This is a genomic window from Flammeovirgaceae bacterium SG7u.111, from assembly GCA_034044135.1.
Classification (GTDB): domain Bacteria; phylum Bacteroidota; class Bacteroidia; order Cytophagales; family Flammeovirgaceae.
On the sequence record CP139021.1, the window covers coordinates 959,216 to 1,189,901 of the forward strand.

The 230,686-nt window shown below is 42.4% G+C and carries 165 protein-coding genes, 4 tRNA genes, 2 pseudogenes and 1 riboswitch (2 of these 172 cut by a window edge); of the genes and pseudogenes, 73 read left to right on the forward strand and 98 right to left on the reverse strand.

Going from position 1 to position 230,686, the window contains the following annotated elements:
* From R9C00_03875 to R9C00_03895, 5 genes are all read right to left on the reverse strand, one after another.
* Window positions 1-1,978, reverse strand: the 5' portion of a protein-coding gene (locus tag R9C00_03875; protein WPO36584.1) for a hypothetical protein. Its footprint begins 404 nt before the window's first position; only the first 1,978 of its 2,382 coding nucleotides appear in the window; the start codon lies at window positions 1,976-1,978; its stop codon lies off the left edge, out of view.
* Window positions 1,979-2,142: 164 nt separating this feature from the next.
* Window positions 2,143-3,327: a DUF4249 domain-containing protein gene (locus R9C00_03880; protein ID WPO36585.1), complete on the reverse strand. Its 1,185-nt coding sequence runs from the start codon at window positions 3,325-3,327 to the stop codon at window positions 2,143-2,145.
* 108 nt (window positions 3,328-3,435) lie between these two features.
* On the reverse strand, window positions 3,436-4,620 hold the full coding sequence (locus R9C00_03885) for a DUF4249 domain-containing protein (protein WPO36586.1): 1,185 nt from the start codon (window positions 4,618-4,620) through the stop codon (window positions 3,436-3,438).
* 7 nt (window positions 4,621-4,627) lie between these two features.
* Window positions 4,628-7,393 carry a TonB-dependent receptor gene (locus R9C00_03890; protein ID WPO36587.1) on the reverse strand — a complete coding sequence of 922 codons (2,766 nt, stop codon included), beginning with the start codon at window positions 7,391-7,393 and terminating at the stop codon, window positions 4,628-4,630.
* 5 nt (window positions 7,394-7,398) lie between these two features.
* The gene (locus R9C00_03895) at window positions 7,399-8,151 is read right to left on the reverse strand and encodes a hypothetical protein (protein ID WPO36588.1); all 753 of its coding nucleotides are present in this window, start codon (window positions 8,149-8,151) and stop codon (window positions 7,399-7,401) included.
* Between the two features lie 696 nt (window positions 8,152-8,847).
* Here R9C00_03895 and R9C00_03900 point away from each other — a divergent pair.
* Window positions 8,848-9,321 carry a DUF4112 domain-containing protein gene (locus R9C00_03900; GenBank protein ID WPO36589.1) on the forward strand — a complete coding sequence of 158 codons (474 nt, stop codon included), beginning with the start codon at window positions 8,848-8,850 and terminating at the stop codon, window positions 9,319-9,321.
* A gap of 9 nt (window positions 9,322-9,330) precedes the next feature.
* Here the strand turns inward: R9C00_03900 and R9C00_03905 are convergent, their stop codons facing one another.
* Window positions 9,331-10,026 (reverse strand): aspartate/glutamate racemase family protein, encoded by a 696-nt coding sequence (locus R9C00_03905; protein WPO36590.1) that lies wholly within the window; start codon window positions 10,024-10,026, stop codon window positions 9,331-9,333.
* Window positions 10,027-10,147: 121 nt separating this feature from the next.
* Here R9C00_03905 and R9C00_03910 point away from each other — a divergent pair, with 121 nt between their 5' ends.
* On the forward strand, window positions 10,148-11,032 hold the full coding sequence (locus tag R9C00_03910) for a hypothetical protein (protein ID WPO36591.1): 885 nt from the start codon (window positions 10,148-10,150) through the stop codon (window positions 11,030-11,032).
* A gap of 5 nt (window positions 11,033-11,037) precedes the next feature.
* On the opposite strand, the gene R9C00_03915 is transcribed toward R9C00_03910, so the two are convergent.
* The 5 genes from R9C00_03915 to R9C00_03935 form a co-directional block, all read right to left on the reverse strand.
* Window positions 11,038-11,727 carry a transposase gene (locus R9C00_03915; GenBank protein ID WPO36592.1) on the reverse strand — a complete coding sequence of 230 codons (690 nt, stop codon included), beginning with the start codon at window positions 11,725-11,727 and terminating at the stop codon, window positions 11,038-11,040.
* A 161-nt stretch (window positions 11,728-11,888) separates the two neighbouring features.
* Entirely contained in the window at window positions 11,889-13,163 is a 1,275-nt protein-coding gene (locus R9C00_03920) for an Ig-like domain-containing protein (protein ID WPO36593.1), read from the reverse strand.
* Between the two features lie 271 nt (window positions 13,164-13,434).
* Window positions 13,435-14,349 carry an oxidoreductase gene (locus tag R9C00_03925; protein ID WPO36594.1) on the reverse strand — a complete coding sequence of 305 codons (915 nt, stop codon included), beginning with the start codon at window positions 14,347-14,349 and terminating at the stop codon, window positions 13,435-13,437.
* Between the two features lie 125 nt (window positions 14,350-14,474).
* On the reverse strand, window positions 14,475-15,203 hold the full coding sequence (locus R9C00_03930) for a sulfotransferase family protein (protein ID WPO36595.1): 729 nt from the start codon (window positions 15,201-15,203) through the stop codon (window positions 14,475-14,477).
* Between the two features lies 1 nt (window position 15,204).
* Complete coding sequence (locus R9C00_03935; protein WPO36596.1) at window positions 15,205-16,119, reverse strand: aminotransferase class IV; 915 nt, start codon at window positions 16,117-16,119, stop codon at window positions 15,205-15,207.
* Between the two features lie 202 nt (window positions 16,120-16,321).
* On the opposite strand from R9C00_03935, the gene R9C00_03940 reads away from it, so the two are divergent.
* The 6 genes from R9C00_03940 (at window position 16,322) to R9C00_03965 (ending at window position 21,487) form a co-directional block, all read left to right on the forward strand.
* A complete protein-coding gene (locus R9C00_03940) occupies window positions 16,322-16,552 on the forward strand; it encodes a hypothetical protein (GenBank protein WPO36597.1) in 231 nt (76 codons plus the stop codon).
* Between the two features lie 35 nt (window positions 16,553-16,587).
* The gene (locus tag R9C00_03945; GenBank protein ID WPO36598.1) at window positions 16,588-17,427 is read left to right on the forward strand and encodes an AraC family transcriptional regulator; all 840 of its coding nucleotides are present in this window, start codon (window positions 16,588-16,590) and stop codon (window positions 17,425-17,427) included.
* Window positions 17,428-17,506: 79 nt separating this feature from the next.
* Window positions 17,507-17,914 (forward strand): hypothetical protein, encoded by a 408-nt coding sequence (locus tag R9C00_03950; GenBank protein WPO36599.1) that lies wholly within the window; start codon window positions 17,507-17,509, stop codon window positions 17,912-17,914.
* Window positions 17,915-18,012: 98 nt separating this feature from the next.
* Complete coding sequence (locus R9C00_03955; protein WPO36600.1) at window positions 18,013-19,581, forward strand: glycoside hydrolase family 28 protein; 1,569 nt, start codon at window positions 18,013-18,015, stop codon at window positions 19,579-19,581.
* A gap of 10 nt (window positions 19,582-19,591) precedes the next feature.
* Window positions 19,592-20,479 (forward strand): LysR family transcriptional regulator, encoded by an 888-nt coding sequence (locus tag R9C00_03960; protein WPO36601.1) that lies wholly within the window; start codon window positions 19,592-19,594, stop codon window positions 20,477-20,479.
* A gap of 78 nt (window positions 20,480-20,557) precedes the next feature.
* Window positions 20,558-21,487, forward strand: coding sequence for a putative sulfate exporter family transporter (locus R9C00_03965; GenBank protein WPO36602.1), 930 nt, complete (start codon window positions 20,558-20,560; stop codon window positions 21,485-21,487).
* 94 nt (window positions 21,488-21,581) lie between these two features.
* Here R9C00_03965 and R9C00_03970 read toward each other — a convergent pair whose 3' ends face one another.
* Window positions 21,582-25,112: a two-component regulator propeller domain-containing protein gene (locus tag R9C00_03970; protein WPO36603.1), complete on the reverse strand. Its 3,531-nt coding sequence runs from the start codon at window positions 25,110-25,112 to the stop codon at window positions 21,582-21,584.
* Between the two features lie 292 nt (window positions 25,113-25,404).
* On the opposite strand from R9C00_03970, the gene R9C00_03975 reads away from it, so the two are divergent.
* Window positions 25,405-26,457 carry a ThuA domain-containing protein gene (locus tag R9C00_03975; protein ID WPO36604.1) on the forward strand — a complete coding sequence of 351 codons (1,053 nt, stop codon included), beginning with the start codon at window positions 25,405-25,407 and terminating at the stop codon, window positions 26,455-26,457.
* 54 nt (window positions 26,458-26,511) lie between these two features.
* Here R9C00_03975 and R9C00_03980 read toward each other — a convergent pair whose 3' ends face one another.
* On the reverse strand, window positions 26,512-28,218 hold the full coding sequence (locus R9C00_03980; protein ID WPO36605.1) for a GMC family oxidoreductase: 1,707 nt from the start codon (window positions 28,216-28,218) through the stop codon (window positions 26,512-26,514).
* Window positions 28,219-28,464: 246 nt separating this feature from the next.
* Window positions 28,465-29,022 carry a gluconate 2-dehydrogenase subunit 3 family protein gene (locus tag R9C00_03985; protein ID WPO36606.1) on the reverse strand — a complete coding sequence of 186 codons (558 nt, stop codon included), beginning with the start codon at window positions 29,020-29,022 and terminating at the stop codon, window positions 28,465-28,467.
* 235 nt (window positions 29,023-29,257) lie between these two features.
* Here R9C00_03985 and R9C00_03990 point away from each other — a divergent pair, with 235 nt between their 5' ends.
* From R9C00_03990 to R9C00_04005, 4 genes are all read left to right on the forward strand, one after another.
* Window positions 29,258-30,103 (forward strand): SDR family oxidoreductase, encoded by an 846-nt coding sequence (locus R9C00_03990; GenBank protein ID WPO36607.1) that lies wholly within the window; start codon window positions 29,258-29,260, stop codon window positions 30,101-30,103.
* A 15-nt stretch (window positions 30,104-30,118) separates the two neighbouring features.
* On the forward strand, window positions 30,119-30,376 hold the full coding sequence (locus R9C00_03995) for an Atu4866 domain-containing protein (GenBank protein WPO36608.1): 258 nt from the start codon (window positions 30,119-30,121) through the stop codon (window positions 30,374-30,376).
* Window positions 30,377-30,392: 16 nt separating this feature from the next.
* Entirely contained in the window at window positions 30,393-31,307 is a 915-nt protein-coding gene (locus R9C00_04000; GenBank protein ID WPO36609.1) for a helix-turn-helix transcriptional regulator, read from the forward strand.
* 453 nt (window positions 31,308-31,760) lie between these two features.
* Window positions 31,761-33,053: an Nramp family divalent metal transporter gene (locus R9C00_04005; protein ID WPO36610.1), complete on the forward strand. Its 1,293-nt coding sequence runs from the start codon at window positions 31,761-31,763 to the stop codon at window positions 33,051-33,053.
* A gap of 190 nt (window positions 33,054-33,243) precedes the next feature.
* On the opposite strand, the gene R9C00_04010 is transcribed toward R9C00_04005, so the two are convergent.
* Window positions 33,244-33,951, reverse strand: coding sequence for a YebC/PmpR family DNA-binding transcriptional regulator (locus tag R9C00_04010; GenBank protein WPO36611.1), 708 nt, complete (start codon window positions 33,949-33,951; stop codon window positions 33,244-33,246).
* Between the two features lie 224 nt (window positions 33,952-34,175).
* Between R9C00_04010 and R9C00_04015 the strand changes: the two genes are divergently transcribed.
* Window positions 34,176-34,973, forward strand: a complete 798-nt coding sequence (locus R9C00_04015; GenBank protein ID WPO36612.1) for a TlpA disulfide reductase family protein — start codon at window positions 34,176-34,178, stop codon at window positions 34,971-34,973.
* A gap of 107 nt (window positions 34,974-35,080) precedes the next feature.
* On the opposite strand, the gene R9C00_04020 is transcribed toward R9C00_04015, so the two are convergent.
* From R9C00_04020 to trpS, 14 genes are all read right to left on the reverse strand, one after another.
* Window positions 35,081-36,232, reverse strand: a complete 1,152-nt coding sequence (locus tag R9C00_04020) for a hypothetical protein (protein WPO36613.1) — start codon at window positions 36,230-36,232, stop codon at window positions 35,081-35,083.
* A 214-nt stretch (window positions 36,233-36,446) separates the two neighbouring features.
* Complete coding sequence (locus tag R9C00_04025; GenBank protein WPO36614.1) at window positions 36,447-39,905, reverse strand: TIR domain-containing protein; 3,459 nt, start codon at window positions 39,903-39,905, stop codon at window positions 36,447-36,449.
* A 288-nt stretch (window positions 39,906-40,193) separates the two neighbouring features.
* Window positions 40,194-41,027, reverse strand: coding sequence for a universal stress protein (locus tag R9C00_04030; protein ID WPO36615.1), 834 nt, complete (start codon window positions 41,025-41,027; stop codon window positions 40,194-40,196).
* 31 nt (window positions 41,028-41,058) lie between these two features.
* Complete coding sequence (locus tag R9C00_04035) at window positions 41,059-41,922, reverse strand: universal stress protein (GenBank protein ID WPO36616.1); 864 nt, start codon at window positions 41,920-41,922, stop codon at window positions 41,059-41,061.
* Window positions 41,923-42,125: 203 nt separating this feature from the next.
* Window positions 42,126-43,580 carry a tagaturonate reductase gene (locus R9C00_04040; protein ID WPO36617.1) on the reverse strand — a complete coding sequence of 485 codons (1,455 nt, stop codon included), beginning with the start codon at window positions 43,578-43,580 and terminating at the stop codon, window positions 42,126-42,128.
* Window positions 43,581-43,678: 98 nt separating this feature from the next.
* Window positions 43,679-45,331: an altronate dehydratase family protein gene (locus R9C00_04045; GenBank protein WPO36618.1), complete on the reverse strand. Its 1,653-nt coding sequence runs from the start codon at window positions 45,329-45,331 to the stop codon at window positions 43,679-43,681.
* Window positions 45,332-45,595: 264 nt separating this feature from the next.
* Window positions 45,596-46,903 carry an MFS transporter gene (locus tag R9C00_04050; protein ID WPO36619.1) on the reverse strand — a complete coding sequence of 436 codons (1,308 nt, stop codon included), beginning with the start codon at window positions 46,901-46,903 and terminating at the stop codon, window positions 45,596-45,598.
* 76 nt (window positions 46,904-46,979) lie between these two features.
* On the reverse strand, window positions 46,980-47,651 hold the full coding sequence (locus tag R9C00_04055) for a bifunctional 4-hydroxy-2-oxoglutarate aldolase/2-dehydro-3-deoxy-phosphogluconate aldolase (GenBank protein WPO36620.1): 672 nt from the start codon (window positions 47,649-47,651) through the stop codon (window positions 46,980-46,982).
* A 1-nt stretch (window position 47,652) separates the two neighbouring features.
* Window positions 47,653-48,873 (reverse strand): 6-phosphofructokinase, encoded by a 1,221-nt coding sequence (locus R9C00_04060; GenBank protein ID WPO36621.1) that lies wholly within the window; start codon window positions 48,871-48,873, stop codon window positions 47,653-47,655.
* 71 nt (window positions 48,874-48,944) lie between these two features.
* Window positions 48,945-49,994 (reverse strand): sugar kinase, encoded by a 1,050-nt coding sequence (locus R9C00_04065; GenBank protein WPO36622.1) that lies wholly within the window; start codon window positions 49,992-49,994, stop codon window positions 48,945-48,947.
* Window positions 49,995-50,071: 77 nt separating this feature from the next.
* Complete coding sequence (gene uxaC, locus R9C00_04070) at window positions 50,072-51,472, reverse strand: glucuronate isomerase (GenBank protein WPO36623.1); 1,401 nt, start codon at window positions 51,470-51,472, stop codon at window positions 50,072-50,074.
* Window positions 51,473-51,933: 461 nt separating this feature from the next.
* Window positions 51,934-52,644: an outer membrane beta-barrel protein gene (locus tag R9C00_04075; protein ID WPO36624.1), complete on the reverse strand. Its 711-nt coding sequence runs from the start codon at window positions 52,642-52,644 to the stop codon at window positions 51,934-51,936.
* A 143-nt stretch (window positions 52,645-52,787) separates the two neighbouring features.
* Entirely contained in the window at window positions 52,788-53,921 is a 1,134-nt protein-coding gene (dnaN, locus tag R9C00_04080; GenBank protein ID WPO36625.1) for a DNA polymerase III subunit beta, read from the reverse strand.
* A 162-nt stretch (window positions 53,922-54,083) separates the two neighbouring features.
* The gene (trpS, locus tag R9C00_04085) at window positions 54,084-55,052 is read right to left on the reverse strand and encodes a tryptophan--tRNA ligase (GenBank protein ID WPO36626.1); all 969 of its coding nucleotides are present in this window, start codon (window positions 55,050-55,052) and stop codon (window positions 54,084-54,086) included.
* 371 nt (window positions 55,053-55,423) lie between these two features.
* Here trpS and R9C00_04090 point away from each other — a divergent pair, with 371 nt between their 5' ends.
* The 3 genes from R9C00_04090 to R9C00_04100 all read left to right on the forward strand — a co-directional run bounded on the left by R9C00_04090 (window position 55,424) and on the right by R9C00_04100 (window position 56,896).
* Window positions 55,424-55,750 carry a rhodanese-like domain-containing protein gene (locus tag R9C00_04090; GenBank protein WPO36627.1) on the forward strand — a complete coding sequence of 109 codons (327 nt, stop codon included), beginning with the start codon at window positions 55,424-55,426 and terminating at the stop codon, window positions 55,748-55,750.
* 144 nt (window positions 55,751-55,894) lie between these two features.
* On the forward strand, window positions 55,895-56,455 hold the full coding sequence (locus tag R9C00_04095; GenBank protein ID WPO36628.1) for a YeeE/YedE thiosulfate transporter family protein: 561 nt from the start codon (window positions 55,895-55,897) through the stop codon (window positions 56,453-56,455).
* 27 nt (window positions 56,456-56,482) lie between these two features.
* Window positions 56,483-56,896 carry a DUF6691 family protein gene (locus R9C00_04100; protein WPO36629.1) on the forward strand — a complete coding sequence of 138 codons (414 nt, stop codon included), beginning with the start codon at window positions 56,483-56,485 and terminating at the stop codon, window positions 56,894-56,896.
* Window positions 56,897-56,954: 58 nt separating this feature from the next.
* On the opposite strand, the gene R9C00_04105 is transcribed toward R9C00_04100, so the two are convergent.
* From R9C00_04105 to R9C00_04120, 4 genes are all read right to left on the reverse strand, one after another.
* On the reverse strand, window positions 56,955-57,917 hold the full coding sequence (locus R9C00_04105) for a rhodanese-related sulfurtransferase (protein ID WPO36630.1): 963 nt from the start codon (window positions 57,915-57,917) through the stop codon (window positions 56,955-56,957).
* A gap of 98 nt (window positions 57,918-58,015) precedes the next feature.
* Window positions 58,016-58,696: a ribonuclease III gene (gene rnc, locus R9C00_04110; protein ID WPO36631.1), complete on the reverse strand. Its 681-nt coding sequence runs from the start codon at window positions 58,694-58,696 to the stop codon at window positions 58,016-58,018.
* Between the two features lie 62 nt (window positions 58,697-58,758).
* Window positions 58,759-60,012: a beta-ketoacyl-ACP synthase II gene (gene fabF / locus R9C00_04115; GenBank protein ID WPO36632.1), complete on the reverse strand. Its 1,254-nt coding sequence runs from the start codon at window positions 60,010-60,012 to the stop codon at window positions 58,759-58,761.
* A gap of 114 nt (window positions 60,013-60,126) precedes the next feature.
* The gene (locus tag R9C00_04120) at window positions 60,127-60,363 is read right to left on the reverse strand and encodes an acyl carrier protein (GenBank protein ID WPO36633.1); all 237 of its coding nucleotides are present in this window, start codon (window positions 60,361-60,363) and stop codon (window positions 60,127-60,129) included.
* A 91-nt stretch (window positions 60,364-60,454) separates the two neighbouring features.
* Between R9C00_04120 and R9C00_04125 the strand changes: the two genes are divergently transcribed.
* On the forward strand, window positions 60,455-60,880 hold the full coding sequence (locus R9C00_04125; GenBank protein ID WPO36634.1) for an IPExxxVDY family protein: 426 nt from the start codon (window positions 60,455-60,457) through the stop codon (window positions 60,878-60,880).
* Here R9C00_04125 and R9C00_04130 read toward each other — a convergent pair.
* From R9C00_04130 to R9C00_04145, 4 genes are all read right to left on the reverse strand, one after another.
* Window positions 60,877-61,293 (reverse strand): hypothetical protein, encoded by a 417-nt coding sequence (locus R9C00_04130; GenBank protein ID WPO36635.1) that lies wholly within the window; start codon window positions 61,291-61,293, stop codon window positions 60,877-60,879. The two genes, R9C00_04125 and R9C00_04130, sit on opposite strands and share 4 nt — an antisense overlap.
* A complete protein-coding gene (locus R9C00_04135) occupies window positions 61,290-61,652 on the reverse strand; it encodes a phage holin family protein (GenBank protein ID WPO36636.1) in 363 nt (120 codons plus the stop codon). The genes R9C00_04130 and R9C00_04135 overlap by 4 nt, the downstream gene beginning before the upstream one ends.
* A 248-nt stretch (window positions 61,653-61,900) precedes the next feature.
* Window positions 61,901-66,067, reverse strand: a complete 4,167-nt coding sequence (locus R9C00_04140; GenBank protein ID WPO36637.1) for a PAS domain S-box protein — start codon at window positions 66,065-66,067, stop codon at window positions 61,901-61,903.
* Between the two features lie 688 nt (window positions 66,068-66,755).
* Window positions 66,756-68,201 (reverse strand): SDR family oxidoreductase, encoded by a 1,446-nt coding sequence (locus R9C00_04145; GenBank protein ID WPO36638.1) that lies wholly within the window; start codon window positions 68,199-68,201, stop codon window positions 66,756-66,758.
* A 169-nt stretch (window positions 68,202-68,370) separates the two neighbouring features.
* Here R9C00_04145 and R9C00_04150 point away from each other — a divergent pair, with 169 nt between their 5' ends.
* A complete protein-coding gene (locus tag R9C00_04150) occupies window positions 68,371-68,856 on the forward strand; it encodes a nucleotidyl transferase AbiEii/AbiGii toxin family protein (GenBank protein ID WPO36639.1) in 486 nt (161 codons plus the stop codon).
* Between the two features lie 4 nt (window positions 68,857-68,860).
* Here R9C00_04150 and R9C00_04155 read toward each other — a convergent pair whose 3' ends face one another.
* Complete coding sequence (locus R9C00_04155) at window positions 68,861-69,691, reverse strand: alpha/beta hydrolase (GenBank protein ID WPO36640.1); 831 nt, start codon at window positions 69,689-69,691, stop codon at window positions 68,861-68,863.
* A gap of 267 nt (window positions 69,692-69,958) precedes the next feature.
* Between R9C00_04155 and R9C00_04160 the strand changes: the two genes are divergently transcribed.
* The 5 genes from R9C00_04160 (at window position 69,959) to R9C00_04180 (ending at window position 72,908) form a co-directional block, all read left to right on the forward strand.
* A complete protein-coding gene (locus tag R9C00_04160; protein WPO36641.1) occupies window positions 69,959-70,369 on the forward strand; it encodes a hypothetical protein in 411 nt (136 codons plus the stop codon).
* Between the two features lie 90 nt (window positions 70,370-70,459).
* Complete coding sequence (locus R9C00_04165) at window positions 70,460-71,149, forward strand: hypothetical protein (GenBank protein WPO36642.1); 690 nt, start codon at window positions 70,460-70,462, stop codon at window positions 71,147-71,149.
* Entirely contained in the window at window positions 71,142-71,930 is a 789-nt protein-coding gene (locus R9C00_04170) for a sensor histidine kinase (protein WPO36643.1), read from the forward strand. The genes R9C00_04165 and R9C00_04170 overlap by 8 nt, the downstream gene beginning before the upstream one ends.
* A 77-nt stretch (window positions 71,931-72,007) precedes the next feature.
* On the forward strand, window positions 72,008-72,643 hold the full coding sequence (locus R9C00_04175; GenBank protein WPO36644.1) for a response regulator transcription factor: 636 nt from the start codon (window positions 72,008-72,010) through the stop codon (window positions 72,641-72,643).
* 103 nt (window positions 72,644-72,746) lie between these two features.
* Window positions 72,747-72,908, forward strand: coding sequence for a hypothetical protein (locus tag R9C00_04180; protein ID WPO36645.1), 162 nt, complete (start codon window positions 72,747-72,749; stop codon window positions 72,906-72,908).
* A 133-nt stretch (window positions 72,909-73,041) separates the two neighbouring features.
* Here R9C00_04180 and R9C00_04185 read toward each other — a convergent pair whose 3' ends face one another.
* From R9C00_04185 to R9C00_04210, 6 genes are all read right to left on the reverse strand, one after another.
* The gene (locus R9C00_04185) at window positions 73,042-74,304 is read right to left on the reverse strand and encodes a hypothetical protein (GenBank protein ID WPO36646.1); all 1,263 of its coding nucleotides are present in this window, start codon (window positions 74,302-74,304) and stop codon (window positions 73,042-73,044) included.
* Between the two features lie 39 nt (window positions 74,305-74,343).
* On the reverse strand, window positions 74,344-74,904 hold the full coding sequence (locus tag R9C00_04190; GenBank protein ID WPO36647.1) for a YceI family protein: 561 nt from the start codon (window positions 74,902-74,904) through the stop codon (window positions 74,344-74,346).
* Between the two features lie 365 nt (window positions 74,905-75,269).
* The gene (gene metH / locus R9C00_04195) at window positions 75,270-77,993 is read right to left on the reverse strand and encodes a methionine synthase (GenBank protein WPO36648.1); all 2,724 of its coding nucleotides are present in this window, start codon (window positions 77,991-77,993) and stop codon (window positions 75,270-75,272) included.
* Between the two features lie 87 nt (window positions 77,994-78,080).
* Window positions 78,081-79,100: a homocysteine S-methyltransferase family protein gene (locus tag R9C00_04200; protein WPO36649.1), complete on the reverse strand. Its 1,020-nt coding sequence runs from the start codon at window positions 79,098-79,100 to the stop codon at window positions 78,081-78,083.
* 117 nt (window positions 79,101-79,217) lie between these two features.
* Window positions 79,218-79,319: riboswitch (SAM riboswitch) on the reverse strand.
* A gap of 79 nt (window positions 79,320-79,398) precedes the next feature.
* Window positions 79,399-79,896 (reverse strand): flavin reductase, encoded by a 498-nt coding sequence (locus R9C00_04205; GenBank protein WPO36650.1) that lies wholly within the window; start codon window positions 79,894-79,896, stop codon window positions 79,399-79,401.
* Window positions 79,897-80,111: 215 nt separating this feature from the next.
* Complete coding sequence (locus R9C00_04210) at window positions 80,112-80,729, reverse strand: YceI family protein (protein WPO36651.1); 618 nt, start codon at window positions 80,727-80,729, stop codon at window positions 80,112-80,114.
* A 558-nt stretch (window positions 80,730-81,287) separates the two neighbouring features.
* Here R9C00_04210 and R9C00_04215 point away from each other — a divergent pair.
* Window positions 81,288-84,488, forward strand: a complete 3,201-nt coding sequence (locus tag R9C00_04215) for an ATP-binding protein (GenBank protein WPO36652.1) — start codon at window positions 81,288-81,290, stop codon at window positions 84,486-84,488.
* Window positions 84,489-84,551: 63 nt separating this feature from the next.
* Here the strand turns inward: R9C00_04215 and R9C00_04220 are convergent, their stop codons facing one another.
* Complete coding sequence (locus R9C00_04220; GenBank protein WPO36653.1) at window positions 84,552-84,680, reverse strand: hypothetical protein; 129 nt, start codon at window positions 84,678-84,680, stop codon at window positions 84,552-84,554.
* 385 nt (window positions 84,681-85,065) lie between these two features.
* On the opposite strand from R9C00_04220, the gene R9C00_04225 reads away from it, so the two are divergent.
* The 3 genes from R9C00_04225 to R9C00_04235 all read left to right on the forward strand — a co-directional run bounded on the left by R9C00_04225 (window position 85,066) and on the right by R9C00_04235 (window position 88,121).
* Window positions 85,066-85,494: a J domain-containing protein gene (locus R9C00_04225; GenBank protein ID WPO36654.1), complete on the forward strand. Its 429-nt coding sequence runs from the start codon at window positions 85,066-85,068 to the stop codon at window positions 85,492-85,494.
* A gap of 158 nt (window positions 85,495-85,652) precedes the next feature.
* Window positions 85,653-86,489, forward strand: a complete 837-nt coding sequence (locus tag R9C00_04230) for a PspA/IM30 family protein (GenBank protein WPO36655.1) — start codon at window positions 85,653-85,655, stop codon at window positions 86,487-86,489.
* 258 nt (window positions 86,490-86,747) lie between these two features.
* Window positions 86,748-88,121 (forward strand): RNA methyltransferase, encoded by a 1,374-nt coding sequence (locus R9C00_04235; protein ID WPO36656.1) that lies wholly within the window; start codon window positions 86,748-86,750, stop codon window positions 88,119-88,121.
* Window positions 88,122-88,180: 59 nt separating this feature from the next.
* Here the strand turns inward: R9C00_04235 and R9C00_04240 are convergent, their stop codons facing one another.
* The 6 genes and pseudogenes from R9C00_04240 to R9C00_04265 all read right to left on the reverse strand — a co-directional run bounded on the left by R9C00_04240 (window position 88,181) and on the right by R9C00_04265 (window position 94,806).
* The gene (locus R9C00_04240; protein ID WPO36657.1) at window positions 88,181-88,801 is read right to left on the reverse strand and encodes a methyltransferase domain-containing protein; all 621 of its coding nucleotides are present in this window, start codon (window positions 88,799-88,801) and stop codon (window positions 88,181-88,183) included.
* A gap of 13 nt (window positions 88,802-88,814) precedes the next feature.
* Window positions 88,815-89,723 (reverse strand): annotated as a pseudogene (locus R9C00_04245) (NAD(P)/FAD-dependent oxidoreductase).
* A gap of 79 nt (window positions 89,724-89,802) precedes the next feature.
* A complete protein-coding gene (locus R9C00_04250; protein WPO36658.1) occupies window positions 89,803-90,660 on the reverse strand; it encodes an AraC family transcriptional regulator in 858 nt (285 codons plus the stop codon).
* A 172-nt stretch (window positions 90,661-90,832) separates the two neighbouring features.
* Window positions 90,833-91,540, reverse strand: coding sequence for a TlpA disulfide reductase family protein (locus R9C00_04255; protein WPO36659.1), 708 nt, complete (start codon window positions 91,538-91,540; stop codon window positions 90,833-90,835).
* Between the two features lie 280 nt (window positions 91,541-91,820).
* Window positions 91,821-94,412, reverse strand: a complete 2,592-nt coding sequence (locus R9C00_04260) for a DUF4132 domain-containing protein (protein ID WPO36660.1) — start codon at window positions 94,410-94,412, stop codon at window positions 91,821-91,823.
* 4 nt (window positions 94,413-94,416) lie between these two features.
* Entirely contained in the window at window positions 94,417-94,806 is a 390-nt protein-coding gene (locus R9C00_04265; protein ID WPO36661.1) for a hypothetical protein, read from the reverse strand.
* 231 nt (window positions 94,807-95,037) lie between these two features.
* Here R9C00_04265 and R9C00_04270 point away from each other — a divergent pair, with 231 nt between their 5' ends.
* Window positions 95,038-96,489: a pentapeptide repeat-containing protein gene (locus R9C00_04270; protein WPO36662.1), complete on the forward strand. Its 1,452-nt coding sequence runs from the start codon at window positions 95,038-95,040 to the stop codon at window positions 96,487-96,489.
* A gap of 9 nt (window positions 96,490-96,498) precedes the next feature.
* On the opposite strand, the gene R9C00_04275 is transcribed toward R9C00_04270, so the two are convergent.
* From R9C00_04275 to R9C00_04305, 7 genes are all read right to left on the reverse strand, one after another.
* The gene (locus tag R9C00_04275; protein ID WPO36663.1) at window positions 96,499-97,074 is read right to left on the reverse strand and encodes a sigma-70 family RNA polymerase sigma factor; all 576 of its coding nucleotides are present in this window, start codon (window positions 97,072-97,074) and stop codon (window positions 96,499-96,501) included.
* Window positions 97,075-97,239: 165 nt separating this feature from the next.
* Window positions 97,240-100,287, reverse strand: coding sequence for an efflux RND transporter permease subunit (locus R9C00_04280; protein WPO36664.1), 3,048 nt, complete (start codon window positions 100,285-100,287; stop codon window positions 97,240-97,242).
* 20 nt (window positions 100,288-100,307) lie between these two features.
* A complete protein-coding gene (locus R9C00_04285) occupies window positions 100,308-101,360 on the reverse strand; it encodes an efflux RND transporter periplasmic adaptor subunit (protein ID WPO36665.1) in 1,053 nt (350 codons plus the stop codon).
* Window positions 101,361-101,401: 41 nt separating this feature from the next.
* The gene (locus R9C00_04290) at window positions 101,402-102,757 is read right to left on the reverse strand and encodes a TolC family protein (GenBank protein WPO36666.1); all 1,356 of its coding nucleotides are present in this window, start codon (window positions 102,755-102,757) and stop codon (window positions 101,402-101,404) included.
* 120 nt (window positions 102,758-102,877) lie between these two features.
* Entirely contained in the window at window positions 102,878-103,489 is a 612-nt protein-coding gene (locus tag R9C00_04295; protein ID WPO36667.1) for a TetR/AcrR family transcriptional regulator, read from the reverse strand.
* A gap of 176 nt (window positions 103,490-103,665) precedes the next feature.
* Complete coding sequence (locus tag R9C00_04300) at window positions 103,666-104,691, reverse strand: glycosyltransferase family 9 protein (GenBank protein ID WPO36668.1); 1,026 nt, start codon at window positions 104,689-104,691, stop codon at window positions 103,666-103,668.
* Between the two features lie 2 nt (window positions 104,692-104,693).
* Window positions 104,694-105,302, reverse strand: coding sequence for a DUF4254 domain-containing protein (locus R9C00_04305; GenBank protein ID WPO36669.1), 609 nt, complete (start codon window positions 105,300-105,302; stop codon window positions 104,694-104,696).
* 343 nt (window positions 105,303-105,645) lie between these two features.
* Between R9C00_04305 and R9C00_04310 the strand changes: the two genes are divergently transcribed.
* The 9 genes from R9C00_04310 (at window position 105,646) to R9C00_04350 (ending at window position 117,925) form a co-directional block, all read left to right on the forward strand.
* A tRNA-Cys gene (locus tag R9C00_04310) sits at window positions 105,646-105,716 on the forward strand.
* Window positions 105,717-106,019: 303 nt separating this feature from the next.
* A complete protein-coding gene (locus tag R9C00_04315) occupies window positions 106,020-107,303 on the forward strand; it encodes a c-type cytochrome (protein ID WPO36670.1) in 1,284 nt (427 codons plus the stop codon).
* Between the two features lie 68 nt (window positions 107,304-107,371).
* Window positions 107,372-110,563: a TAT-variant-translocated molybdopterin oxidoreductase gene (locus tag R9C00_04320; GenBank protein ID WPO36671.1), complete on the forward strand. Its 3,192-nt coding sequence runs from the start codon at window positions 107,372-107,374 to the stop codon at window positions 110,561-110,563.
* A gap of 74 nt (window positions 110,564-110,637) precedes the next feature.
* A complete protein-coding gene (gene nrfD / locus R9C00_04325) occupies window positions 110,638-112,047 on the forward strand; it encodes an NrfD/PsrC family molybdoenzyme membrane anchor subunit (GenBank protein ID WPO36672.1) in 1,410 nt (469 codons plus the stop codon).
* Between the two features lie 58 nt (window positions 112,048-112,105).
* Complete coding sequence (locus tag R9C00_04330; GenBank protein WPO36673.1) at window positions 112,106-112,723, forward strand: DUF3341 domain-containing protein; 618 nt, start codon at window positions 112,106-112,108, stop codon at window positions 112,721-112,723.
* 50 nt (window positions 112,724-112,773) lie between these two features.
* Window positions 112,774-113,448 (forward strand): cytochrome c, encoded by a 675-nt coding sequence (locus R9C00_04335; GenBank protein WPO36674.1) that lies wholly within the window; start codon window positions 112,774-112,776, stop codon window positions 113,446-113,448.
* Between the two features lie 70 nt (window positions 113,449-113,518).
* Window positions 113,519-114,817, forward strand: coding sequence for a quinol:cytochrome C oxidoreductase (locus R9C00_04340; GenBank protein WPO36675.1), 1,299 nt, complete (start codon window positions 113,519-113,521; stop codon window positions 114,815-114,817).
* Window positions 114,818-114,954: 137 nt separating this feature from the next.
* Window positions 114,955-115,974, forward strand: a complete 1,020-nt coding sequence (locus R9C00_04345; protein WPO36676.1) for a cytochrome c oxidase subunit II — start codon at window positions 114,955-114,957, stop codon at window positions 115,972-115,974.
* Window positions 115,975-116,029: 55 nt separating this feature from the next.
* Complete coding sequence (locus R9C00_04350; protein WPO36677.1) at window positions 116,030-117,925, forward strand: cbb3-type cytochrome c oxidase subunit I; 1,896 nt, start codon at window positions 116,030-116,032, stop codon at window positions 117,923-117,925.
* A gap of 158 nt (window positions 117,926-118,083) precedes the next feature.
* Here R9C00_04350 and gyrB read toward each other — a convergent pair whose 3' ends face one another.
* A complete protein-coding gene (gyrB, locus tag R9C00_04355) occupies window positions 118,084-120,030 on the reverse strand; it encodes a DNA topoisomerase (ATP-hydrolyzing) subunit B (GenBank protein ID WPO36678.1) in 1,947 nt (648 codons plus the stop codon).
* Window positions 120,031-120,474: 444 nt separating this feature from the next.
* On the opposite strand from gyrB, the gene R9C00_04360 reads away from it, so the two are divergent.
* The 4 genes from R9C00_04360 to R9C00_04375 all read left to right on the forward strand — a co-directional run bounded on the left by R9C00_04360 (window position 120,475) and on the right by R9C00_04375 (window position 142,457).
* The gene (locus R9C00_04360) at window positions 120,475-121,263 is read left to right on the forward strand and encodes an SDR family oxidoreductase (protein WPO36679.1); all 789 of its coding nucleotides are present in this window, start codon (window positions 120,475-120,477) and stop codon (window positions 121,261-121,263) included.
* Between the two features lie 305 nt (window positions 121,264-121,568).
* Window positions 121,569-139,079 carry an isopeptide-forming domain-containing fimbrial protein gene (locus R9C00_04365; GenBank protein WPO36680.1) on the forward strand — a complete coding sequence of 5,837 codons (17,511 nt, stop codon included), beginning with the start codon at window positions 121,569-121,571 and terminating at the stop codon, window positions 139,077-139,079.
* A gap of 85 nt (window positions 139,080-139,164) precedes the next feature.
* The gene (locus R9C00_04370) at window positions 139,165-140,088 is read left to right on the forward strand and encodes a type IX secretion system membrane protein PorP/SprF (GenBank protein ID WPO36681.1); all 924 of its coding nucleotides are present in this window, start codon (window positions 139,165-139,167) and stop codon (window positions 140,086-140,088) included.
* A 41-nt stretch (window positions 140,089-140,129) separates the two neighbouring features.
* A complete protein-coding gene (locus R9C00_04375) occupies window positions 140,130-142,457 on the forward strand; it encodes an OmpA family protein (GenBank protein ID WPO36682.1) in 2,328 nt (775 codons plus the stop codon).
* 152 nt (window positions 142,458-142,609) lie between these two features.
* On the opposite strand, the gene R9C00_04380 is transcribed toward R9C00_04375, so the two are convergent.
* Window positions 142,610-143,059, reverse strand: coding sequence for a cytochrome c (locus R9C00_04380; GenBank protein ID WPO36683.1), 450 nt, complete (start codon window positions 143,057-143,059; stop codon window positions 142,610-142,612).
* A gap of 461 nt (window positions 143,060-143,520) precedes the next feature.
* Here R9C00_04380 and R9C00_04385 point away from each other — a divergent pair, with 461 nt between their 5' ends.
* The 4 genes from R9C00_04385 (at window position 143,521) to R9C00_04400 (ending at window position 146,960) form a co-directional block, all read left to right on the forward strand.
* Window positions 143,521-144,741 carry a GTP-binding protein gene (locus tag R9C00_04385; protein ID WPO36684.1) on the forward strand — a complete coding sequence of 407 codons (1,221 nt, stop codon included), beginning with the start codon at window positions 143,521-143,523 and terminating at the stop codon, window positions 144,739-144,741.
* Between the two features lie 35 nt (window positions 144,742-144,776).
* Complete coding sequence (locus R9C00_04390; protein ID WPO36685.1) at window positions 144,777-145,781, forward strand: GTP-binding protein; 1,005 nt, start codon at window positions 144,777-144,779, stop codon at window positions 145,779-145,781.
* 224 nt (window positions 145,782-146,005) lie between these two features.
* On the forward strand, window positions 146,006-146,443 hold the full coding sequence (locus R9C00_04395; GenBank protein ID WPO36686.1) for a MerC domain-containing protein: 438 nt from the start codon (window positions 146,006-146,008) through the stop codon (window positions 146,441-146,443).
* Between the two features lie 49 nt (window positions 146,444-146,492).
* Window positions 146,493-146,960: a DUF3299 domain-containing protein gene (locus R9C00_04400; GenBank protein ID WPO36687.1), complete on the forward strand. Its 468-nt coding sequence runs from the start codon at window positions 146,493-146,495 to the stop codon at window positions 146,958-146,960.
* Window positions 146,961-147,066: 106 nt separating this feature from the next.
* Here the strand turns inward: R9C00_04400 and R9C00_04405 are convergent, their stop codons facing one another.
* From R9C00_04405 to R9C00_04415, 3 genes are all read right to left on the reverse strand, one after another.
* Complete coding sequence (locus R9C00_04405) at window positions 147,067-149,292, reverse strand: TonB-dependent receptor (protein ID WPO36688.1); 2,226 nt, start codon at window positions 149,290-149,292, stop codon at window positions 147,067-147,069.
* A gap of 70 nt (window positions 149,293-149,362) precedes the next feature.
* Window positions 149,363-149,704: a heavy metal-associated domain-containing protein gene (locus R9C00_04410; protein ID WPO36689.1), complete on the reverse strand. Its 342-nt coding sequence runs from the start codon at window positions 149,702-149,704 to the stop codon at window positions 149,363-149,365.
* Window positions 149,705-149,781: 77 nt separating this feature from the next.
* Window positions 149,782-150,234: a hypothetical protein gene (locus R9C00_04415; GenBank protein WPO36690.1), complete on the reverse strand. Its 453-nt coding sequence runs from the start codon at window positions 150,232-150,234 to the stop codon at window positions 149,782-149,784.
* Between the two features lie 104 nt (window positions 150,235-150,338).
* Here R9C00_04415 and R9C00_04420 point away from each other — a divergent pair, with 104 nt between their 5' ends.
* From R9C00_04420 to R9C00_04440, 5 genes are all read left to right on the forward strand, one after another.
* Window positions 150,339-150,860 (forward strand): helix-turn-helix domain-containing protein, encoded by a 522-nt coding sequence (locus tag R9C00_04420; GenBank protein ID WPO36691.1) that lies wholly within the window; start codon window positions 150,339-150,341, stop codon window positions 150,858-150,860.
* A 50-nt stretch (window positions 150,861-150,910) separates the two neighbouring features.
* On the forward strand, window positions 150,911-151,735 hold the full coding sequence (locus R9C00_04425) for an oxidoreductase (GenBank protein WPO36692.1): 825 nt from the start codon (window positions 150,911-150,913) through the stop codon (window positions 151,733-151,735).
* A gap of 4 nt (window positions 151,736-151,739) precedes the next feature.
* Window positions 151,740-152,390, forward strand: a complete 651-nt coding sequence (locus R9C00_04430; protein WPO36693.1) for an NAD(P)H-binding protein — start codon at window positions 151,740-151,742, stop codon at window positions 152,388-152,390.
* 90 nt (window positions 152,391-152,480) lie between these two features.
* A complete protein-coding gene (locus tag R9C00_04435; GenBank protein WPO36694.1) occupies window positions 152,481-152,678 on the forward strand; it encodes a hypothetical protein in 198 nt (65 codons plus the stop codon).
* A 2-nt stretch (window positions 152,679-152,680) separates the two neighbouring features.
* Window positions 152,681-152,890, forward strand: a complete 210-nt coding sequence (locus R9C00_04440; GenBank protein ID WPO36695.1) for a hypothetical protein — start codon at window positions 152,681-152,683, stop codon at window positions 152,888-152,890.
* Window positions 152,891-152,990: 100 nt separating this feature from the next.
* Here R9C00_04440 and R9C00_04445 read toward each other — a convergent pair whose 3' ends face one another.
* The 3 genes from R9C00_04445 to pruA form a co-directional block, all read right to left on the reverse strand.
* Window positions 152,991-153,545, reverse strand: coding sequence for a YbhB/YbcL family Raf kinase inhibitor-like protein (locus R9C00_04445; protein WPO36696.1), 555 nt, complete (start codon window positions 153,543-153,545; stop codon window positions 152,991-152,993).
* Window positions 153,546-153,626: 81 nt separating this feature from the next.
* The gene (locus R9C00_04450) at window positions 153,627-154,475 is read right to left on the reverse strand and encodes an AraC family transcriptional regulator (protein ID WPO36697.1); all 849 of its coding nucleotides are present in this window, start codon (window positions 154,473-154,475) and stop codon (window positions 153,627-153,629) included.
* A 287-nt stretch (window positions 154,476-154,762) separates the two neighbouring features.
* Window positions 154,763-156,394: an L-glutamate gamma-semialdehyde dehydrogenase gene (gene pruA / locus R9C00_04455; protein WPO36698.1), complete on the reverse strand. Its 1,632-nt coding sequence runs from the start codon at window positions 156,392-156,394 to the stop codon at window positions 154,763-154,765.
* 795 nt (window positions 156,395-157,189) lie between these two features.
* Here pruA and R9C00_04460 point away from each other — a divergent pair.
* The 5 genes from R9C00_04460 to R9C00_04480 all read left to right on the forward strand — a co-directional run bounded on the left by R9C00_04460 (window position 157,190) and on the right by R9C00_04480 (window position 161,666).
* Window positions 157,190-158,701 carry a hypothetical protein gene (locus tag R9C00_04460; GenBank protein ID WPO36699.1) on the forward strand — a complete coding sequence of 504 codons (1,512 nt, stop codon included), beginning with the start codon at window positions 157,190-157,192 and terminating at the stop codon, window positions 158,699-158,701.
* Between the two features lie 100 nt (window positions 158,702-158,801).
* Entirely contained in the window at window positions 158,802-159,209 is a 408-nt protein-coding gene (locus tag R9C00_04465) for a hypothetical protein (protein WPO36700.1), read from the forward strand.
* A gap of 488 nt (window positions 159,210-159,697) precedes the next feature.
* Complete coding sequence (locus R9C00_04470) at window positions 159,698-160,834, forward strand: putative porin (protein ID WPO36701.1); 1,137 nt, start codon at window positions 159,698-159,700, stop codon at window positions 160,832-160,834.
* Window positions 160,835-160,975: 141 nt separating this feature from the next.
* Window positions 160,976-161,317: a DUF2752 domain-containing protein gene (locus tag R9C00_04475; protein WPO36702.1), complete on the forward strand. Its 342-nt coding sequence runs from the start codon at window positions 160,976-160,978 to the stop codon at window positions 161,315-161,317.
* A complete protein-coding gene (locus R9C00_04480) occupies window positions 161,310-161,666 on the forward strand; it encodes a TM2 domain-containing protein (protein ID WPO36703.1) in 357 nt (118 codons plus the stop codon). Before R9C00_04475 ends, R9C00_04480 begins: the two co-directional genes overlap by 8 nt.
* Window positions 161,667-162,234: 568 nt before the next feature.
* On the opposite strand, the gene R9C00_04485 is transcribed toward R9C00_04480, so the two are convergent.
* From R9C00_04485 to lptB, 7 genes are all read right to left on the reverse strand, one after another.
* Window positions 162,235-162,789 (reverse strand): hypothetical protein, encoded by a 555-nt coding sequence (locus R9C00_04485; protein ID WPO36704.1) that lies wholly within the window; start codon window positions 162,787-162,789, stop codon window positions 162,235-162,237.
* A gap of 226 nt (window positions 162,790-163,015) precedes the next feature.
* Window positions 163,016-163,831 (reverse strand): hypothetical protein, encoded by an 816-nt coding sequence (locus R9C00_04490; protein WPO36705.1) that lies wholly within the window; start codon window positions 163,829-163,831, stop codon window positions 163,016-163,018.
* Between the two features lie 328 nt (window positions 163,832-164,159).
* Complete coding sequence (locus tag R9C00_04495; protein WPO36706.1) at window positions 164,160-167,264, reverse strand: TonB-dependent receptor; 3,105 nt, start codon at window positions 167,262-167,264, stop codon at window positions 164,160-164,162.
* A 326-nt stretch (window positions 167,265-167,590) separates the two neighbouring features.
* Window positions 167,591-168,040 carry a DUF4259 domain-containing protein gene (locus R9C00_04500; protein ID WPO36707.1) on the reverse strand — a complete coding sequence of 150 codons (450 nt, stop codon included), beginning with the start codon at window positions 168,038-168,040 and terminating at the stop codon, window positions 167,591-167,593.
* Window positions 168,041-168,130: 90 nt separating this feature from the next.
* Entirely contained in the window at window positions 168,131-169,042 is a 912-nt protein-coding gene (fmt, locus tag R9C00_04505) for a methionyl-tRNA formyltransferase (GenBank protein WPO36708.1), read from the reverse strand.
* Between the two features lie 174 nt (window positions 169,043-169,216).
* On the reverse strand, window positions 169,217-170,737 hold the full coding sequence (locus R9C00_04510) for a GH3 auxin-responsive promoter family protein (protein WPO36709.1): 1,521 nt from the start codon (window positions 170,735-170,737) through the stop codon (window positions 169,217-169,219).
* Between the two features lie 149 nt (window positions 170,738-170,886).
* Window positions 170,887-171,624, reverse strand: coding sequence for an LPS export ABC transporter ATP-binding protein (lptB, locus tag R9C00_04515; protein ID WPO36710.1), 738 nt, complete (start codon window positions 171,622-171,624; stop codon window positions 170,887-170,889).
* Between the two features lie 292 nt (window positions 171,625-171,916).
* Between lptB and R9C00_04520 the strand changes: the two genes are divergently transcribed.
* Window positions 171,917-172,741, forward strand: coding sequence for a hypothetical protein (locus tag R9C00_04520; protein ID WPO36711.1), 825 nt, complete (start codon window positions 171,917-171,919; stop codon window positions 172,739-172,741).
* A gap of 116 nt (window positions 172,742-172,857) precedes the next feature.
* Here R9C00_04520 and def read toward each other — a convergent pair whose 3' ends face one another.
* The 5 genes from def to thrS all read right to left on the reverse strand — a co-directional run bounded on the left by def (window position 172,858) and on the right by thrS (window position 180,751).
* Entirely contained in the window at window positions 172,858-173,427 is a 570-nt protein-coding gene (gene def, locus R9C00_04525) for a peptide deformylase (protein WPO36712.1), read from the reverse strand.
* Window positions 173,428-173,481: 54 nt separating this feature from the next.
* Window positions 173,482-173,901 carry a Holliday junction resolvase RuvX gene (ruvX, locus tag R9C00_04530; GenBank protein WPO36713.1) on the reverse strand — a complete coding sequence of 140 codons (420 nt, stop codon included), beginning with the start codon at window positions 173,899-173,901 and terminating at the stop codon, window positions 173,482-173,484.
* Between the two features lie 107 nt (window positions 173,902-174,008).
* A complete protein-coding gene (locus R9C00_04535; GenBank protein ID WPO36714.1) occupies window positions 174,009-176,900 on the reverse strand; it encodes a TonB-dependent receptor in 2,892 nt (963 codons plus the stop codon).
* A gap of 86 nt (window positions 176,901-176,986) precedes the next feature.
* Window positions 176,987-178,501, reverse strand: coding sequence for a hypothetical protein (locus tag R9C00_04540; protein ID WPO36715.1), 1,515 nt, complete (start codon window positions 178,499-178,501; stop codon window positions 176,987-176,989).
* A 318-nt stretch (window positions 178,502-178,819) separates the two neighbouring features.
* Window positions 178,820-180,751 (reverse strand): threonine--tRNA ligase, encoded by a 1,932-nt coding sequence (gene thrS, locus R9C00_04545; protein WPO36716.1) that lies wholly within the window; start codon window positions 180,749-180,751, stop codon window positions 178,820-178,822.
* Window positions 180,752-181,139: 388 nt separating this feature from the next.
* Here thrS and R9C00_04550 point away from each other — a divergent pair, with 388 nt between their 5' ends.
* The 3 genes from R9C00_04550 (at window position 181,140) to R9C00_04560 (ending at window position 185,394) form a co-directional block, all read left to right on the forward strand.
* Window positions 181,140-181,592, forward strand: coding sequence for a (2Fe-2S)-binding protein (locus R9C00_04550; GenBank protein ID WPO36717.1), 453 nt, complete (start codon window positions 181,140-181,142; stop codon window positions 181,590-181,592).
* Window positions 181,593-181,594: 2 nt separating this feature from the next.
* On the forward strand, window positions 181,595-183,784 hold the full coding sequence (locus tag R9C00_04555; GenBank protein WPO36718.1) for a molybdopterin cofactor-binding domain-containing protein: 2,190 nt from the start codon (window positions 181,595-181,597) through the stop codon (window positions 183,782-183,784).
* A gap of 158 nt (window positions 183,785-183,942) precedes the next feature.
* On the forward strand, window positions 183,943-185,394 hold the full coding sequence (locus R9C00_04560) for an arylsulfatase (protein WPO36719.1): 1,452 nt from the start codon (window positions 183,943-183,945) through the stop codon (window positions 185,392-185,394).
* A 60-nt stretch (window positions 185,395-185,454) separates the two neighbouring features.
* Here the strand turns inward: R9C00_04560 and R9C00_04565 are convergent, their stop codons facing one another.
* From R9C00_04565 to R9C00_04590, 6 genes are all read right to left on the reverse strand, one after another.
* Window positions 185,455-186,222, reverse strand: coding sequence for a LytTR family DNA-binding domain-containing protein (locus tag R9C00_04565; protein WPO36720.1), 768 nt, complete (start codon window positions 186,220-186,222; stop codon window positions 185,455-185,457).
* 106 nt (window positions 186,223-186,328) lie between these two features.
* Complete coding sequence (hemB, locus tag R9C00_04570; GenBank protein ID WPO38762.1) at window positions 186,329-187,297, reverse strand: porphobilinogen synthase; 969 nt, start codon at window positions 187,295-187,297, stop codon at window positions 186,329-186,331.
* A gap of 160 nt (window positions 187,298-187,457) precedes the next feature.
* Complete coding sequence (locus R9C00_04575) at window positions 187,458-187,757, reverse strand: hypothetical protein (GenBank protein WPO36721.1); 300 nt, start codon at window positions 187,755-187,757, stop codon at window positions 187,458-187,460.
* Window positions 187,758-187,784: 27 nt separating this feature from the next.
* On the reverse strand, window positions 187,785-188,900 hold the full coding sequence (locus tag R9C00_04580; protein ID WPO36722.1) for a hypothetical protein: 1,116 nt from the start codon (window positions 188,898-188,900) through the stop codon (window positions 187,785-187,787).
* A 160-nt stretch (window positions 188,901-189,060) separates the two neighbouring features.
* The gene (locus R9C00_04585; protein ID WPO36723.1) at window positions 189,061-190,077 is read right to left on the reverse strand and encodes an acyl-CoA reductase; all 1,017 of its coding nucleotides are present in this window, start codon (window positions 190,075-190,077) and stop codon (window positions 189,061-189,063) included.
* A gap of 166 nt (window positions 190,078-190,243) precedes the next feature.
* Complete coding sequence (locus R9C00_04590) at window positions 190,244-192,361, reverse strand: sensor histidine kinase (GenBank protein WPO36724.1); 2,118 nt, start codon at window positions 192,359-192,361, stop codon at window positions 190,244-190,246.
* Window positions 192,362-192,659: 298 nt separating this feature from the next.
* Between R9C00_04590 and R9C00_04595 the strand changes: the two genes are divergently transcribed.
* Window positions 192,660-193,289, forward strand: coding sequence for a YdcF family protein (locus tag R9C00_04595; GenBank protein WPO36725.1), 630 nt, complete (start codon window positions 192,660-192,662; stop codon window positions 193,287-193,289).
* Window positions 193,290-193,493: 204 nt separating this feature from the next.
* Here the strand turns inward: R9C00_04595 and R9C00_04600 are convergent, their stop codons facing one another.
* The 7 genes from R9C00_04600 to R9C00_04630 all read right to left on the reverse strand — a co-directional run bounded on the left by R9C00_04600 (window position 193,494) and on the right by R9C00_04630 (window position 200,559).
* Entirely contained in the window at window positions 193,494-194,693 is a 1,200-nt protein-coding gene (locus R9C00_04600; protein WPO36726.1) for an acyloxyacyl hydrolase, read from the reverse strand.
* A 149-nt stretch (window positions 194,694-194,842) separates the two neighbouring features.
* The gene (locus tag R9C00_04605; protein ID WPO36727.1) at window positions 194,843-195,391 is read right to left on the reverse strand and encodes a DUF350 domain-containing protein; all 549 of its coding nucleotides are present in this window, start codon (window positions 195,389-195,391) and stop codon (window positions 194,843-194,845) included.
* A 195-nt stretch (window positions 195,392-195,586) separates the two neighbouring features.
* Window positions 195,587-196,573 (reverse strand): radical SAM protein, encoded by a 987-nt coding sequence (locus R9C00_04610; GenBank protein WPO36728.1) that lies wholly within the window; start codon window positions 196,571-196,573, stop codon window positions 195,587-195,589.
* Between the two features lie 39 nt (window positions 196,574-196,612).
* Window positions 196,613-197,128: an endonuclease V gene (locus R9C00_04615; GenBank protein ID WPO36729.1), complete on the reverse strand. Its 516-nt coding sequence runs from the start codon at window positions 197,126-197,128 to the stop codon at window positions 196,613-196,615.
* Window positions 197,129-197,155: 27 nt separating this feature from the next.
* Complete coding sequence (locus tag R9C00_04620) at window positions 197,156-198,064, reverse strand: lysophospholipid acyltransferase family protein (protein WPO36730.1); 909 nt, start codon at window positions 198,062-198,064, stop codon at window positions 197,156-197,158.
* A 153-nt stretch (window positions 198,065-198,217) separates the two neighbouring features.
* Window positions 198,218-199,885, reverse strand: coding sequence for a VRR-NUC domain-containing protein (locus tag R9C00_04625; protein WPO36731.1), 1,668 nt, complete (start codon window positions 199,883-199,885; stop codon window positions 198,218-198,220).
* A 101-nt stretch (window positions 199,886-199,986) separates the two neighbouring features.
* On the reverse strand, window positions 199,987-200,559 hold the full coding sequence (locus R9C00_04630; GenBank protein WPO36732.1) for a DUF4136 domain-containing protein: 573 nt from the start codon (window positions 200,557-200,559) through the stop codon (window positions 199,987-199,989).
* A gap of 569 nt (window positions 200,560-201,128) precedes the next feature.
* On the opposite strand from R9C00_04630, the gene R9C00_04635 reads away from it, so the two are divergent.
* Complete coding sequence (locus tag R9C00_04635; protein ID WPO36733.1) at window positions 201,129-201,956, forward strand: S1-like domain-containing RNA-binding protein; 828 nt, start codon at window positions 201,129-201,131, stop codon at window positions 201,954-201,956.
* A gap of 101 nt (window positions 201,957-202,057) precedes the next feature.
* Here R9C00_04635 and R9C00_04640 read toward each other — a convergent pair whose 3' ends face one another.
* A complete protein-coding gene (locus R9C00_04640) occupies window positions 202,058-202,933 on the reverse strand; it encodes a hypothetical protein (protein WPO36734.1) in 876 nt (291 codons plus the stop codon).
* 77 nt (window positions 202,934-203,010) lie between these two features.
* A complete protein-coding gene (locus R9C00_04645; protein ID WPO36735.1) occupies window positions 203,011-203,988 on the reverse strand; it encodes a VWA domain-containing protein in 978 nt (325 codons plus the stop codon).
* A 290-nt stretch (window positions 203,989-204,278) separates the two neighbouring features.
* Here R9C00_04645 and R9C00_04650 point away from each other — a divergent pair.
* The 9 genes from R9C00_04650 to R9C00_04690 all read left to right on the forward strand — a co-directional run bounded on the left by R9C00_04650 (window position 204,279) and on the right by R9C00_04690 (window position 221,185).
* Window positions 204,279-204,363 (forward strand) — tRNA-Ser (locus R9C00_04650).
* A gap of 51 nt (window positions 204,364-204,414) precedes the next feature.
* Window positions 204,415-204,489, forward strand: a tRNA-Pro gene (locus R9C00_04655).
* Between the two features lie 65 nt (window positions 204,490-204,554).
* A tRNA-Arg gene (locus tag R9C00_04660) sits at window positions 204,555-204,628 on the forward strand.
* Window positions 204,629-204,765: 137 nt separating this feature from the next.
* The gene (locus R9C00_04665; GenBank protein ID WPO36736.1) at window positions 204,766-205,884 is read left to right on the forward strand and encodes a tyrosine-type recombinase/integrase; all 1,119 of its coding nucleotides are present in this window, start codon (window positions 204,766-204,768) and stop codon (window positions 205,882-205,884) included.
* A 1,148-nt stretch (window positions 205,885-207,032) separates the two neighbouring features.
* Window positions 207,033-208,667 (forward strand): fibronectin type III domain-containing protein, encoded by a 1,635-nt coding sequence (locus R9C00_04670; protein WPO36737.1) that lies wholly within the window; start codon window positions 207,033-207,035, stop codon window positions 208,665-208,667.
* A 42-nt stretch (window positions 208,668-208,709) separates the two neighbouring features.
* Entirely contained in the window at window positions 208,710-210,761 is a 2,052-nt protein-coding gene (locus tag R9C00_04675) for a hypothetical protein (protein WPO36738.1), read from the forward strand.
* Between the two features lie 98 nt (window positions 210,762-210,859).
* On the forward strand, window positions 210,860-214,129 hold the full coding sequence (locus R9C00_04680; GenBank protein ID WPO36739.1) for a hypothetical protein: 3,270 nt from the start codon (window positions 210,860-210,862) through the stop codon (window positions 214,127-214,129).
* A gap of 37 nt (window positions 214,130-214,166) precedes the next feature.
* Window positions 214,167-220,742, forward strand: a complete 6,576-nt coding sequence (locus tag R9C00_04685) for a DUF6443 domain-containing protein (protein ID WPO36740.1) — start codon at window positions 214,167-214,169, stop codon at window positions 220,740-220,742.
* Complete coding sequence (locus R9C00_04690; protein ID WPO36741.1) at window positions 220,742-221,185, forward strand: tetratricopeptide repeat protein; 444 nt, start codon at window positions 220,742-220,744, stop codon at window positions 221,183-221,185. Before R9C00_04685 ends, R9C00_04690 begins: the two co-directional genes overlap by 1 nt.
* A gap of 99 nt (window positions 221,186-221,284) precedes the next feature.
* On the opposite strand, the gene R9C00_04695 is transcribed toward R9C00_04690, so the two are convergent.
* The gene (locus tag R9C00_04695; GenBank protein ID WPO36742.1) at window positions 221,285-221,551 is read right to left on the reverse strand and encodes a transposase; all 267 of its coding nucleotides are present in this window, start codon (window positions 221,549-221,551) and stop codon (window positions 221,285-221,287) included.
* A gap of 60 nt (window positions 221,552-221,611) precedes the next feature.
* Window positions 221,612-222,619: a transposase gene (locus R9C00_04700; protein ID WPO36743.1), complete on the reverse strand. Its 1,008-nt coding sequence runs from the start codon at window positions 222,617-222,619 to the stop codon at window positions 221,612-221,614.
* A 74-nt stretch (window positions 222,620-222,693) separates the two neighbouring features.
* Between R9C00_04700 and R9C00_04705 the strand changes: the two genes are divergently transcribed.
* Entirely contained in the window at window positions 222,694-222,864 is a 171-nt protein-coding gene (locus R9C00_04705; protein WPO36744.1) for a hypothetical protein, read from the forward strand.
* 118 nt (window positions 222,865-222,982) lie between these two features.
* A pseudogene (locus R9C00_04710) lies at window positions 222,983-224,119 on the forward strand (IS4 family transposase).
* A 413-nt stretch (window positions 224,120-224,532) separates the two neighbouring features.
* On the opposite strand, the gene R9C00_04715 reads toward R9C00_04710, so the two are convergent.
* The 3 genes in view from R9C00_04715 to R9C00_04725 are tightly spaced (at most 32 nt apart) and all read right to left on the reverse strand, a layout consistent with a single transcriptional unit that may run on beyond the window.
* Complete coding sequence (locus tag R9C00_04715) at window positions 224,533-225,084, reverse strand: hypothetical protein (GenBank protein ID WPO36745.1); 552 nt, start codon at window positions 225,082-225,084, stop codon at window positions 224,533-224,535.
* 1 nt (window position 225,085) lies between these two features.
* A complete protein-coding gene (locus R9C00_04720) occupies window positions 225,086-229,363 on the reverse strand; it encodes a DUF6443 domain-containing protein (GenBank protein WPO36746.1) in 4,278 nt (1,425 codons plus the stop codon).
* Window positions 229,364-229,395: 32 nt separating this feature from the next.
* Window positions 229,396-230,686, reverse strand: the 3' portion of a protein-coding gene (locus R9C00_04725; protein WPO36747.1) for a hypothetical protein. The gene runs 383 nt beyond the window's last position; 1,291 of the gene's 1,674 nt are visible here — the last part of the coding sequence; its start codon lies beyond the right edge, outside the window; the stop codon is at window positions 229,396-229,398.

Consider the following 230,686-nt stretch of genomic DNA (forward strand, 5'->3'; position numbering starts at 1 on the left):
AATCTTGTACATCGGTAAAGCGGAAAGCAGGTACACCATCAATGAGCACGAGCGGAAGTTTGTCAATGAAATCATTCTTATCATAATCGAAAATAGTGAATTTCAATCCTCCTTCTGTCTTTTTTCGGTACACGCCCTTAGCTATTTCCCTCAAAATCTCGTCCATTATTGGAAGTAGGTGGTACCTCGACATGTCGTACACAGAATGTGCTTCATCGTAAAAATGATGGTTGAGGTATTGGGTTTCCTTGTCATGCTCCTTGTTAAAAAAGTAGGCGTCTTCTATCTGCTCGTTGAGAAAAATAGTATTGAGCTTTTTAATTTCAGAGCTAGGAAGTGCATAAGGTGTTTTTATCGCATCAATTTTTCGTGTATCGTAAAAATCATCTATCTCTATTTTGGTTTGGTTGGTGGTATCATTCATGAGCTGGATGACCAAGTCTTTTTCATTATACACCCCATTCACCACAAAATAAAACTTGCCATCTTCTTGAGTGCGCTGCAACTGAACCATTGCTTCTTTTCCCGCAAAAGCGAGGAATACCATGCGGTTCTTGGCAGGCTCTCCCGTTTCCCTTTCAGTTATTTTTCCACTCATCACCCAGCCGTTGTATTCGGGGACATGTGCGTTTTTCTCAATTTCTCCGTCAAGTACATCTTCCCAAGCAAACCTCCTCCAGCCATGCGTCATCATCACCATGTCCATCATTTCACTTTCCGATGCACCATCCTTAAGCAATTTTGCAGCAGCACCTGCATCTCCCTTTAGGTCTGAACTGAGGTGTAGGTAAGAAGTAATATCATCATTTGAAAAATTGTTGCCCACCCTTTTGGCTACCGAAAGGGCAAATTCTCCGCTAAGGGGAGTGCCCTCCGCACTTTTGGCGCTTAGGGTAATATCCACCTTTTTTCGGGTAGAAAATGACGCCTTGTTGGCTTCAAGCTCAAGTGCCATTGTGCTTGGTTGTTTGAACAGCAAGCGCTCCGCCACAGGCTTCAGAGACGCATCGAACACCGTAAGCTGGTTGATGCCTTCGGCAAGTTCTTTTTCAGTGATTGAAAGATTAAGGTTTTCCCCTACAAAAAGGCTTTTGTTATAAACAAGTTGGTGTTTGTTTTGGATGATGAGGTAATAGGGTTTGTTTTCGTAAGCTGCATTTGCCTGCAAAGCTAGTTTCCATTTATCAGTTCCATCCTTTTTCACTGACAGCACTAGCCCTTTGTCCAAGGGTTTTGGGAAGGAGAATTCAAATTCTTCGCTGTTTTTCGATTTTGCGTACACCACATAGGAGTTGCCAGCCTTTGGGGTAAAGCCAAACGTTCCATAGCCGTTTTCCGAACTGAAATTTGCAACGGTATCTAGCCCATTGGCAATTACCATCCCGCTCACATCGCTGGGCTTGCCCGAACCTAGCACAGCCTTGAAGGCTACCGTAGATGTAAGCCCTTCTACCAAGTCTCCTCCTTCGGGGAAGAAAGCTAGCGAAGCCAGCTCTTGTTTTGTTTCTAAAGGGCTATCATTAACATAGTTAGCCGCTTCAGGATTGATTATTTGGAGTGTTTTGGTAAAGAAAAAATCAGGATCGCTGTTTCGCATCCATTTGGTATAGGCTCGCAAAGTATAATTACCCGAAGGAAGTTGGATAGGTACCTCAATAGCGTTATCACCTTTGCCATTTTCTAGCTCTACTATTTGGCGTATGGAAGGGTTTCCATCCTTGTTCACTAACTCTACATAAGCGACCTTGCTAAGTGCAGAAGGCAAGTGGAACGAAGCATCTACACAAAAAGCTTTGTACCATATTTTTTCGCCCGTAAGGTAAGTTTCCTTGTCTGTTGCCACATACATTTTCTCTTGTAGCTGTTTAATATTCAGGGAATCAAGGGCACTTTTGATCTTGTTTATCGACTGGATATCCTGCGCTTTGGCTAGTAAGCTAAAGGCAAAAAGTACGATGAATGTAATAGTTTTTTTCATAGTTAATGAGCTTGTTTTGTCAACCATAGAGGTAACAAAGTAATGATTTCAAGTGGAGCATGTAGGTACAAATCGAATACTCCGCCAAACATGCCTTTTATAAAATGTATGCATCTTAAGGTGTGCTATTAAGTTTATTATATCATTTGGTTATTGGCTAATACTTATTCTTCCCAAAAAATAGGAGGATCTAGGTTTCCACCTCTTCGGCGGCAGTCTACACAATTGGCAGGAGCAAAGCGCCATGCATAAGCAGTAAGCCCCGTTTCATCATAGATCAAACTTACGTACATAGTGTTTTCGAGATTACCCAAGTAATTTGCTTCGTCCACATTTTCAAACAAAACCGTATCAATGCTATTGTAACAGCTTCTTTCAGTATTAAATTTATTAACCTCTTCTCCTTCGGGAATATCATCTAAAGAGAAAAATACCTTAGCACTACTAGTACCAGATACCTCAAAGATACCCAGTACTGGTTCATTAGGAACATTAGTATTTTTGATATTTCCTAATACTTGGAAAGGTTGTTTGTCGAAAAGTGAGCCAGAGGATTCTGTGATTTCTTTTAGGTCTTTCCAAAAATTATATGCTTCTTCATCTAGGGCATATTGCTTAACATACATCCCATAGCGTATATTGAGTTTACCTTCGTCCAAAGTACTAATGTAATTTAGCTTTTGTTCGCTTATTCTGTCTTCGGTAAGTCCTCTCGTATTGTTTATAAGAATATTTTTTGAATAATCATCTACATAACAGGTATAAAGTAGCCGTTCTAGGGGTACAATACTAGTTCCTACCCACTCCTCATCAGTATAAAACGGAGATCTTATTTCCCATGCCTCTTTATAATCCCAGCGATAGTATTGGGTCTGGGCGGTAGGGTCATTCGAATCTACATATACTTGAAAGCCGTATACCGTACCATCTGTTCCATTTTTTGTCTCAAAATTGGCATACAACTTATCAATTGGGGGACAAGCTTTGAGTAGTTCATAATCAGACTCGTAAGTATTTTCGTTGGCAATGATTGAGAGCTTGTATCTCTTTCCTACCTCTCCTCTAAATGATAGATCGGAAAGGTAGATACCATCGGAGCTTTGGTTGAACTTATATACACTTCCATTTTCGTCTATAACCGAAACACTTGCTCCATTTACATAGACTGGTTTTTCGTTATCTTCCTCTTCAAAACCATAACTATAGCTTAATTTCACCTGATAAGGACCAGGGGCATCTGTAAGCAAAGCATCTACAACTAATAGGCTGTCATAGTCGGACGTCTGAGGTTCAAAAGGGCTGAGACATGCCCACATTACTAGCAAAACTATAGGTGTAAACTTTCTCATTGTTGTAATTCAATAATCATTAAAATAGAAAGCATATTTTACTTATCATTCTGTCTTTGATTCAGAAAATTGAGAGTATTTAGTTGTTTCTTGTCCTACTTGTTTTCATTATTCTTCCCAATATAAAGGAGGATCGAGGCTGGCATCCCTAAGGCGGCAATCCACACAATAAGCAGGGGCAAAACGCCAAGCATAAGGGATTGGAGGACCGTCTGCTGGATAAAGCGAATCTACGTACATAACTCCATTGAGATTTCCTAAGTAGTTTGCTTCGTCATAGTCTGAAAACAGCACCGTATCTACCTGTAAGTTACATTCCCCAAGAGGATAGTAAACATTGTAATCTTCATCCTCAGGGACATCTTGCAAAGAAAAAAATAACTTTTCGGTAGTAGTACCAGATACCTCGAAAAAGCCCAGTACAGGCTCATCAGGGGCGTTGATGTTTTTGATATTGCTCAAAACTTGAAAAGGCTGCTTGTCGAAAAGCGAACCAGAAGACTCTGTGATCTCTTTTAGGTCTTTCCAAAAATTGTAAGCATTTTCGCTCAGTGCATATTGCCGAACATTCATGCCATACCTTTGATTGAGCTTGCCAGCTTCTGTTGTAGAAATATAATTCAGCTTTTGTTGGCTCACTCTATCTTCCGTGAGACCTCTGGTATTGTTTATCAAAATATTTTTAGAGAAGTCAGTTTTATAACACCTGTAAATTAGTCTATCCAAGGGGATAGGTTCTGACCCTACCCATTCAGAGGTAGTGTAAAACCTTGATGTTATGGCCCAAGCCTCGTCATAATCCCAACGATAGTAATTGGTTTGGGAAGTCGGGTCATTTGAATCTACATATACCTGAAAGCCGAATATCGTACCATCTGTTCCGTTTTTTGTCTCAAAGTTGGCATACAACTTATCAATTGGGGGGCTAGCTTTTAGCAGCTCATAATCAGATTCGTAGGTATTTTCGTTGGCAATGATTGAGAGCTTATATTTCTTTCCCGCCTCCCCTTGAAATGACGGGTCGGAAAGGTAAATACCATCGGAGCTTTGGTTGAACTTATACACATTTCCACCTTCGTCCATAACCGAAACATTTGCTCCAGAAACATAGGCCGGTTCTTCGCCTTCTTCGTAGCCATAACTATAGCTCAGAGCTACCTTGTAAGGACCTGGCGCATCGGTGAGGAGTGCATCTACCACCAACAGGCTGTCATAATCAGTTGTTTCGGGCTCAAAAGGGCTCAAACAAGCCGACATTACCAATAACAGGATAAATATTCTTAATCTTTTCATTTCTATATTAGAATTTGAAGTTGTAAGTAAGTGTAGGAATAGGCTGGGCGAAGATGGAAAGTTGGTAGCCTTTTACCTCTCCATCTTCCGTACGGAAGAAAATGGAGTACGCATTTTTCCTACCCGTTACATTGTAGACTGAAAGTGTCCACGAGCCGTGTGCTGGCTTGGTCGATTTGTGGTTTCCTTCTAAGTTGAGGGAAAGGTCTAGCCTAAAATAATCGGGAATCCTAAGTTCGTTTCTGTTCGAAAAATGGATTCGCTCGGTGTCCCTAAAAGTGTACTTTCCTACTGGTACGGTGTACGGTCTGCCTGAGCTGTAGCTTATGTTCGCAGAAGCATTAAACCTTCTGAAAAACTTATAGTTAGCTACCATGGTAAAATCATGTGGCTTGTCGTAGTTGGCTGCAAAATATTCTCCACCGTTTATTATCTCCGAGGCATACGAAGATTTTGAGCGAATGAGCGAGCGCGAATATGTATAAGAAACCCATCCGTTGAACTTCCCGCTTTTCTTTTTGATCAAAAACTCTGCACCGTACGATTGTCCCTCGGCATTGATCAGGTCGGTTTCCACATGTTCGTTGATCAACAATTCTGCTCCGTTTTTATAATCTAAAATATCATCTGTTTTTTTGTAGTAAACCTCTACGGAAGTTTCTATCGTGCTGTACCTAAGGTTCTTGTAAAGCCCTAGCGAAACTTGGTCGCCTACCTGAGGGCGAATGTGGCTATCGCTTAGTTTCCAGGTGTCCGTAGGGGAAATAGCAGCCGTGTTGGTGATCATGCTCAAGTATTGCCTCGTACGTCCATAGCTCAACTTGAAAGAAGTGGAAGGGTCGAGCATGTAGCGAAGTGACAACCTATATTCTGGACCCGAATAATCTTTGATCTTGTCCCCAGAACCATACAGGATAGTATCTTGGATGTTTTCCAACTCCCTAGGGGCACCATCAGGATAGGTATAAACCGACTTAGGACCCAAAAAGCGGTAGAAAGAATAGCGCAGCCCATACGAAAGGCTAATGCTCGGGCTAATGTCAAATACATCGCTGATATACACCGCTGCTTCAACTGCATTTTCTTCTTCCAACGCTTTTCTGCTCACTTTCGATTCTTCTCCTCTCGGCTCCTTTATACCTGGGTTCAGGTCATATTTGATAGCTCCAAATCCAAAATCTATTTTATGCTTGTTGTTGGGATAATACGAAAAATCAGCTTTTACCTCGTTGTGGTTGATCCCGTAGTTTAGGTCAAAGGCATTTACACCATTATCCTCACTATTAATAGTGTAATTATAATCACTATGTACCAAGGAGAATACGCCGTAGAGTTTTTTGCTGAATAAATGCTTCCAGCTCAAGGTCGCACTTTTGTTTCCGTAGCTATAGGTAGTATCTGAATTAAATTTGAAGTAATCATTACTCATATAGCCCGAAAGGCTTATTTTGTTGTTTTCGTTGAGCGTGTGGGTCACTTTCGCATTTAGGTCATAAAAAGAGGCATTGCTATTGGAAATATCGGGGTCATCTATCAAGTTGAGAATCCAATCGGAGTAGGTGCTCCTTCCCGAAACAATGAATGTGGTTTTTTCATTGGCAATAGGCCCTTCCAGCGTAAGCCTAGCCGTTACGGGGCTCACACCGCCTGTAAGCGTTACCTTTTTGCTGTTCCCATCTTTCATATCTACATCAAATACCGAAGAAACCCTTCCTCCAAAGTTTGCAGGGATTGCACTTTTGTACAGGTTAAAGCTGTTGACAACGTCGGGGTTGAAGATAGAAAAGAAACCAAAAAAGTGGGAGCTGTTATAAACTGGGGCTTTATCGAAAAGGATGAGGTTTTGGTCGGCACTACCGCCTCGAACATTGAAACCTGCTGCGCCTTCGCCTACCGACTGCACGCCCGGAAGCAAAAGAGCTGCTTTCACTATGTCGTACTCGCCCATAATAGGAGGGAGGTTCTTTACTGTTTTCATGTTGATCTTTTCCATGCCCATCTGGATGGAATTGATGTTTTGGTCTTCATCTTCGGCAATGACGACTACCTCGCGGAGTTGCTTCACATCTTCCTCCATTTCAATGTTAAGCGAGCCATCTCCGTAAACTTCTACTTGCCTTTTGGTAGCTTTCATGCCCACACTTTTGAAGAGAATAGTGCTTTTGCCCCGTGGGATGTTAAGAGCAAAATACCCGTCGGCATTGGTTACTACGCCCATGTTGGTCGATTCTATCAGTACCGTGCCGCCAATTACAGGCTCGCCAGTAGCCATGTCTTTCACATAACCAGAAATCACCGCTTTGCCGGGTTGGTCCTTTTCAGAGAAGTTCCCGATTTTAAAGAGGATAAGGAGTGGGTCTTTCACTATCTCCACTTTCTTTTCCTCTACAGGTTTTTTACGAAGATAATTTCCTGCTACCGCCGTTTGCCCTGCGTCTAAGCTTACGTTGGTCTGCTTTATTTCCGCAATGATGGGGAACTTGTTGGTGACAATAACTTGGCTATTGTTTCTCAGCACAAACTCAAAATCCGATCCTTCAAAAGTAGTTTTTAAGATATTCGACAACTGTTCAGGAGCTTTTATTTGCTTGACCTTTAGGCTGTTTATTGCTGCCGTATCGAAGAAAAAACGTAGGCTTTGCTTACTTTCTAGTTCGTTTACAAATTCAGAAAACGATTTGCCATTATAGTTTTGCTGGATAACTACGGCCTCTTGGGCAAAGCCAAACCTAATACAAAATAGGAAAAATAGCGTGGGTAAAAGCTTGTTCATATAACTTATGGTAAAAGGTTAATATCAGTGAAAATCTGGTTCAATGCGGCAGGAGATGAATGTCTTGGGCTGAAATGGTGCAATTTCAAAATTGCCTTTATCTCCTTCTTTTTCTCAGGCATCAGCTTCATAATACTACCTTTTGAATTGATTCTCTTGAACTCGGGATCTCCAGCTACATGGGCATAAATCTTATGCGATTCCTTGAATGAAGAATTTTCAGTGTTCGATTTTGATTCTAGAAATTCTTTCTTCCAAGAAACATAGCAACTGATAGTCCCTTTGTAGACTTGCTCATAAAAACCTTCTTTTATATGATGGGTAACAGCACTGGAATCGTACTGGGTGTTGGCAAATTTTACGAATGTCCTTCCTTCTAGCTCAAATGCTTTTATGTTGGAAGTGGTAAGGGAAACCATACTCGCCACAAAAGGCTCATCTACAAACATGTTCAGCCTGTCCTCCATAATATCGTATCGGCAGTTATCGCAATTGATTTTATTTTTGAGGGTATAAACAATGCATTTTTTGAAGTCATTGTCTATCAAATATTGATGTCCGTCTGTCCTTCTGGGGGAGAATACATCAGTTTCACCATAATGTATATTTTCGGCAGCCTGAGGGTATTGAACTATGATGTTTTGTACTAAACCCTGCTGAGTCTCTTTTTTATCTTTAGTTGCTTGGGCAAAAGAAAGTAGAGGGGAGGTAGCTAATAGTACAACAATTAACCTGCTGTACAGGTAGTTTTGAATCATTTTCAAGTCAAGTTATATAGGTAAATAGTAAAGCTAATTGAGCTAGTAATATTAAATTACTTCTCCAATATCTGGTGGGAGAATGGTGTAATATTAATGTGTAGTTAGACTATTTCACAATTGACTTGCTGAAATAGCATTAGTGCAAAAGGTGTATTTATTGCAAATGTAAATATTATGTTTTTTTTTGAATTCGTTAAACTTATCCAAAATAAATTGGATATCATATCTAAACAAATACTAGACAATTTATCGTAATAATACTCCTTTATCTTACCACAAGTCAAAAAGACATTTTTAAAACTTGGCAGGTATCATAAAAACCAACCTTACCCATAAAGCATAGAGTTGGGCTGATGGCTTGGCTATAACTCTGAAATCAAATTTTGAACAAGCATTTACGAATAGCTATTTTAGAAATGAAAATAAATAGCCATCGAAAATCGTATGTCTTCATTCGTTAATCGATATTCAAATCCTTAGCTCTTAGTTTGTGGTATTTTTACAGGTTGTCATTTTTATCATTATTAATGGCATAGATCCCATCGCCTTCTCAGACCCCCAAAGTACAAGTAAAGTTTAAACATGCCCTTGTTTTTATCCATTCTTGTTTCATGCTTTCCATATATTGTCTTTCAAGTCTTATCTTTGAGTTGCAGCCAAGTTGCACCCTTCAAACACTAAAAGCAGAGAATAATGTCCCATAAAACCGTAGAAGACCTTCCTGAATTTAAATGGATAAAGCGGATTTCTAACCTGATGGACGAGGCTATTCGCATTCCGGGCACTAATATACGGTTTGGGCTGGACCCTATTTTGGGACTAGTCCCCGGAGCTGGTGATTACATTTCCATGGTGATTTCCTCGCTTATGGTGCTAGGAATAGTGAGGCAGGGCATAAGCGGAAAAGTGGTAGTAATGATGTTGGGAAATGTCTTGGTCGATTTCCTAGTGGGTTCCGTTCCCGTAATTGGCGACCTTTTCGACTTTGCCTACAAAGCCAATTCCCGCAACTACCGCCTGCTGCTCAAGCATTACGAAGAAGGCAAGCACAAAGGCTCTGGCTGCGGTCTCGTACTCCTCGTAGTGGGTTTCACTCTTGCCCTCCTAGGCTTCGGCTTTTTCCTCTCATGGAAAATCCTCAGCTGGCTATCGGGGATGGTGGGGTAAGCTTCGGAATTATTCAGCCGTAGCCCAGTCCACCGCCATTGCCGCATGGATTTCCGTAGTGTTGAACGTAGGGATATTCACATCCTTATCGGAAATGAGCATCGGGATTTCCGTGCAGCCCAATATCACACCTTCCGCCCCTTGGGCTTCCAACTTCCCTATAACTTCTTGGTACATCTTCCTCGATTCATCCTTTATTTCCCCGTTTACTAGCTCCTCATAGATCACTCGATGCACCTTGTCCCTATCGCCCTTTTCGGGGATGATGGTCTCGATGCCAAACTCTTCTTTGAGCAACGTCTTGTAAAAATCCTTTTCCATGGTAAAGCTCGTTCCCAGCAAGGCTACCTTCTTTGCTCCTTGCTTTACTATCGCTCTGCCCGTAGCCTCGGCTATGTGCAAGAAGGGCACTGAAATACTGCCCCGAATAGCCTCCGAACAAAGATGCATAGTATTGGTGCAAAGGATGACCACATCCGCCCCTGCCGCTTCCAATTTGCTGGCTGCATCTGCCATCAGTTCATCCATTTTTGCCCAATCTCCTGCCCGTTGCAGTAGCTCTATTTCGGCAAAATCAACCGTGAGCATCACACTTTTACAGTTGTGGTAGCCACCCAGTTTTTCCTTCACCAGCTTATTCATCAAGCTGTAATACACAGCGGACGACTCCCAGCTCAGTCCGCCAATCATGCCTATTGTTTTCATATGTTGTTAAAAGTAGAGAAAAATATAAGAAGATAAACGAAGGATATATACTTCTTATGTATTTGTATTTAAAAAACCATTTTATAAATTACACTATGTTACAAATGGGCATTAAAATACCATGAAAGATAATACAGCTAAAACAGCAATCTACATATTAATTATTGGGGTATTATTTATAGCCATAGCACCTATTTTATTTACCCGAACATGGGGCTTGATAAAGTTTTCTGGAACGGGGGAAATAGGAGATACAATAGGAGGGATTACAGCTCCCATAGCCAGTGTGATTGGGTCTATCTTAGTCTTTTTAGCATTAAGAGCTCAGATAAAAGCTAATGAATATATCATTGAACAGAATAAATTACAGAAAGATTTGTTCGATACAGAAACAGAAAAATTTCAATTAGAACAGAAAAGGTTAAAAGAAGATAAAATTGAAGAGAACAAACAAAAAAAAGCTCAATATTTATTTCTTCAATATAATTTTCTAGTCTCTGAATTTAATGATTTTAAGTATGCGAAAGGAGATAGAAATAGTGCCTTTTATCGGGAATTAACAGGCTACTACGCTATACTGGAATTTGTTGAAAAAGAACTGCAAGTTATCCCATACACTGAAGATGATTGTAAAATTGAATACGCTAAAACAGACTTTAGAAGAGAGCCTCAAAAGCTATTATTATTACGGATTTTAACTTTAGTTTCGGACTATATTGATTTGATTTTCCAAAGAGACCTAAATGATTTAGACCTACAACTGGCAGAAAATCAAATTCAATTTCTATTTCATAACAAAATCAAACCCTGTTTTGAAATGGTTAAAGCTAAAATTGAAAGAGATCCAATTTGTGATAAGTGTAATAAAATACATGGAGATATACCTAATATCTTCTCTGAAAAAATTGAGGAAATTGACAATAAACTAAACAGTAGGCTATCAGAGACAAAGATAAGGTATAATTCTAGGAAGTTTATGTTAAACCAAATCCCTCCTGAAAAGTAATACCCTTAATAAACCACATAAAACTTATCCTTCTCCCATACCAGTGGGTTATTTTGGATATATTCCGAAATTCTATAAAATGCTTTTTCATCTCGAATAATGTGGTCATGGAAGCGGGCTTGCCATTTAAAACCTGGGCGGGTTTTGCGGGATTCAATGGTACATTTCCGTTTGTATTGATTGATAATCACCCCTAGTGTGCCAGGTTGCCATACCTTGGAGGCCTTAGCAGTTTGTTTCCTAGCTTTCTGTTTTGAGGAATCCAAATTGTCATTTTGACTGGAGACGCCCAAATTGGTCGTCTCTACGATGTCGGGCGATTGCCCATTATTTTCCGATCCTGTAGAGACGCCCGATCCGGGCGTCTCCTGACTATCGGGACTCTTTACAGTCTGCTTATCAATCACCAAAATCCCATGCACATGGTTGGGCATGACGATGAACGATTCCAACCTGATGAATGGAAAATGTTTGGGTATTTCCAACCAATAATCATGGGCGATTTGCCCCGTGTCCGACAAATGCATTTCCCCTTCTTTGATTCTCCCAAAAAAACATTCCATTTGTTGGGTACAAATAGTGACAAAATAATATCCATCCGCACCGTAATCCCAATGGGGGTGCCGCGCTGATGCTATTCGGTAACGGTCTTTGAACTTTTCGGGCATGGATAGCAGGGTTGTGTACAACAACATTTCTGAATAGTTTGATTATCCAGTGTACCCTCATGTTTTAAGTAAACAGCTGTATCCTAGCATGTTGGCTTAAAATCTACAAAAGGCGACCAACTTGGTCGCCTTTTGTAAAAAGTAGAGAGATTTTACCCTCCATGGTTGAGTATTCAAGTGCAGAAGACCTACTCATCCTCTAGCTTCCATGTCCTTACCCAATCAACTTTCATGGTATTGGTAGCATCATCCCCCAAATCGGTTTTAAGAGGAAGCCCTCCAAGCCAGTCGGCTTCGTTTGTCCACAAATCAAAAATGATTTCCAAATCTCTTGTAAACTCACGCCCCTCATAGGTTTGTCCAGATCTGTCGTGACCTACTACTACGCTACCGGCAGGTTCTCCATCGAGGTAAAATTGAATGTTTTTCGAATCTTTCCACCATACGCCAAACGTATGGTAATCTTCGTTCCATTTTACACCTTTCAGCGGGTTAACATCCGACAAACCATCTTGATGGAAGTTGTCTTCATCCCTAATAGTTCCTGGTGTTTTGCTAGCATCTGCATGGAAATATTGAGAATTCATCTGCAAAGGAAAATCTGGCTGACAGCCACAAGAAGGGTTAGAGTTGTTTTCAATAATATCAATCTCATCTCTATTATTTATATCTCCATTGTTCAGCCAGTAGGTAGTATAAGCAGAAATATGGGCTGATTTAATCCTAGCCTCCGTGTACATGGGGTAGCTTGTTTCCGCTTTTGAATGGATTCTTGCAGTTTGAAACCACCTGTCGTCGGGGTTACTTTCATTAAGTGTTGCCTTTATCCATAAATTTCCATCGGATACTCCAGAGTTCGTGTTAGCATCTGTCATAAAAACAGGGACACCATAGTTCCAAGTTGACTTAAACCATTTGTTGCTGTCCCAAGCATCAAACTCGTCGGACATGCTTTCGAGCTTCACCCACTTTTTCCCGTCGGGAGTTGTGTTTTCTATAGAAACAAAAGAGGGGAGGTTTGGATCGATATTGTTAAAATCCTCAGCCGTTGGCCCCACCTCATTTACAGTGATGTTTACCGTTGCCTTGTCGCTATCGCCATTGTTGTCTGTAATCTTGTAGGTAAAGCTATCCGATCCGCTAAAATTCGCATTTGGCACATATTCAAATACACCATCGCTTATTTCTGAAACAGTGCCATTACTAGGGTCGGTCAATACACTGTAATCATCTCCACTTCCTCCATCATCACCTATGTCGTCATTTGCAGAAACAATAACCTGATTTGCCGTTCCTGCGGTACTGTTTTCATCAACTGTCAATACATCATCCACCGCTGTCGGGCTGTCGTTTGGAGGAGGAACACCATCATCCGAATTACTGCAATTGAATAGGAATATAAGTGAGAATAGTACTAATGGAAGGAAGTTATACCTGTTTGAAAAGCCTCTTTTCATGCTCATTGTTCGAAGTCAAATTTGTTATACAATTTACTTAAATCCTTAAACTCGCTATTAGCTATTTTGAGTCAGGGTTTTAAATGTATAGATACAAAGTCTAATGTATGTTGCTCCGAGCTAGACTTAAACTGAACAGTGTTTATAGTGTATCATTGCAGATTGTTTTTTTATTGTTGCTTAAATTGTTTTTCGAAAAAAAGACAAGAAAACAGCTCTCTTTTGCAGTATAAAAAAACAGAAAGTGTATTTAGAAATGGATAGGGTTGGTACTAACTTATCTCAGTTGGAATTTCGTTTTTGTCAACTTTTCGGAGACTTCCCAAAGCTTTTGGGCTACGGCTTTGTCGTGTGAAATGCTATTGGATTGTACCTTTCCCGGTGTGCCTTTCATTTCTTTAAAACCTGTTGGTCCCACGTAGCCTCCACCTTTTACCTCTTCGGCTAAGGCAGCATAAAGCGAGGGCATGGTTGCCTGCTTGGGTTTGTGCATCATAAATGGGCTAAATGCGGCCCAGAGCAACTTACCCACAGCGGACAAATGCTGGCCAAGGTTTGTTTCGGAAACACCGGGGTGGGCTGCCACCGAAATAGTTTGGCTGCCTGCTGCTGCCAACCGTCGTTGCAGCTCGTAGGCGAATAGGAGACAGGCTAATTTACTTTGTCCATAAGCGCCCATTTTCGAGTAGCTTTTTTCACTGTTCAAGTTATCAAAATCGATCGTTGCTCTTTTGTGTGCGAGGCTACTGAGGGAAACCACCCTTGAACCTTCGGTGCCGCTGAGCACTGGCAGCAGCAATTGTGTGAGGGCAAAATGTGCGAAATAATTCACCCCCATTTGGCTTTCAAAGCCTTCTTCGGTTTGGGCAAAAGGAGGCACCATTATCCCCGCATTGTTTATCAGTAGGTCGAGGCGGTTGTGGATAGCCGAATACGCCTCTGCAAATTCCCGCACCGATTGCAATGAGTTGAGGTCAAGCTGGATGATGTCCAAATCAGCGTTGTGTGCTTTTTGCGCTATACTTTCTTTAGCCTTTTCTGCTTTTTCGAGGTTTCGGCAAGCCATCACCACTTTCATGCCTTTGCCTGCCAAGGCAAGAGATGTTTCATAACCCACACCAATATTTGCTCCAGTTACTATAGCGATTCTGCCTTTTTGAGGAGGGGCATTTTTTATATCAAATCCAGCCATTTTTGTTTTTCGGAAAGTTAAGTGCCCAATTTCAACATTGCCTAGCGTGGATTGTTTGGGAAACCAAATTGGGTTTATGGGTGCAGGTCAAGATGATCCTATTGACTAACACCCGACCTCTAAACTCAAATAGCCAACTTCATCAACCTTTCATAATAGGGTTGGCATTTGGCTAACAACGGTTTCAGCCTTTCGGGAAAGGGTTCAGTTTTGGGTTTGTATTCAGCAAACCTTGTAGACTGGTGGACGCTGGCGTACCAATACTTTGCCCAAGAGCCATCTTCGGGGCGAGCCCCCGCTTCCCATTGCAACATGCTACGTTCGAAAGGAATTTCGGCAAGTTTGCAAAAGCGTTTGAGCACCCCTTCGGGATCGAGTAACAAGCGCTTGGATTCTAACACAATGGGGGTAATTCCATTTTCTTCAAAGTAATCGAGTAACTCAGCATGTAGCTCATAGCCCACATCCAACATGGAAGGGTTTTCAATCACCTTCCCAAAAGATGGGAGCATTTCCACGGGGTCGCGGGTGAGCATCACGTTCACCGCATCCTTCATAAAACCTTTGTCCAAGCCCAACAAATGATGGGTCATATTCTTGAAAAATACCACCGGTTTTTCCTGCTCGCCCATCATCATTTCCACCACTTTTTGCCCATCATTTTCCATGGTTGCCAATATTTCTTCCGCTCCAGGGTGATATTCTTTTGCCGCCGTTTGGCTGAGGTAATGCGCATAAAGTGGCTCGTCAAACACTTGGGTATCGTTTCGCTGGGCAAAGGAATACATAAGGGCGGTGGAAATATTCCGAGGGCCCGACCAGAGGCAAATTCTTTTTGTAGGTGTTTTATTCATGTTATTTCGCTACTTCTTCTTTTATCAAACCATCGTACAATTCACTTAGCTTTTGGGTCATTTCTCCATACGTTCCTTCTCCTATCACCCTTCCGTCCACCTTGGTCACGGGCGTGAGCCCTCCGAACGTGCCTGTTACAAAAGCTTCGTCTGCTCCGTACAAGTCGAAGAGGGAAAAGTTCTTTTGGTGGCAAAGAATCCCAAACCGCTCGCAAGCTTCTATCACCTTTCCCCGTGTGATTCCGTTCATGCAATATTGCCCCGTGGAAGTCCAAACCTCCCCATTTTTCACCATAAAAAAGTTGGTAGCGTTGCAAGTAGCAACAAAGCCGTGGATGTCCAACATCAACGCTTCGTCAGCCCCAGCTTCTATCGCCTGCACCAAGGCTTGCACCTCGTGCAATTTGCTGTGGCAGTTGAGCCGTGGATCGAGGTAATCGGGCGAGCCTCTTCGGATGGTACTGGTAAACAGCGTGATGCCCTTTTGCTTGCTTTCTTGGGAGGCTTGTTTGTGCTCGGCAATAATCACCACGTTAGGGCCAGAAATAGTGAGTCGAGGATCTTGGGAAGGTGTTTTTTTGATGCCGCGGGTCACCATCAGTCGTACATGCACGTGGTCGTGCATATCATTGGCACGGAGGGTTTCCCAAATCCGCTCCGTAATTTCTTCTTTGGTAAAATCTAGCTTCATCCCGACCGTTGCCGCTGCTTGCCACAGTCTGTTGAGGTGTTCATCCAAGAAGACCAATACGCCTTCGTGCAACCTGAAGGCTTCCCAAACCCCATCTCCTACCAAATAGCCGCTGTCGAAAACGGAAATCTTAGCATCGTTGCGGGGGAGCAATTCCCCATTTATATATATCTTGATAGCTGCATTGCGTTCGTCTGCCAATGCATTGTGCGTTCCATGTACCATGTGGTTATTCTTAGTTTCGATAATGTGACTAGCCAATTTAAGAAAAGGATTTGGGAAAGGGGAATTCCGATATAAATATGAAACATCTAACTTGACCTCATGGGGAATTGTGTCTTTTTGTAAATGTATTTAACATTGTGAATCAGTATTCAAATGTCTATATTAGTAATTAATAAAGAAGTCATTACTAATAAAGCCTGTTATGATTTTATCATTTCTTTTCAGAACAAAGAAGTTTAAAATTGCTGAGTTTACAGATCATTATCAACTGTATGTAAAGCTCATCAGATTTGGGAAGTATGTGCCTATAAAATCTGCTAAAGTGGCATTTAATCCACATGACGTAGACAGTCAAGTTGATGCTTTGATGAAGGTGAAAGAAATAAAAACAACTCTTTTACTAAAAGACAAACCATTATTTTTGGAGAGTTAAAGCAACATAGAACCTCTCAAGCTCTCTTTCCAAAAATGATTCTTAACCGAGTAACTTTTGAATACCGCAACCGAACTTTAGTAGAAAAGGTAACGTTTTGCCCACCCTTTAGGGTCGTAAAAGTCTTCCAAAATGAGGGATGTTTTATTTATGTAAAGGGAGCAAAAACCAATCTCCATTCTCAGACAGATACGACAAGCATACAGAGCAAAGAGGCGGTGCTATTGCGGTGCGGAACCTATTTTGTAGATTGGCTAAAAAAAACTGAAGGCACTACCATCGAAGCTTTTGCCTTCCACCTGTACCCCGATATTTTAAAAGAGTTATACAAAAAAGAGCTTCCTGCGCTGATCAAACAACAAATCGGTGGGGATCGGATCAAAAAGATCATTCCTGAAAATACACTTTCAAAGTTTGTAGAAAACCTCGACTTCTATTTTGAAAACCCAAGCTTGGTCAACGATGATTTGCTGGAGCTAAAAATAAAAGAGCTTATCTTACTCTTGGTACAAACTAAAAATGCCCAATCCATTCTCCAACTGCTAGAAGATTTGTTCAGCCCAAAAGTCGCTAATATCAAAGAGGTGGTTCACGCCCACCTCTTTTCCAACCTTTCGGTCGAGGACTTGGCGAAGCTCAGCAACCTTAGCCTATCATCTTTCAAAAGAGATTTTAAGAAAATATTCAACGACTCTCCCGCCAACTTTATCAACCACCAACGTATTGAAAAAGCCAAAGAGCTCTTACGGACTAGCCAGCTTTCCATTAGCGAGGTTGCCTACGAAACAGGCTACGCCGACCCCGGCTATTTTGCCCGGTTGTTCAAAAGTAAAACAGGGCTGTCCCCTTCCGATTTTCGTACTAACTCCCTCTGAACCAAATATCCTTAGATAAGAGCTTTTTGTCCTATTCCAACTCGGCAATTGCAAAGACTTTTGTATCAAAAAAAAAGCAATGAAAAAGTCTGTAAAAATTATCACGGGATACCTAGGCGTATCCATGTTTATGTTTGGAGTGCTGAAATTTGTCAACCCTTTTAAAGGATGGTACACTACGCAGGTAGCGGCTAGCCAACTTCCATTTCCCACACTTTCTTACTGGGCTGGGCAATTTGGGGAAATAGCCGTTGGGGTTGCATTTATTTTTCTTTTGTTCCAATACAAAAAACTGGAAGCCTCCACCATAGGTCGCATCCTTGCCATTGGCAACATCTTAATCATTATCATGATGATCACCGCCATCTATGTCCACCTCCATCCAGATGTACCGGCTGAGGTCTTACCCCTGAAGATCAACCCTCCATATATTCCATGTTTCTTCATGGCATTGCCTATTATTAGTTTGTATTTGCAACGGAAATAAGCTGGTTCATTTATTTGTGGGAAAATATAAACATGTCCTGAATACATTAATAGGGTATTTACATATAACTTTGGGTGATTATTAGCAAAGTTTTAAACATGAAATACCCAGAAAATATGAAACAACTGTGGATAGCGTTCGCCCTGCTTTCATTGATACTCGCATGTAACCGCACAAGTACAACAGGTAAAGTTGAAAAAGTGGTGGTAATAAAGGAAGATACGCCTTGGGGCGAAGAAGTTTTCACTATTCCCACTTTTAAAGAAGATATATTTACCATAACAGATTACGATGCCAAGGAGCGCGCTGAAAACAACCAAGTGTTCATCCAAGCGGCCATAGATGCTTGCCATGCAAATGGAGGAGGAGTGGTGTTGGTTCCAGCGGGCACTTGGGCAACTTCTTACCTAGACATGAAATCTAATGTTAATCTGCATTTGGTAGAAGGCGCAGCTCTTTCTTTTTTGGATGATATCGAGCTTTACAATACGCCTACCTTCACCCGATGGGAAGGGATCGAATGTATGAATTTCCATCCGTTGATCTACGCAAGAGATGCAGAGAATATGGCTGTAACTGGAAAGGGTAAGATCATAGGAAATGGAAAAAAATGGTGGGCACATGCGAAAGGAACTCAAAAAGGGAGTCTTGCGAAACTCTACGACCAAGTGGAAGCAAATGTAGCTCCCGAAGAACGAAACTGCTTAGCTTTTAGCCCTACATCTTATTTAAGACCTTCGCTTATTCAGTTCATCAATTGCAAAAATGTATTGTTAGACAGCGTGGAAATTGGGTCGGGTCCAATGTGGACGGTTCATTTAGTTTACTGTGAAAATGTGGTGGCTCAAAACCTAAAAGTCATTACCAACGGGGTGAATAATGATGGAATAGTACCTGATGCTTCCAAAAAAGTGCTGATCAACAATTGCTTTTTCTCTACTGGCGATGACTGCATCGTGATCAAATCGGGCTTGAACGAAGACGGATGGAGAGTAGGGAAAGCGAGTGAACGTATCGTCATTAAAGATTGTAAAACGGAACACGGGCATGGAGGTGTCGTGATTGGCAGCGAAATGTCGGGCGGGGTGAGAAATATCTATGCCTACAACTGCGACTTTAGTCAAACCCAACGAGGGCTTCGGGTAAAATCGATGAAAGGAAGAGGTGGAGTAGTGGAGAACCTTTGGTTCAAAGACATTCGAATGGATAATATAGAAGATGAAGCTATCCGAATCAACCTAGATTATGGTGCAAGTTCCATCACACCAAGAACCGATAGCTTGCCTATATTTAGAAATTTTCATTTTGAAAACATTAAATCGGTCAACTCCAACTACTGTGTGAGGATTACAGGTTCGCCCGAAATTAATATAGAAGGTTTGACTTTCGTTAATTTGGAAATGCAAGGTAAGTACGGCATTCACATGAATAATGTGGAAAATACTACTTTTACTTCTGCAAAAATAGAAGTGGAAAAAGATATGCCTTTGGTGATCAAAGATTCGCAGCGTATCAGTTTTGATAGCACTACTTTTACGGCAAACTCAACTACCATGGTCAAGTTGGTAGGCAAAAAAAATGAAGATATTACCTTTAAAAACTCAAATGCATCGACATTTGAAGTGCCTTTTGAAGAGGAGGAAAAGTCTAATATCAGTATTCAGTAAGAACGTTTAAATGGATTATAGGGACAAGGTCTTTTTGGCTGTAGCGGAAAATCTAAGCTTTTCAAAAGCTGCAAATGAGCTGTTCATTAGCCAGCCTGCGGTGACCAAGCATATAAAGGAACTAGAAAACAAGCTGAGCAGTACTCTTTTTGAAAGAAAAGGGAATAAAATATACCTGACCAAGGCGGGGAAAGTTACCTATAACTACCTGAAGAAAATAAAGCAACAATACGAGGAGTTGGAATTTGAACTAGGCAGGGTGAACGATACGTTTAAGGGCTTGCTTCGGATTGGGGCAAGCTCTACCATTTCCCAATACCTTATCCCCAAAGTAATTGCCGCATTTCATAAGCGATACCCCTCCATCGAGATCTTTCTGTTCAATGGAAACTCCTTCGAAATGGAACGTAGATTACTTGAAAATGAGATTGATATGGCACTGGTGGAAAGTGAGACTTCCCAAGCAAATATCAAATATATCGACTTCCTTTCCGATGAGATAGTAGCGGTGACGGGCAGTAACAGCGTGTATGCCAAGTTGAATTCCATCACCCTCGCCGACTTCCAAGAAATCCCCATTGTGCTACGCGAGAAAGGGTCAGGCACACTTGAAGTCATTCAGAAATCCTTGGTCAAACAACAAATCAACCTCGATAAATTGAACATCCTCATCCATTTGGGCAGCACCGAATCCATCAAGACTTTTATAAGTGAGTGCGATGGGCTGGCATTGGTCTCAGAGAAATCTATCGAGAAGGAATTGATGCTGAAGCAGCTTAAGAAAGTTTCCGTCAAAGGACTGAGCTTCAACCGACAGTTTCGTATTGCCATAAGGCAAGGGCAGGAAAGCAAAACGTCAAAGTTGTTTATTGATTTTTTGACTAGGTATAACTTATAGTTATTCTATATAAAAATTAAGTATTTGATTTGATTATAAAAGGCGGTTATGTTTGTCCCATACAAAAAGGATAAAGATATGAGCCTTAGTCAAAAACAAATCAGTGGGATTTACCTCTGTATTATTGCCCTTTGCCTTTTCCCGTTTATCAGTCCTGCCCTAGCCTTGGGGCTTGGCTTAGTACTATCATTTTTTGGATTAAAGCATAAGAAAAGCTCAAATTATACGACCTTATCCCTGCAAGCTTCCATTGTACTGATGGGCTTCGGCATGAACTTGAGTCAAGTAGTTACAGCATCGAAAGGAGGCTTTTTGGTGACGGCAGTTTCTGTATTCTTTGTCCTAGGAATGGGTTTTTTATTGACCAAGCTCCTGAAAGTAGATGGTAAAACGGGCTTACTGATATCGGCAGGAACAGCTATTTGCGGAGGAAGTGCCATCGCGGCGGTTTCCCCCATCCTCAATGCCAAAAACTCTCAAGTTTCTTTTGCGCTAATAGTAGTTTTTATCTTGAATGCTATTGCTTTGGTCGTGTTTCCTGCCATAGGCCATTACTTCAACATGAGCCAAGAAACCTTTGGCACGTGGGCGGCTATCGCCATTCACGATACCAGCTCAGTGGTGGGGGCAGGGGCTACCTACGGGGCAGAAGCGCTGGAAATAGCCACTACAGTCAAATTGATACGAGCACTTTGGATAGTACCAGTAGCACTGCTCATTACCTTTGTCCAAAAAGAAAAAACAAGTGGAAAAGTGAAGATTCCTTGGTTTATAGGTCTTTTCCTCCTCAGCATAGTTGTTGCCCATTTTTTCCCCTCACAGCAAGAGGCTTTTGGGCACCTCAATTGGTTGGGGAAAAGAGGAATGGTTGTCGCCATTTTCCTTATCGGCTCAAACATCTCCTTAGCTGAAGCTAAAAATGCAGGTGCAAAAACATTTGTGCTGGGTGTACTACTCTGGATATTGATAGCTGCTGCCTCATTTTTGATGCTGACTAGTGTAGGCTGAGGCAAAGGTACGAGCTATAAAAAGCCTCCTCTCGACCTTAGCAAGAGGAGGCTATTATTTAAGAAATGGCAGGTAAATTCTAAACGCTATTATATCATTGTAGCTTAATTCCAACAACTGCAATATCATCTCTTTGGGGTTCGTCGCCCATATATTCGTCCAAGTACTTTTCAAGAGATGTTTTTTGATCTGCTAGGCTCAACCCTTTTATCTGTTCCAATTGCTCCCTTAGCCTTTTACTACCAAGTCTTCTTCTATCGGAAGGGCGGTGTTGGTCAATGTACCCATCAGTAGTCAGGTAGATTACCGAGTCTTTTTCTAGCAATATTTCCTTCCTCTCAAATGCCACTTTCTCCGTTTTTGTACCTCCTACCGACATTCGGCTACTTATATGCTCTTCAACTTTTTCACCGTTGGGTTGTCGGACAAACAGAGTGCTTTTAGCCCCGGCAAATTCTAGCTTCGGCAGAGAGGTGTTTTTGTGGATGACGCAAAGCCCCATGTCCATCCCATCTCGGTTGGAGCTGGTATTCTGCCTTAGAGCTTTCACCACTAGTTCATGCAGCTTGGCAAGGATTTGGGCTGGATCTGAAATTTTCATTTCTCCTACAATCCTATTCAACAAGGAGCTTCCTATCATACTCATAAATGCCCCAGGAACACCGTGCCCTGTACAATCGACCACTGCTACAAAATTAGCTTGGTCGCCCTCGTGCATCCAATAAAAGTCTCCAGAGACAACATCCCTTGGCCTGAACAAGACAAAATGCTCATCAAACTGCTGAGCAAGTTCTTCCTCCATAGGTAAGATTGCCTGTTGGATTCGTTTGGCATAGTTTATACTCGCCGTGATCATCTCGTTGGCTTCTTGTAGGTGATCACGTTGTTCTGCCAGTATCTTGGATTGTAATTCTACTTCCTTGTTTTTCAGAGAAATAGATTCGTTTGCTTCTTGTAGGTAGTCCCGTTGCTGTTCCATTTCCTCAGCCTGCTGAGCCATCTCCTCATTCTGAACTTGGATTTCCTCGTTAGCCTCTTGCAGCTCAGCTGTTCTTTCTTGTACTTTATCCTCCAAAATCTTCTGTTGCTTTTTGAGTTTGAAGGTTCTATACTTATAAAATCCAAAAGCCCCTCCTATCACCATTGTTGCCACAAGTGTCCGAAACCACCAAGTCTCCCACCAAGGGGGCAAGATCGTGATATTGAGCGAAACCCCATTGGTGTTCCATACCCCATCATTATTTGCAGCCTTTGCCCTGAACACATAATCCCCTGCATTCAAGTTAGTGTAGGTTGCTACTCTGTTGGTTCCTATGTTGTTCCATTTGTTTTCAAGACCTTCCAGCTTGTATGCATACTGGGTTTCATTTGTGTTCGTATAATTGAGCGCGGTTAGCTCGAAGCTAAAGATATTTTGTTCGTGGGTAAGGGTAAGTTCTTTTGTAGTGCTAATATCTTCTTGAAGAGGGCTGTCTTTATCTCTAAAAGATACTACTTGATTAAATAAGTTGAATTTTGTTATCCATACTGGTGGCTTATTTTCATTGTTTTTTATTTGTTCTGGTCGGAACACATTCAACCCCTTTGGTCCACTGAAATACATTTCACCCGTACTGGTGTACATTGAGCCTGGTTCAAAACTTTTACTTTGTGCACCATCCTTCACACCAAGCAAAAGCGTTTCTCTTGAAACTGGATCAAATTTATACAAACCATCTATTGTTCCTAACCATAAGTTTCCTTGATTGTCCTTCTGTATAGACTTTATCCCACCAGGCAGGTTATGCCTTTTGCTGTTATATTTTACTGCCGTCATCTTGGTTTCGTCAAATAGGAATACACCAAAGCCTCTGGTACCTACCCACATCTTGCCCTCTGCTTCTTCTACAAAGCATTCTACCAACTGCTTGTTGAAACCTACACTATCAGGGAGTACAAAGGTTTTAATTTCTTGCTTCTCGACATCAAATTTGCATACATAGTTTTTATTCTTCTTAGTTGAGCTGAACCACACATTATTGTATGAATCGGCATACATCGTATGTACCTTATCGGCAAGCGTGTCTCCACTTACTGGGTCTACCAGAGAAAAATGCTTGAATTTTTCTGTTTTGCGATCAAACAGAGAAAGAATAGTGCCCTTCGAGTCACCCCAACCATACCCAACAATCACCTTATCACCCGAACTGACCACTACTTGGAGAAAATTGTTCCACAATACGGACTCAGGGTCTTTCGGATTGGCTTTGTAATGAGTATACTTCTTTGTTTTCGGGTCATATTTATTAAGTCCACCTATTTTTGGCGTAATCCACAACGTATTGTCCCTTGTCGTGGCCAATGATAGGATATGGTTATGTGATAGACTATTCCGATCACTAGGTGAGTGAACATAATGGACAAACTTTCCTTTTTTTGGGTCAAACCTGTTAAGCCCATTAAATGTACCGATCCAGACATTTCCATCTTTGCCTTCTAAGTACGAAGTTACCTTATTGTCGCTTAAGCTATTTTTTAGATCAAAACCTTGTTTGGTATATAATCTCAAAGGTTTTAAGTTAGGGTCTAAGATATTTGCCCCCTGATAACGAGTTCCTATCCATACCAAACCGTTTGAAGACCGGTACATGCTCCATATCTGATTGCCCGAAAGACTATTTGGATAGTTGATATCGTTTACAAAACTTTTCAATTCTCCAGTCCTCAAGTTTACCGACTTCATCCCTAAACCATCTGCGTAACCAAGTAGTACCACATCTTTGCTATAAGGCACTGCCGACGATATAAAAGAGTTGACTTGTTCGCCTTTTTTGGCTGTATGATGCCTTACTGCCTGAAACTCTTTCTTTTGCTTGTCGAACATAAAAAAATGTTGGCAACCTGACTCTACTATAACGATAAGGTTTTCCCCTGTAAAATCATCCAGTATTTTAGTGATTTTTCCTGAGTTACACCCATGACCTTTATACCTAAAAAACTCTGCCTCTTTACCTAGTTCGTATCTGACCAAATAATTGCTGTTAGAAAGGTAGTACCACATCACGCCCTCTTTATCGCAATAGATACTTACAGGAAACGAACCTTTCTTACCCTGAAGGTCATTCGGTTTGGGAAGTTCAATTTCTTCTCCTTGGTGCGTATTAGGATTGAACCTTAATACTTTCCCTTTGTCGTTGTTAAACACCAAGTTCCCCTTAGCATCAACCTCTACGTTCAAAAAACCGTGTAACTTAACCTCTTTGCCTTTTTGATCTATATAGGATGTCACCCTCGTAAAATCGTCTGTTGGTTCGTTATATTTTAAAAGAGTTTGATTGGTTAATAACCATAATTCTCCCTCTTTATCGACACAAGCATCCAGCGTGTTGCCATAAAAACAGTTAGCTTTAGCAGGGTTATAAGGATATTTTATCACTCGATACCCATCGTATCGAGTTACACGGGTATTCACAAAAATCCACATATATCCTCTGGCATCTTCAATAAAACCATATACGAAGTTATTGTCGAGACCTTCATCTACTGTCAAATGTTTGAACTTATTGTCTGGAATATATTGGGGAAAGGCTATTTGTGAAGAAAAAAGTAGGATATAGACTAATAGGACTTGTAGCTTTGTTTTCATATTTTTATAATGTCGGTAATTAGGTTTGAATAGCTCGTTAAAATGCAATCGGAGGAGATGATTGCTCTGGGTGTGTTAAAAAACGAGCATAAGAAGCAATTATTTTAGCTAAGGAGCTTTAATACAAAATAAGTTTTACCTTGTTATGTAAATATTATTTTTTTACTGAAAAGTGCAAGCTAATTAGCGAATACGGAAGAAATAACCTTTTCCCTTCCCAATTTTTATACTACCTTCATTGGTTAAAATGCGGAAAAGCCGCATAACTAACATGAACACATATATTTATACAATGAAGAAGATGAAAATTTTATGGTTATTAACATTAATTGCTGTTTTATCGGCATGCAAAGAGCGGCAGGCTCAAGAAACAGAACAGCAACAGTCTCCAAAGCTTAAGGCGCTGATAGTTGACGGTCAGAATAATCATTACGTATGGCCCAAAACCACGATGATGATGAAGGATTACCTTGAGCAAACGGGACTGTTTGAGGTGGATATACAAAGAGACGATACTGTTTGGCTGGGAATTAAATATCAGGATTGGAGGTCTGGAACGATAGAAAAATACATTACCGAATACCCTTTAGACTCCTCGGCTTATTTCATTTCTTACGAACCTGTTAAAACTTCAGCTATTACTATTGATTTTAGCAACTATGATGTGATCATTTCTAACCTTGGGGAAAATACGCCAGAATGGTCCGGTGAAACAAAAGGTGCGCTAGAAGAATATATGCAAAATGGAGGGGGACTCATAGTAGTTCATGCGGCAAATAATGCTTGGGGAAATTGGGAGGAATTCAATAAAATGATAGGACTAGGTGCATGGGGAGGTCGTGATAGCACTTCAGGACCTTATGTTTATTACAACGATGCTGGCGAAATTGAAATAGACCCTTCAGAAGGGCAATGCGCTACGCATGGGCTAGAGCATGAATTTGTGATTACTTCACGTGAGCCAGATCACCCTATTATGAAAGGCTTGCCTACGGAATGGCTCCATGCACAAGATGAGATGTATGATCGCATGAGAGGACCTTTTGAAAATGCTACAATCCTTGCCACTGCTTATTCCGATGCTGAGGAAAATAAGCAGCCTTGGGAGCCTGTATTGGATGGTACCGGGTGGAACGTACCTATGCTAATGGCTGTCAACTATGGAAAAGGGCGGGTTTTTCATACAACCCTAGGGCACTTCGATTATTCCATGGAATGCGTTGGGTTTATAATAACCCTCCAGCGGGGAGCAGAATGGGTAGCTACCGGAGAGGTTACCCAAGAAATTCCAACAGATTTTCCTTCTAAAGAGAAATCTATTTCGAGGGCTTGGAAAAAGGAGTAGTGCATAAGCAGCAATGGCCTCGCTCAGAGCGAGGCCATTGTTTTTTTTGCAACCTTAAATCTCCCCCTTCTTCAAGCTTTCCACTGCATAGTCGCAGGCACGGGCGGTGAGCGCCATGTAAGTGAGAGAAGGATTTTGAGGAGGTGATGAAGGCATACAAGAGCCATCGGTCACAAAGAGGTTTTTGATGTCGTGGGATTGGTTCCACTTGTTCAGCACCGAGGTTTTGGGGTCGTTGCCCATCCGAGCTGTGCCCATTTCGTGGATGACCGAGCCTGGAGGAGGATTGTAATCAAACGGGCTTACCCAATCCAAGTCCGAGGCTTCCAACATTTCAACCGCGGTTCTCTGCATATCTTCCCGCATTTTCTTTTCGTTCTCCCCATATTCCATGTTGATGTCTAGTACTGGCAAGCCCCATTTATCTTTCTGGGTTTTGCTCAGTGAAACTTGGTTTTCATACTCGGGTAAGGTCTCGCCATAGGCTTCAAAGTACACCGACCAGTTGCCAGGCTTTGTGAGACCTTCTTTCCATTCTGCTCCCAAGCCTGCGCCATGAAGCCCTCTCGACCAATTAGCTCTGCTCGTATAGTTTTCAAAAGAGAAGCCTCGCACATAGTCTTGGTCATTTTTACCAATATTCCTAAATCTTGGGATGTACACGCTGGCAGGCCGGTTACCGTGGTAATACGAATCTTGCAAACCCGAGTAACCTCCAGTAGCGCCAATTCCCGCATGGTGATCCATGAGGTAATGCCCCAAGACACCACTCGAATTCGCCAATCCATCGGGATATTCTGTTGTAGCCGACTGCATCAAGATTTGCGTGCTGCCCAGTGTAGAGCTATTGAGGAAAATCAATTTGGCATAAAACTCTTCGCTTTCCCCCGTTTCCGAATTGATCACATGTACCCCTTTCAGCTTGTTAGAATTGGTATCGTAGATAAGCCTTTCTACTATGGAATACGGGCGCATGGTCAGGTTTCCCGTCTTCGCCGCATCGGGTAGGGAAACTGAATTGCTAGAGTAATATGCGCCAAACACACAGCCTCGGTGGCACAAGTTTCGGTTTTGGCATTTGCCCCTGCCATTGTGCTCCTTGGTAAGAATCGCCATTCGGCTAATGATCATGTTGCGCTCGTCATAGGCTTCTTTTATCCGCTTCTGAATCCGTTTTTCAAACATGTTCATCTCAAAAGGCGGCAAGAACTGCCCATCGGGCAACTGGGGTATTCCATCGTTATTTCCACTCACCCCAATGTACGATTCAACGTGATCGTACCAAGGGGCAATGTCCTTGTATCGGATAGGCCAATCGATTCCGATGCCTTCTTTTTGGTTCGCTTCAAAATCGTAGTCGCTTAGTCGGAACACATGCTTCGACCAAAGAAGCGATCTTCCGCCCATTTGGTTGCCCCTGTACCAGTTGAAGGGCTTTACTTGGTTGTAGGGGATTTCGCTGTCTTTCACCAAAAAGTGTTTGCAGTCTTGCCCAAATAGGTACAAGGTTTTTTGTATTTCATAGTCCTTTTTCTCCTCTTCGCTCACCATGTTCCGCAGGGGCATATCCCAAGGATCGGTAAGCGCCGTGGAGTAATCTTTTACATGTTCTACCATTCTGCCCCGCTCCAGCACCAACACTTTCAGCCCTTTTTCTGTCAGTTCCTTGGCGGCAATTCCGCCAGTCATTCCCGAGCCAACTACTATGGCATCGTAGGTATTTTGATCCGTTCCTTTTCCGAGTATATTAAAGTCTTTCATATTTTATAAAAAATTTTGATCAACCTCGAAGAGAGGCATATTTATCTGATATTTTTGATTTATATGTAGAAGTTAGAGGCTGGAGGTGAGATGTTAGAGTATATTTTCAACCTGCGAAGGCATTCACTTTCCAGCGTGGTAGGTGGCCGAAACGATCACGATGTTATTTATTGCTTGCGATAATGTCGGGGCGCACTAAAGAGATAACTTTATTTTTTCTAACCCCTAATCTCCAACTTCTAGCCTCTACAAATAATACCTCATACTGGTATCGCCATTGTTGAGCGTATTCTCATCAACCTTTACGTCGCCGTCGTAATCGCCGGGGAATTTTACATAGTTGCTTGCCTTGGTTTCCCCTTCTTGGGAAGTGAAAAAGCCGACCAAGGTGTATTGCTTCAATGTTCGGAAATAAGCGGTACTTTCATCGTTGTCGTAGGCTTTTTTGTCTATTTCCGTAAGGAGAGAAAGTTTGTCCTCTGCCTTCTCAAAAGCGGGTAACAAATTAGAAACCCCTTCTCTCATCACCTTCTGTTGGTCGGCGGTAAGGCACTTGGCAAATACCTCGTCCAGAAAAAGGTGGGTATTTACCTCCGAAGCCGACTTGGTTTTGGTAGCAGGAATGATCACATCTATGACCTGTGCTATCTCATCCAATTCTTGTTGGGTGAAAAATAAGGGGGAAAAAGTTGCTGCTTGTTTTTCGGGGGAGGTGCAACTGGCCACAAAACCCGAAAGGATGCTGGGGAAAAGTGCATGGGCGGAAATCATGCCCATAGACTGGAGAACTTCACGTCTATTCATCTTCAAACGTTGTATGTGAAAAAAGAAAGGCTAGTTGGGGTATGTCAGTTTGAACAGGAATAAATATATTGAACTTTTGGGAGATTGGGAAGGGGAAAGGAGGGTTTCGAATTGAATACTTCTATATTGATTAAATAATTGATTTGGCAATGACAACCATAGATTTGGACAAGTAGTAAAATGAAATGCCAACCATTTTTGCTGTGTGAGTTTTCAACAATTAATAAGAAAAAAGATGAACACGAAAAAAGTATGGTTTGTAACAGGAGCTTCCAAAGGTTTGGGACTCGAATTAGTAAAAAAGCTTTTAGCAAGTGGTTATTGTGTAGCAGCTACAACACGGAAAATCCAATCTATAACAAAAGAAGTAGGGGAAGCTTCTGCGTCCTTTTTCCCTATCGAAATGGATTTGACAGACAATGAAAATGTCAAAGTTGCCATTGCCAATTGTCTCGACCATTTCGGGCAAATAGATGTTGTAGTAAATAATGCTGGATATAGTCAGATTGGAACTTTAGAAGAGCTATCCGACGAGGAAATCAAAGAGAACTTTAATGTAAATGTATTTGGCTCATTGAATGTTATCCGAAATATAGTCCCACATTTACGCCAACAACAATCTGGGCATATTTTTAACATATCTTCCATTGGTGGATATGTCGGTAATTTTGCAGGATTTGGGATTTATTGCTCTACAAAATTTGCCGTAGCAGGGTTTACGGAAGCTCTTGCCGAAGAAATGAAGTCATTTAATGTGCATACTACCTTAGTTTACCCTGGCTATTTCCGAACAAACTTTTTGGCAAAAGGCTCTATTCAAACTCCTGCTAACCCTATTGGAGCATATAAAGCTGCACGCGAAATGGAACAAGCGCATTTAAATGACATAAATGGAAATCAACCTAACGATCCTAATAAAGCAGCAGATGTATTGATTACTTTGAGTGAACAATCCAACCCTCCTGTCCATTTTTTTATGGGAGAGGATGCATACAACTATGCCAACTTAAAAATAGAAAGCATCAAAGGAGCTTTGGAAGAAAATAAAGTATTAGGAACCTCAACTGGATTTAACGACTAAAAGCATATTTGGACAATGGGTCATAAAAGTATAGAAGAAACAAAAAAATATATAGGCATGTGGGTAACCGAAGATGGCTATATTAGACATGAGTTACTTCCGAATAACCGATACGATGAAGCCAGAGGGACACGAAAAAGTGTCTATCAAGGTAATTATAACGTAACTGGAAACCATATCAACTATAAAGACGATACGGGATTTATAGCCGATGGCAAATTTGAAAACGGAATTCTTTACCATGCGGGAATGATTTTATATAAAAAAAATTAACCAGCGAGTTTTAACAATGAACAATACCCATCGCTTTGATACCATCAGTCAATTTCATGCCTATAGTAATTTGCCCAAACCTGAGCACCCGTTGATCAGTGTAGTAGATTACTGCCAAGTGAAATACCCAACCGACTGTGATGAAATTCGGTGGGTACAAAACTTTTATTCCATTGGGCTGAAACGGAATGTTCAGGGGAAATTCAACTATGGCCAGCTGACCTATGATTTTGATGAAGGCGTATTAGCCTTTGTTTCTCCACAGCAACTTCTACAGATAGAAATAAACCAACAAGTAGCAGTTAATCCATCTGGTTGGCTACTGCTTATCCACCCAGATTTCTTATGGAACACTTCATTGGCTAAGAGTATCAAAAAGTATGATTTCTTTGGTTATTCTGTCAATGAGGCTCTTTTTTTATCCGAAAAAGAAGAAGATGTAATTGTAGAGATCCTAAAAAATATCCAACGAGAATATCGGTCAAACATCGATAAGTTCAGTGAGAGTATTATCACCACACAGGTAGAATTATTGCTCAATTATGCTGAACGTTATTATGAACGACAGTTTATTACCCGTAAAATTGCCCATCACCAAATTTTAAGCCGATTAGAAGATCTGTTAAAAGACTATTTTGATGATGAAACCCTTATCAACCAAGGAATTCCGACTGTCAAACAAATTGCCGACCTTTTGAACCTCTCCCCAAATTACTTGAGCAGCATGCTAAAAGTACTTACTGGGCAAAGTACCCAACAGCATATCCATAGTAAACTGATAGAGAAGGCCAAAGAGAAACTCTCTACCACAGCACTTTCGGTAAGTGAAATAGCCTACGAACTAGGTTTCGAACATCCAGCATCGTTCAGCAAATTATTCAAGAACAAAACCAAGCTTTCTCCTATTGAATTTAGGCATTTGTTTAATTGAATGTAGCTTGATATTTACAAATTTTGAATACTACCCCAATTCTATAAGAGCCTATCTGTTTTTTACTAATCCCCCCAAACCCTACATTCATCCCGTTTTTAGGTTGCCATATAATCTTTGGTGATTACCTCACTACCTTCATCTTTTATAGCGAGACCCGCTGGATTTACTGTATCATCCGCAGTTAACCAAAGACCACCTGCTAATTATATTGACAAAACCGCTAACTTTCTTTACCAACCCGTACTTGTTTCTTACATCACCTCTCTCTGTGCTCTAAAAAGGCTGATCTTGTTAGTTGTAAGGTGTTGAGTTACTTGTGTAGTTGAGTATTTTGTAACAATATGTAGTTTTGTTATTGCAACAAATAAAAGTGAAAGATTAGCAAAAAAATAAGATACTTTACTAAATTTCAAGAGAAAGCTGAGAGCTTTGCAATACATTTTTTAAAATATGAAGATGACATCTAATACAGAAAAGAGCAATCAAACAGAGAAAAATAGTTTCGTACAAAAACTAGTAAAGTTTCTATTATCCTTTGGACCTGGCATATTTGCCATTGGTTATACCATTGGGACTGGTAGCGTGACTTCTATGATAGTGGCCGGTAATTCTTTTGGAATGAACCTGCTTTGGGTGTTATTTTTTAGTTGCGTTTTTTCGGGGGTATTAATTTTTGTTTCTGGTAGCTATTACGTGAGCACTGGAGAAACCGCCCTTTTTGCTATTCGAAAGCATTTGCCTTGGGGAAAATATTTGGCCATAGCCATTCTTGTGGCCGTAGGCATTGGTCAATGGAATTCGTTAATAGGGATTTTGGGAATCACTTCTAATGTAGTTTTCGAAATTTTAGTGATCAATTTCCCCAACCTTGCCGGTCAAAAGTATTTAGTTGTTCTTGGGCTGGCTATTTTGATCATCGGGATTTTCTATCTTCTTTTGATCAAAGGAAGTTATACCATGTTTGAAAAAGTACTTGCCCTTTTTGTTTCCTTAATGGGGCTATCATTCATTTTCACTCTTCTTTTTGTTTTTCCACAGCCCACCGAAATTATCAAGGGGTTAGTCCCTAAAATCCCAAAAGTAGAGGGTGCAGGCATTCTCATTGCAGCATTTGTAGGGACTACTATGGCTTCTGCTACCTTTTTGTCAAGGCCATTGTTTATCCAAGGAAAAGGCTGGACCAAAAGTGACTTTAAGGTACAGAAAAACGATTCGATCATTGCGGCGCTGTTGATCTTTACCATTAGTGGGGCAATTATGGCCGTAGCAAGTGCTAGTTTGTATGGAACAGGAAAAGAAATAACACATGTGCTTGACATGTCCGATGCATTGGAGCCATCTGTCGGAAAGTTTGCTGTAAGTATCTTTTTTGCTGGCACATTGAGCGCAGGCCTTTCTTCCATCTTCCCTTGCCTCATGATAGTCCCACTTATGCTTGGAGACTTTAATTCAGGGAAGCTGGATGTTGAATCAGGTCGTTTTAAACTAATTACAGGAGTAGCAAGTGTGTTAGCCTTAAGCGTTCCCGTTTTTGGGTTTAATCCTATTCAAGGCCAAATATTCACTCAAGTTTTTAATGTTTTTGCTCTGCCGCTTGTGGTCTTCAGTTTTCTTGTTCTTTGGAACCGAAAAAATGCAGGATTACCACCTAACCGACTAATTACCAATATCGTGATGGTTGCGGCATTCATTTTTTCTTTAATTATTTTGTGGAATGGATTAGCTGATATCTTAGGTTGGTAGACTTGCTTTGAAAAGACATTTGTTTCAAGTAATTAACCGTATTCTCAAAATTTCGAGAACTGAAAAGTCCTCTTGAAGGCGTTACTCTGAAAGGGCTTGGGAATTGTAAATACTAAAAATGAACAATCCTAAACCAGAACGGGCAGCCTGGTTATCCAAGCTGCCCGTTCTATTGATGTATAAATCAGCATTAAGCCATTGAGTGATAGACGTTTTGGACGTCGTCGTCATCTTCTATTTTTTCCAATAATTTGTTGACATCTTCTTGTTGCTCTTCGGTCAGTTCTTTGGTCACCTGCGGAATTCGCTCAAACCCTGAAGACAAAATCTCTATATTATTCTCTTCAAAATACTTTTGCAAAGAACCATAATCAGAGAAACCTCCATAGACCATCATGCCATCTTCGTCCTCAAAGACTTCCTCAGCACCATAGTCGATCAGCTCCAGTTCCAATTCTTCGGCGTCTAACCCCTCCTTGTTCAATCGGAAGTTGCAGGTGTGGTCAAACATGAATTCTACCGACCCTTGAGTGCCCAAGCTGCCGTTGCACTTCGAGAAATAGCTTCTGATATTGGCAACTGTTCTGTTGTTGTTATCAGTAGCGGTCTCTACCAAGACGGCAATTCCGTGAGGGGCATATCCCTCGAACAACGTTTCCTTATAATCGCCTAAAGATTTGTCTGTTGCACGCTTGATGGCACGCTCAACATTATCTTTAGGCATATTGGCTGCCTTGGCATTTTGCATGACAGCACGCAGCCTAGAATTGGTAGTAGGATCTGGCCCTCCTTCCTTCACCGCCATGACAATATCCTTACCAATACGTGTAAAAGTTTTGGCCATCTGGCCCCATCTTTTTAGCTTTCTAGCTTTCCTAAATTCAAATGCTCTTCCCATTTTATGCTCTTTTTTAGACTTCCAAATATATGGAAAAGCTATATTTCTGTTCATATGAAAAGCAGCAAACCTTTATAATTTTCTCTTTTCCTCTGTATAACCTCGCTTTCTAACATTTACCAGCATTAAACCAATATAGGATTTTACCTGTTTTTGTTATCATAAAATAACTGCTTCTGCCCTAACTTTAGGGGGATAACAATTTCAATGGAAACAAGAACCACATGAGATTTTACAAACTACTTTTAGGCTTTTTCGTTTGTTCCATCGCTTTCTCCTGTACAGATGGGGCTGGCAAAAATGGAAAAGCATTGGAAACACAAGAAGGCATTGCCGCTGCTATCGACACGGTTACCATCCAACAGGATTTTATGCGCTGGTGGAAGTATGAAAACGAGGAAATCAATCTGTCTTCGAACTTTATAGCACTAGACGCTAAGGGGGGTGAGATAGATCAACCCGCATTTTTCACAATACTGAATTCGGGTGAATACATCCCCCTCAAAGTCGATCATGCTCAGGGGAGGGATACGTATCGGTTGCTAAAATTGCAGCCTGACGCAGATCCAGAAATTGGCAACCAAATGACCTACATAGCTTTTGATCATTTTGAAAAGTATAAAAAAATAGGGACGGAATTTCCCGCGTTTAACTTTGAAGATTTGGAGGAGAATTTCTATTCCAATGAAACCTTAAAAGGAAAAACGATTGTGCTCAAAACATGGTTTATCGGCTGTAGACCGTGCATCGAAGAATTTCCACAGTTAAACAACTTGGTGGAAGAGTTTGGGGGTATGGACGATATCGTGTTCATCAGTTTGGCTTTAGATTCAAAAGAGTCGTTAGCAAAGTTTTTGGAGAAAAAGCCATTTAACTACAAAGTCATACCCGATCAATCGCATTTTATACAAGAAGTATTGAAAATTGATGATTACCCTACCCACATGGTTATTGGCCCAGATGGAACGTATGAAAGAATTCCTGATAATTTGGAAAGGCTCATTGCTTATTTGAAGAAATAAAACTGCATCTGAACCTCTAATACATTGTTGCTCAATTGATGTATTGATGATACGCCGTTGCCGGGAATAACCTAAGCAACGGCGTGAATTACTGCTGAACAAACTTCTTAAAGCTCCTCCTTCCCATCTGTGGGCACAAACTTTTGCACACGTTTTCCGGGCTTTACCTCTGAGGTATAGATCACACCTTTAGAATTGATGGCAAGGCTATGCACCCAACCAAACTGACCTGAGTTTCTTCCTCCATGACCGAAAGAGTCTACAATTTCTAAGGTTTCATGGTCTAGCACCCACACTTTCATATTTCCCCCATCGGCTACGTACATATAGGTCTGTTCGGGGTCGCGGGAAAACTCGATATCCCAAATAGAGCCGCCGCTGGCTATGAAAACTTCCCTGATAAAAGTCCCATCTTTTTTGAATACCTGAATCCGGTTATTTGTCCGATCTGCCACATATACATTGCCCGCTGCCGAAAGTGTTACTGCATGCACGGCGGTACGGAAAGAGCGAATGGGCTCGTTACTAGCGGTTGGAGCAGGTAGTTCATTGTCGTGAGGTTTTTCTCCATAAGCTCCCCAATGCCTTTTGTATTCGCCAGTATTTGAATCGAACACAATCACCCTTCGGTTGATATAGCCATCGGCTACGTACACCTCATTGGCTTCCACATCCACTGCTACATCGGCTGGTCCACCTAGCCTCGTAGTATCGTTGCTTCCATTAGTTTCCCCTGAAATACCAATTGTCAATAGTATTTTGCCTTCTTTTGTCAGTTTCAATATGGTATGGCCTTTAGCATCTGCTATCCAAACAAAGTCATTGTTGTCTACATAAATCCCATGTTCTTTCCCTGCCCACAATTGATCTGGGTCATCAGTTTCTTCTCCTTCAAAAATATTCCAAGCTCGTACTACCTTTCCTTCTGTATCGAACTCGATAACCGAAGGAGCCGGTGCGCAACATTCTTTTTGCGGTGAATTGCCCGATGCTCCTAGCTCTCTTCCATCTAGTGAATTAGGTCTTTGGAGTATCCATACATGGTCATTTTTGTCAATGGTAAGGCCAGGTACTTCTCCTAGAATCCAGCTATTGGGCAATTGCTGCGGCCAGGAAACATCTACGTTGAAGTTGGTTGCCGTAAGCGAATCAAATGAAGGAGGAGCTGCTTGCGGCTGGTTACTCCTAACGTCGGAGCAAGATGAAATACTGAATATAGCCAATATGCTGGCTATTGCTAGCGTGCAAATTTTTTTCATGGTTGATGTTTTTAGATTAAATTAATTACACTAGTAAAAAGGGGTGGTTAACCGCTAATTGGGAAATGTTGTCTTCGACAAACATTTGGAAGGAAGGTGAATTCAGATTGATGTTGGGGCAAAGCTAAGCATAATTTGCCTGAAAACAAGTTCTGCTTGTTCTCAGGCATAGGGCAATAAAAAGGGTAGGTAATAATCAGGTTGTTCTTGTACCTTAATCCTTTACCATTCTAAACCCAAAATACTCCTCGTATTCTTCTTTGTCGATTAGCTTACGAGCAGCGGGGCGGAAATCGTTTATGCCTGAGCGAAGGCTTCCTCCTTTCATTACTGCTTTAAGCCCATCGCCAGAACTGTCGCTACACCATTCTGCTACGTTGCCAGAAATGTGGAACAAGCCTAGTTCGTTGGGCTGGAAGCGTGGGTCATCGACTTGGGTAAGTTTCGATTCTGCTCCTTGCGACCATATTATTTTTCGTTTATCGCTAGTGCCGCCGTAGGTAAGGTTGCGGCTGCTAGTTCCCCCTTTGGCGTAGAATTCCCATTCCTCTTCGGAGGGTAGCCTGCCACCAGCCCACTTGCAATAAGCGGAGGCTCCATACCAGCTCACAAATGAAACGGGCTTGCTTTCTGCTCCAGAAACTACTTTATACACTCCTCCCGAATAGCTGATGCCTTGGTCATCTTGGAACCTTGGATGGAGGTTTATCCAAAATTCAGACTTGCTGAGAGATGTTTTGGTAGCATTGAGGAAGTTGGCATATTCGGCATTGGTAATTTCATATGCACCTATTTTCAAACTCTCTATGCCTTCTCCTCCTTCTACAGAAACCATGTTTTTTGGATTGGTTAAGCAGTTGTGCAAGCAGTTTCCTCTAGTGTCTATCAGTTTTTCAGTTCCATTTTCCACTACTTTTGCAGTGAATGTAGTTGGGAGAGGGCTGTCGAGCAATTGGGGTACATATTCTTCGGTATGCTCTGTAAAGTTGGTGGCTACTTCGTATTTGCAAGGGATTATTAAGGTCAGGTCTCTGTTTACATAGCCCCATTTCCCCTCTTGTTTTACCAATAATAAACCTGCTGAAAATGCCCTTCCGGTTTCGGGGTACTTTTCTCGTGCTTTTGCTATTAGCATATTTAAGCGCAACTCATCGCAATTGTTGAGGCAGGTATTGTTGCTGCTTATGTAGAAGGTTGTGTTGTATTGGCGGACTTTGGCTGAGTCGCCGGCAAAGTTATCGGCAAGGTCGTAGACGAAGGGGATAACTTCATTTCCATTTGTATCAATATAGCCCCATTTTCCATTGACCCTTACTCGTGCTTTTCCCTCACTAAACTTCCCTGCTGCATCGTAAATGGCTTTTATCACCAGCGTTTTTTCTTCATCTAGGTAGCCCCATTTTTCACCTCTTTTCACCAAAGCTCTTCCGTTGAAGTGTTCTCCAACGGCGTTGCTGTTTCCTTGGATAGCAATGGTTTGTTCCTCTTGCTCTTTAATTTCGGTTGTAATCATCACTTCCGAAATGGAGTCGGTAATGTTGAGTAATTGCCTGATAAGGCTTTCGTTTCGTTGGCTTGTAGGTTTTTTAAACTCCGCATTGAGCTGGGTCTGGATTACCTGTAGCGAATCGAACCGTTGCTTTTGAGCCTCAAGGTCTAGCTGCCTTCTGAGGGCGGCATCTTTTGCTTCGTAGGCTTCAATTTTTAATGATTCTGATTTTTTATTGAGCTTTACCAAATAAAAAGTAAGGGCAACGGAGGCGAGTAGAAAGACGCTCATGAGAATGACAATTGTCCGCAAAAATGCGAGCCTGCGCTTCCCTCTTTTTTGGATATCGTCGAGGTGTTCTTTGCATTCTTCTATAAAGCTGATCATCAGCTCAGTGGGCTGAGGTTCCTTTTTGCTGTCGGTCGCCTCCTTCATCCAGCTATCTGCCAATATAAATTCGCTACCCCTGAGGAGCAGGGCTTCGTCGTGATCTTTCAGTTCCCAGTCCAATGCTTTTCGGCTGATTCGGGTATGTTGGCGCAAGTAATCGCGGTCGGTATCGAGGGTGCGCATCAGCTCGCTGAACCGCTCGGAATATTCGGCTTGAGTAACTTCAAAGTCTATCCAGTTGAGGCGGGCAAGGTCGGGATGCATTTCCGAAGTGTCCACCTCTTTGTGCTTGATGGTGATGATGCGCTTGTTGTGTTTCACGGCATGCTCAACTTCCCCAGCGCAGTACGGCGAGGTGATGGATTGCGGCGAAATAATGAACAAAAAGTTGTCCGAAGCCTCAATGCCTTTTTGTATTTCATCCTCAAAATCGACCCCCGAAGCTATGTTTTCTTGGTCGAACCAAGTTGTTTTTCCATTGTACTGAAGCCCGCGGTTTATTTTGCGGGAAAAATCCGAATCGCTTCTTGAATAAGAAATAAATACATCGATATTGAGTTTCCCGCTCATGTTTTGGCTTTCGGTAATAAAGCGGCGATGCAGTTCCGTCGGCTTGTCTTTCGTTCGGTTTCCCCCTTCCGATAGCCAAGATTTGGCAAGGTCGAGGTTGTGCCCGTGCAGCAGGAGGCTCATGCTTTTGCCGTGGCGTTCCCATTTGAGCGCTTGGCTCAGAAATATTTTGTGCTGTTGGTAGTAAAAATAATCTTCATCGAGGCGATAGATGAGCTTGTCGATAGCATCTTGGTAGCCATCTTCATCGGCTGCTATTTCACTTCTGCAGTCGATGTATTGGATGCCTCGCAGTACTTCGGGAATGTCTTTGTTGGGCGTTTCTTCTACCAAAAGGGTGATGATGCGCTTGTTGAGCTTGAGGGCATGGGCAAGTTCGAACTGGCAATATTCCGATGCGAGCGAACTGGGTGAGATGAGGAAAACGAAGTTGTCTGCATCTTCTATTCCATGCTCTATCTCCATTTTGAATTCTGTACCAGCTTGGATACTCAGGCGGTTTATCCACAAGGTATAGCTATGTCGCATAAGCGATTTACTGAGCCTATCGGTCAAGGCTTTATTTTCGGTAGAGTGGGAGATGAACACCTCGGTCATGAGGTTGAAAGCATTTTTCTCGCTCTCGGTAATGTACTCGCAGTGCAAGTCGGTTGGTTCGCAGGGAGCTTGCCCCTTGCTGAATTTTTGCTTGAGCCATTCTTCCGCATTTTTCCGGTCGTCGCCTATGAGCAACTTCTCTGTAGAGCGGTGGTGCTTTCTCCATTCCAAAGCCTTTAGAAGCAAATGGGTATGGGATTCTACGAATTCATTTCGCTCCAGCAAGGAGGAAACCCTGCTGAGCGCATTTTCAAAATCGTCTTCTTCTCGGCCGTATATCCAGTTGATTTTCCTTACCGTACTGTCCATTTCTACAATCAGGTTGCCAGGCTCTTGGTAGAGGATAGGTACAATGCGCTTGTTGTATTTTAAGGCATATTCTATTTCCTTTTGGCAATATTCTGATTTAATAGAATCTGGGGAAATGATGAAGATAAAGTTGTGGGAATGGGCAATTCCTTGTTCTATTTCTTTCTCAAAATCAACGGCTTCGGGTATATCTTCTTGGTCGAACCAGATATTGTTCCCATATGCTGTGAGCCTGTCATGTAGCCGTTGGGCAAACGGGAGGTTTATCCTAGAATAAGAGATGAAAGCTTGAAAGGTGCGATTGGATATATCTGGCATTTTTTGATTCTGAGAAACGTGAAATTACCAATAAACTACTACTGGTAGCTAGTCTGAAAACCTTTAGTTGGCTTGTTAGTAAGTAGCTTTTACTACCCATTAAAACTATCGTAGTTTTGGATTTTTTAGTATGGAAGTTTGCTTGTTTTGAGTGGTTCTAAAGCAATATAATGAAAGTGTTTGCTTTGTCAAAACTTTGTGTTTTTCTCTAGGTGGTTTTGGGTACAAAAAAACCGTGTGCAGCTAGCTGCACACGGTGCTGTGTTTGATCTGATTGGAATGCGTTTGTCACCTCAATATTAGCAGAGGAACTTCCATTTTGTTCACCATCTCAGCGGTGAGGCTTTCTTGGAATAGTTTCTGGATCATGCTCCGCTTCTTTCTGGGGAAAAGGGTCACAATATCAACGTTGTTTCCTTTTACGTACTCAGTAAGCCCTTTTTCGGTGCTTTTATGGTAATAATCGAAGAAGTCTGGCTGAAGGTCTTCAAGAAGCTCTTCTACTGATAGGGCAGCTGGGATGTATTTTGTAGGTTTCCCCTTGTACGAGTGAACGTTTACTATTTCCAGCTTGGCATCGAAGCTTTCGGCAAGTTTTGGCAATACCTCAAGTACTTCTTTATCCACCTCGGTTTCTTCGTCTATGGCAATTGCTATCTTACGAACTGGCTTTACTTTCCCTCCATTAGGAATAAGCAAAAGTGGAACTTTGGTATTTTCCAATAAGGTGCGAGCTCGTTTTGTACCCATCAGTTCTTGAAGCCCGCTGAATCGCCTAGAAGCCATCACGAGCAAGTCCATCTTCATTTCTTGGATAATGGTGATCATCACATCGGCAGAGACACCTCGGATAGGTAACTGGTGGTGAGTTACTTCATCCAGCTCGGGAATAGCTTCTACCATATTGTTGTATTCTTTTTTGATGGTATAAAGCCCATTGCGGAAAGCCTGTTTGTTCACTGAGCCATCTGCTTCTACAAAAGATTCTATCATGTTGCTATAAGCATGGAGAAGATAGAGGGAAGCGCCACTGGCTTTGGCTATTGCTGCTCCGTATTTTACAGCTTCTTTTGAACTGTCATTAAAATCTATCGGGATTAATATCTTCTTTATCGTATTCATGGTTTCAAAAATTATGTTTCACTATATTTTTTTAGATATGGCTTATCGCATCCATCAGGCTCATGGGAGTACCTTGGCTTTTTACCGCCAACACATAGGCATATTCATTGCCTTTTACTAGCCCTTTGGTAGTACTTCCCAATACTAAGTGCGCCATGTTGGTTCTACCCCTAGCCCCAACTACTATCATATCGGCACCTAGCTTTTTGCTTTCTCTCAAAATCAGGTTCGCTTTGCTGCTGTTTCCTTTTTCTACCAAGTGCGGGATGATTTTTACTCCCTTCGTATGGTTTTTCTTTAAGAAGATCTTGAGCCTGTTTTCGGCATGTTGCTTCATGGTACGGGCAAACTGTCTGTAGCTGATGTTAAGCCTTGTGTGCCCCGCAGGTACGTCGTACACATGCATAAAAATCAGTGCCGCTCCTTTTTTTCTGGCAATTCTCACCGCCCTTTGGAAAGCTACTTCTGAATGGCGGGAAAAGTCTCCTGTGAAGAGCACCGTATCTATATTGAACTTGGGCGTAGGAGGAACCACCAACACATCACTTGCTCCTTTTTCTGTCAAATATTCTGCTATCCTGCTTTCATTGCTGTTTGCTTGTTTTTTGCCTACTATCACCAGTTTTGGCTTATCCTGTATCGACTTATTATAAATCTCTGTTTTTGGATCGCCTTCTAGCACATCGAAATCGAACTCTGCCTTAGAGTCAAAGTCCTTTTCTATCCGAACCAATTCTTCCATCAAAATACTACTAGGTATGTTCTTCCCTTTCACATTGATGAGTTGGAACTTAGAAGGTTTATATATTTCGGTCATCAGACTTGCGGCTTCTATAAGGCTATAATCTTGCTTCGAGAAATCTACGCTTATCAAAAAGTTGTCTTTGGTTTCCATGATCGTTTTCGCTTGTTACTGTATGGCTAATGTAGCCTAGGGAGGAGTGGGGAAATACTTATAAGCGGTGAACGGGAATTATTTCCGTTGAATCGGAATTAGTAGGTTTGAATAAAAAGGGGTAGAAGAGGAGGGAGTAAAAAAGAAAATGCCCCAAACCAGTCGTGGTTTGGGGCATTTAAAAAAAGCCTTAAAAAAGAGGGTTACAAAACTGCTTTGATAGCTTCTTGCATTCCTTTTTCTTGGATAAGAGAAACGTATTCAGCTGTAAGGTCAGTCAAGCCCGGAACTTTATTTAGGTCTTGTTTCCAAACAGGTTCGTAAGCCAATACTTTTTCTGCCAACACTGCAATTGCTTCTTTGCTTCCATCGCAATTTGTCCAAAGTTCTTTGTACAAATCCAACACGTCTTGGTTGTCTTTCAATGGAATCTCTTCGCCGTTTCTGTCGCCTTTGTAGAAGCTGATAAGCGAAGCCAAAGAGAATACTAATTTCTTGGGAAGTGCTTGCTTTCTATTCACATATTCGAGCAACGAAGGCAATACACGTGTTTCGTATTTCGGCATAGAGTTGAGCGAAATAGAAATAAGGAAGTGCTTTATGAATGGGTTTCTGAACCTGTCCATCACGTCGTTAGAAAAGCTTTCTAGTTCCTCTTTTGGTAAGTCCAAGGTAGGAATGATTTCCTCGTCAACAGCACCTTTTACAAACTTGCCCATTACCTCGTGCTCTACAGTTTCCCTCACGGTGTCTATACCATAAAGGTAGCCTACAGGTACCATTGTGGTGTGCGCTCCGTTCAAGATTCTTACTTTTCTTGTTCTGTAAGGAGTTTGGTCTTTTACAAAAAGAACATTCAGCCCTACTTTATCAGCAGGGAAAACTTCGTGAGCTTTTTCATCTCCTTCAATTACCCAAAGGTGGAACTGCTCGCCTTCTACTACCAAGTTGTCTTTGTAACCAAGTTCTTCTGTAATCTCTCCTATTTTTTCTCTTGGGTAACCAGGTACAATTCTGTCTACCAAAGTATTGCAAAATGAGCAAGCCTCGTTTATCCATGCAGTGAAGCCTTCTCCAAGCTTCCAAAGCTCAGCATACTGAAGAATGGTTTCTTTCAGCTTGATACCGTTTTTGTCGATAAGTTCACATGGGATCAGCACCAAGCCTTTTGATTTATCACCGCTAAATGTTTGATATCTTTTGAAAAGCAAAGCGGTTAATTTGCCCGGGAAGCTTTTTTGAGGAGTATCTTCCAGCTTGTCATCAGGGTTGAAAGAGATTCCTGCTTCGGTAGTGTTGGAAAGCATTATTTCCAAGTCAGGATTTTCGGCAATACTCATGTAAGCAGCATTATCAGCATAAGGATCAATTCCTCTTGTGATACAATCGATTACCTCATGTTCGCTGACAGCTTCGCCGTTTTTGATACCATTTAGGTACAACGTATAAAGACCGTCTTGGTCATTAAGCATAGTTACCAATCCTCGGTCAATTGGCTGAACTACCACTACGCCGGCGCCGTAGTTGGCCTCCTTATTCATTTTATCGATCATCCAATTGGCAAAAGCCCTCAAGAAGTTGCCTTCTCCAAATTGAACAATTTTTTCAGTCAGTCTTTCTCTTTTTACTAATTCTCTGTTTAATATTTTTTCTGACATATTCTTTAAGTTTTTTCAGAAGATGAAAGGGTGCGAGCGGACGCTTGCACCTGCTAGGTTGTATGTCTCTGCAATTTTGAATTTTATTATTTTGATCTCTAAAGTGAAATATCCCTTTTCCAAGGAATAAAGTCATCTTGCCCAATGAGCTGAGCCTTAGAGAGTTTTTCTCCACTAGCTACGGCAATGATATGCTCTAGCATTTCCTCGCCTTTGGTTTGGATGGTATCCTCACCAGTGATGATTGTTCCTGTATCGATGTCGATGATATCGCTCATGCGCTTAGAAAGTTTGGAGTTGGAAGAAACCTTCAACACTGGGGCAACAGGGTTTCCAGTAGGTGTGCCCAAGCCTGTGGTGAACAAGATCACGTTGGTGCCAGAACCTGCCAATCCTGTGGTAGATTCCACATCGTTGCCAGGGGTGCAAAGTAGGGTAAGCCCAGGTTTGCGCACAGGTTCAGCATAGTCCAGTACATCTACTACTGGAGAAGTGCCACCTTTTTTAGCTGCACCAGCGGATTTTATAGCATCGGTGATCAGGCCGTCTTTGATATTGCCCGGTGATGGGTTTGCATCGAAGCCTGAGCCAGCCGCTATAGCTTTGGCATTGTAAGCTTTCATTAGCTCAAAGAACCTTTCTGCCATTTCTTTGGTCTCGCAACGAGCTGCCAATTCATTTTCAACTCCACAAAGTTCTGGGAATTCAGAAAGAACAACCGAACCGCCAAGAGCGGCAACCAGATCGGATACATATCCTACGGCAGGGTTAGCTGAAATTCCTGAAAAACCATCTGAACCACCACATTCTAGACCTACGCAAAGTTTGGTGAGCGGGGCAGGTTTTCTTTCTGTTTTATTGGCTTCAGTTAGCCCAATGAAGGTTTTCTTTACTGCTTCGCTGATCAAGTCTTTTTCCGAAGTGCTTTTTTGTTGCTCGAGCATGTAGAGCGGCTTGCTAAAGTTCGGGTCGCGCTTTTCAATTTCCCTCATCAAGATTTCGGGTTGGGCATTTTGGCAGCCCAAGCTAAGCACAGTTGCACCAGCTACATTCGGGTTGGTGATGTAACCTGCCAAAAGTGCGCAAAGTACTTCAGAATCGTTACGTGTGCCTCCGCAGCCACTTTCGTGGGTGAGGTATTTGATACCGTCTACGTTGGGGAAGAACCTGTTTTGGCGAGTTTCCTCTGCTGTTACCACGATGTCTTCGGCCAATAGTGCATCTGTAGAAGCACCGCTTTGGTACAAGCTTATCAGTTTTTTTACATCCATCTTGGTAGTGGAAACTGTATCGTAGCCGAGTTCGCCTTCTAGCGCATCTTTAATCACTTTGATGTTCCTGTTTTCACAGAAAACCAATGGGATTACAAGCCATACGTTGGCTGTTCCTACCGAACCATCGGCGCGGTGGTAGCCGTTGAATGTTCTGCCTTCGAAGCGAGAAATATCTGGCTTGGTCCATTCGGTATTTCTACTGTCCAACGAGAATTCGTTGGTGTGATGTTTGATATTTTCGGTTGTGAGCAATGCGCCTTTGGCAACAGGTTCGTTGGCTTTTCCTACAGGCACACCGTACATGGTGATTACATCGCCAACGGCAAAGTCTTTTCCTGCAAACTTGTGTTTTTGGGGGATATTTTCTTTTACTTCATAACTTTCGCCTTCAAGTTCCAAGACTTCGCCAGCTTGGAGGTCGGTAAGTGCCACTACGGCATCATCAGATGGGTGAACTTTTAAGATTTTGTGTAACATAAGGGGATAATGTTTTTGTTCAAATACGATTAATTCTGTGATCCTATTTTCAAGTTAGTAAAACTGTTTTGTTAACTGGTAAGTTTTGAAAATCAATAGGTTATGTATGAATAGGATGTCTTTTTTTTGAGCGAATACTTTGTGATTTAGAAACCTGTCTTTTTGCTAATCAAATTGTACTTGTTTTTATGTAAAAAGCAGCTCCACAGATAATTTAGGAAAATTAAAAGTAAAGCTGCTTGTTGTTTTATGTAAAAGCGGATGTTATGCTTTTTTCACTACTGGATTTAGGTTTTCATCGAGTTGAGCCATATCCGGCATCAGTAGATGAACAATTCCTAAGATAACTAAGTAACAAGAACCTGCTATTAAGAATGCCCAGAAATAGCCTGTATTTCCAGCAGTATCCAGCACTTGACCTAGTGCTTTGTCACCAATTATACCCGCTACCGCACCGATCATTCCACCGATACCTGTAACTGAACCAACAGCTTTTTTAGGGAATACATCGGAAACAAGGGTAAAGATGTTGGCAGACCAAGCTTGGTGACCAGCGGCGCCAAGACCAATAAGGAAAACAGCCAACCACTTGTTATCTGTTATTGCTACAAAAGCAACAGGAAGAATGATGATGGCACATATTAAAAGGGTCAGTTTTCGAGCTTTGTTCACAGACCAGCCTTTATTCATGAATGCGCCAGAGAGCCATCCGCCCATGATACTTCCGCCATCGGCTAATAAATACATAACCAAGAAAGGTACGCCAATATTTTTGATATTTACGTCGAACGTATCGGCAAGGAATTTTGCTCCCCAGAACAAGTAGAACCACCAAACAGCATCGGTGATTTTTGCAGTGGCAAATGCCCAAGTTTGACGTTTTGGAAGTACTTTAGACCATGATAATTTTTCTTCAGACTCTGTAACTGAATCACTGTTTATATAGGCTAGTTCAGCGTCAGATACTTGTGGGTGTACCTCTGGTTTTTTATACACTTTTAACCAAATTATAACCCAGATAGAACTCAAGACTCCGGTGATCAAGAAAGGGATTTGCCAGTTAGTTCCATCTTCAGCTACAATCCAACCTACTACGAAAGGAGCGGCAATAGCACCGATACTGGTAGCGGCATTAAATAGCCCTGTAGCGAATGCTCTGTCTTTTCTTGGAAACCATTCTGCTACTGTTTTTTGTGCGGCAGGAAAGTGACCAGACTCGCCAAAACCTAGCCCAAAACGAGCAAGCGAGAAACCAACGATGCTAAATGCTGGTCTTACGAGGGCATGCAACATGCCAAAAAGACTCCAAATAGCAATTGAAAGAGTGTACCCCTTTTTGGTTCCTAGGCGGTCGATAATTCCTCCCATTGTAAGCATACCTAGTGCGTAGGCTGCTTTGAAAGCAATCATGATATTTGCATAATCATTATTGCTCCAATGGAATAATTTTTCAAGGGTAGGTGCTAGTACACCGATAATACTTCTATCGAAGTAGTTAATCGTGGTAGCATACACGAGCATCGCGAGAATTCGATACCTATATGTGCTAACAGCTGGTTTGATTTTGGACATATTTCTGAGTTTTATTTGTAAAAAATCATTTTCATATTAAGAAGCATGTAGATTTCTCTACATGCTCTGGTATTCTCTAGCCTCTCAACTTCTTTATGGTAGCCAATGCATCTTTGCAGATGGTGGTGATAGCTCCAAAGTCCCCGCTTGCAATAGCTTCTTTAGGGAAGAGTTTTGAGCCCATACCTACGCAGTGAACACCTGCACCAATCCAAGTTTTAAGGCTTGCTTCAGTTGGCTCAACACCACCTGTAGGCATGATGCTAGTCCAAGGGAAAGGACCTTTCACCGCTTTTACGAACTCAGGACCTCCAACTTGGGCACCAGGGAAGATTTTTACAACTTCTGCTCCTAATTCTTCAGCATAAGAAATTTCGGTAAGCGAGCCACATCCAGGCGACCACCCGATTTTCCTGCGGTTACAAACTTTCGCCATTTCTGGGTTCAAGATTGGTGAAACGATGAAGTCAGCACCCATCTGGATGTACAATGAAGTAGTTCCAGCATCTACGATTGACCCAACGCCGAGGCAAAGCTCAGGGGTCTCTTTTGCAGCAAACTTGCTTAGCTCAGCAAATACTTCATGAGCAAAGTCGCCACGGTTGGTAAATTCGAATACTCTTACGCCACCGTCGTAGCAAGCTTTCAATACTTTTTTACAAAGCTCGATGTCTTTGTTGTAGAACACAGGAACCATTCCTGTTTCTTTCATTGCCAAAGCAACTTCAATTCTTGTGAATCTTGCCATTTTATTTCCAGTTTAATATTTTATTAAAATTAAATTCTTCAGGGTTGGGAACGAGTTTAGCTAATGCTGGGTAATCGTCCTCGTCAATGAAATGTAGGTTTCTAAAAATTAGCTGAGGGAACTCAGACTCTATATCCACTAGTCTAGGTTTTATCGCTCCATTCTCTGTTTCGAATTGGGACAAGTACATCGGCGTTACGTCACCTCTAGAGTTAGTCGTAACTATACAACCCGTAATTCCTTGGTCAAACAATTTCTTAACACCAATTCCTAATAGTGTACAAAGCGTTAAGTCAAACCCAATAGGTCTACAACACCTTAGTTCATAACCTAGCTCAACTGGCCTACTTTTGATCGTAATGCCTAATTCTTTGAGCTTGTTTTGTACCAGTACGTTGAATATGTTAGACTTACTGATGTTTCCTAGCTCAGGATGGCCATGGTCATCGTAGCTCAGCAATATATTAGAATTCTTTAGTTCCTCTTCGTCGATGATGTGGAATACACCTTCGCTAATCATAGCTACGCCATAGTAAATGCCTTCTATCAACCGCTTCAAGATAGACGATACGATAAGGTTTACTACCTTATCGATAGAGCATTTGGTCTTGTTGAACATCTCTGGGATGATCAGCATTGGGAAATGGCATGCTGAAGCAATACCGAATGCTAAGTGTCCAGCACTTCGCCCCATGGCAGACATCACGAACCAGTTGTTACTGGTTACCGCATCTTCATATATCGTGTTGCTAATCTTAACGCCTTCGTCCTTGGCCGAATGAAAACCGAATGTTGGGTTTCTGTCAGGAAGTGGGAGGTCGTTGTCAATAGTTTTGGGAACATGGATGTTCTTTACGTTTACATCATGCTCCGTTAAGTATTGCGATAACCTGTTGGCCGTGCTGGCTGTATCATCTCCTCCAATAGTAACTAGAAGTTGGACATTGTTTTTTACAAAGAAGTCTGTTTTGAATTCTTCATTTTTTGGCTTGTACCTACTCATTACAAGCGACGATCCTCCTCTACTGAAAATCTGATCGGCCATGATAAAATTGAAATCAACTGTGTCTGGATTTTCAGAGACAAGTCCTCGATACCCTCCATTGATGCCAATTACTCTGTAGCCATCTTTAAGGAAAATTTTAGCCACAGTACTTATTACAGTATTGATACCTGGGGCAGGTCCTCCTCCGCATAATATGGCTATAGATTTTTTCGACATGAGTTTGTGGTATAAAAGAAAGGAAGTAGATACACATATTATCTATCTACTCCCATAAAAATTTGATTTAACTACCTAGCAACCCTACCAGATGCATCACCGCCCATTAGTTTTTCAACTTCAGCAACAGTAGCCAAGTTAGCGTCACCTTTAATAGTGTGCTTCAAGCAAGATGCAGCAACGGCAAAGTCAAGTGCTTTTTGGTCGTCGTTAGGGTAAGTCAATAATCCGTAGATTAATCCACCCATGAACGAATCACCACCACCAACTCTATCTACAATATCAGTGATTTGGTATTGTCTGGTTTCATACAATTTAGAACCATCGTACAATACACCAGCCCAAGTGTTGTGTGATGCCGAGATAGAACCTCTTAAGGTTGTTATTACTTTCTTAGCTCTTGGGAATTTTTCCATCATTTGCTTACAAACTGAAAGGAAAGCTTCCGCTTTAACGTTGTGTCCTTCAGTCTGAACAGAGATACCTTCTGGCTTGATGCCGAAGTGCATTTCAGCATCTTCTTCGTTTCCAAGAACGATGTCGCAGTAAGAAGTCAGCTCAGTCATGATCTCTTCTCTTTTTGCATCGTCGCAATACTTCCAAAGCTTAGCTCTGTAGTTCAAGTCCGTAGAGATAGTTACGCCCATTTCAGAAGCAACTTTTACTGCTTCTAAACAAGCATCTGCAGAACTTTGAGAGATAGCAGGAGTAATACCTGTCCAGTGGAAGAATCCAGCGCCTTTGAATACTTCTTTCCAATCTACCATGCCAGGCTCTATTGTAGACATAGAAGAGTGTGCCCTATCATATACTACTTTAGATCCTCTACTTACAGCACCAGTTTCCAAGAAATAGATACCTAATCTCTCACCACCAAATTGAACGTGGTTAGTTCCTACGTTTCTTTTTCTCATTTCCATCAATGCGCATTCTCCAATGTCATTTTTAGGAAGTCTGGTTACGAATTCAACATCTAGGCCATAGTTAGCCAAAGAAACAGCTACGTTAGATTCACCACCGCCATATACCACGTCGAATGAGTTAGCTTGAGAAAATCTTAAGAACCCTTGAGGAGCTAGCCTCAACATGATTTCGCCGAATGTTACGATTTTTTTAGACATAAGAATCAGGTCTTTTATTATTTAATTAGTTAAACAAACTATATGCTCTATAGGAGCTGATTATCAATGACTTGGGTTTAGAACCCAAAGAAATTATTTGCATTATTGTAGCAGATGTTTTCTACCATTTCGCCCAGCCATTTTTCTTCGTTAGGAAGTAGGCCGTTTTCCACATCGTTGCCCAGCATATTGCACAGGATACGGCGGAAATATTCGTGGCGAGGGAAAGAAAGAAAGCTGCGAGAGTCGGTGAGCATACCTACAAAGCGGCTCAATAGCCCCATGTTGGAAAGTGCTTCCATCTGCTTTTGCATCCCATCTTTTTGGTCGAGAAACCACCAGCCCGAACCAAACTGCATCTTACCCGCAACCGAACCATCATTGAAGTTGCCTATCATGGTGGCCATCAGCTCATTGTCCCTAGGGTTGAGATTGTAAAGAATCGTTTTGGTTAGTTTGTCGTTGGTATCAAGCTTGTTGAGGTAGCCTGAAAGCGGTCTGCCAATCTCAAAATCACCAATAGAATCAAACCCTGTATCAGGACCTAAAAGCTTTACCATTCGGCTACTATTATTGCGAAGTGCTCCAAGGTGGAATTGTTGTGTCCAGCCCAATGTATGGTAGAGCTCGCCTAAGAAAACCAACATATGCGATTTGAACATGGCAATTTCGTCGGTTGTAAGCTCGATGCCTGATCGGATTTTGGCAAAGAGTACTTTGGCTTCGCCTGCCGAAATATTTTCGTTATATATAGTTTCCAGTCCGTGGTCAGAAAGCCTTCCGCCCATTTCGTTGAAAAACTCAGCCCTACTAGTAAGTGCCTCTTTCAGTTCATCTAAATTTGTGATGTTGATTTTGGCGGTAGTGGCCAAGCTATCTATATAAGCATTGTACGTGGAGGTATCTTCAACAGCCAGCGATTTGTCCGGTCTGAAAGTTGGCAATACCTTAATGTCAATGCCTTCTTCTTTTATTTTCTGATGAAACTCGAGCGAGTCGGCAGGATCGTCTGTGGTACAAACTACTTCCACCTTCATTTTTCTGAGCAAGTTCCTTACGCTGTATTCTGGAGTTTGGAGTTTTGCCGTGCACTCGTCGTATATTTCTTTGGCTGTTTCCTTATTCAAGATTTTATCGATACCAAAGTAGCGCTTGAGCTCCATGTGCGTCCAGTGATAGAGTGGGTTGCGCATGGTGTAAGGAACAGTTTCTGCCCACTTTTCAAACTTTTCAAAAGGAGTTGCATCACCTGTGCAGTACCTTTCGTCCACGCCATTGGTACGCATCGCACGCCATTTATAATGGTCGCCTTCCAGCCAAATTTCTGTTAGGTTGGCAAACTGCCTGTCGCTTGCGATGTCTTCAGGTGGTAGATGACAATGGTAATCAATAATTGGCATTTCCTTGGCGTGCCCATGGAAAAGCTTTTCTGCTGTAGGAGTTTCAAGGATAAAGCTTTCGTCTAGGAATTTTTTCATTTTCTAACTGTTTTTAGTCAAAGTATCTTAGGTAAGAAGGATACTTCATCAAGCGTTATTCTCAGAGTATTTATGTTTTCTTTTTAAGCTTCCAAAAAGCTTGTTTAGTTGACACATGTCCTCTTCAGAGTTTTCAATTTTACCTAAAAAAATAGACTTAAATAAGCTTAAAACAATATTTTTTCACGGGAACGCTACCAATAACGTTCCCGTGAATTTGGAGTAACAAAGGGCTTCTGCTTATTACTATCACAACCCTTTAAACGATTATGCAGATGGCTGGAACTTGTTGAGAAATAAGGCTTTTGATATCCAATTCTGTAGGTTATTACCAAGGAGGTGAAGAGTGGCGTGGATTAAAAATATTCGTAAAAAATGTGGAGAGAATACGAAAAACCTCTTTTGCGATTATAAGAATAATCCAAAAGAGGTTTTGGGTAATAAGTTGTTGTGACAATTAATTATTCAACAATAAAATTGAAGCCCAAACCTATGTTTACAAAGCTGATTTTTTGCTCAAGCTCGACTGGTTCAAAAAAGCCAGTGCTAGGGTTGTTTCTCCAAAACTCATACTTTGGTGAGCTGTGGGTTGCTTCTACATTGAAGCTTACGCCAAAGGCATCATTGATGAGGTACATAAGTTCTATGCCACCATTGAAGGCTACGTCTGTTCCCTTTCCATATTTTATGTTCAGCTCTTCAGGGTCGCCAAAAGGAGGGTCAAGTTTTATATAAGTTTCGGGAGCTATGGCGGTCATCGCTCCAATTTTCAACTTACCAATTAGCTTGAACTTGTCCGAAATATTTGCCTTAGCATAAGGGCCAACCAAAAACGTCCACGCTTTGTATTTTTTTGCATCGAAGGTCAGTTCGCCGGCATTAGGAAATTGATTGTTGAATTGCTTGATGAATGTAGCATTATCATAAGAATGGAGGTTGTAATAAACTCCACCGCCTAAGCCTATCCAATCGAAAAAAGCAACACCTTCTAGCCCCATTCCTAGACCACTGAGTGCATAGCCCCCTTTTTTCTCATCGTTGCTAGCAAAATCGGCAAAGGGAGAAGAATTGCCTATCATAAATTTGGTATAAACGGCATCTTGTGCATTTGTCAACTGAGCGCTTACCATAAGCATTGCAAGGCCTATTATAATTTTGTAGCTATATTTCATATTGAGAGTATGTGTAATTTGTTTTTTAACAAAGATAAGTAGCCTTCTTGATTTACCTACTTATAATGGAAAAGGCTTTTCTCTACTAATGAAAAAGCCCTCCCATCGGTCCGATGGGAGGGCTCAAAATAAATATATTTTCCCTACACGTAGTTGTGCAACATAATTGGCATAATCAGCATCAAAATATCCTCTCCTTCTACGCTCTCTTCTGGAGTTACCAAGCCAGCGCTACTTGGTTCCGAAAGTTTCAACACGATTTTTTCTGAATAAAGATTGTTGAGGATTTCGAGCATAAACTTAGCATTGAACCCGATTTCCAAGTCTGGGCCATCGTGGTCACAGAAAAGACGCTCGGTAGCCTCGTTAGAGTAGGTCAAGTCTTCCGAAGAAACCTGCATCTCGTTGCCCGTAATCTTGAACCTTACTTGGTTGGTCGACTTATTGGCGTAGATAACCAAACGCTTAAGCGAAGAAAGTAACTCTTGCCTGTCGATGGTCACGAGGTTGTCGTTGCCCAAAGGGATCACGTTTTCGTAATCTGGGAAACGCTCGTCTATCAGCCTGCAAATGAGCTTCACATTATCGAAGCTAAACACTGCATTTGAACTGGTGTAATCCATCTTTATAATCACATCTTCTGAAGGAAGAGAGCTTTTGAGCAGGGTAAGAGCTTTTTTATGGACGATAAGTGATGTTTCGCCTTCTGCGGTCAAGTCTTCCCTTCTGTAGCGAATAAGCCTGTGGCTATCCGAAGCTACAAAGCTGGCGTTGGTTTCGTTGATGTTGAAATATACCCCATTCATTGCCATTTTCATCTCGTCGTTACTAGTGGCAAATAGCGTGTAAGCCATTGCATCTTGCAACACTCCCGAAGGAATTTCCACTGAAGATGATTGGGTAAGCTCGGGCATTTTAGGATAGTCAACAGCATTTTCCCCTCCAAGCTTGTACCTGCCATTGTCCGAGCTTAGCTCTATGCTGAAGCTTTCTTTGGTGTCAATGGTGAAGGTGACTGGCTGCTCAGGAAGGTTTTTGAGCGTATCGGCTAGGATTTTAGCAGGTACGGCTATGCTTGCCTCATCCTCTGGGCTGGCTTCTATTTCCACATGGGTGATGATAGAAGTCTGCATGTCCGATGCGGTGATTTTCAACGCACCACTTTTTATTTCAAACAGAAAGTTCTCTAAGATAGGTACCACCGGATTGGGAGGTATCACACTGATGATGCTATTGACCTGCTTGAGCAAATTAGAGGAAGAAACTATGAATTTCATATCTGTAGTTTATTGAATTTATATAGTAAGACCGAGAGTCGTCGGAGAAATCCGACATCTCGGCACATTTATGTAAAAATATGTTTTTTTCAAAAAAAACCTCGGTTATTTGCCATTATTTCGGCAATAAGTAAGGCTAGTATTTATCTTTTTTGGGAAAGCTTAAAAGCCAATTCTTTCTCTCACTTTTTGGAGGTTTGCCCTTGCTATTACTCTTGCCTTTTCCTCACCGGCTTTTAGTTTTGCTTCCAGTTCGTCGAGGTTGGTCATGTAATGGTCAAAAATCTCTCGCTCTTTCTCAAATTTTGTCAACATGAGTTCGAGAAGTTCTTTTTTTGCATGGCCATAGCCGTAGTTGCCACCTGTATATTTCCCCCTCATTTCTTCCACTTGTTCTGGGCTGGCTAGGAGAGAATACAGTTTGAATACATTGCAGGTATCAGGGTCCTTTGAGTCTTCTAATGGGGTGCTGTCAGTCTGGATGCCCATCACTTGTTTTTTAAGCTTGTTTTTTGGCAAGAAGATATCGATATAGTTGTTGTACGATTTGCTCATTTTTTGCCCATCTGTACCTGGTATTACCATAAGGTTCTGGTTGATCTTGGCCTCTGGCATCACGAAAGTCTCTCCGTACATTTTGTTAAATGTACTGGCAATGTCTCTGGTAATTTCGAGGTGTTGCTGCTGGTCTTTTCCTACAGGCACTTGCTCGGCATCGTACAATAATATATCGCAGGCCATAAGTACAGGATAGGTGAAAAGCCCGGCATTCACATCCGCAAGCCTATCAGCTTTATCTTTGAAGGAGTGTGCATTGGCAAGCATAGGGTAGGGCGTAAGGCAGTTCAGGTACCAGCTAAGCTCGCACACTTCTGGAATTTGCGATTGGCGGTAGAATGTGTTTTTGTCCGTATCGAACCCAAAAGCAAGCCATGCTGCCGCTACCGCATAGGTGTTTGCCTTACGTTCTTCCCCGTCTTTTATGGTGGTGAAAGAGTGCAGGTCGGCAATGAACAAAAATGAATCGTTGGCAGGGTCTTGGGAAAGCTCTATCGCAGGCTTTATCGCTCCCAAAATATTGCCCATATGAGGCCTGCCACTACTCTGTATTCCTGTTAATATTCTAGACATTTTATGCGGTTATTTTATCGCTCCAACTTTATAAAAAATCAGTTGGATCTGTGTTCTAAATCAATTAGCAAAACTATAAGAGTAAGTTTAAAAATTCAGCCCTTTGAGGAAATACTTTTGGGCGAGTTGCTGAACTTTTGAAAAAAAGATGGGGTTTTGAACGATTTGCCATAAGGGGTTGTTTTCAGCATATAGAATAACAATACTATTCTCTTACTTTTAATTTACGTTTCCGTATTAATCTCAAATATGTTGAACCTCGGCTTTAAGGGTCGAGGTTTTTTCGTGTTTGATCAAACAGAACACCCCTCTTTTCTGTTTTTTAAGCTAATTTTACCTCAGAATATCTTTAAAACCCAAACAGAAATAACATGGCAAGTTTTCAGAATTTACCCTCAATAGAATTTGAAGAGGCATTTGGAGAAACCGAAAATGCGGTTTTGTTGGATGTGCGTACACCCGAAGAAGTGGAGGTGGAACATATTCCAGGCGCTATCGCTATTGATTTCCGCAGCCCCGATTTTGCAGATAAAGTAAGCGGACTTGAAAAAGATAAAAGCTATTTTGTGTATTGCCGAAGTGGTGCAAGGAGCGCAAGTGCTTGCGAGCTGATGGCTAGCCAAGGTTTTGGTGAATTATACAATTTGCACGGTGGCATTTTGGGCTGGCATGGAGATACTGAAGAGGGTGCTCTTTAGGCTTTTGTCTAAAGCAACTTATTTGTAATGAAACGTGTTTACATTCCCTATGCCGTGGACTCCGTTCCGGTTTAGGGATTTTTTTATGTTATACTATCAGAGAAGAACGCATTGATGGTTCTTTGCAAACAGCTATAAATTAACATGTTAGAATTGATAAAACAACCTTGGCCTTGGTACGTATCAGGGCCTTTAATTACGCTTGTAATGTCTTTGCTCATCTTTTCGGGAAAGACGTTTGGGGTCTCTACATCGCTTGAGCAGCTTTGTACCTTGGCTGGTGCTGGCAAAAAGGTGAAGTTTTTTGATCGGAATTGGAAAAAAGATGCTTGGAGGCTCGTTTTCGTCTTTGGCATGTTGGTAGGGGGGATAGTCTCACATGTGTTTTTGCAAAGTAGAACTCCAGAAATTTCGGCTGAGACAATAGTCCAGTTGAATGAATGGGGCTTTGCAGCCCCCGATGGGTTATTGCCCAAGGAGCTTTTTAACTGGGAAAGTTTGCTTACCGCCAAAGGGATTATATTCATGGTGGTCGGCGGGTTTTTCATAGGTTTTGGAACGCGCTGGGCAGGAGGTTGTACCTCAGGCCATGCCATCACTGGGCTTTCCAATTTGCAACTTCCTTCGCTTATTGCGGTGGTCGGTTTCTTCTTAGGAGGCTTGGCTATGGTTTATTTTATTTTCCCTCTTTTAAGTTTTTTGTAGGGCTTTTTAAACTAGCAACAACACATTATGAGATATATAAAGATATTTTTGATAGGCATATTTTTCGGGATAGTTTTAATTAAATCCGAAGCCGTTTCGTGGTATCGGATCCAAGAAATGTTTTTGTTCGATTCCTTTCATATGTATGGGATTATTGGGTCAGCAGTTGGTTTGGGCGTACTTTTGATGCTTGCCATCAAAAAACTGCATGCCAAATCTTTTTCGGGAAAAGCCATAATACTGGAGGCGAAGGAAAAAGGCTGGAAAAGGTATATTTATGGAGGGACAATATTTGGCTTAGGTTGGGCACTTACAGGGGCTTGCCCAGGACCGGTATATGCACTGATTGGAAATGGCGCTACCGTATTTGTAGTGGTGCTTTTGAGTGCAGTATTCGGTGCTTTCGTGTATGGTGCTGTTCGAAGCAAATTACCACACTAAGAGGAATTGAATGTTGGATTTATGAAAAAGGCGAGCTGAAAAGCTCGCCTTTTGTGTACTACTCAGAAACAGTTCTCAATCTTTTGGCATCTTTATAAGGATTGTATCCATTTTGCTCTTTGCTGTAGTAACCATCCATGTTCCAAGGTCTTTTGGCGGGATGCTCTACGCATTCTGTAGAGCAGCAACCTTCCATTTTTTCCATACAGCTTTCGCAGATGGGTACGTGCCGGTTACACTCCGTGTTGGCGCAGTTTACCATGTGGTCAGATTTAGTTCCGCACACATAGCATTCGCTTATCACAGTAGGGTTTACCTTGTTCACATCCACCGTTACCCGGCTGTCGAATACATAGCATTGGCCTTCAAAATCTTCTCCTCCTTCCTCAAGACCATATTTGATGATACCGCCATGAAGTTGGTATACATCTTCGAAACCTTGCTCCACTAAAAATGCACTCGCTTTTTCGCACTTGATTCCTCCTGTGCAGTAGGTGATTACCTTTTTATTTTTTATTTTTTCTAGCTCTTCTGCCTTTTCTGGCATGTCCCTAAAGTTCTCTATATCGAGCGTGATAGCTCCCTTGAACCTGCCAATGCTGTGTTCGTAGCTAGAGCGCATATCTACAAGAACCACGTCCTTATCATTCATGATTTTCTTGAAATCAGCAGGCTCTAGGTGCTTTCCTGTTACTTTGTTGGGATCTAGGTGGGTAAGTCCCGAGTGGACGATTTCTTGCTTCACACGGACATTCAGCTTCTTGAACGCATGTTTATCGTGCTCATCCACTTTAAAGTCGATCTTGCTGAACCTAGGATCGGCTTTCACTGCTTCCATGTAGGCTTCGCAATCTTTTTTAAGACCTGAAACAGTTCCGTTCAGTCCTTCGCTTGCGATGATAATTCTTCCTCGCAAATTCAAAGAAAGGCAAAGTTCGTGGTGTTCTTCGCGGAAAACTTCAGGGTTTTCGATAGGGCTGTAGCAATAGTACAGCAGTACATAATACTCTTTTTGTTCCATCTTCTTAGGCGTAAACTAAGTGATAAATAAAATTTAGCCTGCAAAGATAAATAAATTGAGGAAATGGAAGAAAGGAAAATGATGGTGAAAAGAGCTGTTTATAAGATTTTTAGGTGATCGCAAGCTTTTCTGGCAGCGTCTTGCTCTGCTTTTTTCTTGCTGTATCCACTTCCCTCAGCTATTTCTTTTCCATCAATAGCCAATTTGGTCTTGAACTGCTTTTTGTGGTTAGAACCTGTTTCTTCCACAATGGCAAAGTTAAAGTCCTTGTTGTGCTTTTGGCACCATTCTATAATGGAACTCTTGAAATTAGTAGTCGTGTCTATGATCTCTTTGAGGTCATAGTGTTGCATGATGAGCTTTCGGATGATGAACTTTTTGGTGAACTTGAAGCCCATATCGAGGTACATAGCACCCAAAAAAGCTTCCATGGCATCGCCATAGAGAGATTTGTGCGATTGGTGGCTTTTCTTTTTCCCATCAAACTCCACTAGTTCGTTGAGACCTATTTTACGGGCAAGTTTGTTGAGCGACTCTCGGTTTACTATCCGTGAGCGGATTTCAGTAAGAAAGCCTTCGTCTTTGTAGGGGAATCTTTTGAAGAGGTATTCGGCAACCACTGCGCCAAGGATGGCATCTCCTAAGTATTCCAAGCGCTCATTTGACTCGCGAAAGCCCACGTTGTTTGTTTCGGCAATGGAAGTATGCTTCATTGCCAAGCTATATAAAGAGATATTAAGAGGAGCCGTGCCTGTAATATGTTTTACGGCACGACTCAATTTTTTTTCTCTTTCAGAATGTTTAGAAAACCAGCGGAACAGATATCTATAATGCACTATGTTTATTCTTCGTACTTGCGGAGCAATACTGAAAAATTGTGGCCTCCAAAGCCAAATGTGTTACTTAGGGCAACTTTCACTTCCCTTTTCTGAGCTTTATTGAACGTGAGGTTCAGCTTAGGATCGATGGTTTCATCGTCGGTGAAGTGGTTGATAGTTGGAGGAATAGTTTGCTTTTGGATAGCGAATATCGTTGCAATGGCTTCTATGGCACCTGCGGCTCCCAGTAAGTGACCAGTCATTGATTTTGTAGAACTGATATTCATTTCATAAGCATGTTCGCCAAATACTTTGGCAATAGCCTGTACTTCGCTAGTATCGCCTAGTGGAGTAGAAGTGCCATGAACATTTATATAATCAACTTCTTCTTTGGTGATTCCGGCATCGTCCAAGGCATTTATCATCACTTGTGCAGCACCTAGCCCTTCTGGATGTGGAGCCGTGATGTGGTGAGCATCGGCTGACATACCTCCTCCAATTAACTCTGCATATATTTTTGCGCCTCTAGCTTTTGCATGCTCTAGCTCTTCTAATATAAGTGCGCCAGCGCCTTCGCCAAGTACAAAACCATTTCTTTCTTTATCGAAAGGACGAGAAGCCGTGGTTGGGTCATCGTTTCTTTCAGAAAGGGCTTTCAATGCGTTAAAACCCCCAACGCCAGCTTCAGTTACAGCAGCTTCCGATCCTCCTGTTACAAAAAGATCAGCTTTGCCCAACCTAATGTAGTTGAAGGCATCGATCATAGCATTGGTAGCAGATGCACAAGCCGAAACAGTAACGAAGTTAGGTCCTTGAAGACCATATTTGATAGAGATGAAGCCAGCACTGATGTCGGCAATCATCTTAGGAATAAAAAATGGATTGAATTTAGGTGTCCCATCTCCAGAGTTGAAGTTAGTTACTTCATCTTGGAAGGTAGTAATACCACCGATACCCGATCCCCAAATTACTCCAAATCGTTTTTTATCTACAGCTTCTAGGTCAAGACCTGAATCTTCCATGGCTTGTGTAGCACTTACCACGGCATATTGAGTGAATAAGTCCATCTTGCGGGCATCCTTACGATGGATGGTAGGCTCAGGATTGAATCCCTTAACCTCACAAGCAAACTGTGTTTTGAATTTTTCTGCGTTGAATTTAGTGATTGGGGCAGCACCACTTACACCGTTCTCAAGGCCTTCCCAGTATTCTTCTACGGAATTGCCAAGGGGGGTCAATGCTCCTAATCCTGTTACTACTACTCTTTTGAGTTCCATAGAGCCAATGATTATGGTTTTTTCATTAAAAAAAAACCTGTCAGTATTAGAATCATTTTCAGAATTCTAACCTGGCAGGTCTTATTAAGTTTTCTCCAGGAGTGATCCTGATCATTAACCTACATTTTCTTCAAGATAGGATATTGCTTGACCAACAGTCGCAATATTTTCAGCTTGATCATCAGGAATAGAAATGTTGAATTCCTTCTCAAACTCCATGATAAGCTCCACAGTATCTAGTGAGTCAGCACCAAGATCGTTAGTGAAACTAGCTTCAGGAGTAACTTCTGATTCTTCGACTCCTAGCTTGTCGATTATGATTTTTTTAACTTTTTGTGCGATTTCTGACATAATCCTTTTAGCTTTTTTTTGTAATTAGATGCAAATAAATATATTAAAACATTGAATGCCAAAATTTGCTATAAATTTTACTTTCGTTTTGATGACTGAGAAGCTGGAGCTCGAAATACTATATGAGTTTGAATTGATTGGAATTGCTTCATTTGCAAGACCTTATAAAATGGCCTGGGAGCTTAATAGAGCATTGGATATCCGTTTGGTGAAAGTTGATGATTTAGAACTTAACTTTCTGAACGAACAGTTTGTACAGGTGTTGAATTTTTATTTTGCAACTGTACACAACACTTTTAGGCTTATAAAAAACAAATCCGTTTTTAGCTCAAAAAATATCAAGCCTTACATCCTTCCCGAACTCGAGAGCTTTGATTTCTTCTTAGTTGTCGAAAACCAAACTGGTTATGGGTCTATTGATGATAGCTTACAAGTGCTATCTGAAATCCCTATAGTCCAGTATGTAAAAAAATTCGATGCAAATCTACTCAAAAGTAAAGATAACTTAATGTTCTAGTCTTCTTTTTTTGTTTTTGGGGAGGTGGGCTCTGTTGGGGTCAAAATATCTTTGATCGATTTTCTTGCTACATCTACCACCATCATCACTAGCTGCTCTTTTAGCAATTTTCCAAAGTAGGATGTCCTTTTTGGTTTTACATACACTTGTTTTACAGGAGCTTGCTCACTAGAACTTGCTGTTGAAGAGGTAGGGGGCGTAGCCTGGGTGATGTACTCCGTCCGTTGCCTTTTGCCCGAAAGGAGGTTGAATAGCCCGTAGCCTACCAATAATATACCACCAGCTATCAGGGCGTTTTTGCCTGCATTCTCTACATTATCTACCGTGCCGTTTATCTGGGCTTTGATATTGTTCCGGTACTGTTCCGCTTCTTTTTTGAGCGTCTCTTTTTGTGCCTTTAGTTCTTCGTTCAATTTTTTTCTGCGTTTTCGATTTGGTTATCCATAAACATATCTAGCCTCTGTTTTAGAGGTTTCCGCATGGCTATTAATAAGATAAGCATGAGGATATAGATCATGCCCACTATAAAAAAGCTTAGTGTCTTGTTAATTTCAAAAAGGTCTGTGAGCAGCCACGCTAAGCTTATACTAAACATCATCATGGCGAAAGTAACCATGGTCATTCCCGCTACCACTATTATGAGGATAGAAAAAGTAGCGGCAGCTCCATTTCTGATTTCCAGCTTGAGAATATTGAGATACGTCTCAAACAAGCCTATTACATTATCGATAAGTTTATCACTAAACCTTGTTTTCTCCTTTTGTTCGGACATTGCTATTCCTAGTTAAAAAATGCTGTACGTTAACTCAGTCTAATTATTTAGCCTGTTCGGGCTGAAAAAGCGAAGAGGCTATTCTCTTGAAGAGATAAATCTCTTAGTATTTTGGAAATGTGCCTGTTTTGCAAACCAAATTTGCCTTTTGCCGAATTCCTACAAATATTAATGCTATAAAGGAAACCTACAACCTTTATAGTATATAAAACAGGAATGTGGGGAAGAGGTTTGGGATAAGCACGGGTTTATTGTGATACGGGCAGGCTAATTATGAACTCAGAGCCTTTCCCTTCTTGGCTGTCTACCTGTATTTCTCCTTTGTGTTTTTGGATAATACTATAGCTAATAGACAGCCCTAGTCCCGTACCCTTGCCTACATCTTTGGTGGTATAAAAAGGTTCAAAAATCTTTTTGATAGATGCCTTGGGGATGCCGTTTCCATTGTCTTTGATTTTTATAAGCACATATTTTTTGTTTTTGGTAAGAGAAGTGGATATCAAAATAGTTGCTTTGAAGTCTTTTTCTTTCTCCACTTTCTCTGTCAGTGCTTGTATAGCATTTCCTAAAATATTGATAAATACCTGATTGAGCTCGCTAGGATAGCAATCGATAAATTGGATGTCGCCATAGTCCTTTTCTATACCTACCATATACTTGTACTGGTGGTGTAAAATGGTAAGGGCTGAGTCCAAGTTGTCATGGATATTCGTAGGAATGGGTTCGCCTTTGTCTGGGCGAGAGAAAGTCCTTAAGCCTTTGATGATCTCAGAAGTCCTTATAACTCCATTTTCCATGTTTCGGCTTATTTTCTCGAGGTTATCCAGCAAAAATGTAAACTTGACTTCCTCCTTTAGCTTTTCAATTTCTTCTATTTGCTCAGTAAAATGCTCCTGGTCTACCGCTTCGTATTTGTGGAGAACGGCAATGATATTTTTGATAGCCAGTTTTAACCCCTGAAGCCCAGAGCTAATAAAGTTGACAGGGTTGTTTATTTCGTGAGCTATCCCTGCTGTTAGTACACCAAGTGAAGCCATTTTTTCACTTTGCACTAACTGAGATTGTGTACTCTTTAAAGTCTTGAGAATCTGCTCTAGTTCAGCTTTTTGCTTAACAAGGTTTTGGTTATAGTCTCCTAACTGTATATTCTTGGAAGTAAGTTCGTCATTAAGCTTCTGTATTTGTCCTGTGCGTTCTTCTACCAGAGACTCTAGTGTGTTCTGGTATCTTTCCAGTTCTAGTTCTGCATTTTTCCGTCGGGTTATATCTTCTACTATGGTTAGTGCATATTTTGGGGTGTTGTCGGGATTATACAGATGTGTGGTAGTTAGGTTTACCCAAACCGTATGGCCCTTTTTATGAATATATCTTTTTTCAAAAGAGATATCTTGAATCTCCCTTTTGAGGAGCTGTTGAAAAATATCTATATTAGATTTTAAATCATCGGGGTGGGTGAGGCTTCGGAAATCTTTCTTTAAAAGCTCTTCTTGGGTATAGCCAACAATGTCGCAGAACCTTTTATTTATTTTGCCAAAGCTGCCGTCTGGTTTTAAATGGATAATGCCAACTGCAGCTTGCTCAAATGTAGAACGAAAACGCTCTTCACTTTCCAGCAAGGCTCTGTCTATCTTTAATTTTTCAAGTTCGGCACCTGCTCTTCCAGAGAAAATTTCTAATACCTGCATAATACCCTTGGTGTCTTGCAACATTTTTTTACTCATCGCCACGATAATGCCTACTGGTTTTCCTTTGCTGTTGCATAGCGGGGTGCCTACATATGCTTCCACTTCTAGTTCGGTAAGGAGAAGGTCTTTGGGAAATTGAGCCGCTACATCGGAAGGGTACACCATACTCATTTGTTTCTTGAATACTCCTTGGCAGGGGCTGCCTTCTAAGTCATACGTGAAGTTTTCAGCAACATGACCTTCTTGCCAAAAAGCAATGGTTTTTACTTGTACTTTTGCTGGGTCATCGTGTTCGATCAACTCTCCTACATAAGTGAAATCTGCTTTTATGACCTTTGCCGTTTGGGATGCTACAGTTTCAAAGAATACTTTGCCTACTTTGGAAGAAACACCTTTTCGAATATTTTCTATGAGTTGATTCTTGTGTGTTAGTTCTTCTTCGGCAAGCTTTTTCTCAGTGATGTCCCGAATAATTACTTGAGAATATTTTTGCTCGCTATATTCAAAAGCACTTACAGTTATTTCGCAATACAATAGCGTGTCATCTTCTTTTTGGTGCAACCATTCGAAGCGAGGCGGAAGTTGTCCGTTTAGAATTTGTATAGCTTTTTCGGTAGAAAGCTGCCCGTCTGGCTGGTGCTTGGGGCTAAATAAGAAAGGAGGTTTGTGTTCGAATACACCCTTTTTTACCCCAAAAAGTTTTTCAGCTTTTGTATTGCAGTCATAAAACTCGGTGCCTTTCATCAAGATTACCGCATCATAGTTATGTTCATAGAGCATGCGGTATTTCTCCTCGTTGTTCTTGAGTTGCATTACCGCATCGCGGAGTTCTTTGTTCCTTAATTCCAGTTCATCATTTGCTGCCTGATGTTCTTCAATAGTTGCTAAAAGCTCTTCTTCTGCGGCTTTTAATGCTTTGTTTTTGGCAAGAAGGTCTTTTTCTACTGTTTTTATCTGGGTGATATTGTGTGCTTGGATGAGTCCAACTTCTTTTCCTCCTACCTCTATTTTTTCCCCATAAGTTATACAGAATACTTTTTCTCCACTTTTTTTATGAATAACCAACTCCTGGGCTTCAAAATAGCTTTTTTCAACTAAATCTTCCCAAAGCTCCATTCTTTTTTCCTCTGTAAATACACCTAGCTCGTTTGATGTTTTGCCCAAAGCCTGGTCTTTTTCAAACCCAAATAGAGCCAAGGCTTCGTCATTGGCATCTATGATTGCAGCGGTTTCTAGGTCCATCAAGATGATGATAGAGTGGTTGTACTTGAATATTTTCGAAAACTTTTCTTCACTATTTTTTAATGATTCTTCTACTTTTTTCCTTTCGGAAAGGTCACGCATAAGAATCTGTATTTGCTGGTTTGAAAGTAGGCAAGAATTCATCTCTATGGGCACAGTAGTACCATCTTTCGTGACAATGTTTCTCTCAATAATGACGTTTTCTCCCCCAAGTACTAAATCGTAACGAAAAGGCTTCTTCTCAATTGACTCAGGGTCAAACAGTATCATCGAATCTTTTCCTAGCAATTCTGTTGGGCTGTACCCAGTGAGCAAAGCAGCTTTTTTATTCATAGCCAATACATTGCCCTTTACGTCGCCCAAGAAAATAGCATCTGCAGCCTGTTCAAAAATAATCCGGTAGTTTTCTTTACTTACTTTAAGTGCTTCTGTCCGTTTTTCTACCTGTGATTCAAGGTAGTTTTGGTAGCGAGCTAGCTGCTCTTCTTTTTCCTTTTCATAACTAATATCCCGGGTAACCCTTCCAAAAAACCGCCCCATTTGTGTTTCTATTTCAAAAATTGTGAGAGAGAGGTGTTTTATTTTCCCACTTTTGGGCTGTATCGTATGTTCTAGTTGGGTGATTAGTTTGTGGTCAGGGTTGTTTACCAACAAGTTTTCAATCTCCTTTTTTATATTAATCAGCTTGTTCCTTTCCTCTTTATTTTGCGGGAGAACGAGGTGTTCTATTTCCCATATATAGTTGTCTATTGCATCGTTTTTGTTTATTTCAAAAAGCTCTTCCATAGTTTGGTTCCATTCCAAAACCTTTCCATTATCATTGATTAAGGCAATCCCTTCCGATGATTGTTGTATGAAACTCCTGAATTTTAATTCGTTGAGAGCGAGCTTTTTTTGTAAATTTTTTCTGATTTCCACCTCCTTTTCAAGTTGGATGTTTTTCATTTCCAATTGGTCATTGGTGGAAGAGAGTTCTTCATTAAGAGTTTCCAGTTGGGCAGTACGTGAGCTCACACGCCTTTCCAAGGTTTTGCGATGTTCTGCTAGTTCTTCCTCCAGTTTTTTTCTGCTGGTAATGTCCCAGATAGTTCCCTCTATTGCTACGACCTCACCATTTTCCATAATCGTTCTTGGGTGGTGCTCGATCCAAATAGTGTTTCCATCCTGTTTGATCCATCTCACTATAAGAGGCTTGTTTAAATCCATACCTCTTACTTTTTCTATATCTTCTGGGTGTACAAGGTTTTGCCAAAAGGCATCATCGGCATAAAGTACCTCAAGAGGATACCCAGTCATTAATTCAGAGGTTTTATTTGCATAGAGTAGCTTGTGGAAAGGCTTGAGCTGAAACCGGTAGAGAACTATGGGCGAATCATCTGCAAGGTTGCCCAATCTCTTGTAGTTGTCTTGAGAAGAGGTTAAATTAGAAAGAAGAGCTTTCCTATGGATCTGATAAGTATTGGCTAGGGCAATTACTAAAATGACCAAAAAGCATAGGTAGCTAGCTGTATAAGTTACAAGAGGGGGGGGGCTAAACCCTAAAGCTAAAAGGCTGGTACCAACAATACTAGTCGGAAATAAAAGAATATATGCTTGTTTTTCGGCTACAGATGAACTTACAAGAGCAGTTGCTAGAGCGATGAAAACGGCGATGAAACTCCAAGAAGCGCGCGAAAAGCCTGCCTGAACGCATTGAAATATACAGATAAGACTGATAGGCAAGAGTAATAGCCACGTACGCAAAGTAGGGCTAAATTTGTTTCTTGTAATACTTGAGGCAAATAGGCTAGAAACTATACCTAACGACATCAGTATCAATAGGCTTGTTTGTGAATTGCCACCGATAAGAGAAGAAGAGCAAATAAGAACAAAAAGCCACAAAGCTACTGTAGGGCTTGTAAAATCTAACAAGCGTTTTTTTACATGTATTTTGCTGCTTATACTATTATCCAGCCTACTATTGGAGGAATCTGTCATGTTATAAAAATAGGATGGCTATTTCAATGTGCAATGCAATAAGCCAAAAAGCTCATTGATTAGCTTGAGGTCAAATCAAGTTTTTTTCACTTATTTGTTCCCTTATTACCCAAAGTGATATGTTAAATATATAAAAAAAATAATGTCCAAATAAAGAAATCAGGTTGTTATTTTGGAAATAGCTTTGATTTTGGAATGGTTAAGAATAGCTTGGATAAGATCGTTCTATATTTTTTAACATGCCTTCAAAAATAAAGAAGTGAAAAGGGAGTACAAGGTACCAATAAGCCCTACCCCAGAGACCGTTCGGGCGGAAAGTAGCTGTTTGGGTTATAAATGTAAGCTCATTCTTTTTAGTTAATTTGAATTCGAGCCATGCTTCGCCAGGCAATTTCATTTCAGCATATAGCAGTAACCTTCCCTTGTTTTTCTCTGCCAAAAGTACCCGCCAAAAATCCAACGCATCTCCAGCGTTTATCTGGTCGGAGTTGGTTCTTCCTCTCCTTAGCCCAACTCCACCTACCATTTTGTCCATTACTCCTCTTATTTTCCACAAAAAGTTTCCATAGTACCAGCCCTTTTCTCCTCCAATCGACCAAATGTTTTTGATTACATCTTCTTGGGGGTGTTCCAGTTTTCTTGACCTGTGGTCTTTGAAACATCCATAGGTCGGGACTTCCACATAATCGGCGAGGGTGTTGTGTTTGGTGCTGCTTACCAGCGAATCTTTCCAGCTAGAAATAACCATGTTTTGCTCAATTCGCTGAAAAGCTAACTGAACCGCTGTTTTGTAGGCAATGGGTTTTATCTCAAGTAATTTAGATAGTTTATTATCTCTGGCGACTACCTCGGCATGCATGCTGTCTACCAAGTTAACGGCAAGTTTGTAAGAAGTAGAAGTGACCATGAACAACCAGTAGGAAGAAAGTCGTGGAGTCATTACGGGTAGGGTAAAAATCCACCTTCGGAGTTTTCTTACCTTGGCAAAGTCAAGCAACATCTGCTTGTAACTCAGTACATCTGCACCGCCAATGTCAAATATTTGGTTCATGCACTCGGGGTGGAGCATTACCCCCATGAGGTATTTGATGACATCGCGGATGGCAATAGGTTGGGACAGCGTATTGAGCCAGCGAGGGGCGATCATCACAGGGAGCTTTTCCACCAAGTCCCGTATAATTTCAAAAGAAGCACTTCCTGAGCCTACTATAATTCCGGCTCTTAGAATAGTGAGCGCATACTTGTCGCTTTTTAGGTAGGACTCTACCTGTAGGCGAGAAGTGAGGTGTTTGGAGAGGTTTTCCGCATTGGAAATTCCACTCAGAAATATGACCTGCTGGGCGGTGGAGTGCTCTATATAAGTTTTGAAATTGAGGGCGGTGCGTTTTTCCAAGGTTTCAAAACCTCTAAGTGATGAGCCCATTGAGTGGATAAGGAAAAAAGCTATGTCAAAGTCCAAAGGAGCAGTATTTATATCTATTCCTTCTAGAAAATCAGCTTCAAATATGTGTAGGTTTTTGTGCTTAGGGTGGGAGAGACGAGTTTTGTCCCTCACGCAGCAAATTACTTCGTTCCCGGCTTCCAAAAGCACGGGTAAAAGTCTCCGCCCAATGTATCCATTTGCTCCAGTTAGTAAAACTTTCATGCTTGGTGATGTTTCATAGATGTATGCTTTTCCAACCAAATGTATGAGGGATAGTTTTTGTATTTTTTTTCCAACTTCTTCAGAAAGTGAAAAAAAGTAACTTCATATATGCTATTAGAGGTTAAATTTGGGTTGTAATTCTTTCTAACCCGTAGTTGAGTTAAGCCAAATGCAGTACAAAGCGATTTTCCAATCTCTTCAAACCCATGGTGTTAAATATGTAGTAACTGGCGGCGTGGCTGTGAATATTTATGGAATCCAACGGATGACGGTCGATTTGGATTTAGTAGTTGATTTGAATGCGGAAAACCTCAAACAGTTTAGAAAAGTAGTGGATCAAATTGGGCTGCAGACTAGCCTGCCCATCAGGCTGGAAGCTTTTGCCGATAACTCGTTTCGGAGAATCATGATCCATCAAAAGAATATGATAGCCTATTCTTTTTTCAACACAGGTCCCAAGCTTTTTGTGGTAGATGTAATCATCGATATGCCCATCCCTTTTGACGAGATATGGAAACAACGGGAAACAAGACATGTGGAGGGAATAGATATCGAAATAATTTCCATCGAACACCTTATTGCCCTCAAAAAAGAGTCGGATAGAGAAGTGGATCAGTCCGATATAGCAGCGCTCTCTAAGCTAAAAAATTTGTAGGAGATTATTCCAAAAACTTCAATACCTTTTTGGCGAATTCCTCTCCTTTATACGTATTGTTGTGATCGCCAGGCACTATTGCCAACTGGCTGTTGGGCAAGTATTGTTGCAATTCAGCAGGATCGCCATTGTCCTTATCGAGGTCTCCTGCAATGATGAGCGTGGGAGTTTCTATAGCTTTAAGCTCAGTTATGCTCGTAACAGGCTGGTGGTGCTGGAGTAGGCTCAATACTTTTAGGTCTGCACCTATCGAAGTAGCGTATTCCACAGCCTCTCTGGTGATGTCGCTGAGTGGTGCTTCTCCTCCAAATGCCTCGGCAAACATGATGCGGCGATCCCAATCGGGGTTGGTGAAATCTAATCCCATTCCGCCTATTACGGCTTTTTTGATTCGTTTCTCTTGGGTAAGCAATTTTGCCAGTACAATAGATCCTCGGGAATAACCGATAGCGGTATAGGTTTCTAATTGAAGATGGTCGGCGAGTGCCAATAGGTCTTTTGTTTCCGCATTGTTGGCGTAAGCTTCAGGAGTGTGGGGCTTGTCAGAGTTTCCATTTCCCCTCAGGTCGGGGACTATTACCCGGTAGCCAGCATTCAGAAGTTCTTGTTTGAGGGCTGCGTTGTTCCATGAACTACCGTTAGAGATAAATCCATGTAGTAACATTACTGGAGAACCCTTCCCTTCATCGGTAAGGGCAATGGTTGTGTTATCGAACGAGCTGAACGTTTTCCACTTTTTTTTTTCTTCTATTTGATCTTGCCTTTTTTCTTTTGAAGTAGAACAGGCGGTAAGGAGTGCGCCTAATAATAGGTACAAAATACATTTCATCTTCATGGTGGTAGATAATTGAGTTAGTTAAATTTTCGATTAAATATAGAAAGGTTTCAAATAAGTAAGAGTGAACTTGTGAATTATGGGTGTGATTATTAATGTTGTTTTGTAGTGATCTGTGTTATATAAATACAAATACCTATTATCAATTATCAACATATACCTACAATTAGGGAGTTATTCCGTTTAAAACATTTTTACTTTTGAGTTTGTATGAAATATCAGGTTTTGTATTACTATTTTTATTCACCATAAAATTTATCAAACAAAATGTCAGACCTTTCAAACATTGGGAAATTTGTTGACCAATCTGCAGCTATCAAAGAATTAAATGCTTTTTTAGCTACTGTTCCAGACCCTAATGACCCAAACCTTGCAGTAGCATTTATGTTCGGCTTAGATAAGCTAACCGAGTTTTTCGACAAAGTGAAGGTCTATAATAATGGAGTGACAGATCCCTCTGCTAAAGTTGATGCGGTTCGTTTTTATAGATCGATTTCGGAAGATAGTGCAGGGAAAGAGAAACTTGATTTGATCTTAATCCCTGTCAAAACTGATGGTGAAGATTTGATACCCATTTATAAACAGGGCGGAAAAATTGAAGGAGGAGCACTGAATAATGAAGGAGGGGATGACGCTCTCACAGACTCTCGACCATGTCCTAACCAATGTGATGACTAAGCTAGGGAGAATATAAACACTCTTCAATAACAAATAGGTAATGGGGCGATATTAAAATAGGTGTCGCTTCATTGTCAAACCTTAGAGATTATGCCAAATCTTTATCATGTATTAAACGATTTTATGGTTACTAGCTTCAGAGAATTCAGCATCTTAGTAGCAGAACTGGCAGATTATACTGATTTTATTCCTCTTGTATTACTGCTTTTTATCAAAAAAAGAAAGCCGGAGTATAATTACCTTCTTGCGAATTTTTTCATTGTTACAGTTATTAAGATTATCACAAATGTTTTGGCAGATAAGGTAGCCAATAACATGCCTTTATATCATCTTATAAGCCTTGTAGAGTTGGTCTTCTTAACTCTTTTTTATACACAAATCCTCAAATTTAAAAGACAGACTACACGGGTATTACTTGCCGCTTTTTTGGTGCTCAATGTGGCCAATTCTATTTTCCTTCAAAGTATTTACGAATGGAATTCCTATGCCATTAGCCTGAATACCTTGCTGTATATCTATTTTGGTTTGTATTTTTTCTATCGTGTATATGCAAAAGAGGAAACAACTAACCTGTTCAAGTATCCACTGTTTTACATTAATGTAGGGTTTTTAGTATTTTTTGCCAGTACCTTCTTTCTTTTTGCCATGGGTGCTATATTGCTGAGCAGTTATGGTAATAGTTTTTATGAAAATACGTGGATAATACAGTCTATAAGCAATATTCTAAAGAATTTTGTTTTGGCTTATGGTTTAGTGTTGGTGATAAGGAATTATGAATAAGGAATTTATATTCGTACTGGTTATAGGTTCGGTTGCAATGGTGCTGATGGTAGGAGCCGTCATTTTTTTTGTGGTACTTTATCAGCAAAAGCTTATTAAAAAGGCTGCAGAGTACAAAATGATAGAAGCCTTGCTAAAGGACCTGGAGATAAGTACGTTGAATTCAACGATAGATACGCAAGAGGCGGAGCGCAAGCGCATAGCTACTGAACTGCACGACAGGGTTGGGAGTATGCTTTCGGCGGTAAAGCTTCATTTTGGAGCATTTTCTAACAATGACCCTCAAAATCCGAAAGTGTTGATGCTTAGTAAACTGCTAGATGATTCTTTGGATGAAGTGAGGAGAATCTCCCATAACATGACTTCGGGAGTGTTGTCCAAGTTTGGCTTAGAGCCAGCTCTTGTTGACCTAAAGCGCACGATCAATGCTAGTGATAGGATAAGTATGGAAATATACTTCAATAACATTGATAAGAAAATGTCTAAAGATCTTGAAATCAATTTGTATAGAATTATTCAAGAGTCTGTTAGCAATGTGTTGAAACATGCGGATGCAACTGAAATTAATGTGCAACTTACCCGCCATGAAGATGGCCACCTTACGCTTATGATAGAAGACAACGGGAGGGGCTTTGATGTAAATCAAGCAAAGAGCAATAGCATGGGGCTTCAGAATATTAAAAACCGAGCCAGCACATTTAATGGTGAACTGAATATTGATAGTTTTGTAGGGCACGGAACAACTATCACCATAGATTTCCCGATTTCTTCAGCTGAATAATTCTGCAATTAGTGTTGGTGTTCAAAAGTTTTTAAGATAGATTTATTTTTTTCGCATACGCATAAATGTATCTTAATATGTTGATAAAGACTTTAATTGCTGACGACCACCAGATTATAATCGACGGAATAATGTCTCTCCTAGAGCATGAAGAGCACGTTGAAATAGTAGGGCAGGCGCACGATGGAGAAGAAGTAATAGAAATGTGCGGTACTTTAAGCCCAGATTTAATAATAATGGATATTAATATGCCCAAAGTTAATGGTGTGGAGGCATCAAGGACTATTCGGGCAGAATATCCAACTATCAAAATACTGATTCTTACTATGCACAACGATGCCAATTTCATCAAGACGATGGCTGAAATTGGTACACACGGGTTCATATTAAAAAACACTGGACTTGGCGAGTTGCTAAATGCTATTTCACTGGTGATGGCAGGGAACACTTATTACAGCCAACAAGTAACCGAAACTTTGGTGAAGAACTTTGAAAAGAAGGATGAGCTGACCGAAATAAAATTGACTCCTAGGGAAAAAGAGGTGTTGGTGCAGCTTTATGAGGGAAAGAATTCGATTGAAATAGCCGAAAAACTCTTTATCAGTAGTCACACTGTTCAGTCACACCGAAAGAACTTGTTGAGCAAATTTGGGGTGAATAATACGACTACACTGCTAAAAGAAGCTGTTGCTAGGGGGATAATAACGGTTTAAATAATATCACTATTTTTAGTGATAAGCTTTTCATTGTTTTGGGTGATTCAACTTGTCTTTTTTAGATCTAAATTTAGATAAGGATAATTACCATCATAAACTCATGAAAGCTACTGCCACAAAAGAGCTTGAAAAAAGAGGGAAACTATACGTTTCCCACAAGCAAAAAATACAAAAAAAAGACTCTAAAGAGGCTAAGGGTCAGGTTAGTCCAATGTGTAACTTCTTAAAAAAGAACGGTTTTGATATTCTTTACGTGTATTAAATCTCTCTACTCTTAAAACCAAAAAAGCGGATCTTCTACGGTTCGCTTTTTTTGGTTTTAATCCCTACTATAAAAAAAATAGTCAGGGCAATTTGCCCTGACTAAAGGGTGATTCATATTGAAGGATTTTGTTTTAGAAACTAATTACAGCTTCAAGTACAACTCCGTTGAATTTACCATCTTGGTATCTTGAGCCGTTCCAGCCATCGCCAGAGTGCTCTTGAGAAACATATTCTAGCTTAGCCATCACTTGGTTGGTTAAAAACCAGCCACCGCCAATGTTTATCCTGCTGATATCTTGATCACTAGCATTGTCAGATTTTTTACCGGTTACGCTGTTGTAACGACCTGCTACATAAAACTGTTCGGTACCTCCAAAGCGGTACAAGGCTTCAGCACCAATTTGGGTAAAGTTGCCGCCAACATCGCCGTTGCCATTACTTGTTGTTTCAAATATTCCAAAGAACTCAAAACCTTGGTATTTGACAAATGGGTTGATTTGGAAAGCTGTTTGGTAGGCAAAACCTGGGTTGAACCTTGGGTCAAAATCACTTCCTCCAAATAGTTCGCTCTCAAGAGTGTGGTAATAACGACCGCCAGCTCTATCACCACCGTATAGGTAATCTCTAGTGCCTTCTTTAGAGCTTGAGTAGAATGAACCAGTTAGCCTAAATCTGAAATCGTCATTGATTTGTTTGTCATAACCTAGTTTACCATAAATCACCATTCCGTTATCACCTTTCACTGGGCTTTGGTTAAGCCTACCGTTTGTAGCACCCAGTACCGCCAAAAAGTCTGAAGGTTGTAAGGTTACTTCTAAAAAAGGTTCAGTAGAGAATGCGTCCATGATATAATTCCCTACAAATGGATTGTAGATAGCCATAGCGTTGTCAGATCTTCTGAAATGTGCATCGCCGTAGTTGAACTGATCCATACCTACTTTTATGGTAGCTATATCCATAATTCCTGATAAGAAATCTTCGCTTATCCAGTCCAATTTGTCAATTTGGAGGTAACCTCCTTTTACATATGCTTCTGAGTGGTGTCTAGATGAAAGATAAGTTCTCAAGTGCATTCTCATACCATCTGCTAATTGTACATCGAGATTGAGGTTGGCAGTTGGTAAGTTGAAGTTTGAGCCTAGGTCAACCAGAGTGTCACCAGCAAGTCCGTTTTCATGTGAGACTCCTTGGAATTGGAGGGCAAAATCGCCTCCTACTCTTACTTTTAACCCTTCAAACTCAACATCGTTTGTTTTAGAGGTTTCGAATACATTCAACCCTTCATATCCAGGAGCTCTAAAATATTGTAATTCTGATTGTAAGCCAATAGTTTGGGCACTAACAACTAGGCTACTGATAAGAAATAAGCAAGTAATAATAGCCGATTTTTTCATGATCTAATAGTTTATAGTTTGGGTTTGGGTTTGATTTGTTTATTGATTAAGGATTAGATTATACTTAATAGTGACCACCTTTCCTACTTTGATAGTTCCGAGCATAGCCGTGGGAGGCTCCATGCCATATGCAGTCATATCTATCTCCTTTTCACCAGTTATTGTCACTGTATTGCCACTTACAGTAGGTTTTCCTTTCACATTTACTGTTTGAGATTTGCCAGCAATGGTCAGTGTTCCTTCAGCATCAATTGAAGAAGCGGAAATACTTTTTATTTTGGTGATTTTGAGAGTAATATTCGGATTGGTCTTTTCTTTTAAAGCGTCATAGGTAAGGCTGTTCATTTTGCTTTTTCCGCTTTCAATAGATTTTACTACAAAGGTTACATTTAAGGAACTGATGTTCTTGAGCTGTCCATTTTCTATGGTGAAAACTCCAGAGCCAGAAACGTTTTGTACCACGCTCTCCCAATCATGCATGGTTGAAGTGCCTTCTATGGTGACTTTTGATTTATCACTTACTTTGAAGTTTTGTGCTGTTAAAACATTGTTTATCAGTAATAAAATCAAGGAGGTGAGAAGGGAAATGCGTAAATTCATTTTTCTACTGGTTTATGTGTAAATAATAGAAGATACAGTATGATAATCTGTATTTGTGTTACTTTTTTATTTAATTGTATGGTGCAATTATAGGTTGTGTTTTATCTGTAAAAAATGACCTAAATCATGGGAGCGATATGATATAATTGCAAATTAGGTATATACATATAATGTAAATCGTAATAATTTCCCATGTTTTTGGATATTCGTCTAAAGTAATAGTTTGTTATTTGTTTTTTTTGTAAAAACGTAAAGTGTTTATTAATGTATTCGTATTTGTGCAATGGTACTTTTTACTTAAAATATGGTACAAAAAAAGCGGACTTTTCAGCCCGCTTTTCTATCGTTTTAAGAGTTTTGCATCTTTAGTAAGCTAAAATGCTCCCTAGCCACCTCTCTACTTCTTTTTCAGTTTTACCAATTCTTGCAGCATAATCTGCTACTTGGTCTTTATTGATTTTGCCAAGTCCGAAGTAACGAGAGTTTTCGTTGGCGAAATACCAACCACTAACCGATGCGGCAGGGTGCATGGCAAAACTTTCGGTCAATTTCACACCGGTATTTTTCTCAGCATCGAGTAGCTCGAAAAGAGTTGCTTTTTCCAAGTGATCTGGACAGGCGGGATAGCCTGGCGCAGGGCGAATTCCTGCATATTTTTCCTTTATCAATTCATCATTGCTAAGCGTTTCGTCTTGGCTATATCCCCAAAACTCTGTCCTAACCCTTTCGTGCATGCGCTCGGCAAAAGCTTCGGCAAGCCTGTCGGCCAAGGCTTTTATCATAATGCTGTTATAGTCATCGTGGTCAGCCTCAAACTCCTTGGCAAGTTCCTCAGCGCCGATGCCTGCGGTTACCACAAATCCACCTATATAATCTTGCTTTCCTGAGCTTTCAGGGGCGATATAATCGGTAAGGCAGAAGTTGGTCGTCTTAGCCGACTTTTTGTTTTGCTGGCGCAGATGGTGGAGGATAGCCTTTTGTTTTTTGTCGGAGCCATCGCCTTCATAAACAGCAATGTCATCGTCAGAAATAGCATTAGCAGGGAAGAAACCTATGGTAGCATTTGCTTTGAAAAGCTTTTCTTTAACGATTTTATCCAATATTTTTTTAGCATCGTTGAACACACGGGTTGCCTCTTCTCCCACTACCGAGTCGGTAAGGATATTTGGATAACGACCAGCCAGTTCCCATGTTTGGAAGAATGGTGTCCAGTCTATATAGCTGGCTAGTTCTTCTAAGTCATACTCTTCAAAAACCTTTGTTCCTAAGAAACTAGGTTTGTTGATTGTCTGGGCATCCCAATCTAGTTGGGTTTTGTTTTTCCTAGCTGCTTCCAAAGAAATATATTGCTTGGCTTCTTGCCTTTTGGCGTGGTCTGCTCTGAGTACCTCATATTCTGCTCTTACTTTCTTAGCCTGAGTTTCTGCTTGCGATTTGTCTTTGCTGGTGAAAGCACTTGCAAGAGGAACGCTCCTAGAAGCATCCAAGACGTGGATAGTCGAACCACTGTAATGTTGCTCAATTTTTACCGCCGTGTGGATTCGGGAAGTGGTTGCGCCGCCTATAAGCAGCGGAATGTCCATTCCTTGCTCTTCCATGTCCTTAGCTACATCTACCATCTCGTCGAGGGACGGAGTAATCAAGCCGCTCAAACCAATCATCGCCACGTTTTCCTCCTTCGCTTTTTCTATGATTTTCTCTTTAGGTACCATCACACCCATGTCTATGATATCGAAACTATTGCAGGCAAGAACTACTCCCACAATGTTTTTTCCAATATCATGCACATCTCCTTTCACCGTAGCGAGCAATATTTTGGGTGCGCCTTCTTCATCTATCAACCCTTCTTTTCTTCTTGCTTCTTTTTCAGCTTCCAAATATGGTGTGAGGTAAGCAACGGATTTTTTCATCACCCTTGCACTTTTTACCACCTGTGGGAGAAACATTTTTCCATCGCCAAATAGGTCACCAACGATGTTCATTCCGTCCATCAGCGGTCCTTCAATTACCGCTAGCGGAGTGCCGTATTTTTGGCGGGCTTCTTCGGTATCTACGTCTATATAATCGATAATTCCTTTTACCAGTGCATGGGAAAGCCTATCTTCTACCGGGTCTTTTCTCCATGACTCGTCCACCACTTTCACTTTTCCCGTACCTTTTACTTTTTCGGCATAGTCGAGCAGGCGTTCGGTCGCATCTTCTCTTCGGTCGAGCAGTACATCTTCCACTTTTTCCAACAGCTCTTTCGGGATGTCGTCATACACTTCCAACATGGCTGGGTTGACTATTCCCATGTCCATGCCGTTGTGGATGGCGTGGTACAAAAATGCCGAATGCATGGCTTCCCTTACCACATTGTTTCCTCTGAACGAGAAAGATACGTTGCTGACACCGCCACTTACGTGTGCGCCAGGCAGGTTTTCTTTTATCCACTTGGTAGCCCTAAAGAAGTCCATCGCATTTTGGCGGTGTTCTTCCATACCGGTAGCAACGGGGAAAATATTCGGGTCAAAAATAATATCAGAAGGGTTGAAGCCTACTTTATCGACCAAAACACGGTACGAACGTTCACAAATCTCAATCCTACGCTCATAGCTATCGGCTTGTCCGTCTTCGTCAAATGCCATCACAATAACCGCTGCGCCATACATTCTTATTTTATTGGCATGGTCTATAAACTCTTTTTCGCCAGATTTTAAACTGATAGAGTTTACTACCGATTTTCCTTGTACCACTTGTAGCCCTGCTTCTATGATTTCCCACTTAGAGGAGTCAATCATAATAGGAACTCGGGAAATTTCTGGCTCAGAGGCGATAAGGTTCAAAAACTTGACCATGGCTTCCTTGCCGTCAATCATACCTTCGTCCATGTTCACATCGATGATTTGCGCTCCGCCCCGCACTTGGTCGAGGGCAATGGAAAGTGCTTCCTCGTAGTTGTTTTCCTTTATAAGGCGAAGAAATTTCCTCGAACCAGTCACATTGGTTCGCTCACCTACGTTCACAAAGTTTGAGTCGGGGGTGATTACTAAAGGCTCTAGTCCGCTCAGTAACAAAGGTGAAAAGTGTGTATTGGGATTTTTAGTCATGTCTCTATTTTTTAACCATTATTTCTCCAAAAGTTGAAATAATGGCTTTTAATTTATATCCAAATGCTAATTCGTGTTGAGTTATAGCTAAACAGCTTCGGTTTTATTTTCCTCGGCAACCCTTGGCGAAAATTTCGCTGCTGATTCGGCAATTGCCCTGATATGATCAGGAGTAGTTCCACAGCATCCGCCAATGATATTGATCAAGCCCTCGTTGAGGAAAATCTCTATTTGAGCAGCCATTTCATCAGGAGTCTGGTCATAAGCGCCAAATTCGTTTGGAAGTCCTGCATTGGGGTGTGCGCTTACCGCAAAGCCCGATTTTTTGGAAAGTACTTGCAAGTAAGGTCGCAAATCTTTTGCCCCCAAAGCGCAGTTTAAGCCTACGCTCATAAGCGGAATATGTGAGATGGAAATTAGAAATGCTTCAGTAGTTTGCCCCGATAGTGTCCTCCCACTCTTGTCGGTGATTGTACCCGAAACCATTACGGGAATATCCTCCCCACGCTCTTGCTTGAGCTCTTCTATACCAAAAAGCGCCGCTTTTGCATTGAGCGTATCGAACACTGTTTCAACTAGCAGTACATCCGATCCGCCGTCCCAAAGTCCTTTAGCTTGCTCTTTGTAGGCATTGGCAAGTTGGCGGAACGTAACAGCACGGTAGCCTGGGTCGTTCACATCTGGCGAGAGCGAAGCCGTACGGTTAGTTGGTCCGATAGAACCAGCTACAAAACGAGGCTTATCAGGCTGCTTGGTAGTAAACTCATCTGCCGCTTCCTTGGCTATTTTTGCTGCTTCGAAGTTTAGCTCATACACAATGTGCTGAAGGTTGTAGTCTTCTTGAGCAATGGTAGTTGAACTAAACGTGTTTGTTTCGGCAATGTCTGCTCCAGCTTCAAAGTACTCAGAGTGAATGGCTTTGATGATATCTGGGCGAGTAAGAACCAATAAGTCGTTGTTTCCTTTCAGGGGGCTTTCATGATCTTTGAAGCGCTCGCCCCGGTAGTCTTCTTCCTCTAGCTTGTAGCGCTGGATCATTGTTCCCATTGCCCCGTCGAGCACCAAAATTCGCTCCTTTAATATTTCTCTTATGTCTCTTTTTTGCATTTGAATGTGGTTAAGTACCAAAAATAAAGAAAGTTTCAATCTTGGCCAAAAGCCTCAGGAACATGATTTAAAAAAACAAAGGGAAATGAATGTAAGGAGGGATGCAAAATGCTTTCTCGCTTATCTTCCCCAATTTTCTGGGCGGGATGTAGCACCGTGGCTATTGCCTGGTTGCTAAGATGTCGTCGGGCCCTGTCCCTCGATCTTTCCTGATAAGTTATTGCTAAATGTATTTTTACAATCAGTTTACAAATGTGCTAAAAATCTTTACGAAAGGCAATGGTTTCTTAGCCAAATGCTACTGTTTTGGACTTGTGCTTGTATAGTTTCGGTCAAAATAAAGTAGCGGAGTTTGCCCTTCGGCAGTGAAAACCTCGTGAATTTCTCCAAAAATAACTGTATGTGTGCCTGAAACTGCCATTTCTTTTACCTTGCAACAGAAGGTGACCAAAGCACCCTCTAGCACAGGAGAGGTGCTTTTTTCAAAATCCCAACTGCCAAGTTCGAAGCGCTCTTCCATTGGTACTTTGTCAAACCCTGCAAATCGGTTAGAGATTGCTTCCATGGCCGAACTGAGCAGGTTGACGGAGAACAAGTCGTTTTTTTTGATGATTTCGACCAGCTCATTGTTGTTATTGATGCAAGTGAGAAGCGTAGGAGGTTCGTCAGATACCGAACAAATTGCTGTAGCCGTCAAGCCTCCTTTGCCTGCATCTCCTTGGGTAGCCACTACTGAAACTGCCCCTGCCAAAAGTCTCATTCCATCTCTAAACTCGTCTTTGCTTACTGTTTGCATGTTTTATATTATCTCTATTTCAAATTGAGTTTCAAAAGTAGAGAAAAAAAGGGAATATAGATTAGCTAAGAAAATAGCTCAGATGGTCTTGTTGGTCTTAATAAAGAGGTAATGTTTCCAAATAGCCTACTTCATTTAATTAAAGTATTGGTCTTGAGGCGATATTATGTACTAAGGTGATTTTAAGAAACAATAGATCCTTTCTGATTTCTTCTTTAAAAGGTTTCGTTGATAACTGGAAGTAGTGATAAGTTAAAATCAATTTCCAGTTCATTATTTACCCTTACAAACCCTGCAAGTTTCCGAGGAGGGGTTAGCCCAAAATCGTTGAAGCTTACTTCCTTCTTGCCCGCAAGGTAAAGGTAATCGTCATTGTTCCTTCTCACATCAAATTTGATTCTATAATATCTTGAAACCCCAACTATCGTTATTTTAACTTCCCCATTTAGTTGTTCCAGAGTTTCTTTTGGGTTTTTGGGTATTTCTAAGGCAACAAAGCTGAGCAATATTTCTGGGTGTTCCTCTGCTTGTAAAGTTGTTTGGAAATCTTTGGTGATCAGATTGTTTTGGCAATCGAAGCAAGAGGTTTTGATAAATAAATCGGTATTGTGGAATTTGATAATATCATTTTTTTCCTCAAAGTTCACTAAAAGCGTATCATTTTTGGGCGGGCTTTGCATCGAACAAGCAAAGTCGTTTACATTAGAGCTTCCGTTTATGATGATACTACTGTTTTCATCAACCAGCCATTTTCTTTCAGTTAACTCTTGGGCTTGCCCGAAGCTGCTCCAGCCTATTAGGGCAAAGAAGAGTAAAAGTTTAGGATAGTTCATCTGGGTTTATGTTTTATATTGGTGGATTTATCCTTGCTATTTGGTCAGGATAGAAGAGTAGCTTCATCTCCCTCAGTTTTATAAAGTTAAAAGAAATAAAGTTCAAAGACGATGATGATTGTCAAATCTAGCTTATGATTTTGCCCCCAAATTTTGAGAAACAAACAGATAAAAGGTAAGGTGGTTCAAGCTAACCGCAAAACCCTTCATCACCCATATTCCCCGATTGGCGTCCTTTTTTTTGCCTTCCTGCTGTTTATATATGAAAAACTGTTGTTTTTGCCTAGATTTACGTCGTTCATGGAAATAATGCTCTTTAAACTATTTATCATTGGGAACATTTTTTCGTCTGTAAAACTTATAACCGTATACCAATACCAGCACTTGCTAACTAGCTCAGACCACAATTTATAACACTACTCGGCTCAGATTCACTAGCAGAATTTGCAAAAACTAAGGATAGGATAAGCATTGCTTATTCAACTCACAAACTTTCAATATTGCTCGGACTTAGCGCTATAAAGCTCCTAGCAATAATGAGAGGCTACTACAAGGTCTATGAGTAAAGTGTACAATTATAAAATTACCACACTGATTGCCTATGTGTTCCTGCTTACAGGAATAACTTCGGCTGCGTTATGCAAAATCCCTCCTTCTCCCGAAGGGCTAAGTCTGCATAAACCTTCTTTTTGGATAGAAGGTGACAGCGTAAAAGCAGCTTACTTCAATAAAGTGGCAGCTTTTTACTTGCAAAATAAGCAAGCCGATAGTGCGATATATTTTTCCCAAAAGGCACTAGAAGAGTATGAGAGTACTTTTCCCACCTGTGTAACTGTAAAAAGTTATTTGACTGCGGCAAGAGGTCATATAGAGGTAAAAGAATTAGGCTCAGCACTAAGGTTCTATATGAAGAGCGTCAAAATGCTCGAAAATATGGACGAATCTAACCCCAAAAGAATACCCTATCTGCGAAGTGTATATGCCGAAATGGGCGACTTGTATAAGTCATGGGGTTTGCCCAAAAGTGCCTTGGATTACTATCTAAAGGTAAAAAGCTTCATGGCAAACGATACCGCTTATGAATCACATATTGGTAACCTGCAGCTTATAACGGGTGTGTATTTGGATATGGAGCTTTATGAGAAAGCCGTACTTATCGATCAGGAATTACTTGGCTTATATTATGAGTTAGACAGGCGGGAAGATGTAGCGGTTACCCTGAAAAAAATCAGCGATAACTTTGTGAAGTTAGAAGAGCATGAAGCTGCTTTGGAATATAGTTTCAAATATTTGGCTATCAATAGGGAGCTGGGTAACAAAGTAGGGGTAGCAAATGCACTGAACGATATTGGCTTCATCTATAAAGACTTAGAAGATTGCCACAAGTCTTTGAGTTACTTTTTACAATACCTGATTCAGATGCAACCGCTTGAGAAAAAGGGCAAGACACTGAGCCAATACAAGGAAACTCTTTTGACAATAGGGCTTATTTACAACTATTTGGGTGATTTGGGAGTTGCGACAAGTTATACCCATGCGCTCAACTATTACGATAAAAAACTAAAGATTGATATTGCCCAGTCCGATAAGAAAGAGATGGCAAGGACCTGTAACCTAATTGCCGATACGTATCTCAAGCTTAAGGACGAAGATAAGGCTGAGGAGTTTAGTCTTTTGGGCTTGGGTTATGGAAAAATGGTTAATTCGATGGAGGTCATGAGCGAGAGCTACCTCAACCTTTATGAATCTTATTCCAAGAAGAAAAAGATGAAAAAGGCCTTGACTTACTTCAAATTGCACGATGCCCTAGAGGATAGCCTTCACGAGCAAGACATAGAGCGCAGAAGGGATTTGATGAGGAAGGAAATGGCTGAAAACCGGATGCAGTACATTACCAACAAGCGGGAGCAGATGATTATTGATGAAGAGTTGAGTAGATTGACGATTGGACAGTTGGAACTGGAGTCGGAGCGTCAGCGTCAGGAGCTTCAGTTGCTTACTATCGATAATGAACTGAGAGAGACTGCTTTGAAAAACGAGCAATTAGAAAAGGCTCAAGCCTTACAAGAATTGAGACTGATCCAGCAGCAGATTGAAACTGAACGACAGGAAAGAATCATTGCTTTGCTAGAAAAGAACAAGCAGATTCAAGAACTGATGATCAAAAAGCAGGAGCTGGAAAAAGAGGAGAAGCAAAAGGAGGTAAAGTTGCTAGAAAAAGAGAAGAAGTATCAAGAATTACAGTTGAGCAAACAGGAAACACTTACGAAATACTCCGTTGGGATTGTGATTCTGGTGAGTATTATTTTGGTATTGATTCTTTATAATTACCTCCACGCACGGCGGGCTAATAAAAAGCTGGGAATTCAAAAAGAACAGATTCTCACCCAGGCTATTAAATTGGAGCAATCATACAAGAATTTAGAATTGCTGAGCCACATAGGTCAAGATATCACCAGTTCGTTGTCGGTGGAAAAAGTAGCTAAGGCGATCTACAAAAACATCAATAACCTGATGGATGCAACAGTTTTTGGTGTGGGGATTTATAACGCCCAACAAGAAACCTTAAACTTTACGGTGCTGCACAACGATGAGGAACTGAGCCCAAGCTTTTTTGTTCCTGTGAAAGCTAAAAATCAATTGGCAGCTTACTGCTATTCTCACAAAAAAGAAATTTTTATACAAGACTTTGAAAATGAATGCGCAGCGTATTCTTTAGAAAAAGCTTGTGAGGGTTTGGTTTCTAAGGAAGGTAAAACTCCTGCTTCGCTAATTATGATTCCGCTTTTGGTACAAGATAAAGTAATAGGGGTGCTTACGGTGCAGAGTTACGAAAAAGATGCCTATACCGATTACCATCTCAACCTGATGCGAAACATTGCAATCTATGCGAAAATAGCTCTGGAAAATGCTGCGGCGTATATGCAATTGGCTATTAAGTCGGAAAACTTGAAATCTGCCAATGAGAATATCATAGCCCAGAAAAAGACCATTGAGCTTAAAAATGAAGAATTGCTTGAGCTGAACGAAGAGAAAAATCACTTGATTGGAGTGGTTGCCCACGATTTGCGGAATCCATTGGCTATAGCCATCAGCCTTACCAATTTTGTGCTTAGCCAAACAGAAGGCTTAGGCAAAACCCAAACAGATGGATTGAATGTTACCCAACGCTCTTTACTGCGGATGGATGGCATGATCAAAAAGATACTAGATGTAGAAGCCATCGACTCGAACCGTATTAATATACAGCTTGAAGAAGTGGAAATGGACAAGTTGCTGTTTTCGGTTGGAGAAAGTTTGGCGGAGCAGGCTAAGAAAAAGAAAATTCAGTTTGTATATCAAATAGAAACTGAACAAATACAGGTAAATGCTGATAGAAACTACCTCACGCAAGTGATGGAAAACCTAATGAGTAATGCTTTGAAGTTCTCTGAACCGGGAGAAGAGGTGTTGGTACGTGTATTTGATGCTGACGATTCTGTAAGACTATCGGTGATAGACCAAGGGCCTGGAGTGAGTAAAAAGGATAGAAGGAAGTTGTTTAAAAAGTTCCAAAAACTCTCCGCAAAGCCAACAGGAGGCGAACAGTCCATTGGTTTGGGCTTGTCTATTGTAAAGAAATACATGGAGGCTATGGGCGGTAAAGTTTGGTGTGACAGCAACTTGGGCGAAGGGGCTTGTTTCTCCATTGAGCTGGCAAAGGCTTCGGCGATTAGTCTGATTGATGATAAAAATGATGAAATTTCGGTACAAGGTTAATTGCTAAGCAAAAAAAGCGGTTAGCCTCTTGTCAATCGTTTTACCCTTTTATAAAATGCGATCTTACAGCTCAGTTTTCGTTTTTTGCAATACCAAACTGAATGTCTGTAAATTTTTCAATTGCTTTTCCTTATCGTTCATCCACCCAATTTTGAAGTACGCTTCTCTATAGCTTTGGTAGTTAGTACCCATTTCCATGAATTTTTGGCGGAGAATATCTCCTATAATCGCGAAGTTTTTTCAATATTATCGGTGAGGGGTTTATAATCTGGTTGGAAGTGGTTGGGTTGTTCTCAAGGGATCGGGCTGACCAACTTGGGCAAGAGAAATATCAAATAAAAGGAGCTAGTTTTTTCATAATTTGACCTAAATTAGTCCGTATTCCATTTTGGGCAAGACGGTGAAAAGCGAAAACAAACATGGAGAATTCGTGCTTTTATTTAAAAGCTTCAAGTCCGTAATAGGAATAAATCCAACAGTTTTTGTTTCTTTTACGTGAGAATAAACAGACTTTAGACCAATTATTTTACAATTACTTCTAAAGTCGGAAAAGTAACGCTTTAATTTTTCTGCAAAAATGATAGATAGGATAAGAGGAATATTAAAAGCCGAATTCAACGATAAGTTTGAAAGGGTTTTCGATTTTGACCAATCGATTGACGATTTGGATGTTGACGAAATAATAAAGAGGTTCACTAAAAAGAAAGCAGAAGAGCATTCTTGGAAAGAAGAAGAGAAACAGACAAGCAGCAGTTCTTCAGGACGTTCGAGGTATCAAGCACCACCACCAGACCCTGCGGTTGAGAAGGAAAAAGCGTATTATGCAAATTTGGAGCTAGCACCTGGAGTCCCTTTTGCCGAAATCAAAAAATCGTACAGGAGGTTAATGAAGATTTACCACCCAGACCTCTACCATAACGACAAAGAGAAATTTGAAATGGCACAGGAAGTATCGAGGCAGATAAACGAGGCTTATGTGTATTTTGAGAATAAATATGGAAAGTAAGCGAGTGTATGATTAACTTTCGGTGAAAATTTATAATTTTAGTAAGGCAAAAATCATTTTTATTCCCGTGCCATTCAATGGAGGGAAACATAAACTTTTTTAGTTAGAATGGGCTATTTGTTAGTTCACATTCAATTCATTTAGATTATTCGATACATATGTTCGGTTGGTTAAAAAGATTATTTGGAATAGCAGAAGCGGAAACAAACGCAGCCCTCAGCAAATTGGAAAATCCTATAAAGATGACGGAGCAGGGGATAAGGGACTTGAAAACAGACTTGAACAAGAGTTTGCAGAGTTTGGCAGAAGTGAAGGCGATGCACATTAGGGCAAAAAAGGAGTTGGAAATGGCCGTGAAGCTGGAGCGCGATTATGAAGCAAAGGCTATTCTGCTTTTGCAAAAGGCCGAGCGTGGAGAAATAGCCCAACAAGATGCCGATAGGCTTGCTACACAGGCACTTGCCAAAAAAGAGCAGTTAGAGCAGCGAGTGATGAGTACCAAGAAAAATGTGGATCATTACGAGCCACTAGTGAGGAAGATGGAGACGAACGTGAACAAACTCAAAGATCAGATAGGTAGCTGGGAAGGTGAGTTGAAAACATTGAAAGCCCGATCAAAAGTGAGTGAAGCAACTGCTAAACTCAACAAGCAGATGGCCAGAATAGATTCGTCGGATACGCTTTCTCGCTTAGAAAGAATGAAAGAAAAAGTTGCTGAGCAAGAAGCCTTGGCAGAGTCGTATGCCGATATAGCTGACACAACCAACACGTCGATCGATGATGAAATAGACAAGGTACTTGGACCATCGGAAGGAAGTGGATCGGAAGCTCTTACCCGCCTGAAAGCGAAGCTAGAGAACCAAAAGTTGACTCAAAAAGAAGAGCCTAGCCAACCAGAAGAAGGAACTGGAAGCCAATCTTCAGGAACTGCAGCTCCTACGGGAGGCTTGAGCGATCTTGAAAAGCTCAAACAAAAATTGAAAGACAGCCAGTAGTTTTTTAGCTACTAGGTTTTTGCAAAAGCTTCTGTTTTCGATTGGTTCGAAGGCAGAAGCTTTTTTTATAATAGGAAGGGAAAATGTGTTAATTGATTGATGTGTTGATATGGCAATGAAAAAAAATGTGCAGATAGAAGGAGCGATAAAAATGTAGTATTTCTCTTGTACTAGTGCATGGGAATTAAAATATGTACTTTTGGTAGTCCTTCGCTTTGCGTGGGGCTTTTTTATTTACCAACCAATTTTACAGGGAAAATGAGCAAGACCTTACCGAAGAAGTTTGAAGAGCGAATGAAAAAACAGCTGGGAGATGATTTTAAAGCTTTTGAAGCGGCGTTGAAAAAAGATTCCCCCGTTTCGGTGAGGTTGAATCCGCTCAAGCCAACCCAAAAGTTTGAAGGGCTTCCCCAAATTCCTTGGTGTACGGAAGGACGATACCTTTCGGAAAGACCGTCTTTTGTAACCGACCCGCTCATTTTTGCAGGGACTTATTACGTACAAGAAGCATCGTCCATGTTTTTGAGTACGGTGCTGAAGCAGGCAGTTTCCTTAGAAGATCCACTGAGGGTACTGGATTTGTGCGCTGCCCCAGGTGGGAAAAGTACACTGATCAATTCGCTCATTAGCTCTAAAAGTATGTTGCTTTCCAATGAATTGGTCACCAAAAGAGCTGTTCCTTTGATGGAAAATCTCGTTCGCTGGGGGCATTCCAATGCTTTTGTGAGTAGCAGTAATGTTGACGACTTTGAGGGGATAGACGATTATTTTGATGTGGCGGTAGTAGATGCTCCTTGCTCGGGAGAAGGAATGTTCCGCAAAGACCCTAAAACGGCCCTTGCCTGGTCCGAGAATTTTGTGGCTACATGCAGCATTCGGCAAAAAAGTTTGTTGGAGGCGATAGCTCCTAGCATAAAGCCCGGAGGACTGTTGATTTATAGCACTTGTACCTACTCGCCCAACGAAAATGAAGAAGCCCTCCAGTGGCTTGCCGACCAAGGTGATTTTGAAGTGGTGAAGATCAAGTTGGAGGAGAACTGGGGGATTGATACCATTGAAGTTGCTGGGTTGGAAGGTTACCGGTTTTATCCACATAAGGTAGAAGGTGAGGGCTTTTTTATGGCTTGCCTACGCAAGAAAAGTGATGGCTACCCTGTGAAGTTTCCCAAAATACCGAAGAAAGGTGGCCCTAGGCTGGAAAGGCTTCCCAAAAAATACATTTCCCTTCTTGAGCCTTGGATCAAAAGCACCGAGGGTTTTGAGTTTTTCTTGCAGGAAGAGCAGGTTTGGGCCGTGAAAAAAGAGTTTGTGCAAGATTTGAAATTGCTGAACGCCAAGCTGGATATGAAAATGGCGGGGTTGGAAATGGGGAAGTTTAAAAACAAGAAATTTATCCCTGCCCACCCATTGGCGATGAGCGAAGAGCTCAACCCAAAAGTGAAATCCTTGGAGTTGGACTATGGGCAAGCAATCAGCTACCTCCGCAGGCAAGAACTTGATCTCGATACCCAAGGGCTGCAAGGTTGGGCAATCGCCCGCTTCGAAGGGGTAAACCTCGGCTGGATGAAAGTCCTCCCTGGCAGGATCAACAATTATTACCCGATGGACTTGAGGATTAGGAAGGAGATTTGAGGTGTAACTCAGTGGGTAATCCTTACATAAAAGTTTGTGATTTCAGGACAATAGCAGGTTTATTGAAGCCGTTTTCGTCCTACAAATCGTATCACAGAGCCTTTGCCGTTGTGGTATGCTCCTTCGTTTAATTGTACTTCTTCTTCGGCAAGATGCAGTACCTCGAAGCTTGGGAAATAAGCTTTTAGCTCTTCGAGGGAAAATAACATGTCTATATTTTTAGGACCGCCTACTTTGGGGTTGGCTTGGACGTAAGGCAAGTGGTTTTTGCTAAACGCCTCGAAAATAACGATGCCTCCAGTTTTGAGGTAATTGCTAAGCCTCTTGTGGAAATCAGACTTTTTCTCAGGAGAAAAATGGGCGTATAGCAACCCTATGGCATCGAATGATTCGGGTTGGAAGTTTAACTTTCCAAAATCCCCCACCAAATACTCAAGAGAGACTTCTTTTTCCTTGGCGAGCTTCAGGGCTTTGGTCTTTCCTTCGATACTCAAATCGCAAGAGGTAACTTGCCAACCGAGTGACGCGGCAAAAACTCCATTGCGCCCTTCTCCATCAGCCGGCATCAAAAGTGTGCCTGGTTTAAAGTTAGAAACCCATTCTTTAAAGAACTCATTTGGTTCTTTTCCATAAGCAAAGGATGGTTGTCCATAGCGTTCATCCCAATCAGGATTCGTCATATCTTTATTAATCTTAAAATTGTTCTAAAATAATTTCTCTGCTTGCAGTTGCCCCAGCTTTTGTGCCCATTGCCACGGTATTTGCAACCGATCGCATGCGTGTTGTATTATCTCCGCATGCATAAATACCGGGCACAGTAGTTTTCTGAAAAGGGTCAACGTGTAGGTAACCGTCTTCGGTCAATTGACAGCCTAGGCTTTCGGGAATCGAACTGTGCTGCTCGAAAGGGTTGTGGGCGTAGAGGGCTTTTAAGCTTTGAGTTGTTCCATCTTTAAAAAGAATGTGCTGCAATTGTCCTGACCTATGAACCAATTGTTGAATTTCTTTTTCTACAATGGGAATCTTCCGGTTTTGCAACTGAAGGGTTTGCTCAGAGGTTAGGGTCGGTTTTCCATTGGTAAATAGCGCAAGGTTATCTGTCCAGTTTTGGATGAAACAGGAAAACTCAAAACCATATTCTCCATTGCCTAAGATTCCTGTTTTTTGATTGCGTACCTCGTATCCGTGGCAATAGGGGCAGTGGAGTACCGAAATGCCCCAGCATTCGGGGTAGCCTTCAATGGATGGTAAAAGGTCTCGAATACCTGTGGCAAAGATCAAATTTTTAGCACGAAATATTTTGCCTGTTTCCGTTTGGATTTCAAAGCCATTTTCCATTTTTGATCCCGTAGTTGCCAAGCCTTGGTAAAACGATACAGAATCATAAGCTGCCACTTATTGTTTGGCAAGCGTTGCTATTTCTTTAGGTGTATTTCCATCTTGGGTGAGGAAATTGTGGGAATATGGGGTTTGCCTATTGCAAGGGTTATCACTATCGATAATTAGTACCTTCATCAGTGCCCTTCCCAAAGCCATGGCAGCAGAAAGCCCTGCATAGCTACCTCCTACAATGATTACATCAAATTGAGTGTGTGCTTTCATTAGATTAAATTGTTTAGTAGCACAAATCTAATGGGCGCAGCAAGGCGAGGGATAGGATGAAAATGAAGTTTGATGGGATTTATTTGAAGTTGTGCCTAAATGCTTCGGGGGAGTGACCGGTATGTTTTTTAAAGAATCGGATAAAGTAGGAAACGTCTTCGTAGCCAAGGTGAAAAGCGATTTGGTTTATTTGGTTTGAGGTGGCGAGTAGGTAGCGTTTTGCTTCGAGCAATATATGCTCATTTATTAGTTGGGAACAGGTTTTGCCAACCAAAGATTTGGTGATTGCATTGAGCTGATAGGCAGACAGGTGCATCATGCTAGCATATTGAGAGACTTGTTTGCTGGTGGAAATATGGGTTTCCAAAAGTCTGGACAGTTTTTCTAATTGCTCTTGAGTGTGAGAGCTATGCTTGAGAGAAGGAGAGGAGGGCTGTAGCCGAATCAGGTTGATGAAAAAAATACGCAGGTTTGCCCTGACCATTTCCTCTGTCTCTTCTTTTTTGTAGTTAACCTCTTGAAAAATCGTTTCTAAAAGGGGGAGAAGCTGTTGGGATTCAAGGGCAGTTGGTTCGTACAGCGTAGTTTGGCTTGCTTTGCGCAATAGTTGGGTAGTAGTTGGGTCATTTATATAGACAGAATCCGCATTGAATTGCAAAATGAATCCTTTGGTGCGTGCATCCAACGAGAGCAGGTGTACTTGCCCTGGGCGCAGGAAGAAAATAGAATGGTTAGAAACTGTATAAGGGGTAAAGTCCACTTCATGGCGACCTGAAGCTTTTTCCAAAACTAAACAGAAATAGAAATCATGCCGGTGTAACTTTTGAATCATAGGATTTCCATCCAATATCTCTTGAAGTTTTCGGATACTAAAACTACCTTCAAGGTCGGGTTCTTTTTTGATCTGGCGGATGTTGATAATTGGAATATCTCCCATAGTAGTTGCTAAATTTCTTTTCTTGCTCCTTTGTTGTTTTTCGAATAAACCGAATGCCATAGATACTGGCAATAGAATCGGTTTTAGGTTTCGAAAGTTTGCTGGCTTGAGGTAGTTTGATAGTTCTCAAAGCCATCAGACGTGATCGTTTTCACCGTGATTTTCGGTAATCTTACTTCGTTTTAAGAGCTTTCGCTATTTTATTTAAAATATAATGGTCGATGTGTGGAAAACCGCCTTCAACAAGGTCAGCATAATTGCCGTCTCGGTCTATAATAATATTGGTTGGATACCCTTTGATTTCAAATAATCGGCAAGTACTTCTACTATCTGTAACTACAGGATAGCTTATAGGATGTTTTTCCAAAAAAGTGTTTACGTCAGATTTCGAGTCGAACGTAATGGATGCAAACACTACGTCTGGGTTATTTTTGTAGCTTTCATACACCTCGTTCAGCTCAGGTATTTCCTTGATACAAGGCATACAGGAAGTGAACCAGAAATTGAGAACTACTATTTTTCCCTTGGTATTTTTCGAGGTCAGGGTTTTCCCATCAAGTGTTTGAATGTTGAAGTTAGGGGCTTTTTTACCAACTTTCTCCGATGGCTCTCTCAACTCCATCCTTTTCAGCATCATCGCCTTCTCTTCTTCTGTGATTTTTCTAAGTTGCATATACAAAAGTTCGCCTTCTTTGTCCTTTACAGGATCCAAAGTCCAATCTCCCGTCATTATGAGCTTGCGCATTTTGATTTGTTCTACTCTGTTTCCAGCCTCGTCTTTTATAAGTGTATTTGGATCAACCTGAAGTTCTTGCGCATGCCCTATGAAATAACAAAATAATATAAGTAAAGTGAGTGGGTAAAAAATTAGCTTTTTCATAAATGTCTTTGAATTAAGTTTTGAGTAGGTGTGATACAAACATACTATGTCAGTATGTTAAAGTGAGGTTAAATAGTATTAAATGATGTTAAAAGCAGGGTGTATGTTTTAAAAGAGTGCCTGTGTCTAGTTTGTTATAATGGTTGAGTATGATTTTTAGGACAAGGTTTCGAAGTTGTGTATTTTGATGGGGGATGAAGTACTAGAAAGGGATTTTATGCCCCAGAAACATAAAAGGTCACGAACTAGAGATTCGTGACCTTTTTGCTATTACGACTTGCTACCTCCACTTAATCTGGGAGGTAATGGTTGAGTCGGTTATTTTATCATCTTCCGCAAGTAAGAAGGCTTTGGATAAAATGACGGACAACCCAGAGTCTCCCTCGAAAGGAATATACAAGTTATCGGTATGGTTTTTCTTGCTTCGGTCTGGAACGATGCAGAGGTATTGGTCATTGGGTTCCATCAGGATATTGGTGCTTCCAATATGAATTTTGTAGGTTCTTAACTTTCCTTTCACCACCAAAAACTTATCTTTTATTTCAGCTACTTTACTGATTTTAAGCCTTGGTAAGAGGGAACTAAGGATTTCTTTCCTGTTTTTCGCTATTTCGGAAAGATCCCCAAACGAATAAGCTGTCCAATAATCTCTATAGGCTGGTACGCCGCCTGAGTCTTGCCAAGTTGGGTCGTTGCCCACGCTGGCTACTCCCACAAACAAATCCACATCCCTTAGCACTTCAGAAAAAGGAACAACGGGTATGTCTACCATATCAACCACATCATTTGTTTTTAGGTCTAAAAAGCGGATTTGGTCGGTAGCTATGTAGTTCCAAATACCAGTGTCATTATAGGCATCGTCTGCATTGATTTCATTTATCCAATATTCTGCCTTTAGCCCAAACTCAGGAAGTTCCAAATCAGCAGCTTCATTGTACCGACCGTCGTCGTACCAGCCCATCAGGGCATAGTTCCAGCCCCTAGTTTTTGCCAACATATTAAACTGATGCTGTTTCAGTACGTGGGCAGCCATTCGGTTGCTGTAAGACTTGGTATTTACTTCGGCATCGGTGAGGAGGTACACCTCGCGGAAAGCTTGTTTTAAGGGCTGCTGGAGTTTTTTTTCGATCAAAAAATCTCTCCAATCTTTTATCTTTTCTACAGAATAGTTAGCTGGATGCCACAGCGTAACCACGCTATCGGTACTGGGCTGGAAGATTTCCCCCTTGGGGCTCGTCCATTTCCCACCTATGTAAATGCCAGTTTGTGCATTTTCCCCTGAGGTAAACACCCAAATGAGTTTGTGGGAAAGGGCTGCCATTAAGCCATGTTCTAGGTAGAGCTGGGTAAAGTTTTCCATGTTCCAGCTGCGGTTTTGCCTGAACATTCTATCAACTCTGTCTCTTTGGGCGGTGAGTGTTTGCTCTAGTTGCTTTTTAGTAGCCTTTAGCTTTTTGAGCTTTTGGGCATGTTTTTCTTTCACAAAAGCAGGAACAGACTTTTGGTAAGCACCGTCTGGTTTTATCCATTTCAAGGTCGATTTCCCAATTCCCGTAATCTCTATTTCAGCTTGGTAATCGTCAAATGTCATAAGTTTTTTACCTTGCGCTAGGCCAAAGTCTTCCACTGCCATGTCCTCAATTTCTTGTATAGAAATACCACGGGTCTTGGCAGCGTCCTTCAGGTACTTGTCGATCATCTTTTGAGTGTTGGCTTGCTTTATCCTCAGCTTGAGGCGCGAAAGCTTTCCTATGCCCGAAAGACCTTTCGACTGAAAAAGTGTGAAGAGGCAAGCATTACCTACCGCTGCGGCAGCAGGACCTTTTCCAGGGATTTTTCTATAACTCCGTTCGGCTAATCTTGAAATATTGTTGAGCGTAGTTTCGTCATGAAAGTGGCTGCACATCCAAATAAAACCTTTTATGGCATCAGAATTTACCGAGGACAAAAACTCTGAAGTAGTGTAGTTGTAAGAACCTCCTGCATAGGTTTGGGTGTATTCGGTGGTCTTTTCCTTTAGTTCGTACAGAAAAACTAGCCAAGCATTAACTGTTTTTTTGAACTTTTCTGCTCCGAGTTCTTTGAAGAGGGCATTACTTTCTTTTAAGTATTTCTTCGTGGGCTTTCCAGTATTGGCAGTTTGTGCAAGTGCAACTAGGCGGTACCAATGAGGTTGGTCTTTTTCAGGAGCTTCTTTGATGAAGGAGTTGGCAAATTCTTTAAATTGATCATCTCCTAAAAAAAGAATGGGTTTTATTTCAGCTGCACCATTTGTTGAATCGAAATAGATGGAGTCCAGCTTGTTTATTAATTTTGCTTTGGCAGTTGCATTGTAGTTGTTCGTGTCTTGTTTGCATTTTGCTTTCAATACGTCGAGTGCCTTTAGAAGTTCTTCCGATATTATCTTGCTTTTCAGTTGTTTGCTCAATTGATTCACGAACAGGCCTATAGGCCAAGCATGTACCGATTTCCAGCTGTTGTATTTTGCTGTTTCACAAAACTTATTGATGAGGTCAATCGCTTGTTGGGCTTCAAAGTGGATTTTGGTTCTTAAAATTTGATGGAGATAAGCATTGCAAGTTTCCTCCTCTTTGTGTGAATAGGTTCCTCCATGCCTAAGCCCCCTTTTATACTCTGCAATGGTAGACATACAGTACTGTAAAAAGTTGATTTTCTGAGTGTCATCCCATTTTTTTACCTCGCCTTTGTAAATAGACGTTTCGTTTACATCTGGGGAATAATAGTAGCCGTGTTTGTCCTTTTTTTCAATCTCCTTTATGGTTTCGTCTATTACCCTTTTAAAGGTCTCGTTTGCAGTATCGTCGTTTGTTTCTCCTGTAACTATGCTTTTTAACTTTTCTATAATGCTCATAATCTCATCCTCCTACAAGTGGTGTTAGTTTTAGAAAACTGATTTTTGAATGTTGGGTAAGCAATATTTTTTCCTCTAGGCTTTCGGCTTGTTGGTTGTCTATCAGTACGAAGTAGCTATTTTTGTTGAAGGCTTCCAGTGCTATGTACACTTGCTTTTCCCCGTCAATCGCTTTTTTGTTTTTGACCTTGTAGCCGTTTAGCGTTTTTTCCGCTTCCGAAGGCTTCACTAGCCCGTTAAAAACTTCGGGAAGCTTTTTGTTGTAGTTCTCCACTTCTTGGAACACCCGTTGGCTGATAATTTCCTTTACCGTCACATTTTCGGTTGCAAACTCAAGGTTAAGTTCGTTGAGGATCTCTCCCGTGAAGGTTTCATCTTTAATAGTTACAATCATGTTGCTCTTAAAAGTTTAATGATAGAATTAGCTTTCTTTGAGAATATGTTCGTAAATAAAAAAGGCTAGAGCGTAAGCTATGTACGGTGTGAAAAAAAGGTGGAAAAAATGATTGGGGGTCTTACTTTTAAAGCTTCTAAGAGGACGAAATCCTAAGGTATTAATTTTACTTTGTTATATTTGATAAAAAACACTTGAATATTAAGTCAGTACTTTCTAAGTAATAAAAGAATGAAATGGTCTTATGAGAATGATATTGAGATTAGGCGATATGAATATGATGACTATCCAAAAGTTGAGGTTAATCTAATCTCATTAGATAGAGCGGAGAAAGTAATAGCGAGTAAGAACAAAAGAATACAAACAAAAGATAAGACTTTTGAACACCAAGGGTATAAAGGGTTTGACTTCTCATTTAGTGAAGTTTTATCTCCAATGGAATTTGACTCTCTAATAATTTTATCACGATTCCGATTTCTTAGAACAATTTTTACGCAATCATTCATTATTCATGGTGCAACAATTCATTCAAGTTCACATTTTGAAGAAACATTTTTTATAGAAAAAATAGAGTTTCATGATGTTACTTTTAAAGATGATGTGTCATTTTGGCAAGCTATTTTTTTGAAAAAAGTAGAGTTTAATAGATGTACATTTGAAAAAAATGCATGTTTTGAAAACACAGTTTTTGTAGATGAAGTAGTTTTTAATAGATGTGTTTTTGAAAATCCAGTAAATTTTGCATTATCTGATACACCGAAAACAAATCAATGTTTTTACCGAACTATAAAGGGTGGTTTCAATGATTCCGTTTTTGAACAAAAAGTGGTGTTTTACCATCGTCATTTTGCTGCAATATCTTTCAATAATACAAAATTTAAAAAGCTAGTTGATTTTTATCAAACAACTTTTTTAGAGCCTGTATGTTTTCACAAAACAGATTTTGAAGATACATCTGTATTTTCAAAGGCTACGTTTAAGGAGTTAGCGGTATTTCTTTATACACAAGTATCAAAAAATATGATACTTCGTGAAGCAGATTTTCAAGACGGTGTCAATTTTTCTTTTATTAATTTCATCGGAGGGGGAAACTTGAATGTTTTTAATCTCAAAATTGAGTTTAAATTAAATAAAGCGCCTAAAGAGAGTGGAGCTAAGGAAATAATTGATGATTGGAAAAGTATAACTCACCTTCAAAAAAGAGAGACTTTTAGAACTTTAAAAAATGAATCGATAAAGCAAAATAATAAAATTCAAGCATTAGAATTTCATCAAAAAGAAATGGATTCTTTTAGAGAGGAGCTCAAGGCTACCAAGCATTGCTTGAATATGGATAGACTTATACTGGCATTTAACCGCTACACAAATAATTATGGTTTAAATTGGGTAAGGGGATTTTGGGTCACATTAGGTGTTTCAATTATGTGTTTTGTTTTATATTACATCTCCCTGACTACAAAACCTATTGTATTTACTTCTGAAGTTGATTTAGGTAATTCGTTTCAATGTATAGGTATAGTATTGGGTTATTTTATTCAATTTATTAATCCGACTCATAATGTGCATTTTATGCATTCCTATCTCGGGAATTGGTCTGTATTTTGGGATTATTTATCAAGGATCGCTATAGGGTTATGCATTTATCAAACTATACAAGCTTTTAGGAAATTTGGAAAGGTATGATACAATAGATTACCTCCCAAAAAACCAAAACAGCAGCAACGACTGTAAGATTGTAACATTTTCCCGCAAGATTTTGAGTGCGCTATAGACCAAGTTGCGGACGGATTGGTAGTTCATGTTCATGGTCTTGGCCATTTCTTCGTAGTCCATTTCTTGGAAGAATTTTAGGTAGACCGCTTCTTTTTGCCGCTTGGAAAGTTGTGCCATGGCGTTGGCGAGTTGGGTTTTGTCCCCTGCTTTTAGCTCACTGGCAATGAGGCTTTCTTCCATGTTGGGTTCCAGGTCGAAATCGTAGTTTTCCAGCTCGTCGTCGGGGGAGTACCGGCTGTCTTTTTGGGTTTTGCGGATGATCCTTCTTCGTAGTGCACCCAGCAAATAATACTTGATGGAATCAGTTTCTCCTATGGTTTCCCTGTTTTTCCAGAGGTCGAGGAAGAGGTCTTGGATGGCGTCTTCCACCAGTTCGGGCTTAGAAGTGAATTTGCTCCCGTATTTGTAGAGGATGCGGATGTGAAGGTCATAGATGGAGGCAAAGGCATTTCTATCCCCGTTTTTATACGCTTCCCATAGTGTAATGTCTTCCATCCTTTGCCTTTTGAATTAGTGCTTTGGGTTAGACCCAAAAGTTGTTTCCAAGTTTAATGGAAAGCAATCAAAATATCAAAAATGGAGGTTTTCTTTTAAGAATAAATAGAAAAGAAAACCTCCACCAACTTCTTATGGAAAAAGGTGGAAGTGAGGTTTTGTTTTTTAGGCTGCCTTTGGCACGGTGGTAAAAAGCTTATACAAAATAGGGACAATGAACAAGGTAAGGAAGGTGGAAGATATCATTCCGCCAATAATAGTCCAGCCCAAAGGTGACCATAGCCCCGTGCCCGATGCAGTGAGTGGGAGCAAGCCCAAAATGGTAGTAGTGGTGGTCAGTAGGATAGGGGTGAACCTTGTTTCGGTCGAAGTTTTTAAGGCTTTTACCAAAGACATTCCTTTTGCCATAAGTTGGTTGGTGTAGTCTACCAATATGATTGAATTATTGACCACAATGCCGACCAAGCTGATAAAGCCAACGAAAGCAAAGAATGAAAATGACCAACCTGAAAGATACAATGCGACAAATGAACCCGTGATGGCCAAGGGAATGGCTGAAAAAACAATCAAGGGTTGCTTGATGGACCTGAATTGAAGAACTAAGACGGCAAATATTCCTGCCATAGCGATCAACAATAGTTTGCCCAAGTCTCCAAAAGATTCTTGTTGGGTTTCGTACTCGCCTCCTATGTAAAACTCGTACCCTTGTGGCATGTCAAGTTCATCGAGTTTGGCTATGATCTCTTCGGTAATAGCTGCGGTCTGGTCAGGGTTTAATACATCGGCAGTTATGGCTGTACTTCGCTGCGTATTGTAATGCTGGATTTCATTTACCGCAGACTCGTACTGGACATTTACCACTTGCTTGAGCGGAACTTGCCCTCCTTGCTGGGTGGTAAAATAAACCTTGTTGAAGTCGCCTACGTTCGCTTTTTGGGCAAATGGCATTCTTACAACTAAGGGGTATTCTTCTCCGTCTTCAAGTGTTACATCATCGATAGTAAGCCCTGCCAAACTGGCTCGCACGGTTACATCAATATCTTGGATGGGCAAGCCGATCATTCCTGCCTTATCGCGGTTGATGGCTACTTTGAGGTCGGTTTTGTTGATTGCCAAGGGGTTTTCTACATTTTCTGTTCCCGGTGTTGCTTGGATGATTTTCTCTACAACACCAGCTAACCTTGCCAAGGTATCAAGTTCATTTCCTATTATTTTTATTTCAATAGGAGCTTCGAAAGGAGGACCGTTTTTCAATTCGCTAAAGCTAATTTTTGCACCCGGATATTTGGCAAAATCTGATCTGAAGCTAGCTAATGTTTGGTAGAAAACAGCGGGATTCCACTCATCGAAATTAACAAGGATTTGCCCATGACTTTTCTTGTAATTCTCAGCAATTCGGTTGTAATAAATCATGGGGTTGCCATGCCCAGCATTGGTGGTATAGTCTTTCACAAAATCTGTTGTATCCAAAATGCTGGAAACAAATTCTACTGCTTTCTGTGTACCATCTATATTTGTTCCATTGGGAGTTTCTACTTCTATTAGTAGCATGGGCTTATCTGCGGTTGGGAAAAAGCTGACCCCTATGGCGGGGAAAAGCGTAAGGCTTCCGAAGAAGATACCTGTGGCCAAGAGCATTACCAGCCATGGTTTCCTTAGGGCGAAGTTCAAGGTTGGCCGGTATACTTTATTGATTAAGCCATCCATGGCTCTGTCAGCCCTGCTTCGCTTTTCTGACTTACTGGATTTTAAGAATTTTCCAGCCAAAATAGGAGTGAGGGTTAAGGCCAAGATGAGAGAGAAGACAAGTACCAAGATAACGGTTACGGGCAAAGAGCGTAGGAATTCGCCAGGACCGCTTTGCATCATCACCAAAGGTAAAAAAGCCAAGAGCGTAGTGACTGTAGAGCTGATAATGGCGTAACCCACTTCGCTAGTTCCTTTTATAGCCGCATCCCTAAATCCGTAACCCATTTTTTGGAAACGAACAATGTTTTCAATAACTACAATTCCATTGTCTACGAGTAGGCCAAGGGCAATGACCAGGGCGGCAATAGAGATTTGTTGTAAACCAAAGCCGCTAAAGTCTAGTGCGCCAATTGCCATGAGGATGGAAAGTGGGATAACGGTCATGATGATAAGTGAAGGTCGGAAGCCAAGGAACACCAAGATGATGGCTCCTACAAGTAAAACGCCCTGAAGGAGGCTCAAGAAAAAGTCGGAAATTCGTGCTTGTACGGCAGGTGCTTGCTCAAATGCTGATACCAATTGGATATTGGCAGGCATTTTCGTTTTGAACCGGGCAATTACTTCGTTGATTTCCTCCGAAAGCCCAACAATGTTTTCCCCTTTTTTTTGTGTAATAGATAAGAAAATAGCCTTTTGCCCCATGAAGCCAGCTTTCCATTTCAAATCTTCATAGTCGTACGTAACCTCTGCTATGTCTTTGAGGTACACTATTTTTCCGTCTCCTGCATTTACCACTGAGTTTTTGATTTCATCGAGTGAATTATACCCTCCCGATGATTTGATATTGAAAGATTTTATGCCTGCCTGCACATCGCCACCGGGTATATTTGCATTGTTTCCTTTTAGCATCCCAATTACTTGATTGAGGGAAATATGCTGTTGGGCCATTTTTTGGAAATCAATAGAAACCCTGATTTGTTCTTCAGGCTCAGCTTCTATTTTTACATCGTTTAGGCCGCTGATAGTCTTGAGCGAATTTTCCAAGGCTTCGGCATAATCGTTGAGTTGGTTGTAGGGCACAATTTCCGATACAAGGGCTAATTGCTGAATGCTTACCCCTTTTGTAGGATCAAATTGGTCAACATCCAAGCTGTATAAGTCTGCAGGTAATTCCCCTCGTACATTATTTATCTCACTTTGGATGTCGTCGAACTGTTGGTCAATATCGAACCCAAAATATCCTTCTATTCTGAATACAGCTAATCCATCCTGAATTTTTGTATTGATTTTCTTGATATTGTCTACCTCTTCCAAGGCATCTTCTAGCGGATCTACCACCAGTTCTTCCATGTCTTTGGGGCTAGTGCCCGGGTAAACTGCAATCACGGTGTAGTTAGGGAAATTTGGGCTAGGGTCTTCGGATCTTGGCATAGAAAAGTAAGCGCTGAGACCTACAAATGCTCCTAAGAATATCAGGATAATTACGAACTGATAATTATCTATGGCAATTTTTGGTAGTTTCATGATTCTAGAGTTTCAACGAGTTAATAATTTACCACTTCTACAATGTCGCCGTCCGCTAGGTAAGCAGCTCCTTCCGTTACTACTTGTGCTTTGGTAAAACTAGAAGCCAACACAGTGAAGTATCCTTCTCCAATGTGCGAAGGGCTTACCTCTACTTTTTTGACCTTGTTTTCTTTCTGTTCTAGCACAAACACTTGAGCGGTTTCTTTCCTGCCTTCTACCAGTGCATCCATGGTTATTTTGTAGTAAGGATCTTGGTTGGAAGGAAATAGCTGGACTTTGCCTACAAAGCCGTTTTTTAAGTTTAGCGTGCTTGGGTTTAGGGTGAGTTCAATTTCGAAAGCACCAGTTCGAGGGTCGGCAGATTCGGCTATTTCGGAGACGTAGGCGGTAAATGAATGCTTGGGGTAGGCATCGAAAAATACCTTGGCCGAGTCTCTTGCATGAAGTCGTACAATATCCACATCGGCTACTCCTATTCTGATTACATGAGCGTCTTTAGCCGTATTTCCCACTAAAAAAACGGGTGTACCTCCATTTACGAGCTCTCCTTCTTCGGCAAACCTTTTTAATATTTTCCCATTTTCAGGAGCGGTAATTTGCGAATAGGTTTGGTTGAAAGCAGCTATTTCCAATTCAGATTTTGCCACTTCAAAAACTGTGGTTAGGTCTTGTAACTGTTCCAAAGTAATTACGCTGTCTTGGTAGAGGTTCTGAGCCCTGTCGAGGTCTCTTTTTGCTTTTCCAACAGCATTTTTTGCTTTGCTTACTTGTGCATTTATTTCCGACCTATTGAGTATGGCCAATACCTGCCCTGCTTTTACCGCTTGCCCTTCTTCTGCATAAATATGCTGGATAATCCCACCTATTTTAAAAGACATTTTTACTTCGGCTTTTGAGCCCAGCACACCACTTGCTTCTATGGGAATAGGCGCCGAGGTGATTTCTAGCTCTTGAACGGCTACTGGTTTTGCTGTTTTTTTTGGAGAGTCGTCTGCGTATTTGGTTTTATAATCTGGATTGCAGGCATAGCTTAGCAATGCCAGTGCGAGTATCACTGATAGATTTTTCATCTTAGAATTGGTTTCAATTAGAATGTTAAGAGATTAGTTTTTTATTGATTTACAGCAATGGTTCTTTCAAGCACTGCTTCTTTTTCGAGTAGGTCATATTTTGCTACTACTAGCTCTAGCTGTGCGTTGGTGTATTTTGTGCGGGCATCTAGTAGGTTGAGCAGGGTAATTTGGTTTTCAAGATATTTCCTGCCTATTATTTCAAAGCTTTTTTGAGAGCTTTTAAGAGCGGCTTGCTTCGCTTTTACAGATGATTTTCCTGCTTCTACTTGCTTGTAGGCATTTATAACTTGGAATTTTATTTGTTCTTCCAGCTCAGTTTGCCGAGTCTGCAGCCTACTTATTTCAATTTTGCTTTCTTGTATTTTAGACTTGTTTTGGAAGCCTTTGAAAATGGGGAATGACATATTGAACTGGAGTAGGTAATAATCCTGCCTGCTGTTGAACTCGTAATTGAAGCCTTGGTAGCCAAAATTTGCCCCAACACTGAGTTTTGGCAATCGGGTATTTTTATTGAGTGCAAGTATTTGTTCGGTCGCTGTTATGGAGTTGGTTAATTGGTCAAGCTCCTTTCTGTTTTCGAGCGCGTCCTCTTGTAGCTTGGCAATTGCTGATTCTTGTAAAAGCTCAACTCCTAAGTTTTTGTCTGCTATTATCGAATCGGTCAGGTCTCTATTCAGTAAAAAGTTGAAATAGCTCATGGCTCTTGCTTGTAACCTTTTTGCCTCGGCAACTTGGCTTTCCAAATCACTTATTTCGTACTCGGCAAGGTAAACTACATCGACAGTTGCCTTATTATTTTCAACCAATTTTTTGTTCACTCGCAATATTTCCTGTAGGAGTTTTTCGGTACTTGCATATATTTCCAGAGCCTCTACAGTGGTGAGGTATTGGTAATAAGCCGATTTTATTTCCTTGACCAATTCCTGTTTATACACATCTCGCTTAGATTGGAGAGAGGCCGCCAGGTACTTATTTGCTTGGTAATTATGATAGATATCAGGGTCAAAAAGTGCCTGCCTGATCTCTACACGGGTATCGTGGAACTTATTGGGCAAAAACTGCTCTTCCGAATTGGGCAAGTCCGTGGGAAACTGATTGGTTTCATTCAACTGATTCAGGCTTTTGTAAACCGGATTGAGCAGGTCTCCTATGGGAATAGCAATAGACCTACCTCCACCAGCAATAGTGTAGGATGAATTGAACGAAATATCGGGCATGTAAAGCCCTTTGGCTTGCCGGAGTCTTTCCAAGCTTTTTGCTACGGACAAGTTTTCCTGTTTCAAGGCTAGGTTGTTCTCCAAGCCTTCATCAATGTAGCTATCCAAGGTGTTTTCTTGGGCATTTACGCCTCCAAAAAGCAAGAGGGTGAGGGTGATAGAAATAAACAGTCTCATTTTAATTAACATTAAGTTTATAATGAACAGTGTTTAGTTGGTGAGTAAAATTTTTTGGCGAGTACCGCCTCCAAATTTTTTCAAACCCAATGGTTTTCAGCAAAGAAGAATACTTATGGTTTATACTTTTTCCATCCAATCATTGAATATATGCAGTGCTTCTTGCATCATTTTTTCACGATTTTCTTCTGGAAACATTTTCATCCGGTCGCTTACATAAAGTGATGATAAGCCGTGGACAAATGACCAGATGGCATGTGATACATAGAAGGGGTCTTGTCCTTTAAAATGCCCTTCTTCTACACATCTGTCAACTATTTCGAAGAGCACATTATGGCTTCGCATTCCCTCATCCCAATCATCCATGTTATCCTCGGCCTCCATAGGTGCTCGCATAATGAACATTAGGTCATAATAGCCAGGGTTTTCGATGGCAAATTTGATATATACTTCTCCAAGGCTACGAAGCATTTTTACAGAACTCCCTTCACGGTTTACAGTCTGAAAGTATTCGAAAAACTTATTAAACGCTTCTTTTTGGATGGCGTAAAACAGTTCGTTTTTATCTTTAAAGTACAAATAAATGGTAGCAGGGCTATATTCAATAGCTTCGGCTATATTCCGAATACTTGTTTTTTCGAATCCAGATTTTACAAAAATATCAGCAGCTGTATGAAGAATCAGCTCCTTCATTTCCTGCCTTTCCCGTTCTTTTCTTTCTGAGATTCCCATTTGTTATTATTTTTACAATGTAAAGTTACTAAACGGTGTTTAGTAAAAAAAGTTCTCTTAATTATTATTTTTTTCTGGAAGCGTGACTTTGTGTTAGGATTTGCATCAAAAACATTTCTGAGGGAGGTTTAAAGTATGTTTTACTTTTTTGGGATAAAATAAAAAAGCTGAGTGGGCTAAGCTTCTAACACATCTACCACCTTTTCCACTACCGCTGCAGGCTGAATAGTACGCATGGCATTCTCGTAACCTTCGGGGAATTTGTTGCCATAAATAGAGGTAGGGATGAGCGGGAATTGGTTTCGGTCAGCCAGAAGGGCATACTTTGGAGACTGATCAAAAGGGTAAAAGCCTGCATATGGGTGCGTTACCCCCCAGAGCGTTATGGTTTTGACTCCAAAAACAGAGGCTAGGTGAGCGTTTCCACTGTCCATCGAGAGCATAATATCTAGGTTTGAAATAAGCTGGAGCTCTTCTTCAAAACTAAGCTTACCAACCATACTTTCTACATGATGATATTTTTGGGCTAAGCTATCGAGTACTCTCTTGTCTTCAGGACCACCAAAGAGCAGGGTTTTTACCCCTTCTTTGTCATTAAGTGAGGCGATGACTTTTTCCATTAGGTCGAGGGGATACATCTTCCCTTCAAAAGCTGCATGCGGGGCAATTCCTATCCACTTCTCTTTCTTCTCTTTCAGAATATCTAAAGCTTTTTGAGGAATTGCTGACTTTGGAGAAAGGCTTTCTGATGTATAGGAAACATCAAACCCGAGCTGTTGGAATACATCGAGGTAACGCTGGTGGGTAGTTTTGAGTTGTTGGAATATTTTCCCCTCTACCAACTGCTTTTTTTCCTTTCTGCCTTTGTCAATTTGGACGACGGGAATGCCGCTGAGCTTGAAGAAGAGTTTGAGGATATTACTTCTCAATACAGAATGGAGGTCGGCAACTGCATCAACTTCGAGCTTTTTCAATTCCGAACTTAGCTTTTTTAAGCCCAAGACTCCTTTATGTTTTCCTTTTACATCGGCAGCGTAAAAGCTTACATTGGGAATGTCTTGGAAAAGAGGTTTGAAAAAATCCCTTGACAGTATGGTGATTTTTAAGTCGGGATGTTGGATAGCTAGAGCTCTCACCGCTGGGACTGTCATGGCGACATCGCCCAGCGCCGAGAGCCTTATTATAAGGAGGTGCTTGATCATTCTTATTTCTTGTCGGTTTGGTACAAAACAGGGTTCAACTCCTCATCGTTATACATTTTCATTTGCTTGTACACCTTCATGTATTTATTTCCATTTTCTATGTCGGCTATCAATTGGTCGATGGCAGTTGATAGATCCACTCTTTGCTCCAAAAGTACATCCAGTTTGGCTTGGCACTTTTGCTTGTGCTCGGCAGAAGCATTTGGGCGCTCTGTTTCCTCTTTCATGTGGTAGATTTTGAGTGCCAAGATCGATAACCTGTCAAGTGCCCAAGCGGGACTTTCAGAGTTGATAGTTGCCTCTTCCTTTGATTTGACAGTTTTGTATTTATCCAAAAAATAGCTGTCGATAAACTCCACCGTATCGGTTCGGTCTTGATTAGAAGCATCTATTTTCCTCTTAAGTTCGAGTGCTGCTACAGGATCGATCTCTGGATCGCGAATAATGTCTTCATAGTGCCATTGTACGGTGTCTATCCAGTTTTTCCTATAAAGTAGGAATTCGATTTCCCCTTTTGGGTAAGGGTTTTGGAAAGCTTGGGATACATCATCTATCTCGTGGTATTTGATAATGCTTTCCTCAAAAATATCATATGCGAATTTGCTGAACATTGTTTTTTGGTTTTGTGCATAGGGGTACAATTTGACAAGCAAAAGAAATAACTACCCCTTATTATATTATACAGATAAAAATGCTGTTTTAAAAAGTTTCTCTTGATGAAGCAAAAGTACGATAAGCTATTTTAATTATACTTCTTTTGGGAGATAGATAGAGGACAATTAGGGGAAGGCAAGTGTCAGATTTGGACATATTCTTGGAATTATTCCTTAAAAGACATTTATTGAAAGTAAAGTAAACTTCCTGATATTGAGTGTCCCATAAAATGATTTCGATTATTTTTGAAATAGACTTGGTGTATTTGAGGATTAATTCTACTTTTGCAGAAATATTTTTGGTCGCGTGGCCGAGTGGCTAGGCAGAGGTCTGCAAAACCTCCTACAGCGGTTCGAATCCGCTCGCGACCTCAATTTTAATAGCGCATTCTTATTAGGGTGCGCTAATTTTTTTGCCAGACGGGCTGAAAAGCTTTCAAACGGCGGGAAAATAATTTAAAAACGTTCTAAATAAGCTTATTTTTTCGTTTTGTAATATTGCTATAACTTGGTTATCAGGGTGATGCATTAAGAAGAGGCTTGCCTTTTTAAGAACAAATTCACCCAATATTCATTCGATGAAACCAAGGTGAAAGATTGAATTTGATAAGAATATAAAGCGTATTAAATTTGGCGCAAATTAAAATCGGGAGGTGTAGATTTATTCTAATTAACATGACAAAACCATTATACGTTCTCCAAAAGAGCATTTGTCTATTTATTATTCTGTTTTCAGTTGCGGCGGGTAGTGTGTTCGCCCAAGATGCAGAAAGTCCGGCAACAGAACAGCCAGCGGCAGGTGCTGAGGGTATACCAACTTCGGCTGAAGCTATCGCCAACGGTGCGGAAATATTTAAAGGCAATTGTGCCCAGTGTCATGCTGTACATTCGCAAGTCGTAGGGCCAGCATTGGCCAATGTCTACGAGAGACAAGATGTAGAGTGGCTGGTCAACTTTATTAAGTATCCCCAAAAGGTCATTGACAGTGGTGATGAATATGCAAAAGGTCTGTACGATAAGTATCAGCAGTACATGCCAAACCACGATTTCCTTTCAGATGACGAGATCAAAAATATTTTAGGGTATATTCAATCAGAAACCATTAAAGGTCCTGAGGTAGCAACAGCATCTGCTGGTGCTGAAGGTGGTAGTGGCGGAGCAGTTGCTGCTGCACCAATCAACACTTCGCTTCTAATGGCGATCGTGATCGGCTTGCTTATCCTATTGATATTGGTGCTTGCTATTATGGTTCTTCTTGTTTCTGTATTGAGCAAATACATTAAGAAAGAAAAAGAGCTTAGTGGCGAAGACCAAGAGTACTTGGAGCAGCGATTCGATTTGGGCAAAATCATAAGAAGCCCAGCGTTCATCGGAATTGTCGCATTCATCTTTTTAAATGTAGTAGCTAAAACTACAGTAGATGGTTTGTTCAGTATCGGTGTACAACAAGGCTATGCTCCTGAGCAACCAATTCCTTTTTCTCATAAACTTCACGCAGGCTTTTACGAAATTGACTGTAAATACTGCCACACGGGGGTTGAGAAAAGTAAAAATGCAAACATTCCTTCGGCGAACATTTGTATGAATTGCCACAATTCAATCAAAACTACTTCGCCAGAAATCCAAAAGATATATACAGCTATTGAAAACGACGAGCCTATCCAATGGGTGAGGATTCACAACCTTCCCGACTTGGCTTATTTCAACCACTCTCAACACGTAAACGTGGGCGGCTTGGAATGTGAAAACTGTCACGGTGAAATCAAAGAGATGGAAGTGGTGCAGCAGCATTCGTTGCTTACAATGGGATGGTGTATCGATTGCCACAGAAAAACAGAGATTAAATCGAAAGACAATAGCTACTACGACAAACTCGTGAAAATGCACGAGGGGGCAAGCAAAGAGCCATTGAGAGTAGAGGATATTGGTGGATTAGAATGCGCCAAGTGTCACTATTAATTGTTGAGTGACTAGAACCTCAAATTTGAAACTTCAGGATTTAAGATTAGAAATCACAATTAATTATAATGAAAAATAGAAAGACCTACTGGAAGGGAGTCGAAGAGCTAAAAAACGACCCGGGTTTCGTGCAAGATGCGAACAAGGAGTTCCCCGCATACCTTCCCATAAAAGATGCCTACGGTGATAACTCAACGTCAGAAGAGGAATCGGGTAGTAACAGAAGGGATTTTCTAAAGTTGATGGGTTTTAGTGTTGCTGCAGTTTCATTGGCTGCTTGCGAAACTCCTGTTAAAAAAGCCATCCCCTACCTAAATAAACCCGAAGATGTAGATCCGGGTATTCCTAATTATTATGCTTCTACGTATGTAGATGGAGGCGAAGCTTATCCTGTTGTTGTGAAAACAAGGGAAGGTCGTCCAATCTTTGTAGAAGGTAATGGTTTTTCTAGCATCACAAAAGGTGGAACAAACGCAAGAATCAATGCGTCGGTGATGAGCCTTTATGACAATGAAAAAATCAAATACCCAACAAAGTCTGGTGAAAAAACAGATTGGGCAACAATAGATAAAGAAATTTCTCAGCAACTCGCTAGCATTGCAGCGGCGGGGCAGCCTATCGTGATTGTAAGCAACACGGTAACGAGCCCTACTACTAAGAAGTTGATTGCTGAGTTTGCAGCTAAATATCCTACTGTTAAGCATGTTACATACGATCAGGATTCTGCTTATGGAATTTTGGAGGCGAACAAATCGATGTTTGGCAAAGCAGTTGTCCCATCTTATTCTTTCGATAAGGCGGATGTGATCGTGAGCTTTGGAGCTGATTTCCTAGAAAACTGGATTTCAGGCGTAGAGTTTAGCCATCAGTACGCTACTACCAGAAAAATTGGAAAGGACAAGAAACATATGTCTCGCCACTTCCAATTTGAGGCAAACCTTTCTCTTACAGGTTCGAATGCAGATTACCGCACACCAGTAAAAGCTTCGGCTGAAGGGCTTGCGGTAGCAAAGCTTTTTAACTTAGTTGCAAAAGGAACTGGGAATGCTTCAGTTAGCGCAGCAGATGTAGAGGTGAAAAACCTTGATAAAGCTGCTGCTGATTTGCTTAAGAGCAAAGGTCATTCACTTGTAGTTTCTAGCTCTAACGATCCTGCGGTTCAGCTCATGGTGAACCAGATCAACCAAATGTTGGGAAACTACGGTACTACTCTTGATATTAATACCCCTTCTTTCCAAAAGCAGGGTAATGATAAAGAAATGGCTGCATTTGTAGCTGATTTGGAAGCAGGTCGTGTAGGTGGCGTATTCTTCTACAACGCCAATCCAGTTTACGACCATCCACTAGGCGCTAAAATCTCTGCTGCTATTTCAAAGGCAAAGCTTTCTGTAGCTACTGCAGATCGTTTGGATGAGACCGCAAGCAAGGTTACTTATAATTGCCCTGATTCGCACTTCTTGGAAGCATGGAACGATGCAGAGATCAAGAAAGGGTTTTTTAGCCTTGGTCAGCCTACTATTTCTACTATTTTCTCGTACAGACAGTTCCAAGAAGGTTTGTTGAAATGGTCAGGAAGTAATAAGAGTTTTCATGATTATTTGAAAGCAAGCTGGGAAGCTGAAATTTTCCCTCTTCAAACGAAAGAAACTGAGTTTGAGAAGTTCTGGCAAAGAGCATTGCATGATGGTGTAGTTGAGCTAAAGAACGAAGAGTATACAAGTATTCAGGAAGGTGAAGCAAACGAGCCTGTAGCATTTAGTGCTGCATCGGTCTCTTCAGCTCTGAAAAAATATACTGCTGGAAACAGCGGCGTAGAATTGGTTGTGTACATGAATTCTATTTTGGGTAATGGTACTTTTGCCAACAATCCATTTATTCATGAAACTCCAGACCCAATCTCAAAAGTATGTTGGGGACACTACGTGGCAGTTTCGCAATCACTAGCTTCTGAAAAAGGATTCACTAAAGTGGAGACGAAAGTAAGTGTGGCGAAAGTTTCTGCCGGTGGAGTAGAAGTAGAGCTTCCAGTAGTTATCCAGCCAGGTTTGGAGAGTGGCACTATCGCCATTGCTGCAGGTTATGGTAGAGATAAAGCTGCGGGTAAAGTTGCAGCAGAAGCTGGTGGTGTAAATGCTTACCCTTTTGTGAAGTCTGGTGACTTCATAGAGTATGCAGTTACGGAAGGTGTTTCTATTGAAAACACAGGTAGCTATACTGACATTGCCCAAACTCAAACTCACCAGACATTAGTAGGTAGAACGGCAATCGTTCAAGAGTCAACACTTGCTGCTTATAAGAAAGACCCAAGAGCAGGCAGGGAAGATGTTCACATCTCAACGTACTCTGGAGAAAGAAAACCAGGTGATATTTCTCTTTGGAATATTCCTGAAGAATCACATGGTGAGCATGGTGAAGAAAAAGGCGAAAAGTCAGATTTGTGGGCTGATAAATTAGGTGCAAAAGCACAATTGCATGAGTATCCACTCCATCACTGGGGCATGACAATTGACTTGAATGCTTGTACTGGCTGTTCAGCTTGTGTAACTGCCTGCCATATTGAAAACAACGTTCCTGTTGTAGGAAAGAAAGAGATTGTAAACAAGAGGGAAATGCACTGGTTGCGTATCGATAGGTACTATAGCAGTCCAGATGGAGCTGAAAGCAACGATGAGTTGATGGAAGCTGCAGATAATCCTGAAGTTGTTTACCAACCAATGATGTGCCAGCACTGTAATAATGCTCCATGTGAGACAGTTTGTCCGGTTGCTGCGACTACGCACAGTTCTGAAGGCTTAAACCAAATGACTTATAACCGTTGTGTTGGTACTAAATACTGTGCTAACAACTGTCCTTATAAAGTAAGGAGGTTCAACTGGTTCAAATACCACAACAACGATGAGTTTGATTATAACATGAATAACGATTTGGGTAAAATGGTATTGAACCCAGACGTAACCGTTCGCTCTAGAGGTGTAATGGAGAAATGTTCAATGTGTGTTCAAAGAACTCAGTTGGGTAAATTGAAAGCAAAAATGGCTAAGAGACCATTGAAAGATGGGGATGCTACTACAGCATGTGCTAGTGCATGTTCTACAGGAGCAATTACTTTTGGCGATTTGAATGATACAAAGAGTGAAATCAGGCAGTTGACCGAAAGCGAGTTGCCAGAAAGAGCTTATAATGTACTTGACGAATTGAACGTAAGACCAAATATTTGGTATCTGACTAAAATCAGAAACAAAGACGAAGGTCAAGCTTAATCTTATTTATATAAAGTGTTTTTAAAGCACGAGTGCTAGATTATTTAGAAAACTACATATAAGAATTTAATAATATGCAGACTGTTTCACTAGTCAGAGATCCATTGGTAACAGGGGGTAAAACCTACAGTGACATCACAGATGATGTTTGTAAGCATGTGGAAAATGCTCCTGCAAAGTCGTGGAAAATTGCTCTTACGGTATCTATTTTAACATTATTAGCTGGGGGACTTTTCTTAGGTGATATGTTATGGAATGGTATTGGTCGTTGGGGTCTTAATAAATCGGTGCAATGGGCATGGGATATCACCAACTTTGTATGGTGGGTTGGTATTGGTCACGCTGGTACACTTATCTCGGCAGTATTGCTTTTATTCCGTCAGAAATGGAGAACTTCCATTAACAGAGCGGCAGAAGCGATGACCATTTTTGCCGTAATTTGTGCAGCTATTTGGCCAATTGTCCACATGGGTCGTCCTTGGCTAGGAGCGTACTGGGTGCTTCCATTGCCAAACACATTTGGCTCACTTTGGGTAAACTTCAACTCTCCGCTTCTTTGGGACGTTTTTGCAATTACCACGTATTTCACTGTATCACTTTTATTCTGGTATATCGGTCTAGTTCCTGATTTTGCCACTATCCGTGACAGAGCAGTAAATAAACTTCCTCGTTTTGCTTATGGCATGTTAAGTTTAGGTTTTGATGGTTCTGCAAAAACTTGGATGCATTACGAATCAGTTTCATTGATTTTGGCTGGTCTTTCTACGCCACTTGTCCTTTCTGTCCACACCATTGTAAGTTTTGACTTTGCAACCTCTGTCATTCCAGGATGGCACACCACTATTTTCCCTCCATACTTTGTGGCAGGTGCGATTTTCTCGGGCTTTGCAATGGTACTTACCCTAATGTTGGTTACCAGAAGACTTTATAGGTTAGAAGATTACATTACTTTGGAGCACATCGAGATGATGAACATCATTATCCTAGTAACTGGATCAGTAGTAGGTATAGCATATGTAACAGAATTTGTGATTGCATGGTACTCTGGTGTTCCTGCCGAGCAATATGCATTTATCAATAGAATGAGTGGTCCTTACTGGTGGGCATACTGGTCGATGATGACGTGTAACGTTATCTCACCTCAGCTTTTCTACTTCAAGAAAATCAGGACAAGTATTCAGTGGACATTCTTCTTGTCAATTGTAGTAAACATCGGTATGTGGTTCGAACGATTCGTAATTATCGTTACTTCACTTCACCGTGATTACTTGCCATCTAGCTGGGTATATTTCACTCCTACCATGTGGGATATCATGTGTTATGTATTCACATTTGGATTGTTCTTTACGCTATTCTTATTGTTTGCGAAGTTCTTCCCTGTACTCAACATGGCTGAGATCAAATCGATCTTAAAAGACTCTAGCCCTACTGTATACAAAGGCAACAAAACAATACCAAAGGAGTTGACAAAAGACTCTGAGTAATTATCAGGTTCAATTTAGAAAAGACATAAATCTGTAAAATCGATATAATACTTTTTCGATGGAAATAAATAAACATTTCTTAGTAGGCATATTTGATGATCAGGACGTATTGCTCAGTGCTGTGAAAAACATCAGGGCAAAAGGGATCAAAATCTATGAGGTATATAATCCTTATCCAGTGCACCATTTGGAAGATGCGCTAGGTTACAAAAGATCAAAAATGCCAGTAGCTGCCTTTTTCTTTGGCATGTTAGGAACAACTTTGGCTATTTTGATGCAAACCTTGATGATGGGCGTAGATTGGTCTATGATTATTGGAGGTAAGCCTTTTATTGCAGTTCCAGCATTTGTGCCTGTTACATTTGAGCTTACAGTATTGCTTTCTGCTTATGGAATGGGCTTCACGTTCTTTGGGACACAGAAGTTGTATCCTCACAAAGTTCCAAGAATATTTGACAGAAGAAGCAGCGATGACAAGCACGTAATGGCTATCGACTTGGGAAAAAATAGCATGAGCGAAGCAGAAATAAAAGCAGCATTGACTGACGTAAAAGCTGAAGAGGTATATAGGAAAGATTTTACAGATGAGGAAAACGATCCTAACTTCATCAATTATGCTGTTGATTTGTTTACCAACGGCGTAACTAGCTCAAGCCGCAAGCTTGCTAACGATTAATTAATTGATTTTTTAGGTTCCAGACTACGAGGAAAGTAAATAATAAACGAATGAAAATCTTGGGTAAGAAAAACATATTCTTTGCCGTCATTATTTCGACAGTCATTATCGGTTGTAAAGCTGACGGAGATAACCCTGGGGTAGAATATGCTCCACAAATGTACCATTCAATACCTTACGAGCCTCTTTCTCAGATTACTGAGGAAGGCATACCTGACGGTATTATAAGTTCTAGCTACTACTTAACCAATTCTTTGCCTTACAATGATTATAAAGGTGAGAAGTCAATGAATGTATTGAAGCCAGTAGAAGGAACTGTAGCTCGTCAGAACTTTACAAGTGTTTCTGGTTCTAATGTTCCTGAAAAAGGGCAAGAGCTATTGGTGTACAAACTGCACAAAGATAGTGTTGATTTGGCGGGTAGGATTTTGAAAAACCCAGTACCTAATACAGAAGATATAGTAGCAGAAGGAAAGCAATTGTACTTGAGCTATTGTTCCCCTTGTCATGGTGCTACAGGCACAGGCGATGGTAAAGTAGGTGCAGTATATAAAGGTGTTCCTAATTATTCGGCTGGTAGGTATTCAACATTACCTGAAGGTCATATTTTCCATGTAATAACACACGGAAAAGGAAGGATGTGGGCACACAAATCACAATTGAACCCAGAAGAACGCTGGAAAGTAGTTCGTTACGTACAAAAGCTTCAAAAGGGAGAAAAATAGTATTAACTAGCATCGATCGATGCTTTAAAAAAATATTTGCGAAAAATTTACAATTGCAAAATTTCATAAGATGGCAGCTGAGATTCACGACATTGATGAAAAATTTGTTTTTACACCAAAATTAAAGAAAACCATATTTACGGTTTTAGGAATTGGTGTAGCAGCTTTGGTGATAGGGATGTTGATAGCAGCCTTTGGAGGAGGACATGCTGAGCATGCCGCCGAAGGAGGAGAGCACCACGCATTCCACTGGACTACTAAGCTATGGGCAAGTATGTGGGTAAACAATGTTTACTTTACAGGAATTGCACTAATTGGTATATTCTTCGTGGCTATCCAGTACATTGCATCTGCAGGTTGGTCAGCTTCTATTCTTAGAATTCCAGCAACCTTTGGCTATTTCTTGCCAGTAGCATTTGTGCTCACTTTGATTGTTTTTGCGATTGCTAATCGCGATTTATTTCACTGGACTCATACCTATTTGTATGATAAGACTAGCCCAGAGTTTGATAGTATACTATTTGGTAAAAGAGGATACTTCTTTATTCCAGGTGCTGAAGAAGCTTCGCATATTCCATACTTCTATTATTTGAGGTTGGTTGCTTTTTTTGCTATTTGGATGATAATGTTCCGTTTGATCAGAAAAGAAACCTTGAAAGAAGATGTGAATGGTGGAATAGGTCACTACAAAAAATTAGTGAAGTTCTCAGGAGCATTCCTAGTTTTCTTTGGATTGTCATCTTCAGTTGCTGCTTGGGACTGGGTAATGTCAATTGATCCGCACTGGTACAGCACCATGTTTGGATGGTACGTGTTTGCTAGCTGGTTTGTGTCTGGTCTTGCTGCTATTACTCTTATCTTGGTATTGCTCAAAGATGCAGGTTACTTAAAAATAGTAAACGAAAACCACTTGCACGATATGGGCAAGTTCGTATTTGCCTTCAGTATTTTCTGGACATATATCTGGTTCTCTCAGTTCCTTCTTATCTATTATTCAAACATTCCAGAAGAAGGTATCTATTTTGTAGAAAGGTTGAAAAGTGATATTTATTCTAAGTACATATTCTTGAACTTGATATTTAATTTCTTCTTCCCGTTTTTAGTATTAATGACGAGAGATGCGAAAAGGAAGTCCATCATCCTCAAGGTAGTTTGTATAGTTGTACTAGTAGGTCACTGGTTTGATTTCTTCTTGATGGTTCACCCAGGTACATTGAAAGAGAATGGTGGTTTCGGTTTCATGGAAATCGGTTTGACAATGATTTATTTGGCAGTGTTTGTTTATATTGCATTGAATCAATTGAGCAAAGTGCCATTGATAGCTAAAAATCATCCAATGTTAGAAGAATCTATTCATCACCACACCTAGGATTTACAGTTTTTTAGGATGAATTAGAACAATAAGATATAACACCGCTTTTTATAATAAGAAAGACTAACAAAGGGAAGGGCATGACTAACTTCCCAAATAATCTAAAATTAATCAACTAGAATTACTCAACATAAATGACAGCCGTATTACTCATCACCGGAGGTATATTGTTTGTGGCTATTCTTGCCCTCATTTACAGGATTTTTACCCTAATTGGTATTGCCAGAGATGAAGACAAGAAGCGAGCAGGTCTCAGCAATAAAGTGAACGCATTCCTTTTTCCACTTATGCTAGTAGTGGGATTCATCGCAATTATTTGGTATTCAGGCATTGCTAAGGAATATTTTCTTCCTGAGGCATCTTCGGTACATGGCAAAGAAATAGATTCATTGTTTTGGTGGACTATGGCTGTAATAGGTGCGGCCTTTGTTATTACTCATATCTTACTTTTCATTTTCCCATTCAAATATCAATACAGCGAGAAAAGAACCGCATACTTTTACCCACACAACGATAAGTTGGAGTTGGTTTGGACATTGGTTCCTGCGGTAGTGATGGCTGGTTTGGTAATTTCAGGGTGGTTTGTATGGTCAGATATTACTAGCGATGCTCCAGAAGACTCTGTTGCTGTAGAGATCATGGGCAAGCAGTTTAACTGGCAAGTGAGGTATGGAGGGAAAGACGGGCAAATTGGTCGTTATGACTTTAGAAAAATTGATGCTACTAATTCAATGGGTGTAGATTTTAGAGATCCAAGTAGCCTTGATGATTTTATCCCAAGAGAAATTCATGTTCCTAAAGGTAAAAACGTTGTGTTGAAAATCAGATCTCGTGATGTTCTTCATAGCGTATTTATGCCTCATTTCAGAATCAAGATGGATGCCGTTCCTGGTATGCAAACTTCTTTTTGGTTTACTCCAACTAAATCAACTGCTGAAATGAGAGCTGAACTTGGTGATCCTGAGTTCAACTACGAATTGGCTTGTACTGAAATCTGTGGTGGTGGTCATTTTGCCATGAAGATGAATGTAGTGGTTGATGAGCCAGCTGACTTTGAAAAATGGTATGCAGAGCAAGAAGCTTGGGCAGCCAAAAATAAAGAGTATTTGTCAACGCTAGACCTGCCAAACTTAGAACTTGCAGGGTTAGAATAAGCTTTCGCATTTTACTTAAAAAATCTCCAGAAATTTTAACATAAATCAACAATACATGTCTGCTGTAGATATAAATGTTACGGGTGCAGATGCTCACCACGATGATCACGAACATCACCATGGTGGTTTCTTTTCAACCTATGTATTTTCAACGGATCATAAAATGATCGCCAAACAGTACCTTATCACTGGTTTGATTTGGGCACTGATTGGAGGATTGCTTTCTGTAGTTTTCAGGATACAACTTGGTTTTCCTGAAGCCGATTTGAGCTTTTTAAAACCAATCTTAGGTCACTGGATTAATGAATCAGGTAAATTAGATCAGCAGTTCTATTTGGCTGCGGTAACGATGCACGGTACTATTATGGTATTCTTTGTATTGACTGCTGGTTTGAGTGGAACATTCTCTAACTTCCTAATTCCTTTGCAAATTGGTGCTAGAGACATGGCTTCTGGCTTTATGAACATGCTTTCTTATTGGTTCTTCTTTGCTTCCAGTGTTATCATGTTTACCTCATTGTTCCTTGAAACAGGACCTGCTTCTGGTGGATGGGTAGTTTACCCTCCTTTGAGCGCTTTGCCTCAAGCCATGCCAGGTTCAGGATTAGGTATGACTATGTGGTTGGTTGCTATGGCTTTCTTTATTGCATCCTCACTTTTAGGTGGTATCAACTACATTGCTACGGTAATTAACTTGAGGACAAAGGGAATGTCTTTCACTAAAATGCCACTTACCATTTGGTCATTCTTTTTGACAGCGGTAATTGGCCTATTGTCTTTCCCAGTTCTTTTAGCAGCAGCGTTGCTTTTGATATTCGATAGAAGCTTTGGTACTTCATTTTACCTCGACCAGATTTACATTGGCGGAGAGGCGTTGACTAACGTAGGTGGTAGCCCTCTTTTGTACCAGCATTTGTTCTGGTTCTTAGGTCACCCTGAGGTATATATCGTACTACTTCCTGCTTTGGGTATCACTTCAGAAATTATCTCGACCAATTCTCGTAAGCCGATTTTCGGTTACAAAGCAATGATTGGTTCAATGATGGGGATTACAGTCCTTTCGTTTATCGTTTGGGCTCACCACATGTTCGTATCAGGAATGAACCCTTTCCTAGGTTCTATTTTTATGTTCTTGACATTGATCATTGCGGTTCCTTCAGCGGTAAAGTCGTTTAACTACTTAACTACTCTTTGGAGAGGTAATATAATATTTACCCCGGCGATGCTTTTCTCAATCGGATTGGTTTCGTTGTTTATTTCAGGTGGTCTTACGGGTATTTTGCTAGGTAATTCAGCAGTTGATATCCAACTTCACGATACATATTTTGTTGTAGCTCACTTTCACCTTGTAATGGGTAGTGCATCGTTCTTTGGAATGATGGCGGGTGTGTACCATTGGTATCCTAAGATGTTTGGTAGAATGATGAATGCGAAGCTTGGTTACTTCCACTTCTGGGCTACTTTTATAGGTGTCTACTTGGTATTTTTCCCAATGCATTACATCGGTATTGCTGGTTTCCCAAGAAGGTACTATTCATTTACTAACTTCGATGCTTTCAATTCATTTACCGATCTGAATGCATTCATTAGTATTGCGGCTATCGTAACCGTATCTGGTCAGTTAGTATTTGCTTTCAATTTCTTCTACAGCATCTTTAAAGGCAAGCTAGCTCCATTGAACCCTTGGAATTCAAATACCTTGGAATGGACTACTCCACGTTTCCCTGGCCATGGCAACTGGGTAGGTGAGATACCAACTGTTTATCGTTGGCCTTACGATTACTCTAAGCCAGATGCTGACAAAGATGGTTATGGTGACTTTATCCCTCAGCATATTCCTTTATCTGACACTCCTGCATCAAACTTGCCTATGGAAAAAGAGATAGCTAAGTTTGAAAAAGAAGAGCTAGAAAAAGGTGAGGATAAGAAAAGTATAGAGACTCACGAGTAAGGAATAATACTCTAAGAATATATAATTGAAGCCTTTCCATTTTTGGAAAGGCTTTTTTTGTAATTGAACATCATCAGTAGGAAAGAATACATGTAAAAAAATCCCGAGCCAATTGGCTCGGGATTTCATGTTTCTATATGATTTAAGAAGAAGCTTTCTTAAACATCTACATTAGCATATTTGGCATTTTTTTCAATGAAGTCCCTACGAGGACCAACTTCATCGCCCATCAGCATAGAGAATAAGTGGTCAGCCTCTGCTGCAGACTCAATATCTACACGCTTCAAGTTCCTAAATTCAGGATCCATAGTCGTTGTCCAAAGCTGCTCTGGGTTCATTTCACCAAGACCTTTGTAACGCTGGATACCAACAGTCGATTCTTTGCCAGGTTCAACCATTTCCCTAATCATTCTGTCCCTATCGGCATCAGACCAGCAGTACATTTCCTTCTTACCTTTTTTGAGTAAGTATAAAGGAGGTTGAGCTATATATACAAATCCATTTTCTATTAATGGCTTCATATAACGGAAGAAGAACGTCAAGATAAGTGTACGAATGTGGCTACCGTCAATATCAGCATCCGTCATGATGATGATTTTGTGGTAACGAAGCTTTTCCATATTCAGCTCTTTTTCGCCATCTTCAGTACCAAAAGACACGCCCAGTGCGGTAATCATATTCTTGATTTCCTCATTGTCGTAAATCTTATGTTCTTGTGCTTTTTCCACATTCAATATCTTACCTCTAAGTGGTAAAATTGCTTGGAAGTGTCTGTCACGACCTTGTTTTGCAGATCCCCCTGCAGAGTCCCCTTCTACTAGGTAAACTTCACATACCGCAGGGTCTTTTTCAGCGCAGTCAGAAAGTTTGCCAGGAAGTCCGCTACCGCTAAGTACGTTTTTCCTTTGAACCATTTCCCGTGCTTTACGGGCAGCATGGCGGGCTTGTGCCGCAATAATTACCTTTTGAACAATAACTTTAGCTGCTTTAGGGTTTTCCTCAAGATAAGTAGCCAACGTATCGCTTACGGCAGAGTCAACCGCACCACTGGCTTCTGAGTTGCCAAGTTTGGTTTTTGTTTGCCCTTCAAACTGAGGTTCAGGCACTTTAACCGAAATTACAGCGGTAAGTCCTTCTCTAAAGTCATCTCCGCTAATATCTACTTTCAGTTTATCCAACATCCCAGACTTATCTGCATAGCTTTTAAGCGTTCTGGTAAGTGCTCTACGGAAACCTGCTACGTGCGTACCACCCTCGTGTGTGTTGATATTGTTCACATAAGAGTGCACATTTTCAGAATACGATGTGTTATAAAGCATGGCAACTTGTACTTGAATGCCATTTTTTTCTCCATCCATATCAATAGGATGTTCAAGCAGCTTTTGACGAGAAGAGTCCAAAAACTCAACAAATTCACTCAATCCACCCTCAGAGAAAAACTCTTCTTGAATAGACTCGCCATTTTCATCTTTTTGACGGTGGTCAATCAAAATGATTTTAATACCGGCATTAAGATAAGAAAGCTCACGAATCCTTGCCTCAACTGTGTCGTAATTGAATACGCCCACAGTAAAAATGCTTGTATCTGGCCAGAACCTTACAGAAGTACCGTGCGAATCGGTAGTACCTATTTCTTTAACATCGTACTGAGGAATACCAATTTTATATTCTTGTTGGTGTTTTTTACCGTTTCTCCTTACAGTGACTTTCAGGTCGGTAGAAAGTGCATTCACACAAGATACACCCACACCGTGAAGGCCACCAGAAACTTTATATGTGTCTTTATCAAATTTACCACCAGCGTGGAGAACGGTCATTACGACTTCAAGAGCCGATTTTTGTTCTTTTTCGTGATAATCTGTAGGGATACCACGACCGTTATCAGTAACTTCTACTGAGTTGTCAGTATGGAGCTCCACCGTGATAGTGTCGCAATAACCAGCCATGGCTTCATCAATGGAGTTATCTACAACCTCCCAGATGAGGTGGTGAAGACCTTTTATCCCAATATCACCAATGTACATCGCTGGTCGTTTCCTTACCGCTTCCAAGCCTTCGAGCACTTGGATGTTTCCCGCTGAATAGTTATTCTGGTTTTCTGCCATCTTGAATTTTTAGCTATTGTGTAAGTACAATTTTTGTCCTGCTTCCCAATATTTCTGATTCCTGAGGGAAGCTATAATCATTTCTTAAAAACTACTTTGTAAATAGTTGATTTTTAATGCGTTAAAATGAAATGTTTAGGCGCAAAACTCAACTTTTTTGAACGTGTAAATTTACGAAAAATTAATGGTATCAGCGAATAAAAACACTGATATATCATAGCTGATTTGACAGTTGAGAAGAATACCTGACAGATTGGCTAAAATGACTAAAACAGCTTGTTTTTTGGGGTAAAAGCAGTCTGTTTTTTGCCTTGATAATCAATTTGTTTCCGTTTTTATGTTGTTTTCTCTAAAATTTTGAACCGCTGGAAATATTCCGTCAAATTTTTTTTAGCTTCAAGCTATCAGCGAAAAAACATTCGAATAATTCTTAGAAATAGAAAAATGATATTGAACCTAAAAGGCAAAACAGCAATAGTATGTGGTAGCACGCAAGGTATAGGAAAGGCTTCGGCTATCGAACTGGCAAAATTAGGGGCGAGAGTAATACTTTGTGCCCGAAATGAAGCGTCTTTGCAAAAGACCATGAATGAACTCGATACAGCAGAAGAGCAGGTACATGGGTATATCGTCGCTGATTTTTCTGAACCAGCCGAGGTGAAAAGTGTGATTGACAACTGGGTATCTGAAAATGGAGGAGCGCATATTTTGGTGAACAATACGGGAGGACCTGCTGCAGGCTCTGTGCTTGAAGCTGACCCCAAAGCTTTTTTAGAGGCTTTTTCCGCACACCTTATTTGCAATCAGTACCTCGTGCAGGCACTTGTTCCTTACATGAAACAGGAGAAATATGGTAGGATTATCAATATCATCTCAACTTCGGTGAAAGCTCCTATTGTAGGTCTAGGTGTTTCCAACACTACCCGAGGAGCAGTGGCGAGCTGGGCAAAAACATTGGCAACGGAGTTAGCTGCAGATGGGATCACTGTTAACAATGTGTTACCAGGGCTGACAATGACAGGGCGTTTGCAATCGATTATAGATACTAGGGCGGAGGCTCAAGGGATAACTTCCGAAAAAATGGCTGAACAAATGAAAGCTGGTGTGCCGGCTAGAAGGTTTGCCGAACCCAAGGAAGTGGCAAATTCAGTAGCATTTTTGGCCACGCCTGAAGCTGCATTTATCAATGGAATTAACCTGCCTGTGGATGGAGGAAGTACTCCAAGTTTGTAATCTTTTTGGGACAATTATAACGAAAATATGTAGAGAATGAGATTGGGTATTTAGTATTTATACTCTAAGTCAATATGCTAAGGGCGAAGAGTTTTCTTTTGTATTAATATTGGTTTTTGTATGTATTTCAATATTAAATGTAATTTTTTTATAAAAATCAAAATATTATTTTATTGTGCATGTGTACTAAAAAAAGATAATTAGAAAAAAAGCTGAGGAAATAGCTAATAAAGGTGAGGTGGTGGCGTTGGATGCTCAGATAATATTGAAAACGATACTTAATTGAGTTAAGCCAATCAATTTACATGCGCAACTTTTACCTAAAACTGTTAGTTTTTGCACTATTTATCAGTGCAAATCTGAACCAAGTATTTGCCCAAACTCCTATTATAACAAATGGTGCCCCATCAGAAAACTTTGTGGGCGAGCAAGTCTGTTTTACAGCAACTATTGTCAATAGCGGTGCTGGTGCGGGTTATGGTCCCTATATGCGGTTAGTACTTCCGCCAGGTATTACTTTTAATACCGTTGACTTCATGAGCACACCACTTACACCTGTTCCTTTTACGGGCACTGACGTGTTCGATGGGGCTACCGATATGGACGATCCGATTACGGGCGAGAAAATATTAGCTGCTGATTTGACAGCTGGAGGTCATGGCGCAGGAAGCGTTGTGACCGTTTTTCGTTTTCCAGTAGGTTCAGTGGTGAGTGGAGGTCCAGAGTTAGTTGCCACTATTTGTGCTACTATTGAACCAACCGCAACGGTTGGAGTCCCTCTACCAGTAAGTGTACAGCCTGCTTATGAGTTTGGAAATACGGCTACTGGGGCGGGTGGACCAATTGTAGGGTCGGCTTCAAATAAAAACCTCACCCCGATTTTATACAAAATCACAAAAACAAACAATGCCCCCTTGGGCGACCGTCCTCCTGGTTCCTCATGGCCCATCGAGTTCACCGTTTCGGTGGATATAGCCAACGGGCAGACTATCAATAACATGGTGCTGACTGATGCGCTTCCGACAAACTTACAGTTTGTAGATGTAACTTCACTTCCTGCGGGCTTTGCCCCGAACCCTTCTACTTTATTTGATCCCACCAGTCCTTTACGTACTGCGCCTGGCGGTACTGTTGTGATAGAAAATAATTCGGCAGGGGGAATAACGGGAAATACTAGTGGTGGAGAAATTGTTTTTACCTACACCGCTTACATCACCGATATCTTGAACCCTGCTAATTGTACCAACATCAATTTGCAGAACAACGCCAGTTTCTACGCAGACTATTTGGGGGCAACGCAACCCACCGAAGCCGCTAGTTCTCAGGTACAAGCAACACATATTACGGCAGTAGAAAGTGCGACACCAACTTTGGTGGCACCTGGAAATATTGTTACCTATACCTTGCACTACCGAGTGGAAGACTTTGCAGATGGAGACGGGGGCACGATAGAAATAAAAATCCCCGATGGGTTAGATTTCCTATCACATGGAACGGCATCAACACCTGTGGGTGTGACTGAAGCTACGACGGGACCAATTGCAGGTGTTACTACAGTGACTTATACCATACCGAGCACTGCTATGCGTGCCAGTACGCAATATGAAATTATTTACCAAGCCGAGGTTCTCCAGAACTATGCGGCTGATGGTGCTTTTGCTGGTCAGCCAGTCTTGTCCAATGATAATTTGACAAACGATGTTTCGATGAACTACGATATGGCAGGTGGGGCAAGTGGTTGTAATTATGACAAAGTCAGTACCACGGTTTCCCTCCCGGAAGTAGCCATCAAAAAGGAAGTGGTTTCTTCTGGTCCCTATTCCCCAGGCGATAACGTAACCTATCGTTTGACTATGACCATCCCTACAGGTGACTCAAGAGGAATTTATTTTGAAGATTATTTCCCACTTCCTGTGATTGATGTGAATAACTTCGATTTAAATACAGATTTAGCTGCAAATACTGACCTTAGTTTTGATCCATCAAGTGATTTGACTACTAACCCAACCAGTATCACGGTTGATGCACAAAAGAATATGATGAGGATTGAATGGCCTGACATAGATCAGCCTGCAGGTCCTTATAAAATTTCTATTTTAATTGATGCGACCATTACAACTGATCCTTTTTCAGATGGCTTATTTCATTCCAACTTTATGGAAGCGGCTACGGAAAATACCAAGTCGGTGACTTCCAGTGACGTAGATTTGGTTGCGATAGAAATTGCCTCCCCCGAACTTGCCATCACCAAAGGTGTGGTAAGCAGTGATAACCCAACTTCCAATGCGACCATTACCCCAATTGCTTCCCCAGTAGATGCCAACATTACGAAGGCAGATGCGGGCGATGTCATTACGTTTGCGATTACGGTAGAAAACATTGGTGGAGCAAATGCTTTCGATGTAACCGTTAGGGATATTGCTAGCCCAGCAGCCAGTTTTATCAACAAAACGGTTGTCAGTATTTTGGATGGGGACGGTACGGATATCAGCGGAGATTTTTCTGGCGACTTGTTTTCGGCAGGTGGCTTGAAAATGAACAGTATTGCTTCAACTTACCTTCCCAAAAATGATAATTCGGATGGGATTGGACAAGACATGATCATTATTACTTACACTGCCGAGGTAGATGTGAGCGTAACTCCAGAAATAGAAATTGAAAATACAGCCTACGTGACGTGGGCAGCGTCTCCAGGGCATCCATCTAAGTTCGATCCTATTGATGACGAAGCTACTGTAGGAATTGAATCGGCTTCATTGGTAAAAAGTATCAACGCTATTACACCAACAGGAATTACTAGTGGAAACAATGTAGTTGCAGGGCAGGAGATTGAATACAAAATCACCATTGATTTGCCAGAGGGTTCTTTTGAAGATGTAGTGCTGACTGATGTGATGACCCCAGGGCTTACCTATGTTTCTGGTTCTATCGGTATTTCAAGTCCATCGGGAGATGTAAGCATTCCCGTGTATAATGTAAATGCCACCGACGATAGTGGGGGAACAGACAACGAGGTAGTTATCACTTTTTCTGGCGATATCATAAACAGCAATACGGACGACGGCGTGCTGGAGCAGTTGGAAATTGTATATAAAGCAAGAGTAGAACAAGATGCGGCTTACCCTTCGGGCACAAGCTTAAATAATAATGTACAAGTAGATTGGATATCGGGAACGACAAATGGTCCTTCTCCCAACCTTACGGTAAAGGAAGCAGATTTGGAAGTTTCTAAAGGAATTTCGTCTGTAACTAGCGGTTTGGCTAACTTAAGTCCTTCACCGGCAATTTTACCTGTAAACTCCGATGCAACCGATGTAGATGCTGGAGATAGAATCACTTATAAAATTACAGTAAGAAATACGAGTGCCGATGCCCCCGCAACCGATGTGAGAATCATCGACCCTGAGTTGGCAGGAAAGCTAATCAACTACACACTCACCAGTGTAACCCTCGATGGGGCAGATATTACAGGTTTGGTAACAGGTTCATTAAGTACAGGTTTAGAGCTTCCATCTGTTTCGGGCGTAGCCTCGGTTATTCCTGAAAACGAAGAAGTAATCGTTACCTACACCGCCGATGTGGGTGCAGATATTGAGCCTGGTGAAGATATAGTAAACCAAGCAACTATAAGATGGAAACCTTCTCCAGACGACGGCGTGGACATCACCGTAACCGACAATGCAACGGCTACGGTAAGAGAAACCGAGTTGGTGAAATCATTGATCTCAATTGCACCAAATTCTTCTGGAAATTTAACTGAGGCATTCAAAGGAGAAGTCTTGACTTACCGATTAATTGCCACACTACCTGAAGGAAAAGCGAATACTTTAACAGTTGTGGATATTTTGGATGCAGGGCTTTCGTTTGGTTCAATTACAAGTGTAACAGTTTCAGATGCAGCACGAATCACAACAACAAAAGGAGCTTGGAATACTACTAACATCATAGCAGATGTGGTAGGGCAATCAGTTACTTTCGATTTAGGAGATGTAACCACCACAGGCTTAACAGTTACCAACGATAACGAAGAAACAATTACCATTGAATACGAGGTAAATGTTCAAGATATTCCTGCAAATATCGAAGGTTCACTCCTTAATAATAATGCAGAGTTGAGGTTCGACGACCCGAATAACCCAGGTGGAACTTCAACGCAAAACGCACAAGCAGCAGAAGTAACAGTTATCCAACCTTCTTTGAGTATTACTAAAGGGGTGGCGGCCAGTACAAACTTAGCAGCAGAGCTTACTATTTCTCCCGATCCAACTATCGAACCCGTAAATGGCGACATCAGTCAATCGGATGCGGGTGATGAAGTTACGTTTGTAGTCACTTTAGAAAATACCAGTGCTTTCGCAAATGCATATACCGTAAGAGTGGAAGATCAACCTTTGTTGGCAGGCTCGCTTATTAATTATAATATTCTTTCTGTTACCCAAGGTGACAAGCTCACAAATGTTCCTTATTCGGGTAACTTCAATGCGGGGACATTTGCTATCACCAACCCTATTCCAGCAAACACGGGTGCGGTGGGCGATCCTCATAAAGTTATTATTACTTATACAGCAGAGGTTGCTTCTCTAGTAGATGCGACCCAAACCATCACCAACCGCTCTACAGTTCTTTGGAGACCTACAGCAACTGCTGTAACTGACCTAACCGAATCGGAAGATGCTACAGTGACTATGGAAGATGTTTCCATGACCAAAACATTGAAAAGCATCACACCTAATTCTACCACTAACCTAAATGAAGTACAAGTTGGCGAAGTGTTGACTTATAGGATAGAGGTGAATTTGCCAGAATCTGAAATGCAAAATGTGCGAATCACAGATGTATTGGATGCTGGTTTGGCTTACCAAGCTGCTTCACTAAGTTTTGTAAACGATGCCTTGGTAACAAACTCACTTTCAACAGAACTGATAAGTGGACAGACGATCACGTTTGATCTTGGGACAGTTGCCAATGCCAATACCGATGCGGATGCAGGAAATGACAAATTGATTTTGGAATATGAAGTATTGGTGGAAAATATACCTGCCAACACACCAGGTACTACCTTAGGAAACACGGCAAGCTTTGCTTACGATAATCCGAATGGTGCTGGTAGAATTACTAAAACTGATAATGCCAACGATGTAACCGTAGTTGCTCCAGATTTGGATTTCACCCACGGGGTTATTCAAACTACGGATGCGGGAATTATCAACCCAACACCTGGAACGGCATTTCCAGAAGATGGCGACATCACAGGTGGGGCTAGTGCCGGCGATGTGGTTACCTTACGATTGACCATAGAAAATAACAGCGATGTAGCGGCAAGTAACTTAGAAATCACCGTTCCTGCACTTTCTGCGCTTTCAAATTACACCATTACTTCGGTAAGGTTGAACGATGGCGTAACCACATACACTGCGGCAGATTATACTGGCGATTTGAATACAGGTTTGAATTTCACGCCAAACCTTGCTAAAAATGACAACGACAGCGACCCCGACAACACGGGCGACGATGTGCTCATCATAGAATACACAGTGGAAGTAACCGACGATGCGCTGATGAGCGGAACGTTGGTGGACAATGCGGAAATTACATGGACTTCTTCTACGGGTACAGTAGAGTATGGACCAGAGGCAGATGCGGCAAGAATTACCTTGGGCGAGCCTTCGGTAGCCAAAACTGTTACGGACATCATGCCGATTTCTACGGGGACGACCGAAGCCCAATCGGGAGAATCTATCCGCTACGAGGTGGTGGTGACTGTACCTGCGGGAACTGCGAAAAACCTTCAGTTGGTGGATGTGGTAAATCCAAAAATGTCTTTCGACCAAGTGGTTTCCATTACTCGTTCTTCTACAGATATTGAGTCAAGTATAGGAAATGGCTTCGATCCTGCTCCTGGTACAATTGCCACAAGTGCAAGCATCACCAACTTTGCAGGAACAGATGACCGCTTGCAACTCACTTTTGGAAACATCACTAACAGCAATGTAGTAGATGCGGCGGTTGAAAGAATTACGATAGTATATGATGTGCTAGTTGGTAATACAGTGGTAACGGGGGAAACCATGTCCAACTTTGTGACTTTGAGTTGGGAAGATGACTTGGGGACTACTTATACAGAAACTACCCAAGCTCCTGATGTGACCATCGTTGCGCCAGATTTGGTAGTGACCAAAGGGGTTTCAGGAACGAATGGTGGCGGTGGCTTCACAGGAGCAAGCGGGTTTCCAGAAGATAGAAACTTGGTGAATGCCGAGGTGGACGACGAAGTTACATTTGTCATCACCATCCAAAACCAAGGAGATGGAAAAGCAACTTCGGTAAAAGTAACCGACCCGCAAATAGCAGGGCTTGGGGATTACGAAGTACTAAGTGTGGAAGATGGTGATGGAGTAGATATAAGTGGCAATTTTGATGGAACTGTTCTTGGGACAACTAGTGACTTATTTGGCTCGGGGTTGACCCTTTCGGCAGGAAATAGCTTAGATGAATCAAACCTGAGCGGTTCCGATGTCATAGTAATTACCTACGATGCAAAAGTTACCACGGTAGCCTCGCTTTCCGGAACATTGGTAAACACGGCAACTGCAACTTGGAGAACGACTACAGGAACAGACCCAACCTTTGACTTTGGTCCGGTACAAGACCAAGCTTCGGTTACGGTAGTAAATCCTGACTTGACCAAAACGGTTAATTCAGTTGCTCCACAAATTGCCCCAGGTATGCCCGGTTCTAGCCTAGTACAACCAGGTGAGGTAATTACTTATGAAGTAAATGTACTTGTACCAGCAGGTACTTCTCAAAATGTTGAATTGAGGGATATACTTGACGATGGGCTTTTATTTGAAGAAGGAACGTTTGTTACTTCGGTAGACATTACTGTAAATAATGCGCAAGTAACTACTTCTATAGCAGGTGGTTTTGCCGCCATCGAGGCAAGTGCTCCAACTTCTATCACAGATGAGAATTTAGGTGCAGGCCTGGTTGATAATATTTTGACACTCAACTTCGGAACGCTTACCAACAGTAATGTGGTTTCCAGCGAAACTATTCGAATTGAATACACCGTAAAAGTCGCCGACGATGCAACAGGTGCAGTTAATAATACAGCCGAATGGTCTTGGGAAGATGCTGGTGGAACGCCTTATTCGGTAGATGGATCAGCGCCAGAATATACAGTGGTAGAGCCTGACTTGGCAATTGTCCACGGCGTTTCAGATTCTGATAATCCAACAGCAAAAGCAACCTTGCCAGCTTCACCAGCAACTCCTATCAATGATGACATTGTTTCATCTGATGCGGGAGACAAAGTAACTTTTACCGTAACCATCACCAACTCGGGCGATGGTACAGGCAACGCCTTGAAATTGAAAATACCAACCATTGCTGGTTTGACCAGCTACGATGTACAAACAATTACTGATGGAGCAGGAAACGACCTATTCGGAACGGGATTCGTATTGGCAGATCGTAATGATATTTTCACAGCAACGGGCTTGCCTATGAGTGGCTCTTTAGGAGAAGACGATGGTTCTGGAGATGGTTCAAATATTATTATTCTTACTTACGAGGCGGAGTTATTGACCAGTGTGCAGCCAGGAGAGGTTTTGACAAGCAACGCTCAAATTGAGTGGAAAGCTTCGCCTGATGGCTACGATGCTACTTCTTCGTCGGCAAATGACGATGCCAGCGTAACGGTTTCCGATTTGCTGATCGCAAAGTCAATTTTGAGCATTGTACCTAATAATGCTCCGTTGGCAAACGAAGTTCAGCCTGGGGAAACGGTTACTTATCAGCTCATTGTAACCTTGCCAGAAGCAACTGCCAAAGGCGGTGCTACCAATAATGTGTTGGTGGGAGATATCATGAGCGACGGCTTGAGCTATGTGCCAGGAAGCATCAGTATTACAGCTTCTTCTGGCGATGTAAGCACCTCGGTTATTGGAGGCTTTACCGCAGCCGAATCGGCAATTTCCGTGTCGGACGCAGCGGGTGGGACTTCCAACCAAATAGAAATTGACCTTGAAACCGTAACCAATACCAACACAGACGATGCGGTAACAGAAACTATTACGATAACTTACGAAGCGAAAGTAAATACAGGTGCAGCGGGAACACTTTCCAATAATGCGACCATAAGCTGGCAAGACCCTGCGAACCCAGCAGGTGCACCACTTTCTAAAGCAGACGCAGCACCTAACGTGAGTGTAGTCGCTCCAAATTTGCAAATTGCCAAAGGTATTTCGGCATCGAGCAATGCTAGCGCGAGCCTAGTAGGCGGAGCAGGTTTTCCAGAAAATAGGGATTTATCCGGCGCGCAAGCTGGCGATGTTATTACATATAAAATAACCATTGAAAATATAGGAGACGGTGCAGCGGTTGACGTTGCTCTGGAAGATCCCGTAGTGCCAATCGCTGGGCTAGGAAGCCCAACGTTGGTTTCAGTTCTGGACGGCGATGGAAATCCAGTAGCCTATACAGGAACTTTGGCAGCAGGGACATTCCAGCTTACCAATCCAGTAGCGGCGGACGATGGTAGCATCACTCCAACAAATACAGGGCTTGATGTAGTCATTATAACTTATACGGCAACTGTTTCTACAGGAGTAAAAGTGAAAGAAACAGTAACCAATACGGCAGGAGTAAGTTGGAAAACAGCTCCATCGGAAGCGGCTCAACCTCAAGTAACTGAAACAGCTTCCTTTACCAACGGCGGTCCTCTTTTCTCACTTTCAAGAACGGGGATAGCTCCAGGCTATGCAGCAGCAGGGCAAGTACATATTGGTGAAATCATTACCTACGAAGCAGTAATGACCGTTGCCCAAGGTGTAACCGATAATGTAGTATTGGATGCTCAACTAGCAGCGGGACTGGCATTTGTGGACGTGGTTTCTATCACAGCAAACGGTGCGGTAACTTCTTCCAACGGAGCGTTAGCAAGCATCACGCCTACGGTAGGCAATGTAGGCGGTGGAACTGCAAACGATGCCCGAAGCATTTCCTTCGACTTTGGTGATGTGACCAACTCCGATGCGGATGCTGACGATGAAACCATTACGGTGACGTACCGAGCTGCAGTAATAAACAGCACAGCAAATACTAGAGGGACAGGAGGGTTGAATTCTTCTGCTACCTTGAATTGGGAAGATGCATTGAGCAATCCTGAAACAGCAAATTCTTCAACAGGGGCATTAGTTGTGGCAGAATCAGAACTAGAAGTAAGTACAAGTTTTGCCCAACCAGACATAGGAGATGCGGAAACCGTTCAGGTAACCATTACAGTTGAACATACAGGAGCTTCAAACGCTGATGCATTCGATGTAAGCATCACCGATTTGTTGCCAGCCGAGTTGGCATATGATGGTGGGGGAATTACTGTAGTTGGCGCAGTTGCCAGCAGCTCAGGAGTAGTTGGTCAGCAATTAGATGTGGTAATTGATGAGCTTGCCCTAGGCGATGTAGCTACTATTACCTTTGGTGTGACTTCAACAGGTTCTATGGACCCATGTGAAACGGTAGCCGATGCGGTGACCTTGAGGTGGGAAAGTTTGAAAGATACCGACCAAGCTGCTCTGCCAGTAGCTCCGTATGCAGGGTTAAACGGCTATGCAGCCGAAAGGACAGGCGTTGCAGCCGATATTGGCGAAGCAGGAGCGAACGATTACGAAGATACGGCTACGGATAATATTGACGACGAAGACATCCTTGCAGCAGGAGTGACCATTTCGGTGACAGGAGATGATTGCGAAGGCGAAGTGCTCACGTTGAGTACCACGGCTATTCCAGGAGCTTCTTATGCGTGGTTCAAAGGCGGTGCACCTGTGGGTGGGAACTCAAATACGTTGAGCTTTACCCCACTTGCAGCAGCCGATGCCGATGATTATACGGTTCAGGTTTCTTTGGGAGTTTGTGCCCCAGTTACTTCAGCTATTCAAACAGTTGCTGTAAATGCAAAGCCAGTGGTAACGGCAAGCACCTCACATGTGGCATGCGACCCAGCAGGAGCAACGTTGCAACTCTTTGCCGCACCAGTAAGTGGCGGAGGTGGCTATTCATTTAGCTGGACAGGTCCGAACGGGTTTACTTCTACAGACCAAAACCCAATTATTGTTAGTCCAACAGTGGCAAATGAAGGTACTTATTACGTGACCATGACGGATGTGTTCGCATGTGCTTCCGCTCAATCATCGGTAGCGGTAAGTATCGGACCTGATCAGCCAACGCTTACAAGCAACGGTCCGCTTTGCGAAGGAGCAAGTTTGACGTTGACTACTCCGGTAGTAGCAGGAACGGTAGTGACCTATAACTGGTCATTTGTGGATGATGCGACTTCTACTCCAACAGCATTGGCTTTCAATAGCAATAGCATTACGATAAATAATGTAGATAAAACTGCAAATGCAGGTGTTTATACAGTTTCGGTTACCAGAGACGGTTGTACTTCGCCTGTTTCGGTAGGAGAAGGCGTAACCATTAACGAAGCACCAAATTTGACAGTAACTCCAACGCTAACGGTTTGTGATGGTGACAATATTGATTTGAGTTTTACCACTACGAACCCTGCAGGAACTTATTCGGTACAGTGGACACATGCAAGTGGATTCTCTTCTACGGCAATTAATCCTTCCATTAATTCGGCAGATGCAAATTACTTGGCAGGAGATTATACGGTAACCCTGACTTCGCTTACTACACCAGCTTGTCCAGTTTCGGCAACCGTATCGGTGGATATTCCTTCACCTGCGAAGCCTGACATTGCAGCTGCAGTAGCATCTATTTGTGATGGAACAGCTATCCAATTGACAACAACCTCTGCTTGTGGCGGTGGGTTCGAATGGCAAGCACCTTCAGGTACAATTATCCCGACAGGAGCAGCTGCACCAAGCTTGAACATTGCTTCGGCAAACGCAGAATACCAGTCGGGAAATTGGAGGGTAAGGTGTATCGATGTAAATGGATGTGTGTCAGATTGGTCTGATCCAGTTCCTGTAACTATCAAACCTACACCAGCTACTCCGGTAATTGCAGGTTTGAATTCTATTTGTGAAAACGAAAATTTAACGCTTACCACCACCGACTTTACAGGTGCAGGAACAACTATTAGTTATACATGGTACTTGCCAGGAGGCACTACCCAAGTAACAGCTATTCCTGAGCTTACGGTTAATAATGTAGCCATTGGTTCAGATGATGGAAATTACCAAGTGGGAGTAACCATAGATGGTTGCGTTTCGGCAAATTCTGCCAATCATGCATTAAGTATCGATGCATTGCCAGCGGCATTTGTCCCTACCAACGCTGGACCTATTTGTCCGGGAAGTGATTTGCAACTTACTGCCAACGTGGTAGCCACAGCATACGAATGGTACGACCCTGATAATAACTTGGTGGCAATCGTAGCTGACCCACTAATTCCGGGTAGCTCTGTGAAGGCAGGAGATTATACCTTAATAGCCTACAATGCTTCAAACTGTAGCACTTCAGGGGTAACTAGGGTAGAGTTGGGAACTGTCCCTTCTACTCCAGTTCTTACAAAAGCTGGGGGCGAGTGCGAAGGAAGTACCTTGACGATTAATGCTTCGACTTACACAGGGACAACAGTTGTGTATGAATGGACATTCATCGACGATGCGACAAGTACTCCGACGGTATTGGCTGAAACTAGCCCAACGCTGATTATTAATAATGTGGACCAAACGAGCCATGCAGGGCAGTATATAGTAAAAGTGACAGTGGATGGATGTCAATCGGCTGCTTCTCTTACTGAGCAAGTGGTGATAGATGAAATCCCAACAGTAACTGCTGGAAATACGGGCCCATATTGCAACGGAACAGATATCCAGTTGACGGCTACGCCAGGTGCTGCGGGAACTTATACCTATGCTTGGTCGGGTCCCGATGGCTTCACTTCTTCTCAGCAAAACGTGACCATCGTTGCAGGAACTTCGGAATACAAAGCAGGAACTTATACCGTGACCATCACTTCGGCAAACGGAAGTTGCACGGCGCAAGACGTTACTTCGGTTGTGTTGAACCAACCTGCGAAACCTGCCTTGAGTGCAGTAAATTCAGCAGTGTGTGATGGAAATGACATCCAATTAGCAGCTACACCAGGCTACACAAATTACTACTGGTTAGCTCCTGATGGAGTAACCTTGACCACGAACGGGGCTAATGCCCACTTGTTGACAGTATCGGACGGTGATGCCCAATATTTGGCTGGTGCTTGGACGGTAAAAGTAGAAGATGCGGCAACATGTCAGTCAGAGTTTTCTGATGCGGTGAGTGTGGCGTTGAACGCAAAACCAGTTGCCATTGCCAGCAACAACGGTCCTGTATGTGAAGGAAATGATGTGACCCTTACGGGAAATGAGTTGACAGATGCAGACTACGCTTGGTACACCACAGACCCAACTGGCGGACCAGCAACGCCTTTCTCTACGGATAGAATTGCCGTAGTTTCAGGATTGACAAATGCAGGAGGACCTTATACCTACTATTTACAAGTGACGGTAGGAAGTTGTGTGTCTGATGTAGCAACGACTACGGTACAGATAGACGATCCTTCTTTAAGTACCGTGGCAATTGACCCAGTAGGTGCGATTTGTGAAGGTGAAACGATTGCGCTCACAGCCACTACTACAGGAAACGATATAGTTGCTTGGGTATGGAGTGGACCAAATGGCTTTAGTTCTACAAAAGAAACGCCAGCCGCCATTACCGCTGCAACTACTACCGACGCCGGGGTTTATACCTTGACAGTTATTACAGATAATGGTTGTACGATTACCGATACAGAAAACGTAACGGTAAATGCCAAGCCAGCGCAGCCAGTTCTTACGGCAGCTTCCTTGGAGGTTTGTATGGAAGAATCAATTGAACTTTCAACTACGGCTGTAGCCGATACCTATGAGTGGGTCGCTCCAAACGGTAACGTGGTGACGACTGCGGTCGGAAGCCTCACAATTCCAGACGGAGACGCAAACTACCTATCGGGAGACTGGAAAGTGAAGACGGGCATCACGGCGACGGGTTGTGAGTCGGATTATTCGACACCGATCTCGATCACGATCAAGAGCAAGCCAGTGGCGATCCCATCGAACAGCGGGCCTATCTGCGAGAGCAGCGACGTGACCCTGTTCGGGAACTCGGTGAACAACGCCGGCTATGCTTGGTACGAAGAGAACACCACAACGCCCGGCACTCCGGGCAACCTGATCTCGACCGACCAGAACGAAACGATCTCTGGGCTGACCTTTGCAGGTTCTCCATATAAATATTACCTGGTCATCACGACGGACGGATGCGAGTCCGACCCTGTTGAGACAGAGGTGACCGTGACAGACCCGAACGTGGACGTGCTCGCCATCACAGGTGATGCAGCTATTTGCGAGGGAGCTTCGATTACTTTGTCACCAGACTTCACATCGAACTCGGGTGCGACATTGACGAGCTATGTGTGGACAGGGCCAAACGGCTTCACTTCCACGCAAGCCCAGCCATCGGTGATCACGAATGCTACGGTTGCGAATGCGGGAACATATTACCTGACGGTAGGTACTTCTAGCGGTTGTACATTATCTACAACTTTTGCGGTAACGGTAAATGCGAAACCAGCGCAGCCAGTGTTGACGGCAGCTTCCTTGGAGGTCTGTATGGAAGAACCAATTGAACTTTCAACCACGGCCGTAGCCGATACCTATGAATGGGTCGCTCCTAACGGAAACATCGTAGCGACCACGGTCGGAAGCTTGACTATCCCAGACGGTAATGTGAACTATCTGTCGGGAGACTGGAAAGTGAAGACTGGCATCACGGCGACTGGCTGCGAGTCGGATTATTCGACCGTAATTTCGATCACAATTAAATCGAAACCAGTGGCTATCCCATCGAACAGCGGCCCTATCTGCGAGAGCAGCGACGTGACCTTGTTCGGGAACTCGGTGAACAACGCCGGCTATGCTTGGTATGCGGAGAGCACCACAACGCCTGGTACTCCGGGCAACCTGATCTCGACCGACCAGAACGAGACGATCTCTGGGCTGACCTTTGCAGGTTCTCCATATAAATATTATTTGATCATCACGACGGACGGATGTGAGTCCGATCCGGTTGAGACGGAGGTGATCGTGACCGATCCAAATATTGACGTGCTCGCTATCACAGGTGATGCGGCCATTTGCGAGGGAGCTTCGATTACTTTGTCACCAGACTTTACCTCGAACTCTGGGGCATCGCTGACAAGCTATGAATGGACTGGACCTAATGGTTTTAAATCAACAGATGCACAACCGCCAGTTATCACGGGTGCGACCATTGCTAACGCAGGGACTTATTATTTGACCGTTGGGACATCGGGTGGATGTACACTCTCAACTGATTTTACAGTAGTAGTGAATGCAAAGCCAGCTCAACCGGTTCTTACAGCAACTTCATTAGAAGTCTGCAAAGAACAATCAATAGAACTTGCGACGACAGTGGTAGCGGATACTTACGAATGGGTTGCGCCAAATGGCAATGTGGTGAACACGGTGACTGGAAGCTTGACTATCCCTGACGGAGACGTAAATTATCTATCAGGAGACTGGAAGGTGAAAGTGGGCAACACGACAACCAATTGCGAGTCCGATTATTCGGCACCGATTTCGATAACGATAAAGAGCAAGCCTGTTGCGATACCGTCTAACAGCGGGCCTATCTGCGAGAGCAGTGACGTGACCTTGTTCGGGAACTCGGTGAACAATGCGGGCTACGCTTGGTATGCGGAGAGCACCACAACGCCTGGCACTCCGGGCAACCTGATCTCTACCGACCAGAACACGGTAGTTCCTGACTTGACCTTTGCTGGCTCGCCTTATAAATATTACCTGATCATCACGACGGACGGATGCGAGTCCGACCCGGTGGAGACAGAGGTGATCGTGACAGACCCGAACGTGGACGTGCTCGCCATCACAGGTGATGCAGCCATTTGCGAGGGAGCTTCGATTACTTTGTCACCAGACTTCACCTCGAACTCAGGCGCGACATTGACGAGCTATGTGTGGACAGGGCCAAACGGCTTCACTTCCACACAAGCCCAGCCATCGGTGATCACCAATGCTACGGTTGCAAATGCCGGGACGTATAACTTGACTGTTGGGACTTCAAGCGGTTGTACATTATCTACAACTTTCGATGTTGTGGTAAATGCGAAACCAACTCAACCGGTTCTTACAGCAACTTCATTAGAAGTCTGCAAAGAACAATCAATAGAGCTAGCGACAACAGCGGTAGCGGATACTTACGAATGGGTTGCACCAAACGGCAACGTGGTGACGACTGCGGTCGGAAGCCTCACAATTCCAGATGGTGATGTAAACTATTTATCGGGAGACTGGAAGGTGAAAGTGGGCAACACGACAACCAATTGCGAGTCCGATTATTCGGCACCGATTTCGATAACGATAAAGAGCAAGCCTGTTGCGATACCGTCTAACAGCGGCCCTATCTGCGAGAGCAGTGACGTGACCTTGTTCGGGAACTCGGTGAACAATGCTGGTTACGCTTGGTATGCGGAGAGCACGACGACACCTGGCACTCCGGGCAACCTGATCTCTACCGACCAGAACGAAACGATCTCTGGGCTAACCTTTGCAGGTTCTCCATATAAATATTATTTGATCATCACGACGGACGGATGTGAGTCCGACCCTGTGGAGACAGAGGTGATCGTGACAGACCCGAACGTGGACGTGCTCGCCATCACGGGTGATGCGGTCATCTGTGAGGATGCATCTATCACGCTTTCGTCTGACTTTACCTCGAACTCTGGAGCATCGCTGACAAGCTATGAATGGACTGGCCCTAATGGTTTTAAATCAACAGATGCACAACCGCCAGTTATCACAGATGCAACAGTAGCGAACGAAGGAACATATTACCTGACGGTAGGTACTTCAAGCGGATGCACATTATCTACGACTTTCGATGTTGTGGTAAATGCGAAACCAACTCAACCGGTTCTTACAGCAACTTCATTAGAAGTCTGCAAAGAACAATCAATAGAGCTAGCGACGACAGCGGTAGCGGATACTTACGAATGGGTCGCTCCTAACGGAAACATCGTAGCGACCACGGTCGGAAGCTTGACTATCCCAGACGGTGATGTGAACTATCTGTCGGGAGACTGGAAAGTGAAGACTGGCATCACGGCGACTGGCTGCGAGTCGGATTATTCGACAGCTATCTCTATCACGATCAAGAGCAAGCCAGTGGCTATCCCATCGAACAGCGGCCCTATCTGCGAGAGCAGCGACGTGACCTTGTTCGGGAACTCGGTGAATAATGCGGGCTACGCTTGGTATGCGGAGAGCACCACAATGCCTGGCATGCCGGGGCAGTTGATTTCCACGAACCAAAACGCAGTAGTTTCTGACCTGACCTTTGCAGGCTCACCTTATAAATATTATCTGATCATCACCACTGACGGATGCGAGTCCGACCCGGTGGAGACGGAGGTAAATGTAATTGACCCAGCTACGGTAGTGCCTCCAGTGCTCGATGAGGTAGAAGATAAATGTGAAGGCGAAGTTGTTAGGCTTTCTTCTTCTACACAAGCAGAAGGGTACGAATGGATAGGGCCAAATGGTTTTAGGTCTGATAATAAATTCCCACCTGCTATTGAGAATTTGAGTGAAGCTGATACGGGATATTATTACCTTACTGTTACCTATGGAACAGGTTGCTCAGCTACTGATTCGGTTCATGTAGGAATGATCATTGCACCTGAAAAACCTTTGATTTCAAGTAATAACCCAATATGTGTAACTGATTTGGTCATATTCGAGACCAATGAAGTAGTAGACGTAACGGGGTATGTATGGTACTTACCAGATGGTAGAACTATAACAACAGCTACGCACACATTAGAGCTGCCAAATGCTGAGGAAGGAGATTACTACGTGACTCATGTGAAAGGAAGTTGCGAGTCCGAGCCTTCAAGGATTTTGGATATGAAGTTGGTGGATACGGTTGATGATAATGCTTACGCAGGCGTAGATAAAATAGCCTGTGGCGAGCCAGCGGTTGTTGAGCTGGTTGGTAATATAAGGGCTGGATTAACAGGAAGGTGGTCAACCATGGATGCCGATCCTGTCATTACCCACCCAACCGAGGCACAAACTATAGTGACCAACTTGCAACCAGGAAACACTTACGAGTTTGTTTGGACATTGGAAAACAGCGTTTGTGGTACGATCTCTAGAGATACGATACTTGTGGCAGTATTACCTCCACCAGTTGCCAATACAGATTCGGTAGAGTCGGTAATAGGTGAGGTTTTGGATATTGAGATTTTTGCCAACGATTCCCTAAACTCGGAATTCATGTTGGTGACTATCACCCAGCAGCCTAAACATGGTTTTGCCTCTGTCAACAATGATTTCTCAGTGAATTATGAACCTGAAGCAGGTTTTGCAGGAAGAGATACCTTGATTTACACTATTTGCCCAGAAGTTTGTGACGAACTGTGCGACACGGCAATGGTGATCATCAAAGTGGAACTTCCAGTAGAAGTAACAGAGATCATCACTCCAAACTTCGATGGCTTCAACGATTACCTTGAAGTGAAAGGGCTAGAGAATTTCCCAAACAACAATTTATTGGTATTCAACCGATGGGGTAATAAAGTATTTGAATCGGACTCTTATCAGAATGATTGGGCAGGAACGTACAATGGAAATCCATTGCCAGACGGAACATATTACTATGTGTTGAAAAACAAGGAAACGGGCGAAGCGCTCAAAGCAGGTTTCTTCACACTACACAGATAAATAAAAAGCTAGTGCATTCGGGTGTTTTGTTCGAATGCACTAGCCAACATCAAAACAAAAGAATTTAATTTTAACAGATTAGATCATGAAAAAACTACTCATATCCTGCTTACTTGCATTTTTTGCCCTAGAGGCAATGGCGCAGCAGGATCCGATGTACACCAACTACATGTTCAACAAATTGGTGATTAACTCAGGTTATACGGGAAGCAAAGACAGGGCTACGGCGGTGGCGCTCTACCGAACTCAGTGGACGGGCTTGGAAGGTGCTCCAAAAACGACCTCTTTCAGTTTCCACACACCGCTGATGGGGTGGGCAAAAAATGTGAATGTAGGGATTTCAGCCGTACATGATAAACTGGGGATTTCCCAAGATTTGGACTTAGCTCTCCATGCTGCCTATAGGTTAGACTTAGGAGTAGGAAGGCTAGGTATGGGGCTTTCAGGGCAAGTGAGAAGAAGGCAAATGTCTTGGCAAAGTGCCAATGGATTTCAACAATACGACCCAGGGATTCCAGCAAATGATGACTTGGTTGCTCCCAACTTTGGAGCTGGGCTTTATTATGATATGCCTAATTTTTATGCAGGTTTTTCACTCCCAAATCTTTTGGAAACAAGTTATGATTTTGATCAAGCTGCAGCTTCTACTAGTTCAGAGGCTGTCCAACGTAGACATATGTTTTTCATGACAGGCGGGGTGGTAGAATTAAGCCCAACTGTTAAATTCTTGCCTTCAGGTTTGCTTAAGTATGAAAGCAATTCTCCAGTGGAATTGGATGTAAATGCGAGTGTTTTACTAGCAGAAACTTTCCAGCTTGGAATGACTTACCGAACAGGCGATGCTGTGGCAGCTTTGGTACATTTCTTTTTCAAGCAACTTCGTTTTGGCTATTCTTACGACTTCGGCTTAAGCGAATTGAACCAGCACCATTCAGGTACACATGAGATCATGTTAGGCATCGACTTTGGAAAAAAATCCAAAGGTATAGACCATCCAAGGTATTTCTAAGTTGATTTTTCAAGAAGACAGAATCCAAAAATATTCGTTATATGAAATTGGTTTTACGCTTAATATTTTTTGTGGGGGCTTATTTGATCTCAAATACGGCTTTTTCCCAATTGAACAAGGCAAATTATCACTACGAGGCGTATGCTTATCAAAAAGCAATTCCCAAGTATGAGAAATACCTTAAAAAGAAACCTTACGACCCCGAAGCGCTTTTCAGGTTAGCAAACTCTTACCGACTAACGGGAGAGGTGAAGCAAGCCGAACGATGGTTCGAAAAAGCGGTCCAATATTACAATGAGCCCGTAGCCAAGTTCTACTATGCTTTGGTACTAATGACCAACAACAATTACCAAGAAGCCGAGCGGTGGTTTAGGAACTACGCCATGGCAGCCCCTAGCCAAAAGGACGCTGCTAATGCACGAAATTTGGCAGATTATGCGGCAAAGCTTCATCAGCACGGGGTCAATTATAAGCCTTTCGAAGTGTTCAAAACTGGATTCAATTCCGAAGAATTGGATTTTAGCCCCATGTATTTCCAAGATACGCTCTTGGTTTTTGCCTCTAACCGAAAGCATGAAGTTAGAAAGCACAACAACAAAGACAACTGGACAAATGCCAATTTTATGGATTTGTACAAGGTGAGGGTATTTGAAAATAACAATTATGGAGAGCCAGAATTATTGGCGTCAGAACTCAAGTCAAAATTTCACGAGAGTTCTGCTGTTTTTACCTCCACCTATGATACAATGTATTTTACCCGAAGCGATTATTTGGAAGGAGAAGGGCGTGGTTATGATAAGTTTTCCAACACAAGACTCAAGATTTTTATGTCGATGGAAGCTGTAGGCGAATGGGGGAAAGCAATTGAGCTTCCTTTCAATAGCAACCAGTTTTCCACTTGCCACCCTACACTTACATCAGATGGGAGAACGATGGTGTTTGCCTCGGACAGGCCTGGAGGCTATGGGCATATGGATTTGTATGTAACCCATTTGGAAAATGGAGAGTGGACAGAACCTCAAAACCTAGGTTCTGAAATAAATACAGCAGGTAACGAGATTTTTCCTTACATCCACGAAAGTGGCAACCTTTACTATTCTTCTGATGGTCAAGCCGGGCTTGGAGGTTTGGATATTTTTACCTCTCCCGTAAATGGCAAAATGTGGGGCTTTCCTGTGAATCTAGGTGCGCCGTTAAATAGTACTCGCGACGATTTTGGAATCATAGCCGACCGCGGCTTTAGCAAAGGCTATTTTTCTTCTAATCGAGATGGCAAAGATGATATCTATACATTTTCAAAAGGCAATACTATAATGCTAGAAGGCGTGGTAATCATTTGCCAAGAAGGTGAGCCAATTGAAGGAGCGAATGTAGTGCTTTACGAAGGTGAATCAGATTCTTTGGCAGATAGGAATACGTCCATTGATGGATATTTTACATTCGAAGTGCAAGCAGGAAAGCGCTATAGGGTAGTGGCGACCAAAAATGGCTTTGGCCCTTGCAACGATTGTCCTGGTGAAGCCTATGTGACCATCCCAATGGAAACGGAAGAGAATTTTGTAAGAGTAGAATTGCCGATGTGTAGCGGTGCTGCTGGCACGCCCTTGGTTTCTTCTCGGTCTATGGGAGCGGGTTTGAATATCTGTGGAACGGTAATAAACGAAGCATATGACCGCCCAATGCCTAACACGAAAGTAGTGGTTACTAACTTGTGTACAGGCGATGAACAAGTAATAATTACCGATGCATCGGGTAATTTTTATTCCCCAGTGGAAAAAGGCTGCGACTATGTGATTGAGGGACATAAAAACAAATTTTCAGGCAGAATGGTAGGGCTAAGCACCATGACGGATAGCACTGCTGGCGATTGTTTCCCTGTGGAAGTTCCGCTTTCTTTCAATCGTGATTTACTTCCTCCGGAGCTATCAGGAAAAGTACCGATTTATGCAGGAATGGTCATTGAACTTTATAATATCTACTTTGATTTAGACAAGTATTTTATCCGCTCGGATGCTACCAGTGACTTGGAAGAGTTATACGCTCTTCTGATAAAATATCCAGATATGAAAGGGGAGCTTAGTGCTCATACAGATTCCCGAGCTACGCACGAATATAACATTACCCTTTCGGAAAACAGGGCAAAGTCGGCTTTTAATTACCTAGTAAGAAAAGGAATTGATCCTGCTCGATTGACTTGGAAAGGCTATGGGGAAACTCGCCTCAAAAACGAGTGTGCCGACGGCGTGGAATGTACTGAAAAGCAACACCAACGTAACAGAAGGGTTGAATTTACAGTGACGTATTTCAATGGAACGGTTATCAGTAAAGAATACGATTACTTCAAAAGAGACAACAGTGGCAAGAAGTAAATTGTTTGAAAATATCAGTTTTCATGATTGATTTTGTTTTGATGAAACTGCTTTCGACTAAAAACAACCTTGGTGTAAATCGGGAATCTAAGTTATTGACATAGGGTAGATTCGTTTTTTAAAGAAAGCATGTACGCTTAAAAGGAGGCAGTTTACTGCCTCCTTTTTTTTATATCAGACATAGAAACAGGTTCTTTGTTTCCCCCAAATTCTTTCCGAACAAAAGACAGCAGCTCAGCAAGCTCTTCGTTGCTTAATTGGTGAAAGCTAGGCATCTCCCCATCCCATATTTTTCCATTTACCAAGATAGTTCCAGAGAGTCCTCCAAGTGCGGTGTCAATCAGCTTTTTCTTTTCGGCAACCCAATCCGAAGCGAGCAGGGGAGGGTTTTGCCCAGCTATCCCGCTTCCATCGGCAGCATGGCAAGCTTGGCAGTGTTGCTGATAGAGCGCTTGCCCTTTTCCAATTTTTGTGGAGGAAGGATATTCTTCGTCTTCGGTAAAGGAATGGACTTTTTTCTCACAGGAAAAAAGAACCAAACCGATAAATAACAAGAATATAGTTGTTGATATTCTTATAACAATCACTCTTCTTGGTTTCATTTTGTAAAAAAACTAAAAAAGTATTTAACATCCTTTCAGCCAGTTAAGAGCATGTTTAAAATTTATGTTTTCAAGCGAAAGCGTTCAGTTTTGGGTTCTCACGAAAGAAGAAAATTTTTGAATAGCAGCGCTATTGTAAAATTTTATTTTGAAGTGAGGTTCCATAAATGAGCGTTTGCAGCAAAATAGATAAAATTTAAACATGCTCTAAGCAAAAGACCACCTTCCTCTTATTTTTATAAGCTTCAGAAAGCTAAAAGCCTCTTACAAAACCTTCAACTTCTTTGGTGCATATTCTTTAAGGCTAAGCCTAAAACTAATGCAATCATGTTGCATTAATCAAAAATATTTCTCTATTTGCAACATTGTTGCATTTATTAGTTGTTACTTCTTTTATAGAGACTAGCTTAAAACGATTTGCTGGTGTTAGTTATAACCTTGGCAGGTAAAACAATTTTGACATGATAGATAAAAAACTCCCTGTAACCGTATTGAGCGGTTTTTTAGGTGCTGGAAAAACCTCCTTGCTAAACCATGTACTGCACAATAAAGAAGGGTTGAAAGTAGCGGTGATCGTGAACGACATGAGTGAGGTAAATGTAGATGCCGATCTGGTCAAAAGCGAAAATACGCTTTCCCGCACCGAGGAAAAATTGGTGGAGATGAGCAATGGATGTATCTGCTGCACGCTTCGGGAAGATTTGATGGTAGAAGTGGAAAAGTTGGCAAAGGAAAAGCGATTCGACTACCTATTGATTGAGAGTACGGGTATTAGCGAGCCCATTCCCGTGGCACAAACGTTCAGTTTTGTGGACGAGGAGCAAAACATCGATCTCTCTCGGTTTAGCTACGTGGATACGATGGTGACCGTGGTCGATGCATTCAATTTCTTCAAAGATTTTGGTAGCCGCGAAACCTTGATGGACAGGGACATGACTGACATGGAGGAGGATTACAGAACAATCGTAAACCTTCTGACCGACCAAATTGAATTTGCCAACGTGATTTTGTTAAATAAGGCTGATTTGGTGGATGAGGAAACATTAGGAATATTAAAAGCAATGATTCACAAGCTCAATCCTAAGGCAAAAATCATTGAATCGAGCTTTGGCAAAATCAGTTCTGACGAGATATTAAATACAGGGCTTTTCGACTTTGAAGAGGCAGAGCAAAGTGCTGGTTGGCAGGAAGAGCTCAACAAAGAAGAGCATACGCCAGAGACGGAGGAATATGGCATTGGTTCATTTGTATATCGTTCAAAAAAGCCTTTTGACCCCCAGAGATTTTGGAGCTACGTGCAACAAAAGTTTCCACGAAAAATTATCCGAAGCAAAGGCCTGTTTTGGTTGGCTTCTCGCCCCGAACAAGCATTGGTGTGGGGGCAAGCGGGAGGCTCGCTCCGAGCTGATAGTGCAGGAGTTTGGTGGGATAGTATGCCTTACCAAAAACGTATTCAATTTGAAGGGTTCGTAGAAAATAGAGATTTCATCGAAACTGGTTGGGACAAAACCTTCGGCGATAGGAAAAACGAGATTGTGTTTATCGGTCAAGGTATGGACAAGGAGGCAATTTGTGCCGAGCTAGACCGATGCTTGGCTACGGATGAGGAACTTGTTACAGAGCTTTGGAGAGATGGTTATGAGGACGCATGGCCGGTAGAGCGTGTTTACCCCTTACAATAGATGTATTATAGTTTGATTGAAAGAGTTAGAAAAATATGAAAACCAATAGACCAACAACCATTCTGACAGGTTTTTTGGGGGCAGGAAAGACGACCTATCTCAACCATATGATGGAGCGAAACCAGAATGTGCGGTATGCCATCATCGAAAATGAATTTGGCGAACAAGGGATTGATAGCGAGCTAGTAATCAGGCCTGAAGATGGGATTATTGAGCTGAACAATGGTTGCTTATGTTGTACGCTCCACAATAATTTGTTTGATATTCTAAATGCTCTTTTTGAACGAAAGGATGAATATGATGAAATTATCATTGAGGCAACCGGTGTAGCCGATCCTGCTGGTTTGGCTGAGCCATTCGTCAGCCATCCTGCTATTAAGGAGTTTTTCCCTCTATCGAGCATCATTTGTCTGGTAGATGCAGAGCTGGTAGAGGAGCAATTACAGGAAGCCGAAGAGGCAATGAACCAACTCACTTTCAGTGATGTATTGCTCATCAATAAAACCGATTTGGTTTCGGAAGAGCAGGTTGCATCTTTACAGCACAAATTATCAGACTTAAACCCGCTGGCGAAGATTGTAGTGGGAAACAAAAGTAATTTCCCTACAATAGATTTTGAACGACAACGAAATCTGTTCAACGAGTTAGAGATATCCCATGTTTTAGATCAGCCGCAACAGGATAACACAAGAGAAAATTTTCCTGTGTTCAAACCACATGTACATCATCACCACGAGCATACGGAAGAAGTTGTTTCCCATTCTTTCGTATTTGATAAGCCGTTCCATCACGAGATGTTGTACCAACAAATGTTTGTGTACCTGACCCTTCAGTCTAAAGGTTTGTACCGGATGAAGGGGCTGGTTTGGTTGGCAGATTCTGAGAAACAACATGTCATGCAATCGGTGGGAAAACGTTTGGACTTCCATGAAAAACGGACTTGGGAAGAAGGGGAGCTACGAAAAAGTACCATTGTATTTATTGGTAAAAACTTAAAAAGGGCAGGCTTGGAAAAGCTGCTCAATCGTTGCTTTGCTTAGGAATATGTAAAAAATAACTTATAGCAGTTTGAGGTTTCTTTTTCCTTTACTCGTGACTAGCCGTCCGCCCTCTAAAATACTCGCCAATGCGCTGCATTGCCTCCGTTTTTCGCGTTGATTAAAGAAAAAATAATTCCTCACCTTTGTTATAACTTACTCTTTACATATTCCTTAATCACTTATTTAAAGATTAATTTGTTCAATATCAAAAGCTTATATTCAGTATGGATGCGCCTACTAATTTTCAATCCATTAAAAATATTTCTCAAAATAAATCGGATTTTCTAGGGACTATAGCAAGTAGTATTTGCCTAGTCCATTGTCTTGCCACCCCTTTTATATTTGTGGCGGAAGCATCCATGCACCACCACCATCACGGTGACAGCCCTTTTTGGTGGCAAATGATTGACTTGGCTTTCCTTATCATCTCATTTGCAGCAGTGTATTGGTCGGCTAAAAATTCTAGCAGAAAGTGGATGAAATCTGCCCTCTATGCAAGTTGGATTGCCTTGGCTTTCATACTTGTGAACGAAAAACTAGCACTGTTTCATTTGATGGAAGAACTAATTTACCTCCCTGCCATTGGGTTGATTGGTTTGCATCTGTATAATCGGAAATATTGCCAATGTGCCGACGAGACATGTTGCGCCAACCCAAAGTAAGCATCCTGCACAGATATCAACTATCCATTGAAATAAGCGACTTGTTTATATGAAAGTAGTCAAAACGATTGTGATTTTATTTAGCCTCTGCTGTGCTTCAAGCTTGTACAGTCAAGATTCCGATGTAATAGAAGGGTGGAAGGCTTTTGCCAAAGTACGATTTAGGCCAACACTAATGGAAGAAGACGAAGGGTATTTGCTTGTTCCCCAGTTTGGCAAACGCATCAAAGAATTGGAGGGGAAATCGGTAAAACTGAAAGGGTATGTGATGCCTTTTGATTACGGGGACGAAAATTTTGTTATCCTTTCCAGGTATCCTTATACCAGTTGTTTTTTCTGTGGGGCAGCTGGGCCAGAATCGGTGGCGGAAATACACTTTACAGAAACGCCTCCAAAATTTAAACCAGATGAGCAAATCACGATTGTGGGGGAGCTAAGTTTGAATCAAGATAATATCGAGCACATGAACTTTATCTTGGAAAAAAGTAAAATAAAAAATGAGTGGACACTGAGGTGATTACTGAAAATCGTGTGCTTCAAAATAGGTATTTATTTGACCAATTTATCCCTTTTGGTTTTATGAATCAGCCCAAAGGGATAAATTGATCGTTGTAGCTTGCCGCCTATTCCCCCAACCTATACCGCACTCCTAAGTAAGCTTCTCGTCCTCTGGTCGGTCCCCAAACGGAGGAGGTGTCAAAGTACGGGCCAAAAGGGTCTTGCCAACTGATAATGGGTTGGTTTTGCCTAAAGTTAAAGATATTCTCACACCCCACATACACCTCAAATTTCTTGAAGTTATAAGTGAATTGAGCATTTGCGACGGTATAAGGTTCTGAAAAATCAGGTCGTTGAAATTCAGCAGGGTTCGATTGGGTATTGGGCAATCGTTGTTTGCCATACCAATGTATATTCATATCAAAATGAAACTTATTGGTTAGCGGAGCATATCCAAAAGTAGTAATTGTCTTGTGTTTAGGATTAAACGGTAGCACTTGCTTGGTTTCCCCATTCATCCGATAGACATCCAAATAATTGTACCCTGTTTTGAACTCAAATCGTTGCCAAATTTTTAAGAACAACTCCGCTTGAAATCCATTGCTGACGCTTTCACCCGTAAAGTTTTGGATATAAGCCTTTGTTGGATCGGTATCATAATCAGGGAAAATTTGGTTTTGAAAATCGGTGCGGTAAAAATCGGCACTCAAATAGCCCGACAGCTTTTGGTCTTTCGTGTCAAATTGTTGCATAATGTTTATGCCGTAATTCAGCGCTTGCTCGGGTTCGAGTTGCTCGGTAAAAATGATGTCTCTTGAACTAGCCATCAAGCCAACATTTTCGCTAAATAGGTTCACCGTTCTCCAGCCCGTTCCAATATTTGCTCGAAGCGTAGTTTTGGGGCGCAGGTTATATTTCAATAGCGTCCTTGGTGTTGCCTTGAATCCAAATTGGTTGTGGTGGTCACCTCTGATTCCAAGAATCCAAGTCAACTTATCATCGAAAAATACCATGGTGTTTTCTACAAAAGCCCCTGTTATATTTTCCAGCCGCTTGTATTCTCCTGCATAAGTTCTTTGCAACGAATTTTCGGTAAAGGAAATGTTTTCGTCCAAATTCAAATACCGATGGCTCACCCCCGCTTTCAAATTATGGTTGTTGTAATTCTGCTCATACTGAACATTTCCATAAAAATTAGCTTGCTGCGCTTGGTAATTGAGCGTTCCAAAGTAAGAATTCTGATCTTGGAAATACCCCGAGGCATACACCGTTATGCTCTGCTCGTCATTGAACCTGTATCCTGTCTTAGTCCAAACCTCAGGCTGATTGATACGGACGGTTTGCCCATACGCATTGGTAGTCCCTTCATCCGTTTCAGGATTAAAAAAGGTCTGCCCGCCTATCCTGTTTTCATTCAGAAAGCGCACACCAATTGTACTGTTCCAGCCCCATTCCCCTTCATTTCCATAGCTCAATTTGTTGAAAACCATGTACCGGGTGAGTAGTGGCAAATCTAAAAAGTCATCGTTGCCTTTGTCCGTTTTGCTGGCAGGCTGCACCGTATGGATGGCAGTAAGATTGCTCCATTTTCCTTTTTTAAAAGCATAGTTGGCGTTCACGTGCTTTTCCATAAAGCTATTGAGGTACACATTGAGCAGTAGCCGTTCAGAATCCTTCGGCGCTTTAGTAATAACATTAATCTGCCCACTAATGCTTTCAAACCCCTGAATTACACTATTCGCCCCTTTTGAAATGTAAATGTTATCCACCAATGTGCCAGGAATACTGCTGATGCCATACGTATAAGTCAGCCCTTGGATCATTGGAAAACCATTAATCAATACTTGGTTATAAACACCCGATAAGCCCAAAATACGAAGCTCCTTGGAGTTGGTAATCACATTGGTGGTTTGGGCATGGACGGTGCTTTGTGTTCCAAAGCACCCCGCCAAATCGCAACAAGCAGCTTTTTGCAGCTCAGTTTGGGTGATTTGCACCGTTTTTATGGGGTTGAGATTTGAAATAACTATCCCCTCTTGTTGCTCTTGCACCACTACTTCTTCAAGGGTTTTGCTTTCCAATAGTTTGAACGCTATCGAAGTTTGAGCGCTCACGTCAATTGTATCGGAAATATGCCCTACATAGCTAGCAACCAGTTTTATAGTAGTATTTTCTCTCGGCAGTTGAAATCCACCCTCGTTGTTGGTAGAGATGCCTATGGTTGTGCCAAGCCAATAGACATTTGCCCCAATCAGGGGTTCTCCAGCGTTGTTGGTCACAGTTCCCGAAATGCTTTGTGCCGAGGCAAAAAAAGGAAACAGTAAACCAACAATGAATATATATATTTTCATTGGTTGAGTCTTTTTAGGAAAGGGGGTTGTCCCAAAAATGAGATACTTTCTTTGGGACAACCCTAATGGTTTACAATTTCACCTTGTAAGGGCGGTCTTTTGGGTTTTCACAACCGGGCGTGTCCTCAATGGCTGCATGAATGGTTTTTTCGGAAACCAAAGCAGGGTCAAATTCCACCTTGAACTTTGAGGTAGCTCCTGTCTTAGCTACTTCACAACTGGTTACGCCTTTTAGCTTTTTGATAGTATCGGAAAGCGTTTCTACGTCATGGGCACAAGTAACTCCTTTCACCGTAATGGTTTTTTTAGCAGTTGATTCTTGCTGAGGTGTACTTGCTGATTGTGAAAAAGCAATGTTTGCAGAGGTAAATAGTATGGCGAAAGCCAAAAGAAATGATTTGAATAATTTCATTTTTCTGATTTTTATTAATGTTTAACAAAAGTGTATTTGCTCTAAAGGAAAAGAGCATGTTGGGAATTGATATGTTGTTAAACAAACTTTGGCGGTTGCCAAAAATCAGAAATGTAATGAGAAGTAAAAGCTAGTTGGTAGCTACAACCTCTTTTTAAAGAAAGCTCTGGTCTAAACAAGTGGTTGATTGTCGCTTCGCTATACACAAATAGCAAACTGCATGAATTGCACACCTTGAAAGGGTTGCACATTTCACCGCTACAATCATCGCTTTGGCTCTCACTTGAATCTTTATCGGGTGTGCAAGTAACATCACAGCAGTCAATTTCTGAGTAGGTTAGCGTTGAACATACCATATCCACCCCTGGCTTTATAGCCAAGAAAGAAATGAATAATGTCAATATAATTGCTGTGATTTTCATCTTACCTTGCAAATATAAGGGTTTCTTATTGAAGTTGTCTAAAGTAAAACCTTTCGCCTGCGAATGGAAGGTTTTGCCCAATACTTCCAGTAGCAACTGTCCGTCCATTTTTCCTTAAATAACTACTCACCTGAAGTTTATTTTGTAAAAAACGCTAAACATTTGGAACTAATCGGATTGAAATTTACTTTTGTAAGTAATTACTCACTTTTATGACGGAGAAACAAGCGAACATATTGAAGGCGGCATTGGAGCTTTTTGCTACCGAAGGCTTTAGTGCAGTAGCAACTAGCAAGATTGCCAAAAGGGCAGGAGTGTCCGAAGGGTTGATTTTCAAGCATTTTGGAAACAAGGAAAAACTACTAGCAGCAGTGTTGGATCAGGGCTACGAGCAGGCGGGAAAACATTTGGCGAATGTATTACTCTCTACCGATCCCAAAGAAGTGATCAGAAAGGCTATTGAACTACCTTTTATGGTAGATAAAGAAGAAAAGGTCTTTTGGAGATTGACTTATTCTTTAAAATGGCAGCAAGATGCTTATGACGAGTCGAGGATGGAACCCTTGAAAATATCTCTCGAAAATGCATTTAAGAAATTAGGATATGAGCAGCCTGAGTTAGAGACTGAATTGTTGTTGGTTTATTTCGACGGGGTAGCAACCAAACTTTTACTGCATAAAGAAAAAGATACGAGCCTGCTGAAAGACTTTATTTTATCAAGGTATAAATTATAAAAAAATTTAACTAAAATAGTAAGTAAGTAATCACTTTTAAAATTAATAAAATGAGTGTACAAAAAGTAGTATTGATTACGGGCGCATCTTCGGGCATAGGAAAAGACACCGCCATCCAGCTGATAAAAGAGGGGCATACCGTTTATGGAGCTGCAAGGCGGGTTGACAAAATGAACGACTTGGTAGAGCTAGGCGGACATGCCCTCGCCATGGACGTGACTGATGAGGCACAAATGAAAGCAGGGGTGGAAAAAATTGTTGCGGAGCAGGGACAGATTGATGTGTTGGTCAATAATGCCGGCTACGCGGTGTATGGGGCAGTCGAAGATATCAGCATTGAAGATGCGAGAAGGCAGTTTGAAGTGAATATATTTGGGTTGGCTGGTCTGACCCAGTTGGTGTTGCCACATATGCGCCAAGCGAAATCGGGGAAAATCATCAATATTTCTTCTATGGGTGGGAAAATGTATACGCCACTCGGAGCTTGGTACCATGCCACCAAACATGCCCTCGAAGGCTGGAGCGATTGCCTGCGACTAGAGCTAAAGCAATTTGGGGTAGATGTGGTGGTCATTGAGCCTGGCGCAATTATCACCGAATTTGGCGATGTGATGTACCAGCCTATGTTGGAACGATCAAAAAATAGCCCGTACGAAAAGATGGCAAAATCAGTAGCCAAATCTACCGATGATATGTACAAAAAAGGCGGAGGCTCGCCTACATCGGTCATTTCCAACCTTATTTCAAAAGCAATTGGTGCGAAGAAACCGAAGACTAGGTATGTAGCGGGCAAGTTTGCCAAACCTATGCTATTTATCCGCAAGTATTTTGGAGATAAGATATTCGATTCAATAATTATGAGCCAAGTAAAATAGACGTATGAAAAATGTACTTATTACAGGAGCAACAGGAATGGTCGGGGCAATTGTGTTGCGTAATTGTCTCGAATCTCCTGAAATAGAAAAGGTTACTTCCATTTCAAGAAAGCCGTTGGGTATTTCCCATCCAAAGCTAGAGGAAGTGGTTCACTCCGATTTCTTAGATTATTCTACTGTGGAACACCATTTCCAAAACCAAGATGCAGCCTATTTTTGCATTGGGGTGTATACAGGGCAAGTGCCTGATAGTACTTTCAAAACTATCACAGTGGATTATACCAAGACATTTGCCGATGTCTTGGTAAAAAATAGTCCGACGGCTACGTTTTGCTTCTTGAGTGGCGCTGGAGCTGACCCTAAAGAGAAGAGTAAAATGTCTTTTGCCCGCTACAAAGGCATGGCAGAAAACTACTTACTGAAATTAGGGTTTGAGCATGTTTTTATTTTCCGCCCGGGCTATATCTACCCAGTGGAAAAACGTAAAGAGCCGAACGTTTCCTATCGCATATTCCGAAGCTTGTACCCCATGCTAAAAGGCTTAATGGCAAATTCATCCATCACTTCCGAAGAACTGGGAAAAGCGATGTTTCAAGCCGGACTTAGTGGGGCGGGTAAAACTATTTTGGAAAACAAGGATATAAAAGAAATTTGAAATTGGGCAAAGATTCAAGTTTTGCTTTACAGGGTTTGAATAAGGTTTGTTATATTTAACAATGTAAAAGAAAAACCTGTTAAATCCTCTATGAAAAATCCTAAGTTGTTTGCTTTCGCAATTGCCCTTTCGGCAGTAGGGCTTTTTATCACCGCACTGTCCAACTCATTGGTTTTTGAGGAAACTATAAAGGTAGAAATCAACGCCCTTGGTGTTTTTTGTATGTTGCTTTTTGTAGCCCAAGTGGCAGTGTTCATTTTTTGGATGAAACAACTTAAGAAAATGTAATCATGGATAGCTTACAGTTAAAATCTGCTTTGATTGTTTCCGATCCACTGCACATGAAAAGAGCTATGGAGATAAGTAGAACAATTGGGGTTAATGGAAAATCTTCTCCTACCCAAACGAGTATGTACCGCTCTTGGAGTACAAAGTTCAGTTTACTTTTGTATGAGTCCTTTTTTTACAATATCGGCTTATTGAGTGAGAGGTATGAATAATAGTTTACAAAATAGAAACCCCCAGCGGGTCAGCGCTGCTGGGGGAAGTAAACATTTTTATAAGAAGAGGAATGTTCAATACCTTATAGGGCTAAAGAATTTATTTCTCCCGTTTGTAATAGGTTACAATGCTAGCCTTTGCCAACGTATTGTTCCAGAGGTAATAGCCAACTACGGCAGGGTTGGTGCTTTCATCAAGTCCTAGTTTTTCGGTTTTCAGCGCATAGACGGTAATGATGTATTGATGTAAACCGTGTCCTTCGGGAGGGCAAGGTCCGCCATATCCTTTGCTTCCATAGTCTGTGATGCTTTGGATTGCCTCTTTGGGTGCTAAGTTGCTCGTGATGTTCCCAGCTCCAGCTACCAATTCGTTGATAGTAGATGGGATATCAAAAACCACCCAATGCCACCATCCGCTGCCCGTCGGAGCGTCAGGATCGTACATGGTTATGGCAAAGCTTTTTGTGCCCTCGGGAGCATTTTCCCACGATAACTGAGGCGATTTATTCTCTCCTGTGCATCCAAATCCATTAAACTCTTCCAGTTTTGTGGCTTCTCCACCTAGTCCATTGCTATAAAGGGTAAAGGTATTCTGTGCTACTGCCAGTGTGGAAAAAGTGAGTAATAAGCCTAGAATCAAATTTGCTTTTTTCATTGTATTTCTGTTTAAATGATACACTGCAAAAGTAATTCTGCCTTACCTCGTGTTAAACTGAGGTTAGTTCAAAAAGTGTTGCTAAAAGCTCAAATGTTCGCGGTACTGCTTTGGGGTTACACCAAATTTGATTTTAAAAGCCTGTATAAAACTAGAAAGGTTTTCATATCCTATTTCTAAATAAATATCTGAAGGTCTTCTCTTTTCTTGTTTCAAAAGGTAGGACGCATACTCCAACCTTCTGTCTTGAAACCATTTTATGGGCGGTTCTGCGTAACATTTCTGGAACTCTCTTTTGAAGGAGGATATACTCATATTAGCTAGGAAAGCGAGTTCCTTTAAAGTCAATTTGTTTAGTTTGTTATTCTCCACCACATTTATGAAGTGCTGGGTTTGGTTATCAGTGAATGTAGTTATAGAGAAAAGAAAATCTGCCCCTTTGGTCTCTACCAAATAGAGCATTATCTCCTCAAATTTTAGCTCCATTAACTTTCTTTGAGTCTTTTGGGGAAGACGTGTGATATCAATTAAGCTTTTTATAAAACCATTGATAAACGCATCATAAGAAAAGGATTGTACAGATTGTGGTTTGGGCTTGGCAACTGGGCGCAATTCAAATTTCCTAATGAATTGTAGTACAGCTTCGTTTGAGAAAAAAAGAAGGATACTTCTGTAGTGTTGGTCCGAGTTTGAGAGCTTTTCGGTCATTAAGCAGTGCCCTGCTTTCATCAAAAGAAACTCTGCATTATTTATTGCCAGCGAAGAATTATCCATGATGACCTCTTTTGTCCCTTTTACCAAAAAACTAAACGTGTTTTTAGTAAGGATGATTTGCTGTTTGGAAATCTCCTGAGAACTGTTGTAATCATAAATGGTAATAGGCGAGGAGTCGTCTACTGTCAATTCTGCTGGTAGGGAGATGATTTTCATATATTGAGTTCTACTGATGCAAAATTCTCTGAACTTACAAGCTGATTTCTAACAACCAATTTGAGCATGAGTTTGTAATAACCAAACTAGTAAAATATGTAGAAAATGTTAAACATTAATTATTTTCTGTTTTAATGTTTGTGTGTGATTAAGCATTAAAACAGAAGGCTTATTACTACATAAACATTAATTGCACTGTTTATTGATGCCTGCAAGGCTTCTTGCCAAAAACAAAACCCCCACCAGCCAAAACTGATGAGGGTTAAATCTATCTCAAAATATATTCTCTACTCCTCGCCCAAGAATGGGTAACGGTAATCTGTTGGAGGAACAAAGGTTTCTTTGATGGTACGTGGGGAAACCCAACGCAAGAGGTTCAAGATAGAACCAGCTTTGTCATTGGTGCCAGATGCTCTTGAACCACCGAAGGGTTGTTGCCCTACCACTGCGCCAGTTGGCTTGTCGTTTATGTAGAAGTTGCCCGCTGCATGGGTCAGTTTTTCTGTAGCCAATTCTATAGCGTACCTGTCTTTAGAGAAAACAGCACCTGTAAGCGCATAAGGGGAAGTATTATTTACGAGGTACAGCGCATCTTCAAACAGCTCTTGGCTATAGACAAAGATTGAAAGCACTGGACCGAAAATCTCCTCACACATGGTGGTATATTGGTTGTCTTCTACTTTTAATACAGTTGGCTCTATGAAGTAGCCCTCCGATTTGTCGTAGCCACCGCCAGCAATCACTTCTACTAGTGGAGATTCCTTTGCCCCGTCTATGTACTTACTTATTTTGTCGAAAGACTTTTCGTCTATCACCGCTGTCATGAAGTTGGTAAAGTTCTCCGGAGAGCCCACTTTAATACTTTCTAAGTCTTCCTGCATGTATTTCTTCACATCTTCCCACAGGTTGCTAGGGATGTAAGCCCTTGAAGCCGCAGAGCATTTTTGCCCTTGGAATTCGAACGCTCCTCTCACCAAAGCGGTAGCCAACTCCTTAGCATCGGCAGATTTATGGGCGATCACGAAGTCCTTTCCACCGGTTTCTCCAACTATACGTGGGTAGGTTTTGTACTTGGCAATGTTTGCGCCTATGGTTTTCCAAAGTGTTTGGAATACGCCTGTGCTGCCCGTAAAGTGCAAGCCTGCAAAGTCAGGATGATTGAAAACAACCTCACCAGCTTCAGGGCCATCAGCGTAGATCAGGTTGATAACACCGGCGGGCACGCCAGCTTCTCTGAATACTTCCATGAGCACTTTGGCGGAATAGATTTGCGTTTTGGCAGGTTTCCACACCACGGTGTTGCCCATCATGGCGGGAGCTGTTGGCAAGTTGCCAGCAATGGCAGTGAAATTGAACGGGGTGATGGCAAAGATGAAACCTTCCAACGGACGGTGCTCTAACCTGTTCCAAACACTTGGTGTAGAGTCAGGTTGCTCTGAGTAAATCTGTGCCATGTAGTGCACATTGAAGCGTAAAAAATCGATCATCTCGCAAGCTGAATCAATTTCTGCTTGGTAGATATTTTTGGACTGCCCCAGCATGGTTGCCGCGTTCATCTTTGCTCGGTAAGGCCCGGCTATCAAATCGGCAGCTTTCAAGAAAATACTTGCTCTTTGTTCCCAAGAGAGCTTTTCCCAAAACTTTCTTGCTCCAAGTGCTGCGTTGATCGCCTGCTCTACGTGCGAGGCATCACCTTCGTGATAATGGCCTAAAGTGAATTTATGCTCGTGTGGAGGAGATATTCTGACTTTATTATCAGTCCGTATTTCCTCACCTCCTATGTACATGGGCACATCCAGTTCTTTCGATTTTAACTCAGCCAAAGCAGCTTTTACCTTTGCTTTTTCAGGACTGCCCGGTGCGTAGCTTAATACGGGTTCATTTTTGGGATTGGGTACTTTATAAATTCCTTTTGGCATGTTGATCTAGTTGTGAGTTTAAAAAAATCATGTGTCTTGAAAAGCTAGCGTATGTTTAATCTTTATGTTTTTTCCGAAGTATTGGTTCAGCACTGAAAATGCTCAGTTTGAGGTATAGATAAATTTTATACATACTCTCTACACATAGGTGCCAGCTTTGGTAGCCACAAAAATAATATATTTTAGAAGGGAAGATGGAAAGAAGGGATTTACTCTGTAGGCTTCAATAAAATCTTTCTTAAAAACTGCATCTTTCCTCTAAACCTGATAAAGCATAGCCTAAAGCTATAGCGTAAAAAATAGCAAAAAACAACTGCTAGTTGTTAATGAAAATTGATAAGAAAGTAAGAATTCGCATTTTTCCTACATAGCTGCCCATGCGTACGTTTTTGGATTATTTCTTTCAAAAAAATCATTTCCTTAAATATTCTTAACAAATTGAAAGCGGGTTATATAGTTAGGAGTTTGAATTTTTTATTTTGAAATTACTTATTAAGTAAGTATATAATTTTTATTTTTTTTCAATAAAAGGGTTAAATTCTGTTTATATGTTTTTTGATGAGGTTTTATAATTTGGGAAACCCTCCTTTTTTTTCACGAGACCAAGGAGACTTACCTGATGACACCCTTTGTTTTATTTACAATTCCCTGCCCTGTTTTTTTTCTATTTCTCTCTTTTATCTAAACATTACTCAAAAAAGGGGCGAAACTTACAAGCACCTGTAATTGACCATTATCTGATAGTTGCAAAACCTAAGTTATAGAGGGGACGAACAAACAAACTGAACTAACGTTATGGTTAATTTAAAAAACAAAACCAGAGGACTACTCATCGCATTGATAGTTCTCACCTTGTCGATTCCACTATTTGGTCAGCGAAATATCCGCAACCTAGAAATCAAACTTGATCAGGAAGTGAGCAAAGCAATTGCCATTCCTGTAGAAAAGAAAGGGGTACTGGTAATGCAGCGCTCAAAAACCAAAACAGCCGATGGCAAAAGAAATGCGTTTTTCAGGCTGTACAACACTGAGCTTTCCGAAGATTGGAAAGTTGCAATCCCAATAGACAAGAAACATGAGTTGAGCCAATACAAATTTGTTGATGGCTTATTATATATGGTGTTCACCGATCCTTGGGCAGACTATATCCAAGTGGTGCGTATCAATCCTGCGGAGTCAGAATCTACTCTTCAAAAGTTTTATACGTTCAAAGGATTGAATTTCTACGATCTAGACATCTTGGGTGATAAGCTCTATTTAGTAGGGGCTATGAAGCGCCAGTCGCTATTGATGATGTTTGACATGGAGTCGAAAGGTACTCGTTTGTTCAATACCCAATTGGGAAATAGCGAATGTGTTATCAAAAGTATTGTAGCGAAAACAGAAGATAATACCATTCACGTGACATTGAACAATCCTGAATTAAAAACACCGCACGTAGCCGTGAGAAGTTTTGACGATTTAGGAAAAATATTGAACGAAATGTTGGTGCATATAGATAAAGATTACCAAGTGTTGGAGTCGGAATTGGTAGATATGGGCGACAAAGGCAAGACTTTGATTGGGACGTATGCTTCTAAAAAGTCGACTGCTGCCGAAGGTATTTTTATCAAAAATGAAAGCTGGGAAGCGGTAAATTATCACCCGATCAAAAGCATTACCGATTTTGTGCCTGAAGCTTATGTAGAGGGCGGTGAGAAGTCAACTAAAAAGGGTGAATTTATAGCCATCAATAAAGTAATGAACGTAAACGGTCAGTTTGTAATGGTAACGGAGTCTTACGACTTGGTATATGACAATGACAATAACCCGCTGACCCATAAGTATGAAGATCCTGAAAGAAGCTTCAACCAAGTGTGGGCAGTAAATGATCTGAGTTACAATAAAGTACCTATGGCGGAATATACCCGCAGGCTTACGGCTGTTGCTGGTTACCAATTGAAATATGCGAGCATGATCAGCTTTAGCGAAAGCGGCAAACTGCTTTGGGGCAAAAACTTGGGCATAGCCGATGAGAATATTTCCAAAGAATATAAGCGCCTTAAGGTGATAAAAGACGATAACAGGGTGAAGTTTTTGAACAACTACAGCGGTGATGTGATGGAGATTGACCTAGAGCAAAAAACGGCTGGAATGGCAAAAGATACTCCTGCTTCGGTAGATAAAGACGGCAACCCGATAGGAAGCGTGGTATTGAGCGCAGCACATTGGTACGACAATTATTATTTGAACATAGAAGTGATGCCAGATAATGTAAGCTCTAGCAAAAAAGGAGCTGTACTGGTAATCAAAAAGGTAAGAGGTTAAGTGTTAGGTTACTTTATATATAAGGCCCGCTGCTGAAAAGTAGCGGGTTTTTTATGTTTTTTAGACATATTTGCCCTTCGTTACTTATTCTAAATAAAACGTGCTTATGATATCCCGAAGGACTGCCGGCAATTCCCTACTGGTAATTTTTGCTTTGCTCTTGCTTTTTCATCTAACCATTTTGGTAGGTATTGTCCCGCATGATATCGTGTGGGCTGGAAAGATAACCTCCCAAGAAGAGCTTGTCCAATTCGAAACTGTTTCCATGCTGATTTTGGTAGTGGCGATTTTGCTAGTAGCCATGAAGCAGGGCTATATCAGGTTTCCACTGAGCGAGCAAATTGGCAAGGTCGGGGTTTGGCTGCTATTTTTCCTTTTTGTTCTGAACAGTATAGGAAACCTTTTCGCCCCAAACCCCATCGAACGCTATGGTTTTGGCTTGCTCACCATCGTCATTGCGCTGCTGTGTTTCCATCTCGCTACAGGCTTTCGTAAAAAGCGGAGGTAGTTTCATGATTGGGTTACTTTCTTCCGCTAAAAAAATATTTCCTTCACAAAAAAATGCGAAACTCTCCATGTTTGAGCAGAATTTAATAAAATTGCACATTCGATAAATCAAAACCCAACAATATCATGTTTGAAGGAACAGCACTTCTCGGATTTATGGCATTTGTATTTATGGTGCCGCCATTGATCATTTCCCTTGTTTTCATGTTAATGGCAGCTGCAAAGCCAGCAGAAGAGGAATAGAAATATAGAGGGCATCCTCACATTTTGCATAAAAAGCAGGTATCAACTTTATTGGTACCTGCTTTTTATATTTTGAGAGTTGACGATTTTACTGGGATAGACCAAATCTGAGCTTCTATTTCAGGTAAAAAACAGAAGTTGAATACTCTTTTAACAAAGATGACTACCCTAATCTGTTCAATAATAAAGTTAATTAACAGACACATTTTTTTTGTTGAAATGCGATAACTTACCATATAAACTGAAATGAAAAGATTTTTTACGCTATCACTTAGCTGTTTTTTGTTTTTTGCAGCTCAAGCTCAAGAAAAAACACTCCAAGAAAAATTAAAATTCACCGCCGATTTCCGCTTTAGGGTAGAAGAAGATTGGGACTCGCGCAAGTCGGACGGTAGCTATCGGGACAACCGGACAAGGTTCAGGTATAGGGCAAGGTTTGGGTTCAACTATCAGCACAACGAGTGGGCAAAAGTGGGGATGCGCATCCGGACAGGGCTGCAAAACCATCAGCAAGATCCGCAACTGACACTCGGCACAGGCTACGAGGAGTTTGGTACGTTGCCCATAGGATTTGAAAAGATATTCTTCCAAGCCAACCACAAATGGCTTACGGCTTGGGCGGGTAAAAATACCTTCCCTTTCGAAAAGCAAAATGAGCTTTTCTGGAGTGATAATGTCTATCCCGAAGGTGTGTATTTTGGTTCGAAGTTTCCAATAGAATCACCAGCAATCGGAAGCATAAAATTGAACATGGGGCATTTTATAGTTAGCTCGGCTGGAAAAGCATTGGCCGACGATAGGTATTTCCAAGGAATACAAGTTGTGACTACGCATTTTGACCAGCGATTGAAGCTTTACCCAAGTTTTTATTATTTCAACCGAATGCCCGATATTCCAGATGATAAAGGGACGTATGAACTCAATTATTCTATCTTCCACCTTGGGGCAAAAATCAAAATAAGCGATAAACCTGCTATTTCGGTCGGGCTAGATTATTACAACAATTTGGAAGACCTAGGGGCGAACGATTCTATTCCTGCTAAGCTCAAAGACCAAAAGCGAGGGCTGGTTGGTAGTCTCATTTTCGGGAACTTTGAAGAAAAAGGTGATTGGACACTAAGGTTGTATTATACCTATTTGGAGCGCTATGCTGCAGTGGATTTTTTGGCTCAAAATGATTGGACTAGGTGGGACTATTCAAATGCAGGTTCGCCGGCAGGAAGGCTAACTAACTTTAAGGGGGTTGAGTTTAAGGCAGGGTACGTGGTCAGCAAAAACTTCAAAGTGAATATGCGCTATTTTGTAGTGGAACAAATTCTTCCTTACGGAGATGCATTGGAAACAGGGAATAGGGTTCGTTTCGACTTAGATATTGGGTTTTAATCTGATATAATCCCACGACATAAAGCGTGTTTGTTACATTTATTGATTTGCCGTCCATATAATTTCTACATCTTTTAGCTGCAAAAAGCGTTAATTCAGATGTTACTTCTTAGAAGCCGTTTTGAAATGTATTTTTTTTGAATGAAAGAAAATATTGGCAGGTTTGGCATGGTTAAGAACCGAAGGCTTTTTACTTTTATTAAAAATAACTTTGAGCTGATAAGTTGGTCAGTTGCTTTGTGCTACCTTGCCTTTAGCAATCCGGATGCGCCTCATTACACCTTGTGTGCATTCAAGTTGGTAGGGTTTGACCACTGCCCAGGTTGTGGAATAGGTCATGCGATAAGTTATGCTTTTAAAGGAGAAATAAAAGCTTCCTTTGCCAGCCACCCGCTTGGCTTGTTTGCCGTAGCGGTGATCCTTTCTAGGATATATATTCTTTCTAAATCAATTACTAAAAAAAGAACTCACTCAGATGAATAGAAAACTGTTGACCAGATTGCCCCAAGCGGAGTCAGAAGAGATGCTTAACCTCGAAATAGCCACCCGTGACCTTTCCGATGAACAAGTGGATACTTTTATCCATATCTACAAAGCAAAGCGAAAAGAGCCGCAGACCATTTTGCTCTTAAATTTGCTGGCTATTGTTGGGGTAGGGGGCATTCACCGTTTTTTGCTCAACCAAGTGGGAATGGGGATTTTGTACCTCCTTACAGGCGGGCTTTGCCTCATAGGGACCATTATAGATGCCATCAACTATAAAAAGCTGACCAACGATTATAATGAAAAAATGATGATGGAAACGTTGTCTATTGTAGAAAGGTCATTTTAGAAAAAGTTTAAGTGGAGGCATGATCTGAATTGTTAGTTTATTTATTAAGTACCTGACCAAAAGAAACCTAAAGAGTTGCGTGTTGAATTTCTTTGCTATTGAAAGCTTTAGTTTAGGCTAAAGCCAAATGTACTTATTTGCTAAACGGGGCTTAAAAGCCCCGCCTATTGAGTCTTTTATCACTAGCAACGGGTTTATTAAGATTGACTTTTTAAGCGACATAATTATTATGTCTAATAGTAGCCTGTGGTTATCTCAACATTGCAAACTATCCCATTTGGAGATTTTATTAGATGTAAAAAGAACCTCGTAAAGGTTCCATTATTGTAGATTTGGCGAAGCAGATGAAAACAACGCCGTAGGTGTTGCAGAATTTGTGTAAAATGTAGGTTTCTGCAACCCCTCACGGGGTTGATAGAATGTTTATGCTAATTACTACAATTAGGAAACCCCTACAGGGTTTTTTCTCTAACCATCTTTACAATAATGACGATTAATTAGTCAATCTTGATTGACTCGTTGTAAATCATGTTAAAAAAACAGCTTTAGCCCAAACTAACTACCAGTTTTACTCCACCGTAAAGTCAATTTCCCTAGCTTCCAGCATGTCTTTCACTTCCTTTTCCTCGGCATAGGTAATGTTGTCTGCAAATTTCAGCACAAAGGGCTTGAACTCGTCTAGGTTCGAAATGGTCAACATCAGGTTGTCCGTCTCCTTTTGGTTGACGAGGTACACCAGTTTTTTTCCACTTTTTCGAACTTGGAGGGTGTAGTAAGGTAGGTTTTTTTCCACAAAAGCAGAGTCGGCTTGGAGCAAAGAATCTACCGCTACGGGGCTATCAGGAGCTTGTGTAACACCTACTTCCTCTTCGGAAAGGCTGTCAGAAACGGCTGCGCTGTTTTCAGAAAGCGAGTCCAATACTTCTTCGGGTTCGGTGGTGGTGGAATCTGTTTCCTCTGCCAAAACAGTATCCGCAGCTCCTAATGCTTCGCGATTCACCGAGTCCATCGGCGCGCCTTCTTCTTGCCCTTCGTCAAGTGAGGTGTTTTTGAAGAAAAGTGCTAAAAACACAGCTAATATCACTGCTAATAATATGGGTACATTTCCTGGTTTCTTAGCCATGGGTTTTCGTAGTTAAACTTTTGCTTACAATTTACTCAACTTTATACTTATTAAGCTTTTGCTGACTGTTACTGGTTTCTAGTTGCTTGTTCCTTGTTTTTCAGTTTGATAAATAAAACCTGTAACCGCAGCGGCGGACCGTCTGAAACGTGCAACCTGAAACCTTGGAAAATATTAAAAGAGGTAAAATAGAAGTTTTGCAGGTACTTAAATTATGACGAATTCCTTATTCCCCAAACTCATCACCTGAAGGCTCAAACGGGTAAAAACCCAAGTCGGCGTAAAATACTTTCCTTGCATTATTTTCCCTCAATTCTATATCTCTATAAAAATCATGCACAGCGGCTTTCCCTGCCGAAATTGCCCCTCGCATCGATTGGTCGGAGTGCCCGAAGGTAAAAAGTACCACATCGCCCAGCTTCATTTCCGAGGTTTTCCTGTCCAAATACGTTTCTTCCAGCCGTGCTTTCAACTGATATTTGAACCCCTCCACCGCTTCGGTAGGAAAGCTTCCAGTTTGCTCGTCCAAATCTTGCAAGCTGATGGAAGTAGGTGCGCCATCTATAAAAATTTCGTTGTTATCGCCTAGGTAAATGCTGACAATGCTGGTGATTGCCTGCAACTCTTTCAACATATACACCTTCTGGATCAGGTTGTTAGGGTCGGAAAGCTCAAGCGATTCTATGTTTTGGGCAAACTGGTCGTAATCGTCCATGGAGAGCAAATTTTCCTCCGCTTTTTTTCGCACTTCCTCAGTTTTTGTACCCAAAAATTCACCCAACTTTTCAGAAACCGTTTTAAGCGAAGAAGCCAGTAATTCCCGTTGCTCTTTCAGTTGCTTTTCGTAGTTCAAAGCCCGCTGCTGCGAAGAGTCGAGGTCGGTACTGAACTCGGCAATCACCTGCTGGAGCGAATCAGCCGTTTGTTGGGCAATCGCCAGCTCTTTCGAGCCCGTTTGCTTTTTATTTACGATGAAGGCAAAAAGCAAGAGCAGAAAAATATCCAAAAGTGGAGTCAGTTCCAGTACACTTCTAATTTTCATAGGTTCAATTATGAGTTCCTGCTGCCAAGTTAAGGTTTTTGAAATAAAAAGGAAGAAGCTAGTCCTTCTATTGCCATAGCAATAAAACTCGTTGGCTAACAGCGGAACGATGGGGTCGTTTTGGACGCCCCCATCGCTGCGGTTCTCAAAAAAAGCTTTTTTTTATCATTAGAAAGCTTTTTGAGACCACGAACCAGAGGTTCGCGCCAGCAATACTGATACCTAATTCAATCACTTACAAAAGTGTTAGATAATAGAAGTCAGAGGGTGGAAATCTAGAATAATCTACCTCATCATCAAACCATCCTATAATCAAATCACCCCATCATCAAAACCTAGCATTCACCCCCAAAGCGATTGACTTTGCCCTTGGATACGGATTAAAATCGTAGCCTCTAAGCAAATTGCTTTGCCCCGCACTGTTCACCTCGGGGTCGTAGCCAGAGTAGTTGGTAAAAAGCAGTGGGTTTTGGAGGGAAAGATAGACCTGAAGGCTGCTAGCCACATTTTTGAGCACTTGGCTGGAAAAATCGTAGGCGAGGGTGACATTGCTTAGGCGGAGGTAGCTTCCGTCTTCCACTTGCCACGACGATTGCAGTTCCGCACCGTTGTTGAGCACCGATGCTCTTGGAATGTCCGTGTTCGGGTTTTCCGCCGTCCATCTGCCCAATACTTCCCGCTGCTGGCTGGCATAGCTGCCCACCGTGGCTATTTGCATGCGGTTCACGTTGCGAATGTCCGCCCCTTCCACGCCGTTGAACAAGAGGCTCAGCGAGAAGTTTTTGTATCCAAATTCTCCGCTAAGGCCATAAATGAAATTGGGGTTAGGGTCGCCGATTACCGCTCGGTCGTCGGCATCAATTTTTCCATCTCCGCTGTGGTCTTTGAAGCGCATGTTGCCCACCACGTCCCCGTCTCGGGTTGGTCCAGCATCTAGCTCGGCTTGGTTGCGGAACACGCCATCGTATTCTAGCTCACGCCATACGCCAATGGGCTGCCCTGGGCTTACCCAACTTCCCGTGGTGTTGAGGTAAAGGGTGTAATTGTCTGCATAAAACGCCCCGCTTTCGCCCAAATCCAACACTTTGTTTCGGTTGAGGGAGAAGTTGCCGCCAATGTTCATGCGGAAGCCCTCGTATTCATACAGCCTATAATTTGCAGTAAATTCAAACCCTTTGTTCTCCAAGCTCCCCGAGTTTTGCACCGCCGTTTTGAAGCCCGAGCTAGAAGGAATGGTCACTTCCAACAGCATGTCAGTGGTTTTGTTTTGGTAATAATCCAGTGTTAGGTCAATTTTTCCACCAAGCAGTTCTACATCAAACCCCGTATTGAACATTGCCGTGGTTTCCCAGCGCAGGTCTGGGTTGGGGATGCGCCCAATCCTTGTTCCCGTTTGCAGGGCATCGTTGAAGGGGTAATTGGCAGGAATAATGTTGGCTTGGGAAAGGTACGGGGCAATTTCTTGGTTGCCCGTGTAGCCATAGCTAATGCGCCATTTCAATAAATCGACCACTTCGCTGTACTCCAAAAACTCTTCGTTGCTAATTTTCCAACCAAAGGCTGCGGAGGGGAAAAACGCCCATTTGTTGTTTGCGCCAAACTTAGATGAGCCGTCCGCCCTGCCCGTGAGAGTGAACAAATAGCGGTCGTCAAAAATATAGTTGAGCCTTCCTACCCACGAAGCCAGCGACCACTTGGCTTTGGAAGTTTGGGGGATTTGCGGATTCGCCCCGCCTTGGAGGAAATCCGCCCCGTTTTGCTCGTTGGCGAAGTCGAACGATTCCACCAAGCGTCCTGTGTTGGTTTGTTCTTGGAGGGTAAAAGCCGTTAACACTTCAAGTTCGTGCTTGCCAAAAAACTTCCTATACGTCAGGATATTTTCGTTGAGCCAAGAGCTGAGGTTTCGGCTGCTTTGGGCTGCCCTGCCGTTAGATGCCGAGCCAAGCAGGGTTTGTTTGGAATGGAAAATCGCCCGTTCGTTGCCGAGTTGGTCTGTGCCAAAACTGGTTTTGAAAGTCAAGCCTTCGGTAATGTTCCACTTGGCAAAAACGGTAGCCAACATCCGCTGGGTGAGCAACTCGTCTTGAGTAAGCCTTGCGGTGGCGAGTGGGTTGTTTGTAGTAGTTCCGTTGGGGACGGGATTTTGCAGGGTGTAGCTCCCGTCGGGGTTGAAAATAGGGACAACGGGCGGCATGGCAACCACTCCGTTCATCACGCCCGAGCTGTTTCCGCCTTGGCTTTCCGACTGGGGCAAATGGCTTTGCGAGTAGCTGTACATCATGTTCAAGCCCAAGGTGACCTTGGAAGAAACATCCGTTTCCACATTGCTCCTAAACGAACCTCTCCAATAATCCGAGCCGAGTAAAATGCCTTGTTGGTTGAAGTAATTTCCCGAAATGTAATACCTCGCTTTTTCATTTCCTCCACTTACCGAAAGGTGGTGGTTGGTCATGGGCGTAGTGCGGAAAAGTTCCTCTTGCCAGTCCGTTCCTGCGCCTTGGAGTTCGGGTTTGGCAAAAATATCGTTGGGGTCATCGCTCACAAAATCAGGCGATTGCCCATCGTTCACAGAAGCCTCGTTGGCAAGTTGGGCAAACTCTTGGGCATTAATCAAATCCAACTTTTTCGCTGGCGACTGCACCGCATAATAGCCGCTATATGAAACTTTTGGTTGTCCATGTATTCCTTTTTTAGTCGTAATCAGCACCACGCCGTTTGCTCCGCGAGAGCCATAAATAGCAGCTGCCGAAGCATCTTTCAGCACTTCTACCGATTCAATATCATTAGGGTTTATCGAAGCCAAGGCATTCACCGCTTGGGAAGGGCGACCCGCATTGGGGGCAGAGCTGCTGGCATTGTCAGAATAAATGGGAAAGCCATCGACCACGTACAAGGGTTCATTTCCTCCTAAAATCGAATTCCCCCCTCTAATCCGCATCGAAATACCACCATTTGGCGCAGAAGAGGAGCGAACCACTTCTACACCTGCAGCTCTTCCCTGCAAACCTTGCTCAAAAGACGAAACTTGTAGGGTATTCAATTCTTCTCCATCAATTTTTGAAATAGCGCCTGTGAATTTGTCCTTGGTCGAATAGCCGTAGCCAATGACCACAACTTCGTAATGGGTATTTACTTCTAGCTTCAATTCAACTTCTATGAAGCTTTGATCTGAGACTATTATATCTTTGTTTTTAAACCCAACATAACTGAATTGCAGTACCGCATTTTGGTTTGAAACTTCGACTTTAAACGCTCCATCTATGTCCGTTGCCGTTCCGTTTTGAGTCCCTTTTTCCAGAATGTTTACCCCTGGCAAAGGCTCGCCGTCTTCCGCAGAAGTCACCTTACCGCTAACGGTAATTTTTTGTGCAAAAAGTTGGGAGGAGAAAAGGAGAAAAAGTGTGATAAACGTTAGGTAGTATTTGTGAGCCATCGAGTATTTGTTTTTGGAGAAAGAATGTGTGGTAGTAATTGTTGAGAATGCCAGACGATAAAGTTGCGTAAAAGTAGTAGGAAAAGGGGAAGATAGAAAGTGGTTGCTTGTTTCTGGTTAAACCAAAAAACGAGTAGTATTTCACTGTCCCAGCCGCTCGGTTGTGCCGAGTGGCAACTATTTTGGTAGCCTCTGGCTACCTTGAGCGGGACGCTCATAAATATTCCTCACTCGGCTAGAGCCGAGCGAGAGTTGTTGTTCTTCGCAGAGTAAAAGAAGTGCCCTTTCCGAAGAGTTTTTCCTCTATAGGGAACTAGAATAATCTGTTACTCATCTAAATCAGAAGACAACCTCTTTTTTAAATCATTAAGCGTTATCAAGTAATTTTGATTAAAAATTGTAATTGATTCTTCTACGGCCATCTCTTCTGGTTTCCATTCTGTTTTATACCAAACATACATAATGTCAATAATTACATCAAGAGACTTTTTAGTGAAAGGCACAAACGAATCTGGTACTTTAATTTTGGAAATACCCTTTTTGAATTTTTTTGGAAGTTCTTGGAAATCTGCAGGTGGGTTATTCAATGAAATAGCCACGACTTCTATCGCCGCCAATGCTTTGTAGATTTTGTCTTCATCTAACACACTTTTCACAGTTAAGGAAGAGTTTATCGTTTCTTTTATCGTCTCAAGTTTATTAGATGACTGCATTAAGTCTACCAACCAGTCACCTGCATGATCATTTTGAAAGTTGCCATTACCCCATGCTCCCATAATTTATAACTATTTTGTGCCATCCTAATTTCTCATTAGTATATCAGCACATTAAAAAATCATCACATCATACATCATCAAATCATCTCATCACAACTTATTTCCCCTCAAAAAATCCTCGATGTTCATCCGCTTTTTGCCCTCAAGCTGAAGCGTTTCCACGTTGATGTAACCATCGGCGCAGCGTAATTGTACAAATGTTTTATTATCGGTCAGGATGGGTTCTGAGCCTTCTTTTCCTACCAGCTTCGTTGCCTTGTAGATTTTGCAGTTTTTCCCATTGAGTGTAGTCCAAGCAGCGGGGTAAGGGGAAAGTCCACGGATAAAATCATAGACTTTTTTGGTGGGCTGGCTGAAATCAATCTCGCAAGTTTCCTTGAAGATTTTTGGTGCTTTTTTGCTAGGGTCAAATTCCTTTTGGGGAAAAGGGTTGATATTGTCCTCGCCGATGGCTTGCACGGTTTTTACCACCAAGCCCGCTCCTTTTTTCATCAATCGCTCGTAGAGCGAGCCAACGTTGTCGTCTTCGTGGATGGGTTCGGTTTCTTGGAAAAGGATGTCTCCTGTGTCTATTTCATGTTTGAGGAAAAAGGTGGTGATTCCCGTTTCGGTTTCCCCGTTCATAATTGCCCAGTTGATGGGGGCTGCTCCTCGGTAATCGGGCAGGAGGGAGGCGTGGAGGTTGAACGTGCCTATTTCGGGCATGTCCCAAACGGCAACGGGCAACATGCGGAACGCTACCACCACTTGCAGGTTGGCATCGTAGCTTTTCAGTTCTTCCAAAAATTCTGGTGACTTCAGGTTGGTAGGTTGGAGTACGGGCAAGTTATGCTTCACCGCTGCTTCTTTCACGGGCGACTCCTTAATTTTCCTTCCTCGCCCAGCAGGCTTATCGGGTGCAGTGATGACCGCCACCACGTTGAATCCGTTTTCAACTAAAGCATCCAGCCCGGGCACGGCAAATTCGGGCGTGCCCATGTATATAATTCGTAGGTCTTTCATTGGTCTTGTAATCTTTCAATCATTAAAAAATGGCACTTTTATTCTTGTGCCTAATTCATGTTTTGCCTGATTGTGGTTACGGGTTACAGACGTTGCGTGTAACGTCTCTACATTTATCGAAAATTTCTAATCATCGCATCATCATATTTATTTCTAACCTCTAGCCTCCAACTTCTAATTCCTAACCTTTAGCATTTCCAAAATATCGTCTAGGTATTCACGGTTGTTGGAGAGCCTTGGTACTTTGTGTTGCCCACCGAGTTTGCCCCGTTTTTTCATCCAATCGTAAAAAGTTCCTTTGGGTACGTGGTGGATGGTAGGTGCTACGAGGGCGATGTCTTGGTAGCGCTTGGCATCGTAGTCGGAGTTTACATCCCGCAATATTTTATCGAGCGATTCATCGAATTTAGTGGTATCATCTGGTGCTTTGTCGAACTCGATGACCCATTCGTGCCCGCCTTTTTTTCCCGCTTCCAAGTAAATTGGACCTGCGGTAAAGTTGGCTACTTGCGCTCCCGTGGTCTTGCTTGCTTCGGTAATGGCTGCTTCGGCATTTTCAATTATCACCTCTTCGCCAAAGGCATTTATGAAATGCTTTGTTCTTCCCGTGATTTTGAAACGGAAAGGTTCTTTAGACGTAAAGCGGATAGTATCGCCAATTTTGTAGCGCCACAGCCCTCCGTTGGTCGAGATCACCATTGCGTAGTTTTTTCCTACTTCCACCTCATCTATCCAAAGCGTTTTAGGGTTTTCTTTTTCAAATTCTTCCATAGGGATGAACTCGTAGAAAACGCCATAGTCTAGCATGAGCAACATCTCGTCAGGCTCGTTGGTGTCTTGCACGCCAAAGAAGCCCTCCGAGGCATTGTATAACTCCAAATAGTGCATGTTGCTGCTCGGGATCAGTTTTTTAAATGTCTCCCTATACGGCTTAAATGCCACTGCACCGTGGGAGAATAGCTCAATATTGGGCCATACTTCGGTGATATCTTTCTTTCCTGTGATCTCTAAAATTCTTTCTAACAAAACGAGCGTCCAAGTAGGTACGCCCGAAATGCTGACAACGTCTTCTTTAATGGTTGCCCGAGCCATCTTTTCTATTTTTTCTTCCCACTTGTCCATAAGGGCTATGTCCAAACCTGGGGTGCGCATGAACTCCGCCCACATCGGTAGGTTTTTCATGATCACCGCCGAAACGTCTCCGTAAAACATATCGGGGTTTTTCTCGCTACGCTGGTAGGTGCCGCCTATCCCTATGTTTTTTCCTGTAAAAAGGTTGGTTTCTGGATTGCGGGTCACGTAGATGGACATCATGTCTTTGCCCGCCTTGTAGTGGCAGTCTTCTAGCGATTCTTCGGTAATGGGGATGAACTTGCTTCGGGCGTTGGTTGTACCCGATGACTTGGAAAACCAAGTGACTTTGGTGGGCCAGAGCAAAAATTGCTCGCCGTGCATCAGCCTGTCTATGTAGGGGAACAGCTCTTCGTAGGTAGAAATAGGTACGCGCTCCTTGAATTTGTCTATCGAATTTATTTCTGAATATCCATATTTTTTTCCCCATTCGGTGTGCCTTGCCGTGCTTACCAAATGATGGAAAACTTGCTCCTGCGCTTCATAGGGTTTCAGCATGAACCGTTCTATTTGGTTCATTCGTCTCCCCATTACCCAATTAAAAAAAGAATTGATAAAAGACATGTGAAAGTATTTCGGTGAACTAATTTTCCAATTTCATAAATAACAATGGCGTACCTGTTTTGACTAACATGATACGCCTAAAGTTGTTTGTTTTTTGGAAGTAGGGGCGAAGTAACGCACCTTCCTTTCGCTGCTAGTCTATTTTTTTTCTAATCGAAGAACTTACGTTTGAATTCGTATTGCGTTCCAAGATACGTCCTTTTTACCAGATCATCCTCTACCAAATCTTCTGGCGTACCGTCTTTCAATATTTTTCCTTCCGAAAGGATGTAGGCACGGCTAGTGATAGAAAGCGTTTCGGTTACGTTGTGGTCGGTGATGAGGATACCGATATTTCGGTGGCGAAGCTTCCAGACAATTCGTTGGATTTCCTCAACGGCAATGGGGTCAACCCCGGCAAAAGGCTCATCGAGCAAGACAAATTTGGGGTCTACGGCCAAGGCTCGGGCTATCTCCGTTCTTCTTCGTTCTCCACCCGAAAGCACCATGCCCTTGTTTTTTCGGACATGTGTGAGGCTAAATTCCTCCAGCAATTCTTCCATTTTCTCAATTTGCTGCTTGCGTGGCATCTTGGTCATTTGCAGCGGGGCAAGGATGTTTTCTTCCACGCTTAGCCCTCTAAACACCGAAGGTTCTTGGGCCAGATAGCCTACGCCCAATTTGGCGCGCTGGTACATGGGCAAGTCGGTAATGTCTTTGTCGTCCAAAAGTACCGTGCCTTTGTTAGGTTTTATAAGTCCAACTATTATGTAAAACGAGGTGGTTTTCCCAGCACCGTTTGGTCCTAATAGCCCAACGATTTCTCCCTGTTCTACTTTTACAGAAACGTCGTTTACCACGGCTCTGCCCTTATATTTTTTGATAAGTCCGTCTCCCCTTAGAATCATATTTATTATCCAAAAGATTAGTTTGGTACAAAATTTTCTTCAAAAATAACATAAAAATATTGGGCGCATTTGCACTTCATCTACAAATGAATCCAATTATGTTTGAGTATAAGACAATTAGTTGATTGACAGTGCTTTTTAAATAATTATAAAAAACGTTAAATGCCTTTTGGGCTCAGCGGTTGTCATTTTTTACATTACTCCAGTTTATTTAACTCCTTGTATAGCACCTCTGTAAACTTTCGTTTTAAAATCATCGTACAGTAGAATTGTTTAAACAAAATAAATAACCATGAGAAAATTCAGCATAGTTAAGTTTTTAATTTTTTCTGTTCTAATCGTGTCTTTGGCTTCGTGTGGAGAATCGGATGTAGAGCAGGAAGGGGATATTGCGAGCACCAATAGTCAAGTAACTTCAGATGAGGTATTTGCAGAGGCTGTTTTCGATGGGGTTGACTTTTCCATAGAAAGTGCCCAGGCAGGGCAAAGAGAGGCGGCTGATCCATGTTTGGATTACAGCTTAAGCGGCTCAGAAGGGGTGTTGGACCTAACGCTCGATTTTGGCAGCGAGCCTTGCGAAGGAGCTGATGGAGTTACCCGCCAAGGAAAAATCCTAGTTACGATCACTGGTGGTGAAAAGTTGGAAGCCGCTAACTCAAAAACTGTAATTACGTTCGACAACTTTTTTGTGGATGGTCATAAAGTAGAAGGAATAAGGACCATAGAGAACCTAGGGTTTGAAGAAGGAACCTTGGTGCTGAAGCAGAAAATTACCATGACCGATGGCAAGATTACGTTGTCTGATGGAAGAACAATTACGCGAAATGCGACTTGGGACAAAACTTGGGATATCTTGAATGGAATTCACAACCTAGAAGGTTCTGCTTCTGGGAAAACAAGGCAGGATATTACTTACCAAAGCGAAGTGACCGAAACGATTGTCAGAAAACGTGAGTGTTTCTTAGAAGGTATTTACTATCCTGTTCAAGGTAAAAAGACTATTGCTGCAAGTAACGGAACTGCTACGGTGGTGAGGGTAGTTGATTTTGGGGATGGAACTTGCGATAAGAAAGTGGTAGTGACCATCAATGGTGAGGATACTGAATTGGAACTTTAAGAGACTACACTGCACATAGGAAACAGCAAAGGCTGCGGGCGTTTATGTCCGCAGCCTTTGCTGTTTTGAGAAATACTTTAACCTGTTGTAGGCTATGGAGGTGCGTGACAACTTACTTACCTTCTTACATTTTTTACCGAAGGGAATTTCATTCTATAATCGTGGTCAACTTTTCCCTTGCTAATATTTAGCAATTTCCCTTTTATCAACCTTTTCTTGAATCCGCTTAGGTAATCGGTGAAAAGAACACCATCAATATGGTCATACTCATGCTGGATAACCCTAGCCTTTAGGCCATCAAACTCTTCTTCGTGTTCTTTCCAGTTTTCATCAAAGTAGCGGAGCTTGATCACTTCGGGTCTTTCTACTTTCTCACGGATACCGGGTATGCTCAAGCAACCTTCTTCGTACTCCCATGGTTCGCCGTCTTCTTCTACCTTTTCTGCGTTGATGAATACCTTTTTGAAGCCTTTTAATGTTTCCTCGTCCATAGGCTCGGCATCTACTACAAACATACGTACGCCCATGCCTATTTGTGGGGCTGCCAACCCTACGCCATTAGCCTCGTACATGGTCTCGAACATATCTTCGGCTAGCTTTTTCACATCTATGTCCCCACCTTTCTCGATCTCTACAGCCTTCTTTTTCAATACGGAATCCCCGTAAGCTACTATTGGATATATCATTTTTATATAATTGATTTTCAGTTTGATTGAAAGCGCAACCAAATTACGCTTCTGCTAAAAATTTTCCCTGCTTTCCATGAACGACTGCAAAATAATAGTCGCGCTTATCATATCAACATTGGCTTTTACCCTTCTGTTTTTTTTCTTCATTCCCCCTCTTACCATTGCATCTTTCGCCATTTTGGACGTAAAACGTTCGTCTATCCAATGGATGGGGATATTTGGGTAGATCTCGCTCAGCTTGTAGACAAAAGATTTTGCAGGCTGGGTAGCATCGGTATCAGAGTTGTCGAGGTTTTTGGGCAAGCCGATTACAAACCCTTCCACGATTTCCTTTGCCAAGTACTCTTTCAAAAAGATCCAAATCTCGTTGGTAGGTACAGTCCCTATCGCCGAGGCAATAATTTGCAGCTCGTCGGTAGCCGCTAGACCTACTCTTTTTTTACCATAATCAATCGCAAGTATCCTTCCCATGTGGCAAAGTTAAGCTACTCTGTAGATTTATTGAAATCTATAAAAACTAAAAAAGCACGCTAGTTGCCTAGCGTGCTTTGGTTGTGAATAATTTAAGGTTCTTTGTTTTATAGCTTATAGCCCAATCTTACACTGAAAGCAGTGCCTGGAGAATAGCTTTCAAAGATCTCATCATTAGTATTATAGCTTTCAGCGACAATTTCTTTTTTATCGTTCAAAATATTTTCAACCTTTATTCCTACACTCAACCTTTCTTGAACCCCAAGTCTTTTATTAGCATTAAAATTGAGACTTTGGAAAGGTACAGCATATACATCTGGTTGTTCTGCAGTACCAACGTAATGTAACGTGCGACCTTGCACATTAAAAAATAAACCTGCATCAAGACCTGATGGTGACTTGTAGCTCAACCCAGCATTAATCAGATAAGGTGCTTGGCCAGCCATATCTCTAGTTTCATCAATTGTTTCCCCATCTCTTTTGCTTTGTACTCTCGCGTCAAATTCGGTTTTATCCATTTTGATTTGAGACTTTACGAAAGTAAAGTTGCCATTAAAGGAAAACCTGTCAAGTACGGGAGAAATAAATTCAAAGTTTTTCCTTAGCTCCAGCTCAATACCTAAAACCTGGCCATCTCCAACGTTTCGTGGCTGAAAGTTGTTGTCAGCTGTTGCAACTCGTACAATTTCAATTGGACGGTCAAAGAATTTTGCAAAACCACTTATTGATATTGTTTGTCCTTTAGCTTGGAACATTTCCCATCGCAAATCAATATTGTCAATATTTGTTGCGGTTAGGTTTCCATCCCAATAAACTGTGGTTTCTCCATTGCTTGTACTTGTGATTTCTGATAGACCACCAAGGAAAACCCTATTGGTAATGGGATCATATATCTGGGCATAAGAAGCCTCTTTAAAAGAAGGACGTGCAATTGTTTTTGCGTAAGATACACGAAGGTTGTGGTTTTCTTTAAGGCTATAAATTAAATTGACCGTAGGGAAAATGTCGAGGTCATCAATCACTTTCTCATTGTCCAACTCTATGGTGCCTTGTTGGTTGATACCAGTATATTGCTGTGTGTATTTTTCCATCCTTACCCCTACTATTGCTTTAAGTAATTCGGCAGGCTGTAGTTCAGATGAAATATAAGCGCCGATATTGGTAATACTTGCATCATACTTATTTGCATTTCTTGGAATAAAAGTAGGTTCATACCTGGTTCCAGTAAACCCATTGCCATCAGAAGGCCATAAGTTTTCTGGTTGGAAAATGATGTTAGGATCATCTTCATTGATATCAACTTGAAAAGGGACTATTTGAAAACTTTCAATATTAAAATCTCTTTGCTTGTCTGTATAAATTCCTCCAAACAGAATTTTAGCATCTCTGCTAAATAATTGAAGTTCTTTCTGTAAGTCTAGTTTTCCAACTATAATCTTCTCATCAAGAGTTCTCCAGATTCGTTCAGGATACCCTACTTCTGACCCAATAGTAAGGTTACCACTATCATTTCTTATTCTGGCAACTCTAACGTCTGGATCGTTCAATGTTGAGCGAGTAGGAGATAATTTCCATTCTATCTTCCAAGTCTTGCTATTATCGTAATGAACCCCATTTAACATTACATTGGTTAATGCTCTTTCTGTATATTCAATATTGTATTGAGAAGCCATGAAGTTTGATCCATTTCTGGAGACGTCTAAGTCAAATAAACCAGATCTAGATTCTCCATTTTGGGTATGTAACACATTAAGGATATACTTAGCGTTTTCACGCTTTAAAGCAATACCTGCTAGCCCACTTAAGTTGACTATTTTTTTTCCTAAGTCACCACTACGATATTCTTGCTGGCTCAAATCATATACTGTACTATCAGAGTTTTTTCGATAAGCTGAATATTCTATATCTTTCAAGTATTCAGTTTCATTGTCATAGTTTAAGGTTAAGTTATAGCCCCAAGTGTTAGCTCCTTTATTAATTTGGTTGCCAAAAGCTAAGCCTGCACCAAAATCCATAAAACTATTATCTCGGAAGGGAGCCATTATTGGATCAAAATCACCTAGTATTTCCTGAAATAGCTGCCCTCTTTCCGTATCTGGCTTGCCAATTACTTCACCGTAAAGGGGGATATCATCGATACCATCAGTAGGTATTATTCTTTTACCGTCATCATATCCTAAAAAATCAGTGCTACTTCCTTCGTTAGTTACAAAATCGTTTTTAAAATGCATGGAAGGGTTATATCCACCACTTAATGATACGCTAAATACTTTTTCCTCTGGAAAGTCTTTGGTACTGATATTCACTACACCACCAGTAAAATCGGCAGGTAGATCGGCAGTAAATGACTTTACTACCATAATATTATTAATTAGGCTTGTTGGGAACATATCCATTTGGATACTATTTCTGTCTGGGTCAAGACCAGGTATATCTACGCCATTGAGCGTTGATTTGGTATACCTATCGCCTAAGCCACGGACATATACATATTTTCCGCCCTCAATCGAAACCCCTGGTACACGTTTTACGGCCGCAGCTGCGTCTCCATCGCCCACTAATGAAAAGTTTGCTGAAGAAATACCATCAAGCAAGTTGGCAGATTTTCTCTTTACGGTAAGAAGGGCTTCTTCCGTATCTTTTAATATTTCAGCAGTAACAACGACCTCATCTAATGTTTCAACGTCTTCTGGCAAACGGATTGTTCCCAATGCATTTACCTCACCTGCTTGCACTTCTACTCCTTCAATCAAGAGGGTCTTATAAGAAATAAAAGATACTCTTAATTTATAAGTCCCTGCATCAGCTTTGATCTCAAAATTTCCGTCAAAGTCGGTGGCCTTACCGTTAGACGTTCCATCAATCACTACGGTAACTCCAAACATTGGCTCACCGGTTGCATCATCAATTACTTTCCCTCTGATGATTCCTTGCGCAAAAATACTTGCCGGCAGCGTTAGCAACCCCACCAGAACGAAAAGCAAACGAAAATTCTTCATAACTCTCACTTTAATAATATTGCTTATACTAAAAAAGCTCGCAAGCTAAAATCACTTGCGAGCACGATATTCTTATTTGGTTAGAACTAAAAATCATTTAGCTCACCTGCAATGAATGTCCATGACCATCCAGCAAATACAGACTTGTCAACACCTGACTTATCAGGAGTAGTTACAGCAGTTGCATCTTGGTCAGTACCACTTTTAAATACTTGATCAAGCGTAATGCCAGTAGGGAGTACAGTTTCAAGGTTGCTCAATAAGATAGAACCATCTACATAGTTTTGCTCTGAACCATCGCTAAAGCTGAAATCACCTCTACCATCACTTAATACTGGATCGGTGAAGTTGAAGAAGTAAATGCTGTCCATGGTTAATTCAACCATAGCTCTCCAGTTACCTAGTTCAGCACCACCTGCTACTATATTTCCATTATCAGTAGCAATATAACCTTTAACAGATCCTTTTCTGATAGTGTGACCCAATGCTGTTCTTTGAGTTCCTTCAGGACCGTCAAGTTCGAAAGCATGGTCTGTATCAGAACCAGCTACGATTGCAAAATTGTAAAGCATACCAATCCAGTCTTGGTCAGTGTCAACAGCATCGTCTCCTGCATTCCAAATTACAGCATTTTTTACATCTACAGTTCCACCGAACCACTCTATTCCGTCATCTTGGTTACCTATAACCTCTACATATTCTATAGTAGTACCAGAGCCAACACCACCTAAAGTGATACCGTTGATCTCGTTACCTTCGCCAATGTTAGTACCACCGTGACGAACAGATATATATTTGATTACACCAGAGTTGTCAGCGGCTTCAGTACCTCCGTAAAGACCATTAGAGTCATCACCAGGTATACCTTCAATTTGTTGCTCTACTCCTTTTGCTGAAGAGATAGGAGCTTTACCCAATACTATCAAACCACCCCACAATCCGTTGATATCAGGATCTAAGTTAGGGCTAGCAATTTGACCAGGCAGGATCTCATCAGCTACTGAAGTAAAGATAATTGGGCTATTAGCCGTGCCTTCAGCCATCAATTTACCACCTCTAGCTACTATAAGAGCAGTAGAATTTGCACCAGTACCAGCCTCACCTTTAATGATAGTACCAGCTTCAATAGTTAATGTAGCACCATCTTCAACTGCAATTCTTCCAGCTAAGCGGTAGATGTTGCCTGAAACCCAAGTCTCATCAGTAGTAATATTAGCATCTACAATGATTACTTCAACAGCATCTTCCAATACTTTAACTAGCATTGAGCGGTTGTCTACTTTATCATTGTTGTCAGTGATTGTAACCTCGATTAACTGCTCACCTTCTGTATCCGAAGAATATGTAACTGTAGCAGTACCTGATGTTTTGCCTACAACTGCAGTCTGGTCAACAGTACCAGCAGAAGCAGTTACTGATTTTACAGTACCTGGTGCCGAAATATCTAATGTAAATACTGCATCACTCCCTGGCTTTACTTCTTTAACAGGAGAGTCAACACTCGCTGAAGGACGGTCGGGGGTAGCTTCATCGTCATCGCTACAACCGATAAGCGCTACTGAAAAAAGTAGAGCTAATAAAATCTTGTTGAATTTGTTCATAAGGAATTGCATTAAGAGTTTTCTTTTTTGAGAAATGTTTAATTTCGAGTGCAAAGAAACGGGGAAGGCTACAATTCCTGTAGTTTTTGCAATTAAGTTATGTTTAATTGACTTATTCTGATATTGAATAAAATGTTAATCAAATTAGGTGTGAGTAGGCATTTTAGTTGTCTTCAAGAAACACCAAAGTAACGTAGGGTTAATATAAATATCCTGTAAAGAGGAGGGTGAAAATGGCTATTGCTAGCCAAACAAGCTGTTTTTAAAGCGATAGACGATAAAAAAAGCCATCCGATGAGGATGGCTTTCATATGTTAATTATAAATATTGACTTGTCTGTTCTTTAAAGTGTGCAACGAAACTTTCTGTTGACATTGCCCCCAAATCTCCTTCTCCTTTCTTCCTTACGGAGATGGTTCCGCTCTCCATTTCCTTCTCACCAATGATGAGCATGTAGGGTAGTTTTTGCACTTCGGCATCCCTAATTTTCCTGCCCACTTTCTCGTCTCGGTTATCAATGTACCCTCTCAGGTCATTTTCTTGGAGTGTGGTGAATATTTCGTCGGCATATTCCCTGTATTTCTCCGACACTGGCAGCACGGCTACTTGGTCGGGCGAGAGCCATAAAGGGAAGTTGCCAGCACAGTTCTCAATCAAAATAGCCACAAAACGCTCCATAGAGCCAAATGGCGCACGGTGGATCATCACTGGGCGGTGCTTTTGGTTGTCAGCTCCCACATATTCCAGCTCAAATCTTTGTGGCAATTGGTAATCTACTTGGATGGTTCCTAGTTGCCATTTCCTGCCTAGCGCATCTTTCACCATAAAGTCGAGCTTAGGTCCGTAGAAAGCAGCCTCTCCATATTCCACTACCGTTTTGAGGTTTTTCTCGTCGGCAGCTTCTTGGATTTCCCTTTCCGCTCTTTCCCACAGTTCGTCGTCGCCTATGTATTTGCTCTTGTTTTCGGGGTCGCGCAAAGAAACTTGGGCGGTGTAGTCACTAAAGCCTAAGGCTTCAAATACGTACATCACCAAATCAATTACTTTTTCAAATTCTATTTTCACCTGCTCGGGGCGGCAGAAAATGTGCGCATCATCTTGCGTAAATCCTCTTACCCTTGTAAGCCCATGAAGCTCGCCACTTTGCTCGTACCTATATACTGTACCGAATTCAGCATAGCGGATAGGCAAGTCTTTGTAAGATCTTGGCTTCGAAGCATAAATCTCACAGTGGTGAGGGCAGTTCATCGGCTTTAGCAAAAATTCCTCGTCCTCATCAGGAGTTTTGATAGGGCGGAAAGAATCTGCACCGTATTTTTCGTAGTGGCCAGAAGTCACATACAATTCTTTGCTACCGATATGGGGTGTAACTACTGGCTGGTAGCCTGCTCTCACTTGCGCCTTGCGGAGGAATTGCTCCAAGCGTTCCCTCAAAATAGTGCCTTTGGGCAACCACAATGGCAAGCCCATTCCCACTTTTTTCGAGAACGTGAAAAGCTCTAGCTCTTTGCCCAGCTTTCGATGGTCACGCTGTTTTGCTTCCTCTAGCAGTTGCAAATATTCTTTTAGCTCCTTCGCTTTTGGAAAAGTGACACCATATATACGTGTCAGCATTTTGTTTTTTTCATCGCCCCTCCAGTAAGCACCTGCCACGTTCATCAGTTTCACCGCTTTTATGAAGCCAGTGTTAGGGATATGCGGGCCACGGCAAAGGTCGGTAAACCCGCCTTGCTTATAAAAAGTGATGCTTCCGTCTTCCAAACCATCCAAAAGGTCGAGCTTGTACTCGTCGTCTTTGTCTTTGAAATACGTCAGTGCTTTGTCTTTTGAGATTTCCTCTCGCTCATATTGATTCTTTTGACGAGCCAACTCCAGCATCTTTGCCTCTATCTTAGGAAAGTCATCTGCCGAGATTTCATGGTCGCCAAAATCTATATCGTAATAAAAACCTGTTTCAATGGCAGGACCAATGCCTAGCTTTATGCCAGGGTACAAAGCTTCCAATGCCTCGGCCATAAGGTGAGCCGAAGAGTGCCAAAAGGTAGATTTACCCTCGCCGTCGTTCCAGGTGAGTAACCTAACGGTGGCATCCGTGGTGATAGGGCGTGTGGAATCCCACACTTCGCCGTTTACTTCCGCTGCCAATACATTCCGCGCCAGTCCTTCACTGATACTGAGCGCCACATCGAAGCTAGATACGCCTGCCTCGAACTCCTTCACAGAACCGTCAGGTAAGGTAATCTTGATCATTTGTTTTTGGTTTGATATAGAAAAATAAGGATGGAAGAAACCTGTTTCTCACCATCTTTTTATGAAAAAGCAAATTTTGTGATTTTAATGATGGTATAAAAGCTTTCTGCTAGATTTTAAAGGGAAATGGTTTGGAGTGACGACCTTTTGAAGGTTCTATGTAAAACGTGGTGGTCATTAAATGGTAATGGGCTAGGCAAGCTACTAATTAGGAGGATTTTACCTCTCATCGGCACTCAATTAACAACTTCTCCATAGAAGGTGATTTTATTATTTCAAGAACTTCGTGATGTGGGTTAAATATGTTTATTTACGAAAGTGAAAAAACTATCAATACTTCTGCTTTAGGGATTACCCTAGAAATTTGAAGCTTAAAAATGATAAACTTATGAAACTGGAAATCAACAAAAAAACTATTGAGGTAGATGCTGATCCGCAGATGCCCTTGCTATGGGTGTTGAGGGATTTGTTGGCCATGACAGGTACGAAGTTTGGCTGTGGGAAAGGCTTATGCGGAGCTTGTACCATCCTTCTCGACGGATCTCCTGTGCGCTCATGCTCCACGCCCGCCATAGCCGCCGAAGGAAAAGAACTGACTACAATTGAGGGCGTTGCCGAAGAATATAAGCATGTACAAGATGCATGGGTTGAGCTCAACGTTCCCCAGTGCGGGTATTGCCAGTCTGGGCAGATAATGAGTACCGTTGGTTTGCTCAAGAAAAACGAAAGCCCAAACGATGAAGAAATAGAACAAGCATTGGTAGGGAATATTTGCAGATGTGGAACCTATGGGCGAATCAAAAAAGCGGTAAAACTTTCGGTTCAACTTAAAAACCAATAATCATGGCCTATATAAAAAATATCAGCAGAAGACATTTTGTAGCCAGCCTAGGCTTGGTAGGTGGAGGCTTATTGCTTGGCTGTGACCCCACAACATACTCATCTGAGGCTAGTGATGAGCCTTTGACATACTTCGATCCTAACCTTTTTGTGCAGTTAAGCTCCGATGGAAAAGTGACCATTGTTGCTTCGAGGTCTGAAATGGGACAGGGTGTAAGGACTTCGCTCACAGCTACTATTGCCGACGAAATGGATGCCGATTGGGACTTGGTTTCGGTGAAGCAAGCCCCCGGCGATAAATCTTACGGCAACCAAAATACGGACGGATCGCGAAGCATCAGAACTCGCTTTATGCCTATGAGAAAAATGGGCGCCAGCGCAAGGTTCATGCTGATAGCCGCAGCAGCTAAGATGTGGAAAGTAGATGCAAGCGAATGCCATACGGAAAAGCATCATGTAATCCACTCTAGTGGGAAAAAGGTCTTTTACGGAGATTTGGCTGATAAAGGCATGGTGCTTGATGTGCCCGAAGATGTAAAATTGAAAGATCCTAGCGAGTTCAACTACATAGGAAAAGGACTCAAAAGTATAGATATTCACGATTTTGTTTCGGGAAAGGCTACCTACGGAATAGATGTGAGAGTGCCGGAAATGAAAGTAGCGGCAATAGCGAGGTGTCCCGTCACTTTTGGGAGCGTAAAGTCTTTTGACAAGACCGCTGCACTTCAAGTAACCGGAGTGGAGCAGGTGATTGAAATTCCTAGAGTGGAAACTCCTATGGGAGCTTTGGGGGGGATAGCGGTGATAGCGACCAACACTTGGGCAGCTGAAAAGGGTAAAGCAGCATTGGTGATTGAATGGGACGAAGGCGAAAACAAAGGCTTTACTTCCACCGAATATTTGGAAGAAATTTACACCAATATAAAAAATACTGCAAAGGTCAACAACGAAAAAGGAGATGTGGAACAGGCGTTCAAATCTGCCGATCAGGTACTTGAAAGGAAGTTTACGACGCACCTTTTGGCACATGCGCCCATGGAAGTACCCAATGCGGTGGCATGGGTAAAAGAAGACGGTTCTTGTGAAATTTGGGCTCCTTCGCAAGCTCCACAGGGGGCTAGAAGTGAAGTTGCCAATTTCCTTGGGATTGGCGAGGAAAAAGTGACGGTAAATGTAACCCTGCTTGGCGGTGGTTTTGGAAGGAAGGCAAAGCACGATTTTGTAGTAGAAGCAGCGGCGGTTTCCAAAGCGATCAAAGCTCCGGTGCAAGTAGTTTGGAGTAGGGAAGACGATATTCAGCATAGCTATTACCATTCGTGCAGTGCCCAGTTTCTAAAAGCATCACTCGACAAAGCTGGAAAAGTGACAGGTTGGCTGCACCAAACGGCCTTCCCTTCCATCGCTTCCACCTTTTCTCCAGGTGAAAAGTATGGGGCAAAATGGGAAGTGGGGCAAGGAGCAGGAAATATTCGATACGAAATAGAAAATACAAAAAGTGAAAACGGTGCAGCTCCCGCTCCTGTCCGGATAGGCTGGATGCGCTCTGTTCATCATACCAATCATACCTTTGCATCGAATATTTTTGCCGATGAAATAGCCCACAAGCTCGGAAAAGATCCGCTCGCCCATCGCTTGGAATTGATAGGGAGCGATAGGGTGGAAAATGCTAAAAATCCTTATGCTTACAATTCTAAAAGGCTGAAAAATGTATTGGAAATAGCTGCCAAAAATGCCCAATGGGGTCGGGAGTTACCGCAAGGCCATGGGATGGGGTTGGCTGTAGAATACTGTTTCAACAGCTATGTGGCTTCTGTGGTGGAAGTGGCTGTTGCTGATGGAAAAGTGAAAGTGGTGAAAGCATTTATGGCGATTGACTGCGGGTTGGTAGTAAATCCCGATACGGTGAAAGCCCAAATGGAAGGCTCGGCAGTTTTTGGGACATCCATTGCCCTGCACGGAAAGCTTACGGCAAAAGATGGGGCAATTGAGCAAAGTAATTTTCACGATTATAAAGTAGCTCGTACCAATGAAGCTCCGGAAGTTCAGGTGGAAATAGTAGAAAGTCAAGCGCCTCCAGGTGGGGTAGGTGAACCGGGTTCGCCCATAACCGCCCCCGCTATTTTCAATGCGGTTTTTGATGCTACGAACAAAAGGTTTTACTCTTTCCCTCTTTCAGACCATTCTTTGGTTTAAGGAGCAAACCTTCATATGCTGAAGAGTATTTTTGAAATTTAGGTTTTCCGAAGCCTCGGATCATGAGCAAAAATGCATAGTTTAGGGGAGTGACTTTTCTAGACTGTGCATTTGCACATTAAACTCCACATAACACTTCAAAATACTCTGATATGAATATGAAAGGACTAATTTTATCATTATTTATTCTACATTTTTTAAGCACTGGCTGTACTTCCAAAAAACAGGAGGTCAATGAAGAAGAAGCTCCAAGCCGGAGACCTAATATCATTTATATCTTAGCCGACGACCTTGGCTATGGTGATTTGAGTTGCTACGGGCAGCAAAATTTTTCCACGCTCAATATTGATAAACTGGCGGAAAGAGGAATGAAATTCACCCAGCATTACTCAGGCTCAACGGTGTGTGCGCCATCTAGGTCATCGCTGATGACAGGCTTGCACACGGGGCATACGCCTATTAGAGGAAATAAAGGCTGGAAACCCGAAGGGCAGTGGCCTTTGCCTGCCGAAGCTTTTACGATAGCTGAAATGCTGAAAGAAGCAGGGTATGCAACAGGGGCTTTTGGAAAATGGGGCTTGGGCTTTGTAGATACTGAAGGAGCTCCGCATAACCAAGGTTTCGATGAGTTTTACGGGTATAATTGCCAGAGCCTCGCCCATAATTATTACCCTTTCCACCTGTGGCACAATACAGAGAAGGTCATATTGGAAGGAAATGAGGGTAAGGGAACTGCGGTTTATGCACCCGACCCTACGCACCAACATGCGCTCAAGTTCATGGAAGATAACAAGGATAAGGAGTTTTTTATGTATTACCCAACCGCCATTCCCCATGCCGAGCTGGTCGCTCCTGAAAGCTATATGGAAAAGTACCGTGGGAAATTCTTGCCCGAAAAAGCATATAAAGGTGTAGATGAGGGCGAACGTTACAAAAAAGGCCCTTATGCTTCTCAGGAAGAATCCCATGCCGCTTTTGCTGCGATGGTCAACTACCTCGACGACCAAGTGGGGGAAATTGTAGCTAAGCTCAAAGAGCTTGGGATTGAAGACAACACCATCATCGTGTTTACTTCGGACAATGGGCCACACCTAGAAGGAGGCGCTGATCCCGATTATTTTGACAGTAATGGAATCCTTACTGGGTATAAAAGGGATCTGTATGAAGGGGGAATCCGAGTACCGATGATAGTATGGTGGCCGGAAAAAGTGAAAGCTGGTTCACAAACCGATCACGTTTCAGCATTTTGGGATGTAATGCCTACCGTAGCTGAAATTGTAGGAGTTGAAAAGCCTCAAAACATAGATGGGATTTCCTTTATGCCTACGCTTACTGGTGAGAAAGAGCAAGTGCAACACGAGTATCTGTATTGGGAATTTCACGAAAAAAGAGGAAGGCAAGCATTGCGCCAAGGAGATTGGAAATTGCTTCGATACGATGTAAAAAAATCACCTGGGAAGCCATATGAGCTTTATAATTTGAAGAACGACCCTTCGGAGAAAAATAATTTGGCAGGTGAAAACCCTGAAAAACTCCAAGAGCTTATTGGGCTACTGGAAGGGGCTAGAACCGAATCGGAAGTTTTTTCCTTTAAAGTTACAGATAAATAAAAAGCAAAACCGCTCTCCTCAGTTCGTGGGAAGGGCGGTTTCTATTCAAATTATTCCTTTTTATCTATTCAGCCACTTTTTAAAAGACCCCGAACGCTCTACGCTCACTATCGTATCAAGCTCGTTGGGAGGAGCTGGTAAGAGATTCAATTGCACCCTGCTTTTAGAATAGGCGGTCATTTGCTGGATAGCATCAAAGTTGACTGTGAACTTTCGGTTGATTCGGAAAAATTTATCAGGGTCGAGCACCGTGTCAAGCTTGTTCAGCGTGTAATTGATGATGTACCTGCCATCGCTTTTAGTTACCAAATACACATAGCCATCTTCTCCCATAAAATACGCCACATCATCTACATGGATCGATTTTATACTATCCCTAATGGTTACCATGAACCGCTGCTGGAACTCCGGTTCTTTTTTTTCTGAGATCGTTTTTAAGATATCGCCCAAGTCAACATCTTGAGTTTTCCCCCTCAGTTCTTCAAACTTTTCTATGGCTTTTTCCAGCTCATCTTGGTCCACAGGCTTCAGCAAATAATCGATGCTGTTGTGTTTAAATGCCTTTATTGCATATTGGTCGTACGAGGTGGTGAAAATGATTGGGGTTTTCACCTCTACCGAATCAAAAATTGAAAAACTGTTTCCGTCAGAAAGGTGAATGTCTAGGAAAATGAGCTCAGCTTCCTCGTTGGACTTGAGCCATTCCACAGCCTTTTCCACACTCCCAATTTTCTCTAGCACCTTTATCTCAGGGTTGATTTCCAGCAACATTTCTTCCAAATCGTCGGCTGCTAGTTTCTCGTCTTCTATGATCAATACCTTTAACATATTTCTTTGTATAGGTTTCTAATTACTTGGTAAACTAAATTTCAGTAATTTGTTCAACTTTCGCCTCTTTTTCTTCCTTTTTTAGAGTGCTAGCTTTTTAGTCGTCCTATTGCTGAAGGAGCGCAAATTCCTTGGCAAAATACGTTAGAATGATATCTGCTCCCGCTCTTTTGATGCTCATAAGTGATTCTAACATGGTCTTTTCCCCATCGAGCCAACCTTTTTCAGCTGCCGCTTTTATCATAGCATATTCGCCGCTCACGTTGTAAGCCGAAATGGGCAGCGTCGAATTTTCTTTCAATAATTTAATGATATCGAGGTAAGCCAAGGCAGGTTTTACCATTAGGAAATCTGCCCCTTCATCGGTGTCGAGTTCAGCCTCAATCAGTGCCTCCGTAGCATTTGCCGGATCCATTTGGTAGGTTTTTTTGTCCCCAGCCTTGGGTGCAGAATCGAGCGCGTCGCGGAAAGGTCCATAAAATGCGCTGGCGTACTTGGCCGTGTACGACATGATGGATACATGCTTGAAATTTTCGGCATCCAACCAGCGCCTGATGTACTCAACTCGGCCGTCCATCATATCGGAAGGGCCGATGATATCTGCGCCGGCTTTTGCCTGCTCTAGCGCCATTCTGCCGAGCACTTCCAAGGTCTCATCGTTGAGAATTTCCCCGTCTTTATAAATGCCATCGTGCCCATCGGAACTGTAAGGATCCATGGCGGTATCGGTCATGATACACACGTCTGGCATGGCATCTTTTATTCTTTTAATGGCAGTGAGGTACAGGCCGTCGGGGTTGTAACTTTCCGTGGCGTTCTTATCTTTTTTGCTGTCTGAGATACTTGGGAAAATATCAAAATTATTGATGCCCAGCGACTGGCAAACTTTGATTTCTTCTAACAACAAATCGGTTGAATAACGGTAAATCCCAGGCATGGAAGAAACTTCTTCTTGCACATCTTTCCCTTCTACCAAAAACAGTGGGAAAATCAGATCACTTGTTTTAACATGAGTTTCGGCTACCATCGCCCTGATCGCTGCCGACTTTCTATTTCTTCTTGGTCTTCTTAGCATTGTTACTCTGGTTTCGTCGTTCATTCGTCCAATGAAAGCTAAGGTAAAGAAAAAAGAAGAATAGGGAGGGGTTTCGAAGAGAAATTGAGGGGGAGGAGGGTTGCTGGTTGCTTTTCTAGTACGCGCTTTTAGGGTGAGTTGAAACTATACTTATACTGTTTTATAAGCTTTCGGGATTTAAGTTTATGTTAAAAAATACTTGTAAATGAGCAGCTCTGAAATATTTTTCGAATTTATTATCTTTTGTTGCTTTTTGTGCAAGTTGATTAAATTCATTTCTTTCTTGAGTTTCTTCAAATTCTTTATAGAGATCGTCAATCAATAAATCACCTTGCCAAGGTGTTATTTTATTGTCTCTTAGTTGTGATTCAATATCATTTCTTTTTTCTAAAAGGTCATTCTTTTTGGATTTATAGTTTTTTATTACTCGTTTAATATTGTCAAATTCTTCGTGTGTCATTTTGTTTATTATTTTTTATACAAAGTGTTATTTGGTGTGTTTTATAATGTTCTCTTTTATTTTCAATAATATTCTCTTTTCCTTATACCTTTCATTGAAATTTACATTTTTTTCATTTATAAGAATATCGATAAAACTTGCTGTTATTTCTTTAGGTGGTACTTTTCCTGTTGAAAGCAAAAATATGTCATGATGCAATTCAGTAGCTTTTTTTAAAAAATCCTCCGCTTTTAGGCTATAAATATATTTCCTTGATATGTCAAATTTTGCAGGTGAAATAATTCCAATTTTAATTGAAGAACATTTTGGCGCATTTATATAATCTTCAAGCTTAAATTCATTGTCTAATTTGAACATTGATTGTTTCACTGCTTTTACATGACCATATTTAGAATAAAAGAAAATATAAAAATCGTTTATTATCAACGAATATGGCATTTGTAAAAATGGATTTAGAAAAACCCAGTTTTTTAGGTAGTTGTCAGTTTTTGTAACGTGTAGAATTCCAATGGTTTCCTCATTAATTATGCTGCATTTTTTAGTTATCAATTCTCGTGTCTCCTTAACATTATCACCTAAAGAATTATAAATGATATGTTTAATTCTATTTTCAGATTTTTTATCAATACTGAATGTGCCGAAATTTGCAACTGAGCATCGCCATATTATTGAAAGCCAAAACAATTTAAAAATACAAGTCATTTTTGAGTCTAAACTGGTGCTTTTTATATTGACTTCCAATGCGCTTAATTTATCATAAATATCTATTTTGAAAATAGTTTCTAAATACGAAAGTCTCTTTTCGCAAATAGTACACATCAAGTTATTGATTGTATAATGATTTATATTGTTTTTTCTGTCATCTTCCGTTAGGTCTCTGTCTAATATTTTTTTTACTTTTTCTTCATCAATTTCTCTTCCAAGAAACAAGTCTGTACCTAATGTATCAATACGGTTACTAATAATTTTATCAGAGCGTTTATTTATATTTCCGTCAACAAGCATTGAACGCAGAATGAAATCTGAAATTAAATGAGACCCTTCAAAATCAGCATCATTATTATTACATAACCTACATTTATTCATTGCTTGTTTATTTTTTATGTGTTGGTCAAGCGAGCCTAATAATACAAAATTCTCCAAAAAAATAACAATGTTTTCAAATGGGTTTTACTTATGCGGGAGAGAGGCTTCCACTGTATTGGGGAGGAGTGTTAATCAAGTTAGCCAGAGGCTACAAAAATAGACGCCACTCGGCTGGAGCCGAGCGACATTATAGAGCGTTCTTTTTTAAAACAACCCCTTACAACTCCTTCAAAAAAGCCATGGTATCTACGCCGTCGGCGTAGTCGGTGATGTGGGGAAATTGGGCTTGCCCGAAAACGGTGCTGCCTTCCAGCCAAGCTCCTTCCGATACGATGCACTGGGTTTTTTCTTCAAGCGTAGCCAGCTTTTCTTGTAGTTCTTGTACTGAATCGTAGGTCTCGTAATACAATACCGAAATGGGGGAAACCAAGCTTTCGTTTTCGGTGAGCAAAAGTCCTGCATTGTCTAGGTGTGGAACGCTATTGATGAGGTAAATGGACTTGTTGTAATCGTAATTGTTGGTGTATTTGTGGTTAAAAGTTGCCTCCACTGCCATTTTTTCCAAGGCTTCCATCACTATAGGGAAGTCATAGCCTTTGGGCACGTATAATTTTGAAACATTTCGGCAACCCAAGCCAAAGTAAAGCAACACATCTGAAGCAAGGTTTTTCAAGCTTTCTTTGTTTTCCTCTCCGTTGAGCACCGCAATTGAGGTTCTGTTTTTTCGGATAATGCGGGGATATTTGGCAAAATAAAATTCAAAATGGCGAGCCGTATTGTCGCTTCCCGTCGCTATGATGGCATCAATCTCTTTCAAGTTGTCCACAAAAGCGATTTGCTCGGCAAACGCAGGCTCTATCTCGATCAGCTTTTCCGCCACGAACTTGAGCAAATAGGGGTCTTGGCTGCTCAGCTTGGCACAAAGCTTATGCCCGCTCAATAGCACGCAGATGAAATCGTGCAGGCCTACCATGGGGATATTTCCCGCCATCACCACGCCCACTCTTTTTGGAGCAGTTTCTTCGGGAAGATCATATTCTGTAAGCCATGAAGAAAGTTCGGCTTCATTGAGGTAGGTGCAAAGCCCTTCCAAAGCAGTTTTTACACTTTTCTCAGTAAACCAGCCATTATGAGAGGCGGCACTTAGGCAAACTTCTTCTAGTTCCTCTTCATCGAGGTTGGCAATCTTCTTTCCCAATGCCACAAATGCGGCTATCCTTTGCTTCAAATCCATTTTATGCAAGTATTATGGTCTATTTCTAATCTATAAAAGGAGTGCTGCAAACAGCTATTCCTTTATTTTTTGTAAAATGAACTGCAAATATCGGAATATTCTATTAGCATATCACCTTTAGAAAGAAAAGGGATGGGAAACAAAAAGGAATGTCGTAACTAATTTCTTAGTTCTTAATGGAAAATAATACTACGAATTTAGCGCCTTTGCCCAGCTCACTTTCGCACCATATTTCACCGTTCATGGCTTCTACGTATTTTTTTACGATAGAAAGTCCCAAGCCCGTGGAGGTTTCTCCGCCAGTTGGTTCTGCGCTGAGGCGCTGGAATTTCCCAAACAGTTTTTTCTTATCTTCTGGGCTCAAGCCAGGTCCTTCATCTTTTACTTCTATGCGCAGGCTTTTTGTTGCGGAAGACATTTTTACCCAAATATTGCTGTTGGAAGAGGAGAATTTGACCGCATTGGAAATCAAGTTTTCTACTATTTGCATCAAGTAGCTTCTGTCCAGTTCGGTGCAGCATTCCAAGGTTTCGAGGGATAAGTTTATCCGCTTTGCCTTGGCTTTTTCCCTATAACTTTCCACGGCTTGCCTTAGCACATCTTGCACATCGGTTTGCTCTAGGTGGATGTTGAGGTGGTCTGCTTCAATGGCTTTGAGGTCGAGGATTTTGCCCACCATTTTGTTTATCCGTTCCAGTGATCGGGAGATGAGCCCTAGACTTTGGACTTGGTCTTCATCAAAGTTTTCCGAGTCGGAGCGGAGTAGCTCTGCCATGCTTAGGGCTGAGGAGAGAGGGTTGCGGAGGTCGTGGGCAACAATGCCGATGAGGTGGTTTTTTTCTTCGTTGAGTGCGATTAGTTTCTTGTTATTCTTTTCAATCTCCTCTTTTTGTAGCCCAACCAAATCACGCTGCATGGTGATTTCCTCGTTTTGCCTTTCTAGTTCCTCTTGTTTTTCGCTGAGCTCCTGTGTTCTTTCTGTTACTTTTTCTTCAAGTTCTTTATTTGCTTTGCTTTGCAGTTCCTCGATCTCCATCAGCTTGATTATCAATTCTTTTTGTGCTTGTTCTTTTTGCCCTTTCGTTATCCGCATGCGGTAGCCCAAGCCAAGTGAAAAGACCATGACCTCTAGTACCACACCAACTTGCCCGTAGCCGAGTCCTTCCATAAAAAAGCTTGTAAGGCTGACATATACGCCCACCAAACTGCCAATCCAGAGAAAAGAGGAGCCTATGATTAGGTAATAGGCAAGGCGGTTGCGGGTGCGGGCAAGGTAAATTAGGATGATAAACGCCAAAATGGTAACGCAAACCAGTGAAATTAGCGCGATACTTCCCACAATGTTGATATGGAAAGTGAAGTATAAAATGGAGACTTCAACCAAAACAATTAGCAATAAAACATATTCGCCTATTTTCAGCACTTTGTCCCAAAAAGGAATGAGCTTGGAGGTGTTGAGATAATAACGGATGAACTTGAAATAAAAGATGGGGCTAAGTCCAAAACTCACGGTCCAAGCGTATGCTTCGAACCGTGGAAATTCTCCAAAAAAGTATTCTTTGGAAAAGCCTTTCAGTACGAAAAAGTACAGGGCTACATTGAAAATATAAAGGGAATAATAGAGATACGTTTTGTCTTTAAAGGAAATGAAAACGAAAAAATTGTAGAAAAACATCATGAGCATGAGCCCATAAAAAAGCCCTTCTACCATGTTTCTTCGTTCTATGCGACCATGCCAATTTTCGGTAGGAGTGAGGATGGGTTCTACATAGGGCTGGCGTTTGTTGAAGTTTTCTATTCGCACCCAAACCTTACTTTTTTCGCCATTTTCCAATGAAAAGTGGAAAGCGGTAACTCGCCCAGGTTTCACGCTTCTTTCAGATGCTTTTATATATTGCCCGCCTTTTTGGTGTGTTATCTGTCCATTTTTATCTTCTGTATATACATCTATCTTGTTGTTGAAACCTATGTAAAGCATCATGTTGGCATAGGTACCCGATACGTTTTTTACAGAGAAATTCACCCAATAAACACCGTCTGGGTCGTGGAGTCTGCCATCTTCATAGAAGGGTTGGAAAAGCTCTTTTCCATTGGTGCTTCTTACTTTTTCAAAAGTCATTATTTTGCTTGTGTCTTGGAATACGTGCAGACTTTTGGTAGGCAAATAATAATTCTTTTGGACATCCTTAATTTGAAAAATAGCTTGGGCTACAGAAGGAGTAGGCTGCAACAAGACGAGCAACCAACAGCAAATCCCCCATAAGAGCCACTTATTTTTTATCATTTTGCATCTGTTTCAAAAAAAATACCCTATTTCAGTTTTGGGAGGTTTTAGATCCTTTATAAGATACTGACAATATTTTAGGGTGTAAATCTTAAACTGATTCTATGTTTTTATACACTATTTTCTTTCTTAGAGCTTGTTTGCAGCGATATAGATGTAATTTAAACAAGCTCTTAAATACAGAAGAAGAATGATAGCAAAAATAGTAAGATATATCAAATATGCTTGATTACCATTTGGGGGAAGTACCTGAACTTGATTTTTTTAACATCTTTGCAAAAAAAACACAAATTGAACCATGACTCCCAACCAGTTTGAAGTACTAGCCCGAACGTATTGCGACCACCTTCCCGCCTCTCCAGCCGATGGAGTTTTTTTGGTGGGGCAAACTCCTAGCAACCAAGAGTCTGTTCTCAAAAAAGGTGCTGAACTTGTGAAGAATGGACATGCAAAAAAAATATTATTGCTAGACTGCGGAGCAGTGAGTGGGTATCCTGGAGTAGATGTTTGGTTAGAAGAGCTTAAAGCTTTGGGAATGAGCGATGAGCAGCTAGAGCCTATCCCTCATTCAGATCCGAATATGATCCACACTCGCCTTGAAGCGGGAAGTCTCATGGCACATGCTAAAGCTAAAGAATATCGCTCGATCATTATCTGTTCGCCGTCCTTCCATCAGCCTCGCTCGTTTATGACTGCTATTACCATGGCGCTGGAGGAATATCCAGAGGTGAAAGTTTACAGCCAAGCAGGAGACTATTTGCCTTGGACCGAATCCGCTATCCACTCACAGGGAAAAGCGGCTGGTACTCGGGTAGATATCCTTCATGGGGAACTTGAGCGCATTTATAAATACCAAGGTTTTGGTGATTTAGCTTCTTTTGAAGCGGTGTTGGAATATTTGAATAGGAGAGAGGGATGGCCAAACTAAGAAGCTTAGTTGGTGTACCTTGCTAGTTGCACTTAAATTAATTCTTGGTACTAGTTGCTGGTTTTTCGTTTTACAAAAAAACAGTATGAGGTATTTGTATCTGAGTTTTTAATGCTAAAAAAGGGATTGCGTATTGAGGGCAAGTAGCTAGTATACAGTAACTTTAAACTAAGTTTAGTAAATATCTGAAGTAAATAACTTATCCTACAATGCTCCTAATCTTAGTAAATATCCAAGGCTAACTTCAGTGAAGTCGGCTTGCCCTTGGTTGGCATTTATATGAGCTCCGAGGTAAATGTTATTCCTAGGATTCTTAACTGTGTTTATGGCATAAAACTTCAACCCAAACCGAGTGACAATCCACGTTTTTATCGTTTCCTCAAAGCCGGGGTCGGGCTCATACAGCTCATAATATTTTTTGTAGAAAGGTTTGTAAAGGTTGATTCCTCCTTCGACATCTAGTGAAACCTGTCCGAAAAGGAATTCAGTACCTAAGAAAATATACACATTGGAAGCGCTAGAGCGAGGATTTCCAATGTATTCTTCAGGTTGGTTGTCATTAATATAATCGTAGTAAGATTGATAAAACCGATAGGCTGCACCAGCACTAAGCCTCAGCGAGCTTTTCACTACTTTGCTTCCAGAAGCGACCATGCTGTACACTGCTTTTTTGTCTGTGCCTACAGGACCATCGGCGCCACCTAGTTCGTGCATGCCCAAGCCTGTTCGCAAGGATAGATAGAAGTCTTTGGTTTTTTCCAGCTCAGGCTTTTCGAAGGGTTTGAAATAATGCTCGGAAAGAGGAGAAAGGTAAAATTGGGCAGCAAGGCTTGCAACTGCCGAGTTCATACCGAAGTTGGGGAGCTGTGTGTGCCCATTGGAATGGTGCAAGTAGCTCAGTCCAGCCTTTAGGGAGAAACCGGGGCGAAGGTGGAAAAGGTAATATACTCCGCCTTGGAAAGCCCAGGTAAAACTAGAGCCTATCACAATGTTTTTTAGATTCATTTCGGGGTCGTGATGTTGACTGAAATAGGAGGCTCCCAAGCCAAATTTGAGGTGTAGCGAATTTTTTAGTGATTTGGAAGTCCGAAAAGAGACAAAGGACATCAGGCTTGTTCCCGAACCGAAAACCTCTTTGTTGCCATACACGCTATGAGTGAGCGAAAGCCCAGTGGTGGGGTAGCCATAATAAGCAGCCCATTTGCTTTCGGGGTTATAGTTTATTTTTCCCACACTCAGGACATAGGTTTGTTGGGTGCTTGTTTCGGGAAAGTTGCTGTTGGTAGGCAGAAGTTTTCCCAGCATCAACTCGGGTTGAATAAAAACTGCTGGTTTTGGGTTGTCTTGTCCTACAGTAACTTGTATGGAAATGAAGAACAGAAATAGGTAAATAAATCTCCTCATGGATTGCCCTGATAATTTTGGTGTATGTAGCTTAGAAGCTGTTTTGAAACTAAATTTGAAGTTATGTTTCCAAACAGCTTCTTAGTTTTTTTACAAAAACTAGTTAAATGAAATCGTTCCAGTGTTGAACGTACCGCTGCTTTTACCTACTAATCCATGTTTTCAAACTGGTGTTGCTCCAAGGTGTCGTAACTGACTAGGCTTCCTATAAAATTGTGGAAGGCTGGGCGGATGAACAAGGTTACGCTAATGATCACGATAGAAAGCATGATGGCTACACTGATATTGTTTTTCTTGATTTCTGCTATTTCATCTACACTTGTGGTCGCTTTTATAAATACATAAAAGGTGATGATGAGTAATAAGAAGCAGAATATGAGCGAGATAAAATAGAAAGAAATGAAGTAGCTAAAGGAAATAAACATCATTCGGGGAGTAACTTCCCCGGTTGCAAGTACCATGGTACGTAGGGCGTCTACCGCTGGCATAATACTATTTTCTACCAACAAAAGGGTACAGAAAATAAGCGTTCCTTCAAATACGGATACGGCAATATTGCCTTGCTTCACCATACTGAAAAAATCCACTTTCATGATCAGTTGGTTAATGATTTTGATGGAAAGGTACACCGTGAGTAGCCCGAAGACTAGTGAAAGCATTGTTTCGTAGGAAGAAAAGAGTACGAGATTGGTATCCATATAGTGATTGTTTTTTAGGTTCTTTTGGTATTCATTTCCTAAATATATGCACATCAGGTATTTCTGCAAAAAGGAAAAGAGTTAGTTGGGTAGAAATAAAGCTGGCTGCAAACAAATGTAAACACAACTAAGGGATGAACGAGCAGAAAAGGGAAATCGCATAATGCCGAGGGAGGTGGTTTGTGAAATATGCACCTACCTCAAGCCCAGACCAGCTTTCCAAGTCCCTTTAATGAAATTGTACTTGAGAGTAGAACCCATGGCTAGCCACCAGTATTTGTTCATTTCCACGGCAAAAGAGGGTTGCATGTAACAGTTGATTACGCAACCTTCGCACCCGGGCAGTTTCCCTTCTAGGGCGATGGCTTTTTGTGCTTTTTCGGAATGGAAAAGTTCGTAGAGGTTGTTTTCGATGGGTAGTTCCTCAATGCCCAAGTGGTAGCAAGGTAATACTAATTTATTTTCTGGTGAAATGACAAGGGTGGTGCTTCCTGCCTTGCAAATAGGCTTTTCTATATGGTTTCCCCCATCTTCCCGCAGTTTGATAAAGGCTTGGTTGAGGTACACATTTTTCCGTTTTCCCCATTTTTTCAGTTTCCTGAGTTGGGCAAATGAAAGTCCCGTGCCTGTTTCCACCTCGTTGTATTCGAACACTGGGTTGAGGATGAGTACCAAGTCATTTGGAAGGCAGATATTTTCCCAAACGGGCTGAATTTGATCTATGTTTTCTCCAAAAACGGTGAAGAGGATATCGGGTCGCTCACCAAGAGATTTAGCTTTTCGGATGGATTCGAGCACAAAATCGTAGCAGGCTACGCCCCGCATTTGGTCGTGGTCTTCTTTTTTGGCTGAGTCGAGGGAGAAGTGTAGCATATCAATTTTTCCCCGCAGTTTTTCTGCAAACTTTGGGTAGAGCAGCCCATTGGTGGTGACGGTGGTGAGAAAGCCCAGCTTTTTGGCTATGCCCAGCATTTGGTCAAGCTCTCGGTGGAGTAGGGGCTCACCTCCTGTAAAATCAATAACTTTTACTCCTAGCTTTTTCAGTGCTTTGAGGTTGTTTTCTACCTGCGGAAGCTGCACATAGGGCGAGGGTCGCTCCCAAATATCACAAAACCCACATTTCGCATTGCAGCGGTAGGTAACGTAATAATTGCACAACACAGGGTGGGAAATGAGTCTCATGGTTTAGTGGTAGTCTGGAGCAAAAGTTGTGTTTTTTTATTAGATCTCATCATCCTTTGCCATTTCTCTCACAGCAGAGTCTACAAGTTTTAGCAAAGTAGGGATTCTGTATTCACCGTGCATGTTTTTTACTTTTTCTGCAACCTGATTGGTTTCTATCCCTACAGCCGTTACAAACAAGGGTTTTTCACTTTGTCCCCTGTATATTTCTATCGCTGCTTTACTTCTTTTAAAAGAGTTTTTGGCTACTCCCACAATAGGTGTTTTTTGGTCGAGTGCATCGAACAAATATGAACCTAGTCCCTTATCTTCTTTGCTGGAAAGAAAGCAATAACCATCTATGACAATGAGGGAGGGTAATGTTTCCAGTTCCCCAATAAGCTTGAGCAAGCAAGGAAGTTCCCTTTTGTAAAACTTACCTGATTCATAAGCCTGAGGCTCTTCGTAAATTGTTTTTGCTAAAGATAAAAAGTTAGCATCAGTCCATTTTTCAAAAAGCCCTCCTGCTATGAAAGCTTTTTCCTCCGAATACTGAACATCTAAACAAAGAATCATTTTATAGATTAGAAGTTATATTTCGATTTATTTCTTAGCCTCGTCCAGCTTCTTTTTAGCTTCGGTTATTGCCCTTTTCGCATCCGATTCTTCCTTGGTGTACTTCCACCTGTTATGTGACCATAGCCAGTCCGAAGGAGCTTTTCGGATCATGTCTTCCGTAGCTTTTGCGAATTTCTCTACAATTTCTTGCCCACCTTTTTCATACGGGCCTTCGGCTATTTTTTGAATAAAGATTTCATACTTTCCTCTTTTCAATCTTCTTATTCCAAAAAAGACTACAGGGAAGTTTCCAATCTCCGCTATTTTTTGAGCTCCGGTATAAAACGCAGTTTCCCTACCCAAAAAGTTGATCCAATATTTATCATCGTCTATGCCGGGAGTTTGGTCGGCCACCAAGCCAATCACTTGTGTGTTTTTCCTGTTTTTAATCACATCTCGGAAAGTTAGCTTCATCTCCAGCGGCTGAGCGCCAAACTTGGCTCGCATATCGAAAATGAGCTTATCGAAGGTTTTGTTGGAGAGGGTTTTATAAACAGGTTTGAGAACTTCTCCTTGAAAGAGGGCACTAGTGCCCAGGTTTACCCATTCCCAGTTGGTTTGGTGGCTCAGCACTGCCACTACAGGCTGGTTGTTTTTCAAGTAATCACCCATGGCTTCCTTGTTCACAAGGCTTACCCGCTTCAGGAAATCTTCCCTAGAAATGGTAAAAGACTTTAGAATCTCGACAATGGTGTCGGAAAAATTGCGGTAAAAACCTTTGACTATTTGAGCGACTTCTTCCTCGTTCTTTTCGGGAAAGCACTTGCTTATATTGTCCCAAACTACATCCCTTCTATATTTGATCACCCGATAAGCAATGAAATTAAGAAAATCTGCCAGTAAGTAGAGTACGGGAAAAGGAAGTCGTGAAAGAAGCTTTAATAAAAATACCATGTTGTTGTTGGTTTGGAATAAGCACCAGTGCTATTTGTTAAAACAACATTGGTGTTGACAAGCAGTGCTTTATTGAAAAATAGGTACTACTTATTTTTGATCAAGCACTTAATCTGCAAAAATAGGCAGGATTATCGGAAAAGTGGGAATAATCTACTCTTCTGGTAGCCATTCTACGTTGAGCACCTTTGCATTTATACCCACTTCCCCAAAAAACTCTAGCCACTGGAGCTGCTGTGGAGAGAGCGAATCGGTCGGAGATTTTACCTCAATAAACTCATATCCTGCAGCATCCCACACAAAAAGGTCGGGAAAGCCTTTGGTATGTTCGCTTGGGTTGTGGGCAATTTCCAGCATTACCTTTTTGAGCGGATCCGCTGGGACTTTGCTGGTGAGCGTGTCCAACAGCGTAGGTAGCTCATCAAACCAATGGACAAAAGGGTTCATGATCCCGTTTTTTTCCTCAAATGTTTTGTCCAAGTATTCCTTAAGCCGCTTGGGCTTGTCTAAAATTTTGAGCTGCTTGTGGAGTTGGGATTCTCGCTTGGCAAAAAACTCAGGTTTCCGCAGGTCGGAAGGACCTCGTTGGAATGGGTTATGGATGGTTTCAGGGTCGCCTTTGAAAATCACATCCCAGAAAAGCATTCCGAACAGTCCTCTCCATAAGATGTTTTCCACCCAAGCCCCTTCTTTTTCTTGGGTATAAAAATAATCGAGCACGCCTATTTCAACTTGGTATTGGAAGGAAATAGGGATGGAAATCTTATCGGCTTCTTTTTGGAAAATGGTGGTGCTTTTGAGTCGTTTTTTCTTTTGGATGCGGTTGGAAAAATCGATAGCAAAATAGCGTTCATCGGCATTGTTGGCATCTTGCATCATGGTTTGGCAGAGCTTAAGTGCGGCTTCTGTTTCGCCTGTGGCGTGGAGTAGGCGGGCTTGTCGCTCACGTGAAGGCGGTTTGTCGGTAGTTTGGTAAATCCGCAAGGCTTGTTGAGGCATGGTTTGCCTTTCGAAAAACCTTCCCATTTTCAGCACCAGCCTATCAAGTACGCGCTGTGCTGGCTCGGTAAGTTCTTGAAGGTTAAGCAGCCAAGCATCTAGCTCGGCGTATAGCTCTTCTGGCTCAACTTCCTCCCGCATTTCCCTAAAATATTGGTAGAGCTTGGTGAGGGCGAGCTTTTCCTCGGCTTCTTTTCTCGAACCAAAATATGCAGACATTTGGCTCTCATCGAAATACTCAAACTTTACGTGCCCGATGTCTCGGACCACAAAGCGAGTCATGTCTGTATAGAGGTTGCCAAAATATAAAAAGCGAAGCATTTCTGTTTCTTCTTCAAAGCCCTGCATCACCATAAGTTCCTCTTTGCCTAGGCGGGGAAAGAGCGTCGTAATATCGGTTTTTTCAGCTAAAAGACTTACCAAATCGGGCTTTTTCAACTGCTTTATTCCTTTTGTATCTAAGGCTTTTACCTCAGGAAAGGCTAGGAGTTCGGCTTTGCTGAATACCTCAAAAACTTCCATGGAAAGCTCGGGAGGGGTGTTTTCTAGAGGAAGGGCGAAGCTTTGGGAAAGTAGCAGTTCTAGTTTGGCAGGGATGTTTTCAATTTCGGGATAACTGAATTTTTTGATCCTAAAAAAACGCCCTCGGCGATTGAGCATGCGCAGAAAAAGGCAGCGAGCATCTTCGGGTAGGTTTCTGAATGATTGGATGAAATATTGTTCTCCTTCGCTGAGCAATTCGGGGCATTTTGCTTCCAAAAAGCACAACATTTCCTCGTAGTAAGTGAGGTAGTATTTGGGAGGGAGTTCTATTTCAGCCAATTTGATTTATTTTTTATTCCAGTTTGCACAAAAAAAGCAGAGCTAAATATAGCCCTGCTCCATGAAATAGTGAAGACTCACGCAAATAGTTTTTAAGCGGATTATTTAGGCGCTTTTGCGTTCACCATATAACCTTCTGCAAAGAACCTGTATTGGTCAAATACAGACCTTACAGCTCTTTTGAGGTAACGATCATTGTCAAATTCTTTGTTGCCAAATACACCGGCGGCATATCCTTGCCAAATCACTTTTCTTTTCTTCCTGTCGTGAAGGAGGACGAGCAAAGTTCCTCTTTTGAGGTCGTATTCTACAGGATTGTATTCTTCTTCTTCATTTTCTGTACGAGCCCATGCCTCAATGTTGGGTTGGCTATAGCCCATGAATTCGAAATCGTCGAAGAAAATCCTATAAGAAACCAACAAATTCGGTTTGCTGTCGGACCTTTTGTAGCCTTGTAGCTTCATTCGGTAACTTATAGCATCTTCAATAATACTATTGTAAATAGATGGGTCTTTGTCGGCGTCAGCTTGTTTAACAAACGTGTACGTTTTGTACTTTTTGAACTTTCCACTGTAACTGTAGTCCGATTCTATTAGATAATCCTTAGAGCTGGAGCAGCTAAATGAAAAAAGAACGATAAAAATGTAAATTGGTAGTAAACCACTTAGCTTCATAGTTTTAAATGTTTTAAGAATTTTGATGACCAAAATATCCAAGTAAAAAAGAGTATAATATGCCGAAAACAGATATATTATCTATTTTCTATGTATAGCATCTCGAATAGCATCGAGATGGAACATGTTCACAAATGAAGAAGTGTTGTTGGTGTTTAGTTGTAAATCAACCGAGGGTCGATTTGGTAGTTTTATGTGAAACAGTACTTGTACTGTTATGTGAGTTAGGGGTAATTAAGTGTCAGGATAGTAAGACTTTAGATAGACCAGAAGCTATAAAGTCAGGTGGAGAACACGATTGGTCGTGAATTGGTAATTATTAGTTGAGTATACTTTGAAGATAATCAGATTTTTAAGATAAATGTTCAAAAAATGGTATTTTTTTTCTGAATATGCCAATAAACTTGCTAGGATATTGGATATGTTATAATCATAATAGGGATTTTTCAATATTTTCCCATTTGTATTTTTTCATGAAAAAGGCATTGTGTATGCTTCATGCTATAATAGTTAGAGAGCAGAGCTAGATTATATGTATTTTTGGGGTTCATTTTTAACTTGAGTTTACTGTGATAGAAATAGGAAAATATAACGATCTGAAAGTACTGAGAGAATCGGGTGACGGTTTGGTGTTGGGCGATGGAATGGGTACGGAAGTGTATTTGCCCCAAAAGCACTGTCCCGAGCGAGTAACAGCTTCGCTCAATGTGTTTGTGTACCAAGACAATGAAGGGAAAAAAGTAGCGACAACAGAAACTCCAAAAATTTTGGTGGATGAATTTGCCCTGCTACAAGTGGTAGATGTGACTGATTTTGGAGCATTTTTGGATTGGGGGATGGAAAAAGATTTACTAGTGCCTCTTAAAGAGCAGCAATCCGATATGCTCAAGGGTCGGTGGTACATTGTGTTCATGGATGTAGACCAAGAAACAGGTAAACTTTACGCTTCGAGCAGATTGGATTCTCTTTTGCAAAATTTTGTAATCAATGTAGAAGAAGGGGAGGAGGTAGATCTGATGGTGATGAGAGAAAGTGGCTTGGGCTACGAAGTGATCGTGAATAATGAGCACAAGGGCTTGGTGTATAAAAATGAGGTATTCAAAGATTTGAATGTGGGTGAAAGGTTGAGGGGATATGTGAAAACGATACGGGAAGATAAAAAGTTGGATATCAGTATTCAACCTCTTGGTTATCGTAATTTTATAGATGCTAATACTGAACTTGTTTATACAAAGCTTCAAGAAAATCAAGGCTTTTTACCCATCACCGACAAAAGCTCTCCCGATGAAATTTATGCCCTGTTCGGCATAAGTAAAAAAGCGTTTAAAAAAGCTATTGGCGCTTTGTACAAAGATCGGAAAATAGAGCTCCATCCTGATGGAATTAAGCTTGTATAAAGCTGTTGGGAATAACTCAGTTTCCTAAAAGAATGAAGCCCCTTGGTACACCTGAGGGGCTTCATTCTTTTTATCAATAGATCATAAGTAGATTTATTTTCCTACCAATCTGGCTTGCCATTGTCTCTTTTCTTGGACTTCCTTTTCATTTGCTGGTAGTACTGAACTTCGTTGTTCCTCATTGCCTCCAAAATCATCTTAGCCATCTCCTCTGTCATTTTTATCTCATCCAGCCTTTGTTCTTTCATTTGTTGCTGGTCTTGCTCCTGCTGCGACTGCTCCTCTTGCTCGCCTTCCTGTTGCTGAGGATCTTGAGGTTGTTCTTGCTCCTGCTGTTCCTCTCCTTGTTCTTGGCTTTGTTCGCCTTCTTCTTGGTTTTGCTGTTGCTGTTCTTGCTCCTGTTGCTCTTGTTCCTGCTCCTGTTGTTGCTGATCTTTGTTTTGCTGCTCTTGCTGATCCTTTTGTTCCTGCTCTTGGTCTTTCTTCTGCTCCTCTTGATCTTTTTTGTCTTTTTTCTGGTCTTTATCCTGCTTTTGTTCCTGCTCTTCCGAGAGTTTCTTTACCAGTTCGTAATTATACCTTGCCTCCTCATTTGCAGGGTTTGCTTTTAGGGCTTCCTTAAATCGAGAAAGGGCTTCTTTGTATTTTTGTTTTTCAGCAAGTATTACCCCCACTTGTTGGTTGGCTACCGAACGAAGTTCTTTAATGTCGCTTTGGGCAATTTCGCTATACTTAGAAGCAGCTTCTTCTGTTTTTCCTGTTTTGTAATAGCTATGGGCAAGGTTGAGGGTTATGTGCGGATCGGTTACTTCTAGTGTGTCTAGCAAATATTGGTAATGCGCTGCCGCTTCTTCAAATTCTTGATTCAGGTATGCCGTTTCAGCCTTCTTTTTATAATCATTGACTTTTGCGACATCATCAGGACCGCCTCCCATCATTGCTGCCGAGAAAAATAAAAGCAAAAACTGTTTTATCATTATGCTGTGACTTTGTTGATGATTAGATCAAATTTTTAAACACGCTCTTAAGATAACCAAGCAAGCCGTCGGATCGGCTAGATTTTAACAATTTTAACAGTGATGAGCAGGTCTAATACAATCAGCACCAGTGCCGCGATTAGGAAATAGTAATACCTGTTTGCCGAAGCATCTACCTGCCTGGCATTACGGAATTCCCCCTCTATATCGTCGATGGCGGCAATCATTTTTGGGACATCATTTTTCTTATCGCTAACCTCAAAATACTTTCCCCCTGTAAGAGAAGTAAGTTTTTTAAGGGATGCGTCGTTCAAGGTTGTAACAACGTCTTCTCCTTCCTTATTGCGCTTAAACCGATACCCTTGGGGTATTTTACTTCCTTTTTTGGTCCCAATACCCAAGGCAAAAAGTCGGATGCCTTTCTCTTTTATCTCTTTGGCAATGGAGATAGTTTCATCACCAAAGTCTTCCCCATCACTTACCAAGATCACAATTTTAGATTGCTGTTGGGTAACTGATTCCTCATCTGATTTGATATGTTTTTTGAGGGCAATGTCAAGGGCAGGGGAGAAGTCTGTGCCCGAAGAAGAAACCAAACCAGTGTTCATGGTTTCTATGAAGACCATCAGGGCGTTTTGATCGTAGGTAAGCGGACATTGCAAAAAGGCATCGGAAGAAAATATGATCAGACCTACTCTGTCCGAGCTAAACGCATTTACCAAATTCTTCAATTCAAATTTGGCTTTCTCTAAGCGAGAAGGCTGTACGTCATCGGCATCCATAGAAAGCGAAAGGTCCATCAATACATAAATATCCTTTCCAATGGTCTTTACCTCTTTTCTCGATTCGCCTATAGAAGGACCCAAAAGGCAAAATATCATTAAGAAAAAATACAAGCTGCGGATGATAAGTTTGGATAGTAAACCTCCCGCTCTGCTTTTCACCTTTCTTGCCACTCTGTAAGTCCTGATAATAAACACAGCGTAGAGGAGAACAAATAAAGCAATAAGTGCGACGTCTATAAATCCGATATTTCTATAAAAAACAAAATCCATAAATTTTCAGAGCTATAACTATTGTGTCAAAAGTCTTTCTACCTTTTTTTAGTATAAAAATATAGATCAAGTACAAAAATGACCTTTGCTATACCAAACAAAAATATACAAAGAGGTGGATTAAAACTAAGTTGATTTTTTTTTTGAATTGCAAAGTATTGACTCCCAATATAGTTAGCTAATTTTTTTATCTTTATTTAACATTTTAGCGAAATTAGGTTTGGATTATAGGGATTAATGCCTTTATATTTGCATCACTTTTCGCAGGAAGGGTAATCAAAATAGGCACAGGAGAGTTGCCTGAGTGGTTAAAGGAGCAGTTTGCTAAACTGTCGACGGGAAACTGTCGCGTGGGTTCGAATCCCACACTCTCCGCAAAGGTTTGGCGTAACAAAACCAAAAGTTCTTTTAATTGAAACACACGTTCGGGGTGTGGCGCAGTCCGGTTAGCGTACCTGCTTTGGGAGCAGGGGGTCGCAGGTTCGAATCCTGCCACCCCGACATAGAGAGTTAAAAGCACGCTTTTAACTCTCTTTCTTTTAATACACTTTTCACTAAGTGTGGAGGGTCTTGTAGCTCAACTGGATAGAGCAACTGCCTTCTAAGCAGTAGGTTCCAGGTTCGAGTCCTGGCAGGATCACAAACATTGAATAACAGCACAACACAACCCATAGCACATTCGAGTTATGGGTTTTTTTATGTTTTAACATTTCTAAATATCCCCCTCCTTTTTGAATTGTCTACCGTCTATTTGTAGGAAACAAACTAACTACAAAGATGACTCATACAAGTATCAGCTTTAGATTTAGGAATTCGAGTTCAAAAAAAGAACATGGAATTATTTATGCAAGGGTTACAATTAATGGTGTACGCTCAACCGATTTTACAACTGGCATCACTACAACAAAAAACAAATGGATCAATCGATACCAAAATGGATTGGGTCTAAAACTGGAAAAAATAAAATCCGAATTGCTAGAAGCGTCGGCAACAGCAAATCACCAAGTAGATTTAGTTAAGCATACTTGGAAAAAAGGAAATATACCTACTACCCTTGTAGAAATAGGTGAGCAATTACTTGCGCAAAAAGGTATCAACCCTAACATTTCTGTAGGTACCTACAGGGCAAATAAGGCAAAATTGAATAACCTAATCTTATTTGATTCAATTACACCTATTAAAGATATCGACGAAGATTGGGGATATTCTTATATGGAATGGTGCATGTCTAAAAAAGGGTTTTCTAGAAACCATTCACTAAAACAAGTCCAATTCGTAAAACATATTCTAAAATATGCAAAGAGAAAGAAAATAATATCAATGAATGGACTAGAAGATTTTTATTTTGGTTTTGATCCAGGGAAGATAGTTTTTCTCAACACTGAAGAAATTAAAATTATAGAGAGTGCTAAATTTGCTTCCCGAAATCTAAATACTGTTCTTGATACATTTATCTTTCAATTCCACACTGGGCTGTCATATGAAGGGTTATATAAGTTTCAAAAGGACAAAGTAATTACAAAAATACAAGGGAAAGCCTGTATTTTAGATTATAGGCAAAAATCAGAAGTACATTACTTTATTCCTTTAGAAAAAAAAGCGATCGAGATTCTCGCAAAATACCCTCAAGGCCTCAAAGTTTTTTGTAATGCTTATTACAATCGCATATTGAAAGAGATCGCTATGATACTGAGCATTGACAAAAGGCTTACAACCCATGTTGCCCGCAAGACTGCTGGAATGAGATGGCTTGATATGGGGTACTCAATCGAATCAGTCTCACTAATGTTAGGACATAAAGATATCAAAACAACCCAGTGCTGGTATGCAAGGGTGATGCCAGAAAGGGTGTTAAGAGAAACTGAAGAAATTCACTTGAAAAAATCCTATGCTTAATCACTTTACCGGTTTGGGATCATGAAAGGTCAGTGACTTATCAATATTTTAGGGTTAATTTTTAACCCAAAGAAGCTTTCAAGACAAAGGCATCCTTTTTTGTAACCATTAAGTTATATTTGAGCAACTAAAAATATATAATTTTTAGTTTAACTATTACTGGAAACGCACGGCAGGTAGCTAGTGCGTTTTTTTATGGGCAAAAATGAACTCAAGTATTTTTGCCCATAAAAACTAATTTTGGATTCCCAAACCTAAGTCAAGTCCTATTTGAACCAAAAATGGAAAACATCATAACAAACTAAAATTATGCCATTAAAAAAAATAAAATAATTTTTACAAGAATAAATAGTACTTTATTAATATTTGAATTATTCACCTTGATACCATACCACATACCTTGCACCACCATTTTTAGTGATATTTCATGGGCGCTCCCCCTCAACAACCAAAAAAGTGGCCTAGCCCAAATTAAAACAAAGTAAAATACGATAAATATCACATATGTAAGATATCCCGCCACATATTCAAATTGCCAAAACCCGGCTTACCAACAAGTTTTTTTTGATGCAATTGCAGGTTATTATTGCGTTGTACTAGCAAACAACACTCATAGCAAACAATAATAAATATGACTTTTTATAACTACTACCCAAGAGTCCCCCTCGTCCAAATCGACCTATCACCGACTAAATACTTACCGACACTAATGGAAATACCCTTGGGATCTTTATTATAGACACCTAATCTAAAAATACTGCATAAACAAAAACAACAACACTTGCTTTTGGCAAGACAGGAGACCTATGTCCTATTTAAACAAACAACAAACTTCAATACAAACCAAGATGCAACTAAGGAAACTGATACCGATGTTCCTAGGGCTATTTTTGGCTGCAAATGCATCCTATGCCCAATCTTCGCCCAAGGCCTATTATGCCATAAAAGATGGGGGCTGGTCAGAGCCCAGCACATGGTCTGAGACAGTAAACGGCCCTGCCGCGACAAGTTACCCACAAGGACAAGACAACGTGTCCATATCAGGGTACAATGTCACGATCGCCCCAGGCCTCAATATCACATGTGGGACAATCACCTTGGGAGACTATAATAACTTTCCTGGGATCCTAACAATAAACAGTTCATTGTTGACAGTCTACGGGAAAGTTCTTCTAAAGAAAAACGACCCATTGGTCAACGGGACAAAAATCAATATAACCAACAACGGGAACATCTTGGTTGAAGAAAAGACCGACGTGATCATAGACATAACCCCCCCCTCCGCGCCCTCGGAATTCGCCGTGGCGACCAAGACCTCTACCAGCGTATCGCTCCAGTGGGGCGCCTCCACGGACAACGTGGGCGTCACCTCGTACAGCATCGACATAGCGGGAGGGGGCTCCTCATGGACGGAGGACGGCATCCCCGGCACCTCTACCGCTCATACCGTGGTGGGCTTGTCACCAGATACGGAGTATATCTTCACGGTCAAGGCGCACGACGAAGCGGGCAACGAGTCTGAGGAGAACCCCCAGGTGACCGAGACGACCGACCCTGCGCCCGTCGCATCCTTCTACAGGGGGATCAACCTCGGCGGTGGCGGCTCGGTGACGATAGGTGGCAACACCTTCGACCCAGGGTATGCGGACAACGTGGCGTACACGGGCGCGGAGTACAACCTCAACTGGATACCGTGGGACGACGCGCCGACAGACCCGGCGGAGAGAGAGCTAATCGACAGGGCGGTCGCCGGGGACGGCGCGTCCGTGACCCTCACCAGCGTGCCCAACGGCACCTATGAGGTATACCTCTACCTTGTGGAATGGGAATCCGGGACCAAGGTACTAGACATCACGATCAACGGCCAGCTGGTCGAGGACGACTTCAGCCAGCCTGAGAAGGGCTGGTCGAGGCTAGGCCCTTGGCAGGTGGAGGTCACCGGCGGGCAGATACAGGTCGCCACGTCAGGGGCCAGCGCAGGAATCGCAGGACTCGAGGTGCACTCGGGCACGACAGGTGGCGGGGGCGATACGACAGACCCCAGTGCTCCCACATTCCTGACGGTGGACGCAACGGGGACGACCTCTACCAGCGTATCGCTCCAGTGGGGCGCCTCCACGGACAACGTGGGCGTCACCTCGTACAGCATCGACATAGCGGGAGGGGGCTCCTCATGGACGGAGGACGGCATCCCCGGCACCTCTACCGCTCATACCGTGGTGGGCTTGTCACCAGATACGGAGTATATCTTCACGGTCAAGGCGCACGACGAAGCGGGCAACGAGTCTGAGGAGAACCCCCAGGTGACCGAGACGACCGACCCTGCGCCCGTCGCATCCTTCTACAGGGGGATCAACCTCGGCGGTGGCGGCTCGGTGACGATAGGTGGCAACACCTTCGACCCAGGGTATGCGGACAACGTGGCGTACACGGGCGCGGAGTACAACCTCAACTGGATACCGTGGGACGACGCGCCGACAGACCCGGCGGAGAGAGAGCTAATCGACAGGGCGGTCGCCGGGGACGGCGCGTCCGTGACCCTCACCAGCGTGCCCAACGGCACCTATGAGGTATACCTCTACCTTGTGGAATGGGAATCCGGGACCAAGGTACTAGACATCACGATCAACGGCCAACTGGTCGAGGACGACTTCAGCCAGCCTGAGAAGGGCTGGTCGAGGCTAGGCCCTTGGCAGGTGGAGGTCACCGGCGGGCAGCTACAGGTGGCCACGTCAGGGGCCAGCGCAGGCATCGCCGGACTCGAGGTGTATTCTGTAGAATAAAGATTAAATCACGTCTTGACCAAAACAACATATATATCGCTCATGGCCATCACATTGGCGCTCGCCCTTCCCTTCTGGGCAAATGCGCAGGACAGCCTTGCCTCAAAGTGGGGCTGGGGTGGCGGGTTCGGGTTCTCTAGCTCTGTGCCTTCCAGTCTTGTACTGTCGCCCTCGCTGGAATACTTGCCAAACAAGACATTCAGGTTTGGCACGGGTATCCTAGCGGGCTATAGACAGCAGGCAGAAAGCAAGGGTAACAACTCGGGATGGGACATCGGCGGCAGGCTCTATGGCGACCTGTTGTTCCACGAAAAGCTGCCATGGCTGCAAGTGGGGTACAAAGCATCTTTGCAACCCGACAGCCTGGGCAAAAAAGACTGGATACATTCTGGCACCGTGGGCATCGGCTATTCCATGCAGATGCGAAAGGGAAAACAGTTCAGGCTGTTGCTCTCAAGGGATTTCTTTTCTGATAAAGAACCGGAAAAAATAACCTTGGGCGACTGGAACTTCGGGGTCTCCCTTGCGGGAGGGCTCGGCAGGAAGCAAGGCGTGGGAAAACCGTTCTCTTCCTTTTTGTCTTCCCTGAAGCCCAGTTTCCAGAAAATGGACACCGCAAGGGACGCGAGGACATTTAAGGAACGGCTGGCCTTCGGCGGGGACTTTTCCCTCAGCCCGGACAAAGAAAACAGTTCGCTGAGGCTCTCGCCCATGATTGCCTACGAGCCCAACAGGTTCTCCAGCATAGGTATCGGCGCAAACTTTTCTTACTTGGCGACCAAGGAAAAGGACGGGGAGACACAAAAAGAAAAAGAGGAAATAAATTACGGATACAGGGTATTCGGCAGGCTGTCGCCAGTAAGCTGGCTGCCCTATGCACAGGTGGAGCTGGAGGGGATGTCCAGTTCGGACAGCCTCGGGGCGGGCAGCTTTGGGCATACTTGGCTGCTTGGCGGGGGATATAAGTTCCCTATTGGGGAACTTGCCTCGCTCAACGCTTCCGTGCTCAGGGACATGGGCGCGGCACCGGGCACAGAAAGCCCTTGGGTGTTCAGGATGGGCATAGAGGCAAGTCTTGGAAGCCCGGGAGACCAAGGGGGCTGGATAGACGGGATGAAGGAAAAGCCTTTCACTCCGGGGATGATGATGGTCGCCCCTATCCTCAAAAAACTAGGGCTGGAGGGCAATATCAGCATTATCCCCGGTGACCCGGCAAGGATCGATATCTCCCCTGTCTTCAATATCAAGCTCGACAGCATGTTCACCTTGGGCATAGGGCCAAGCGTACAGATGGGCCAAGATATGCTCGAACAAGGTTGGGACTTCTCGAAACTGGACTATGGGGGCAGGGTATACGCCCGCTTCCAGCCAAGGAAAAAAGCACCTTATGTACAACTGGAATACGAAGGCATAGGGGCGCTAGACTCCCTAGGAAAAAGGGAGCTGGTCTCCTCGGTACTGTTCGGGGCGGGATATTCCGCCGAGCTGCCTCTTGTGGGGAACGTAAGCTTGACGGTGCTAAGAGACTTGACCTATAGCGGGCCGACAAGGACACATGGAAGCCCCTGGGTATTCCGGACAGGGCTGGGCAAAAAACTGCCCTTCGAGGACAAGCCGATACCCGGGACGAGGGCACCGACACCTGTCAAGAACGGGTTCGACCTGTACGACCTGGAGGGGAACCTCGGGTTATCATTGGGGGAGCTAATGCAGGTAGACCTCTCGCCCGCCTTCTCCTACAATATAAAAAAATGGTGGAACGCGGCGGCAGGTCCGGTCTTCCGCTATGCCAAAGATAGCAATTCGGGAAGGGACGAGGCGATATACGGGGCAAGGGCATTTACGAGGGTCTTGCCCAAATATGCCCTGCCCCACATCCATTTCGAGGGAGAAGCCCTCAATTCGGGGCTGGACGCAAATGGAAAGCCTGTTGACAGGCAATGGCACATGGCACTCCTGCTTGGTGGCGGGCTCAACTTCCCCATAGGTAACAAGGCGGCTATCAACATCACTGCCCTGAGGAAACTAGGCTGGGACAGCCCCACGCCTCTCCACAGGGAAAAATGGGACATCCGGATGGGACTTAAGATTTAAGATCATGTGATTTTTGATAAAAACGCAATAAGTCAAAATATTAAAACATAGTGTAACAAACTATTGACAATTCTTTATTTGATAAAAGCATATATCTAATGAGACATTCATTATTAAAACCAGTACTAATCATAATCCTGTTATCGGTTTGGCATACCGTTTCATATGGGCAAGAGTCTGCTCCACATACGGTATCCATTCCCCCTTCACCTACTGCTGCGTCCTTAGGAAAGTTTGTTGATATACCAGTAGCCAACTATACAGGAACAGCACAAATAGGTGTGCCTATATACACCGTACAAGAGGGAAGCCTCAGTGTACCCATTTCTCTCAACTACCACTCTTCGGGAATGAAGGTAGGTGAACTTCCGGGCTGGGTAGGTGCTGGTTGGGCACTTAATGCTGGAGGAATGATCTCTAGGGTGATGCGGGGCAAGCCAGATGAAATAGAAAATGGGTATTTTGATGTGTATGACGATGTAGAATACATGCGCCAGACATTAACTTCCCCTCAAGGAGCAAATGGGTTTGATTTTGAAAATGACCTTGACTTGATAGATAAGTTTAGCAGAGGGGAGAAAGACGGTGAACCTGATATGTTTTATATCAATGCCAGTGGTGCCTCTGGAAACTTTTTTATAGACCCCTCGACTGGAGAAGCATATACGATCCCCTACCAAAAAATAAAAATAGACGCGACTTATGATGTTGGACCAATAGGGACGATTTCAAAATTTGTGGTGACTACGGCCAATGGAGATAAATACTACTTTGGGGGTAACGGTTATACCGAGACCAATAGCGTACAAATAACCCAAGAGCAGGATCCCCCCGATTACATCTCTTCGTGGTTTTTGGAAAAAATTGTTTCTGCCGACAACAAGGATATCATCACATTTGAATACCAGCAACAAGAATATGGGGAACAGGTGGAGTCGTTTGTTTCTCATACTAGAAGTGACATTACCTTTGTTCATCCCTGGATAGCTTCTAGCTCCACTGCTACACCATGCCCCCTCGGGTTTGAATCTGAAAGTGAAAGCTTGAGTACGGTAGAAATACCCGATGCAAAGAAGTTGAGCAGGATCGTGTTTACAGATGGTTATGTGGAATTTAATGCGACAAACGATAGGACAGACTTTCCGACTTCCATGAAGCTAAACTCCATAGTAGTGAAAGACAATCAGGACAACGAGTTTAAAAATTTTGAGCTAAAATACGATTATTTCAACGCAAACCGGGGCACTTCACCCAACCCAGCGCAAAACTTGCGGCTAAAACTGGAATCGGTAACAGAAACCTCAAACAGTGTAGAGCTACCTCCCTATGAGTTCACGTACGATGAAAGTCAAATAACAGCAAGAAATTCATATGCCCAAGACAAATGGGGGTATTTCAACGGGGCTACCTCAAACTCAAGCCTCGTCCCAGCAATGTCCGGATATGGCCTGTATTACCTAGAGGAAGGGGCAGACAGGGAAACAAATCCTGCCACTTTGTATGGGGGAAGCCTGATAAAAATGAAGTATCCAACTGGGGGCTTTACCACATTTGACTATGAACCACACCAAGGACAACACGAAGAACTTGTCACAACCCCTTTTTATATTTTATTTGGGGCTTTTCTTGAAATAAATGCAGATGATGAACCAGTTACTTCTAAAACCTATAACATAAATAACTTTTCCGGGGAAAGTCAAGCGGTACAGGTCAAAGTATTGGTTGACCACAAATATGAAGATGATGAGGGAGGTTATGAAGAAAGACCAAAGGCACACTTAACCGAGATAGGAAATCCTGATAATACCATTACTTATTATGAAGATGGAGAGTATACTTTTTATTTTGAAGAAGGTAAATCATACAAACTTGAGCTAGAAGCTTGTTGCTATCAATATGACAGGGTCACTGTAAACATTACCGGCTACACTCAGGAAGAAGAGACCGTAACGGACTACATTGGAGGACTTAGAATAAAAAGCATGACCTTTTACGATGGGAACGGACTTTCTCCCAGCATGACCAAGACCTACGAATACGACAGCCTAGAGCTCTTGAACAATCCCCGGTATGACTACCAACAAAATAGATATCAAATCATTGGGTCTCAACAAGCGGGAGGCGGACTTGAGGCTTATTGCACCTCTTTTGTTAGACATAGTCAAAACCAATCCGCATTAGGAACAGGTGGCAGCCATGTGGTCTATAGAAAAGTAACGATAAAAAGTATAGGGAATTCCGATCAGGGAAAGACTGTCCACAGTTATAGCTTTATGCCAGACCAAGGAGCGAGGTATTACCCATTCCCTCCTGCGACAAGCATGGATTGGTTGAGGGGACTGTCACTCAAAAAACTGACCATGAAGTCCGATAACAGCACGGTTGCTATTGAGACGAACGACTACAACACCGGCTTCGACGAACCACTGAACTCACACACCATGTGGGGTATAAAAATTGGAAGAACTTGGACCGGAACAAGGTTTGGAAGACCTTACGATAATACTGATTACCATGCCAGCACCTATTTATTTGAGACATTCCCCATCTATTCCCGTTGGCTGCACCTTGATGAATCTACTCAATATACCTATTCCCAAGATTCGCAGGAGTTTATCACAAACAAGTCCCAGTTCTTTTATGAGAACCCAGAACACAGCCAAATAACAAAGACCATCACGACCAATAGCAAAGGGGAAGAATACATCACAGAGAACAAATATGCCGCGGACTTCGCGGGAACGGAGTTTGGGAGCGACCAGCTCCGCACGAACCATATGCACAGCCAGGTGCTGAAGACCGAGACAAAAAAGCTTATAGGCGGGCAAGAGACCCCTCTCTCAAAATCCGAAACCTACTTTGAGAACTTGAGCGGGCATGTACTTCCGACCAAGACATTGAGCTATGCAACGGCGAACGCCGATCCTGTCCAAATGGACATAACCTACGATGAGGAAGAAGGCAATGTGACAGAGACCCAACGGTTGGGGGACATCCCCACTACCTACATATGGGGATATGACCAAACCTATCCAGTAGCGAAGATCGTCAACCTATCTGACGATGATCCACTTATCAGCTCTATCCGGGTCGCAATCGCTGCCAGGCAGTTTAGCAACAGCGATGCCAAGACCGATATAGATACAGATGTGGCATTTTTGAAAAGTCAGTTACAGACATATATCAATAATCCTGACTATATGGTAACGATCTATACCTACAAGCCCTTGGTGGGCATGACCTCCCAGACCGACCAGAACGGGTACACCACCTACTATGAGTACGACGACTTTGGCAGGCTCAAGCTCACCAGGGACCAGGACGGGAACATCTTGGGCGTGAACGAATACCATTACTCCAACGACTAACAGGCTACACTGACAAAAATACTAAACGGATAAACAAATGGAAAAGGTAAAAAATAAAATGTTGCCATGGGTGAGGCATGCCCATGCAAAGCTCTTGCTCGCCCTATTGCTGCTTTTGGTAGCCGCGCCGAAGGAAAAGACTTATGCTCAAATACCCGATGAAGAACGTCAGGCTTTGATGGACCTTTATTATAACACCGGTGGACAAAACTGGACAAACCCTTGGGATACAACAAGGTTAGTCGAAAATGCTTGGATAGGTGTTTATACGGAAAATGGAAGGGTAACAGAGTTACAATTAGGTGGTAGAGGATTAGAAGGTAAAATCCCTGCAAGTATTGGAAATTTAGACTCATTAAAAAAGCTTAATCTGGGAGGTAATCTTTTGACCGATACAATACCATCTTCTATAGGTAACCTTACGGGGCTAACATATTTAGATTTGAGTGGTAATAATTTGACTGGGTTCATTCCTAGCGCTATTACTAAACTTAGTCTATTGTATATCTTGGATTTAGGTGGTAATAACTTATCTGGCAATATCCCAGAAGATATAGGATCCTTATCAAGTATAGGTTTATTAGATTTAGGAGGCAATAATCTAAATGGCAATATCCCTAGTTCTTTATGCTCACTGAACAATATGTACTTATTGGATCTCTCTTCCAATTCATTATCTGGTGAGCTGCCAAGCTCATTTAACCAATTATCATTTTTAAGTTACCTTTATTTAAGAGAGAATAATTTCAAGGGACATGTTTTTGACTTATTAGCATCAATGAACAGCCTAGATATAGTTTATATTGATGAAAATAAATTTGAAGGCGAGATTCCAGATTCTGTTTTCAGGCTTCCTAATCTAACATATCTTAGACTTTCGTATAATTTATTTTCAGGTTTACCCAAAATAGGGCCTACCCAGTCTTCACTTGCATTATACGTACACCACAATAATTTTAGTTTTGAAGACCTAATCAGGCATGAAGATAATATAACCTCAACTTTTTGGCCTCAAGACTCTCTTATTGTCAATGATGATTCGCTACAGTTTTCAGTTGGCGAAATCATGGTTTTATCTACTGATATAGACTCCTCAATATCTGAGTGCAGTTATGAATGGTACAAAGATGGCATCTTGGTCAGTAATGAAAGGATATACGAAAAAACATTCGCTAGCGAGGATGAAGGTATCTACCATTTTAAAATCATGCACAGCGGTTACCCTTCTTATAGAGAACTTACAAGCCATCCTATAACCGTCCAAAAAAGACAATCTTGTATCAACCTGCGGATCGAGCGGGTGGTGGCGGACTACCTCGACCCTGACAAGGAGACAAAGCCGTATTACCCTGGCGAGCTAGTGGATCTTTGGGGATGGATATATTCCTCTGGTACCTGCGTGACAAGGTACTACGTAAAGGCATACCTTTCCCGGACCACTGACCCCCACGATCCCAACAGGATCTACCTGGACTCTCTTTATGGGGCCAGGATCGATCCGTCCGATCCAGAAGACGAGGACGACCACGACTGGTTCCAGACCCACACCACCTATCTTCCGCTCGACTTTGCGACGGCAGACGGCACGTGGTACCTGCACGTGATTGTCGACCCGGACAATATGATCCCCGAGCCGAACGAGGAAGACAACATAGCCACCCTCGCCTTGCCCATAGTGGTGCCGGATTTTTTCCCGGCAGAGGTCGGCGCGCCCGCCTCTGTCGACCTGGGCAGTAGCTTTGATGTCCCGGTGAAGGTCCAAAACCTGAGAGGGGCAGATATTGCCCAAGTACCTGTCTCCCTCTTTATCTCGGACAACAATTCCTTGGCCGGGGCAGATTTGTTGGGGACCACCAACCTGAAGATGGACGGGAACAGTACGGTCGACTATACGTTCGAAGGGCTCGAGTTGCCAACAGGCTATGTCTATGGCAATGCATACATCATCTTGGCAGTAGACGAGGATGACGACATTGGCGAGACCAACGAAGGCAACAACACCTTGGCATCAAGTCCAATGGGTATTGTACTGCCTTCTTTCGACCTTTCGGTCTCATCTCCTACGGTCGCCTACAACGGGAGCGAGGGGCACGACCTGACCGTTTCTTTCGACCTGGACAATTCCCAGTCTGAACTTATTCTTTTTTCTACGGTCAAATATTATATTTCGGCCAACACTACTTGGGATACGGGCGACCAATATTTAGGGGCTACTTCCATAGGCAAATTGGGAGCTAGCAGTTCATCTGACCTTTCCAAGACCTTGTTTGTCCCCGCTTCTTTTGTGGGCAACTACCACCTCATCGTCAGGGCCGATGCAGACGACAATGTCCCCGAGACCAACGAGGGCAACAATACCGCCAGTGTGGGTATCACCTTGGGTGAATGGAACTTTGACCCCAACTATATCCGCACGAGCGTTGCCCAAATACCTGGGCTGACCGAGGAGGAGATATTGGACTATGCATCCAGCGGTGGGGAGACCTCGACAGATAAATATCAGGTGCAGACCAGCACCCAATATATGGACGGGCTTGGCAGGCCTATCCAAACAGTGCAGAAACAGATGACCCCTCGCGGTAATGACATGGTCCAACCAGTTGTTTACGACGAATTTGGCAGGGAAGCGGTGACCTATCTGCCATTTGAGAACGGAAACGACGGGGGCTATCAAGAAGACCCACTTGAAACTCAAAGAACATTCTACAACACCCTTTATGGATCAGAGCAGGGAGATGCCGCCTTCTCGATCAGGAGTTTTGAAGCCTCGCCCCTCAGTAGGGTACTCGACGAAACAGGGCCTGGAAAAAGCTGGCATGACTTGGGCAAGAAAGTTTCCATGCTCTCCAAGACCAACCTAAAAACAGATGGCATAAGGATTTGGACGGTAGGAACAGGAGCAAATGATCTCCCTACGACCAGCGATACCTATGAAGACGGCCAGCTCTTCGTATCGGAAACAACCGACGAGGAAAACCACAAGTCTTTGGAATACAAAGACAAACAAGGAATGGTCGTACTAAAAAAGGTACAAGATGAAAACGACTTCCTTAGCACCTACTACGTCTACGACGACTATGGCAACCTCCGCTATGTACTCCCCCCAAAAGCAATGGAGGAGATGGGCGACGACTTTAGCGGCCATGACAACTTTGACACCATACTGGACGAGCTCTGCTTCAAGTACACCTACGATGCCCGCAAAAGGATGGTGGCAAAGAAAGTGCCCGGCACAGAGGGAGAAACCTATATGGTCTACGATAGGTTAGATAGGCTGGTACTCACCCAAGATGCCGAGCAGAGGCAGCCGAACGAAGATGGCGAGCAAGAGTGGTTTTTTACCAAGTACGACATCTTTAGCCGCCCGGTGATGACGGGGATATACACTTCTTCCTTGACAAAAGAAGAGGTGCTGGCAGAGATAGAGGTAATTAACCCTACGGATTATGCAGTGCAATCCGTACGGGCAACGAATAACCCCGATCAAGTAGAAGGGAGCAACGTGAAGAGGGAAACCCACAACGGAGAAAGTACCTACTTGGCCACAAAAGAGATAGAGTTACTGCCAGGCTTTACGTTGAGCGACCCTTCTCAAGCATTCACCGCCGAGCTGACAGGGACGGTCACGCCGGAAAACGAGCAACGTGGTTATGAGATACCGCAAGATGACTTTCCACCGGCAGAAGACCTCTACATCCTTACCATTAACTATTACGACGACTATGACCTAGACAACGACGGCACGCCAGAGGAGGCATATGTCAATGTAAACGAGGCAGGCTTTATGGCAGAACAGGCAGTGACCGATAGGGTGAAAGGGCTGCTGACCGCCACCGAGGTAAGGCAATTGGGTGAGGGGGACAACGGCTTCTTGAAGACCGTGACCTTCTACGACAGAAAAGGAAGAGTAGTACAGACCCAAGCTGAAAACCACAAAGGTGGGACGGACATCGTGACCAATGAAATTGACTTTATAGGCAATGTGACTAAATCGCACACCCGCCATGCCAACCCCGAGTCTGAAGATAAACCCGCCACCATCGTAAAGAACTGGTTCGATTACGACCATGCCAATAGATTACTCAAGACCCGCCAAGCATTTGACCTGCAAATGGAGGCGGAAGCCGAGACCTTATCGGAAAATACCTACAATGCCTTGGGGCAGCTCGTGACCAAAGAGCACAGCGAATTGGCTGGCGAGCCTGGTACACCTGCCTTGCAGACGGTAGACTATCAATACAACATCCGTGGCTGGCTGACCAAGATCAACGACCTGAACAATGTGAGTGAGAGCAAGCTCTTCGCCATGGAGCTGATGTACGATAATGCGGATGCCAACGCTCAGTACAACGGCAATATCGGGAGGATTAAATGGAAAACGGACCTCGACGAGGTACAGCGCCAATACAGTTATGTCTACGACGATCTCAACCGCCTAAAATCTGCTACCTATGCGGGCAGGGCGAACGAGGACTTTAACGTACAAAATATCAGCTACGATGCAAATGGAAATATCAAGACCCTCCAGCGATATGGCCTGACCGATTTGGGTGCTACCCCCGAGCAGCATACCTATGGGCTGGTGGACAACTTGACCTACCAATACGACGAGGGACAGGTAAGCAATAGGCTCACCGCTGTGAGCGACGGTGCGGGACTGGCAGGCAATGCCCTCCTCGCCGACTTTAAGGATGGGAAGGATGACTCGAAAAAAGCCCTTTCGGATGAGTATAGGTATGATATGAACGGAAACCTAATCTTCGACGACAACAAGGGTATCATAAATATTGAGTACAACCACCTGAACCTGCCAGAGCTAATCGATTTTGGTTCGGGCAACCAAATTGCTTACCGTTACAATGCAACAGGCGTAAAACTACAGAAAAAGGTATACGAAGAAGGCGTATTGGCGAAGGTGACCGATTACTTGGGCGGCTTCCACTACGAAGAGGATACCCTGCGCTTTGTACATACCGCGGAGGGAAGGGCGCTCTGGAAAGCGGAGCACCATGACCTTACACAAGACTTTGTGTACGAATACCATTACAAAGACCACCTCGGTAACCTACGGATGAGCGTAAGGAAGGGCGGTGAAGAAGCTGAATACCTTGCAACCTCCGAGCTGGACATGCAGGACTACGAGGAAGAGCAGCTTGGCTTTGAGAACATCAAGCTCACCCAGAACACGGAAGTGGCGAAAAATGGTTCGGTCTCGGCGTTGGTGGGCAACTGGGAGAACTACACCATTCCTGTTGGTCCGTACAAGCAGTTTGAGGTGGGCAAAGGTGATGCGATCGATGCCAGCGTGTTTGTGAGGTATTTGTATAGCGCTGACCAAAACGACCACCAATCTACCTTCCCTATCGGGACGACCATGGAAAACAATTTTGTACCGGACGGGAGCAGTAGCCCGATAAGCCTTGGCTTCGGGATAAGCTCCTTGGGGAACAACGATAATGGAAACGACGAGCCCGCAGCATACATCACCATAGAGCTTTATAACAAGGACGGGGAACTATTGGAAACCAAGACTCGCTGGGTACATGACATGGGTGGTGGCGGATGGTACAAGCTTAGCCCCTTAAGCGAGGTGACCGTAAAACAAGACGGTTATGTAAAAGTATATGTAGCAAACGAGAGCAAGACAAAAGTGTGGTTCGACGACTTGGAGATTACGCACAAAAAGGGTATCATAGCACAGGAAAACCACTACTACCCCTTCGGTATGAACATGGCGGGGATAGAAAGGCAAGGGATACCTGACCACCTCTTCCAGTATAACGGCAAGGAGAAACAGGTAGAGTTCGGGCTGCACTGGGCGGACTATGGGGCGAGATTTTATGACGGCCAGTTGGGACGCTTTCATTCAGTTGATCCCAAGGCTGAAATTTACGTTGATTTTGGTCAGTATATTTATGCGGCAAACGACCCAATCAGGTTAGTAGATAAAAATGGTGAAGGCCCTGGAGATGGTGTCTGGGAATTTGTGAAAGATGCAGGAAATGCGGTCGTTGCTGTAGCTGAAACAGTACGTGATTTTGGTGCAGGTGTGGGCAATGCATGGGCTTCGAATAATACCACAATATCAATGCCTGGGCTTGAGGTTTCCGGAGTAGATAGAATGGAACCGACTTCTTATGCAATGCAAGTCGGTCAAACCACAGGAGATTTGATAAGTGTAGCCCAGGGTGCTGCTGAAATGGTGATAGGAAGTAACATGACAGTAGGAGGAGCTACCGTGGCTGTTGTTACCTCTGAAACGGTCGTAGGTGCAGCAGCAGGTACTGGGGTTGCAGTAGCGGGCCTTGGAATAACTGCACATGGTACTAATACTGCAATGAACGGTATTAATAACCTTGCCAATAATAATGGGAGGGTTTATTCTAAAGGAAAAAAGGGTGGTTCAACCAAAGAAAATACTAAGAATCAAGGACTGGAGCGTAACTCACTAGAAAAGAGTCAAGAACAGTTAGAAGGGATCGAAGGAGCGCAACAACATCTGAAAAAACAAAAAAAAGGACAAAAACAGAATAAGATTCAGAGTACGAAAAAGAGTCAGCAAAGACTAGATAATGATCTGAAAAATATTGATTCGCTAGATGATTTAGACTAATGAAAACTACATCAATAGAAGAACTATTTCGAGAAGCAATCTCGATTCGAAATCAAGGAGATTTACAAAAAGCTATTTCTTCTTTTGAAGAAATTATCAAAACATACCCAAATCATCCTAAAATTAGTGGAGTATTCACGCTTCTTGCAGGTGTTTATAATGACAAAGGTGCTACACACAATGCTATGCTAAACTTTAAAAAGGCTACTGAGTTAAATCCAAAGTCTGAATTAGCTTCTTTAGGTTTGTACTTATCATATGTGAAATTGGAAGAATATGATAAAGCTATTGAAGAGTTGGGGCGATATCTTGATAAATATCCTGCGGAGAGATACAAAATAACTTTAGAAGAGTTACTAACTGATTTGGAACAAGGCTATGCCATTAACTATAAAGGCATTATTAAAGAATTGGCGCAGAAGAATGGTTTTAAAGTTAAATAAGGCATTTATTTTAAAATGCCAAACTACTTGCCCAAGCATATCAATGTTTCAAGCATCCTTGGGTCAGCGTCTGCTGGAGAAGATGGTTCCCCACTACTCTTATGGTTTAGCAAGGGGATGGGTATAAATTTTTTCATATTTTCGATTTTGGTTTATGACCGCGAAGATGCGGTGTACGAGCTTTGACCGGATGGCGTTTATGACGGACATCTTGTGCTTGCCCTCTTCCACTTTGCGGTCATAATATTTCCGAAGCTCTCCATCCGTCCTCAGTGTGGAGAGTGCCGCCATGTGGAATATTTTCTTCAGGCCCTTGTTGGCTTTTTGCGAGACCTTGTTGCGTGAGCGGATGCTCAATGCTGTCAATTTAAGCTTTAAATTATAAAATTACGTCTAGCGCGAGTGTCCCCCAACTACTCTTATGGTTTAAACAAGGGGATGCGTATAATTTTTTTCATATTTCCTGTCTTGTTTGATGACCGCAAAGATACGGTGTACGAGCTTTGATCGGATGGCGTTTATGACGGACATCTTGTGCTTGCCCTCCTCCACTTTGCGGTCGTAATATTTCCGCAGGTCCCCCTTTGTCCTCAAGGTGGAGAGGGCGGCCATGTGGTATATTTTCTTCAGGCCCTTGTTGGCTTTTTGCGAGACCTTGTTGCGTGAGCGGATGCTGCTGCCCGACACATACCTGAACGGGGCGCAGCCGATGTGGCAGGCAAACTTCTTGGGGTCGTCAAATTTCTGGAAGTTTTCCGTGGCCACTATCGTGGCGATGGCCGTCTGCTTTCCCACGCCCTCCACGGAGACGATCTTGTCGAAACTGTCCTTGATGTCCGGATCATCCTCTATCAACTGGGCTATCTGTTCCTCTATCTCATCGACCGTTTTTTTATAGGCGGCGATGAGCTTCTCCACCCTTTTTTCTTTTTCCTTGAAATATTCCTTGTCGATGAACCCTTCTTCTTGTTTCAACTGTCCCCTGTACTTTGAGAGGTCGCGCATGGCAAGGTCCCGTTCGGCGGATAGCAGCTTTAACTTGTTGATAGTCTTGGGTGTAGGCTTTACCAATCTTGCCTTGTCGGCGAACCGCTTGGCATAGCCGGCGATCCTCTCGGCATCCACCTTGTCGTCCTTTCCCCTTGTCATTCCCTGCGAGCGGGAGATGGAATAAGGTGATTCCATCCAGAGGCAAAGCCCCAGGTCCAGGGACACTTCCATCAGCTTGTTGCCGAACTGTCCTGTGTGCTCGGCACATAGCAAGGTGTCTTCTTTGCCTAGCCCGTGCTCCCTGAACAGGGACTTGAGCCCTTTGCCCAGGGCTTTCCCGTCGTTGTCCCATTTGAGGTCGATGAGCTCGCCGTGGCTGGTCAGGAGGGCCAGGTCGATGGTGTCTTTGCTGATGTCGATGCCGATAAAGTTTTTAAATTCCATGGTTATCCGTATTTTTATGTTGGACAAAAAACCTAGAGGCCAGGGACCCGGTGCGTAGCCTAACTACCTTAACGGTGACAAACTCTTATACAGGCCTGGGCACGGGAGGGGACACGGGCATCCAGCAGTGGGATGAATCTTATTCATGGTCGGAGTTGAGTCGCCCATGCCCCCCTTGGCCAAAAGGAAATCAAGGTTTTCCAATTAAACACAATCCTTCGAATAATACAACTGCACAAATCTAAGGTGGTCGGAGCGGACGCTCAATGCTGTCAACTTAAGAAAAAATGCATATATTCATTCTAAAAGAATGGACATGGATATCTCTGCTTTTTTTCGGGGCTCAGCAGCTCGCTCACCGATACATCTTTCCAAAGGAGGCACACGCCGGAGGCTACCAGTTTTACGAGGGACAGGGTGTTTGGTTTTGAGGACATCGTGCTCATGTTGATCAACAGGGTAGTAAAAAGTATCGGGCTGGAGGTCGCCGGTTTCTTTTCCGCCCTTGGCCGCCATAAGGACGCCTCCAGGCAGGCGTTCTCCGCCGCACGGCTGAAGCTGGCGCACACGGCCTTCCTGGAGCTCAACTCGGGGCACATCGGCAGGTTCTACAAAAGCCCCCTTGTGGAGGCCTATGGGGACAATTACCTGTTGTTGGCCGTAGACGGCAGCTTGTTCCAGCTGCCCGATAGCAAGGAGCTAAAGGAGCGTTTCGGCGCATGGAAGAACAACCACGGCGAGGGCATGGCCATGGCAAGGGCGTCGGTTATCTATGACGTGCTCAACCACCAGGTGCTCTCCGCCCGCCTCTCGCCCTTGGAAAACGGGGAGGGAAAACTGTTCAGGGAACAGCACGACGGGCTGTCGATAGACAAGCCTTATATCTACCTGCTGGACCGGGGCTACCCCTCGTTCGACCTGTGCTCCCACATCAGGGCGGGCGGCGGGCATTTTGTCATCCGCTGCAAGAAGGACTTCAACAAAGGCGTCAAGGCCTTTGCAGGATCCGGGCAGGTGGACGGGCGGATAGTGCTGTCGCCGCCGACATATTATGGCAAGAAGAGGGGCGGCAAGGTGTCGAGCGATTATAAGGAGCCCCTAGAGGTACGTATCGTGAGGATAAGGCTGAAGACCGGCGGATATGAATACCTATTGACCGACCTAGGCCTTGCAAGAAAGGAACTGTCCCGCCTGTATGGGCTGAGGTGGGGAGTGGAGACGATGTTCGGCTACCTGAAGGACTGTATGGAGATAGAGAACTTCTCCTCCAAAAAAGAGGAAGGGGTGCTGCAAGATTTCCACGCGGCGATACTGGCGGCCAACCTGATAAGGATAATCATAGACGATACGGACAAAGGGCTTGGGCAAAAAGAGGGCGGACTGTACAGATATCAGGTCAACAGAAAAACGGCCACTGGCCTATTGAGGGGAGATGTGCTGAGGCTGTTGGCCAAGCCCCCGGAAGACTGGGCCGCCGAGATACAAAGGCTCAAAAAATAAGATATCCAGGCACAAGGTCGCCATAAAACCGGACAGGAGCTTCGAGAGGAAGAAGAAGCGGTGGAGGCAAAAGTTCAGCATCAATAAAAAAAGGGCGTTATGACCTTAAGTTGACAGCATTGAGCGGACGCTCGTACCAGTTGGAGAACAACACGTTCTTTCTCCCTAACTCGTCATTCCAACGCAAGTTGGAATCTCCTCCCTACCTAACACAAGGCAACTTCCTTAGGAAAAAGCCCCCTGCAAAGACTGTCACAAAAAAAGGTGCAGGAAATACATCCTGCACCTTTTGGCTTGCTTTTACAAATTACTTCCAACTCCTTCCCACCGCATCTTTGCGGTTATAAACCAAGACAAGAAATATGAAAAAAATTTATACGCACTCCCTTGCTTAAACCATAAGAGTAGTTGGGTCAATTATTCCCTGCTGCTAACCCCACCTTTTTTCTCAATAAAGGAAATTGCTTTTTGTGCCTTTTGGCTATTAGAGGTGAGAATATTTTAGGTTCATCAAGTGTCATGCAAGAAATGAATAACTTTTGACCACTTTTCAAACTTAAAGTCATGTATGAATAATTACCCCAATACACAAAGTTGATTCTCTTATCGTAGAGTACTGGTGATAGAAATACATCTATATATTCAATGTCATCCTTTAAAAAGACTATTTTTTCATTTTGAGAGTGTAGGGTAAAGCTTTCACCATCTGTTACCAACTCAACATCCTTAGCAAAGGAATAGTGGTTGTACCAAAAGATGAAACCAGGAAGTGAAAAAAACACCAATACGTATAAGGATAAATAGAGGTACATATTAAGTATTTCCAACACATCAGTCTCCTTAAAATATATCAAGACTGCAGGACATCCTATGAAAACCATAATAAGATAAGGAGGTAAGAATACGTTAATTGCGTATTTCTTTCTCTTTCCCTTATCATATCTGAACCTTTTTTGTATGCTCATTTTAATTGCTAAGATTAAGACCTGAAAACCATGTTTTCCAATTTAACAAACGTTTTGTATCTTGAACGGATTTTACTTTATTCCATTCGGGAGTGTTCTTATACATTATTTCAAACCTTCTGTGTTGTTCCTTTTTTATGTCATAAATAATTTCACCAACATAAAATGCTCCCCCTACTACCAATCCAGCGGGACCGGTTAGAGCGTATGTAGCGTAAAGACCTAAACCGTTGCCGACTAGTTTGTATGTTAAACGTTTGCCTGAAATTTCACCTTGTTTAAATTTATAAATATCTACACCAGCACCTATAACTGCGGTTGCGGGTCCTATTGCTTGTAATCCTTTTGATGTTAATTTTAAAGCTTTGTATGGCAATTTAGAATACGAATGAAATGCGGCAATTTTTACACCTGATTCATTGTAAATAGGAATAGTTTCCTTCCTCATTAAAAGCTTACCCGTTCCTATCAATTTTTCGTAAGAATTAGCTTCATCTAAAACACCATCTATTAGGTTGGTTTCAGACCAAGAAGCATCTACAAAAGAATTAATTACACCAGTATACCACCCTGTTCCATTATTCGATGTGTTTTCACCCTTATTTTTATCCTTATCACCTGTATCATTGGAAGTCCATTTAAAACCATCTGGAAGCTGCCCGCCTTTTTCTATGAATTTTAGAATATCAGCTGCTTCTAACAGGCCTGTGGGATCGTTAAGTCGTATAGGGTTATTAAAACCGTATCTATATGGCGTCCAGCTTGTTTCGGCTTCTGCCAAAGGGTCAACTTGATGCCATCTTCCCAATTGGTTATCATAGCTTCTAAATTCAGTCTCATACCAATTCAAACCAAAATTTTCCTCCTTTTCTACGCCTCCATTATACTGGAACTTATGATCTGGCATCCCTTGTCTTTCTATCCCCGCCATGTTCATGCCGAAGGGGTAGTAGTGGTTCTCCTGTGCTATGATACCCTTTTTGTGGGTGATCTGCAAGTCGTCGAACCATACCTTTGCCGCACTCTCGTTGGCCACATATACCTTTGCATAGCCGTCCTGTTCCACTGCCACCTCTTGCAAGGGGCTGAGCCTGTACCATCCGCCGTACATCCCGCTGACCCATCGTGTCTCCTTGCCCACCAGGCTGCCATCGCTGTTGTAGAGCTCCACGGTGATGTAGGCCGCCGGCTCGTTCGTGGTGGGGTTGTCGCCCAAGGCTCTTACCCCAAAGCTCAGGCCTATGGGTGCCGATTGGCCCTCCGGAACGAAGGAATTTCCCATTGAAGTCCCCGGGCTCATGGGTGACTGGGTAGCGGCCGCCCCCCCGTTGTCGCCCTCGCAGCTCACGAACACACTTGCGGCGATCTTGTCGCCCCTGCCCACCTCAAACTGTTTGAAAGGTCCCACAGGCAGTTGGTAGCCCAATGTATTTCTTACCAAAGCGGAGACCTGCCCATTTTTGGCCCGCTCCATGTCCTGGGTGACCTTGATGTTCTCGAAGCCCAGCTGCTCCTCCTCGTAGTCCTGCATGGCAAGCTCTGAGGTTGCCTCATATACGGCATCTGGGTCGCCTTTCCTCACGCTCATCCTCAGGTTGCCCAGGTGGTCCTTGTAGTGGTATTCGTACACAAAGTCGTCGAGGCCGTCGTGCTCCGTCTTCCAGAGCGCCCTTCCCTCGGCGGTGTGCACAAAGCGCAAGGTGTCCTCTTCGTAGTGGAAGCCGCCCAGGTAATCGGTTGTCTTTGCCAGCTTCCCACCCTCGTACACTTTTTTCTGGAGCTTGACCCCCGCCGCGTCGTAGCGGTATCGGATCGTATTGCCCGAGCCAAAGTCGATCAGCTCCGGCAGGTTGAGGTGGTTGTAGTCGATATCGACGATCCCCTTGTTCTTGTCGGAGGTCAGGTTGCCGTTCTGGTCGTAGCCGTATTCCCCCGAGGTTGCCTTCTGGCCGTTCGCCTTCCCGTCCTTGAAGTCCGCCAACAGGGCGTCCCCCGCCAAGCCCTCGTCGTCCGTAACCGCCGTGAGCCTGTTGCTGATCCCGCCCGACTCGTATTCATAGCTGAGGTTGTCCACCCGTCCATAGGTATTTTGTGTGGGGTCGCTGCCCAGGTCGGTCAGCCCATAGCGCTGCAGCCCCTCGATGTTGCCGTTGGCGTCATAGCCGATGCCCACCACGTCGAAGTTCTCGTAGGCCCTGCCCGTTGCCGAGTAGTCCGCGCCGGTCAGCCTGTTCAGGTCGTCGTAGGCATAGCTGTACTGTCGTTGTACCCCGTCGAGGTCGGTCTTCCAGATCGCCCTGCCGATGTTGCCGTTGTATTGGGCTTTTTCGTCACCGGTGTTCTCGTACTGCAGCTCCATGGCGAAGAGCCGGTCTTCGTCCACCCCGTCTAGGTCGTTGATCTTGGTGAGCCACCCCCGGATGTTGTATCGGTAGTCTATGGCCTGTAGCGACTGCGCCCCGTCCTTGGCAAACGCCTTTTCCTCCAGCTGCCCGAGGGCGTTGTAGGTGTTCGACGCCAGTACCTCTGCCCCTGTTTCCGTCTGTAGGTCGAATGCTTGTTTTACTTCTAGCAGCCTATCGGCATGGTCGTAATAGAACCAGTTCTTCACCACCGTTTCCTTTTTGTCGGCCTTGGGGTTGGAGTGCCTCGTATGGGTATGGGTCACCTTTCCCACAAAATCGTATTGGTTGGTCACGATGTCCGTCCCCCCGTTGTGGTTCTTTCCTTGGGTCTGCACCACCCTCCCTTTTTGGTCGTAGAAGGTCACGGTCTTTAAAAAGCCGTTGTCCCCGTCGCCCAGCTGCCTCACCTTGGTGGCGGTCAGCAGCCCCTTCACGTCGTAGGTCACCGCCTGTTCCGGCATGAAGCTGGCCTCGCCAACGTCCGCATACGTTTCGTCCGCCGTGCCGTCGTTGTCCAGGTCGTAGTCGTCGTAGTAGCTGGCGGTGAGCACGTAGAGGTCGGCCGCGGCGGGGAAGTCCCCTGCTTGTACGGCATAGCCGTGCTGCCTGTCGCCCGTGTTCACCGAAGACGAGATGTCCGCCACGAACGCCTGCGCCGCGCCGTCCACCTTGAAGCCCGGCAGCAGGGCGATGCTGTTGGATGCCCGGTAGGTATGGTGCCCCTCGTGCCACTCGCTGACGATGTCCTTCCCTTCCAGCAGCCCCTCGTCCGATTCTACCGTCCCCACTGCGTAGTTGGAAGGGTCTACCGCTTTCATGGACGCGTACACGTCCACGCCGGGGCTTTCTGTATAGATTCCCGTGAGCACGGGGCGGCTGAACCTGTCGTACTTGGTGAAGAGCCATTCGTTCCTTGTACGCTGCTTGACATCTTGGACAAGCACCAGCCTGTCCAGCTTGTCGTACACCATGTACGTCTCCCCGCCCGTGCCGGGCACCCGCTTGGCGACCATCCGGTTGCGGGCATCGTAGGTATATTTGAAGCAGAGGTTCGCCAAGATGGTGGCGAAGCTGGCGTGGCCGCTGTAGGAGCTTCCCATTTTTTCGATAGCTTTGGGGGGCAGCACGTAGCGCAGGTTGCCATAATCGTCGTAGACATAGTAGGTCTTCAGGAAGCCGTTTCCATCCTGTACCTCTTTCAGGACTACCTTGCCCTGTTTGTCGGTGTATTCCCGAGATATATGCCCCTCCTCGTCGGTCATTTCTGTGACGTACAGCTCGCCGTCTCCGTAGGTATCGCTTGTGGAGGGCGTGGCGCCGGCGGCCGTGCCTACCGTCCAGATCCTGATGCCGTCCGTCTTGAGGTTGGTCTTTTGCAGGTAGCTTACCTTTTTGTCGTTGTCGTGCCAGTTCTTGCCCGGCCCGGTCTCGTCCAGCACCCGGTTGAGCGGCGAGGCCTCGAAGCTCCGTGTGGTGAAGGCAGAAGTCCCCTCTCCTGTGAACAGGCCTCCATAAAAAGCCTGCTGTGCCGATACTGCGCCCGTTTTGAAGCTACCGTCGCTGCCTGTGCCCGAAACATAGGGCAGGTAGGAGTTTGCCTCCCTCCCGAACTGGTCGTATACGATGGGGATGACAATATCCAGGCCTTCGGGAGACCCTTTTTTTACCACGTTCTGGATAGGCCTGCCCAGCCCGTCCAGGTATTGGGTGCTGGTCTGTACCTGATCCTTCGATAGCCCGTTCGGGTCACTAGACAGGTTTACTTTCTTATAGACGTGTGTGCGTACGTAGTTCTTGTCCGTTTGGGCCTGTGCGTCCCGGGCCGCCAGCCAGCCGAGGACCAGCAAGAATAGGCTATATATCTTTAGTCTCATGGTCTTTTGTTTTGTAGCTTGGTCTAAAAAAATTATTGGCCGTCCGTTGAGTAGTGGTATTCGTTGGACTGCAGGATATTGCCCTCGTGGTCTTCCACGTATTCCAGCCTCCCGAACTCGTCGTAGTGGTAGTAGGTTGTTATTCCGTTTTGGTCTGTTTGGGAGGTCATGCCCACCAAAGGTTTATAGACAAAGGTGCTTATCTGTATGTCCTTGCCGATAGATGAAGAGCTGTAGAGGTTGTTCCTTAGCTGGGCTATCTTGGCTTCTATGTCGGTTTGGAGGGTAGCGCTGCCCAGGGCTGTGATAAAAGCCTCGCCCAATATGCCTTTTATTGTGGCTATGTCGGTGCCGGTTATCTTTGCTACGGGATATGAATTGTTATAGCTCCAGAGGTAGCTTGTGAGGATGTCCCCTGACCGGTTGGTCTGGACCACGTTTCCAACCTCGTCATATACCATGTTCACCTCTGTGGGTTCCGCCGCCAGGCTGGGATAGGACTTTATTAGTATGGGGACTATAGGTCCTTCGGTCTCCTCGGATGTAGATGCATCATCAAAAGGTGCGGCATACGTGGTCTCAGATTTTGACAGGGCTGTCTCGATACTTCCCTTTTTCTGTTTCACCATTTGTCGGAGTACTTGGCTGTGCATGTGGTTTGCCCTGAGCTTGTCACTGCCGAACTCCGTTCCTTCAAAATCGGCGGCGTATTCCATGGTGGTGACTATTTCTACCCCTTTACTATTATTGACGGTCGTTTTGGTCAGCTGAAGGTGGTTGGGGTTTCCATAGAAATAACGGGTGACGTTTTTGACAGAATCCGTCGAATTGTTTTCTTGGAAATAGATGGTTTCTTCGCTCTGCTCCAATGAGGAACGGGTAGAGTACAAGCCATATGTATAAAAAATACCGCCTCTCGAATAGTTAGTGCCGCCATGCCTAACTTCATCCGTAGACTTATGTCCAAATGATCTTAAATTTTTTGTTTCCAAATATTTTTTGTTCACTCGCTTCTGGAGGGTAAAGCCCTCCCCTTCTTTTTTGTAATATTCAATCTTAATGGGGTTTCCTCTGAATGCAGACAAGTTGGCACTTGGGATTGATTCTGCATAAAGGATAGACTCATCTTTTACAAAATCAAATTTATATAATATCAGACCGTTCCCATTCAGTTCTTCCTGCACAGTTTTGTAGCCCACAAAAGATCCCGAACTGGAGACCAGCCTTCCGACCGGAGAGGGCGAGATAATAAAATAGGAATCGGTACAACCGCCACCATATGTTGTCTCTAAAGTCTTAGTGTAAAAAGGAGGGTAAGTGGAG

Excerpts from the sequence above, each read along its gene's own strand:
- R9C00_04320 (WPO36671.1), top strand. The coding sequence starts at position 107,372 with ATGAAAAATAGAAAGACCTACTGGAAGGGAGTCGAAGAGCTAAAAAAC.
- R9C00_03955 (WPO36600.1), top strand. The coding sequence starts at position 18,013 with ATGAAATACCCAGAAAATATGAAACAACTGTGGATAGCGTTCGCCCTG.
- R9C00_03930 (WPO36595.1), bottom strand. The coding sequence starts at position 15,203 with ATGAATAAAACACCTACAAAAAGAATTTGCCTCTGGTCGGGCCCTCGG.
- dnaN (WPO36625.1), bottom strand. The coding sequence starts at position 53,921 with ATGAAATTCATAGTTTCTTCCTCTAATTTGCTCAAGCAGGTCAATAGC.
- R9C00_04520 (WPO36711.1), top strand. The coding sequence starts at position 171,917 with ATGAGAAAATTCAGCATAGTTAAGTTTTTAATTTTTTCTGTTCTAATC.
- R9C00_04390 (WPO36685.1), top strand. The coding sequence starts at position 144,777 with ATGAAAACCAATAGACCAACAACCATTCTGACAGGTTTTTTGGGGGCA.
- R9C00_04680 (WPO36739.1), top strand. The coding sequence starts at position 210,860 with ATGAGACATTCATTATTAAAACCAGTACTAATCATAATCCTGTTATCG.
- R9C00_04410 (WPO36689.1), bottom strand. The coding sequence starts at position 149,704 with ATGAAATTATTCAAATCATTTCTTTTGGCTTTCGCCATACTATTTACC.
- R9C00_04375 (WPO36682.1), top strand. The coding sequence starts at position 140,130 with ATGAAATTGGTTTTACGCTTAATATTTTTTGTGGGGGCTTATTTGATC.
- R9C00_04010 (WPO36611.1), bottom strand. The coding sequence starts at position 33,951 with ATGGGAAGAGCATTTGAATTTAGGAAAGCTAGAAAGCTAAAAAGATGG.
- R9C00_04275 (WPO36663.1), bottom strand. The coding sequence starts at position 97,074 with ATGGAAGACATTACACTATGGGAAGCGTATAAAAACGGGGATAGAAAT.
- R9C00_04575 (WPO36721.1), bottom strand. The coding sequence starts at position 187,757 with ATGACACACGAAGAATTTGACAATATTAAACGAGTAATAAAAAACTAT.
- R9C00_04720 (WPO36746.1), bottom strand. The coding sequence starts at position 229,363 with ATGAGACTAAAGATATATAGCCTATTCTTGCTGGTCCTCGGCTGGCTG.
- R9C00_03880 (WPO36585.1), bottom strand. The coding sequence starts at position 3,327 with ATGAGAAAGTTTACACCTATAGTTTTGCTAGTAATGTGGGCATGTCTC.
- R9C00_04030 (WPO36615.1), bottom strand. The coding sequence starts at position 41,027 with ATGAATACGATAAAGAAGATATTAATCCCGATAGATTTTAATGACAGT.
- R9C00_04090 (WPO36627.1), top strand. The coding sequence starts at position 55,424 with ATGGCAAGTTTTCAGAATTTACCCTCAATAGAATTTGAAGAGGCATTT.
- R9C00_04035 (WPO36616.1), bottom strand. The coding sequence starts at position 41,922 with ATGGAAACCAAAGACAACTTTTTGATAAGCGTAGATTTCTCGAAGCAA.
- R9C00_04690 (WPO36741.1), top strand. The coding sequence starts at position 220,742 with ATGAAAACTACATCAATAGAAGAACTATTTCGAGAAGCAATCTCGATT.
- R9C00_04540 (WPO36715.1), bottom strand. The coding sequence starts at position 178,501 with ATGAACAAATTCAACAAGATTTTATTAGCTCTACTTTTTTCAGTAGCG.
- R9C00_04315 (WPO36670.1), top strand. The coding sequence starts at position 106,020 with ATGACAAAACCATTATACGTTCTCCAAAAGAGCATTTGTCTATTTATT.
- R9C00_04585 (WPO36723.1), bottom strand. The coding sequence starts at position 190,077 with ATGGATTTGAAGCAAAGGATAGCCGCATTTGTGGCATTGGGAAAGAAG.
- R9C00_04300 (WPO36668.1), bottom strand. The coding sequence starts at position 104,691 with ATGATCAAGCACCTCCTTATAATAAGGCTCTCGGCGCTGGGCGATGTC.
- R9C00_04100 (WPO36629.1), top strand. The coding sequence starts at position 56,483 with ATGAGATATATAAAGATATTTTTGATAGGCATATTTTTCGGGATAGTT.
- R9C00_04105 (WPO36630.1), bottom strand. The coding sequence starts at position 57,917 with ATGGAACAAAAAGAGTATTATGTACTGCTGTACTATTGCTACAGCCCT.
- R9C00_04175 (WPO36644.1), top strand. The coding sequence starts at position 72,008 with ATGTTGATAAAGACTTTAATTGCTGACGACCACCAGATTATAATCGAC.
- R9C00_04045 (WPO36618.1), bottom strand. The coding sequence starts at position 45,331 with ATGTTACACAAAATCTTAAAAGTTCACCCATCTGATGATGCCGTAGTG.
- fabF (WPO36632.1), bottom strand. The coding sequence starts at position 60,012 with ATGGAACTCAAAAGAGTAGTAGTAACAGGATTAGGAGCATTGACCCCC.
- R9C00_03960 (WPO36601.1), top strand. The coding sequence starts at position 19,592 with ATGGATTATAGGGACAAGGTCTTTTTGGCTGTAGCGGAAAATCTAAGC.
- R9C00_03970 (WPO36603.1), bottom strand. The coding sequence starts at position 25,112 with ATGAAAACAAAGCTACAAGTCCTATTAGTCTATATCCTACTTTTTTCT.
- R9C00_04280 (WPO36664.1), bottom strand. The coding sequence starts at position 100,287 with ATGAAACTACCAAAAATTGCCATAGATAATTATCAGTTCGTAATTATC.
- R9C00_04095 (WPO36628.1), top strand. The coding sequence starts at position 55,895 with ATGTTAGAATTGATAAAACAACCTTGGCCTTGGTACGTATCAGGGCCT.
- R9C00_03985 (WPO36606.1), bottom strand. The coding sequence starts at position 29,022 with ATGAATAGACGTGAAGTTCTCCAGTCTATGGGCATGATTTCCGCCCAT.
- R9C00_03905 (WPO36590.1), bottom strand. The coding sequence starts at position 10,026 with ATGAAAACAATAGGCATGATTGGCGGACTGAGCTGGGAGTCGTCCGCT.
- R9C00_04450 (WPO36697.1), bottom strand. The coding sequence starts at position 154,475 with ATGAAAATCATCTCCCTACCAGCAGAATTGACAGTAGACGACTCCTCG.
- R9C00_04400 (WPO36687.1), top strand. The coding sequence starts at position 146,493 with ATGAAAGTAGTCAAAACGATTGTGATTTTATTTAGCCTCTGCTGTGCT.
- R9C00_04345 (WPO36676.1), top strand. The coding sequence starts at position 114,955 with ATGACAGCCGTATTACTCATCACCGGAGGTATATTGTTTGTGGCTATT.
- R9C00_04335 (WPO36674.1), top strand. The coding sequence starts at position 112,774 with ATGAAAATCTTGGGTAAGAAAAACATATTCTTTGCCGTCATTATTTCG.
- R9C00_04025 (WPO36614.1), bottom strand. The coding sequence starts at position 39,905 with ATGCCAGATATATCCAATCGCACCTTTCAAGCTTTCATCTCTTATTCT.
- R9C00_04405 (WPO36688.1), bottom strand. The coding sequence starts at position 149,292 with ATGAAAATATATATATTCATTGTTGGTTTACTGTTTCCTTTTTTTGCC.
- R9C00_04120 (WPO36633.1), bottom strand. The coding sequence starts at position 60,363 with ATGTCAGAAATCGCACAAAAAGTTAAAAAAATCATAATCGACAAGCTA.
- gyrB (WPO36678.1), bottom strand. The coding sequence starts at position 120,030 with ATGGCAGAAAACCAGAATAACTATTCAGCGGGAAACATCCAAGTGCTC.
- hemB (WPO38762.1), bottom strand. The coding sequence starts at position 187,297 with ATGCTAAGAAGACCAAGAAGAAATAGAAAGTCGGCAGCGATCAGGGCG.
- R9C00_04560 (WPO36719.1), top strand. The coding sequence starts at position 183,943 with ATGAAAGGACTAATTTTATCATTATTTATTCTACATTTTTTAAGCACT.
- R9C00_03900 (WPO36589.1), top strand. The coding sequence starts at position 8,848 with ATGTCCCATAAAACCGTAGAAGACCTTCCTGAATTTAAATGGATAAAG.
- R9C00_03980 (WPO36605.1), bottom strand. The coding sequence starts at position 28,218 with ATGAAAGACTTTAATATACTCGGAAAAGGAACGGATCAAAATACCTAC.
- R9C00_04000 (WPO36609.1), top strand. The coding sequence starts at position 30,393 with ATGAACAATACCCATCGCTTTGATACCATCAGTCAATTTCATGCCTAT.
- R9C00_04510 (WPO36709.1), bottom strand. The coding sequence starts at position 170,737 with ATGTCTTTTATCAATTCTTTTTTTAATTGGGTAATGGGGAGACGAATG.
- R9C00_04640 (WPO36734.1), bottom strand. The coding sequence starts at position 202,933 with ATGATAAAACAGTTTTTGCTTTTATTTTTCTCGGCAGCAATGATGGGA.
- R9C00_04350 (WPO36677.1), top strand. The coding sequence starts at position 116,030 with ATGTCTGCTGTAGATATAAATGTTACGGGTGCAGATGCTCACCACGAT.
- R9C00_03890 (WPO36587.1), bottom strand. The coding sequence starts at position 7,393 with ATGAACAAGCTTTTACCCACGCTATTTTTCCTATTTTGTATTAGGTTT.
- trpS (WPO36626.1), bottom strand. The coding sequence starts at position 55,052 with ATGTCTAGAATATTAACAGGAATACAGAGTAGTGGCAGGCCTCATATG.
- R9C00_04430 (WPO36693.1), top strand. The coding sequence starts at position 151,740 with ATGAAAAATGTACTTATTACAGGAGCAACAGGAATGGTCGGGGCAATT.
- R9C00_04470 (WPO36701.1), top strand. The coding sequence starts at position 159,698 with ATGAAAAGATTTTTTACGCTATCACTTAGCTGTTTTTTGTTTTTTGCA.
- R9C00_04230 (WPO36655.1), top strand. The coding sequence starts at position 85,653 with ATGTTCGGTTGGTTAAAAAGATTATTTGGAATAGCAGAAGCGGAAACA.
- R9C00_04595 (WPO36725.1), top strand. The coding sequence starts at position 192,660 with ATGACTCCCAACCAGTTTGAAGTACTAGCCCGAACGTATTGCGACCAC.
- R9C00_03925 (WPO36594.1), bottom strand. The coding sequence starts at position 14,349 with ATGGCTGGATTTGATATAAAAAATGCCCCTCCTCAAAAAGGCAGAATC.
- R9C00_04135 (WPO36636.1), bottom strand. The coding sequence starts at position 61,652 with ATGTCCGAACAAAAGGAGAAAACAAGGTTTAGTGATAAACTTATCGAT.
- R9C00_04265 (WPO36661.1), bottom strand. The coding sequence starts at position 94,806 with ATGATTGTAACTATTAAAGATGAAACCTTCACGGGAGAGATCCTCAAC.
- nrfD (WPO36672.1), top strand. The coding sequence starts at position 110,638 with ATGCAGACTGTTTCACTAGTCAGAGATCCATTGGTAACAGGGGGTAAA.
- R9C00_04600 (WPO36726.1), bottom strand. The coding sequence starts at position 194,693 with ATGAGGAGATTTATTTACCTATTTCTGTTCTTCATTTCCATACAAGTT.
- R9C00_04050 (WPO36619.1), bottom strand. The coding sequence starts at position 46,903 with ATGTCCAAAATCAAACCAGCTGTTAGCACATATAGGTATCGAATTCTC.
- R9C00_04295 (WPO36667.1), bottom strand. The coding sequence starts at position 103,489 with ATGGGAATCTCAGAAAGAAAAGAACGGGAAAGGCAGGAAATGAAGGAG.
- R9C00_04190 (WPO36647.1), bottom strand. The coding sequence starts at position 74,904 with ATGAATTTACGCATTTCCCTTCTCACCTCCTTGATTTTATTACTGATA.
- R9C00_03945 (WPO36598.1), top strand. The coding sequence starts at position 16,588 with ATGATTCTTAACCGAGTAACTTTTGAATACCGCAACCGAACTTTAGTA.
- R9C00_04415 (WPO36690.1), bottom strand. The coding sequence starts at position 150,234 with ATGGACGGACAGTTGCTACTGGAAGTATTGGGCAAAACCTTCCATTCG.
- R9C00_03940 (WPO36597.1), top strand. The coding sequence starts at position 16,322 with ATGATTTTATCATTTCTTTTCAGAACAAAGAAGTTTAAAATTGCTGAG.
- R9C00_04160 (WPO36641.1), top strand. The coding sequence starts at position 69,959 with ATGTCAGACCTTTCAAACATTGGGAAATTTGTTGACCAATCTGCAGCT.
- pruA (WPO36698.1), bottom strand. The coding sequence starts at position 156,394 with ATGCCAAAAGGAATTTATAAAGTACCCAATCCCAAAAATGAACCCGTA.
- R9C00_04270 (WPO36662.1), top strand. The coding sequence starts at position 95,038 with ATGAAATGGTCTTATGAGAATGATATTGAGATTAGGCGATATGAATAT.
- R9C00_04425 (WPO36692.1), top strand. The coding sequence starts at position 150,911 with ATGAGTGTACAAAAAGTAGTATTGATTACGGGCGCATCTTCGGGCATA.
- R9C00_04385 (WPO36684.1), top strand. The coding sequence starts at position 143,521 with ATGATAGATAAAAAACTCCCTGTAACCGTATTGAGCGGTTTTTTAGGT.
- R9C00_04370 (WPO36681.1), top strand. The coding sequence starts at position 139,165 with ATGAAAAAACTACTCATATCCTGCTTACTTGCATTTTTTGCCCTAGAG.
- R9C00_04250 (WPO36658.1), bottom strand. The coding sequence starts at position 90,660 with ATGGGAGATATTCCAATTATCAACATCCGCCAGATCAAAAAAGAACCC.
- fmt (WPO36708.1), bottom strand. The coding sequence starts at position 169,042 with ATGAAAGACCTACGAATTATATACATGGGCACGCCCGAATTTGCCGTG.
- R9C00_04260 (WPO36660.1), bottom strand. The coding sequence starts at position 94,412 with ATGAGCATTATAGAAAAGTTAAAAAGCATAGTTACAGGAGAAACAAAC.
- R9C00_03995 (WPO36608.1), top strand. The coding sequence starts at position 30,119 with ATGGGTCATAAAAGTATAGAAGAAACAAAAAAATATATAGGCATGTGG.
- R9C00_04480 (WPO36703.1), top strand. The coding sequence starts at position 161,310 with ATGAATAGAAAACTGTTGACCAGATTGCCCCAAGCGGAGTCAGAAGAG.
- R9C00_04240 (WPO36657.1), bottom strand. The coding sequence starts at position 88,801 with ATGACGAATCCTGATTGGGATGAACGCTATGGACAACCATCCTTTGCT.
- R9C00_04665 (WPO36736.1), top strand. The coding sequence starts at position 204,766 with ATGACTCATACAAGTATCAGCTTTAGATTTAGGAATTCGAGTTCAAAA.
- R9C00_03885 (WPO36586.1), bottom strand. The coding sequence starts at position 4,620 with ATGAAAAGATTAAGAATATTTATCCTGTTATTGGTAATGTCGGCTTGT.
- R9C00_04555 (WPO36718.1), top strand. The coding sequence starts at position 181,595 with ATGGCCTATATAAAAAATATCAGCAGAAGACATTTTGTAGCCAGCCTA.
- R9C00_04365 (WPO36680.1), top strand. The coding sequence starts at position 121,569 with ATGCGCAACTTTTACCTAAAACTGTTAGTTTTTGCACTATTTATCAGT.
- R9C00_04015 (WPO36612.1), top strand. The coding sequence starts at position 34,176 with ATGAGATTTTACAAACTACTTTTAGGCTTTTTCGTTTGTTCCATCGCT.
- ruvX (WPO36713.1), bottom strand. The coding sequence starts at position 173,901 with ATGGGAAGGATACTTGCGATTGATTATGGTAAAAAAAGAGTAGGTCTA.
- R9C00_04165 (WPO36642.1), top strand. The coding sequence starts at position 70,460 with ATGCCAAATCTTTATCATGTATTAAACGATTTTATGGTTACTAGCTTC.
- R9C00_04645 (WPO36735.1), bottom strand. The coding sequence starts at position 203,988 with ATGGATTTTGTTTTTTATAGAAATATCGGATTTATAGACGTCGCACTT.
- R9C00_04420 (WPO36691.1), top strand. The coding sequence starts at position 150,339 with ATGACGGAGAAACAAGCGAACATATTGAAGGCGGCATTGGAGCTTTTT.
- R9C00_03975 (WPO36604.1), top strand. The coding sequence starts at position 25,405 with ATGAAGAAGATGAAAATTTTATGGTTATTAACATTAATTGCTGTTTTA.
- R9C00_04225 (WPO36654.1), top strand. The coding sequence starts at position 85,066 with ATGATAGATAGGATAAGAGGAATATTAAAAGCCGAATTCAACGATAAG.
- R9C00_04065 (WPO36622.1), bottom strand. The coding sequence starts at position 49,994 with ATGTCTAAAAAAATCGTAACATTCGGCGAAATCATGTTGAGGCTAGCT.
- R9C00_04715 (WPO36745.1), bottom strand. The coding sequence starts at position 225,084 with ATGAGCATACAAAAAAGGTTCAGATATGATAAGGGAAAGAGAAAGAAA.
- R9C00_04215 (WPO36652.1), top strand. The coding sequence starts at position 81,288 with ATGAGTAAAGTGTACAATTATAAAATTACCACACTGATTGCCTATGTG.
- R9C00_04005 (WPO36610.1), top strand. The coding sequence starts at position 31,761 with ATGAAGATGACATCTAATACAGAAAAGAGCAATCAAACAGAGAAAAAT.
- R9C00_04475 (WPO36702.1), top strand. The coding sequence starts at position 160,976 with ATGAAAGAAAATATTGGCAGGTTTGGCATGGTTAAGAACCGAAGGCTT.
- R9C00_04040 (WPO36617.1), bottom strand. The coding sequence starts at position 43,580 with ATGTCAGAAAAAATATTAAACAGAGAATTAGTAAAAAGAGAAAGACTG.
- R9C00_04170 (WPO36643.1), top strand. The coding sequence starts at position 71,142 with ATGAATAAGGAATTTATATTCGTACTGGTTATAGGTTCGGTTGCAATG.
- R9C00_03965 (WPO36602.1), top strand. The coding sequence starts at position 20,558 with ATGAGCCTTAGTCAAAAACAAATCAGTGGGATTTACCTCTGTATTATT.
- R9C00_04535 (WPO36714.1), bottom strand. The coding sequence starts at position 176,900 with ATGAAGAATTTTCGTTTGCTTTTCGTTCTGGTGGGGTTGCTAACGCTG.
- R9C00_04145 (WPO36638.1), bottom strand. The coding sequence starts at position 68,201 with ATGAAAGTTTTACTAACTGGAGCAAATGGATACATTGGGCGGAGACTT.
- R9C00_04615 (WPO36729.1), bottom strand. The coding sequence starts at position 197,128 with ATGATTCTTTGTTTAGATGTTCAGTATTCGGAGGAAAAAGCTTTCATA.
- R9C00_04055 (WPO36620.1), bottom strand. The coding sequence starts at position 47,651 with ATGGCAAGATTCACAAGAATTGAAGTTGCTTTGGCAATGAAAGAAACA.
- R9C00_04330 (WPO36673.1), top strand. The coding sequence starts at position 112,106 with ATGGAAATAAATAAACATTTCTTAGTAGGCATATTTGATGATCAGGAC.
- R9C00_04285 (WPO36665.1), bottom strand. The coding sequence starts at position 101,360 with ATGAAAAATCTATCAGTGATACTCGCACTGGCATTGCTAAGCTATGCC.
- R9C00_04125 (WPO36634.1), top strand. The coding sequence starts at position 60,455 with ATGACTGAGAAGCTGGAGCTCGAAATACTATATGAGTTTGAATTGATT.
- R9C00_04630 (WPO36732.1), bottom strand. The coding sequence starts at position 200,559 with ATGAAGCTAAGTGGTTTACTACCAATTTACATTTTTATCGTTCTTTTT.
- R9C00_04210 (WPO36651.1), bottom strand. The coding sequence starts at position 80,729 with ATGAACTATCCTAAACTTTTACTCTTCTTTGCCCTAATAGGCTGGAGC.
- metH (WPO36648.1), bottom strand. The coding sequence starts at position 77,993 with ATGACTAAAAATCCCAATACACACTTTTCACCTTTGTTACTGAGCGGA.
- R9C00_04220 (WPO36653.1), bottom strand. The coding sequence starts at position 84,680 with ATGGGTACTAACTACCAAAGCTATAGAGAAGCGTACTTCAAAATTGGG.
- R9C00_03915 (WPO36592.1), bottom strand. The coding sequence starts at position 11,727 with ATGTTGTTGTACACAACCCTGCTATCCATGCCCGAAAAGTTCAAAGAC.
- R9C00_04590 (WPO36724.1), bottom strand. The coding sequence starts at position 192,361 with ATGATAAAAAATAAGTGGCTCTTATGGGGGATTTGCTGTTGGTTGCTC.
- R9C00_04290 (WPO36666.1), bottom strand. The coding sequence starts at position 102,757 with ATGAGACTGTTTATTTCTATCACCCTCACCCTCTTGCTTTTTGGAGGC.
- R9C00_04685 (WPO36740.1), top strand. The coding sequence starts at position 214,167 with ATGGAAAAGGTAAAAAATAAAATGTTGCCATGGGTGAGGCATGCCCAT.
- R9C00_04205 (WPO36650.1), bottom strand. The coding sequence starts at position 79,896 with ATGCAAACAGTAAGCAAAGACGAGTTTAGAGATGGAATGAGACTTTTG.
- R9C00_04075 (WPO36624.1), bottom strand. The coding sequence starts at position 52,644 with ATGAAATATAGCTACAAAATTATAATAGGCCTTGCAATGCTTATGGTA.
- R9C00_04235 (WPO36656.1), top strand. The coding sequence starts at position 86,748 with ATGAGCAAGACCTTACCGAAGAAGTTTGAAGAGCGAATGAAAAAACAG.
- R9C00_04305 (WPO36669.1), bottom strand. The coding sequence starts at position 105,302 with ATGTTCAGCAAATTCGCATATGATATTTTTGAGGAAAGCATTATCAAA.
- R9C00_04605 (WPO36727.1), bottom strand. The coding sequence starts at position 195,391 with ATGGATACCAATCTCGTACTCTTTTCTTCCTACGAAACAATGCTTTCA.
- R9C00_04200 (WPO36649.1), bottom strand. The coding sequence starts at position 79,100 with ATGCAAAAAAGAGACATAAGAGAAATATTAAAGGAGCGAATTTTGGTG.
- R9C00_04185 (WPO36646.1), bottom strand. The coding sequence starts at position 74,304 with ATGAAAAAATCGGCTATTATTACTTGCTTATTTCTTATCAGTAGCCTA.
- R9C00_04360 (WPO36679.1), top strand. The coding sequence starts at position 120,475 with ATGATATTGAACCTAAAAGGCAAAACAGCAATAGTATGTGGTAGCACG.
- R9C00_04700 (WPO36743.1), bottom strand. The coding sequence starts at position 222,619 with ATGGAATTTAAAAACTTTATCGGCATCGACATCAGCAAAGACACCATC.
- R9C00_04155 (WPO36640.1), bottom strand. The coding sequence starts at position 69,691 with ATGAAGATGAAATGTATTTTGTACCTATTATTAGGCGCACTCCTTACC.
- R9C00_04565 (WPO36720.1), bottom strand. The coding sequence starts at position 186,222 with ATGTTAAAGGTATTGATCATAGAAGACGAGAAACTAGCAGCCGACGAT.
- R9C00_04610 (WPO36728.1), bottom strand. The coding sequence starts at position 196,573 with ATGAGACTCATTTCCCACCCTGTGTTGTGCAATTATTACGTTACCTAC.
- def (WPO36712.1), bottom strand. The coding sequence starts at position 173,427 with ATGATATATCCAATAGTAGCTTACGGGGATTCCGTATTGAAAAAGAAG.
- R9C00_03910 (WPO36591.1), top strand. The coding sequence starts at position 10,148 with ATGAAAGATAATACAGCTAAAACAGCAATCTACATATTAATTATTGGG.
- R9C00_04060 (WPO36621.1), bottom strand. The coding sequence starts at position 48,873 with ATGTCGAAAAAATCTATAGCCATATTATGCGGAGGAGGACCTGCCCCA.
- R9C00_04380 (WPO36683.1), bottom strand. The coding sequence starts at position 143,059 with ATGAAACCAAGAAGAGTGATTGTTATAAGAATATCAACAACTATATTC.
- R9C00_04395 (WPO36686.1), top strand. The coding sequence starts at position 146,006 with ATGGATGCGCCTACTAATTTTCAATCCATTAAAAATATTTCTCAAAAT.
- R9C00_03990 (WPO36607.1), top strand. The coding sequence starts at position 29,258 with ATGAACACGAAAAAAGTATGGTTTGTAACAGGAGCTTCCAAAGGTTTG.
- R9C00_03920 (WPO36593.1), bottom strand. The coding sequence starts at position 13,163 with ATGAGCATGAAAAGAGGCTTTTCAAACAGGTATAACTTCCTTCCATTA.
- lptB (WPO36710.1), bottom strand. The coding sequence starts at position 171,624 with ATGATTCTAAGGGGAGACGGACTTATCAAAAAATATAAGGGCAGAGCC.
- R9C00_04550 (WPO36717.1), top strand. The coding sequence starts at position 181,140 with ATGAAACTGGAAATCAACAAAAAAACTATTGAGGTAGATGCTGATCCG.
- R9C00_04445 (WPO36696.1), bottom strand. The coding sequence starts at position 153,545 with ATGAAAAAAGCAAATTTGATTCTAGGCTTATTACTCACTTTTTCCACA.
- R9C00_03950 (WPO36599.1), top strand. The coding sequence starts at position 17,507 with ATGAAAAAGTCTGTAAAAATTATCACGGGATACCTAGGCGTATCCATG.
- R9C00_04495 (WPO36706.1), bottom strand. The coding sequence starts at position 167,264 with ATGGCTCACAAATACTACCTAACGTTTATCACACTTTTTCTCCTTTTC.
- R9C00_03935 (WPO36596.1), bottom strand. The coding sequence starts at position 16,119 with ATGGTACATGGAACGCACAATGCATTGGCAGACGAACGCAATGCAGCT.
- R9C00_03895 (WPO36588.1), bottom strand. The coding sequence starts at position 8,151 with ATGATTCAAAACTACCTGTACAGCAGGTTAATTGTTGTACTATTAGCT.
- thrS (WPO36716.1), bottom strand. The coding sequence starts at position 180,751 with ATGATCAAGATTACCTTACCTGACGGTTCTGTGAAGGAGTTCGAGGCA.
- R9C00_04340 (WPO36675.1), top strand. The coding sequence starts at position 113,519 with ATGGCAGCTGAGATTCACGACATTGATGAAAAATTTGTTTTTACACCA.
- R9C00_04150 (WPO36639.1), top strand. The coding sequence starts at position 68,371 with ATGCAGTACAAAGCGATTTTCCAATCTCTTCAAACCCATGGTGTTAAA.
- R9C00_04255 (WPO36659.1), bottom strand. The coding sequence starts at position 91,540 with ATGAAAAAGCTAATTTTTTACCCACTCACTTTACTTATATTATTTTGT.
- uxaC (WPO36623.1), bottom strand. The coding sequence starts at position 51,472 with ATGAAAAAATTCCTAGACGAAAGCTTTATCCTTGAAACTCCTACAGCA.
- R9C00_04460 (WPO36699.1), top strand. The coding sequence starts at position 157,190 with ATGGTTAATTTAAAAAACAAAACCAGAGGACTACTCATCGCATTGATA.
- R9C00_04620 (WPO36730.1), bottom strand. The coding sequence starts at position 198,064 with ATGGTATTTTTATTAAAGCTTCTTTCACGACTTCCTTTTCCCGTACTC.
- R9C00_04490 (WPO36705.1), bottom strand. The coding sequence starts at position 163,831 with ATGAAAATTAGAAGTGTACTGGAACTGACTCCACTTTTGGATATTTTT.
- R9C00_04180 (WPO36645.1), top strand. The coding sequence starts at position 72,747 with ATGAAAGCTACTGCCACAAAAGAGCTTGAAAAAAGAGGGAAACTATAC.
- R9C00_04485 (WPO36704.1), bottom strand. The coding sequence starts at position 162,789 with ATGGCTAAGAAACCAGGAAATGTACCCATATTATTAGCAGTGATATTA.
- R9C00_04675 (WPO36738.1), top strand. The coding sequence starts at position 208,710 with ATGGCCATCACATTGGCGCTCGCCCTTCCCTTCTGGGCAAATGCGCAG.
- R9C00_04435 (WPO36694.1), top strand. The coding sequence starts at position 152,481 with ATGAAAAATCCTAAGTTGTTTGCTTTCGCAATTGCCCTTTCGGCAGTA.
- R9C00_04440 (WPO36695.1), top strand. The coding sequence starts at position 152,681 with ATGGATAGCTTACAGTTAAAATCTGCTTTGATTGTTTCCGATCCACTG.
- R9C00_04020 (WPO36613.1), bottom strand. The coding sequence starts at position 36,232 with ATGAAAAAAATTTGCACGCTAGCAATAGCCAGCATATTGGCTATATTC.
- R9C00_04500 (WPO36707.1), bottom strand. The coding sequence starts at position 168,040 with ATGGGAGCATGGGGTAATGGCAACTTTCAAAATGATCATGCAGGTGAC.